233 protein-coding genes and 2 pseudogenes (1 of these 235 only partly in view) are annotated in these 220,848 nt (G+C 72.1%); 137 read left to right on the plus strand and 98 right to left on the minus strand.

The annotated features are described in order from the left end of the window. From ACYVLJ_RS19155 to ACYVLJ_RS19205, 11 genes are all read left to right on the plus strand, one after another. A partial coding sequence (locus ACYVLJ_RS19155; protein ID WP_460439624.1) for a hypothetical protein occupies positions 1-227 on the plus strand: 227 nt, incomplete at its 5' end. A 16-nt stretch (positions 228-243) separates the two neighbouring features. Then, on the plus strand, positions 244-1,068 hold the full coding sequence (locus ACYVLJ_RS19160; RefSeq protein WP_460439625.1) for a Rossmann-fold NAD(P)-binding domain-containing protein: 825 nt from the start codon (positions 244-246) through the stop codon (positions 1,066-1,068). 140 nt (positions 1,069-1,208) lie between these two features. After that, positions 1,209-2,525: an MFS transporter gene (locus ACYVLJ_RS19165; protein WP_460439626.1), complete on the plus strand. Its 1,317-nt coding sequence runs from the start codon at positions 1,209-1,211 to the stop codon at positions 2,523-2,525. After that, positions 2,522-3,142 (plus strand): cysteine hydrolase family protein, encoded by a 621-nt coding sequence (locus ACYVLJ_RS19170; RefSeq protein WP_460439627.1) that lies wholly within the window; start codon positions 2,522-2,524, stop codon positions 3,140-3,142. The genes ACYVLJ_RS19165 and ACYVLJ_RS19170 overlap by 4 nt, the downstream gene beginning before the upstream one ends. A gap of 38 nt (positions 3,143-3,180) precedes the next feature. Beyond that, positions 3,181-3,924 carry an alpha/beta fold hydrolase gene (locus ACYVLJ_RS19175; RefSeq protein ID WP_460439628.1) on the plus strand — a complete coding sequence of 248 codons (744 nt, stop codon included), beginning with the start codon at positions 3,181-3,183 and terminating at the stop codon, positions 3,922-3,924. Then, a complete protein-coding gene (locus ACYVLJ_RS19180) occupies positions 3,921-5,495 on the plus strand; it encodes an FAD-dependent monooxygenase (RefSeq protein ID WP_460439629.1) in 1,575 nt (524 codons plus the stop codon). Before ACYVLJ_RS19175 ends, ACYVLJ_RS19180 begins: the two co-directional genes overlap by 4 nt. A gap of 20 nt (positions 5,496-5,515) precedes the next feature. Next, positions 5,516-7,618 (plus strand): hydantoinase/oxoprolinase family protein, encoded by a 2,103-nt coding sequence (locus ACYVLJ_RS19185; RefSeq protein ID WP_460439630.1) that lies wholly within the window; start codon positions 5,516-5,518, stop codon positions 7,616-7,618. Between the two features lie 7 nt (positions 7,619-7,625). Further along, positions 7,626-9,914 (plus strand): hydantoinase B/oxoprolinase family protein, encoded by a 2,289-nt coding sequence (locus ACYVLJ_RS19190; protein WP_460439631.1) that lies wholly within the window; start codon positions 7,626-7,628, stop codon positions 9,912-9,914. A gap of 94 nt (positions 9,915-10,008) precedes the next feature. Continuing rightward, on the plus strand, positions 10,009-10,572 hold the full coding sequence (locus ACYVLJ_RS19195; RefSeq protein WP_451985683.1) for a hypothetical protein: 564 nt from the start codon (positions 10,009-10,011) through the stop codon (positions 10,570-10,572). A gap of 1 nt (position 10,573) precedes the next feature. Continuing rightward, positions 10,574-11,980: a dihydrolipoyl dehydrogenase family protein gene (locus ACYVLJ_RS19200; RefSeq protein WP_451985681.1), complete on the plus strand. Its 1,407-nt coding sequence runs from the start codon at positions 10,574-10,576 to the stop codon at positions 11,978-11,980. A 69-nt stretch (positions 11,981-12,049) separates the two neighbouring features. Further along, on the plus strand, positions 12,050-12,793 hold the full coding sequence (locus tag ACYVLJ_RS19205; RefSeq protein ID WP_460439632.1) for a Rossmann-fold NAD(P)-binding domain-containing protein: 744 nt from the start codon (positions 12,050-12,052) through the stop codon (positions 12,791-12,793). Between the two features lie 270 nt (positions 12,794-13,063). Here ACYVLJ_RS19205 and ACYVLJ_RS19210 read toward each other — a convergent pair whose 3' ends face one another. Continuing rightward, positions 13,064-13,969, minus strand: a complete 906-nt coding sequence (locus ACYVLJ_RS19210; protein ID WP_451985677.1) for a LysR family transcriptional regulator — start codon at positions 13,967-13,969, stop codon at positions 13,064-13,066. A gap of 132 nt (positions 13,970-14,101) precedes the next feature. On the opposite strand from ACYVLJ_RS19210, the gene ACYVLJ_RS19215 reads away from it, so the two are divergent. The 3 genes from ACYVLJ_RS19215 (at position 14,102) to ACYVLJ_RS19225 (ending at position 17,088) form a co-directional block, all read left to right on the plus strand. Then, positions 14,102-15,214, plus strand: a complete 1,113-nt coding sequence (locus ACYVLJ_RS19215; protein ID WP_460439633.1) for a 2-methylaconitate cis-trans isomerase PrpF family protein — start codon at positions 14,102-14,104, stop codon at positions 15,212-15,214. 13 nt (positions 15,215-15,227) lie between these two features. Next, the gene (dctA, locus tag ACYVLJ_RS19220; protein ID WP_460439634.1) at positions 15,228-16,601 is read left to right on the plus strand and encodes a cation:dicarboxylase symporter family transporter; all 1,374 of its coding nucleotides are present in this window, start codon (positions 15,228-15,230) and stop codon (positions 16,599-16,601) included. Between the two features lie 112 nt (positions 16,602-16,713). Continuing rightward, positions 16,714-17,088 carry an STAS domain-containing protein gene (locus tag ACYVLJ_RS19225; RefSeq protein ID WP_451985671.1) on the plus strand — a complete coding sequence of 125 codons (375 nt, stop codon included), beginning with the start codon at positions 16,714-16,716 and terminating at the stop codon, positions 17,086-17,088. 158 nt (positions 17,089-17,246) lie between these two features. On the opposite strand, the gene ACYVLJ_RS19230 is transcribed toward ACYVLJ_RS19225, so the two are convergent. The 4 genes from ACYVLJ_RS19230 to ACYVLJ_RS19245 form a co-directional block, all read right to left on the minus strand. Further along, on the minus strand, positions 17,247-17,825 hold the full coding sequence (locus ACYVLJ_RS19230; RefSeq protein WP_460439635.1) for an MOSC domain-containing protein: 579 nt from the start codon (positions 17,823-17,825) through the stop codon (positions 17,247-17,249). Positions 17,826-17,851: 26 nt separating this feature from the next. Next, positions 17,852-18,319, minus strand: coding sequence for a peptide-methionine (R)-S-oxide reductase (msrB, locus tag ACYVLJ_RS19235; RefSeq protein WP_460439636.1), 468 nt, complete (start codon positions 18,317-18,319; stop codon positions 17,852-17,854). 195 nt (positions 18,320-18,514) lie between these two features. Then, positions 18,515-18,976, minus strand: coding sequence for a DUF6228 family protein (locus ACYVLJ_RS19240; protein ID WP_460439637.1), 462 nt, complete (start codon positions 18,974-18,976; stop codon positions 18,515-18,517). Positions 18,977-19,064: 88 nt separating this feature from the next. Next, positions 19,065-19,910, minus strand: coding sequence for a dienelactone hydrolase family protein (locus ACYVLJ_RS19245; RefSeq protein ID WP_460439638.1), 846 nt, complete (start codon positions 19,908-19,910; stop codon positions 19,065-19,067). Between the two features lie 20 nt (positions 19,911-19,930). On the opposite strand from ACYVLJ_RS19245, the gene ACYVLJ_RS19250 reads away from it, so the two are divergent. Beyond that, positions 19,931-20,968: a GlxA family transcriptional regulator gene (locus ACYVLJ_RS19250; protein WP_460439639.1), complete on the plus strand. Its 1,038-nt coding sequence runs from the start codon at positions 19,931-19,933 to the stop codon at positions 20,966-20,968. Here ACYVLJ_RS19250 and ACYVLJ_RS19255 read toward each other — a convergent pair. The 10 genes from ACYVLJ_RS19255 to ACYVLJ_RS19300 all read right to left on the minus strand — a co-directional run bounded on the left by ACYVLJ_RS19255 (position 20,926) and on the right by ACYVLJ_RS19300 (position 29,518). Beyond that, entirely contained in the window at positions 20,926-21,432 is a 507-nt protein-coding gene (locus ACYVLJ_RS19255) for a hypothetical protein (RefSeq protein WP_460439640.1), read from the minus strand. The two genes, ACYVLJ_RS19250 and ACYVLJ_RS19255, sit on opposite strands and share 43 nt — an antisense overlap. 61 nt (positions 21,433-21,493) lie before the next feature. Further along, positions 21,494-21,985 carry a TFIIB-type zinc ribbon-containing protein gene (locus ACYVLJ_RS19260; protein ID WP_460439641.1) on the minus strand — a complete coding sequence of 164 codons (492 nt, stop codon included), beginning with the start codon at positions 21,983-21,985 and terminating at the stop codon, positions 21,494-21,496. Positions 21,986-22,239: 254 nt separating this feature from the next. Continuing rightward, positions 22,240-23,013, minus strand: coding sequence for a maleylpyruvate isomerase family mycothiol-dependent enzyme (locus ACYVLJ_RS19265; protein WP_460439642.1), 774 nt, complete (start codon positions 23,011-23,013; stop codon positions 22,240-22,242). A gap of 95 nt (positions 23,014-23,108) precedes the next feature. Then, positions 23,109-24,617: an FAD-dependent oxidoreductase gene (locus tag ACYVLJ_RS19270; RefSeq protein WP_460439643.1), complete on the minus strand. Its 1,509-nt coding sequence runs from the start codon at positions 24,615-24,617 to the stop codon at positions 23,109-23,111. Beyond that, positions 24,614-25,330 carry a class I SAM-dependent methyltransferase gene (locus ACYVLJ_RS19275; protein WP_460439644.1) on the minus strand — a complete coding sequence of 239 codons (717 nt, stop codon included), beginning with the start codon at positions 25,328-25,330 and terminating at the stop codon, positions 24,614-24,616. The genes ACYVLJ_RS19270 and ACYVLJ_RS19275 overlap by 4 nt, the downstream gene beginning before the upstream one ends. Beyond that, complete coding sequence (locus ACYVLJ_RS19280; RefSeq protein ID WP_451985647.1) at positions 25,327-25,644, minus strand: lycopene cyclase domain-containing protein; 318 nt, start codon at positions 25,642-25,644, stop codon at positions 25,327-25,329. Before ACYVLJ_RS19280 ends, ACYVLJ_RS19275 begins: the two co-directional genes overlap by 4 nt. Then, positions 25,644-25,985 carry a lycopene cyclase domain-containing protein gene (locus ACYVLJ_RS19285; RefSeq protein ID WP_460439645.1) on the minus strand — a complete coding sequence of 114 codons (342 nt, stop codon included), beginning with the start codon at positions 25,983-25,985 and terminating at the stop codon, positions 25,644-25,646. Before ACYVLJ_RS19285 ends, ACYVLJ_RS19280 begins: the two co-directional genes overlap by 1 nt. 1 nt (position 25,986) lies before the next feature. Further along, on the minus strand, positions 25,987-26,934 hold the full coding sequence (locus ACYVLJ_RS19290) for a phytoene/squalene synthase family protein (RefSeq protein WP_460439646.1): 948 nt from the start codon (positions 26,932-26,934) through the stop codon (positions 25,987-25,989). Then, complete coding sequence (crtI, locus tag ACYVLJ_RS19295; RefSeq protein ID WP_460439647.1) at positions 26,931-28,442, minus strand: phytoene desaturase family protein; 1,512 nt, start codon at positions 28,440-28,442, stop codon at positions 26,931-26,933. The genes ACYVLJ_RS19290 and crtI overlap by 4 nt, the downstream gene beginning before the upstream one ends. Then, entirely contained in the window at positions 28,439-29,518 is a 1,080-nt protein-coding gene (locus ACYVLJ_RS19300) for a polyprenyl synthetase family protein (protein WP_460439648.1), read from the minus strand. The genes crtI and ACYVLJ_RS19300 overlap by 4 nt, the downstream gene beginning before the upstream one ends. Positions 29,519-29,671: 153 nt before the next feature. Here ACYVLJ_RS19300 and ACYVLJ_RS19305 point away from each other — a divergent pair, with 153 nt between their 5' ends. Both ACYVLJ_RS19305 and ACYVLJ_RS19310 read left to right on the plus strand, forming a co-directional pair. After that, the gene (locus ACYVLJ_RS19305; protein WP_460439649.1) at positions 29,672-30,682 is read left to right on the plus strand and encodes a DUF5914 domain-containing protein; all 1,011 of its coding nucleotides are present in this window, start codon (positions 29,672-29,674) and stop codon (positions 30,680-30,682) included. A gap of 92 nt (positions 30,683-30,774) precedes the next feature. Next, positions 30,775-31,200 carry an ATP-binding protein gene (locus ACYVLJ_RS19310; RefSeq protein ID WP_460439650.1) on the plus strand — a complete coding sequence of 142 codons (426 nt, stop codon included), beginning with the start codon at positions 30,775-30,777 and terminating at the stop codon, positions 31,198-31,200. On the opposite strand, the gene ACYVLJ_RS19315 is transcribed toward ACYVLJ_RS19310, so the two are convergent. The 7 genes from ACYVLJ_RS19315 to ACYVLJ_RS19345 all read right to left on the minus strand — a co-directional run bounded on the left by ACYVLJ_RS19315 (position 31,175) and on the right by ACYVLJ_RS19345 (position 34,525). Next, the gene (locus ACYVLJ_RS19315) at positions 31,175-31,546 is read right to left on the minus strand and encodes an STAS domain-containing protein (protein WP_460439651.1); all 372 of its coding nucleotides are present in this window, start codon (positions 31,544-31,546) and stop codon (positions 31,175-31,177) included. The two genes, ACYVLJ_RS19310 and ACYVLJ_RS19315, sit on opposite strands and share 26 nt — an antisense overlap. A 220-nt stretch (positions 31,547-31,766) precedes the next feature. Beyond that, on the minus strand, positions 31,767-32,177 hold the full coding sequence (locus ACYVLJ_RS19320) for an STAS domain-containing protein (protein ID WP_451985631.1): 411 nt from the start codon (positions 32,175-32,177) through the stop codon (positions 31,767-31,769). A gap of 158 nt (positions 32,178-32,335) precedes the next feature. Further along, the gene (locus tag ACYVLJ_RS19325; RefSeq protein WP_460439652.1) at positions 32,336-32,596 is read right to left on the minus strand and encodes a hypothetical protein; all 261 of its coding nucleotides are present in this window, start codon (positions 32,594-32,596) and stop codon (positions 32,336-32,338) included. Between the two features lie 26 nt (positions 32,597-32,622). After that, positions 32,623-33,096, minus strand: a complete 474-nt coding sequence (locus ACYVLJ_RS19330) for a DivIVA domain-containing protein (protein WP_460439653.1) — start codon at positions 33,094-33,096, stop codon at positions 32,623-32,625. After that, positions 33,093-33,527 carry a DUF6292 family protein gene (locus tag ACYVLJ_RS19335; RefSeq protein ID WP_460439654.1) on the minus strand — a complete coding sequence of 145 codons (435 nt, stop codon included), beginning with the start codon at positions 33,525-33,527 and terminating at the stop codon, positions 33,093-33,095. The genes ACYVLJ_RS19330 and ACYVLJ_RS19335 overlap by 4 nt, the downstream gene beginning before the upstream one ends. A gap of 78 nt (positions 33,528-33,605) precedes the next feature. Next, positions 33,606-34,049, minus strand: a complete 444-nt coding sequence (locus tag ACYVLJ_RS19340) for an Hsp20/alpha crystallin family protein (protein WP_460439655.1) — start codon at positions 34,047-34,049, stop codon at positions 33,606-33,608. Positions 34,050-34,156: 107 nt separating this feature from the next. Next, positions 34,157-34,525, minus strand: coding sequence for an STAS domain-containing protein (locus ACYVLJ_RS19345; RefSeq protein ID WP_460440188.1), 369 nt, complete (start codon positions 34,523-34,525; stop codon positions 34,157-34,159). Between the two features lie 142 nt (positions 34,526-34,667). On the opposite strand from ACYVLJ_RS19345, the gene ACYVLJ_RS19350 reads away from it, so the two are divergent. The 3 genes from ACYVLJ_RS19350 (at position 34,668) to ACYVLJ_RS19360 (ending at position 37,386) form a co-directional block, all read left to right on the plus strand. Continuing rightward, a complete protein-coding gene (locus tag ACYVLJ_RS19350) occupies positions 34,668-35,666 on the plus strand; it encodes an AraC family transcriptional regulator (protein ID WP_460439656.1) in 999 nt (332 codons plus the stop codon). A 96-nt stretch (positions 35,667-35,762) separates the two neighbouring features. Beyond that, positions 35,763-36,242: a hemerythrin domain-containing protein gene (locus ACYVLJ_RS19355; RefSeq protein ID WP_451985619.1), complete on the plus strand. Its 480-nt coding sequence runs from the start codon at positions 35,763-35,765 to the stop codon at positions 36,240-36,242. A 178-nt stretch (positions 36,243-36,420) separates the two neighbouring features. Next, positions 36,421-37,386 (plus strand): LLM class oxidoreductase, encoded by a 966-nt coding sequence (locus ACYVLJ_RS19360; RefSeq protein WP_460439657.1) that lies wholly within the window; start codon positions 36,421-36,423, stop codon positions 37,384-37,386. Positions 37,387-37,424: 38 nt separating this feature from the next. Here ACYVLJ_RS19360 and dmpG read toward each other — a convergent pair whose 3' ends face one another. The 3 genes from dmpG to ACYVLJ_RS19375 are packed head-to-tail and all read right to left on the minus strand — an operon-like array spanning position 37,425 to position 40,143. Then, entirely contained in the window at positions 37,425-38,432 is a 1,008-nt protein-coding gene (gene dmpG, locus ACYVLJ_RS19365; protein WP_460439658.1) for a 4-hydroxy-2-oxovalerate aldolase, read from the minus strand. Beyond that, positions 38,429-39,355, minus strand: a complete 927-nt coding sequence (locus ACYVLJ_RS19370; protein WP_460439659.1) for an acetylating acetaldehyde dehydrogenase — start codon at positions 39,353-39,355, stop codon at positions 38,429-38,431. Before ACYVLJ_RS19370 ends, dmpG begins: the two co-directional genes overlap by 4 nt. After that, positions 39,352-40,143: a 2-keto-4-pentenoate hydratase gene (locus ACYVLJ_RS19375; RefSeq protein ID WP_460439660.1), complete on the minus strand. Its 792-nt coding sequence runs from the start codon at positions 40,141-40,143 to the stop codon at positions 39,352-39,354. The genes ACYVLJ_RS19370 and ACYVLJ_RS19375 overlap by 4 nt, the downstream gene beginning before the upstream one ends. A gap of 74 nt (positions 40,144-40,217) precedes the next feature. Between ACYVLJ_RS19375 and ACYVLJ_RS19380 the strand changes: the two genes are divergently transcribed. The 4 genes from ACYVLJ_RS19380 (at position 40,218) to ACYVLJ_RS19395 (ending at position 43,568) form a co-directional block, all read left to right on the plus strand. After that, complete coding sequence (locus ACYVLJ_RS19380) at positions 40,218-40,979, plus strand: IclR family transcriptional regulator (RefSeq protein WP_460439661.1); 762 nt, start codon at positions 40,218-40,220, stop codon at positions 40,977-40,979. 84 nt (positions 40,980-41,063) lie between these two features. Next, positions 41,064-42,182: an FAD-dependent oxidoreductase gene (locus tag ACYVLJ_RS19385; protein ID WP_460439662.1), complete on the plus strand. Its 1,119-nt coding sequence runs from the start codon at positions 41,064-41,066 to the stop codon at positions 42,180-42,182. A gap of 31 nt (positions 42,183-42,213) precedes the next feature. Continuing rightward, positions 42,214-42,654, plus strand: coding sequence for a MarR family winged helix-turn-helix transcriptional regulator (locus ACYVLJ_RS19390; RefSeq protein ID WP_460439663.1), 441 nt, complete (start codon positions 42,214-42,216; stop codon positions 42,652-42,654). 68 nt (positions 42,655-42,722) lie between these two features. Then, on the plus strand, positions 42,723-43,568 hold the full coding sequence (locus ACYVLJ_RS19395) for an SDR family NAD(P)-dependent oxidoreductase (RefSeq protein WP_460439664.1): 846 nt from the start codon (positions 42,723-42,725) through the stop codon (positions 43,566-43,568). Positions 43,569-43,576: 8 nt separating this feature from the next. Here ACYVLJ_RS19395 and ACYVLJ_RS19400 read toward each other — a convergent pair whose 3' ends face one another. Then, the gene (locus ACYVLJ_RS19400) at positions 43,577-44,422 is read right to left on the minus strand and encodes a LysR family transcriptional regulator (protein ID WP_460439665.1); all 846 of its coding nucleotides are present in this window, start codon (positions 44,420-44,422) and stop codon (positions 43,577-43,579) included. Positions 44,423-44,513: 91 nt separating this feature from the next. On the opposite strand from ACYVLJ_RS19400, the gene ACYVLJ_RS19405 reads away from it, so the two are divergent. From ACYVLJ_RS19405 to ACYVLJ_RS19415, 3 genes are all read left to right on the plus strand, one after another. Continuing rightward, positions 44,514-45,257: an SDR family oxidoreductase gene (locus ACYVLJ_RS19405; protein ID WP_460439666.1), complete on the plus strand. Its 744-nt coding sequence runs from the start codon at positions 44,514-44,516 to the stop codon at positions 45,255-45,257. A gap of 457 nt (positions 45,258-45,714) precedes the next feature. Then, positions 45,715-46,917, plus strand: coding sequence for an epoxide hydrolase family protein (locus tag ACYVLJ_RS19410; protein ID WP_460439667.1), 1,203 nt, complete (start codon positions 45,715-45,717; stop codon positions 46,915-46,917). Between the two features lie 12 nt (positions 46,918-46,929). Beyond that, positions 46,930-48,183, plus strand: coding sequence for an epoxide hydrolase family protein (locus ACYVLJ_RS19415; protein ID WP_460439668.1), 1,254 nt, complete (start codon positions 46,930-46,932; stop codon positions 48,181-48,183). Positions 48,184-48,246: 63 nt separating this feature from the next. Here ACYVLJ_RS19415 and ACYVLJ_RS19420 read toward each other — a convergent pair whose 3' ends face one another. Further along, positions 48,247-48,810: a PadR family transcriptional regulator gene (locus ACYVLJ_RS19420; RefSeq protein ID WP_460439669.1), complete on the minus strand. Its 564-nt coding sequence runs from the start codon at positions 48,808-48,810 to the stop codon at positions 48,247-48,249. Between the two features lie 91 nt (positions 48,811-48,901). Here ACYVLJ_RS19420 and ACYVLJ_RS19425 point away from each other — a divergent pair, with 91 nt between their 5' ends. From ACYVLJ_RS19425 to ACYVLJ_RS19455, 7 genes are all read left to right on the plus strand, one after another. Then, the gene (locus tag ACYVLJ_RS19425; RefSeq protein WP_460439670.1) at positions 48,902-50,455 is read left to right on the plus strand and encodes a class I adenylate-forming enzyme family protein; all 1,554 of its coding nucleotides are present in this window, start codon (positions 48,902-48,904) and stop codon (positions 50,453-50,455) included. Between the two features lie 5 nt (positions 50,456-50,460). Further along, the gene (locus tag ACYVLJ_RS19430; protein ID WP_460439671.1) at positions 50,461-52,893 is read left to right on the plus strand and encodes a xanthine dehydrogenase family protein molybdopterin-binding subunit; all 2,433 of its coding nucleotides are present in this window, start codon (positions 50,461-50,463) and stop codon (positions 52,891-52,893) included. A gap of 2 nt (positions 52,894-52,895) precedes the next feature. Continuing rightward, positions 52,896-53,675, plus strand: coding sequence for an enoyl-CoA hydratase/isomerase family protein (locus ACYVLJ_RS19435; protein WP_460439672.1), 780 nt, complete (start codon positions 52,896-52,898; stop codon positions 53,673-53,675). A 9-nt stretch (positions 53,676-53,684) separates the two neighbouring features. Then, entirely contained in the window at positions 53,685-54,581 is an 897-nt protein-coding gene (locus ACYVLJ_RS19440; protein WP_460439673.1) for an FAD binding domain-containing protein, read from the plus strand. Then, the gene (locus ACYVLJ_RS19445; RefSeq protein WP_460439674.1) at positions 54,578-55,798 is read left to right on the plus strand and encodes a xanthine dehydrogenase family Fe-S subunit; all 1,221 of its coding nucleotides are present in this window, start codon (positions 54,578-54,580) and stop codon (positions 55,796-55,798) included. The genes ACYVLJ_RS19440 and ACYVLJ_RS19445 overlap by 4 nt, the downstream gene beginning before the upstream one ends. A 135-nt stretch (positions 55,799-55,933) precedes the next feature. Next, on the plus strand, positions 55,934-57,175 hold the full coding sequence (locus tag ACYVLJ_RS19450; protein ID WP_460439675.1) for an MFS transporter: 1,242 nt from the start codon (positions 55,934-55,936) through the stop codon (positions 57,173-57,175). 201 nt (positions 57,176-57,376) lie between these two features. After that, positions 57,377-57,718, plus strand: a complete 342-nt coding sequence (locus ACYVLJ_RS19455; RefSeq protein ID WP_460439676.1) for an STAS domain-containing protein — start codon at positions 57,377-57,379, stop codon at positions 57,716-57,718. Between the two features lie 81 nt (positions 57,719-57,799). On the opposite strand, the gene ACYVLJ_RS19460 is transcribed toward ACYVLJ_RS19455, so the two are convergent. From ACYVLJ_RS19460 to ACYVLJ_RS19515, 12 genes are read right to left on the minus strand one after another with little or no spacing between them, the layout of a single operon-like run. After that, positions 57,800-58,729, minus strand: a complete 930-nt coding sequence (locus ACYVLJ_RS19460) for a PrsW family intramembrane metalloprotease (RefSeq protein WP_460439677.1) — start codon at positions 58,727-58,729, stop codon at positions 57,800-57,802. After that, positions 58,726-59,262 (minus strand): STAS domain-containing protein, encoded by a 537-nt coding sequence (locus tag ACYVLJ_RS19465; RefSeq protein ID WP_460439678.1) that lies wholly within the window; start codon positions 59,260-59,262, stop codon positions 58,726-58,728. Before ACYVLJ_RS19465 ends, ACYVLJ_RS19460 begins: the two co-directional genes overlap by 4 nt. Further along, a complete protein-coding gene (locus tag ACYVLJ_RS19470) occupies positions 59,259-60,947 on the minus strand; it encodes an FAD-dependent oxidoreductase (protein WP_460439679.1) in 1,689 nt (562 codons plus the stop codon). Before ACYVLJ_RS19470 ends, ACYVLJ_RS19465 begins: the two co-directional genes overlap by 4 nt. Continuing rightward, positions 60,944-61,207, minus strand: a complete 264-nt coding sequence (locus tag ACYVLJ_RS19475; RefSeq protein WP_451985571.1) for a ubiquitin carboxyl-terminal hydrolase 14 — start codon at positions 61,205-61,207, stop codon at positions 60,944-60,946. The genes ACYVLJ_RS19470 and ACYVLJ_RS19475 overlap by 4 nt, the downstream gene beginning before the upstream one ends. Continuing rightward, positions 61,204-61,650 carry a thioredoxin family protein gene (trxA, locus tag ACYVLJ_RS19480; RefSeq protein WP_460439680.1) on the minus strand — a complete coding sequence of 149 codons (447 nt, stop codon included), beginning with the start codon at positions 61,648-61,650 and terminating at the stop codon, positions 61,204-61,206. The genes ACYVLJ_RS19475 and trxA overlap by 4 nt, the downstream gene beginning before the upstream one ends. Continuing rightward, complete coding sequence (clpB, locus tag ACYVLJ_RS19485; RefSeq protein ID WP_460439681.1) at positions 61,647-64,274, minus strand: ATP-dependent Clp protease ATP-binding subunit; 2,628 nt, start codon at positions 64,272-64,274, stop codon at positions 61,647-61,649. The genes trxA and clpB overlap by 4 nt, the downstream gene beginning before the upstream one ends. Next, entirely contained in the window at positions 64,265-64,561 is a 297-nt protein-coding gene (locus ACYVLJ_RS19490) for a chaperone modulator CbpM (protein WP_460439682.1), read from the minus strand. Before ACYVLJ_RS19490 ends, clpB begins: the two co-directional genes overlap by 10 nt. Continuing rightward, positions 64,561-65,490, minus strand: coding sequence for a J domain-containing protein (locus tag ACYVLJ_RS19495; protein WP_460439683.1), 930 nt, complete (start codon positions 65,488-65,490; stop codon positions 64,561-64,563). The genes ACYVLJ_RS19490 and ACYVLJ_RS19495 overlap by 1 nt, the downstream gene beginning before the upstream one ends. Before the next feature lie 6 nt (positions 65,491-65,496). Further along, positions 65,497-66,012, minus strand: a complete 516-nt coding sequence (locus tag ACYVLJ_RS19500) for a nucleotide exchange factor GrpE (RefSeq protein WP_451985561.1) — start codon at positions 66,010-66,012, stop codon at positions 65,497-65,499. A 49-nt stretch (positions 66,013-66,061) separates the two neighbouring features. Further along, entirely contained in the window at positions 66,062-67,927 is a 1,866-nt protein-coding gene (gene dnaK / locus ACYVLJ_RS19505; protein ID WP_451985559.1) for a molecular chaperone DnaK, read from the minus strand. Beyond that, complete coding sequence (locus ACYVLJ_RS19510) at positions 67,927-68,436, minus strand: YflT domain-containing protein (protein ID WP_451985557.1); 510 nt, start codon at positions 68,434-68,436, stop codon at positions 67,927-67,929. The genes dnaK and ACYVLJ_RS19510 overlap by 1 nt, the downstream gene beginning before the upstream one ends. A 10-nt stretch (positions 68,437-68,446) precedes the next feature. Further along, positions 68,447-68,923 carry an Hsp20/alpha crystallin family protein gene (locus tag ACYVLJ_RS19515; RefSeq protein WP_451985555.1) on the minus strand — a complete coding sequence of 159 codons (477 nt, stop codon included), beginning with the start codon at positions 68,921-68,923 and terminating at the stop codon, positions 68,447-68,449. A gap of 268 nt (positions 68,924-69,191) precedes the next feature. Here ACYVLJ_RS19515 and ACYVLJ_RS19520 point away from each other — a divergent pair, with 268 nt between their 5' ends. From ACYVLJ_RS19520 to ACYVLJ_RS19530, 3 genes are read left to right on the plus strand one after another with little or no spacing between them, the layout of a single operon-like run. Continuing rightward, entirely contained in the window at positions 69,192-70,883 is a 1,692-nt protein-coding gene (locus ACYVLJ_RS19520; RefSeq protein WP_460439684.1) for a PucR family transcriptional regulator, read from the plus strand. Between the two features lie 12 nt (positions 70,884-70,895). Beyond that, positions 70,896-71,519 (plus strand): MEDS domain-containing protein, encoded by a 624-nt coding sequence (locus ACYVLJ_RS19525; protein ID WP_460439685.1) that lies wholly within the window; start codon positions 70,896-70,898, stop codon positions 71,517-71,519. Continuing rightward, entirely contained in the window at positions 71,516-72,115 is a 600-nt protein-coding gene (locus tag ACYVLJ_RS19530; RefSeq protein ID WP_460439686.1) for an MEDS domain-containing protein, read from the plus strand. Before ACYVLJ_RS19525 ends, ACYVLJ_RS19530 begins: the two co-directional genes overlap by 4 nt. A 57-nt stretch (positions 72,116-72,172) precedes the next feature. Here ACYVLJ_RS19530 and ACYVLJ_RS19535 read toward each other — a convergent pair whose 3' ends face one another. After that, the gene (locus ACYVLJ_RS19535; RefSeq protein WP_460439687.1) at positions 72,173-72,460 is read right to left on the minus strand and encodes a hypothetical protein; all 288 of its coding nucleotides are present in this window, start codon (positions 72,458-72,460) and stop codon (positions 72,173-72,175) included. A 108-nt stretch (positions 72,461-72,568) separates the two neighbouring features. Between ACYVLJ_RS19535 and ACYVLJ_RS19540 the strand changes: the two genes are divergently transcribed. Then, positions 72,569-73,690 carry a hypothetical protein gene (locus ACYVLJ_RS19540; RefSeq protein ID WP_460439688.1) on the plus strand — a complete coding sequence of 374 codons (1,122 nt, stop codon included), beginning with the start codon at positions 72,569-72,571 and terminating at the stop codon, positions 73,688-73,690. Positions 73,691-73,705: 15 nt separating this feature from the next. Here the strand turns inward: ACYVLJ_RS19540 and ACYVLJ_RS19545 are convergent, their stop codons facing one another. After that, positions 73,706-74,587, minus strand: coding sequence for an oxygenase MpaB family protein (locus ACYVLJ_RS19545; RefSeq protein WP_451985543.1), 882 nt, complete (start codon positions 74,585-74,587; stop codon positions 73,706-73,708). A gap of 183 nt (positions 74,588-74,770) precedes the next feature. On the opposite strand from ACYVLJ_RS19545, the gene ACYVLJ_RS19550 reads away from it, so the two are divergent. Further along, positions 74,771-76,141: a DUF2867 domain-containing protein gene (locus ACYVLJ_RS19550; RefSeq protein WP_460439689.1), complete on the plus strand. Its 1,371-nt coding sequence runs from the start codon at positions 74,771-74,773 to the stop codon at positions 76,139-76,141. A 9-nt stretch (positions 76,142-76,150) separates the two neighbouring features. Here the strand turns inward: ACYVLJ_RS19550 and ACYVLJ_RS19555 are convergent, their stop codons facing one another. Beyond that, a complete protein-coding gene (locus tag ACYVLJ_RS19555; protein ID WP_460439690.1) occupies positions 76,151-77,368 on the minus strand; it encodes an amidohydrolase family protein in 1,218 nt (405 codons plus the stop codon). Positions 77,369-77,459: 91 nt separating this feature from the next. On the opposite strand from ACYVLJ_RS19555, the gene ACYVLJ_RS19560 reads away from it, so the two are divergent. Then, entirely contained in the window at positions 77,460-77,894 is a 435-nt protein-coding gene (locus tag ACYVLJ_RS19560) for a MarR family winged helix-turn-helix transcriptional regulator (RefSeq protein WP_460439691.1), read from the plus strand. Positions 77,895-77,921: 27 nt separating this feature from the next. Here the strand turns inward: ACYVLJ_RS19560 and ACYVLJ_RS19565 are convergent, their stop codons facing one another. Continuing rightward, on the minus strand, positions 77,922-78,335 hold the full coding sequence (locus tag ACYVLJ_RS19565; protein WP_460439692.1) for a mycothiol-dependent nitroreductase Rv2466c family protein: 414 nt from the start codon (positions 78,333-78,335) through the stop codon (positions 77,922-77,924). A 175-nt stretch (positions 78,336-78,510) separates the two neighbouring features. On the opposite strand from ACYVLJ_RS19565, the gene ACYVLJ_RS19570 reads away from it, so the two are divergent. Further along, on the plus strand, positions 78,511-80,298 hold the full coding sequence (locus tag ACYVLJ_RS19570; protein ID WP_460439693.1) for a chloride channel protein: 1,788 nt from the start codon (positions 78,511-78,513) through the stop codon (positions 80,296-80,298). 93 nt (positions 80,299-80,391) lie between these two features. Here ACYVLJ_RS19570 and ACYVLJ_RS19575 read toward each other — a convergent pair whose 3' ends face one another. Beyond that, entirely contained in the window at positions 80,392-81,381 is a 990-nt protein-coding gene (locus ACYVLJ_RS19575) for a PaaX family transcriptional regulator (RefSeq protein WP_460439694.1), read from the minus strand. Between the two features lie 242 nt (positions 81,382-81,623). On the opposite strand from ACYVLJ_RS19575, the gene ACYVLJ_RS19580 reads away from it, so the two are divergent. The 11 genes from ACYVLJ_RS19580 (at position 81,624) to ACYVLJ_RS19630 (ending at position 91,701) form a co-directional block, all read left to right on the plus strand. Beyond that, the gene (locus tag ACYVLJ_RS19580) at positions 81,624-82,499 is read left to right on the plus strand and encodes a transporter substrate-binding domain-containing protein (protein ID WP_451985531.1); all 876 of its coding nucleotides are present in this window, start codon (positions 81,624-81,626) and stop codon (positions 82,497-82,499) included. After that, positions 82,496-83,371, plus strand: coding sequence for an amino acid ABC transporter permease (locus ACYVLJ_RS19585; protein WP_460439695.1), 876 nt, complete (start codon positions 82,496-82,498; stop codon positions 83,369-83,371). The genes ACYVLJ_RS19580 and ACYVLJ_RS19585 overlap by 4 nt, the downstream gene beginning before the upstream one ends. Then, entirely contained in the window at positions 83,368-84,153 is a 786-nt protein-coding gene (locus ACYVLJ_RS19590; protein WP_460439696.1) for an amino acid ABC transporter ATP-binding protein, read from the plus strand. Before ACYVLJ_RS19585 ends, ACYVLJ_RS19590 begins: the two co-directional genes overlap by 4 nt. After that, positions 84,150-85,289 (plus strand): CapA family protein, encoded by a 1,140-nt coding sequence (locus ACYVLJ_RS19595; RefSeq protein ID WP_451985525.1) that lies wholly within the window; start codon positions 84,150-84,152, stop codon positions 85,287-85,289. The genes ACYVLJ_RS19590 and ACYVLJ_RS19595 overlap by 4 nt, the downstream gene beginning before the upstream one ends. Further along, entirely contained in the window at positions 85,286-86,524 is a 1,239-nt protein-coding gene (locus ACYVLJ_RS19600) for a CaiB/BaiF CoA transferase family protein (protein WP_451985523.1), read from the plus strand. The genes ACYVLJ_RS19595 and ACYVLJ_RS19600 overlap by 4 nt, the downstream gene beginning before the upstream one ends. 5 nt (positions 86,525-86,529) lie before the next feature. Further along, positions 86,530-87,528 (plus strand): 2-hydroxyacyl-CoA dehydratase, encoded by a 999-nt coding sequence (locus tag ACYVLJ_RS19605; protein ID WP_460440189.1) that lies wholly within the window; start codon positions 86,530-86,532, stop codon positions 87,526-87,528. Further along, the gene (locus ACYVLJ_RS19610) at positions 87,525-88,748 is read left to right on the plus strand and encodes a 2-hydroxyacyl-CoA dehydratase (protein WP_460439697.1); all 1,224 of its coding nucleotides are present in this window, start codon (positions 87,525-87,527) and stop codon (positions 88,746-88,748) included. Before ACYVLJ_RS19605 ends, ACYVLJ_RS19610 begins: the two co-directional genes overlap by 4 nt. 10 nt (positions 88,749-88,758) lie before the next feature. Continuing rightward, a complete protein-coding gene (locus ACYVLJ_RS19615; protein WP_460439698.1) occupies positions 88,759-90,147 on the plus strand; it encodes a DUF6351 family protein in 1,389 nt (462 codons plus the stop codon). Continuing rightward, positions 90,128-90,298 (plus strand): hypothetical protein, encoded by a 171-nt coding sequence (locus ACYVLJ_RS19620; RefSeq protein WP_460439699.1) that lies wholly within the window; start codon positions 90,128-90,130, stop codon positions 90,296-90,298. The genes ACYVLJ_RS19615 and ACYVLJ_RS19620 overlap by 20 nt, the downstream gene beginning before the upstream one ends. A 9-nt stretch (positions 90,299-90,307) precedes the next feature. Next, the gene (locus ACYVLJ_RS19625; RefSeq protein WP_460439700.1) at positions 90,308-90,673 is read left to right on the plus strand and encodes a MerR family transcriptional regulator; all 366 of its coding nucleotides are present in this window, start codon (positions 90,308-90,310) and stop codon (positions 90,671-90,673) included. A 104-nt stretch (positions 90,674-90,777) separates the two neighbouring features. Next, positions 90,778-91,701, plus strand: a complete 924-nt coding sequence (locus ACYVLJ_RS19630) for an NADP-dependent oxidoreductase (RefSeq protein ID WP_460439701.1) — start codon at positions 90,778-90,780, stop codon at positions 91,699-91,701. Positions 91,702-91,796: 95 nt separating this feature from the next. Here ACYVLJ_RS19630 and ACYVLJ_RS19635 read toward each other — a convergent pair whose 3' ends face one another. After that, positions 91,797-92,954, minus strand: a complete 1,158-nt coding sequence (locus tag ACYVLJ_RS19635) for a mandelate racemase/muconate lactonizing enzyme family protein (RefSeq protein WP_460439702.1) — start codon at positions 92,952-92,954, stop codon at positions 91,797-91,799. 73 nt (positions 92,955-93,027) lie between these two features. Between ACYVLJ_RS19635 and ACYVLJ_RS19640 the strand changes: the two genes are divergently transcribed. From ACYVLJ_RS19640 to ACYVLJ_RS19660, 5 genes are all read left to right on the plus strand, one after another. After that, positions 93,028-93,774 (plus strand): FadR/GntR family transcriptional regulator, encoded by a 747-nt coding sequence (locus ACYVLJ_RS19640; protein ID WP_460439703.1) that lies wholly within the window; start codon positions 93,028-93,030, stop codon positions 93,772-93,774. A 49-nt stretch (positions 93,775-93,823) separates the two neighbouring features. Continuing rightward, the gene (locus tag ACYVLJ_RS19645) at positions 93,824-94,972 is read left to right on the plus strand and encodes a Gfo/Idh/MocA family protein (protein WP_460439704.1); all 1,149 of its coding nucleotides are present in this window, start codon (positions 93,824-93,826) and stop codon (positions 94,970-94,972) included. Positions 94,973-95,042: 70 nt separating this feature from the next. Further along, positions 95,043-96,467 carry a type 2 periplasmic-binding domain-containing protein gene (locus ACYVLJ_RS19650; RefSeq protein ID WP_460439705.1) on the plus strand — a complete coding sequence of 475 codons (1,425 nt, stop codon included), beginning with the start codon at positions 95,043-95,045 and terminating at the stop codon, positions 96,465-96,467. After that, positions 96,464-98,473, plus strand: a complete 2,010-nt coding sequence (locus ACYVLJ_RS19655; protein WP_460439706.1) for an ABC transporter permease — start codon at positions 96,464-96,466, stop codon at positions 98,471-98,473. Before ACYVLJ_RS19650 ends, ACYVLJ_RS19655 begins: the two co-directional genes overlap by 4 nt. Continuing rightward, positions 98,470-99,723, plus strand: coding sequence for a mandelate racemase/muconate lactonizing enzyme family protein (locus ACYVLJ_RS19660; RefSeq protein ID WP_460439707.1), 1,254 nt, complete (start codon positions 98,470-98,472; stop codon positions 99,721-99,723). The genes ACYVLJ_RS19655 and ACYVLJ_RS19660 overlap by 4 nt, the downstream gene beginning before the upstream one ends. On the opposite strand, the gene ACYVLJ_RS19665 is transcribed toward ACYVLJ_RS19660, so the two are convergent. Both ACYVLJ_RS19665 and ACYVLJ_RS19670 read right to left on the minus strand, forming a co-directional pair. Then, on the minus strand, positions 99,720-100,460 hold the full coding sequence (locus ACYVLJ_RS19665; protein WP_460439708.1) for a ribonuclease activity regulator RraA: 741 nt from the start codon (positions 100,458-100,460) through the stop codon (positions 99,720-99,722). The genes ACYVLJ_RS19660 and ACYVLJ_RS19665 overlap by 4 nt on opposite strands. Before the next feature lie 78 nt (positions 100,461-100,538). Beyond that, the gene (locus ACYVLJ_RS19670; RefSeq protein ID WP_460439709.1) at positions 100,539-100,877 is read right to left on the minus strand and encodes a nuclear transport factor 2 family protein; all 339 of its coding nucleotides are present in this window, start codon (positions 100,875-100,877) and stop codon (positions 100,539-100,541) included. Between the two features lie 159 nt (positions 100,878-101,036). Here ACYVLJ_RS19670 and ACYVLJ_RS19675 point away from each other — a divergent pair, with 159 nt between their 5' ends. Further along, on the plus strand, positions 101,037-102,239 hold the full coding sequence (locus ACYVLJ_RS19675) for a serine/threonine-protein kinase (RefSeq protein ID WP_460439710.1): 1,203 nt from the start codon (positions 101,037-101,039) through the stop codon (positions 102,237-102,239). A gap of 15 nt (positions 102,240-102,254) precedes the next feature. On the opposite strand, the gene ACYVLJ_RS19680 is transcribed toward ACYVLJ_RS19675, so the two are convergent. After that, positions 102,255-102,623 carry a DUF6223 family protein gene (locus ACYVLJ_RS19680; protein WP_460439711.1) on the minus strand — a complete coding sequence of 123 codons (369 nt, stop codon included), beginning with the start codon at positions 102,621-102,623 and terminating at the stop codon, positions 102,255-102,257. Positions 102,624-102,784: 161 nt separating this feature from the next. On the opposite strand from ACYVLJ_RS19680, the gene ACYVLJ_RS19685 reads away from it, so the two are divergent. Then, positions 102,785-103,894: a sensor histidine kinase gene (locus ACYVLJ_RS19685; protein ID WP_460439712.1), complete on the plus strand. Its 1,110-nt coding sequence runs from the start codon at positions 102,785-102,787 to the stop codon at positions 103,892-103,894. Further along, positions 103,891-104,547, plus strand: coding sequence for a transcriptional regulator (locus ACYVLJ_RS19690; RefSeq protein ID WP_460439713.1), 657 nt, complete (start codon positions 103,891-103,893; stop codon positions 104,545-104,547). The genes ACYVLJ_RS19685 and ACYVLJ_RS19690 overlap by 4 nt, the downstream gene beginning before the upstream one ends. A gap of 2 nt (positions 104,548-104,549) precedes the next feature. Here ACYVLJ_RS19690 and ACYVLJ_RS19695 read toward each other — a convergent pair whose 3' ends face one another. Then, positions 104,550-105,008 (minus strand): MarR family winged helix-turn-helix transcriptional regulator, encoded by a 459-nt coding sequence (locus tag ACYVLJ_RS19695; protein ID WP_460439714.1) that lies wholly within the window; start codon positions 105,006-105,008, stop codon positions 104,550-104,552. 57 nt (positions 105,009-105,065) lie between these two features. Here ACYVLJ_RS19695 and ACYVLJ_RS19700 point away from each other — a divergent pair, with 57 nt between their 5' ends. After that, positions 105,066-106,001: an amidohydrolase family protein gene (locus ACYVLJ_RS19700; protein WP_460439715.1), complete on the plus strand. Its 936-nt coding sequence runs from the start codon at positions 105,066-105,068 to the stop codon at positions 105,999-106,001. A 53-nt stretch (positions 106,002-106,054) separates the two neighbouring features. Here the strand turns inward: ACYVLJ_RS19700 and ACYVLJ_RS19705 are convergent, their stop codons facing one another. After that, positions 106,055-106,735: an alpha/beta fold hydrolase gene (locus ACYVLJ_RS19705; protein WP_460439716.1), complete on the minus strand. Its 681-nt coding sequence runs from the start codon at positions 106,733-106,735 to the stop codon at positions 106,055-106,057. A 116-nt stretch (positions 106,736-106,851) separates the two neighbouring features. Continuing rightward, positions 106,852-108,852, minus strand: a complete 2,001-nt coding sequence (locus tag ACYVLJ_RS19710; protein ID WP_460439717.1) for an APC family permease — start codon at positions 108,850-108,852, stop codon at positions 106,852-106,854. Between the two features lie 232 nt (positions 108,853-109,084). On the opposite strand from ACYVLJ_RS19710, the gene ACYVLJ_RS19715 reads away from it, so the two are divergent. Together ACYVLJ_RS19715 and ACYVLJ_RS19720 are read left to right on the plus strand one after the other, a co-directional pair. Next, positions 109,085-109,651 (plus strand): dihydrofolate reductase family protein, encoded by a 567-nt coding sequence (locus ACYVLJ_RS19715; RefSeq protein WP_460439718.1) that lies wholly within the window; start codon positions 109,085-109,087, stop codon positions 109,649-109,651. A 189-nt stretch (positions 109,652-109,840) separates the two neighbouring features. Next, entirely contained in the window at positions 109,841-111,985 is a 2,145-nt protein-coding gene (locus ACYVLJ_RS19720; RefSeq protein ID WP_460439719.1) for a DUF6351 family protein, read from the plus strand. Between the two features lie 145 nt (positions 111,986-112,130). Here ACYVLJ_RS19720 and ACYVLJ_RS19725 read toward each other — a convergent pair whose 3' ends face one another. Next, positions 112,131-113,096 (minus strand): Lrp/AsnC family transcriptional regulator, encoded by a 966-nt coding sequence (locus ACYVLJ_RS19725; protein WP_460439720.1) that lies wholly within the window; start codon positions 113,094-113,096, stop codon positions 112,131-112,133. A gap of 118 nt (positions 113,097-113,214) precedes the next feature. On the opposite strand from ACYVLJ_RS19725, the gene ACYVLJ_RS19730 reads away from it, so the two are divergent. Then, the gene (locus tag ACYVLJ_RS19730) at positions 113,215-114,684 is read left to right on the plus strand and encodes an FAD-dependent monooxygenase family protein (RefSeq protein ID WP_460439721.1); all 1,470 of its coding nucleotides are present in this window, start codon (positions 113,215-113,217) and stop codon (positions 114,682-114,684) included. Here ACYVLJ_RS19730 and ACYVLJ_RS19735 read toward each other — a convergent pair. Next, positions 114,677-115,372 (minus strand): polysaccharide deacetylase family protein, encoded by a 696-nt coding sequence (locus ACYVLJ_RS19735; protein ID WP_460439722.1) that lies wholly within the window; start codon positions 115,370-115,372, stop codon positions 114,677-114,679. The genes ACYVLJ_RS19730 and ACYVLJ_RS19735 overlap by 8 nt on opposite strands. Next, complete coding sequence (locus ACYVLJ_RS19740; protein WP_460439723.1) at positions 115,369-116,400, minus strand: glycosyltransferase family protein; 1,032 nt, start codon at positions 116,398-116,400, stop codon at positions 115,369-115,371. Before ACYVLJ_RS19740 ends, ACYVLJ_RS19735 begins: the two co-directional genes overlap by 4 nt. Positions 116,401-116,670: 270 nt before the next feature. Between ACYVLJ_RS19740 and ACYVLJ_RS19745 the strand changes: the two genes are divergently transcribed. Then, on the plus strand, positions 116,671-118,290 hold the full coding sequence (locus tag ACYVLJ_RS19745; protein WP_460439724.1) for an alkaline phosphatase family protein: 1,620 nt from the start codon (positions 116,671-116,673) through the stop codon (positions 118,288-118,290). A gap of 171 nt (positions 118,291-118,461) precedes the next feature. On the opposite strand, the gene ACYVLJ_RS19750 is transcribed toward ACYVLJ_RS19745, so the two are convergent. The 3 genes from ACYVLJ_RS19750 to ACYVLJ_RS19760 are packed head-to-tail and all read right to left on the minus strand — an operon-like array spanning position 118,462 to position 120,660. Then, positions 118,462-119,370, minus strand: coding sequence for a M56 family metallopeptidase (locus ACYVLJ_RS19750; RefSeq protein ID WP_451985465.1), 909 nt, complete (start codon positions 119,368-119,370; stop codon positions 118,462-118,464). After that, positions 119,370-119,732, minus strand: coding sequence for a BlaI/MecI/CopY family transcriptional regulator (locus tag ACYVLJ_RS19755; protein ID WP_451985463.1), 363 nt, complete (start codon positions 119,730-119,732; stop codon positions 119,370-119,372). Before ACYVLJ_RS19755 ends, ACYVLJ_RS19750 begins: the two co-directional genes overlap by 1 nt. A gap of 25 nt (positions 119,733-119,757) precedes the next feature. Continuing rightward, positions 119,758-120,660 (minus strand): undecaprenyl-diphosphate phosphatase, encoded by a 903-nt coding sequence (locus ACYVLJ_RS19760; protein ID WP_451985461.1) that lies wholly within the window; start codon positions 120,658-120,660, stop codon positions 119,758-119,760. A gap of 199 nt (positions 120,661-120,859) precedes the next feature. Between ACYVLJ_RS19760 and ACYVLJ_RS19765 the strand changes: the two genes are divergently transcribed. Continuing rightward, entirely contained in the window at positions 120,860-121,411 is a 552-nt protein-coding gene (locus tag ACYVLJ_RS19765) for a transglycosylase SLT domain-containing protein (RefSeq protein WP_460439725.1), read from the plus strand. 20 nt (positions 121,412-121,431) lie between these two features. Here the strand turns inward: ACYVLJ_RS19765 and ACYVLJ_RS19770 are convergent, their stop codons facing one another. Both ACYVLJ_RS19770 and ACYVLJ_RS19775 read right to left on the minus strand, forming a co-directional pair. Continuing rightward, the gene (locus ACYVLJ_RS19770; RefSeq protein WP_460439726.1) at positions 121,432-122,238 is read right to left on the minus strand and encodes an adenylate/guanylate cyclase domain-containing protein; all 807 of its coding nucleotides are present in this window, start codon (positions 122,236-122,238) and stop codon (positions 121,432-121,434) included. A gap of 53 nt (positions 122,239-122,291) precedes the next feature. Continuing rightward, complete coding sequence (locus tag ACYVLJ_RS19775) at positions 122,292-122,948, minus strand: TetR/AcrR family transcriptional regulator (RefSeq protein ID WP_460439727.1); 657 nt, start codon at positions 122,946-122,948, stop codon at positions 122,292-122,294. Between the two features lie 93 nt (positions 122,949-123,041). Between ACYVLJ_RS19775 and ACYVLJ_RS19780 the strand changes: the two genes are divergently transcribed. From ACYVLJ_RS19780 to ACYVLJ_RS19810, 7 genes are read left to right on the plus strand one after another with little or no spacing between them, the layout of a single operon-like run. Further along, positions 123,042-123,842: an enoyl-CoA hydratase-related protein gene (locus ACYVLJ_RS19780; RefSeq protein WP_451985449.1), complete on the plus strand. Its 801-nt coding sequence runs from the start codon at positions 123,042-123,044 to the stop codon at positions 123,840-123,842. A gap of 23 nt (positions 123,843-123,865) precedes the next feature. Further along, on the plus strand, positions 123,866-125,011 hold the full coding sequence (locus tag ACYVLJ_RS19785; RefSeq protein WP_460439728.1) for an acyl-CoA dehydrogenase family protein: 1,146 nt from the start codon (positions 123,866-123,868) through the stop codon (positions 125,009-125,011). Between the two features lie 11 nt (positions 125,012-125,022). After that, positions 125,023-125,769 (plus strand): SDR family NAD(P)-dependent oxidoreductase, encoded by a 747-nt coding sequence (locus tag ACYVLJ_RS19790; RefSeq protein ID WP_460439729.1) that lies wholly within the window; start codon positions 125,023-125,025, stop codon positions 125,767-125,769. Between the two features lie 9 nt (positions 125,770-125,778). Continuing rightward, positions 125,779-127,374, plus strand: a complete 1,596-nt coding sequence (locus ACYVLJ_RS19795; protein WP_460439730.1) for a cyclohexanecarboxylate-CoA ligase — start codon at positions 125,779-125,781, stop codon at positions 127,372-127,374. Then, entirely contained in the window at positions 127,371-128,138 is a 768-nt protein-coding gene (locus ACYVLJ_RS19800) for an enoyl-CoA hydratase/isomerase family protein (protein WP_460439731.1), read from the plus strand. The genes ACYVLJ_RS19795 and ACYVLJ_RS19800 overlap by 4 nt, the downstream gene beginning before the upstream one ends. 13 nt (positions 128,139-128,151) lie before the next feature. Beyond that, positions 128,152-129,303, plus strand: a complete 1,152-nt coding sequence (locus ACYVLJ_RS19805; protein ID WP_460439732.1) for an acyl-CoA dehydrogenase family protein — start codon at positions 128,152-128,154, stop codon at positions 129,301-129,303. Between the two features lie 12 nt (positions 129,304-129,315). Next, on the plus strand, positions 129,316-130,482 hold the full coding sequence (locus ACYVLJ_RS19810) for an acyl-CoA dehydrogenase family protein (protein ID WP_460439733.1): 1,167 nt from the start codon (positions 129,316-129,318) through the stop codon (positions 130,480-130,482). On the opposite strand, the gene ACYVLJ_RS19815 is transcribed toward ACYVLJ_RS19810, so the two are convergent. Beyond that, positions 130,483-132,144: an AMP-binding protein gene (locus ACYVLJ_RS19815; RefSeq protein WP_460439734.1), complete on the minus strand. Its 1,662-nt coding sequence runs from the start codon at positions 132,142-132,144 to the stop codon at positions 130,483-130,485. It abuts the gene before it with no gap. 70 nt (positions 132,145-132,214) lie between these two features. Next, positions 132,215-132,823: a TetR/AcrR family transcriptional regulator gene (locus ACYVLJ_RS19820; RefSeq protein ID WP_460439735.1), complete on the minus strand. Its 609-nt coding sequence runs from the start codon at positions 132,821-132,823 to the stop codon at positions 132,215-132,217. A 69-nt stretch (positions 132,824-132,892) separates the two neighbouring features. Here ACYVLJ_RS19820 and ACYVLJ_RS19825 point away from each other — a divergent pair, with 69 nt between their 5' ends. The 17 genes from ACYVLJ_RS19825 (at position 132,893) to ACYVLJ_RS19905 (ending at position 150,122) form a co-directional block, all read left to right on the plus strand. Beyond that, entirely contained in the window at positions 132,893-134,044 is a 1,152-nt protein-coding gene (locus ACYVLJ_RS19825) for an acyl-CoA dehydrogenase family protein (RefSeq protein WP_460439736.1), read from the plus strand. An 8-nt stretch (positions 134,045-134,052) separates the two neighbouring features. Continuing rightward, positions 134,053-135,615, plus strand: a complete 1,563-nt coding sequence (locus tag ACYVLJ_RS19830) for an AMP-binding protein (RefSeq protein ID WP_460439737.1) — start codon at positions 134,053-134,055, stop codon at positions 135,613-135,615. Continuing rightward, a complete protein-coding gene (locus tag ACYVLJ_RS19835) occupies positions 135,612-137,210 on the plus strand; it encodes an acyl-CoA carboxylase subunit beta (RefSeq protein ID WP_451985427.1) in 1,599 nt (532 codons plus the stop codon). The genes ACYVLJ_RS19830 and ACYVLJ_RS19835 overlap by 4 nt, the downstream gene beginning before the upstream one ends. 4 nt (positions 137,211-137,214) lie before the next feature. Further along, a complete protein-coding gene (locus ACYVLJ_RS19840) occupies positions 137,215-139,179 on the plus strand; it encodes an acetyl/propionyl/methylcrotonyl-CoA carboxylase subunit alpha (protein ID WP_460439738.1) in 1,965 nt (654 codons plus the stop codon). After that, entirely contained in the window at positions 139,176-139,925 is a 750-nt protein-coding gene (locus ACYVLJ_RS19845; RefSeq protein ID WP_460439739.1) for an enoyl-CoA hydratase/isomerase family protein, read from the plus strand. The genes ACYVLJ_RS19840 and ACYVLJ_RS19845 overlap by 4 nt, the downstream gene beginning before the upstream one ends. Position 139,926: 1 nt before the next feature. Beyond that, entirely contained in the window at positions 139,927-140,706 is a 780-nt protein-coding gene (locus tag ACYVLJ_RS19850) for a TIGR03084 family metal-binding protein (RefSeq protein ID WP_460439740.1), read from the plus strand. Beyond that, positions 140,703-142,493: an acyclic terpene utilization AtuA family protein gene (locus ACYVLJ_RS19855; RefSeq protein WP_460439741.1), complete on the plus strand. Its 1,791-nt coding sequence runs from the start codon at positions 140,703-140,705 to the stop codon at positions 142,491-142,493. The genes ACYVLJ_RS19850 and ACYVLJ_RS19855 overlap by 4 nt, the downstream gene beginning before the upstream one ends. Positions 142,494-142,513: 20 nt before the next feature. Beyond that, the gene (locus ACYVLJ_RS19860; RefSeq protein ID WP_460439742.1) at positions 142,514-143,137 is read left to right on the plus strand and encodes a hypothetical protein; all 624 of its coding nucleotides are present in this window, start codon (positions 142,514-142,516) and stop codon (positions 143,135-143,137) included. Next, on the plus strand, positions 143,134-144,276 hold the full coding sequence (locus ACYVLJ_RS19865; RefSeq protein ID WP_460439743.1) for a PrsW family intramembrane metalloprotease: 1,143 nt from the start codon (positions 143,134-143,136) through the stop codon (positions 144,274-144,276). The genes ACYVLJ_RS19860 and ACYVLJ_RS19865 overlap by 4 nt, the downstream gene beginning before the upstream one ends. Positions 144,277-144,311: 35 nt before the next feature. After that, positions 144,312-144,686 carry a DUF2255 family protein gene (locus ACYVLJ_RS19870; RefSeq protein WP_460439744.1) on the plus strand — a complete coding sequence of 125 codons (375 nt, stop codon included), beginning with the start codon at positions 144,312-144,314 and terminating at the stop codon, positions 144,684-144,686. A gap of 103 nt (positions 144,687-144,789) precedes the next feature. Continuing rightward, on the plus strand, positions 144,790-145,452 hold the full coding sequence (locus tag ACYVLJ_RS19875) for a papain-like cysteine protease family protein (protein ID WP_451985415.1): 663 nt from the start codon (positions 144,790-144,792) through the stop codon (positions 145,450-145,452). A gap of 6 nt (positions 145,453-145,458) precedes the next feature. Then, complete coding sequence (locus ACYVLJ_RS19880; RefSeq protein ID WP_460439745.1) at positions 145,459-146,142, plus strand: hypothetical protein; 684 nt, start codon at positions 145,459-145,461, stop codon at positions 146,140-146,142. A 62-nt stretch (positions 146,143-146,204) separates the two neighbouring features. Continuing rightward, positions 146,205-146,648 carry a MerR family transcriptional regulator gene (locus ACYVLJ_RS19885; protein WP_460439746.1) on the plus strand — a complete coding sequence of 148 codons (444 nt, stop codon included), beginning with the start codon at positions 146,205-146,207 and terminating at the stop codon, positions 146,646-146,648. Between the two features lie 19 nt (positions 146,649-146,667). After that, positions 146,668-147,684 carry a Rossmann-fold NAD(P)-binding domain-containing protein gene (locus tag ACYVLJ_RS19890; RefSeq protein ID WP_460439747.1) on the plus strand — a complete coding sequence of 339 codons (1,017 nt, stop codon included), beginning with the start codon at positions 146,668-146,670 and terminating at the stop codon, positions 147,682-147,684. A gap of 62 nt (positions 147,685-147,746) precedes the next feature. Further along, positions 147,747-147,875, plus strand: a complete 129-nt coding sequence (locus ACYVLJ_RS19895; protein ID WP_451985407.1) for a hypothetical protein — start codon at positions 147,747-147,749, stop codon at positions 147,873-147,875. 15 nt (positions 147,876-147,890) lie between these two features. Next, entirely contained in the window at positions 147,891-149,078 is a 1,188-nt protein-coding gene (locus ACYVLJ_RS19900; RefSeq protein WP_460439748.1) for a cupin domain-containing protein, read from the plus strand. A 120-nt stretch (positions 149,079-149,198) separates the two neighbouring features. Then, positions 149,199-150,122, plus strand: a complete 924-nt coding sequence (locus ACYVLJ_RS19905) for a sucrase ferredoxin (RefSeq protein WP_460439749.1) — start codon at positions 149,199-149,201, stop codon at positions 150,120-150,122. A 60-nt stretch (positions 150,123-150,182) separates the two neighbouring features. On the opposite strand, the gene ACYVLJ_RS19910 is transcribed toward ACYVLJ_RS19905, so the two are convergent. The 5 genes from ACYVLJ_RS19910 to ACYVLJ_RS19930 form a co-directional block, all read right to left on the minus strand. Next, complete coding sequence (locus ACYVLJ_RS19910) at positions 150,183-150,440, minus strand: hypothetical protein (RefSeq protein WP_460439750.1); 258 nt, start codon at positions 150,438-150,440, stop codon at positions 150,183-150,185. Further along, the gene (locus ACYVLJ_RS19915) at positions 150,437-150,619 is read right to left on the minus strand and encodes a hypothetical protein (RefSeq protein ID WP_460439751.1); all 183 of its coding nucleotides are present in this window, start codon (positions 150,617-150,619) and stop codon (positions 150,437-150,439) included. Before ACYVLJ_RS19915 ends, ACYVLJ_RS19910 begins: the two co-directional genes overlap by 4 nt. A gap of 83 nt (positions 150,620-150,702) precedes the next feature. Beyond that, the gene (locus tag ACYVLJ_RS19920; RefSeq protein ID WP_460439752.1) at positions 150,703-151,332 is read right to left on the minus strand and encodes a restriction endonuclease; all 630 of its coding nucleotides are present in this window, start codon (positions 151,330-151,332) and stop codon (positions 150,703-150,705) included. 130 nt (positions 151,333-151,462) lie between these two features. Then, positions 151,463-151,843: a MarR family transcriptional regulator gene (locus ACYVLJ_RS19925; protein WP_460439753.1), complete on the minus strand. Its 381-nt coding sequence runs from the start codon at positions 151,841-151,843 to the stop codon at positions 151,463-151,465. 4 nt (positions 151,844-151,847) lie between these two features. Further along, positions 151,848-152,294 carry a hypothetical protein gene (locus ACYVLJ_RS19930; protein WP_460439754.1) on the minus strand — a complete coding sequence of 149 codons (447 nt, stop codon included), beginning with the start codon at positions 152,292-152,294 and terminating at the stop codon, positions 151,848-151,850. A 142-nt stretch (positions 152,295-152,436) separates the two neighbouring features. Between ACYVLJ_RS19930 and ACYVLJ_RS19935 the strand changes: the two genes are divergently transcribed. Both ACYVLJ_RS19935 and ACYVLJ_RS19940 read left to right on the plus strand, forming a co-directional pair. After that, positions 152,437-153,621 (plus strand): hypothetical protein, encoded by a 1,185-nt coding sequence (locus ACYVLJ_RS19935; protein WP_460439755.1) that lies wholly within the window; start codon positions 152,437-152,439, stop codon positions 153,619-153,621. A gap of 9 nt (positions 153,622-153,630) precedes the next feature. After that, positions 153,631-154,179 carry an NUDIX hydrolase gene (locus ACYVLJ_RS19940; protein WP_460439756.1) on the plus strand — a complete coding sequence of 183 codons (549 nt, stop codon included), beginning with the start codon at positions 153,631-153,633 and terminating at the stop codon, positions 154,177-154,179. Here the strand turns inward: ACYVLJ_RS19940 and ACYVLJ_RS19945 are convergent. Both ACYVLJ_RS19945 and ACYVLJ_RS19950 read right to left on the minus strand, forming a co-directional pair. Next, positions 154,165-155,298 carry a helix-turn-helix domain-containing protein gene (locus ACYVLJ_RS19945; RefSeq protein ID WP_460439757.1) on the minus strand — a complete coding sequence of 378 codons (1,134 nt, stop codon included), beginning with the start codon at positions 155,296-155,298 and terminating at the stop codon, positions 154,165-154,167. The two genes, ACYVLJ_RS19940 and ACYVLJ_RS19945, sit on opposite strands and share 15 nt — an antisense overlap. A gap of 173 nt (positions 155,299-155,471) precedes the next feature. Next, positions 155,472-155,846: a helix-turn-helix domain-containing protein gene (locus ACYVLJ_RS19950; protein ID WP_460439758.1), complete on the minus strand. Its 375-nt coding sequence runs from the start codon at positions 155,844-155,846 to the stop codon at positions 155,472-155,474. A gap of 165 nt (positions 155,847-156,011) precedes the next feature. Between ACYVLJ_RS19950 and ACYVLJ_RS19955 the strand changes: the two genes are divergently transcribed. Genes ACYVLJ_RS19955 through ACYVLJ_RS19980 form a run of 6 tightly spaced genes read left to right on the plus strand, consistent with a single transcriptional unit; the run spans position 156,012 to position 159,525 of the window. Next, the gene (locus tag ACYVLJ_RS19955) at positions 156,012-156,206 is read left to right on the plus strand and encodes a helix-turn-helix domain-containing protein (RefSeq protein ID WP_460439759.1); all 195 of its coding nucleotides are present in this window, start codon (positions 156,012-156,014) and stop codon (positions 156,204-156,206) included. After that, positions 156,203-156,526, plus strand: a complete 324-nt coding sequence (locus ACYVLJ_RS19960) for a WhiB family transcriptional regulator (RefSeq protein ID WP_460439760.1) — start codon at positions 156,203-156,205, stop codon at positions 156,524-156,526. Before ACYVLJ_RS19955 ends, ACYVLJ_RS19960 begins: the two co-directional genes overlap by 4 nt. Continuing rightward, entirely contained in the window at positions 156,523-156,852 is a 330-nt protein-coding gene (locus tag ACYVLJ_RS19965; protein WP_460439761.1) for a hypothetical protein, read from the plus strand. The genes ACYVLJ_RS19960 and ACYVLJ_RS19965 overlap by 4 nt, the downstream gene beginning before the upstream one ends. Then, entirely contained in the window at positions 156,849-156,977 is a 129-nt protein-coding gene (locus ACYVLJ_RS19970; protein WP_460439762.1) for a hypothetical protein, read from the plus strand. The genes ACYVLJ_RS19965 and ACYVLJ_RS19970 overlap by 4 nt, the downstream gene beginning before the upstream one ends. 9 nt (positions 156,978-156,986) lie before the next feature. Further along, positions 156,987-157,541, plus strand: coding sequence for a hypothetical protein (locus ACYVLJ_RS19975; RefSeq protein WP_460439763.1), 555 nt, complete (start codon positions 156,987-156,989; stop codon positions 157,539-157,541). Next, positions 157,534-159,525, plus strand: coding sequence for a P-loop NTPase family protein (locus ACYVLJ_RS19980; protein WP_460439764.1), 1,992 nt, complete (start codon positions 157,534-157,536; stop codon positions 159,523-159,525). The genes ACYVLJ_RS19975 and ACYVLJ_RS19980 overlap by 8 nt, the downstream gene beginning before the upstream one ends. A gap of 22 nt (positions 159,526-159,547) precedes the next feature. Here ACYVLJ_RS19980 and ACYVLJ_RS19985 read toward each other — a convergent pair whose 3' ends face one another. The 20 genes from ACYVLJ_RS19985 to ACYVLJ_RS20080 all read right to left on the minus strand — a co-directional run bounded on the left by ACYVLJ_RS19985 (position 159,548) and on the right by ACYVLJ_RS20080 (position 175,102). Further along, positions 159,548-159,691: a hypothetical protein gene (locus ACYVLJ_RS19985; protein ID WP_460439765.1), complete on the minus strand. Its 144-nt coding sequence runs from the start codon at positions 159,689-159,691 to the stop codon at positions 159,548-159,550. A gap of 352 nt (positions 159,692-160,043) precedes the next feature. After that, positions 160,044-160,694: a potassium channel family protein gene (locus ACYVLJ_RS19990; protein ID WP_460439766.1), complete on the minus strand. Its 651-nt coding sequence runs from the start codon at positions 160,692-160,694 to the stop codon at positions 160,044-160,046. Further along, the gene (locus tag ACYVLJ_RS19995; RefSeq protein WP_460439767.1) at positions 160,691-161,350 is read right to left on the minus strand and encodes a potassium channel family protein; all 660 of its coding nucleotides are present in this window, start codon (positions 161,348-161,350) and stop codon (positions 160,691-160,693) included. The genes ACYVLJ_RS19990 and ACYVLJ_RS19995 overlap by 4 nt, the downstream gene beginning before the upstream one ends. Next, positions 161,347-164,109 (minus strand): cation-translocating P-type ATPase, encoded by a 2,763-nt coding sequence (locus tag ACYVLJ_RS20000; protein WP_460439768.1) that lies wholly within the window; start codon positions 164,107-164,109, stop codon positions 161,347-161,349. The genes ACYVLJ_RS19995 and ACYVLJ_RS20000 overlap by 4 nt, the downstream gene beginning before the upstream one ends. A gap of 576 nt (positions 164,110-164,685) precedes the next feature. Further along, positions 164,686-165,267 carry a DUF4232 domain-containing protein gene (locus ACYVLJ_RS20005; protein WP_460439769.1) on the minus strand — a complete coding sequence of 194 codons (582 nt, stop codon included), beginning with the start codon at positions 165,265-165,267 and terminating at the stop codon, positions 164,686-164,688. A gap of 37 nt (positions 165,268-165,304) precedes the next feature. Continuing rightward, entirely contained in the window at positions 165,305-165,529 is a 225-nt protein-coding gene (locus tag ACYVLJ_RS20010; protein WP_460439770.1) for a hypothetical protein, read from the minus strand. Positions 165,530-165,541: 12 nt separating this feature from the next. Beyond that, positions 165,542-165,766: a hypothetical protein gene (locus tag ACYVLJ_RS20015; protein WP_460439771.1), complete on the minus strand. Its 225-nt coding sequence runs from the start codon at positions 165,764-165,766 to the stop codon at positions 165,542-165,544. A 135-nt stretch (positions 165,767-165,901) separates the two neighbouring features. Further along, positions 165,902-166,204, minus strand: a complete 303-nt coding sequence (locus tag ACYVLJ_RS20020) for a hypothetical protein (protein ID WP_460439772.1) — start codon at positions 166,202-166,204, stop codon at positions 165,902-165,904. Continuing rightward, positions 166,204-167,094, minus strand: a complete 891-nt coding sequence (locus tag ACYVLJ_RS20025) for a nitroreductase family protein (RefSeq protein ID WP_460439773.1) — start codon at positions 167,092-167,094, stop codon at positions 166,204-166,206. Before ACYVLJ_RS20025 ends, ACYVLJ_RS20020 begins: the two co-directional genes overlap by 1 nt. Before the next feature lie 19 nt (positions 167,095-167,113). Then, on the minus strand, positions 167,114-167,440 hold the full coding sequence (locus ACYVLJ_RS20030) for a hypothetical protein (protein ID WP_460439774.1): 327 nt from the start codon (positions 167,438-167,440) through the stop codon (positions 167,114-167,116). 251 nt (positions 167,441-167,691) lie between these two features. After that, on the minus strand, positions 167,692-168,159 hold the full coding sequence (locus tag ACYVLJ_RS20035; protein ID WP_460439775.1) for a hypothetical protein: 468 nt from the start codon (positions 168,157-168,159) through the stop codon (positions 167,692-167,694). A 309-nt stretch (positions 168,160-168,468) separates the two neighbouring features. After that, positions 168,469-169,005, minus strand: a complete 537-nt coding sequence (locus ACYVLJ_RS20040; RefSeq protein ID WP_460439776.1) for a DUF2231 domain-containing protein — start codon at positions 169,003-169,005, stop codon at positions 168,469-168,471. 42 nt (positions 169,006-169,047) lie between these two features. Then, positions 169,048-169,782: an FAD:protein FMN transferase gene (locus ACYVLJ_RS20045; RefSeq protein WP_460439777.1), complete on the minus strand. Its 735-nt coding sequence runs from the start codon at positions 169,780-169,782 to the stop codon at positions 169,048-169,050. Further along, a complete protein-coding gene (locus tag ACYVLJ_RS20050) occupies positions 169,779-170,252 on the minus strand; it encodes an FMN-binding protein (protein ID WP_460439778.1) in 474 nt (157 codons plus the stop codon). The genes ACYVLJ_RS20045 and ACYVLJ_RS20050 overlap by 4 nt, the downstream gene beginning before the upstream one ends. 14 nt (positions 170,253-170,266) lie before the next feature. Beyond that, positions 170,267-171,649 carry a ferredoxin reductase family protein gene (locus ACYVLJ_RS20055; protein WP_460439779.1) on the minus strand — a complete coding sequence of 461 codons (1,383 nt, stop codon included), beginning with the start codon at positions 171,647-171,649 and terminating at the stop codon, positions 170,267-170,269. A gap of 49 nt (positions 171,650-171,698) precedes the next feature. Next, positions 171,699-173,078 (minus strand): HAMP domain-containing sensor histidine kinase, encoded by a 1,380-nt coding sequence (locus ACYVLJ_RS20060; RefSeq protein WP_460439780.1) that lies wholly within the window; start codon positions 173,076-173,078, stop codon positions 171,699-171,701. Next, positions 173,075-173,767, minus strand: a complete 693-nt coding sequence (locus ACYVLJ_RS20065; protein ID WP_460439781.1) for a response regulator transcription factor — start codon at positions 173,765-173,767, stop codon at positions 173,075-173,077. The genes ACYVLJ_RS20060 and ACYVLJ_RS20065 overlap by 4 nt, the downstream gene beginning before the upstream one ends. An 18-nt stretch (positions 173,768-173,785) precedes the next feature. Then, positions 173,786-174,049, minus strand: a complete 264-nt coding sequence (locus ACYVLJ_RS20070) for a hypothetical protein (RefSeq protein WP_460439782.1) — start codon at positions 174,047-174,049, stop codon at positions 173,786-173,788. A 41-nt stretch (positions 174,050-174,090) separates the two neighbouring features. Then, the gene (locus ACYVLJ_RS20075) at positions 174,091-174,525 is read right to left on the minus strand and encodes a pyridoxamine 5'-phosphate oxidase family protein (protein WP_460439783.1); all 435 of its coding nucleotides are present in this window, start codon (positions 174,523-174,525) and stop codon (positions 174,091-174,093) included. Positions 174,526-174,604: 79 nt separating this feature from the next. Next, positions 174,605-175,102 (minus strand): cyclin family protein, encoded by a 498-nt coding sequence (locus ACYVLJ_RS20080; RefSeq protein ID WP_460439784.1) that lies wholly within the window; start codon positions 175,100-175,102, stop codon positions 174,605-174,607. Between the two features lie 157 nt (positions 175,103-175,259). Here ACYVLJ_RS20080 and ACYVLJ_RS20085 point away from each other — a divergent pair, with 157 nt between their 5' ends. Genes ACYVLJ_RS20085 through ACYVLJ_RS20130 form a run of 10 tightly spaced genes read left to right on the plus strand, consistent with a single transcriptional unit; the run spans position 175,260 to position 185,139 of the window. Continuing rightward, positions 175,260-175,742 (plus strand): class I fructose-bisphosphate aldolase, encoded by a 483-nt coding sequence (locus ACYVLJ_RS20085; RefSeq protein ID WP_460439785.1) that lies wholly within the window; start codon positions 175,260-175,262, stop codon positions 175,740-175,742. After that, complete coding sequence (locus ACYVLJ_RS20090; RefSeq protein ID WP_460439786.1) at positions 175,733-176,152, plus strand: hypothetical protein; 420 nt, start codon at positions 175,733-175,735, stop codon at positions 176,150-176,152. The genes ACYVLJ_RS20085 and ACYVLJ_RS20090 overlap by 10 nt, the downstream gene beginning before the upstream one ends. Next, positions 176,149-176,745 carry a 2-oxoacid:acceptor oxidoreductase family protein gene (locus ACYVLJ_RS20095; protein ID WP_460439787.1) on the plus strand — a complete coding sequence of 199 codons (597 nt, stop codon included), beginning with the start codon at positions 176,149-176,151 and terminating at the stop codon, positions 176,743-176,745. Before ACYVLJ_RS20090 ends, ACYVLJ_RS20095 begins: the two co-directional genes overlap by 4 nt. Further along, positions 176,729-177,970: a transketolase C-terminal domain-containing protein gene (locus ACYVLJ_RS20100; RefSeq protein WP_460439788.1), complete on the plus strand. Its 1,242-nt coding sequence runs from the start codon at positions 176,729-176,731 to the stop codon at positions 177,968-177,970. Before ACYVLJ_RS20095 ends, ACYVLJ_RS20100 begins: the two co-directional genes overlap by 17 nt. Before the next feature lie 4 nt (positions 177,971-177,974). Continuing rightward, entirely contained in the window at positions 177,975-179,072 is a 1,098-nt protein-coding gene (locus ACYVLJ_RS20105; protein ID WP_460439789.1) for a thiamine pyrophosphate-dependent enzyme, read from the plus strand. 1 nt (position 179,073) lies between these two features. Further along, on the plus strand, positions 179,074-180,696 hold the full coding sequence (locus ACYVLJ_RS20110) for an NAD(P)-binding protein (RefSeq protein ID WP_460439790.1): 1,623 nt from the start codon (positions 179,074-179,076) through the stop codon (positions 180,694-180,696). Positions 180,697-180,706: 10 nt separating this feature from the next. Continuing rightward, a complete protein-coding gene (locus ACYVLJ_RS20115; RefSeq protein WP_460439791.1) occupies positions 180,707-180,973 on the plus strand; it encodes a DUF1876 domain-containing protein in 267 nt (88 codons plus the stop codon). Positions 180,974-180,984: 11 nt separating this feature from the next. Further along, positions 180,985-181,494 carry a flavodoxin family protein gene (locus ACYVLJ_RS20120; protein ID WP_460439792.1) on the plus strand — a complete coding sequence of 170 codons (510 nt, stop codon included), beginning with the start codon at positions 180,985-180,987 and terminating at the stop codon, positions 181,492-181,494. Positions 181,495-181,499: 5 nt separating this feature from the next. Next, positions 181,500-182,513 carry a carboxylate-amine ligase gene (locus ACYVLJ_RS20125; protein ID WP_460439793.1) on the plus strand — a complete coding sequence of 338 codons (1,014 nt, stop codon included), beginning with the start codon at positions 181,500-181,502 and terminating at the stop codon, positions 182,511-182,513. 31 nt (positions 182,514-182,544) lie between these two features. Next, a complete protein-coding gene (locus ACYVLJ_RS20130) occupies positions 182,545-185,139 on the plus strand; it encodes a cation-translocating P-type ATPase (protein WP_460439794.1) in 2,595 nt (864 codons plus the stop codon). Between the two features lie 205 nt (positions 185,140-185,344). Here the strand turns inward: ACYVLJ_RS20130 and ACYVLJ_RS20135 are convergent, their stop codons facing one another. Continuing rightward, complete coding sequence (locus ACYVLJ_RS20135; RefSeq protein ID WP_460439795.1) at positions 185,345-185,692, minus strand: hypothetical protein; 348 nt, start codon at positions 185,690-185,692, stop codon at positions 185,345-185,347. 152 nt (positions 185,693-185,844) lie between these two features. On the opposite strand from ACYVLJ_RS20135, the gene ACYVLJ_RS20140 reads away from it, so the two are divergent. After that, positions 185,845-186,726 (plus strand): adenine nucleotide alpha hydrolase family protein, encoded by an 882-nt coding sequence (locus tag ACYVLJ_RS20140; protein ID WP_460439796.1) that lies wholly within the window; start codon positions 185,845-185,847, stop codon positions 186,724-186,726. Positions 186,727-186,745: 19 nt separating this feature from the next. Beyond that, positions 186,746-187,375 carry a CBS domain-containing protein gene (locus ACYVLJ_RS20145; protein WP_460439797.1) on the plus strand — a complete coding sequence of 210 codons (630 nt, stop codon included), beginning with the start codon at positions 186,746-186,748 and terminating at the stop codon, positions 187,373-187,375. 334 nt (positions 187,376-187,709) lie between these two features. Here the strand turns inward: ACYVLJ_RS20145 and ACYVLJ_RS20150 are convergent, their stop codons facing one another. The 3 genes from ACYVLJ_RS20150 to ACYVLJ_RS20160 all read right to left on the minus strand — a co-directional run bounded on the left by ACYVLJ_RS20150 (position 187,710) and on the right by ACYVLJ_RS20160 (position 188,874). Next, a complete protein-coding gene (locus ACYVLJ_RS20150; protein WP_451987191.1) occupies positions 187,710-188,087 on the minus strand; it encodes a hypothetical protein in 378 nt (125 codons plus the stop codon). Positions 188,088-188,199: 112 nt separating this feature from the next. Further along, complete coding sequence (locus tag ACYVLJ_RS20155) at positions 188,200-188,502, minus strand: hypothetical protein (protein ID WP_460439798.1); 303 nt, start codon at positions 188,500-188,502, stop codon at positions 188,200-188,202. A 30-nt stretch (positions 188,503-188,532) separates the two neighbouring features. Further along, the gene (locus ACYVLJ_RS20160; protein ID WP_451987195.1) at positions 188,533-188,874 is read right to left on the minus strand and encodes a hypothetical protein; all 342 of its coding nucleotides are present in this window, start codon (positions 188,872-188,874) and stop codon (positions 188,533-188,535) included. Between the two features lie 302 nt (positions 188,875-189,176). Between ACYVLJ_RS20160 and ACYVLJ_RS20165 the strand changes: the two genes are divergently transcribed. The 3 genes from ACYVLJ_RS20165 to ACYVLJ_RS20175 all read left to right on the plus strand — a co-directional run bounded on the left by ACYVLJ_RS20165 (position 189,177) and on the right by ACYVLJ_RS20175 (position 191,897). Continuing rightward, positions 189,177-189,407: an aldehyde dehydrogenase family protein gene (locus ACYVLJ_RS20165; protein ID WP_460439799.1), complete on the plus strand. Its 231-nt coding sequence runs from the start codon at positions 189,177-189,179 to the stop codon at positions 189,405-189,407. After that, entirely contained in the window at positions 189,404-190,579 is a 1,176-nt protein-coding gene (locus ACYVLJ_RS20170; protein WP_460439800.1) for an FUSC family protein, read from the plus strand. Before ACYVLJ_RS20165 ends, ACYVLJ_RS20170 begins: the two co-directional genes overlap by 4 nt. 139 nt (positions 190,580-190,718) lie before the next feature. Then, complete coding sequence (locus ACYVLJ_RS20175; protein WP_460439801.1) at positions 190,719-191,897, plus strand: serine hydrolase domain-containing protein; 1,179 nt, start codon at positions 190,719-190,721, stop codon at positions 191,895-191,897. An 80-nt stretch (positions 191,898-191,977) separates the two neighbouring features. Here ACYVLJ_RS20175 and ACYVLJ_RS20180 read toward each other — a convergent pair whose 3' ends face one another. The 3 genes and pseudogenes from ACYVLJ_RS20180 to ACYVLJ_RS20190 all read right to left on the minus strand — a co-directional run bounded on the left by ACYVLJ_RS20180 (position 191,978) and on the right by ACYVLJ_RS20190 (position 193,731). Beyond that, entirely contained in the window at positions 191,978-192,238 is a 261-nt protein-coding gene (locus tag ACYVLJ_RS20180; protein ID WP_451987203.1) for a hypothetical protein, read from the minus strand. A gap of 34 nt (positions 192,239-192,272) precedes the next feature. Next, positions 192,273-192,656, minus strand: a pseudogene (locus ACYVLJ_RS20185) (AraC family transcriptional regulator); the annotation flags it as partial. Between the two features lie 109 nt (positions 192,657-192,765). Beyond that, positions 192,766-193,731, minus strand: a complete 966-nt coding sequence (locus ACYVLJ_RS20190; protein WP_460439802.1) for an NAD(P)-dependent alcohol dehydrogenase — start codon at positions 193,729-193,731, stop codon at positions 192,766-192,768. A 66-nt stretch (positions 193,732-193,797) separates the two neighbouring features. Here ACYVLJ_RS20190 and ACYVLJ_RS20195 point away from each other — a divergent pair, with 66 nt between their 5' ends. The 14 genes from ACYVLJ_RS20195 to ACYVLJ_RS20260 all read left to right on the plus strand — a co-directional run bounded on the left by ACYVLJ_RS20195 (position 193,798) and on the right by ACYVLJ_RS20260 (position 207,037). After that, a complete protein-coding gene (locus ACYVLJ_RS20195; RefSeq protein WP_460439803.1) occupies positions 193,798-194,481 on the plus strand; it encodes a TetR/AcrR family transcriptional regulator in 684 nt (227 codons plus the stop codon). A gap of 65 nt (positions 194,482-194,546) precedes the next feature. Further along, positions 194,547-195,155 (plus strand): TetR/AcrR family transcriptional regulator, encoded by a 609-nt coding sequence (locus tag ACYVLJ_RS20200; RefSeq protein WP_460439804.1) that lies wholly within the window; start codon positions 194,547-194,549, stop codon positions 195,153-195,155. Between the two features lie 91 nt (positions 195,156-195,246). Further along, complete coding sequence (locus ACYVLJ_RS20205) at positions 195,247-196,791, plus strand: class I adenylate-forming enzyme family protein (protein WP_460439805.1); 1,545 nt, start codon at positions 195,247-195,249, stop codon at positions 196,789-196,791. Positions 196,792-196,866: 75 nt separating this feature from the next. Continuing rightward, on the plus strand, positions 196,867-197,580 hold the full coding sequence (locus ACYVLJ_RS20210; RefSeq protein ID WP_460439806.1) for an SRPBCC family protein: 714 nt from the start codon (positions 196,867-196,869) through the stop codon (positions 197,578-197,580). Next, positions 197,577-198,977 (plus strand): aldehyde dehydrogenase family protein, encoded by a 1,401-nt coding sequence (locus ACYVLJ_RS20215; protein ID WP_460439807.1) that lies wholly within the window; start codon positions 197,577-197,579, stop codon positions 198,975-198,977. Before ACYVLJ_RS20210 ends, ACYVLJ_RS20215 begins: the two co-directional genes overlap by 4 nt. Further along, the gene (locus tag ACYVLJ_RS20220) at positions 198,974-200,086 is read left to right on the plus strand and encodes an MDR/zinc-dependent alcohol dehydrogenase-like family protein (RefSeq protein ID WP_460439808.1); all 1,113 of its coding nucleotides are present in this window, start codon (positions 198,974-198,976) and stop codon (positions 200,084-200,086) included. The genes ACYVLJ_RS20215 and ACYVLJ_RS20220 overlap by 4 nt, the downstream gene beginning before the upstream one ends. Further along, the gene (locus tag ACYVLJ_RS20225) at positions 200,083-200,877 is read left to right on the plus strand and encodes an MBL fold metallo-hydrolase (RefSeq protein ID WP_460439809.1); all 795 of its coding nucleotides are present in this window, start codon (positions 200,083-200,085) and stop codon (positions 200,875-200,877) included. Before ACYVLJ_RS20220 ends, ACYVLJ_RS20225 begins: the two co-directional genes overlap by 4 nt. 2 nt (positions 200,878-200,879) lie before the next feature. Then, positions 200,880-201,644 carry an SDR family NAD(P)-dependent oxidoreductase gene (locus ACYVLJ_RS20230; protein ID WP_460439810.1) on the plus strand — a complete coding sequence of 255 codons (765 nt, stop codon included), beginning with the start codon at positions 200,880-200,882 and terminating at the stop codon, positions 201,642-201,644. Next, positions 201,641-203,986 carry a xanthine dehydrogenase family protein molybdopterin-binding subunit gene (locus tag ACYVLJ_RS20235; protein WP_460439811.1) on the plus strand — a complete coding sequence of 782 codons (2,346 nt, stop codon included), beginning with the start codon at positions 201,641-201,643 and terminating at the stop codon, positions 203,984-203,986. Before ACYVLJ_RS20230 ends, ACYVLJ_RS20235 begins: the two co-directional genes overlap by 4 nt. Next, a complete protein-coding gene (locus ACYVLJ_RS20240) occupies positions 203,983-204,708 on the plus strand; it encodes an enoyl-CoA hydratase (protein ID WP_460439812.1) in 726 nt (241 codons plus the stop codon). Before ACYVLJ_RS20235 ends, ACYVLJ_RS20240 begins: the two co-directional genes overlap by 4 nt. Positions 204,709-204,718: 10 nt before the next feature. Continuing rightward, positions 204,719-205,537, plus strand: coding sequence for an FAD binding domain-containing protein (locus ACYVLJ_RS20245; protein WP_460439813.1), 819 nt, complete (start codon positions 204,719-204,721; stop codon positions 205,535-205,537). After that, on the plus strand, positions 205,534-206,016 hold the full coding sequence (locus ACYVLJ_RS20250) for a (2Fe-2S)-binding protein (protein WP_451987231.1): 483 nt from the start codon (positions 205,534-205,536) through the stop codon (positions 206,014-206,016). Before ACYVLJ_RS20245 ends, ACYVLJ_RS20250 begins: the two co-directional genes overlap by 4 nt. Beyond that, positions 206,013-206,453: an LLM class flavin-dependent oxidoreductase gene (locus tag ACYVLJ_RS20255; protein ID WP_460439814.1), complete on the plus strand. Its 441-nt coding sequence runs from the start codon at positions 206,013-206,015 to the stop codon at positions 206,451-206,453. Before ACYVLJ_RS20250 ends, ACYVLJ_RS20255 begins: the two co-directional genes overlap by 4 nt. Next, positions 206,450-207,037 carry a TetR/AcrR family transcriptional regulator gene (locus ACYVLJ_RS20260; protein WP_451987235.1) on the plus strand — a complete coding sequence of 196 codons (588 nt, stop codon included), beginning with the start codon at positions 206,450-206,452 and terminating at the stop codon, positions 207,035-207,037. Before ACYVLJ_RS20255 ends, ACYVLJ_RS20260 begins: the two co-directional genes overlap by 4 nt. Before the next feature lie 907 nt (positions 207,038-207,944). Here ACYVLJ_RS20260 and ACYVLJ_RS20265 read toward each other — a convergent pair. Next, the gene (locus ACYVLJ_RS20265) at positions 207,945-208,832 is read right to left on the minus strand and encodes a hypothetical protein (protein ID WP_460439815.1); all 888 of its coding nucleotides are present in this window, start codon (positions 208,830-208,832) and stop codon (positions 207,945-207,947) included. Between the two features lie 1,009 nt (positions 208,833-209,841). Between ACYVLJ_RS20265 and ACYVLJ_RS20270 the strand changes: the two are divergent. Then, positions 209,842-210,532: pseudogene (locus tag ACYVLJ_RS20270) on the plus strand (molybdopterin-dependent oxidoreductase); the annotation flags it as partial. Between the two features lie 115 nt (positions 210,533-210,647). Further along, complete coding sequence (locus tag ACYVLJ_RS20275) at positions 210,648-211,319, plus strand: fasciclin domain-containing protein (protein WP_460439816.1); 672 nt, start codon at positions 210,648-210,650, stop codon at positions 211,317-211,319. Between the two features lie 503 nt (positions 211,320-211,822). Here ACYVLJ_RS20275 and ACYVLJ_RS20280 read toward each other — a convergent pair. After that, positions 211,823-212,284: an SRPBCC family protein gene (locus ACYVLJ_RS20280; protein ID WP_460439817.1), complete on the minus strand. Its 462-nt coding sequence runs from the start codon at positions 212,282-212,284 to the stop codon at positions 211,823-211,825. A gap of 208 nt (positions 212,285-212,492) precedes the next feature. On the opposite strand from ACYVLJ_RS20280, the gene ACYVLJ_RS20285 reads away from it, so the two are divergent. The 7 genes from ACYVLJ_RS20285 (at position 212,493) to ACYVLJ_RS20315 (ending at position 218,763) form a co-directional block, all read left to right on the plus strand. Continuing rightward, positions 212,493-213,692, plus strand: coding sequence for a PucR family transcriptional regulator (locus tag ACYVLJ_RS20285; RefSeq protein WP_451987237.1), 1,200 nt, complete (start codon positions 212,493-212,495; stop codon positions 213,690-213,692). A 151-nt stretch (positions 213,693-213,843) separates the two neighbouring features. Continuing rightward, positions 213,844-216,174, plus strand: coding sequence for a molybdopterin cofactor-binding domain-containing protein (locus ACYVLJ_RS20290; protein ID WP_460439818.1), 2,331 nt, complete (start codon positions 213,844-213,846; stop codon positions 216,172-216,174). A 9-nt stretch (positions 216,175-216,183) separates the two neighbouring features. Beyond that, positions 216,184-216,660: a (2Fe-2S)-binding protein gene (locus ACYVLJ_RS20295; protein ID WP_451987241.1), complete on the plus strand. Its 477-nt coding sequence runs from the start codon at positions 216,184-216,186 to the stop codon at positions 216,658-216,660. Positions 216,661-216,864: 204 nt separating this feature from the next. Continuing rightward, complete coding sequence (locus tag ACYVLJ_RS20300) at positions 216,865-217,179, plus strand: hypothetical protein (protein WP_460439819.1); 315 nt, start codon at positions 216,865-216,867, stop codon at positions 217,177-217,179. A 59-nt stretch (positions 217,180-217,238) separates the two neighbouring features. Next, positions 217,239-217,814, plus strand: coding sequence for a GNAT family N-acetyltransferase (locus ACYVLJ_RS20305; RefSeq protein ID WP_460439820.1), 576 nt, complete (start codon positions 217,239-217,241; stop codon positions 217,812-217,814). A gap of 35 nt (positions 217,815-217,849) precedes the next feature. Next, the gene (locus tag ACYVLJ_RS20310; RefSeq protein WP_460439821.1) at positions 217,850-218,380 is read left to right on the plus strand and encodes a YrhB domain-containing protein; all 531 of its coding nucleotides are present in this window, start codon (positions 217,850-217,852) and stop codon (positions 218,378-218,380) included. A gap of 137 nt (positions 218,381-218,517) precedes the next feature. Then, positions 218,518-218,763, plus strand: a complete 246-nt coding sequence (locus tag ACYVLJ_RS20315; RefSeq protein ID WP_460439822.1) for a hypothetical protein — start codon at positions 218,518-218,520, stop codon at positions 218,761-218,763. Positions 218,764-218,921: 158 nt separating this feature from the next. Here ACYVLJ_RS20315 and ACYVLJ_RS20320 read toward each other — a convergent pair whose 3' ends face one another. Then, positions 218,922-219,563 carry a DUF6000 family protein gene (locus ACYVLJ_RS20320; protein WP_460439823.1) on the minus strand — a complete coding sequence of 214 codons (642 nt, stop codon included), beginning with the start codon at positions 219,561-219,563 and terminating at the stop codon, positions 218,922-218,924. 198 nt (positions 219,564-219,761) lie between these two features. On the opposite strand from ACYVLJ_RS20320, the gene ACYVLJ_RS20325 reads away from it, so the two are divergent. Next, positions 219,762-220,848, plus strand: the 5' portion of a protein-coding gene (locus tag ACYVLJ_RS20325; protein WP_460439824.1) for a hypothetical protein. 194 nt of this gene lie beyond the right edge of the window; 1,087 of the gene's 1,281 nt are visible here — the first part of the coding sequence; it begins with the start codon at positions 219,762-219,764; its stop codon lies off the right edge, out of view.

Raw genomic sequence — 220,848 nt, forward strand, 5'->3', positions numbered from 1 at the left:
ACGACCTGGTCGCCACCTCCAGCAACAACCCGCTGCGGAAGATCTCCGACTTCCTGCCCCAGGCCAAGGACGTCGGCCTGCACCTGGTCGTCGTGCGCCGCACCGGTGGCGCGTCCAAGGCGATGTACGACCCGATCATCGGCAAGCTCAAGGAGATCGCGGCACCGGGCATGGTCATGACAAGCAGCTCATCCAGGTGTCGTGGATCCAACCCGACTGAGCACTGAATTCAGGAGATGACCCATGACTTTTCTGGTGACCGGGACGTCCAGCGGGATCGGGCGGGCGATCGCCGTCCGGCTCGCCGAGCGCGGACACGACGTCGTCGCCGGGGTGCGGAAGATCGCCGACGCTCCGGCCCACCCCCGCATCCGGCCGGTGGCGCTCGATGTGACCGATGTGGACCGGCTGGCCGCGGTGGCGAAGGACATCGGCCCGTTGCGCGGCCTGGTCAACAACGCCGGAGTCACGGTTTCCGCTCCGGTGGAGCACATTCCGCTCGACCGGTTGCGGGCGCAGTTCGAGGTCAACGTGGTGGGAGTCGTGGCCGTGTGCCAGGCTTTCCTGCCGGCGGTCCGCGCCGGACGGGGGCGGATCGTGATGATCAGTTCCTCGAGCGGCCGGGTCGCGATCCCGCTCCTCGGCGCCTACAGCGCCTCGAAGTTCGCCGTCGAGGCGCTTTCGGACTCGTTGCGCCGGGAACTGCGGCCGTGGAACGTGCCCGTGGTGGTCGTCGAGCCCGGCAGTTTCCAGTCGCGGAACCGCGCGAGCACCGAGACCGCGGCGGAGGCCGACCGCGTGACGATGGGCGAGACCGCGGAGCGTCACTACGGTTCCGCAATGGACACGTTCCTGGAGTTCAGCAGGAAGGTGGAATCGCGTGCCGGAGCACCGGAACGGGTCGCCGCGGTCGTCGAACGCGCGCTCACGGCGAAGCGCCCGCGGCCGCGTTACCAGGTCGGGGCCGACGCGCACTCGCTGGTGGCGCTGAGCCGGGTGCTGCCGGCCCGGGCCATGGATGTGGTGCTCGCCAAGAGCTTCGGCTTGCCGCGCCGCCCGCCGAACTGATTTCCGGTGGGCCTCGCCAACCGGTCGGTCGAGTTGTAGAGTGAGCGCTACATACAGAGCTTCCCCGGGGGGACGTAACCGGCCGCCGCAACGAAGCGAGGTTTCCCTTGAACGTCCTTGAACAGGTGAAGAACTCACCGATGAGCCGCGCCCAGGTGCGAGCGGTCGCGCTGTGCCTCGTCATCAACCTGATCGACGGGTTCGACCTCCTGGTCACCTCCTACGTCGGCCCGGTGATCACCCGGCAGTGGAGCTTGTCCCCGTCGGCGGTGGGCGTGCTGCTCAGCGGCGGGCTGGCCGGCATGGCCGTCGGCGGGCTCTTCCTCGCCCCGCTGGCCGACCGCGTCGGGCGCCGCTCGCTCACCCTCGCCTGTCTCGCCCTGGCGTCGCTGGGCATGCTCGCCGCCGCGGCGGCACAGGACTTCGGCCAGTTGCTCGCCTGCCGGGTGGTGACGGGCGCGGCCGTGGGTGCGATGGCGGCCAGCCTGCCGGTGCTCACCTCCGAGTACGCGAACCACCGGCGCCGGGGACTGGTGGTCGCGCTGATCACCACCGGCTACGGCCTGGGTTCGGTGATCGCCGGAATCGCGTCGAGCGTGCTGCTGGGCGCGTTCGGCTGGCGCTCGGTCTTCGTGTTCGGCGCCCTCGTCACGGCGGTCCTCTTCGCCGTGGCCCTGCGGTTCCTGCCGGAGTCGATGGACTTCCTCGTCGCCCGCCGTCCGGCCCGGGCGCTGGACAAGCTCAACCGGATTCTCGTCTCGATGGGCCGCACCCCGGTCAGTGAGCTGCCCGCGGTGCCGTCGGCCGCGACGACGCGCAAGGTCGTCCTCGACTCGCTGTTCCGCGGAAGCAACGCGGTGCGGACCGTGCTGGTCTGGGTCGCTTTCGTCTCGGCGCAGCTGATGTTCTACTTCGCCAGTTCGTGGACGCCGAGCCTGCTGCTGAAGGCCGGGATGTCCAGCGGACAGGGCATCAGCGGAGGTGTCCTGCTGAGCCTCGGCGGCGTGACGGGCGCGGTCCTGCTGGGCCTGCTGGTCTCCAAGTTCGGCCCGCGCCGCCTGACCGCGGCCTACTTCGGCATCGGCGCCCTCACCCTCATCCTGTTCTCCTTCTCCCTCGGGACGCTGGCGATCGCCCTGGTCGTCGCGGTGCTCGTCGGGTTGTTCCTCAACGGGACGGTCACCGGGATCAACGTCATCGTGCCGGGCCTGTACCCGGCCGAAGCCCGCGCGACCGCGCTCGGCATGGCGGTCGCGGTGAGCAGGCTCGGTGCCGTCCTGGCCCCGCTGCTCGCCGGGTTCCTGCTGCAGGCGGGCTGGGCACCGGCCTCGATGTTCCGCTTCTTCGCGATCCCCGGCGTCATCGGCGCCGTCGCGACGCTCCTGCTCGCCCGGTTCGGGCGCGCCGCCCGGACCACCACGGACCGGCCGGTCGAAAGCGCGGTGGCGGACGCATGACCGAGTTCGCCCCGGACCGCACCGCCGTGCTGGTCATCGACATGCAGAACGACTTCGTCGAAGAAGGCGCGCCGCTGGAGTTCCCCGAGGGCAGGCGGGTCATCCCCGCCATCCAGCGGGCCCTGGACGCCGCGCGCGGCCGGGGCATGCCGGTCGTCTACGCCGCGCACGTCCACCGGCCCGGCGGCGTCGACCAGGGGATCCACCGCGAGCTGTATCCGCCGGTGGCCGCGGGGGATGCCCTCGTGGACGGCGAGCGCGGCGGGGAGATCCACCCCGACCTCGCGCCACGGCCGGGCGAACCGGTGGTCAAGAAGCACCGGTACAACTCCTTCTACGCCACCGACCTGGAGATCATCCTGCGCGGACTCGGTGTCGAGACGGTGGTCCTCACCGGGATGACGACGGAGTGCTGCGTGTTAGGCACGGCCCGCGGCGCCCTGGAACGCGGGTTCCGGTCGGTGGTGCTGTCCGACGCGTGCGCGTCCTGCGACTACCCGGACCTCGGGGCCGGTCCCATGTCCGCGGCCGAAATGCACCTGGCTGCCCTGCGGGTGATGGCGCTGACTTCGTCACGGCTGCTCGGCACCGACGAGTTCCTGTCGCGGCTGCCGTGACCGGCGACCCGACGTACGATCCACAAAGGAGGACGGACGTGCCTGCCCTGGTGTTGCTGCACGGCGGCGGGCCCGGCGTGGACGCCGCGAGCAACTGGGCGAGCGTGTGGGCCGGGTTCGACGGCGGGTTCCGCTGCCTGGCGCCCGACTTGCTCGGGTTCGGCACGCAGATCGCCGGGTCCGGCGGGCTCACCGGGCCTCGGGCGTGGGCACTCGCCCGCGCCCGGCAGGTCCTCGACCTCCTCGACCGCCACGGGCTGGACCGCGTGCACGTGGTCGGCAACTCCGCCGCGGGCGGGGCCGCGGCGCTGGCCCTGCTGTCCGTGGCACCCGATCGGGTCGAGCGCGCGGTCGTCATGGGCGGGGCGGGCACGGGCCCGATGCCCACGACGGTTCCCTTCTACGACAACCCGACCCGCAGGTCCATGCGGGCCACCCTCGGCCGGCTGGTCGCCGACGAGAGCGTCCACGAAGGACTCCTCGATGAACTGACCGAGCTTCGGCTCAAGCAAGCCCTGCGCCCGGGCGCGGAGGCGGCGTTCCGCTCGATGTTCGCCGACGTCGTGGGCGGCCCGCCGCCGGTCGACCTCACCAAGATCACCGCGCCCGTGCTCGCCCTGCACGGCGAGCGCGACCGGGTCCAGCCGGTCGCGGTCTCCGAGCGTCTGGCCGACGTGCTGCCCCACGGGCGCCTGCACGTCGTGGCCGGCGCCGGGCACTGGATCCACGTCGACCGGCCGGACGAGTTCACCAAGCTGGTAGGGGAGTTCCTGAGCGCATGACCGGAATCCTGATCGTCGGCGCCGGTCCCGCCGGCCTGACCCTCGCCATCGACCTCGCCCAGCGCGGCGTGCCCTGCCACGTCGTCGAGGCGACCGGCGAGCGGCCCGTCAACCCGCGGTGCAACACGACGTCCGCGCGCTCGATGGAGATCTTCCGGCGGCTCGGGCTGGCCGGCGAGATCCGCCGGGCCGGGCTGCCCGGGGACTACCCGACGTCGATCCAGTACCGGACGACGCTGGACGGCGAGGCGATCTACCGCATCGACCTGCCGTCCGCGCAAGACGTCCTGGCGGGCGTGGGCCAAGACGGCTGGCCCACCCCGGAACCGCAGCACCGGATCTCCCAGATGTACCTCGAACCCATTCTGGAGAACCACGCGCGCAAGCTCCCCGGCCTGACCCTCGAACGCGGCACCCGGCTGGTGGAACTGCGGCAGCATGACGACCACGTCGAGGCCGTCGTGGAGTCCGGCGGCCAGACGCGCACCCGGCGGTACGCCTACGTCGTCGGCTGCGACGGCGCCCACAGCACCGTCCGGCGCCGGCTGGGCATCCGGTACGAAGGCGTCGACGCGATCCAGCGGTTCGTGTCGACCTTCGTCCGCTCGCCCGAGCTGGGCCGGCTCGCCGCGAAGGACCGGGCCTGGACGTACTGGACCTACGGCCGCCGGATCGCGTCGCTGATCGCCATCGACGGCCAGGAACTGTGGCTCAACCACGTCGCCTTCCCACCCGATCACGACACCGAGGGCGAGGACCCGGAACAGCTGCTGCGGGAGTCGGTGGGCCGGCCGGTCGAGCACGAGGTGCTCGGCGTGGTCCGCTGGACCGGACGTCGGCTGGTCGCCCAGCGGTACCGCACCGGTCGCGTGTTCCTGGCCGGGGACGCCGCCCACATCTGGATCCCCGTCGGCGGGTTCGGGATGAACGCGGGCATCCAGGACGCGGCGACGCTGGGCTGGATGCTCGCCGCCGTCCACCACGGGTGGGCGCCCCCGGAACTGCTGGACGCCTACGAACTCGAGCGCAAGCCGGTCGGCGAGCAGTTCGCCGCCGCGGTGGGCGCGCAGGCCCGGACATCGTTCGCGGACGTCTCGCCGGACATCCACCTGGCCGGGCCCGAAGGCGAGCGGGCCCGCGCGGAGCTCGCCGCGCGGCTGGCCGAGACCGAGCCACGGCGGTACTCGCCCGACGGCTTCAGCTTCGGCTACCACTACGCGGGCTCGCCGCTGGTGCTCGGCGGCGAGGACCACGCCGAGATCACCATGGGCGGCTACCAGGATCGCGCGCGGCCCGGGTTCCGGCTGCCGCACGTCCGGCTCGACGACGGCCGGCCGGTGTTCGACGTCCTCGGCTCCGGCTTCACCCTGCTGCGCACGGACCCGGGCGCCGCCGTGACGCCGTGGACCCTCGCCGCCCGCGACCTCGCGATCCCGCTCACCGTCGTCGACGTGCCCGGCCGGTACCCCGCCGAGCTGCTGCTCGTGCGCCCGGACCAGCACGTCGCCTGGATGGGCGGCGCCGAGGCCAGTCCCGGCGAGGTCCTCCAGACAGCCACCGCCCGGCGGTAACGGACACCAGGAGATACGCAATGCCATACGCACTGGGCATCGACGTCGGCGGCACGTTCACCGACGCGGTCGCCTCCGACGGCGCCGGGCGGATCGTGTCGGCCAAGACGCCGACGACCCCGCCGAACCGCGAGGCCGGCGTCCTGCGCGCGATCGAGGACCTCGCCGCCGAGCTCGGCATCGGCGTCGGCGAGCTGCTGTCGCAGACCGACTACATCGCCCACGGCACGACGGCGTCGATCAACGCCCTGGTGCAGGGCCAGGTCGCCGACGTCGGGCTGATCGCCACGCAGGGCCACCGGGACGCGATCTACATCATGAACGCCGAAGGCCGCACCCTCGGCCGCTCGGCCCACGAAATCCAGGACACGCTGCGGCAGCGCAAGCCCGCGCCGCTGATCCCGAAGTACCGGGCCCTGGAGGTCACCGAGCGGATCGACCACGCCGGGAAGGTCCTGGTGCCCCTCGACGAAGCCGAGGTCCGCCGGGTCGCACAGTCCCTGGTGGACCAAGGGGTCGAGGCGATCGCGGTCTGTCTGCTGTGGTCGTTCAAGAACGGTGTCCACGAGCAGCGCGTCCGCGAGCTGGTGCACGAGATCGCGCCGGACATGTACGTCACGCTGTCCTCGGAGGTCAGTCCGCGCATCCGCGAGTTCGCGCGGACGTCCACGACGATCATGAACGCCCAGGTCGGCCCGCGGCTGCGGACTTACCTGCTGCCGCTGCAGAAGCAGCTGGAGGACGGCGGGCTCAAGGGGCCGCTGCTGGTCATGCAGAGCGAAGGCGGCACGATCACCGCCGACCGCGCGCCGGAGCACGCCATCACCACGGTGGGGTCCGTGCTGTCCGGCGGGGTGATCGGCGGGCTGCGCCTGGCCGAACAGCTGGGGCACCGCAACGTCATCACCACCGACGTCGGCGGCACGACGTTCCTCGCGGGACTGATCGTCGACGGCGAGCCGGTGATGGCGCCGGGCTCCATCGTCAACCAGTTCCCGATCAACGCGGCGACGATCCGCGTGCACACCATCGGGTCCGGCGGCGGCGCGCTCGCGTCGGTCGACGAGGGCGGCAACCTGCGGCTGGGTCCGCAGAGCGCCGAAGCGGTCCCCGGCCCGGCCTGCTACGGCAACGGCGGCACCCGGCCCACGAACACCGACGCCAACCTCGTGCTCGGCATCCTCAGCGAGCGCGGGCTGCTCGGCGGCCGCAAGCCGCTGCGGCTCGACCTGGCCCGGGAGGCGATCCGCGAGCACGTCGCCGAACCGCTCGGCCTCACCGTCGAGGAAGCCGCCATCGCGATTCACGAGGTGCAGAACGCCCAGGCGGGCGACCTGCTGCGCCGGTCGGTCGTGCAGGCCGGCTACGACCCGCGGGACTTCGTCGCCTATGCGTTCGGGGGAGCGGGGCCCGCGCACTGCGCCGGGTACTGCCAGGACCTCGGCGTGAGCGAGGTCGTCGTGCCGCTCGGGCCGGTCGCGTCCGCCTTCTCGGCCTACGGGCTCGCGGCCTCGGACGTCGCGTTGAGCACGGAGCTGTCCGACCCGTCCGCCTTCCCGGTCGGTCCCGCGGTGCTCGAGTCCCACTTCGCGCGGTTGGAAGCCGATCTGCAGCGCGCGCTGGACCGGCAGAAGGTGAAGTTCCAGGACGTCTCGCTGCACCGCGAGATCGACCTGCGGTACTCCATGCAGGTCACCGAACTCGCCACGGCCGTCCCGGACGCGCAGTTCACCGAGCGCACCGGCGACGAGATCCTCGAGCGCTTCGAGGAGCAGTACGAGCGCATCAACGGCAGCGGCGCCGGTTACCGCGAGGCCGGCGTGCAGGCGATCACCTACCGGATGCGGGCCAAGGCCGGTCTCGGCTTCCCGATCGCGTTGCCGGAAATCCCGGTCGCTTCCGACTCGGATCCGCGGGAGGCCCTGCTCGGCGAACGCTCGGTCTGCCTCGACTCACAGACCGGCTACGTGCTGACTCCCATTTACGACTACGCGCGGCTGCGCGCGGGCCACGAGCTCGTCGGCCCGGCCATTGTGGACGTCCCGACCACGGTGGTCGTGGTCCCCGCCGGGGTCACCGGCCGCGTCGACCGCCTCGGCAACCTCGTGCTGCGCTACCAGTGAGGAAACCATGACTTCGAAAATTCCCGGTGCGGACGAGTTCACCAGCCGCCCGATGCCGCGTGAAGAGCTGCTGCGGCAGATCTCGCCTTCCTTGCCGCTGCACCAGGTCGGCGACGCCGACGTCGACGCGCTGACCTACGAAGTCGTGCGGCACCGGCTCTGGGCGATCACCCAGGAGATGGGGGAGACGCTGCGGCGGATGTCGGGCTCGCACGTCGTCACCGAGTCCAACGACTTCAACTTCTCCATCTGCGACGAGCTCGGCGAGCAGGTCCAGGTCGGCACGTACAACATCGGCCTGATCGGCTCGATGGACCTGGCCATCACCTGGACGCTGCGCAACCGCAGCGACAACCCCGGCATCGCCGAGGGCGACATGTTCCTGTGCAACGACCCCTGGATCGGCGGCGGCCTGCACCAGAACGACGCCGCGATCCTGGCGCCGATCTTCCACGACGGCAAGCTCTTCGGCTGGACGACGGCGATCGCGCACCAGGTCGACCTCGGCGGACCGCGGCCGGGTTCGTTCAGCCCGTCCGCGCAGGACGTCTTCGGCGAGGCCGTCCCGACGCCGCCGATGAAGGTGGTCCGCGGCGGCGTGCTGCAGCGCGACATCGCCGACGCGTGGGTCCGCCGCTCGCGGCTGCCGCACCTGGTGGGCCTCGACCTGCGCGCCAAGATCGCCGCCAACAAGAACGCGGCCGAGCAGATCCTGCGGCTCATCACCAAGTACGGCGCCGACACGGTCAAGTCGGTGATGCGCCGGATGATGGACGACGCCGAACGCCGGTTGCGCGCGAAGCTCGAAACGCTGCCCGACGGGACCTGGTCCGCGGTCGGCTACCAGGAGCAGTCGCGGACGGGTGACCGCGGCCTGCACGCGATCAAGGTCGCGATGACGAAGGAAGCCGACAAGCTCGTCTTCGACTTCCGCGGCACCGCGGAACAGACCGGCATCATCAACTGCCCCTACCCGGGCCTGCGCGCGGGGATCGTGTTCACGATGCTTCCGTTGCTGGCGGGGGACATCCCGTGGGCGGCGGGCGGGCTGATGCGCTGCTTCGAGATCATCACCGACGAGGACACCATCACCAACGCGTCCTTCCCGGCCGCGGTGGGCAAGGGACCGTTCGGCCCGGCCTGGGGTTCGGGCAACCTGGTCGCCGAGGTGCTGGCTAAGATGCTGGACGCGGAACCGGATCACCGCACCGACGTGCAGTCGATCTGCAACGGCACCACGGACCTCTGCGTGGTGTCCGGAGTGGACGTTCGCGGCGGGGGCGGCAAGGGGTTCGTGTCACCCATCTTCGACGTGATGGCGGGCGGTTACGGCGCGCAGGTGTACCACGACGGCGTCGACACCGGCGGCCGGTTGATCATCCCCGCCGCGCGGGCGCCGGACGTCGAGATGACCGAGTACCTCTACCCGCTCGTCGCGCTGTGGCGGCGCGAGCAGACCGACTCCGGCGGGCCGGGGCGGCAGCGGGGCGGGATGAGCGGCTCGGTCTGCTACGTCCAGCACCCCGACCAGACGGGGACCCTGTCACTGGTCGTCTCCGGGACCGGCAAGGTCGCGAACCAGAACGTCGGCCTGGCCGGGGGTTATCCCGGCAACTCCCAGCTCGACCTCGTCGTGCGCGGGATCCGCGAACCCCAGCTCGCCCAGGCCGTCACCATCCCCGCCGACCTGGGCGAGCTGGGCGGGGAGATCGAGGTGCTGCCCTGCGAGGGGGAGTCGGACCTCGGGCCAGGGGACGCGCTCTACCTGCACTGGCAGGCCGGGGGCGGCTACGGCGACCCGCTGCTGCGCTCGCCCGAGAGCGTCCGCGACGACGTCGCGCAGGTCCGGGTGTCGGCCGAGGCCGCGCGGGACGTCTACGGCGTCGTGCTCCGCGCCGGCGAGGTGGACGTGACCGCGACCGGCGAGGTGCGCGAGAAACTGCGACGCCGCCGTTCGCCCGGTGCCGCCCTGGAGCCGATCGGCACCCCGGACCTGGGGGAGGTGCGCCGGCTCGACGACAACCTGGTGGTACTGGCCAGTGGAACGGTGGCCTGTGTCCACTGTGGAACCGAGATCGGGCCCCTGGAAGGGGGCGCGTACGTCGCTTCGCTGGCCCGCCGGGACGCGGCGCCGACCGAAGCGGGGCCGCACATCTGGCACGACCCGCTCGAGTACGTCGACGCGGAAGTCGTGTTCCGCCAGCTGTTCTGCCCGGGCTGCCTGACCGCCGTGCATTCGCGGGTGGTGCCGGTGGACCACCCGCTGCCGGCCGACGATTACCGCCGCTGGGCCTGACGTAAGACTTCGGATAGAACGTTCGGTCTTGACACTGAGCGAGCTGGCGGCCATGCTGAGGTGAGATAGAACGTTCGGTCTTGCGAAAGGGATCATGGTGACTACTGTCGACTCGCCCGCCGTAGGTGGGTTCGCTCCGGCGCTGCGCCGGTTGTACTTCGTGCGGTTCGCGTTCGCCATCGTGTGGGCGGTCTTGGTGTTCCTGACCACCAAGTCGGGTCTGGGGGCGGCCGGGGTCGCCTTGGTCGTCGTCTACCCGCTGTTCGACGTCGGGGCGGCCATCGTGGACGCCCGGTCGGCGAAGGGGAACGGTTCGGTCACCGGGCTGTACGTGAACATGGCGATCAGCCTGCTCGCCACCATCGGCATCGGCGTCGCCGCCGCGTCGGGCATCCCGGCGGTGCTGCGGGTGTGGGGTGCCTGGGCGATCGTGGCCGGGCTGGTCCAGCTGGTCGTCGGCCTTTCCCGCCGCAGGATGGGCGGCCAGTGGCCGATGATCCTCAGTGGCGGTATCTCGGTGCTGGCCGGGGCCAACTTCGTCATCAGCGCCTCCGCGGCGAACCCCGCGCTGTCCAGTGTGGCCGGTTACGCCGTGCTCGGCGGCATCTTCTTCCTCGTCTCGGCGATCCGGCTCGGCCGCGCCGCGAAGGGGAATTGACATGTCGACCTACGACGTCGTCGTCATCGGGGCCGGCCCGGTCGGGGAGAACGTGGCCGACCGGGTGGTGCAGGGCGGCCTGACCGCCGCGATCGTCGAGCGGGAACTGGTCGGCGGTGAGTGCTCCTACTGGGCGTGCATGCCGACCAAGGCCCTGCTGCGCAGTGGCGCGGCTCTGCGCGCCGCCCGGCAGGTGCCCGGTGCGCGGGAAGCCGTCACCGGCGACCTGGACGTGGCCGCGGTGCTGCGCCGTCGCGACTCCTTTGCTTCGAACTGGAACGACGAGGGCCAGGTGTCCTGGCTCGACTCGGTCGGTGTCCCACTGCTGCGCGGACACGGCCGGATCGCCGGCGAGCGGGTCGTCGAGGTGACCGCCGCCGACGGCACCACCACGACGGTGACCGCGCGGCACGCCGTCGTCGTCGCCACCGGCAGCGGCGCGCTGGTCCCGGACATCGAGGGGCTGCGCGACGCGAAGCCGTGGACGAGCCGCGAAACCGTTGCGGCGAAAGAGGTCCCGGCCCGCCTCGCCATCATCGGCGGCGGGGTGGTGGCCTCGGAGATGGCGACCGCGTTCAGCCAGCTGGGCTCGTCGGTGACGATGCTGGCCCGCGACGGCGTGCTGCACCTGAACGAGCCGTTCGTCGGTGAGCACGTGACGGCGTCGTTGCAGGACAAGGGAGTTTCGGTCCGCGTCGGCGCCGAAGCCGGGTCCGTCAAGCGCAATGACGACGGCACGGTCTCGATCACGCTCACCGACGGCGAGCAGATCGAAGCCGACGAACTGCTCGTCGCGATCGGTCGCACGCCGAACACCCAGGACCTCGGACTGGAGCACGTCGGCCTGAAGCCGGGGTCCTGGCTGACGGTCGACGACACGATGCGGGTCAACGACTGGCTGTACGCGGCCGGTGATGTGAACCGCCGCGTTCTGCTTACGCACCAGGGAAAGTACCAGGCCCGCGTGGTGGGCGACGTGATCGTGGCCCGCGCGAAGGGCGAGCCGGTCGACGACGCTCCGTGGGGCAGGCACGCGGCCACCGCCGACGAGCGCGCGGTGCCGCAGGTGGTCTTCACCGAGCCGGAAGTCGCGTCGGTGGGCCTGACCGCGGCCAAGGCCGAGGCCGCCGGGCTGCGCACCCGCGTCGTCGACTACGACCTGGCCGCCACCGCCGGGTCCTCCCTGCACGCCGAGGGCTACCGCGGCCACGCCCGGATGGTCGTCGACGAGGACCGCAAGGTGCTCGTCGGCTTCACCCTCGTCGGCCCGGACGTCGCGGAGATGATCCACGCGGCGACGATCGCGATCGCCGGCGAGGTGCCGATCGACCGGCTCTGGCACGCGGTCCCGGCTTTCCCCACCGTCAGCGAAGTGTGGCTGCGGCTGCTCGAAGCCTACGGCCGCTGACCCACCCGGCCGGTGCCCGGCCCCGCCGCGACCCGGCGGGGCACCGGCACACCTTCCGCCTGGAGAATCATGAAACTGCACGGAGCCACCGCCCTCGTCACGGGTGCCGGCGGTGGTGGGCACGGCCGCCACTTCGTCGAGCAGCTGATCGAACGGGGCGCCGCGAAGGTGTACGCCACCGCGCGCCGCCCGGAGCTCGTCGAGCTCCCGGGAGCGGAGGTGCTGCGGCTCGACATCTCGGATCCCGCGTCGGTCGCCGCCGCGGCGGCCCGCGCCGGCGACGTCGATCTGCTCGTGAACAACGCCGCGGTATCGCCGGGAGTGAATCTCGTCGACGGCGACCTGGACACGATCCGCGCCACGATGGACACCAACTTCTACGGCACCCTCGCCATGGCGCGGGCCTTCGCTCCCGTCCTCGCCGGCAACGGTGGTGGCGCCATCCTCAACGTCCTGTCGGTCATGGCCTGGACGAGCTACGACGGTGCGAACGCCTACGCCGCCAGCAAGGCCGCCCAGTGGGGGCTCACCAACGCGCTCCGCCTCGAGCTGGCCGGCCAGGGGACCCTGGTGAGCACGGTGATGATCGGCATGGCCGCGACTCCGACGATGAAGGCCTACGCGGAGACCACCCTCGGAGCCGGGACGCTGCCGGAGGGGCTCCTCAGCGACCCGGCGGACAACGTCGGGGCCGCGCTCGACGGAATCGAAGCCGGAGAGATCGAGATCCTCGCCGACGCGATGGCGATCGAGGCCAAGGCCGCCCTCGCCGGCGCGCCCCGCTCGTTCGACCCGTTCGCCGGGATGCCGTGAGAGCACGCTGCGAGGCCTACCCCCGACATGAGGATGGCCCGTCCACCGGAGCCTGGTGGACGGGCCATCGCCCGCACAGGGTCGACGCGCCCGGTTCGCCTCTCGGCAAGTGGCGCGACGCGGCTCCAGCCGAACGGAATTCCGCGAGGGCAAAGGGGTGAGCCCGGGGGACACGCGACGCATCGACCAGTGGGTGCAACCGGCCGGGACAAGCGGCTATTCCCGCCCTGGCAGGGGCGTTGGGGACTTGGATCCGTTCGGATCCTGCGCTCATGCACCGCGAGACGCGGCGCTGCGGTGCAGGAGGTCGGCGAACGCCTGGGCGGCGTGCGTCAGTGCGTGGTCGGTCAACCGGACGAGGAGGATCCGGCGCACGGCTGTGCGCGGCCGCAAGGGCAGGACCTTGACGCCGGGGCGGACGCCGTCCAGGGCCAGGGTCGGGGCGAGCGCGACCCCGATGCCGGCGGCGACCATGGCCTGGGCCTCCTGGTAGTCGTGGGCCTCGTAGGCGATCTGGGGTTCGAAGCCGACGGCGCGGCAGCTGCGGGTCAGCGCCTCGGCCACCGGGTGGTTCTCGGCGCGCGTGATCCAGGCGTCGCCGGCGAGCTGGGCGAGCGAGGCGCTTCGGCGGTGGGCGAGCGGGTGCCGGTCACTCACCAGGAGCGCGGGCGGGTCGTCGAGCAGCGGGATGACGGTGGCGTCGTCCCGGTCGACGCGGCACCAGTCGTAGTCCCACATCAGGGACAGCTCGATCTCGCGGTTCTCCAGCATCCGCCACAACCCGGCGAGGCGGCTGCCGCGCACGGTGAGCCGGACATCCGGGTGTGCTTCCTTGAAGGCGATCACCGCCGGCGGGAGCAGGGAGGCGCCGACAGTCGGGAACGTGCCGACCCGCAGCGTGCCCGCGCGCAACCCGGCGAAGTCGGCGAGCTCGTTCTCGGCCGCGGTGAGTTCGCGCTCGATGCGCTCCGCCCGCTCCACGAGCGCGCGGCCGGCGTCGGTGAGCGTGACGCCGCGGGCGTGACGTTCCAGCAGCGGCTGGCGGGCCTCGGCCTCCAGGCGGCTGACCTGCTGCGATACCGCTGACGGGGTGTAGTTGAGCGCACGGGCGGTCGCGGTCACCGAGCCGTGCCGGGACACCTCGGCCAGCAGGAGCACCCGTCGGACGTCCAGCATCGCCGCACCGCCACCGTTCACTTCAGGTTAATGCCCCTGCAGATTTCCGAGATTGTACTTCACGCTCCGGTCATCGATGGTGGAACGCACCGGCGGACAGGAGGTCCGCCCGAATCCCCAGAGGAGTCCGCCGTGCTGAGTCTGCGGGGTGAAATGATCCGCGGAGGAACCAGCAAGTGCTGGATTTTCGGCCACGACGACGTCGCCGCGGCCGAGGTGGATGTCGATGTCCTGCTGCGCGCGGCGTTCAACGCGGCCGACCCCCGGCAGATCGACGGTGTCGGCGGCGCTTCCTCGACCACGTCCAAGGCCGCGATCGTGCGGACCTCGGCCGAACCGGGTACCGACATCGAGTACGCCTTCGCGCAGGTGGGCATCGGCGACGAGCGGGTCGAATGGGCCGGCAACTGCGGCAACTGCGCCACCGCGGTGGCGCTCTACGCGGTCCACCACGGCCTCGTCACCCTCGGCACGCCGAGCACCACCGTCCGGATGGTCAACGCCAACACCGGCGCGCGGCTCACCGGCACCATCCCGACGCCCGGCGGCGTCGCGCCGGACGAAGGCGAGGCAACGGTGCCCGGAACCGCGGCACGCGGGGTGCCGGTGCTGCTGGGCTTCGAGGACCCGGCAGGCTCGACGACCGGTGCCGCGCTGCCCACCGGCCGCCCGATCGACACCCTGGCGGGACCGGATAGCGCCTTCGAAGTGTCGCTTGTGGACGCCGGGGCGCCGGCCGCGCTGTTCGAGGCCAAGGCTTTCGGCCTCGACGGCTCCGAGCCCTTGGCGCGCTTCGCGGACGCGGTGCCCGTGCTGACGCCGCTGCGCCGGGAGGCGGCGCTCGCCATGGGACTGGCCCGGCCGGGCGACCCGGTCAGCCACGCCGTGCCCAAGGTCGGTGTCGTCGCGCCTCCGGTCGCCTACCGCACGACCCACGGCATCGAGGTCGACGCGGATTCCTACGACCTGGCCGTGCGCATGGTCTCCATGCACGCGCCCCACCCGGCGATCGGCCTGACCTCCGCGGTCGCGCTGACCACCGCCGCCGCCACCCCCGGCACCCTCGCCCACCGCGCTGCCCGGCCGACCGCCGGCGGCACACTGCGCCTCGGCACACCCGCCGGCGTGCTCACCACCCGGATGGTGCCCGGGGACTCCCCGTCGTCGGCCACGGTGCTGCTGCGGCGGGCCGCCCGGCGCATCGCTCGCGCGGAACTCCACGTTCCGGTCCCCGCGCCGCTGTAGAAAGGAAACCGCCATGCGCCGCAACGCCGCCGCCATGGGCCCTGTCCCTCCCCCCTCCGGTAGCCGCGTCCGGCGGCTGCTGTCCCACCTCTACGTCCAGTGCCTGGTCGGGGTGCTGCTCGGCGCCGCCGTGGGCTGGTTGTGGCCCTCGTTCGGTGCCGGGCTCAAGCCGCTCGGGGACGCATTCATCGCACTGGTCAAGATGATGATCGCGCCGATCATCTTCTGCACGGTCGTGCACGGGATCGCCACGATGGGCAACGCCCGCGCCGTCGGCCGGGTCAGCGTGAAGGCGTTGATCTACTTCGAGGTCCTGACCACGATCGCCCTCGTGATCGGGCTGGTCGTGGTCAACTTCGTCCGGCCCGGCAGCGGCCTGCACGTCGACGTCTCCACGCTGTCCACCCAGCACCTGCCGGCGGTCACCGCCCAGACCCACGAGAGTTTCGCCGACTTCCTGCTCGGCACCATCCCGGCGACCCTGGTGAGTGCGTTGACCGGCAAGGAGATCCTGCCGGTGCTGCTGGTCTCCGTCCTGTTCGGGTTCGGCCTGCACGCCTCCGGTGAGGCCGGCGCGGGCGTGGCCCGCGGGGTCGAGAAGTTCTCCGGCGTGCTGTTCACGATCATCCGGTGGGTCATGCGGCTGGCCCCGATCGGCGCCTTCGGCTCGATGGCCTTCACCATCGGCAACTACGGGCTGGGCACGCTGCGCCACCTCGCGCTGCTGGTCGGGTCCTTCTGGGCGACGTCGCTGGTGTTCGTCCTGCTCGTCCTCGGCTCGGTCATGCGGCTCAACGGGCTCCGGCTGCTGCCGTTCCTGCGGTACATCAAGGAAGAGCTGCTCATCGTCCTGGGCACGTCGTCCACCGAGCCGGTCCTGCCGCGCATGATGGCCAAACTGGAGCACGCCGGCGCGGCGAAGCCGGTCGTCGGCATCACCCTGCCCGCGGGGTACTCCTTCAACCTCGACGGCACGGCGATCTACCTGACCATGGGTGGCGTCTTCCTCGCCCAGGCCCTCGGCATCCACCTCGGCTTCGTCCAGCAGCTGACCATGCTCGCGGTCATGCTCCTGACGTCGAAGGGTGCCGCGGGGGTCACCGGCTCCGGGTTCGTCGCACTGGCCGCCACGCTCAGCGCCATCCCGCACGTACCGGTCGCCGCGCTCGCCCTCATCTTCGGCATCGACCGGTTCATGTCCGAGGCCCGGGCGCTGACCAGCTTGGTCGGCAACGGCGTCGCGACGCTGGCCGTCGCGCGCTGGGACAACCAGCTCGATGTCGCGCGCGCACGGGCGGTCCTGCGTGGCGAGGTGCCGTTCGTGCCCGCTCCGGCCGTGGCGGCACCCCCGAGCCCGGTGCGCGAGCCGGTGCCCGTGGGTCGCTGACGTCGCCGGGGCTCACGGGTCCGCGCCGAGCGGCTCGTGAGCCCGGTCGCCGTCCATCGGACGCCCATCCGGCGGCGATCCCGCGTCCATGTTCGGAAAGTACGACTGAGACGTGGCAGGACCGGCGAAGTATCCGAACATCAGCGTCGAGGTGCACGAGCTCGACGGGGTCCGGGTGCTGACCGTCGCCGGAGACCTGAACACGAACACAGTTCGCGTGGTGCACGAACACCTCGACGAAGTCTTCGCCGCGGACACGTCGGCGATCATCGCGGACTTCAGCGGCGTGACGATCCTCGCCGCGACCGGCCTGCGTGCGCTCGAGGCGCTGCAGCGGCGGGCGGCCGCGTCGAGCACCGTCTTCAGCGTGGTCGTCGCCGATCCCTTCGCCGACCTGCTCAGGTTCCTCGAGCTGCCCGGCGGGCTTCGCGTGCACTCCACCCTGGCCGCCGCGCTCGCGCCGGACGAGCCGGCGTCGGCCTGCTGAGAAGGGGCTCACGTCGGGCAAACCCGATCCACCGCGTCTTCGTCGTGCACAGCGGCTTCATCGGGGTCGCCGAATGCCGCGAAAGCGAAGCGCAGCCGACGGCCGCCACCTGCAGATGTGGACGACCCGATCGAAGCCGTGGGCGACCTCCAGGACTGTCAAGGCCGAAGGGGCTTCGACGGCCGTCGCGGTCGCGGATTCGGTGCACCCGGGTGCACCACGGTGAGGGTCGCGGGGCCGACCCGCAGGACTCCGTCGTCCAGCGGGGCGCAGCGCACGCCGCCGCGCCCGCGCAGCCCGCGGAACGCGCCGGGCGCCAGCACCACGTCCATCCAGGCGCACGGGTGGGCCGGGCGGTAGGCCTGGAACCGGACTTCGCCCGCGCCGGAGTCGAGGCCGAAGACGGCGCCGGTTCCGGCCAGCTCGTCTACGGGAAACCCGCGCACGACGATGTTGCGTCGCGGCAGGTGCGGGTCCGGCACGGCGGCGAGGCCGAGGTCGCTCGCGAGCACGTCGAGCGACTCGGCGGCGAAGAGGGTGACGGCGGCCCGGCGGTGGGCGGCCTGGTTGAAGTACCGGTCACCGACGAGCCCGAGCCCGGCGCGCACGGTCACCTCGGCGCGCTCGACGGGTTTCGGGTCGGGCCGCGGGCCGTCCGCCGGACGGCCTTCGAAGGCGTGCTCGGAGGAGACCTGCAGCGCGACGATCTCCACCGGGGTCTCGTGCGGTTCCTGCATGGCTCTCCTCGAACGCGCCGGTGACCTCACTTGCCGTCGGTGTCGTTGGTGAACAGGGTGCGGTAGTCGCCGTAGCCCGCCTCGTCCAGGTCGTCGAGGTGGACGAACCGCAACGACGCGGAGTTGATGCAGTAGCGCATGCCCCCCTTGTCGAGCGGGCCATCGTCGAAGACGTGGCCGAGGTGGCTGTCCCCGTGCAGCGACCGGACCTCGGCCCGGATCATCCCGTGGCTGAAGTCTTCCCGCTCGACGACGTTCGCCTTGACGATCGGCTTGGTGAAGCTCGGCCACCCGGACCGGCTGTCGTACTTGTCGACCGAGGCGAACAGCGGCTCGCCCGACACGACGTCGACGTAGATGCCCGGCTCGTGGTTGTCCCAGTACGCGTTCGCGAAGGGACGTTCGGTGCCGTCCTGCTGGGTCACGCGGTACTGCTCCGGATCCAGCCGCGAGACGGCGTCCGGATTCTTGTGGTAGTTGGCCTGCTGGGGCACAGCTCTCCCTTCCCCGCCTTGCGGCGCGAAGCTGGGGCACCAGGTGAAACGCACCTGGACGTGCAGCGGTATAGACGTGCGGCGTACCCGCCCTATTCCGCTGGGCGGCCGTGTCATTCTTTCTTAAGGATTGGCTGAACACGCTCGCCTGCGTGGACTGTGCGGTCCGAGCGGGACTATGCCGGCGCCCTCGGGTCAAGTGAACTCGTTGTCACTCTCGTAGTAGTCGACGGGGAACCCTTCCGCAGTCAGGAAAACGTCGAGTTCGGCGACCAGATCATCCTTCGCCGCACCGGCCTCCAGCCGGGTCACGACCTTGACGTCCCAACCACCATGAGCAGAACGCCACGGCCGCAGCGTCCACGTCAGCGCAACATGTCCTCCGGACTCGAACTTCGCGCTGACCTCCAGGTCGCGATCGGCATTGACCCAGCGCCGCTCGCCTTGCGAGCCGCGGAAGTCGAGGCTGCCAAGAAAACGAACGAGACCTCGGCCCGCCACGAAGTTGGTGACCCCCTCCACCCGGGCGTCCAGGTTGGGTGCCTGCGCAGCCACGACGAAAAACATCCTGCGGTCCGCCGCCGCATGCCGTTCGGCGAAACGTACGGACACCGACGGGTTGCGCTCGCACCGGAGGACGACCTCGGCATCGTCCAAACAGGTCAGCTCTTGCCCCGGGAGCAACCAGCCGTGGGGACACCGTGTGATCACACCGCACACGGTAGTCGCAGTCGGCTCGTGAGCGTCAATGCGTTTCCTGCTCCTGCGGATCGTCGTGGCCGAGCCGCTCGGTCAGGAACGCCAGGATCTCGTCTCTGGCGCGCAGCGTGGGGTGGCCCTGCCGGTCGACGAGGTGGGCCGTGACGACGCTATGGGGGCAGCCGACGACGTCGCGGAAGAACGGGGGCGGCTCGGGGTTGGCCGTCTCGCCCGGGATGACGCGTCCGTCGAACGCGTCGCCCAGCAGTCTCTGATAGGCCGCGAACCGCCGGCCGGTGCACCACCGGTCGTTGTCGAAGCGGTAGGCCAGCACCTTCAACCCGTCACGCTCGATGCGCTCGCGCACCATCGCTGCGTCCTCGTCGCTGAGCTCCAGCCCGCCGGGGTCGTCCAACGGCAGCGAAGGATGGTTGACCACCGGCGCGATCACGGCCGGTTCAAGGGTCATGGTGAGCGCGAAGTTGCCGGTGAAGCACAGCCCGATTGCCCCCACACCTGGCCCGCCGCACTCGGTCAGCGCCGTCCTCGCCAACCCGCGGAGCCAGGCCGTGATCGGGCTCGTGCCGCCACCGGCGAACGCGCGGAATTCGGCGCTGACGCAGGCACGGCGGACGACCTTCTGCCCGTCGTCGGCGGTGGGGTAGGCGCCGTCGGCGCCGAACAGGGACGGAACGTAGACCGTGAATCCCGCGTCTCGGATCCAGCGCGCGAACCGGAGGAGGTCCGGGCTGATGCCGGGCATTTCCGGCATCAGCACGACCGCCGGGCCGGACCCGCCGACGTAGACGGTCTTGCCGATGCCGCCGACCTCGAAATGCCGCTTCGAGAAGTCGACGAGAGCGTCGTCCTTTTGCGGTTCGGTAATCGCCATAGCGGCATCGTGGAGCTGGGGTGGCCGGTTCGGCCAGTGGCGAGATCGCCAGATGTACGGGTAATCTCGCCACCATGGTGGCTCCGCTTCGGGTCGGTGTGCTCGCCTATCCGGGATGCTTCGCGTCGGAGGTCTTCGGGGTTCCCGACCTCCTCACCATGGCCTCACACATCGCCGCGCCCGAGGATCCGCCGTACGACGTGTCGATCCTGTCGCCGCGGCGGCGCGTGGTCGCCTCCGGCGCCGTGCCGATCACGGTCGGGCCGGTGCGGCGGGTCGACGTCCTCGTCGTACCGGGGTTCGAGCTGCACCCCGGACTCGACCTGGACGCGACCCTCGCGTCGCTCAAGCCGGAGATCGAAACCATCAGAGCCGGCTCGCGGTCGGGAGTCGCGCTGGTTTCGATCTGCGTCGGCGCGTTCCTGCTGGCGGAGGCCGGCCTGCTCGACGGGCGAGCGTCGACGACGTCGTGGCTGTTCGCCGACCGGCTGGCCGCCCGTTGCCCCGGTACCGACGTCAGACCGGAGAAACTGGTGGTCACCGACAGCGGCGTGACCACGACCGGCGCGTTCAGCGCGATGTACGACTTCGCCCTCGGCCTCATCCGCGAGCACTACGGCAGCCGCGTCGCCCGCGCCACCGCGCGCATGGCGCTCGTCGACGACGCCCGGCCCAGCCAGGCCCCGTACGTCGACGCGGACTTGTTGCCGGCCACCGGAAGCCGGTTCTCCCAAGGTGTCAAACGGTGGCTGGACCAGAACATGCGCGAGCGCTACGACCTCGGGCTGCTCGCCGCGACCTTTCACGTCAGCACCCGAAGCCTCCTGCGGCGGTTCCGCGCCGAAACGGGCCAGACCCCGCTCGGCTACCTGCAAGGGGAGCGGGTGCGCAGGGCGAAACACCTGCTCGAGACCACGGAGCGGACGGTCGCCGGCATCGCGGCCGAAGTTGGCTATCGCGATCCCGGGGCGTTCAGCACGATCTTCACCCGCCTGACCGGGCACCGGCCGCGCGACTACCGCGCGATGTTCAGGCCACCCGGCGAACCCACCTCCTGACGCACGGAACGGACGGGCTGGACTGTTCCGCGCCAGGCCCTCCGGAGGCCTTCCAGTTCGTGCCGGGGAAACGGGCGACCCCAGCTGGTCCGGTAGCCGTCTTCTCCCAGGTCGTGGGCGACGGTGTCGAAGGCCCTGAGCACGGTTCTGGCGAGCCTGGTCGTCGACTGTTCACTTTGCCAGAGCAGCCTTCCCTCGTGCTCGGGTGTCTTCCAGTCGGCTGCTTCGACGAGGCGGATCGAGACCGTGCTCACGCGACGATGGAACGACCAGCGGTACACGGTGGGTTCGGCCTCGAACTCGGCCTTGGTGCGGGTCTCGTGGAGAATGATCCCGGCGACGGCCCTCAGCAGCTGCTCGGGACCATCGGTGACGTAGGACGCGAACGCCTCGGCGCTGGTGTGCTCGTCCTCGACAGTGCAGAGGGCCCAGCCGTGGTGCTTGATCGTCCAGGTGAGTCGCACGTCCGGCATTGTGACCGGACGCGCAGCCCGTCGTCATCCGATTACTGCTGTGGGAGTGCAGTCACATCGCTCGCAGCCGCTCGATGACTCGCAGGATCTCGGTGCGGTGCTTGGCCGATTTGAGCCATGCCGGAAGCCGGGCCACCATGGTCATCCCGGGACGTTCGCCGCGTTCGCGGAGCCGGGCGCCGACGTAGCTTTCCAAGATGTCCAGGTGGCGTTCGTTGAACGCCCACAGGGTCTGGTTCCCGCAGCAATTCGCTCGCAGCCACAGCGGTTGACGGAAGTACGGATCAACCGGACCGCCCCAGCATGAGATCGCGTGCTTCGCCTCGCCAGGCCAGTTCCTGACGTGGCCACAGGAGCGGCACACCAGCCGTCGAGGCCACCTGCTCGAGTAGGGGCTGCGCGCTCGCCCATCAAGCCACGGCACCACCTCAGCGCGGCCCCCGCATGCCGGGCACACCACGTGGACGGCGGTCTCGGCCAAGGCATACAGCGTTACGCCGGGATCGGCAAATTGCCTTTGCCACATTGGTGCCTTGGCGTTCATAGCGCAATTGTGCCCACCGGCTCCGTCTCAACGCACGCCAATTTTCCGCGACTCAGCCACACATGGCGGGCTGAGCCAACCACCTTCAGGAAGCGCTGCGTGAGGACCCGCGGCGCCGCGGACGCCGAACCGACCTGCCGGATCTGCTACGGGACGCAGACGAGCCCATCCGCCCGTCGACATGGGTGCGTGCCGACGAGCGGCGTGATACCGCGGCCAATGGTGCTTGCAGATCTGACCGCTGCATCGCATGGTTACGCGTCCGGTTCCCAGGCCCCGAGTTGCTTCACCAGCTCCGTATCGCCGGTGATTTCCAAGCCGTCGAGAGGGAAGCGCTCGTAGAAGCAGAGGACCAGTTCGCTCGCTGACCCTCGCATCGCTGTGTCGCCCGGCTCGGCGCCGTCGGCGAGGTCGTCGCAGCGGACGCCGTCTGCGTTGAGGGTCAGGCGCCAGGCGCCGCCCTCGGTTGCGTGTACGTCGATGGTCGCCGGCGCGTATGGCCAGGGGACCGTCGTTGCCGAGACTGTCCTCAGGAACTCGTCGATGCCATCGACCGCGACGGCCGTCGGCAGTGGCAGCGCGGCGCCCTGGGTGAGCTGGGCGTCGTAGGTGTGGACGGCGATTTCCTGCAGCTGGTGCCGGGCCACGGCTGCGCTGGTCTGCGGCGACTGCGAGCGGTCCCACCAGGTCCAGCAGCCGCGGTCCGGGCCGGCCGCGCGCACTGCGTCGAGCATGAGTTCGGTCGACTCGGCGAGCCAGACGTCCAGTGCGCCGCGGTCGCGTGGTGCGGTCGGGGCGCCCTTGGGGTCCGTCTTCGCCGGGGGCTCGGCGCCCGGGCCCGCCGCGACGATGACGGCCTGGCGGCGGCGGCCGTCGCCGATGTGCTGCGCCAGTTCGCGCAGCGTCCAGTCCGGGCAGGTCGGGACCTGGACGTCGAGGTCGGCGGCGGTCGCGATCGCGGCGCGGAACGCGGCCGCGCGGTCGTCGATCAGCCGCAGCACCTCGGAGAACTCCACACTGTTGTGCACGTCGGTGGTGTATCACGGCGCTCCTGGTGCCGGGTAGCGAATTTCCCGGACGAACGGCGGCGCCCAAGGAGGCGTCGCTCGGAGCAACGGGGACGTCAACCGTTGCTGCGCGCGGCCAGCCGGTCCAGTAGCGCGATCCTTCCGTGGTTGGGGACCGAACGCAGGGCGTGGCCGGCCAGGCCCCAGCGGTGCAGCAAAGTGTTCGCGGCCGTCCAGCCCGTGGTTGCCGCGCGTTCCATCAGGGCTACCGGCAGGTCGATGCGGATCGTGTCGCCCGCCAGGACCAGGCCCGGCTGGGGGGTCGCGACCGTGGGCCGGTCGGCGAAGCCGCCCACCGGGAACAAGGGGCAGTCCTCGCGCACCAGGGTTTCCGAGCCGATCACTCCGGCGTCGGCCGTTTCGGGGTAGAGGCGGTGCAGGAGGCGATCGAGATCGCGGGTGACGGCCTCGGTGTCGTCGCCCGCGGCGTACGCGTGCAGCTCGACGACTGAGCCGTGGCGGCGGGAGGCCCAGCGGCCGGCCTCGCCCTCGTACCGGTCGAGGACGCTGATGTTGTCCAGCGGGCGCAGGCCTCCGGTGCCGAGGAAGGCCGGGCGGGTGGCGTCCACCGGCCGGTCGAGCCACAGCCGGCGGACGACGAACGGCGGGGCCGTGCGCAGCCGGGCGATCGCGGCTCGCCAGTCCTCGGTGCCCAGGCCCGGCGAGGCGGCCACGATCTGCCGCAGCCCGGGGACGTCGCACGCCAGGACGACGGCGTCGAAGAACTCGCCGTCGACCAGGAACCCGCCTGGGCGGAGCTCCACCGCGGTGACCGACACGCCGGTACGGAGGTCGGCGCCGCGGGAGGTGAGGTGGTCGGCCAGCGGATTCCAGAGCGCTTGGGGGAACGGTTCGGTGGGAACGTCGAAGAGCAGGCCCTCGGCGGAACCGAGGAAGTACAGGTGGAACATCGTCGCCAGCTCGGCGGCCGACAGTTCGCCCGGGTCGGCGAAGAAGCTGCGGGAGAACACGTCGAACGCCAGGTGCCGCGCCGCGGCGGGGAAGTTGATCGCGCTCAGGAACGTCGCCGCGTCGACGTCGTCGAGCTGGTCGTAGACGCGGGGGACACCGACACCGGCCAGGGGAAGCGCGCGCCGGCCGTCCAGGCGCAGCAGGTCGCGGGCCCGGAAGGTGGGGCTGCGCAAGGCGAACGCCAGCGCGTTCAACGGCGGGGTGCGCGGCAGGCCGGCGAAGGTGTCCGTGCGGCCGAGCGCGTCGATCAGCGGGTAGTCCGGCACCGCCGTGAGCCGGCGCAGGCCCGGGTCCGTGCGGGCGAGCAGCGCGCGGAGGTTGTAGTACTGGCGGAAGAACGCGTGGAAGCCGCGGCTCATCGTGACCTCGGTGCCGTCCGGGAGGCGCTCGGCCCAGCCGCCCACCCGCCCGCCGAGGTAGCGCTCGCGTTCGAACACCGTGACCCCGACACCGCGCTCGGCGAGGCCGGTCGCGGCGGTCAGCCCGGCGATCCCGCCGCCGACGACGGCGGCACGGGGACGGCGGTCGAGCGCACCGGCGTCCGGAAGGCCCGGCGGCGCGGGGTGGACCTCGGCGCGACGGTCGCGGCTCACGGGCGGGTGCCCAGGACGGTGTGGACGATCCCGCGCGACCAGCCCGGCATGGTGCCCGTGCGGACGTCGGTGAAGCCGGCGCGGGTGAGGCGCGTGCAGAGGTCGGCGAGCCCGTCGAAGGCGAGCACGCTGCGGTGCAGGTGCCGGTACAGCGTCGCGTCGCCGGTGGCGAGCCGGCCCAGCGGGATCACGACGGCGCCACACACCGCGGTCCACACCCAGCGGGCGCGCCGCGAGTCCCGCACCGAGTACTCGTGCAGCGCGATGCGCCCACCCGGGCGCAGCAGCCCGTGCAGCTTCGCCAGCTGCGCGTCCGGATCGGCGAGGTTGCGCACCAGGTAGGCGGCCAAGATCGCGTCGAAGGGCTCCTCGGCCGTCAGGTCCTCCACGGGCGTGTGGACGAACTCGACTTCCGCCGGCCACCGCTTCGCCCGCGCCCGGGCCAGCATCCCGGCGGACGCGTCGATCGCGGTGACGCGGGCGCCGGGCGCGACCCGCAGCAGCGCGGCGGTCGACGCGCCGGTGCCGCAGCCGGCGTCGAGGACCCGCTGCCCGGCACCCCCGTCGGGCAGCCCGAGCCGCCGGGCGGAGACCCGGAGGTGGCGGTGGTAGCCCGGGTTGGCGCCGACGAGCCGGTCGTAGGCCGCGGCACCGCCGTCGAACGCGGCCGGTACTTCGGCGCGCGGCAAACCGTTGCGCGGCAACGGGCTCATGCACTGTCCTTTCGCGACTTCCCGCGTTCCCACAGCAGCAGGACCGCGGTGACCAGGGCGTAACCGAAGAGGAAGTCCTCGACGGGGATGTCCCAGGGGAACCGCCACCCGGTGATGCCTTCGGGGGAGTACCGGACGATCGGCGCGGAGAGCTTGGTCAGCCAGCCGTCGACCGGGACCTGGAACGCGGTCACGATGGCCATCGTGACCCAGTACGCGGGCCGGCGCAGCAGCCCGGTCCGCAGGAGGAGCACCTCGGCGGCGACCACGACGAGCACGGCGGCGACGGCGGGAACCGTGTAACCCCAGGGCATCAGCGCGACACCCGCTGCCGGACCAGCCGCGCGGCGACCCGGCCGGTCAGCTGCACGGCTTCGTAGGTCAGCAGCCCGCACACCGGGACGACCACGAAGAACAGGACCTCTTCCAGCGGGATCCCGAGCGGCGCCCGCACCCCGGTGACGAACGCGGGCGCGAAGTCCCAGACGCCGGCGGCGATCGCGATGGCGTCCCAGACCAGGAACACCGCCGCGACCGGCAGCACCGCCCGCGCCACCCGCCGCGGGCGCCGCCAGACGCGGGCCCCGGCCAGCTCCAGGGGCAGCGTCACGACGACACAGGCGGCGAGGACGAGCAGGTACTCGAGCTTGCCCACGTCAGGCCACCGCCCCGGGGTGGCGGCGCCGCGCCCACTGCGCGCGGACGAGCGCGTCACCGGCCGCGAGCGCCCGGCGGTAGCGCGGCACGCGGGCGCGGCCGCGGAAGACGTCGAAGTCCGCGGCCTCGATGCGGTCGAGGATGCCGCCGTAGAGCCGGTACGCCGTCGCCACGCACGGCCGGGACGCCGGGTGCAGCATCGCGATGCCCGGCTCGGCCTCGGCGTAGATCCGGCGGGTCCGCGCGACCTGAGCGGCGAGCGCCCGCCGGACCCGGGGATCGGGTTTCCGGGTGCGGGCGCACCACCACAGCCGGTCGCGGTCGACGCCGTCCGCGGCGAGCTCGTCGGCCGGCAGGTAGACCCGGCCGCGGTCGAGGTCTTCGGCGACGTCGCGCAGGAAGTTGGTCAGCTGGAACGCCTTCCCGAGCGCGGCGGCGCGCGGGGCGGCGTCCGCGCGGGCGACCACGGTGCCCAGCACCGGCAGCACCTGCAGCCCGATCACCTCGGCCGACCCGTGCACGTACTCGTCGAGCGCGGCCCGGGTCGGGTAGGCGGTGACCGTGAGGTCCATCCGCATCGACGCGAAGAAGGCGCGGAAGTGCGGCTCGGAAATCTCGTAGCGGGTCACGGTGTCGAGCACCGCGGTCAGCAGCGGGTCGTCGCTGTGCCCGGCGGCCAGCTCAGCGAAGAACCGCCGTTCGACGTCGTGCAGGGTGGCGGCGATCTGCTCCGGCGTGGCACCGGGTGCCGGCTCGTCGACGAGGTCGTCGAGCCGGCGGGCGAACGCGTAGAGCGCGTGCACCGCCGGACGCTGCGCGGGCGACAGCATCCGGGTGGCGAGGAAGTAGGTCCGGCCGTGCCGGGCGTTGACCTCGCGGCAGCGCCGGTAGGCCTCGCGCAGGGCCGGGTCGGTGATGCCCGCGGCGTCGAGTTCGCGGCGCGTCACCGGGCTCCCTCCGCGGCGAGGCGGCCGCCGGTGACGGCGGGGCGGCGGGTCCCGGTGATCCGGTTCGCGGCGAGCCGGCCGGAGAGCAGGACCGTCGGGACGCCGACACCGGGCACCGTCCCGCCGCCGGCCAGCACGACGTTTTCCGTGCCGGGCGGCAGGTTCCGCGGCCGGAACGGTCCGGTTTGGCCGAACGAGTGCGCGTAGCTGAACGGCGTGCCGGCGACCAGTCCGCGCCGGGCCCAGTCCGCCGGGCTCAGGACGTAGGACCGCTCGGGGGTGAAGCCGGGCAGCAGGCGGGACCGGACGTGGTCGAGGATCTCGTCGGCGTACCGCCCGGCCTCGACGTCCCAGTCGCACGGTCCGCGGTCGAGGTTCGGCACCGGCGCCAGGATCGAAAACAGCTCCCTGCCCGGCGGGGCCAGCGTCGGGTCGGTGGCCGTGGGGCGGGTGATCAGCAGGGACGGGTCGCTCATCCGCTTTCCTTCGGTGATCAGCTCGCGGAACGTCGAGCGCCAGCCGTCGCCGAAGGAGATCGTGTGGTGCCCGAGCGACGGGTCGGCGCGGCCGCCGGCGTGCAGCACGAAGGCGGACGGCGCCGGGCGCAGCGGCACCGGCCGCCGGGGCGTGCGGCCCAGCAGCCGGTAGCTTTCGTGCGGTTCGGTGGTCAGGACGACGGCGTCGGCCTCGATCCGGTCGTCGCTGGTGTGCACCGCGGTGACCCGCGTTCCGCGGCGTTCGAGCGCGGCGACGGAAGCGCCGAAGCGGAACTCGACCCCGGCGCCGGTCGCGGCCTCCGCCATCGCCCGCGGGATGGCCGCCATGCCGCCTTCGGGGAAGTACACGCCGCCGACGGTGTCCATGTAGGAGATGACCGCGTACAGCGCGAGCGCCCGCATCGGTGATTCGCCCGCGTACAACGCCTGGAAGGTGAAGACGCGCTTGAGCCGCTCGTCGGTCAGGAAGGCGCCGATCCGGTTGTCCAGGCGCCGGAACCCGCCGAGCGCCACGAGCCGGGCGAGGCCGGGGGAGAGCAGCCCGAGGGGTGAGTCGAAGTTGGCGGCGACGAACCGGTCGAACTCGGTGCGGTACAAGCGGGTCAGCCAGGCGCGCAGCCGCCGGTAGCCCGCCGCCTCGGCCGGGCCCGCGAAGTCCCGGACGGCGTCGGCCATCCGGTCGCCGTCGGAGTGCACCGGCAGGCTCGAGCCGTCGGCGAACCGCGCCGTGTAGGCGGGGTCGAGCCGGGTCAAGCGCAGCCGGTCGGCCAGGTCCGCGCCCACCGCGGCGAAGGCGTCGCCGAGGATCTCCGGCATGGTCAGCACGGTCGGGCCGGTGTCGAGCCGGTAGCCGGCGCGGTCCACCCGCCCGGCTCGCCCGCCGGGGCCGGGGTCGCGTTCGAGGACGACGACCGAGCGGCCCCGCCCGGCCAGGTGCAGGGCGGCCGACAGGCCGGCCAGCCCGGCGCCGACGACCACCACCCGGTCGGTGCGGCCGGCGACCGTCCTCATCGGACCCGCTCGGTGCAGCGCAGGGCGAGGGTCGTCAGCGCGTCCGCCGGCCGCTGGGGGAGGCCGGCCAGGTCGAGCACCTCGAGCGCGTGCCGGACCCGGTCGTCGACGAACTTCTCCAGCTGGTCACGCGCGCCGGTCGCGGTGATCAGCCGCTGCCAGCGCCCGATCGCGGCGGCGTCGACGACGTCGAGGGCCAGCAGTTCGGTCAGCTCGGCGCGGTGTTCCCGGCCGGCCAGCTCGGCCGCGAGCACGACCACGGTGGACGCCTTCCGCTCGCGCAGGTCGTCGCCGACCGGTTTGCCGGTGACGGCCGGATCGCCGAACACCCCGAGCAGGTCGTCGCGGAACTGGAAGGCTTCGCCGACCAGGCCGCCGTAGGTGCCGAGCGCCGCGCGGACGCGCTCGCCGCAGCCGGCCAGCGCGGCGCCGAACTCGAGCGGGCGGCGCACGGTGTAGTTGCCCGACTTGCGGCGCACGACGTCGAGGACCTCACCCCACGCGGGCAGCGCGCGGGCGTCGTTGACCAGGTCGCCGAGCTGACCGACGGCCAGCTCGGAGCGCAGGTGGTCGTAGACCGGCCAGCCGCGGGCGAGCACGTCGGCGGGCAGGCCGCTGCTCCGCAGGAGCTGCTCGGACCAGACGAGGAACAGGTCGCCGGCGAGGACCGCGGCCGACTCGCCGAACCGCTCAGGGGAGCCGCCGAGCCCTTCTGCGGCGTGCCAGCGGGCGAACGTGACGTGCAGGGCCGGGCGGCCGCGCCGGCGTTCGGAGCCGTCCATGACGTCGTCCTGGGCCAGCGCGAAACAGTGCAGCAGCTCGAGCGCGGACGCGGCCCGCAGCGCCGCCTCGTCGTCCGGCTCGCCGCAGCACCAGCCCGTGTAGGCGAACAGCGGCCGCAGGAACTTCCCGCCCGCCACGAACTCCGGCAGCGCCGTGCCCGCCGGGGTGGCGGCGCGCCCGGTGAAGTGCTCCCGCACCCGCTCGCCGACGAAGTCCCGCACGTCGCCCGCGCACTTCCGGCGCAGTTCGGCCAACCATGCGGTGGTCACGTCGGCGTCGGCGATCACGGCCATCCAGGCTCCTTATGTCGACGCCAGTAATTCGATGCACGATCGATGCATCTGGTCCTCGCTGTACCCTGCCACGCCTGAGTTAAACGGTCACTCCCGCAAAAGGGTCGCCCCAGCCACCGTGCACATTCGTTGCGAAGCCGCCACGATGGTCCAGTGAACGTCAGTCAGCGCGCCGCCGCACTCTGGCCGCGGCGGTGGCCCGTCCAGCCGTTCCGCGAGCCCCGGTGGGCCCGCCAGGAACCGACCTATCAGGACTGCTCACCCGCGCTCATCGAGGCCGCGGGCAAACGCGCGTCGGCGCGCCCGTCCGGCAACTGGTTCGTCCTCGGGGCCAGCCGCTCGGTGCGGCCGGACCGGCCGTTCGGCGTGACGGTCGGCGGCCGGGAGCTCGTCGCGTGGCGCGACCGCGACGGCGGGGTCCACGTCGGCCCCGGCGCCTGCCCGCACCTCGGCGCGCCGCTCGCGGAAGCCCGGCTCGACCGGGGTGAGCTGGTCTGCCGGTGGCACGGCCTGCGCCTCGGCGGGGACCGCTGCGGGAGCTGGGCTCCGATCCCGGCGCACGACGACGGCGTGCTCGTCTGGGCCCGTCTCGACGCGGTCGGGCGCGAGCAGCCGACCGACCGGCCGGTGGTCCCGGCCCGGCCCGGCGGGGCTACGCGCATCGACGCCGTCGCGACGCTGACCGGCGTCTGCGAGCCGGAAGACGTAGTGGCGAACCGGCTCGATCCGTGGCACGGCGCCTGGTTCCACCCCTACTCCTTCGCGCGCTTGAAGGTCGTCTCGGCGCCCCAGGGCGTCGACGTGCCCGAGGACGACGACCGGTTCGTGGTCGAAGTGACGTTCCGGCTCGCCGGGCGGTGGGGCGTGCCCGTCGTGGCCGAATTCGGCTGTCCCGAGCCGCGCACGGTCGTCATGCGGATCGTCGAAGGCGAAGGCGCGGGCAGCGTCGTCGAGACGCACGCGACGCCGCTGGGCCCCGGCGTGGACGGGCGCCCCCGCACCGCGGTGATCGAGGCGACGATCGCGGCCTCGGAGCGGCCCGGCTTCGCCGTCGCCGCCAAGCTGGCCCCGGCGATCCGCCCGCTCATGCGCCACACGGCGGCGCGGTTGTGGCGTGACGACCTCGCCTACGCGGAACGCCGCTACAGCCTGCGCGTCTCCTGACGGGCCGGCTCGTGCATGTGCCGGGCCGGTGGTGGGTAATACCGCTGCAGACCGGTCGGGGGACCGGTCGTGCGAAACGATGGGGGGACCGGATGTCCGCTGACCAAGCCGAGACCGTCGGCGACAGAACGACCGTGCTGGCCTATGAGGTCGCCGACGACGTCACGGAGCTGGCCCGGGTCCGCGCGTGGGCCCGGCGCGCGGTGGACGACCTGACCGAGCCGGACCGCGTCGACGTGATCGCCGTGCTGGACGAGCTGACGTCGAACGCGCTGCGGCACGGGTCGCCGCCGCGTCAGGTCCGGCTGGTGCGCCGCCCCGGCCGGCTGCGGATCGAGGTGGACGACACCAGCCCGGACGCCGCGGCACCGCGCTCCCCGTCGAGCACCGGCGGCCGCGGGCTCACCCTGGTCGGGGCGTGCTCGGCCGCGTGGGGCCAGGAGCGGCGCAGCACCGGCAAGACCGTGTGGGCCGAGTTCGAGCCGCGCCGGCTCAGTGGATTTCGAGCACCTGGTTGAACCGCAGCGGGAACAACGTGATCGTCCGGAGCGCGGGACTCCCGGCGGGAACCGTCACGGCGCAGGCGATTCCGCGTTCCCTGGCCCGCTGGTAGCCGTGTTCGAGCGCGGCGAGGCCCGCCGCGCCGAGGAAGTTCACCTCACCGAGGTCGATCACGAGCCGGGTCAGCGTGCTGTTGGCGCGGGATTCCAGCAGCTCGGCCAACCGCGGCGCGCCGGCCGTGTCGATGTCGCCGCTCACTTCGACGACGGCGGTGCCGCCGGCCGGGCGGCGAACGGTCATCCGCAGCTCGGACGGCAGCGGAATCGCGGGACGGACCGTGGGGGGTTCGAGGTGGATCGTCATGGCGGCCTGCTTTCGTCGGCCACACCCTAGGTACAACGCTGAAGTGCGATCGCGGCGAAACAAGGGCCGCGCGACAACGGATGCCCCGAGCGAGGGGGAACAGGTTTCGGCCGTTGTCTCGACCGGTCCGCTTCCCACCGTAGAACATCGAGACCGCGCGTGCCACCCCCGGGCCGCGGATCCACTGTGGACTCCGGCTGCGCTCCTGGCGTCGTGACGGTCAGTGGTCGGCGTTCCAGCAGGCGTTCGCCTCGCTCAGGAACCACGTGCGGCTGCCCGCGGTCATCGCCGCCGAGCGGGTGCGGTAGCAGTCCAGCACGGCGGCGAAGCCGGTCGCGTCGAGCACGTGGCGCACGGTGTGGCGGTCCCCGGTCACGACCCGCAGCCGGGTCGTGCCGACCGCGTCGTGGGACAGCCGGATCGAGCGCGCGCCGGCGACGGAGAGGAACGACAGCTCGGACAGGTCGAGCACCAGGACTTCGGGCCGGGTGGCGGTCATGTGCACGAGCGCGCTGGTGAGCTTCGGCGTCGTCCCGATGTCGAGCTCGCCGGTCAGCTTGAGGGCCACGATGCCGGTGCCGGTTTCCAGGCGCACGATCCGCAGGCGTTCCGGCTCGAACGAGATGCTCACCCGCCGCCTCCCGACTCGGCTGTCAGTACACACCACGACCGCTGAAGGGACTGCCAATCTACCCCGTCGGCTCCGATGCCAAACCCGGGGCCGGGATTCGGGTCCCGTCCTCGTCACCACTGGCAGCCCGTCCCGGGCGCCGCACGCCCGCCGGCGCGTCACACCAGGTGGGCGGCGCCGGTGACGGCGGCGAGGACGGCATCGGCGTCGAGGTGCGGGTCCCACAGCTGCGTGCCGACGACGTGGGCCAGTTTCCGGCGCCGGTGTTGTTCGGTGTCGGTGAGCGCGACGTCGGTCGGACGGCTGTTCTTGACGGCGTGCACCGCCCGGGTCACCAGGATGGCTTCCTGCCGGGTGGCACCGATTTCGGCGGCCGTCGCGAAAATCCTCTCCGCCGCCTCGTGCGCGGACTCGCTCATGGCGTTCTCCGAGGTGGTCGCGGACGTCATGCCGCGGCGAGGCGTTCGCCGCGGACCGCGGGTTCCGGTTCGTCCGCGAGGATGTGCTCGGCGCGGGCGAGGTAGTCGTCGATCGCGCGCAAGCGGGCTGCGGTGCGCCGTTCGGCCGTCTTGGCGAGCCGCAGGACGGCGTCGGCGCGTTCGCGCGCGGCGGCGACGATGGTGTCCGCCTCGGCACGGGCCAGTTCGAGCATGCGCCGGACCCGGTCGCCGACGGCCGCCGGGTCGGCCGGGGCGCGGACGACGCGGTCGAGGTGAGCGCGCAGTTCATCCGCCTCGGCGCGAGTGCGCTCGAGGAGCCGGGCCAGCGTTTCGGCTTCGGCGAGCGCGGCGTCGCGATCGAGCGTCAGCAGCCGGATCTCGTCGTGCAGGTCGGCGAGGTGTTCGTCGACCTGCTCGCGGTCGTAGCCACGCACGGCGAGGGCGAAGCTGACCGGAAGTGGCAGGGCGGGGGAGTTCACGCCGTGCTCCTCTCGGCGAGGAGAATCCGCAGGTCGGTGAGCGTGCCGGCGGAGCGGAGGGCGGGCGGGTCGAGCCGGCCGAGGCGGTGGTCGTCCTCGCGCAGCGCCGTCAGGAACCGGGTGATGTCCGCGGGTGCCGGGGTGACCGTGGTGCCGCCGAGGTAGCGGAGCACGATGAGGTCTTCACCGGAGTGGGTCTCGATGGCGGCGGCCCAGCCGTGGACCTCGTCCCACAGCAGGGCGACGTCGCGACCCGGGTAGGCGGGCAGGTGTTCGTCGAGGGCGATGTAAGCGGATACCGGACTGTCGTGGTCGACGGTGCAGGACTCGAGCCCGACGCCGACGGCGGTGGTCACGTCGGCGAGGTAGGACTGCAACTCGGTGAAGGCCGGGTGGGGGTGGCCGGTCGGGATGTCCAGCGATGCGGTCACGGGTGGAGATGCCTTTCTGGGACAGCGTGCCGCGCAGGACCGGCTCGGGGTTACCGGTCCTGCGCGGACGCGAGGCCGTCAGGCCTGGATTTCCTTCCGGTCGGTGGTGGTCCCGCTGACTTCGATCCGCCGGGGCTTGGCCTTCTCGGCGATCGGGATGCGCAGGGTGAGGACGCCGGCTTCGTAGTTCGCGGCGATGCGGTCGGTGTCGAGGGTGTCGCCGAGGAACAGCTGGCGGGAAAACACGCCGAGGGGCCGTTCGGAGACCTGCATCTGCACGTCGTCGGAGCCGGGTGCGGGCCGCCGTTCGGCCTTGACGGTGAGGACGTTGCGTTCGACGTCGAGCTCGATGGCGTCGGGCGTGATGCCGGGCAGGTCGAAGCAGACGACGAACTCCTCGCCGGCGCGGTAGGCGTCCATCGGCATCGCGGCCGGCTTCGACCACGTGCCGGGCGCGGGGGTGCCGAAGACCTGCTGGGCGAAGCGGTCCAGCTCGCGGAACGGGTCGGTGCGCATCAACATCGGTTCCACCTCCGGATGTCGTTGATCTCTGGTGTCAACACGCACTTATGGTTCTAACACGTCATCCATGTGATGACAAGTGTGATGTCGTCGAAACGATGACGCATCTACCGGTCGGCGAGAGCCTCGCGGACCGTGCCGTGCAGGGTGACCAGGGACCGCACGCCCGCGAGGGTCAGGGGTGAGCCGACGATCCGTTCCGAGCCGACCAGGCGCAGCCCGACGTCGACGCGGCGGAGCTCGGTCGCGATCTGCACGACGACCTGGAGGGCCACCGACCCGAAGGTGGGCCGTTCGGTCAGGTCGAGGATCAGCAGGTCGAGAGCGTGGGCCCGCTGGCCGTCGATGACGGCCATCAGCTCGATCCCGGTCCGCGCGTGGAACCCGCCGCGGGGCCGCAGCAGGCGGGCTCCCGGCCGCACGTGGTCCAGGGGCTCGATCAGCACGGGCTGCCTCGTCGACGGGCCCCGGTCCATCAGTTGCACGTCTCTCTCCGTGGTAGCTGCGCCGACCCTCCATTCAACTGCCCGGTGCCGGTCCGGCACAGCCGATTCGCGCGTCACCCTGTCCGTCGCCCGCGTTGGCGGGACCGTGCGGAGAGCGATTACTGTTCGGTTCGTGACGGGCTTGCCGCAGACGGAGCTGTTGCCCGGGCATCCGGTCGCTCGCGCGACGGACGTCGACGAAGCGCACGATGCGGTGACCCGGACGTACCTGCCGCACCGGCTCGAGGTGCTGGACCGCCCGGTCGCCTTGGACATGCGGCTCAACGCGGTCCGGGTGGGTGCGGTGACCGCGGGCTACCTGCAGTACGGGACCGCGGTCCGGCTCGGCACGGTCGACGCCGGCGGCTACCACGTCAACATCCCGGTCCGCGGACGCTGCGAGCAGCGCTGCGGCTCGGCGGAACCGGTGTTCGCCGGGCCCGGACGGGCCGCCGTGTTCATGCCGGGCCACCCGGCCGACCTGCGGTGGGGAGCCGGGTGCGCCCAGCTGTGCCTCATGATCGACCGGTACGAGCTGGACCTGGAGCTGCAGCGGCAGCTCGGGCGGCCGCTGGGCGAGCCGGTGCGCTTCACCACCACGATGGACCTGGCCACCCCGGCGGCGCGGTCGTGGCTCGACGTGCTGGCGCTGCTGGAGCGTGAGGCGGGCCGGCCGGGCGGGATCACGCACTATCCCGCGGCGGCCCGGCACCTGCAGAGCCTGGTGATCGCCGGTCTGCTGCTGGCCCAGCCGAACAACTACAGCGACCACCTGCACGCGCCGTCGGCCCCGGCCCCGCCCCGGGCGCTGCGCCGGGCCGTCGAGCTGATCGAAGACGACCCGGGCCGGCCGTGGACTTCGAGCACCCTGGCCCGCGAAGTCTCGGTCAGCGTCCGGGCCCTGCAGGAAGGGTTCCAGCGCTGGTTCACCGTGCCGCCGATGGCCTACCTGCGGGACGTCCGGCTGACCCGGGTGCACGACGAACTCGCGGCGGCCGACCCCGCCGGCACGACGGTCGCGGCGGTCTCCGCTCGCTGGGGCTTCCTGCACGCCGGCCGGTTCTCGACGGCCTACCGCCGCAAGTTCGGCGCCCTGCCCTCGGAGACGCTGCACGGCCGTCGCGCGGTCTGAGCGGGGTTTTCCCTTTCACCGGGGGCTTCTCGCCGCGTCCCCGGGTTGAAGCGCGCGGCGCCGGGTACTCCCGCCGGGACGAAAAGGAGAACCCGGATGTCGACCGACGCGATCGTGCTGCTCAAAGAGGACCACCAAACCGTCGAAAAGCTGTTCAAGAGGTTCGAAAAGGCGGGCGACGAGGCGTTCAAGGAGAAACGGAAGCTCGTCGACGCGATGATCGAGGAGCTGACGACCCACACCTACATCGAAGAGGAGATCTTCTACCCGGTCGCCAAGGAAGCCGTTCCGGACACGCGTGATCACGTGCTGGAGAGCGTCGAAGAGCACCACGTGATGGTGTGGCTGATGGCGGAGCTGCGGGACCTGGACCCGGAGGACGAAACCTTCGACGCCAAGGTCACCGTCCTCACCGAAAACGTGCGCCACCACGTCGAAGAAGAAGAAGACGAGTGGTTCCCGCAGGTGCGCAAGGCGCTGGGCCGCAAGCGACTTCAGGAGGTGGGGCAGCGGATGCTCGACGCCCGTCCGAAGGCGCCCAAGGACCCGTTGAAGATCGCCAGCGCGCACGCTTGACGGGGCGACGGCGGCCGCGCAGGGTGGCTGGGCTCGCTCGTCCAGGACCAGGCGCTTCCGGGCTCGGTCAGGCGATCGGACAGCGCGCCCGGCCTCCTCGCCTCGCGCGCGCAGCGCCCGGCGGCGATCGAGGGCAAACCGCGGGTGTGCGCCCGGGCCGGCGGGGTACCCGGCGGTCATGACGTCGATCGGCTACTTCCTGTCCTGCGAGCAATACGGCCCGCGCGAACTCGTCGCCCAGGCCCGCGCGGCCGAGCGGGCGGGGTTCGAACGGCTGTGGATCTCCGACCACTTCCACCCGTGGAACGACGCACAGGGCCAGAGCCCGTTCGTCTGGTCGGTGATCGGTGCGCTGTCGGAGGCCGTCTCGCTGCCGGTCACGACGGCGGTGACGTGCCCGACCGTCCGGATTCACCCGGCCGTGCTCGCGCAGGCCGCGGCCACCGCCGCCGTGCAGCTGGACGGGAAGTTCGTGCTGGGCGTGGGCTCGGGGGAGGCCCTCAACGAGCACGTCCTCGGGGACGCCTGGCCCTCGGCCGGGCAGCGGCTCGAGATGCTGGAGGAAGCCGTGGAGGTCATCCGCCTGCTGCACGCGGCGGGCGCGCGCGGCGAGGCCGTGAGCCACCACGGGGTGCACTACGAGGTGCAGGACGCGCGGATCTACACGATGCCCGCGGAGCCGGTGCCGATCTACGTGTCCGGGTTCGGTCCGCAGGCCACCGAGCTGGCCGGGCGCATCGGCGACGGCTACTGCACGGTCGTGCCCGACGCCGGCCTCGTCCGCACGTTCCGCGAATCCGGCGGCGGTGGCAAGCCGGTGCAGGCGGGCATGAAGGTCAGCTGGGACGCCGACCCCGAGGCGGCGCTGGACCAGGCGCACCGCTTGTGGGCCAACGATGCGCTGCCGGGCCAGCTGGCGCAGATCCTGCCCCGCCCGGAGGACTTCGAAGCGGCCACCACGTTCGTCCCGCGCGCGGACGTCGCGGAGGCGATCGTCTGCGGCGACGACCCGAAGGCCCACGCGGAACGGGTGCGCCAGTACGTCGACGCCGGGGTGGACGAGATCTACGTGCAGCAGGTGGGCCGCGACCACGAGGGCTTCTTCAGGGGCTGGCAGGAGTACGTCCTGCCCGAGTTCCACTGAGGACAGACCGGTTCGAGCCGCGGATCACCCGAGCAGGATCAGCGCGCCGCGGCCAGGTCGAGCGCGATGTCGGTGATCATGTCCTCCTGGCCGCCGACCATGCCGCGTCGGCCGACCTCGACGAGGATCGCCCGGGTGTCCAGGCCGTACCGCACCGCCGCCGCCTCGGCGTGGCGGAGGAAGCTCGAGTACACCCCCGCGTAGCCCAGGCTCAGCGTCTCGCGGTCGACGCGGACTTCGCGGTCCTGCAAGGGCCGCACCAGGTCGTCCGCGGCGTCCATCAAGGGGAACAGCTCGCACCCGTGGTCCCAGCCCATCAGGTCGGCCACCGCGATGAACGCCTCCAGGGGACAGTTGCCGGCTCCGGCGCCCTGCCCGGCGAGGGAAGCGTCGACCCGGACCACGCCGTTCTCCACCGCGACGACGCTGTTGGCGACGCCGAGGGCGAGGTTGTGGTGGGCGTGGATGCCGATCTGCGTCCCCGGTTCGAGGACGTCCCGGTAGGCGCGGACGCGGGCGCGGACACCGTCCATGGTGAGGCGGCCGCCGGAGTCGGTCACGTAGACGCACTGGGCGCCGTAGGACTCCATGAGCTTGGCCTGCTTCGCGAGTTCGTCCGGCTCCGCCATGTGCGACATCATCAGGAACCCGGCGACGTCCATGCCCAGCTCGCGGGCGGCGCCGATGTGCTGGGCGGAGATGTCGGCTTCGGTGCAGTGCGTGGCGACGCGGACCGAGCGGATGCCGAGCCGGTGCGCCTCCCGCAGGTCGCGCAGGGTGCCGATGCCGGGGAGCACCAGCGTGGTGGGGACGGCGGTGCGCGTGACGTCGCAGACCGCTTCGATCCACTCCCAGTCGGTGTGGGCGCCGACGCCGTAGTTGATGCTGGAGCCGGACAGGCCGTCGCCGTGGGCGATCTCGATCGCCGCGACGCCCGCGGCGTCCAGCGCGCCGGCGATCGCCCGCGCCTGCTCGACGGTGTAGCGGTGCCGGATGGCGTGCATGCCGTCCCGCAGGGTCACGTCCTGGATGTACAGATCGGTCATCGGGCTGTCTCCTGGTGGGTGGCCATGCGTTCGGCGGTCCGCAGCGCGGCCGAGGTCATGATGTCGAGGTTCCCGGCGTAGGCGGGCAGGTAGTGCGCGGCGCCTTCGACCTCCAGGAACACCGACACCTTCACGGCGTCGCCGGCCGGGGCCAGCCGGTGCAGGGGGTCGTCGGTGGTGACGGTCTCGAACTGGACCTTCTGCTTGAGCCGGTAGCCGGGGACGTAGGCCTGCACCCGCCCGACCATGTCTTCGACGGACGCGGTGATCGCTTCGGTGTCCCCATCGGACACCAGGCAGTGCACGGTGTCGCGCATGATCAGCGGGGGTTCGGCGGGGTTGAGCACGATGATCGCCTTGCCGCGCGCGGCGCCGCCGACCCGCTCGATCGCGGAGGCGGTGGTCTCGGTGAACTCGTCGATGTTGGCCCGGGTGCCCGGCCCCGCCGAGCGCGAGGAGATGGACGCGATGATTTCGCCGTAGTGCACGGGGGTCACCGCGCCGACGGCGGCCACGACCGGGATGGTGGCCTGCCCGCCGCAGGTGACCATGTTGACGTTGGGGGCGTCGAGGTGCTCGCCGAGGTTGACCGGCGGGACGACGTACGGCCCGAGCGCGGCGGGCGTGAGGTCGATGACGGTGCGGCCGAGGGCGCGCAGGACTTCGTCGTGGTGCCGGTGCGCGCCCGCCGAGGTGGCGTCGAAGACGTACCGGACGTCGGCGAACTCGTCGAGCCGGACCAGGCCGTCGACGCCCTCGTGGGTGGTCGCGACCTTGAGCCGGCGGGCGCGGGCGAGGCCGTCGGAATCGGGGTCGATCCCGGCCATGGCCGCGATCTCGAGGTGCTCAGACAGGCGCAGCACCTTGATCAGCAGGTCCGTGCCGATGTTGCCGGAACCGATGATCGCGACTTTCGCGCTCATGCTGCCTCCCCTTCGAAGCCGATGGTGACCTCGCCGAGGCCGGAGATCCGGGCGGTGAAGACGTCGCCGGGGGAGGCGGGCACCATCGGGCCCAGCGCGCCGGTGAGGACGATGTCGCCTGCCCGCAGGGGTTCGCCGCGGCGGGCGAGCGTGGTGGCGAGCCAGGCCGCGGCGTTGAGCGGGTCGCCGAGGCAGGCGCGGCCGGTGCCTTCCGAGACGAGTTCGGGGCCGCGGTGCAGCCGCATTTCGACGTCGGCCGGTTCGAGGCCGTCGAGCGTCTCGCGGGTGCCGCCGAGGACGAACAGGCCGGAGGAGGCGTTGTCGGCGACCGTGTCGACGATGGAGATGTCCCAGCCGGCGATCCGGCTGTCGACGATCTCCAGCGCGGGGGTGAGGAACGCGGTGGCCGCGCGGACGTCGGCGATCGAGCAGTCCGGGCCGGGCAGGTCCGCTCCGAGGACGAGCGCGATTTCCGCTTCCACCTTGGGTTGCAGCAGGCGGCCGGCGGGGACGGTGCCCTCGGGGGAGAGGGCCATGTCGGAGAACAACGCGCCGAAGTCGGGCTGGTCGACGCCCAGCTGCCGTTGCACGGCCGGCGACGTCAGGCCGATCTTGCGTCCGACCAGGCGGTGCCCGGCCGCGAGCCGGCTTTCGGTGTGCAGGCGCTGCACGGCGTAGGCCGCGTCGAGGTCGCCGTCGGCGAAGAGATCGCGGATCGGCGGGCACGGCGTGGCCGTGGCGGCCGCGGTCGCGAGCACTTCGGCGGCCTTGGGGACGGCCTCGTTCATCGGGACCTCCGGAGCAGGGGGTGGTGACCCGCCAGGTATAGGCCGCAGCCCGACCGTGTGCCAAAGTTTGTTCCGTGACACGGAACGGCGAGAACGGCAACATGCTCGACAAGGCGGCTGCGGTCCTGTCCGTCTACCGCCCGAACGGCGGATCGTTTCGCCTGACGGAACTCGCCACCAGGGCAGGGCTGACCAAGACCACGGCGTTCCGCCTGGTCGGCGACCTGGTCCGCCTCGGGTTCCTGGAGCGGGCCGGGGAGCAGTACCGGCTGGGCGGCACCCTGTTCGAGCTGGGTTCGCTGGTGCCCCGCCGGCAGGACCTCCGCGAGGCCGCGCTGCCGTTCCTGCAGGACCTTTTCGAGAGCACCCGCCAGACCGTCCACTTCGGAATTCGCGACGACCGCGAAGTCGTGTACGTCGAACGCATCCACGGCCACGACGCCGTCCCGCTGCCCTCCCGGATCGGCGGCAGGCTCCCGCTCACGTGCACGGCGATCGGCAAGGCGCTGCTCGCGTTCTCCGAGCCCGAGCTGGCGGATGCGATCCTCGCGGACCCGCTGCCGCGGCTGACGTCCGCCTCGATCACCGACCCGCTCCGGCTGCGCACGGCACTGGAGCAGACGCAGGTGTCCGGCCTGGCGTACGAGGAGCAGGAAGCCGCGCTCGGGGTGAGCTGCATCGCCGCGCCGGTGTTCAGCGGAGCGGTCGCGGTCGCGGCGCTCTCGGTGGCCGTCCCCCGTGAGCAGTTCCGCCCGGCGCACCTGGCCCCGGCCGTCCGGACGGCCGCGCTGGGACTGTCCCGGACGCTGCGCCAGGCCACCGAGCCCGGCCGATAGCGCTTGACACGATCTAAGTTCGATATATAGAACTTAGATCGTTGAGACGAACTTAGTTCGTTCCGTTCGTTCGGAGGTGTGCGAATGAGGGTGTCCGTTGCCGGAGCCGGGCTGGGTGGGCTGGCTCTTGCGCAGGGTTTGCGCGGGGCCGGGATCGAAGCCGAGGTGTTCGAGCGCGATCCGGAGATCGCCGCGAGGTTCCAGGGCTATCGGCTCGTGCTGAACCCGGCCGGGTTCCAGGCGGTGCGCGACTGCCTGCCCGCACGGTGGCACCCACTGCTGGGCGAGATCGTCATGGAGGCGTCCGCGGAGCAGCTGATCCTGGACCCCCAGCTCACCGAGATCGGCAGGCTCGGCGCCGGCCGGACCGGGATCGTGGTCGACCGGCAGGTGCTGCGGCACCTGCTGCTGACCGGTCTCACCGTGCACACCGGCGCCGCGCTGACCGGCTACGACGTGCTGGCCGACGGCCGGGTCCGAGCCCGGTTCGCCCGCCGCGACCCGGCCGTCGCCGACCTGCTCGTCGGCGCGGACGGCGTGGCCTCCGCGGTGCGCGGGGTGCTGGCACCGGAGATCACGCCGGCCGACACCGGCGTCCGGTTCGTCATCGGCCGCACGCCGCTGACCGACGAGTTCGCCGTCCTGGCCAAGGCCTACGGCTCGAAGATCACCGGCGACGGCGTCAGCCTGCTGCTCGGCGCGATGCGCTTCCGCACCCCGCCGAAGCAGGCCGCCGAGCGGCTCGCCCCCGAAGTCACGCTGCCCGACATCGGCGACTACGTCCGCTGGGCCATGATCCTGCCGCCGGACGGCTCGCCGGCGGGCCTGACCGCGCAGGACGCCGTGCTGTCCAGGGTGCGCGGGTGGCACCCGGTGCTGCGCACCCTGATCGAGCGGGCCGACCCGGACCACAGCACGCTGCTGTCCATCCGGGTGGTCGAGCCCGGCGAGCGCTGGGCGTCCGGCCCGGTCACGCTGCTCGGCGACGCGATCCACGCCACCTCGCCGACGGGTGGCAACGGCGCGAACACCGCGCTGCGCGACGCCGACCTGCTGCGCCGCTGCCTCATCGAGGCCGGCGAAGGCCGCCGGGATCTGCTCGACGCGGTCGACGACTACGAGCGGCAGATGGTCGAGTACGGCGCCGAGGCCGTGCGCAGCAGTCTTGAGAAGCTGCCCGCCTTCGTCCCGGGGGCGCGTTGACGCCGCTTGATGTATATGCAACAGTGGCCTCGTGAAGCTCTCCGCTGTCGATGAGATCGTGGACGACTGCCTGGCGGTCCGCATCCGCCTGATCGGCCGGGCTCTCACGAGCCTGTACGACGGCGCCCTCGCGGATCACGGCGTGACCATCGCCCAGCTCAACCTGCTCGCGGCCGTCGGCAAAGCGGGTCCGTGCCCGCCCGCCGTGCTCGGGCACGTGCTGCAGCTGGAGCGGTCCACGGTCAGCCGCAACCTGAACCTCCTGCTCGGCCACGGCTGGATCGAGGCCGTCTCCGCCGACGCGAAGGGGCTCCGGGAGGTCGCGCTCACCGACGCCGGCCGGGACAAGATCGAGTCCGTGATGCCCGCTTGGCGGCGGTCTCAGGAGCAGGCGGCCCGGCTGCTCGGAGCGGTCGGAACCGGTGCCGTCCAGGGGATCGCACGCGAAATGGGCTACCCGCCAGGCAAGTGAGCCCCGCGAGTTCGAAGCGAGCGTTCGTTGCCGACCATATGTTGTATATACAACAAGAAGGAGAAGTCATGAGCAAGGTGGTGCTGGTGACCGGCGCGTCCCGCGGAATCGGCCGGGCGGTCGCCCTGGCGTTCGCCGGAGAGGGCGCGCGGCTCGTGCTCGCGGCTCGCTCGGCCGATCGGCTGGGCGAAGTGGAGAAGGAGGTGCTGGCGCTCGGGGCCGACGCGCTGTCGGTGCAGACCGACGTGTCCGAGCCGGGGCAGGTCGCGGCGCTGGTCGACGCGGCGGTGCGCCGGTTCGGCCGCATCGACGTGCTGGTCAACAACGCCGGCGTCGGCAAGGTCGGCGAAGCCGCCGCCGGCACGTTCGCCGAAGACCTGCGGTCGACCCAGCGCGCGAGCCTGTTCGGGATGATCAGCGTGACGCAGCAGGTGCTCCCGGTCCTCCGGCGGCAGGGGGCGGGAACGATCGTGAACATGTCCTCGGTCATGGGGCGCAAGGCTTTCGCCCGGTTCGGCGCCTACGCGATCGTCATGCACGCGGTGTCCGCGTTCTCCGACGCCCTGCGCCAGGAGGTGGCCGCCGACGGCATCCGGGTCTCGGTGATCCACCCCGCGCTGACCGCCACCGACCTGTTGCGGGACACCGACGTCGCCGAGATGCCGCCGCCGTTCCGCCACATGACGCCCCTGTCGCCGGACGACGTCGCGAAGTCCGTGGTGGCCGCGGTCCGGCACGGGAGGCGCCGGGTGGTCCTTCCGCGGACGGCGAACATGCTGCTGCTGGGCGAGGCCCTGTCACCGCGCCTGGGTGACCTGGTCGCCACCGCGCTCACGAAACGGCGCATCGCCGCGCTGCTCCGGATGAACCGCGGCAAGACCTACCACGAAACGATTTCCGTCCCCTCGGCGTGAAGCCGGGTTCAGCCGGCGGGCACCAGCAGCCGCGCGGCTTCGCGGAACGACGCCACCAGCGGGTTCGGGTCCCGAGTCCGAGACGCCACCACGACCCGGCACGGCTCGAAGCCCTCGACCGGAATCGCCGTCACGTCCTCGCGCAGCCGGAGACGGTGGTCACCGGCGGGCAGGACCGCCACGGCGCTGCCCGACGCCACGAGTTCCAGCTTGTCCTCGAAGCTGTCGTCCGGCGCGGGGGGCGGCGAGCCGTCCTTCGGGGTGCTCCACAGCGTCGGCGTCACCGCGCACGCCACCAGCTCCTCGTCGCCCAGGTCGTCCACCGAGACGACTTCCTTGCCCGCCAAGCGGTGCGTGGCCGGGACCAGCAGCACGCGCGACTCCTCGTACAGCGGGGTCACCGTGGCCGCGAACGGCAGCGGGTCGCGAGCGACCAGGGCGTCGACCCGGCCGTCGGGCAGGGCGCGGGTGTCGTGCCAGCGCAGCAGCCTGGTCCGGATGCGGGCGTCGGGGTGGCGGTGGCGCAGCGCCTGCACGGCCGGGGTGATGACCAGGCCCTCGACGTAGCCGAGGGTGATCTCCCGCGGCGGGTCGGCGGCGCGGGCGACCGTCACGGCGTCTTCGGCCGCTTCGAGGACGGCGTGGGCACGCGGCAGGAACGCCGCGCCGGCCGCCGTGAGGACGGTGCCCTGCGGCGTGCGCGCGAACAGCCGCACGCCGAGCTGGTGCTCCAGCCGCTGGATCTGGCGGCTCAGCGACGGCTGGGCGAGGTGCAGGGCCGCGGCGGCGCGGCCGATGTTGCCGTGCTCCGCCACGACCGTGAAGTACCGGACCAGCCGCAGGTCGAGATCCACCCTTCGAGCGTACGCCGCCATGCACCGGCGGTATGGCGGCATGCGGAACGGGCCTTGGACGCCGCGGCGGGCCCGGCAGTTGACTCGGGGTATGAACGCTTACGAAGGAAAGAACGTCGTGATCACCGGCGGCAGCAGCGGGCTCGGCCTGGCGACCGCGGAACTGCTGGCGACCCGCGGCGCACGGGTGCTGATCACCGGACGGGACAAGGAAAAGCTCGAGTCCGCGCGCCGTCGGCTGGGGGCGCGTGCGACGGCCGTGCGCAGCGACTCCGCGGCCATGGCCGACGTCGAGGAGCTGGCGCGGGTGGTCCGCGCCGAGTTCGGCGCGGTGGACGCGCTGTTCGTCAACGCGGGCGTGACCGCGTTCGCGCCGTTCGAGTCGATGCCGGAAGCGCGGTACGACGAACTGTTCGCCGTGAACACCAAGGGGCCGTACTTCACCGTGCAGAAACTGGCGCCGCTGCTGCGCGAGGGCGCCGGTGTCGTGCTCACGACGTCGGTGGCCAACGTCAAGGGCCTCGACCTGATCAGCGCCTACGCCGCGACCAAGGCCGCGCTGCGGTCGATGACCCGGTCCCTGGCGCGGGAACTGCTGCCCCGCCGGGTCCGCGTCAACGCCGTCAGCCCGGGCCCGATCGCCACCGGCATCCTCGACGCGACGATGCCGCCGGACGCCGCCGAACAGACCAAGGCCGCGATGATCGCGCAGAACCCGATGGGGCGCTTCGGCGAGCCGGCCGAGGTCGCGGCCACGGTGGCCTACCTCGCGTTCGAGGCGACGTTCACCACCGGCGCCGAGATCCCCGTGGACGGCGGTGCCGCCCAGCTGTGACCGGCTCACCGCCGCAGTGAGTCGGAGCTGGGACAGGAGCACCGCGTGGGAGGCGCCCCGGGCCCGGGGGTACAGGTCCTGCCGCACGCGGAACTCCACCTGGATGTCGTCGGCGGATTCGCCCTGGTCGGGCGCGAAGGCGGCGACGTAGACCAGCGCCTTGACGTTCTTGCCGTCGCGGACGACAACGGCGTCGATCTCGGTGGTCTTCATCCCGGAGGCAGATCCCGCCCGAGCCCGCGGTTACGTCGGCGTGGGTGTCGCCGCGGTCGTGGACCCGGTGTCCTCCTCCGAGAGGGTTCTGCCACGCCTTCACCGTCGGTCCGCCGGACACCCGTGCGCCCCGGGGGAGTCCCTGGTGCCGGGTCGGCCAGGGGTTCTCACGGGCGCGATCCGCGCGTGGACCCGGCCACGCTGACGGGCGTACCGGATTCCCCCGTGAAAGGCAGGGTGCGCCATGACCGCGCTCGAGCAGCAGGCCGACCGTGCGATCCGACCGTTCTCCGTCCACTTCCGCCGCGAGGCGCTCGACCAGCTGCGCCGTCGCCTGGAGGCGACGCGCTGGCCGACCCCCGAACTGGTCGGCGACCGCTCGCAGGGGGTGCAGCTGGCCACCATGCGAGCGCTGCACCGCTACTGGACCGACGAATACGACTTCCGGCGCGTCGAGTCGCGGCTCAACGCGCTGCCGCAGTTCACGACCGAGATCGACGGCGTGAAGATCCACTTCGTGCACGTCGAGTCCCGGCACCCGGACGCGCTGCCGCTGATCATGACCCACGGCTGGCCGGGGTCGGTCGTCGAGGTGCTCGACTCCGTCGGCCCGCTGACCGATCCGACCGCGCACGGCGGCACCGCGGCGGACGCGTTCCACCTCGTGCTGCCGTCCCTGCCCGGGTACGGCTTCTCGGCGGAGCCGGCCGAGGTCGGCTGGGACCTCGTGCGCACCGCCCGGGCGTGGGCCGAGCTCATGCGCCGGCTCGGCTACGACCGCTACGTGGCCCAGGGCGGCGACGTCGGGGCCGGTGTCACCGACGCGATCGGACGGCTGGGCCCGCAAGGGCTGGCCGGCATCCACACCAACCTGCTCGTGCCCGCGCTCAACGACCCTTCGGCCTTGCCGGACAACACCGAGGAGGAACGCGCGGCGCTCGCCGCGATCAAGGAGTTCCAGACCACCGGCAACGGCTACTTCGTGGAAATGGCCACCCGGCCGCAGACCATCGGGTACGCGCTGCTGGACTCACCGTCCGCGCTCGCCGCCTGGATGGTCGACCACGACACCGACGCCTACTACAAGATCGCCGGCGCGTTCGTCGACGGCAAGCCGTCCGGCAACCTCACCCGCGACCACCTGCTCGACAACATCACGGCCTACTGGCTGACCGGCACGGGCGCGTCCACCGCCCGCAGCTATTGGGAGGCCTACGGGGCCGACGCGCCCGCCGCGGGCCGCCCGCCCCTGCCGGCGCCGCGGGTTCCGGTCGGCTTCAGCACGTTCCCCGGCGAGATCTGGCGGACTCCGCGCAGCTGGGCCGAAGTCGCGTACCCCACGCTCGACTACTTCGGGGTCGCCGCGCGGGGCGGGCACTTCGCCGCCTGGGAAGAGCCGGAGCTGTTCGCGGCCGAGCTGCGAGCCGCGTTCCGGGCACTGCGTTAGGTGGGCGGATCCATGTTCAGACCCACCAGACGGCAGGTGCTGCGTGGCGGAATCGCCGTGGCGATGGCGAGTGCGCTCGGCGAAGCCCCGGCGGCCGCGGCGCAGACCGGGATCCGTCCGTTCCGGGTCGCGGTCCCGACCCGGCAGCTGGCCGATCTTCGCGACCGGGTCGCCGCGACGCGCTGGCCGTCACGCGAGCTCGTCGCCGACCGCACGCAGGGCGTGCAACTGGCGGCCGCGCGGGCACTCGCCCGCTTCTGGACCACCCGCTACGACTGGCGCCGCTTCGAAGCGAAGATCAACGCGCTCCCGCAGTTCACGACCGAGATCGACGGCGTCGACGTCCACTTCGTCCACGTGCGCTCACGGCACCCCGGAGCGCTGCCGCTCGTCATGACCCACGGCTGGCCGGGCTCGGTCGTGGAGCTGCTCGAGACCGTCGGCCCGCTGACGAATCCGACCGCGTACGGCGGCACCGCCGCCGATGCGTTCCACGTCGTGCTGCCGTCGATCCCCGGCTACGGCTTCTCCGCCCAGCCGGCCGGGCTCGGCTGGGACACGGGCCGGACCGCGCGGGCCTGGGCCGAGCTGATGCGCCGGCTCGGCTACACCCGTTACGTCGCCCAGGGCGGCGACGTCGGCGCCGCCGTCACCGACGGTTTGGGTCGGCTGGCCCCCGCCGGGCTCCTCGGCATCCACCTGAACCTGCTGGTCACGGCCTTGCGCAACTCCGCAGGCCTGCCGAAGAACACCGAGGAGGAGAAGGCCGCGGCCGCCGCGCTCAAGGTCTTCGGCACCACCGGCAACGGCTACCTCGTCGAGCAGTCCACCCGGCCGGAAACGATCGGCTACGCACTGCTGGATTCCCCGGTCGCCCTGGCGGCGTGGATGCTCGACCACGACACCGACAGCTATCTCAAGATCGCCCGCGTCTTCCTGGGTGACGCGCCGTCGGGCAACCTCACCCGGGAGCACGTCCTCGACAACATCACGCTGTATTGGCTCACCGGCACGGGTGTCTCGGCCGCCCGCGGGTACTGGGAAGGCGCTCACGCCGACAGAGGCCAGCCGCCGCCGGTGTCCGTGCCGGTCGCCTTCAGCGCGTTCCCGGGCGAGATCTTCCGGGCGCCGCGCAGCTGGGCGCAGACCTCGTACCCGACGCTGTCCTACTACCACCAGCCGGACCGGGGCGGGCACTTCGCCGCGTGGGAGGAGCCCGGCCTGTTCACCGCCGAGCTCCGCGCCGCCTTCCGCGCGCTGCGCTGAGCGGAACCAACCGTGCTGGGCCGGGCCAGGGACATCCCGGACCCGGCCTGGCACGGATCGGGATCAGGAAGACTTTCCGATCTCGAAGTCGCCGCGGTCGGCGCGCTCGCGGATGCCGCGCCAGAATTCGAGGGCCGCGTACTCCATGCCCAGCCCGAGTTCCAGGGTGATCATCCGGCCGGCGACCTCTTCGATGTGGCCGAAGCGGCGCTGCATCTCCTCGTACTCGGCGATCCGGCGCTCGTGCTGCTCGACCTGTCCCTTCGCGAGCTGGGCCACGTCGTCGGGTCCGGCCAGCTCGCTGAAGAAGAGCTTGATTTCCGCCACGTCGCGCAGCTCGAAGTGCTCGTTGACCGGCTCGGCCATCCAGCCGCGCAGGACCTTCCGGCCGGCTTCGGTGATCGAGAACGTCTTGCGCCTGCGCCCCGAGTCCTCTTCGTCGAGCTCCAGCAGGCCGGCTTCCTGGAGCCGCTTGGGTTCCGAGTACAGCTGCGCGTGCGGGAAGTTCCAGAAGTAGCCCACGGACCGGCCGATCGCGCGCTTGAGGTCGTAGGACGTGGAAGGGCCGCGCAGCGCGATCATGCCGAGCACCACGTACGACGTCGTCGACAACCGAACCGTTGACATGCTCCGGATCGTATCGTAGGTTCGCAACCATCCGAAACAGATGGTCGGTCTCGTACCATCGAGTGCGCACTGTCGCGTTGGAGGAACGGTCATGGATCTGGGCACGGTTCTGCGCTGGACGGCGGAGCGTTATCCCCGGCGCCGCGCGGTGGGTGGCGCGAACCCCATGACCTACGCCGAATGGGACGCGCACACCGACCGCCTGGCCTGGGCCTTCGCCGCGCTCGGCGTCCGGCCCCGCGACCGGGTGGTCCTCTCGCTGGCCGGCGGGCAACCCCTGGCCAGCCTGCACCTGGCCGCGCAGAAGCTCGGCGCCGTCTCGGTGCCGCTGTCGTACCGGTTCGCGCCGCCCGAACTCGCCTACTGCATCGCCGACGCCCTGCCCGCCCTGGTGGTCACGGACGCTTCGACCGCGGCTCTCGCCGACGAAGCGATGGCCGACCTGCCCCCGGTGCCCCGGATCGCCTCCGGGCCGACGGACGAGGACACCATCGAACGCCTGGCGCTGCGACAGACGGGCGGCGCCCCGGACGTCCGGGTGTCCGACCAGGACATCAGCGTGATGCTCTACACCTCCGGCACCACCGGGAAACCGAAGGGCGTGCCGCGCACGCACTCCGCCGAGCACCACGCGGCGCTCGCGCACCTGATCCAAAGTGGACAGTCCCGGTTCGACGCCACCCTGGGCGTGATGCCGCTGTTCCACACCATGGGGCTGCGCACCCTGCTGGCCACCCTGGTCGGCGCGGGAACCTGGGTGCCGCAGGTGAAGTTCGACGCGGACGAAGCCCTGGACCTGATCACCGCGGAGGGGATCGGCTCGCTGTACCTGGTGCCGACGATCTACTGGTCGCTGGTGCGCACCGGCCGGCTCGCCGAGGCGCGGACCGTGCGCCGGCTGGCCTACGCCGGCTCGTCGATGACCCCGGCGCTGGCCGAGCAGCTCGCCGGTGCGCTGGAACCGGAGTCCTTCGTCAACCACTTCGGCAGCACCGAGATCTACACCTTCACCATCGGCCCGGACGTGCTCGCGAAGCCGGGATCGGCGGGCCGCGCCGGGATCTTCTCGCGGGTGCGGCTGGTGGACCCGGACCCCGCCGCGCCGCCGGACGCCGAAGTGGCACCGGGGGAGCAGGGCCAGATCGCCATCTCGATGGCCAGCCCCGAGGCGTTCGCCGGGTACTGGCACCGGGCGGACGCCAACACGAAGTCCATCCGTGACGGCTGGTACTTCCCCGGCGACCTGGCCAGCGCCGACGAGGACGGGGACCTCTGGGTCGCCGGCCGGGTCGACGACATGATCAACTCCGGCGGCGAAAACATCTACCCCGACGAGATCGAGGACGCGCTGATCCGCTGCGCGGCCGTGCGCGAGGTGGTCGTGGTCGGCATGGCCGACGACCGGTGGGGCCAGGCCGCCACCGCGTTCTTCGTCCCGGGTGACGGCATGACGCCCGAGCACGCGACGGAGGTGCTCGAGGTCTTCGTCCGCGAACAGTCCGGGCTGCCGTCGTTGAAGCGCCCCAAGCGGATCGTGGCCGTCGACACCATCCCCAAGTCCGGCGTGGGCAAGATCCTGCGCCGCGAACTGAGCTCCGGGAACTACCGCGCGCTGTTCGACAGCGCCGCAGAAGCAGGCAGGTGAACCGCATGACCGCAGTCTCCGCAAAGCCGGCCAGGAGGACGGCGCGGATCGAGGACCCCGCGCTGCTCACCGGCCGCGGCCGGTTCCTGGACGACATGGACCCGTTGCCGGGCACGCTGACCGCCGCGGTGGTGCGCAGCCCGCACCCGCACGCCCGGATCCGCGGCGTCGACCTCGAGCGGGCCCGCCGGCACCCCGGGGTCGCCGCGGTGATCGGCCCCGAGGAGGTCAAGGCGGCCCTGCGCCCGTTCCCGCTGGCGCTCAAGGCACCCATGCCGTACTACCCGACGGCCACGGACAAGGTGCGCTTCGTCGGCGAGCCGGTGGCGGTCGTCGTCGCCAACGACCGGTACCTGGCCGAGGACGCGGCGGAACTCGTCGAGGTCGACTACGAGCCGCTGCCGCCGGTGGTCGACGTGGAGAAGGCGCTGCTGCCGGACGCGCCGCGGCTGCACGAGGACGCCGACGGCAACGTCGCGACCGACCGGACCTTCACCTTCGGCGACGTGGACGACGTGTTCGCCAAGGCGGATCACGTGGTCAAGGGCAAGTACGACTTCCCGCGCTACTCCTCGACGCCGATGGAGTGCTACTCGGTCGTCGCCGAGTGGCAGGACGAAGGCGACGGCCCGGCCATCCAGGCGTGGGCCAACTTCCACGGCCCGTTCTCCATGGTCGCGGTGCTGGCCGGGGCCTTCGGCCTCCCCGCGTCGCGGATCCGGCTGATGATCCCGGCCGACAACGGCGGCAGCTTCGGCATCAAGGCGGGCATCTACCCCTACGTCGCGCTGATGGCGCTGGCGAGCAAGCACGCGGGCCGTCCGGTGCGCTGGACCGAGGACCGCATCGAGCACCTGCTGGCCAGCTCCGCCGGTTCCGACCGGGCCATGTGGTTCGAGGCCGCCGTCTCGAACGACGGCACGGTGCAGGCGCTGCGCGCCGACTTGGTGGACAACGTGGGCGCGTACCTGCGTCCGCCGGAACCCAGCACGCTCTACCGCTGCTTCGGCAATATCACCGGCGCCTACAAGATCGACGCCGTCGAGATCCGCTCGCGCGCCGTGGTGACGAACAAGACGCCCACCGGGCTCAACCGCGGCTTCGGCGGCCAGCAGCTGTACTTCGGCCTGGAACGGCTGATGGACAAGGTCGCCGAGACGTGCGGCCTCGATCCGATCGAGCTGCGCAAGCGGAACTTCGTGCGGCACGAGGACTTCCCGTACGCCACCCCGACCGGCGGCATCTACGACTCCGGCGACTACCACCGCGCCCTCGACATGGTCGTGAAGAACGCGGACTACCAGGCCCTGCGCGAAAAGCAGCGGGAAGCGCGGGCGCGGGGCGAGTACCTCGGCCTCGGCGTGGCGACCATCGTGGACCCGTCCGCGACCAACATCGGTTACGTCGGCCTGGCCACCCCGGCCGAGCAGCGGGCGTCCGGGCGCGGCAAGTCCGGCTCCACCGAGCACGTCCGGATCAGCGTGGACCCCAGCGGGCAGGTGTCGGTGCTGCTGGGCACCGTGCCGCAGGGCCAGGGCCACGCCACCGTCGCGCAGGAGGTGGTCGCCGACCAGCTCGGCCTGCCGCTGGAGCAGGTGCGCCCGATCGTCGAAATGGACACCGCCACCACCCCGTGGACGATCAGTTCGGGCAGCTACTCCTCGCGTTTCGCGCCGCTGCTGACCAGCGCGCTCGTCGAGGCCGCGGAGAAGCTCGCCGAGACCGTCAAGATCGCCGGCGCCACGCTGCTCGGCGTCGCGGCCGAGGAGGTGGAACTGGCCGAGGGCCACGTCCGGCTGCGCGGCGAACCGGGCCGGGCGGTCCCGTTCAAGCACGCGGCCGGGCTGGTGCACTGGGATCCCGGCGCGCTGCCGGAAGGCACTTCCGCGCGGCTGTACGAGGAGGCCGCGTTCACCCCGCCGCAGTCGAAGGCGGCCAGCCGCTCGGACCAGATCAACTCGAGCCTGTGCTACGGCTTCGTCGCCGAGCTGGCCGTCGTCCGGATCGACCCGGAGACCCGCGAAGTGAAGCTCGAGCAGGTGGTCACCGTGCACGACGCCGGCACGATCCTCAACCCGACGCTGCTCGAAGGCCAGGTGCACGGCGCCCTCGCGCACGCGCTGGGCGGCGCGCTGTTCGAGGAGATGCGCTACACCGACGCCGGGCAGCCCACCGCCACCTTCATGGACTACCTGTGCCCGACCACCGCCGAAACCACGTTCGAGCTGAACAGCGACCACCTGGAAACGCCGTCGCCGCTGACCCGGCTCGGCGCGAAGGGCTGCGGCGAAGGCAGCTGCATGAGCCTGCCGGTCGCGATCGCCAACGCGGTCGCGGACGCACTCGCCCCGGCCGGTGTGGACATCACCAGCCTGCCCCTGCACGGAAACGTGCTCCACGAGCTGCTGACCGGCAGCACCACGGAAAGGAACCACTGACGATGGCACTCACCGGAGGCGAGATCCGGCTCGACCGCGGCCACGACGGCCGGGTCGCCTACCTGACCCTCGACCACGGCAAGTACAACATCATCACCTGGGAGACCCGCCAGGTGATGGCCGACCGGTTCGCCGAGATCGACGCCGACGACGAGATCAAGGTCGTCGTCATCCAGGGCGAAGGCGAGCACTTCTCCTCGGGCGGCGACATCGCCGGGTTCATGGAGGTCGACCCGGTCGACTTCACCGACCTCGGCCAGAACGTCACCGCCCCGGCGCGCAGCCCCAAGCCGGTGATCACCGCGGTCGACGGCTACTGCTTCGGCGTCGGGCTCGAACTCGCGCTGTCCACCGACATCCGGGTGGCCACCAAGCGCGCCGAGTTCGCGCTGCCCGAGATGCGGCTGGGCATGATCCCGGGCTCCGGCGGCACGCAGCGCCTCGCCCGGCTGATCGGCCTGTCCCGCGCGAAGTACCACGTGATGACCGCGTCGCGGATCAACGCGCAGCAGGCCGGCGACTGGGGGCTGGTGGCGAACGTGGTCGAGGACCGCGCCGCCCTGGACGCCGAGGTGGAGCGGATCGTGGGCGTGCTGCTCGGGTTCTCCCCGCTGGCCGCCCGCACCGCCAAGGAGGTGCTCGACAAGGGCGTGGACGCGCCGCTGTACTCCGGGATCGAGCTGGAGCGCAAGGCGTACGCGATGCTGCGCTCCAGCAACGACTTCGCCGAGGGCGTCGCCGCGTTCACCGGCAAGCGCGCGCCGAAGTTCCAGGGCCGGTGAGCTGACACCATGAAAGCCGCACCATTCGCCTACGTCCGGCCGTCGAGTCTGCAAGACGCGATCGCCGAACTCGCGAGCACGGGCGGCGGCGGCAAGGTCATCGCGGGTGGGCAGTCGCTGGTCCCGGTGCTGGCCATGCGGCTCGCCCGCCCGGAAACCCTGGTGGACATCACTTCCGTGCCGGAACTCGACCACGTCGGCGTCGCGGGCGGGCACCTCGAGATCGGCGCCACGGTGCGCCAGCGGCGGATCGAGCGCGACCCGGTGAGCGCCGCGATTCCCTTGCTGGGCATGGCGTTGCCGTGGGTCGGGCACCGGGAGCTGCGCAGCCGGGGCACCGTGTGCGGCAGCCTCGCGCACGCCGACCCGGCCGCCGAGCTGCCGGCCGTGGCGTGCTGCCTGAACGCCGAGCTGACCGTGACCGGACCCGGCGGCGCCCGGCGGGTCCCGGCGCGGGAGTTCTTCTCCGGCGCGATGACGACCGCGCTCGGGGCCGACGACATCCTGACCGCGGTGCGGTTCCCGGTTGCGGCGGCGGGCGAAGGGTTCGGGTTCGCGGAGTTCTCCCGCCGGCACGGCGACTTCGCGCTCGCCGGGGACGTCGCCCGGGTCCACGTGCGCGGCGGGGAAACCGACGCGGAGCTGACCGGGTTCGGCGTGTCCGACCGGCCGGTCACCCGCTCGGTCAGTGGTGAGCTGGCCGCCGCGCTGAACGAGAGCGGCGGCGACGTGAGCCGCGCCCTGTCCGGCCCACTCGCCGCGGTGGCCGAGGAGCTGGTCGACACCGAAGGCGACGCCCACGCGTCCCGCGACTACCGCCGCCGGCTGTTCCGCACGCTGGCGGCCCGGGAACTGGGCAAGGCATACGAGCGCGCTCGCAAGAGCGCCGGTGAGGTGGACTCGTGACCGAAGTGGTGGCACAGAACGGGAAACCCCGCGCCGTGAAGGCAGCGGCGGACGACCTCGTCGAGGTCAGGATGACGGTGAACGGCACGCCGGCCGTGCTCAGCCTGCCCGCGCGGGTCACGCTCGCCGACGCGCTGCGGGACCACCTCGGGCTCACCGGCACGCACGTGGGCTGCGAGCACGGCGTGTGCGGGATGTGCACCGTGCTCGTCGACGGGCAGGCGGCCCGGGCCTGCCTGCTCTTCGCGGTCCAGCTCGACGGGGCGGACGTCGTCACCGTCGAGGGCCTCGGCCGGCCGGACGACCTGCACCCGCTGCAGGAGGCGTTCGGCCGCAACCACGCGCTGCAGTGCGGGTTCTGCACGCCGGGCTTCCTGATGAGCTCCTACGACCTGCTCAGCAACCAGCCCGGCGTGACCGAGGAGGAGCTGCCCGAGCAGTTGTCCGGGGTCATCTGCCGGTGCACCGGGTACCGCAACATCCTCACCGCCGTCAACGAAACCCGGGAAGCGCACCCCGACGGCATCCCCGCCCCGGGCAACTGCGCGCACCGCGCGCTCGTCGGCCGGGCCACCGGCCAGGCGGGGGGCAGCACCGACGGCCGCGAGGTCACCGAGGTCACCGAAGACACCCGCCGGATCGACATCGTGCTGCCGGACGGGGACCCGACGATCGCCGTCGACATCGAGACCGAGATCGGCGTGCCGGCCGACGCGGTGTGGCGCGTGTTCGACGACATCTCGCTGCTGGCCCGCTGCCTGCCCGGCGCGGAGCTCACCGAAGACCTGGGCGACGACCACTACGCCGGCCGCGCGCGCGTGTCGGTGGGCCCGATCAAGCTCGCCTTCAAGGGGGTCGCGCACGTCGTCGAGCACGACCGCGCCGGCCAGCGCCTGCGTGTGCTCGCGCAGGGCCAGGACACCGGTGGCGCGCAGACCCAGGCCGACATCGTGCTGCGCACCGAAGCCACGGCCACCGGCACCGCGATGCGGGCCGAGGCCAAGGTGTACCTCACCGGCCGCATCGCGCAGTTCGGCCGGGCGCTGGCCGGGGACGTGAGCCGGCGCATGTTCGAGCAGTTCGCGGACGCCCTGCGCGAAGCCGCGACGTCCGGGCAGGCACCCACCGGCCCGGTCAAGGCGCCGAGCGCGCTGAAACTCCTGTTCGCCCCGCTGTTCGCCCGGATCCGGGCCGCGCTGCGCCGCAAGTCCCGCTGATCCCTGTCCCTGTCCCGTGAGGGGAAAACCTTGACACCCGATATCGCACCACGGTCAAAGTCGCCTCGTGCCGCGGTATTCGCTTCCGTCGCCGGCTGGTCCTTCGACCTGTTCGACCTCTTCCTGCTGCTTTACGTGGCCGGACCGATCAGCAAGACCATCTTCCCGAGCACCAGCCCGACCCTGGGCATCGCCGCGGTGTTCGGCTCGTTCGCGGTCACCGTCGTGATGCGCCCGGCGGGTGCCGCGATCTTCGGCGAGCTCGCCGACCGCAAGGGGCGCAAGTCGACCATGGTGCTCGTGATGGGCGGCGTCGGCGTCACCACGGCCGCGATGGGGCTGGTCCCGTCCCACGCCTCGGTGGGCGTGCTCGCGCCGGTCCTGTTCCTGGCGCTGCGGGTCGCGCAAGGTCTGTTCGTCGGCGGCGTCACCGCGACGACGCACACGCTCGGCACCGAGAGCATCGGCCCGCGCCGTCGTGGCCTGATGAGCGGGTTGATCGGGGCCGGGGGAGCGGGCCTCGGCGCGGCCCTGGCCAGCCTGGCCTACATCGTGGTTTCGGCGATCTTCACCGGTCCCGCGTTCGACCAGTGGGGCTGGCGGGTGTTGTTCTTCTGCGGGCTGCTCAGCGCCCTGCTGAGCCTGTTCGTGCTGCGCAAGGTCGAGGAGTCCCCGGAGTTCGAGGGCACGCGGCGGGCGCCGGTGCCGTTCCGGGAGCTGGTCCGCGGCCGCGGCAAGAAGATCCTCGCGCTGAACATCGCGGTGGCCGCCGGCGGTGGCGCGCAGTACTACCTGACGTCCGGGTACCTGCCCACCCTGCTCAGCGAGGTGGTCCGGATCCCGGCCGGGCAGCGCGGCGCGATCCTGCTGGTCAGCAGCGTCGTGGTGGTCGGCGCGGCGATCGGCGCGGGCGAGCTGAGCGAACGGCTCGGCCGCCGCCGGACCATGCTGGGGTTCGGCCTGGCCAACCTCGTCGCGCTGCCGGTGCTCACCTGGGGCATCGCCGCCGCCGGAAGCGGGCGCGGCGGGGTCGTGGCGGTGCTGTGCGTGCTCATGGTGATGCTGTCCAACGCCGCGTATTCGCCGCTGATGATCTTCCTCAACGAGCGGTACCCGACGGCTTTGCGGGCCCGGGGCACCGCGGTGAGCTGGAACCTCGGCTTCATGCTCGGCGGGCTGATGCCGACCCTGGTGAGCCTGCTCAGCCCGCAGCTGCCGGACGTCCCTTCGCGGCTCGCGCTCTTCCTGGCGGCCGCGGCCCTGGTGTTCGTCGTCGCGGTCCTGGCGAGCCCGGAAACCCGGGGCGCGCTCGATCGCGAGCGCGCCGACGTCACCCGCGTCCCCGGTGCACGGGGCCGATCGACTCCGGGGGACTGACCGGCGCCCGGATGTTCACACCGTCAGGACCAGGAGCGATCCCGCCCGACTCGGCAGAATGCGAATTCACGCTGGGCCGAAAGGCCGTCACGTCGAGCAGGAGGGAACCGCGCCATGGCCGAGCCGCGAGGTCACGCCGACCCGTCCGTCCGGACGCACCGGGATGCCCGTCTCCCCGTACGGATCCCCCGGGACCTGTGGGTGTGTACCTACCGGGTCCGCCGGGACGTCACCGTGCTGCAGGTGGGGGGTGAGGTGGACGTCGTCGGCCTCGCCGACCTGCGGACCGCGTTCGGGAGCCTGCTGGGCGTGGGTAACCGCCTCGTGGTCCTGGACTTCGGGCGGATCGGTTTCTTCAGCGCGGGCGGCGTCGGCGTCCTGGAGCACACGCGGCTCACGCTCGAGGACGCCGGAATCCCGATGCGTCTCGCGCGCCCGTCGCGGGCGGTGCTGCGCCCGCTGACCGCGCTCGGCCTGCTGGGCCGGTTCGACATCCACGCCGGCATCGGCCGGGCCATCACGGCGCCGGCCGGCGTGGCTTAGGCGTGCGGCCCGGGGAGGTGGCGATCCAGGCCGATCACCGGCCGGCCGCGATCCCCGGGCTGCACACCTCGCTGCGGAAAGTCAGTACCACCCGGTCGCCCGCGTCCGGGCGGCCGGAATCCGGTACGCCCACTGGGGGGCCCTGCGCTCCCGCCGTGACCGCCGGACCAGGACCAGCAGCCACAGCACGCCGATCAGCGCGATCAGGCCCTGGCCCGTCCAGGTCGTCACCGTGTACACGGTCGTCACGTCCGCGGGCGGTACGACGAGGCCGCGCGGGTCGAACTGCGCCACCTGCCCGGTCAGGAGCAGCGTGATCACCAGCGCGATGGCCGACATCGAGTCCCACAGGGCGTGCAGCAGCGCGACGCCGAGGAACGCCAGCGCCAGGCGCAGGCTCAGCACGAAGTGCTCGCGCGTGCTCCACGCGAACAGCAGCCCGCCCAGGATGGCGGTCCACAACCCGTGCCCGACCGGCGCGAGGAGCCCGCGCAGCAGTTCGGTCGTGACCAGGTCGGTCAGCGGAAGGCCCTGGGCGGTGAACAACGACGTGAGCGCGTACCCCGCGGATTCGAAGGCGGCGAAGCCGAACCCGACCGTCGCGCCGAGGATCATCCCGTCCCGCATGGACTTCACGGCCAGCCCGCGCGTCAGCAGGGCGAGCGCGACCAGCTTGACCGCCTCCTCGATGAGCCCGACCCCCACGTACAGCCACGTCGACGGGTACAGCAGGTAGCTCTCCAGCACCGACGCGCCGAGGACGCCGAGGACGCCGCCGACGAGGAAGGTCCGGAACACCAGCTCGGCGGTGATCTCCCCGGAGTCGCGGCGCTCGAACGCCCACGCCACGAACGTCACCGGCACCAGGAAGCTGCCGAGCAGCACGAGCGTCGGCAGCAGGTTGGGGTTGCCGGTCGCGTAGGTCACGATGACCGACAGCACCCACAGCAGCAGGCCGATCGTGAAGATCTGCAACCAGGCCCGACGGCGGGGACGGCTGGCCGTGGTCATCGGCGCCTCCCGAACCGCTCGCCGCGCCCGGTGGCCGCGGTGTCGACGAACGCGCGGAAGCGCGCGGGGGAGCCGGGTTCGGCGACGCCGTCGAAGCCCTCCGGACAGCGCAGCGCCGCCGACCGCCGCTGTCCGCCGTCGGAATCGACGCGGTACAGGGCGAAGACCTCGGCGAGCGGCTCGTCGTCCAGTTCGTACAGCACCGGTGGCGTCAGGCCGGTCAGCTCCAGCTCACCGCCGGCCGCCGTCAGCCGGTCGCCGCAGCGGCGCAGCAGGCCGAGCAGGTCGTCGCCGGGCCGCTCGACCTGGGAGAGGTCGACGACGAAGTGGCGGGCGCCCGCGTGGACCAGCCCGGCCAGGTACCCCGCGAGGGTGCGTAACCCCGCTGTGCCGACCTGCCCGGCGACCGTGACGACGGCGTAGCGGCCGGGGTGCAGGGTGGAGCTGAGGGTGAGTTCGTGCGGGGCCGCGTGGCCGATCAGCCGGTCCAGTTCCGCGAGCGCGAGGGGTGGTCGGGAAAGCCTGGTGGTCATGGGAGTCCTCCGGGTTGTGCGAGTTCTTGCGCGAGGTGTTCGTGCACCAGCCGGATGGCCATGGCGCCCTCGCCCACCGCCGAGGCCACCCGCTTCACCGAGCCGTGCCGGACGTCGCCGACGGCGAACACACCGGGACTGCTCGTTTCCAGCGGAAACGGCGGCCGCGAGATCCCGGCGTCGGCGAACGCGCCGACGTCGGCGCCGGTGAACACGAAGCCGTCCTCGTCCAGCGCGACGTGGCCGGACAGCCACCGCGTGTGGGGGGTGGCCCCGATGAAGACGAACAGCGCGCGGGCGTCGAGCCGGTGCCGCTCGCCGGTTCGGTTGTCCTCGACCTCGACCCCCGACATCGTCTTGCCGTCCTCGACGACCTCGCGGACTTCGGTGTGCAGGTGGACCTGGATCCGCGGGTGGCGGCTGACCTGGTCGACGAGGTAGCGCGACATGTTCGCGCCGAGATCGCCGCCGCGCACCAGCAGGTGCACCACGGGCGAGGTCTCCGCCAGGAACACCGCGGCCTGGCCCGCGGAGTTGCCGCCGCCGACCACCACGACCGGGTCGGCCCGGCATTGCCGGGCCTCCTGCGGGGTCGCGGCGTAGTAGAGGCACGTGCCTTCGAAGTGCTCGAGTCGCGGGAGCGGCAGGCGCCGGTACCGGGCGCCGCTGGCGATGATCACCGTCCGCGTGACGATTTCGGTGCCGTCGTCGAAGCCCACCACGTACAGCCCGTCCCGCAGGTCGAGCGTGCTGGCCTCGGCCGGGACGGCGACCCGGACGCCGAACTTGTCCGCCTGGATCACCGACCGCTCGGCCAGTTCCGCCCCCGAGATCCCGGACGGGAAGCCGAGGTAGTTCTCGATCCGCGACGTCGTGCCCGCCTGCCCGCCCGCGGCGACCGCGTCGAACGCCGACGTCGCCAGGCCTTCGGAGGCCGCGTAGACGACGGCCGCGAGCCCGCCGGGCCCGGCGCCGACCACGAGCACGTCACGCACGCCCGACTGGGGTTCCTCGTGCCGCAGCCCCACCGCGCACGCCAGTTCGGCGTTGCCCGGGTTGCGCAGCACGCCGGCGCCGGGCAGCACCACCACCGGCGTTTCCTCGACGGTGACGCCGAGCCGGCGCAGCAGCGCCTCGGCCTCGCGGTCCTGGTCGAGGTCGTCCAGCCGGTACGGCAGGCGGTTGCGGGCGACGAACTCCAGCAGCCGCCGGGTGTCCGGCGAGAAGCACGAGCCGACGATCCGCAGCCCGTCGCCGGAGCCGATGATGAGCGCACGGCGGGCGAAGTAGGCGTGCAGGATCAGATCGCCGAAGACCGGGTTGCCGTGGACCAGCCACTTCAGCTCGCCGACCGGGATGACGAGCACTTCGCCGGGTTCCGCGGCGACGGCGGTGAAGAACGACGGCTGCCCTTCGAGCAGGCCCAGCTCGCCGAGGAACCGCCCCGGCCCGTGCACCCGCAGCGTTCTGGTTTCGTCCCCGTCGCGCTGCTGGATGGCGACCTTGCCGCTGAGCACGACGTACCAGTCGGTCGGCTGTTCCCCTTGTGCGTAGAGCACGTCCCCCGGCCGCACCGGCCGGCGTTCGCCCGCGGCCGAGAGCGTCTCGAGCTGCTCGCGGCTCAGCCGGGGGAACGCGCCGTACGGATCCGGGGTCTCGGCGAGGTCCTCCGCCGGGAGTGTCATACGAACGCCTCGTGCACGTAGCACCAGCGCCAGTTCTCCCCGGGCTCGAACGAGCGCACGATGGGATGGCCGATGGCGTGGGCGTGCCGGCTCGCGTGCTTCATCGGCGACGAGTCGCAGCAGCCGACGTGCCCGCAGGTCAGGCACAGCCGCAGGTGCAGCCACGGCGTCCCGGCGGCGAGGCACTCCTCGCAGCCTTGGGGCGTCCGGGGCACCACGTCTCGGACGAGGGCCAGGTGCGGGTCGACGAACGTGGTCATGTGGTCGCCTCCTCCGGCGAGTTCAGGGCTTGGTCGAGCCAGTCGCGCAGGATGGTGTCCGGGGCCGCCCCGGCCTGCCGCCGGACGACCTCGCCGCCGCGGAGCACCAGCAGGGTCGGCACGGCCATGACGTCGAACCGGCGCGCCACTCCCGGCGCCCGGTCGACGTCGACCTTGACGAGTTTCACCTTCCCGGCCCGCGCGCGGGCGAGCCGGTCCAGCGCCGGGCTCACCGACCGGCAGGGGCCGCACCAGGTCGCCCAGAGGTCGACGAGCACCGGGATGTCCGCCTGCTCGGCGACCTGCGCGAAGTTGTCGTCGCCCGCGTCGACCATCCACGGCAGCGGCCGGTGGCAGTTGCCGCACCTGGGCGATCCCTGTGCGGCGACGGGAATCCGGTTGGTCTTCCCGCAGTGTTCGCAGGTGACGGTCACGGTCCTCATGCCGCCTCCTCGTGCCCGTCCCGGAACTCGACGACCAGGTCGCCGCCGGCGGCGTCCACGACGATCTTCAGCCCCTCGGTCAGCTCACCGCGCAGCAGCGCGCGCCCGATCCGCGTCTCGACCTCGTGGGAGATGTAGCGGCGCAACGGCCGGGCGCCGTACACGGGGTCGAACCCGCGCTCGGCGATGAACCGCCGCGCGTTTTCGGTCAGCTCGACCGTGCTGCCCTGCTCGGCCAGCCGGCGGCGCAGCTGGTCGAACTGCAGCTCCACGATCCGCTCGATCTCCGGCAGCCCCAGCGGGGTGAACAACACGGTGTCGTCGAGGCGGTTGAGGAACTCGGGCCGGAAGTGGTGGCGCAGCTCCGCCAGCACCGCCTCCCGGGCTTCCGCCTTGATCTCGCCGGACGAGGTGACCCCGTCGAGCAGGTGCTGCGAGCCGATGTTGGACGTCATGATGATCACGGTGTTGCGGAAGTCGACCAGCCTGCCCTGCGCGTCGGTGATCCGGCCGTCGTCGAGCACCTGCAGCAGCGTGTTGAAGACGTCCGCGTGGGCCTTCTCGATCTCGTCGAACAGCACCACCGAGTACGGCTTGCGCCGCACCGCTTCGGTGAGCTGCCCGCCCTCGTCGTAGCCGACGTAACCGGGTGGCGCGCCGAGCAGCCGGGAGACCGTGTGCCGCTCCTGGTACTCGCTCATGTCGAGCCGGACCATGTTGTCCTCGCTGTCGAACAGCGCCGCGGCGAGGGTCTTCGCCAGCTCCGTCTTCCCGACCCCGGTCGGGCCGAGGAAGAGGAAGGAGCCGATCGGCTTGCGCGGGTCGCGGATCCCCGACCGGGCGCGGATGATCGCGTCGGCGACCAGCCGGACGGCCTCGTCCTGCCCGACGACCCGCTCGTGCAGGATCTCGTCGAGCCGCAGCAGCTTCTCGCGCTCGCCCTCCTGCAGCCGGGAGACCGGGATGCCGGTCCACTGCGAGACGATCTCGGCGATCTCGTCCTCGGTGACGACCTCGCGCAGCAGCCGCTTCTCGCCCTGCTTGCTCGCCAGCCGTTCCTCCTCGCCTTCGAGCTGGCGCTCCAGCTCGCGGATCTCGCCGTAGCGCAGTTCGGCGGCGCGGTTGAGGTCGTAGTTCCGTTCCGCCTCTTCGGCTTCGTGGCGCACTCGCTCCAGTTCGGACCGCAGCTCCTGCACGCGCCGGATCGCCTGGCGTTCGGCGTCCCACTGCGCCTTCTTGGCGTCGGTTTCGGCCCGCAGGTCCGCCAGTTCCCGGCGCAGCTCCTCCAGCCGTGCCTTGCTCGCGTTGTCGTTTTCCTTGGCCAGCGCGGCTTCTTCGATCTCCAGCCGGGTCAGCCGCCGGGTCAGCTCGTCGAGCTCGGCGGGCATCGAGTCGATTTCCGTGCGCAGCCGCGCGCACGCCTCGTCGACGAGGTCGATCGCCTTGTCCGGCAGGAACCGGTCGCTGATGTAGCGGTGCGACAGCACGGCCGCGGCGACGAGCGCACCGTCCTGGATCTTGACGCCGTGGAACACTTCGAGCCGCTCGCGCAGCCCGCGCAGGATGGAGATGGTGTCCTCGACGGCGGGTTCGTCCACCACGACGGGCTGGAACCGCCGTTCCAGCGCGGCGTCCTTCTCGATGTGCTTGCGGTATTCGTCCAGCGTGGTCGCGCCGATCATGTGCAGTTCGCCGCGGGCCAGCATCGGCTTGAGCATGTTGCCCGCGTCCATCGCCCCTTCGGTGGCGCCCGCGCCGACGATCGTGTGCAGCTCGTCGATGAACAGGATGATCCGGCCTTCGGCGGCTTTGACCTCGCCGAGCACGGCCTTGAGCCGTTCCTCGAACTCACCGCGGTACTTCGCCCCGGCCACCAGCGCGCTCATGTCGAGGGAGAAGATCGTCCGGTCCCGCAGGCCTTCCGGCACGTCGCCGCGCACGATCCGCTGCGCGAGCCCTTCCACGATCGCGGTCTTGCCGACTCCGGGATCGCCGATGAGCACGGGGTTGTTCTTCGTCTTGCGCGAGAGGATCTGGACGACGCGGCGGATCTCGGTGTCGCGCCCGATCACCGGGTCCAGCTTGCCGGCACGCCCGTCGGCGACCAGGTCACGGCCGTACTTCTCCAGCGCTTCGTAGGCACCTTCGGGCGTCGCCGACGTGACGCGCTGGTTGCCGCGGACCTTCGTCAGCGCGGTCAGGAACGCGTCGCGCGTCACGCCGTGGTCGCGCAGGATCCGCCCGGCCGCCGACTTCGTCCCTTCCTCGGCCAGGGCCAGGACCAGGTGCTCGACGGAGACGTACTCGTCCTTGAGCCGCCGGGCTTCCCGCTCCGCGGCGTCGAGCAGCCCGGCCAGCCGCCGGGTGACGTAGACCTGCCCCGGCGTGGCGCCGGGCCCGGTCACCTTCGGCCGGCGGCCGAGCTCCGCCTCGACCGCGGCGCGGAGCGCGTCGACGTCCGCGCCGGTCTGCGCCAGCAATCGCGGCACGAGGCCCTCGGGCTGGTCGATCAGCGCGAGCAGCAGGTGCTCGCCGTCGGTTTCGGTGTGGCCGAGGCGCCCGGCGACGCTCTGGGCCTCCTGCAGTGCTTCCTGGGACTTCTGCGTCAGCTTGCTCATGTCCATCGCCGGTGGCTCCTGACTCGGGCTTCGAGGACGTCGATGCGGTCGAGCAGGTCGAGCACCAGCCCGAGCGCGGCGTAGTTGAGGGACAAAGTGGCGCGCAACCGCTGGATCCGGGCCAGTCTGGCCACAGTGGACAGCGGGAAACACGGACGTCCGTTGGCGTCCGGAGTGGACTCCACCAGGCCGAGCGCCGCGAACCGGCGGAGCAGCTCGGGGTGCAGCCCGCTGCGCGCGGCCACGGTCTCGAGGTCGAGCCGGGCCGGGCGGACGAGCACGTACCGCGCCATCAGGTCCTCCTGGGATCGAAGTCGGACACCGCGGCGAGCTCTTCGTACAGCTCGCGTTCGCGCTTGCTCGGGCGTTTCGGCACCATGATCCGGACCTCGGCGTAGAGATCGCCCGGCTTGCCCTTCGGGTTCGGCATGCCCTCGCCGCGCAGCCGCAGCCGCCGCCCGCTGGACGACCCGGCCGTCACGCGCACCTTCACCTCGCCGCCGGGGGTGGTGACCGGGACCGTGGCGCCCAGCGCGGCCTCCGACGGCGTCACCGGGAGCTCGACGTGGATGTCGCGCCCTTCCAGGCGGTACCGGCGATCCGGCCGGATGCGGACGACGAGGTAGAGGTCCCCGGGGGCGGCGTTGCCGGAGCCCTGCCCGCCCTGCCCGGCCAGCCGGATGCGCTGCCCGTCGAGCACCCCCGGCGGGATCTTCACGTCGTATTCGCGATCGCCGCCGATGTTCAGGTGCCGCTGCCCGCCGCGGTAGGCGTCCTCGACGGTCAGCTCGAGCTCGGCCTCCTGGTCCGCGCCCGGGACCGGGCCGCCGCGCCCGCGGCCGCGGAAGAGGCCGCCGAGGAGGTCTTCGATGTCGACGCCTTCGAAGCCCTCGAACCCTTCGAACCCCTCGAAGCCGCTGCCGGAGGTGGCGTAGCGGACCCGGCCGCCGCGCGGTCCGGCACCGGCGCCGGCGCCGGCGCGCTGCTCCCAGTCGTCGGGCACGTGCCGGAAGTCCGCGCCGAACCGGTCGTACTTGCGCCGCTGCTCCGGGTCGGACAGCACCTGGTAGGCCTCGCTGACCTCCTTGAACCGTTCTTCGGCCTTCGGGTCCTTGTTGACGTCCGGGTGGTTCTCGCGGGCGAGTTTCCGGTACGCCCGCTGGATTTCCTCGGTGCCGGCGTCCCGGCCGACCCCGAGCGTGGCGTAGAAGTCCCGTGCCACGCCTGCTCACCCCCGTGGTTTGGCCACGGCGACCGCGGTCGGCCGCAGCTGCCCGCCGCCGGTCCCATAGCCCGGCCGGACCACCCGGGTCACCGTGTTCGGTTCGGTGCCCGGTTCGTCGACGACCGCGACCACCTCGTGCCGGGCCGGATCGAACGGGACACCGCTTTCGTCGTCACGCTCGTACCCGAGGCCGTTCAGCAGCTGCACGGCCTGATCACGGATCGCCAGCACCCCCTGCACGACGGCGGTGGGATCGGCTTCGGCGTGCGCGAGCGCCAGTTCCAGGTTGTCGAGGACGGGGAGGAAGGCCGCCGCGACCCGGGCCCGTTCGGCCGCGCGCTCGGCCCGCAGCTCGGTCGCGTGCCGCTTGCGGAGGTTGTCGGCGTCGGCCATCGCGCGGCGCCAGCGGTCGTCGCAGTCGGCCAGCTTCGCCTCGAGCTCCTGGATCCGTTCGGGCCCCACCGCCGGGACGGGCGTGTCCTGGGGCGCGGACTCCGCGCCCGTCCCGGCGGCGTCCACGGAGGATGTCCCCGACTCCGTGGATTTCCCTGTGGTGGCCATGGTTTCCTCACGCCCGATCGAAGTCGGCGTCGATCACGTCGTCGTCCTCGGCCGGCTCTCGCTGCGGCGGCGGGCCGCCGTCTCCGCCCGGCCGTGCCGCGCTGAGCCCGGCCAGCACCTGCTGCAGTTCCGAGGTCAGCTCGCGCACCCGGTCCAGCGGTGCGTTCGACTCGACGGCTTCGCGCGCGTCGGTGATCAGCATCTCCGCGCGCGCCTTCTCGTGCGCCGGCGTCTGGTCCGTGATCGCCTTCTCGGCCTGGTAGGCGACGCTGTCCAGCAGGTTGCGCGCCTCGACCTCCTCGCGCAGGCGCTCGTCGTCGGCGCGGTTGCGCTCGGCCTCGCTGACCATCCGCTCGATCTCGGACTTGTCGAGGTTCGAGCTCTCGGTGATCGTGATGCCCTGCTCGGCGCCGGTGTCCTTGTCGCGCGCGGTGACGTTGACGATGCCGTTCGCGTCGACGTCGAAGGTCACCTCGATCTGCGGCTCGCCGCGCGGTGCCGGCCGGATGTCCTTGAGCTGGAACCGCCCGAGCACCCGGTTGTCGGCCGCGAGCTCGCGCTCGCCCTGCAGCACCACGACGTCGACCGCGGGCTGGTTGTCCTCCGCGGTGGAGAACACCTCCGTGCGCCGCGCCGGGATCGTCGTGTTCCGCTCGATGATCTTCGTCATCACGCCGCCGCGGGTCTCGACACCCAGGGACAGCGGGGTGACGTCGAGCAGCAGGACGTCCTTGACCTCGCCCTTGAGCACCCCGGCCTGGACGGCTGCGCCGAGCGCGACGACCTCGTCCGGGTTGACGCTCATGTTCGGGTCCTTGCCGTTCGTGAGCCTGCGGACCAGGCTCTGCACGGCGGGGATCCGGGTCGAGCCGCCGACGAGGATGACCTCGTCGATGTCGTTCGCGCCGACCTTGGCGTCGGACATCGCCTGCCGGACCGGGCCGAGGCAGCGCTCGACCAGGTCGGCGGTGATCTGCTCGAACTCCGAGCGCCGGACGGTCGCGGTCAGGTGCTTCGGCCCGCTCGCGTCGGCGGTGATGAACGGCAGGTTGACACTCGTCTGGGCGACCGAGGACAGCTCGACCTTGGCCTTCTCCGCCGCCTCGAACAGCCGCTGCAGTGCCTGCGCGTCCTGCCGCAGGTCGATGCCGTTGTCCGCAGCGAACTTGTCGGCGAGGAAGTCCACGAGCCGGCGGTCGAAGTCGTCGCCGCCGAGGTGGCTGTCGCCCGCGGTGGCCCGCACCTCGACGACGCCGTCGCCGACGTCGAGCAGGCTCACGTCGAACGTGCCCCCGCCGAGGTCGAAGACCAGCACGGTCTCGTGCTGCTGGGAGTCCAGTCCGTAGGCCAGCGCGGCCGCGGTCGGCTCGTTGATGATCCGCAGGACGGTCAGCCCGGCGATCTTCCCGGCGTCCTTGGTCGCCTGACGCTGTGCGTCGTTGAAGTACGCGGGCACGGTGATCACCGCTTCGGTCACCCGCTCGCCGAGGCTCTTGCCCGCGTCGTCGGCCAGCTTGCGCAGCACCTGCGCGCTGATCTCCTCCGGCGAGTAGAGCTTGCCGTGGATGTCGAACCGGACGACGCCGCCCTCTCCCTCGACGACGTCGAACCCGACCGCCTTGGCTTCGTCGGACACCTCGTCGAACTTGCGGCCGATGAACCGCTTCGCCGAGTAGATGGTGCCCTTCGGGTTGAGGATCGCCTGGCGGCGGGCGAGCTGCCCGACCAGTCGTTCGCCGCTTTCGGTGAACCCGACGACCGACGGGGTCGTCCGGGCCCCCTCCGAATTGGGGATGACCCGCGGCTCACCCGCTTCCCAGACGGCGATCACCGAGTTGGTGGTGCCGAGGTCGATGCCGACCGCCTTGGCCATCACGCACCCCCCGGCTCCGGGCGCAGCTGCGCCAGCAGCGCCCTGGCCTCGTCCGCGACTTCGGTGTCGGCGACGACCTCGTAGCGGGTCGGCGCCATCGCGCGGACCGACGCGAAGTCCCGGCGGCCACGCTGCAGCGCGTGCGCGGCCAGGCCGAAGACCGCCCCGACGATCGCGCCGAAGACGAGCCCGTAGAGGGCGAGCGTCAGCGTGGCGAGGACCGGGGTGAACCAGTTGAACAAGCCGAACAGCCAGCCGATCAGGAGCCCGGTCAGCGCTCCGGAGCCGGCGCCGCGCAGGGCGGCGCCGCCGAAGCCGAGCCGGCCGATGACCTGCTCGACCAGCTGCACGTCGCGTCCGATGATGGCGGTCCGCTGGACCGGGAAACCCCGGTCGGAGAGGAAGTCGACGGCACGCTCCGCGTCGCGGTAGTCGTCGTACGACGCGATGGCGACGCGTTCGGGAGCGTGGCGTGGGGCGGGCGCGGTGGCGCCCGGCTGTGCGGTCATGGCTCGTCTCCTAGGCGTTCGCGTGTTCTTCGGCCCGGGCGTGGGCGGGCTGGCCCGTGCGGTCGTCGGTGAGCTGCTGCCGCTCGTCGCGGCTCCCGATCTCGACGCGGCGCGGTTTGCTCGACTCCGCCACCGGGATCCGCAGCGTCAGGACGCCGCGCTCGAAGTCGGCCGACAGCCGGGTGGTGTCCAGGTTGTCCCCGAGGAACAGCTGGCGGCTGAACTCGCCCTGCGGCCGCTCGTCGATGATCAGCTCGGCGCTCTCGTCGCGGGACGGCCGCCGGGTCGCCCGCACCGTGACGACATTGCGTTCGACGGACACGTCGACGTCGTCCGGATCGATTCCGGGCAGGTCGAGCGCGACGAAGAATTCGTCACCGCGGCGGAACGCTTCCATCGGCATCGCGCGGGGTGCCGTGCGCCCGCTCAGCGCCTGTTCGCTCAGGCGTTCCCAATCGCGGAAAGGATCGAAACGCATCAAAGTCATGGTCTAGTCCAATCCGGGGCGGATCGTCCTGCCGGGAGTGTCCGATCCGAACCGATTGCGCGTTGGATTGTCCGGCGGGCAGGCCTTCCTGCGTGCCACCCCGGCGTGCGGCGGCGGGGTGCCTGTCCGACGCCTTCCACCGTGGCAAAGGCGCCCGCCGCCCGCGTGCGCCCGGCAGGCCGAATTTCCGGGAGCCTTATCGGCCCGGCAGAACAGTTGCCGACGGCGTAGGGTGCGAAAGACCAGGTCGGCGTCGGGGAGGCCGGAAATGACGCCCGAGGGCGATGCGGTCCCCCGGGACCCGGAAGCGAAAACGGACAGCTGGTGGCGCGTCCAGCTGTCGAATCTCTACGGCCTCTTCGCGATTTCGATGATGATGTTCGACGGCCGCGAAGCGGCGGACATCATGCGGCTCGCCGCGACCTCGGTGCCGTCGCTGAGCGGTTGCACGACCGATGCGGCCTACCTCGTCGACGAGGACGGCGCGGTCACCGCACAGAACGGTGCGGAGGACGCCCATCCCGGCCTGGGCGCGGAAGTCGAGCGGCTCGACGGGCAGAGCGGGCGGGTCGAGCTGGCCGACGGCCACTGGCACTGGTGCCACGCGCTGCACGGGCTGGGCGGCCTGACGGGCTACCTCGTGGTCCGGGCCGAGCAGGCCCCCTCGCGGGACGAAGTCTTCCTGCTCAACTCCCTTTGCCAGCAGACCGCCGCGGCGCTGGCCAGCGCCGCGCTGCTCAAGCGGGAGCGGCGGCAGTCGGTGGCGTTGCGGGAGCTCAACCACCAGCTGGCGACGTCGGTGGAGCGGCTCAAGCAGCAGACGCAGGTGCACGACGTGCTGTCCACCATCTCGGCTTCCGGGGCCGGCGAGCCGGGCATCGCCCACGCGCTGCACCAGCTGACGGCGCTGCCGGTCGCGGTCGAGGACCGGTTCGGCAACCTGCGCGCGTGGGGCGGCCCGGGCCGGCCGGACCCGTACCCGAAGGTCGACGCGCAGCGGCGCGCGGAACTGCTCCGGCACGCCGCGACCGTGCCCGAACCGGTCCGCGTGAAGGACCGGCTGATCTCCCTGGTGCGGCCCCGGCACGAGGTGCTCGGCGTGCTCGCGCTGATCGACCCCGGGCGGACCGCCGGCCCGGACGAGGTGTTCGCGCTCGAGTACGGCTCGACCGTGCTGGCGCTGGAACTTTCGCACCAGCGCAGCCTGGCCGAGGTCGAGCTGCGCCTGCGCCGCGACCTCGTGGACGACCTCATCGCCGGCACCGACGACGGGAGCGCGTACGCCCGCGCCGAGGCGATCGGCCACGATCTGCGCCGCCCGCACCAGGTGGTCGTCCTGCGGTGGTCCGGTGACGTCGCCGACGACGTGGTCGCGGAGGCCACGGGACGCGCCGTGACGACGCTCGGGCTGCCCTCGCTCGTGTCGCGCCATTCGGGCGCGGTCGTGTTGCTGGTCGCCGGGCGGCTGGACGGCGCGGCGTTGTACGCCTCGCTGTCGGAAAGCCTCGGTAACGAGGGCGCGATCGGCATCGGCAACCGCTGCGACAGCCCGGCGAGGCTGCCCAAGTCCTACACGGAAGCGGTACGGGCACTCGACATCCGGCGCACCTCGCGGGCCTCGAGCGGGGTCACCACGTTCGACCAGCTGGGGATCTACCGCATCCTCGACACCGGGCAGAACCACGGCGAAGTCGTCGAGTTCGTCCGCGAGTGGCTCGGGAAGCTGCTCGACTACGACACCCAGCGCAACGCCGAGCTGGTCGCGACGCTCGCGCAGTACCTCGAGTGCGGCGGCAGCTACGGCGACACCGCCGCCGCGCTGATGATCCACCGGAGCACGCTGCGCTACCGGCTCGGCCGGATCCGGGAGATCACGGAGCTCGACCTCAACGACGTGGACAGCAGGCTGAACCTGCACCTCGCCACCCGGGTGTGGCAGGTGCTGCGCGGATCGCAGTGACCGGAGGTGACGATGGACCGGACGGAGCGGACCGATCGCGAGGTGACCCTCGGCGGGGTCGCACTGGCGCCCGGTGACCACCTGTGCGTCTTCCACCGGGGGAGGGCCGACCGGGATCGCCTGCTGGTTCCGTTCCTCGCCGAGGGCCTGCTGGCGGGGGACGCCGTGCTCTACCTCGCCGCCGAGGGCGAGCGGGAGGACTTCCGCGACCGGCTGCCCGGCGCGGGCGACCTCGTGCTGACCGAGCCGGAAACCGGCCATCTGCGGAACGGTGAGTTCGCCCCCGACGCGCTCTTCGCGATGCTGGACGGCTGGTCGCGGCGCAAGCTCTGCACCGGTGACCGGCCGTTCGGGCGCATCGTGGGCGACATGGGCTGGGCCGCGCCCCGGCTGAGCTCCGCGCTGATCGGCGCGCTCCTCGCCGAAGAGGCCGCGGTGACCGGGTGGGGGGAAAGCTTCCCGCAGGTCGTCCTGTGCTTCTACGACCTGGACCTGTTCGGCGGCGACCTGATCGTCCCGTTGATCAAGGCGCACCCGAAGTTCTGGATGGGCGGGATGCTCGTCGAAAACCCCTACTACCACCCAGCGAAGGAAACCGACCACCACCCCGACCTCGAACGGAGGATCCCGTCATGACCGGTTCCCGGAAGTTCGGCACCCCCGGCGTCGTCATCGAGCCCGGGCAGCACATCTGCGCGCTGTACGTGGGCGACGAAGATCGCGACCGCGTGCTCCTGCCCTTCCTGGGCGAAGGCTTGCGTGCCGGCGAAAAGTGCCTGTTCGGCGTGCACGAAGACGAGGCCGCCGGGTTCGTCGACCGGCTCGGCGAGGACGTCGACGACATCGACGCCCGCGTCGACTCGGCGCAACTGGACATCCGCGCCGCGAGCGACACGCTGCTGTCGCCGGAGGAGTTCACCGTGGACCGGATCATCGCGTTCTGGGACGAGGCCGTGTCCGCCGCGATGGCCGCGGGCTACCCGTTCGTCCGGCTCGGCGCGGAGGCGCGCTGGTGGCACCCGCAGCTGCCCGGGCTGACCGAGCTGTTCCGGTACGAGGCCGCGTTAAACGACTTCACCAGCCGCTACCCCCAGGCGATCCTGTGCATGTACGACATCTCGCGGTACCGCGAGAACATCGTGCTCGACCTGCTCAAGACGCATCCGCAGGTGCTGATGTGCGGTGTGCTGATGGAGAACCCGTACTACCTGTCCCCGGCGAACCTGGTGTAGCACGAGAGGGAAGTGGCCCGCGGCTGTGTCACCCGATCGCGCTACCCCGGGACGAACTCAGTCGTGCGCCCGCGCGAGGTGCTGGCCGCGGAGGATGGCGTAGAGGTGATCCGGGTCGTGGGGGAAGGGAAACCCCGTGGCACAGGCCCGTTCGGCGTCCTGCCGAATGCCGCGCAGCGCACCGGGGGACAGGTCCGGTACGCCCGGGCCTTCGGTGCGCAGCCACTCGAGCAGGTCGTCCCACCCGGCCCAGTCACCGGCCGCGAGGACCGCCCCCACCGCGGCGCGGTCGAACTCTTCGGCGCGCAGAGCGTCCTCGGTCGTCGCATCGTCCTTTGCGGTCATGGATGGTCGATACCCGGTCTTCCGGACGGCAAACGCCCGGCGTTTGCCGACGGCCGCGCCGGGAACCCGGGAGCTTCGTCCCTCGAAGACCCGAGGAAAGGCTCGAGCATGACCACCCAGCGTGCGCCGGAGGCCCTCGTGGTGGGGCTGCTGACCGATGACGGGTTGCCCAGGCAGGTCGCCGGGAGAATCGCCGACGGCCTGCCCGATCGCCTGGCCCGCGACATCGGCGACGAGACGACCTGGCACGTCGAGCACGACACGCAGGCCCTTCCGCTCACGGCGGAGGGGGACATTCCCATGCTTTCCCTGGCGCGGGAGCGCCGGGCCGAACACGGCTGGGACCTGCTGGTGCTGATCACGGACCTCCCGCGGCGAGCCGGGACGGTCCCGATCGCGTCGGACTACAACGTCGACCACGGCGTGGCGATGGTGTCCTTGCCCGCGCTGGGCGCCCTGCGCCTGCGCAAGCGGGCGCGCCGGCTGATCGTCCACCTGGTCCGGCACCTGGTGGCGCGTCGCGCGGCGAAGGAGGCCGATCCACCGCGGGGGATCTTCGACCGGCTGCGGGACCTGGTGGCGCCGACGCGGCACATCCACGGCCGCGGCACCGCCGACGAGCACCTGGCTCTGGTGGGTGTGCGGGGCCGGGTGCGGTTGCTGGCCGGGATGATCCGGGACAACCGGCCGTGGCGGCTGGTGCCCAACCTCGCCGGAGCGACCGCGGCCGCGGCGGCCACCGCCGCCTACGGCATCATCACGACCTCGTTCTGGAAGCTCGCCGAAGCCCTGCCCACGCTGCGGCTGGCGGGGATCACGGTGCTGGCGATCGTGGTCATGGCGGGCTGGCTGATGGTGCACAACCACCTGTGGGACTCGCCGTCCGGGCACCTCGACCGGCGGAAAGCGGTGTTGTACAACGCTTCGACCGCGCTGACGTTGTCGATCGGCGTGGCGTGCATGTACGCCGTCCTCTTCGGGCTGGCGCTGGTGGCGTCGATCGTCCTGGTCGAAGGCACGTACTTCGGGCAGACTCTCGGCCACCCGGCCGGGCCGGCTTCGTACCTGAAGCTGGTGTGGCTGGCGACTTCCGTGGGCATCGTCGCCGGGGCGGTGGGGTCGAGCGTCGAAGACGAGGACCGCGTCCGCCGGGCGACCTACAGCCGGCGTGAGCGGGAGCGGCAGGAGCGCAACCGCGAGCGCGCCGGCGAAGCCGAGCGCGACGACTGAGCGGCCACCGGGCGGTTACGCGGCCTCGTCGCGCAGGGGCGCCGTCATCGCCCAGCGCACCCCTTTGACCAGCGTGCGTCCGGCCAGGCGGACCGCTGTCGCCTCCGCCAACGGGGCGTAGGGCACACGCAGCTGCGGCCGCGTCCACGCCGGCAGCATTCCGACCGCCGAAGCGGCCAGCACGGCGTAGGGCACCCGTGCGGGCCACGGGATCGGCGGGGTCAGCAGCAGGAACCGGGCCGCCTGCCGCGCGTCGGCGGTGCCTCGCAGCTCCGGGCGGTACGCGGCGAGCGCGTCGTCGAGTTCGGCCCGCGTCACCGGTGGTTCGGGCACACCGAGCCGGCGGGCGATGACCGCGGTTTCGGCGACGTAGCGGTCCCCTCCGCCGTCGTCGAGGGGGTGGGCACCGTAGCGCTGGTGGGCGCGCAGGAAGCTGTCGACCTCGGCGATGTGCACCCAGGTCAGCAGGTGCGGATCGGAGGCCCGGTACGGCCGCCCGTCCGGGGCGGTCCCGGCCACCCGGGCGTGCACGCTCCGGACCGTCGAGACGGCTTCCTCGGCGTCCTCGGCCGTGCCGAACGTCGTGACGGCGAGGAAGGTGCTGGTGCGCTGCAGCCGCCCCCACGGGTCGCCGCGGTACCCGGAGTGCGCGGCCACCGCGGCCATCGCCAGCGGGTGCAGGGACTGCAGGAGCAGGGCGCGCAGCCCGCCGACGAACATCGCGGTGTCCCCGTGCACCTGCCGGATCGGGCTGTCCGGCTCGAACCAGCGCGGCCCGGGGCGGTCGTGGATGCGCGCGCGGTTGCGGGGGCCGTCCGGGCCGGCGATCCGCGCGAAGAGGGCGTCCCGCACCTGCGCGCGCACCGCCGAGAGACCCGATGGTGCGATCGTCGCCATACGCGCTCCAGATGCGATGCAGACCCGGGCGGGCGCCCGCCCGGTCGGATGCCCAGTCTACCTGCGCATCTACCCGTCAAGAAGTCTCCTTCACGAGCGGCCTGCCGACCGCCCAGTCGGCACCGGACGCGGGAGCGCCTTACGTTTGCATCGACCCTGCGTCGATGCGGAAGGTGGTCCCGGATGGCGGGCGAACGGCGGTGCGCGGTGCTGGGTGCCACCGGGTTCGTCGGCACCGCCCTCGTGGCCGACCTCGTCGCCGCCGGTCACCCGGTGCGGGTGCTGGCCCGCTCGGACCACCGCTTCCCCGGGCCCGTCGAGGTGACGCGCGGGGACGCGGCCGACCCGGCCGCGCTGGCGGACGTGCTGGCCGAGGCGGACGTGGTCTACCACCTGGTGCACTCCCTGCGAGAACGCGACTTCGCCGGCCGCGACCGCGTGATCGCCGAACGCGTCGCCGAGTCGGCCGCCGCGTCCGGCGTCCGGCAGCTCGTCCACCTCGGGGGCCCGCGCCCGGCCGCCGCGACGTCGCCGCACCTGGCCTCGCGGTCCGAGGTCGCCGACGTGCTCCTCGCCGGCGCGGTCCCGGCCCTCGTGGTGCAGGCGTCGATGATCGTCGGCAGCGGGTCGGCCGGCCTCGAACTGCTGGCGCGCACGGCCCGGCTCCCGATCCGCCCGCGGCCGCGGTGGACCGCGCGCCGCAGCCGGCCGGTAGCGCTCGCCGACGTCCGGCACTACCTGCGCGCCGCCGCCGGCAGTGCGCCCGTGCGTGGCCGGTTCGACCTCAGCGGGCCCGAACTGATCAGCTACGACGACCTGGTCCGCCGGTGCGCGCGCATCCTGCGCCGGCCCGGGGCGCTGACGGTGCCGGCGCCGCTGTGGTCGCACCCGGTCGCCGCGGTGGTGGCCGGGTGGGGCTCGCCGGTCCCCGCGTCCGTGGCCGCGCCGCTGTTCGCCTCGCTCGACCACGACCTGCTGCCCCTCGACACCCCCGTCGACGCGGTCCTGCCGCCACCGCCGGGGGGACCGACCAGCCTCGACAACGCCCTGCGCGCCGCGCTCGGCGCACCGGCGCCGCCCGCTCCCCGAGGTCGAGCCCACGTGGGCGAGCACATCCGCCACACCCGGGCCGCGCCCGGCCGGGTCTGGGACGTGATCACCCACCTGGGCGGCGCCGGCGGACGGTTCCCGCCCGCGCTCGCGTGGGCCCTGCGCGGCGCGCTGGACCACGTGCTCGGCGGGGCCGGGCTCTACCGCGGCCGCGCGCGGCGGCCCGAGCCGGGGGACGTGCTGGACTTCTGGACGGTCCGCCGCCGCGACGACACCCGCCGCGAACTGGTCCTGGCGGCCGAGATGCGGCTGCCCGGCGACGCCGAGCTGACCCTGCGCGCCGAGCCCGCCGGCGCCGGAACGCGCCTGTGCCAACGGGTCCGCTTCACGCCGGCGGGCCTCGCCGGAGAGCTTTACTGGTACCTCCAGAAACCCGGCCACGACCTCGTGTTCGCGTTGCTCGCCCGGTCGATCCTCGACCAGGCCGAGGACGCCACCCGCTGATCGGCGCCGTCAGGCGTGCGCGAGCCGGGTGCCGCGCCGCCAGATCGCCCGGGTGTTCAGGGTGTCGCCGATGTCCGTCGTCGGGTCGCCGTCGACGAGCAGGAGATCCGCGCGAAGTCCCTCGGCGATGCGGCCGCGGTCGCCGAGGCCGAAGCGGCGGGCCGTCGTCGCGGTGGCGGCGCGCAGGGCTTGGGCGGGCGTGAGGCCGGCGGCCACGAGGTACTGCAGTTCCTGGTGGAGGCTGGCGCCGTGGGCGAGGCCGCCGAAGAAGGTTTCCGGCATGGCGGCGTCGGTGCCGGCCAGGATGTCCACGCCCGCGGCGGCCAGCGCCCGCACGGTCGCCAGGACGTCGTCGAGGCTGCCCTGCGGGTAGCGGTCGTAGCTGGACCGCAGGGTTTTGTCCCACCGGTCGTCGAGGCGGCGGGCCACCCGGGGGTCGTCGGCGAGGGCGCTGCCGGTGATGCCCGTCATGGACGCGTCGAGGCAGACGCACGGCACGACGAACATGTCCGCCTCGGCGATCAGGTCGATGATTTCCGTGGTGTGCGGCCGGTCCATGAAGACGTGGACGACGCCGTCGATGCCGGCTTCGGCGGCCATCCGGGTGGCGTCGAGGGTCAGCGTGTGCGCGACGGTGAGGGCGCCGTGCTCCTTGGCCGCAGCGACGCCCGCGTCGAGCGTGGCCTGGTCGAGCATCGGCAGCCCGGGATGCCCTTCGACGCTGCCGTCGTCGATCATGAACTTGACGTAGTCGGAGCCCCGCGCCAGGAGCTGCGGGACGAACGCGGCGGCCTGCTCCGGGGTGGTGGAGAACGGCATCAGCGGCATCACCGGTGGCAGCTCGCCGGCCGGCCGGAACCCTTCGGGCATCAGCTCGCTCGGGTGTCCGCCCGGCGGTGTGATGGCGAAGCCGGAGGACCGGACGTCGGCCACCGTGTCGTCCGCGGCGATGTGCGCCCGGTTCTCGCGGGTGTTCATGCCCTGCATCTCCAGCTCGGTGGTGACGCCGAACCGCAGCGCCAGCGCCAGGGAGCCGGGCGCGGAGTGGACGTGCGCGTCGATCAGGCCGGGCAGCAGGGTCGCGCCGCGGCCGTCGACGACTTCGGCGCCCTCGGGCACGTCGCCGCCGACCTGGCGGATCTTCCGGCCGTCGAGGACGACGGTGCGCACGCCCAGGGGCTTCTCCCCGTCGAAGACCCGGGCGCCGGTGATGGCGGTGGTGGCCATGGCGGCCTCGCTTTCTCGTTCGCGGTTACATACCTAATGCTATGGAGTTCTCCACTGGTATGCAAATGTCGGGAGTACTACGCTCCCCGGGGTGAGCAGTTCCGCCGGAGAGCCCCTGCTGGACCAGATCGGCCCGGCGCTGTCACGGCTGCGCCGGCGCACGCCGGCGTCGAACCGCGACTTGTCCCGCAACCTGGTGCTCAACGTGATCGCCGACGCGCCGGGCGAGATGACGGTCGGGGGGCTCGCCGCGGAGATGGGCGTGGTGCAGCCGGTGGCCAGCCGGACGGTCGCGGCCTGCATCGCCGACGGCCTGCTGCGGCGGGCGGCCTCCCAGGCCGACGGCCGCCGGACGGTCCTCGAGCTCACCGAGCGCGGCGAGGCCGAGCGAACCCGGTTCGCCGCGGAGCAGCGCGCGGCGTTCGAGGAGATCACCGCCGCTTGGTCGCCGGAGGAACGTGTGCAGTTCGCACGGCTGCTCGTCCGCTACACCACTGACGCGGGCGCCTGGTCTCGCCGGTCCTGACCGCTCTCGCTGAAGAAGGACCGAGGCCTATTTCCCGAACCGGCTGCTCCCGGCGTGCCAGTCATCGGTCGCGCCCGGCTCTGCGCCGTGACGCCGAAGGACGGCAACTGCGGGCGCTCGCGCAGGCTGCGCTTCGGCTCCGCGAAGCCGGGGAACCGGGCCGACGACGTGGTCCCAGAGCTGTGCGGCCTGCGCCTTGTCCGGCAGCCTGCTGATCACCGGCCCGAAGAACGCGACCTCGTCCGGCGGTTCGAAGTGGATGATCGGCGTGCCGACGTCCTTGCCGGTCAAGGAAAGCGCCTCGTCGGACTCGGCCTGGATCTCGGCGTCGCGGGCGCCGAAAGCCGCGTACAGCGGGCCGATCGCCTCGCGGCCGTGCTGCTCCCGAGCCGCCGACGCGACCCGCAGCAGCCGCAGGCCCGCGGTGTGCTGGGCGGGCACTCCGGCGGGAAGTGCGTGTCGTGGTCGACGTGCGCGTTGATCAGCCGCAGGGAACTGAACCGCCAGTCGATCGTGTAGTCGCGCTGGGCCCGGACCTGCCGGATCCACTTGCTCATGTCCCGATCCTGGGCCGGTTGCCGAGCGGTTCGTGCGACAAGTGTTGCATAATGCAATCATGAGCCTGGCTAAAGATGACTTGTCCGGCCGTCGGATCGCGGTGCCCGTGCGGCAGCCGGTCGGACGGTGGCTGCGGGAGAGCCGGTCCGGCCTGGTCGGTCTCGCCGTGGTGATCGGTGCGGGTGCCGGGCTCGGCGCGATCGTGTTCCGGTGGCTGATCACCACGTTCACCCACCTCTTTTCCGGCCAAGCGGACTACGCCGCGGCCGGGCGGGTCGCGCACCCGTGGTTCCCCGCGCTCGGGCCGTGGTTCCTGCTGCTGGCCCCGGTGGTAGCCGGCCTGGTCTACGGGCCGCTGGTGCACAGGTTCGCGCCCGAGGCGCGGGGGCACGGGGTGCCGGAGGTGATGTACGCGGTCGCCGAGCGGGGCGGGCGGATCCCGGTGCAGGTCAGCGCCGTGAAGGCCCTGGCGTCGGCGCTGACCATCGGCTCCGGCGGTTCGGTCGGGCGGGAGGGCCCGATCGTGCAGATCGGCTCCGCGCTCGGCTCGACGCTGGGCCGGGCGGTGCGGCTGCCCGAGTCGCGGCTGCGCGTGCTCGTGGCCTGTGGTGCCGCCGGCGGGATCGCGGCGACGTTCAACGCCCCGCTGGCGGGGCCGTTCTTCGCGATGGAGCTGATCCTGCGCGACTTCGCGGCCGAGTCGTTCGGTGCGGTGGTGCTGGCCAGCGTCACGGCCAGCGTGGTCGGGCGCGCCGCCTTCGGCGACGTCGCGTTCCTGACGCTGCCGCCGTTCACCCTGCGGAACCCGGTCGAGTACCTGCTGTTCGTCGTGCTCGGCGTCGCGGTCGGGGCCTGCGGGGTGCTGTTCACCCGGGTGCTTTACGTGATCGAGGACGTCTGCGACCGGCTCTGGCGCGGCCCGGAGTGGCTGCGCCCGGCCGTCGGCGGGGTCTTCCTGGGCGGGCTGCTGCTGCTCCTGCCGCAGATGTACGGCGTCGGCTATCCCGTCCTGCAGAACGCCGTCGAAGGCAAGTACGTCCTCGGGTTCCTGCTGCTCCTGCTCGCCGGGAAGATCGTCGCGACCAGCCTGACCATCGGGATCGGCGGGTCCGGCGGGGTCTTCGCGCCCTCGCTGTTCATCGGGGCCATGGCCGGGGCGGCGTTCGGGATCGTGGTCCACGCGTGGCTCCCGTCGGTGACCGCGTCGCCCGGGGTCTACGGCCTGATCGGCATGGGCGCGGCCTTCGCCGGAGCGGCCCGCGCGCCGATCACCGCGGTCATCGTGCTGTTCGAGCTGACCGGCCAGTACACGATCATCCTGCCGATGCTGACCGCGATCGTGATCGCCACCGCCACCAGCCGGGCGCTCTCGCGCGACACGATCTACACGCTGAAGCTGCGCCGCCGCGGGGTCGACCTGGACCAGGGGCCGGAAGCCCGGCAGCTGGCCCGGCGCACGGTCGCGGAGGCCGGCGAGCCGCTGCCCGAGCCCCTGGCGGCCTCGACGACGCTCGCCCGGGCCGCGCACGAGCTGGCCGTGTCCGGGCACGGCATCCTGCCGGTGGTCGACGACGACGGCTGCTACCAGGGCTGCGTCACGGCTCGCGCGGTCGCCGAAGCACTCGCCGGCGACCACGAAGGCGACGTCGGCGAACTGGCCGAGCTGCCGCCGTTGGTGACCGCGGAAACCACGCTCGCCGACGCGCTGGACGCACTGGCCAACGCGCCGGGCACCGGCCTGCCGGTGCTGGCCGGCGAACACCGGCTGACCGGGTGGATCACCCACCAGTCGGTGCTGTTCGCGCTCGCCTCCGCCGGCGGGCGCGCACCCCGATCGGCGTCGTGACGCCGCTTTGCCGGACGTCGACCGGGTTCAGGACAGCGGGAGCGCCGCACGAATCCAGGCAGGTTTCCGTGCGCCCGGCCCGGAAAGTGCCGCTCACCGGCGGCGCGCGTCGTCCAGGCGGCGTGCGTCGGCGGCCTGCTCGAACGGCGTGTCGCCGGCCGGGTGGCGGTCGCCCAGGCCGGCGAACAGCGCGGCCACCTTCACCGAGTCGTGGTGGGTGGCCAGCTCGGCCAGCTCGGGGTCGGTGGCGGCCAGCACCTGCCGGAACCGCAGTTCGGCCAGCGGGCCGAGCCGGTCGTAGATCTGCAGGAAGATCTTCTGGGCCTGGTCGCGCGCCCAGTCGGCCGGCAGCAGCTCGGCGGGCAGGTCGGGGTCGGTCTCCGGGAACCGGCGCCAGTCCACGCGCAGCTCGGTGCGGGTGCGCAACGCCTGCGCCGGGCTGATCAGCCCCGCGGCCAAGCCGGAGAGCACCTGTTCGTAGCGCTCGACGAACTGCTCGTACTCCGCGGCGAGCGGTCCGAGGTCGAACGCCGTGACCGCCGGGGCCGAGCCGGGGACCTCGGTGGCGCGGAAGACCGTCGCGCTGCGGAGGTCCAGCTCGCGCAGTGCGGTGAGGGCGGGGCCGGCGAGGTCGTGCGGGCTGACCCACACCCCGTCGTAGAGCGCGGCGAACCGCAGGACCCGCAGCCGTGACCGCAGGGCCGTGCGCAGCCCGCGGTCCTGTTCCGGCACGGAAAAGGTGACCACGGTCCACTGCCCGTCCCAGTCGGGCGCGGTCGCGCCGAAGGTGAGCATCCGGTGCGTGCGCTCGATGATCACCTCGGACGTGCGCGCGGGGATGCCGTAGGCCGTCGTCCGCCCGCTGCGCGACACGGTGAGCAGGCCGCGGGCGGCCAGCCGCCGGATCGCGGCCCGTGCGCTCGCCGGGCTGATGTCGAACTCGCCGAGCAGCTCCACCAGGGCGGCCGACGGGATGTGCTCGTCGCGCCAGTACCAGAAGTCGCCGAGCAGGGACGTCAGCAGCAGCTGGGGCTCGGCTCCCTGCTGGGAGCGCGGCAGGGGCCCCGAGGGTGTCGCCGTCATCGCGCGCCTGTCTCTTCCGGGGTCGGTCCCGGCGGCCGGTCCGCCGCGGGTGTCCATCGTGGCAGTGCGGTCCGGCCGGCCGGAGCGAGGGGTTGAATCACGCGACACATCATGCGACGATCGGCGCCCAGATAGCAACCAATTGATCCTCCGGGTTCCCGCGCCGCCCCTCGGACGGCCTTCCTCAGGAAGAAAACGACATGGGTTCCTCTCTTCGTCAATGGCGTCGAAGCTCGCTCGCCGTGGCCGCCGCCGGGCTGGTCCTGGCCGGGTGCACGGTCGACGACGGGCCGGCCGCCGCCCCCACCGCCGCCGCCCTGACCACCGACGCGGCGCTGCACGACCAGCTGCCGCAGGCGGTCAAGGACGCGGGCGTCCTCCGGTTCGCCGGCGACTCCCACCCGCCGTACCGGACCGTCGGCCCGGACGGCAAGACCGTCACCGGCATCGACCACGACTTCCAGCAGGCGCTCGGCCAGCTCCTGGGCGTGCGCACGGAAACCACCATCGTCAGCGGGCTGCCGGCCGCGTTGCAGGGCATGCTCAGCGGCCGCTACGAAGCCTTCAACGGGCCGGTCAAGGCCACCGCCGAACGCGAGAAGCAGTTCGACACCGTCACGTGGATGACCACCCGGACCTCCTACGTGATCCCCGAAGGCTCCGCCGCCGGCGTCAAGCAGGCCGCCGACCTGTGCGGCAAGCGCGTCGCGGTCGTCACCGCGAGCGTCGTGGAGGACCAGCTCGGCAAGCTGTCCAAGTTCTGCGAAGGCGCGAAGAAGCCGGCCGTGCAGGTGGTCGGGCTCGACGACACGAACGCGACCCTGCTGGCCGCGAAGTCCGGCCGGGCCGACGCCGCCGGGATGACCCAGGCGGCCGCGATCGACGTGACCACCCAGCAGAAGGGCCAGTACGAGTACGTGACGCAGACCGAGGAACAGGGCGCCACGAAGGACAACCTCGCGCTGTACACCCCCAAGGCCGGCAAGCTCGGCCCGGTGCTGCAGAAGGCCTTCGAGGAGCTGTTCCGCAACGGCACGTACACGCGGATCATGCACCAGTGGGGCCTCGACGACGTCACGGTCCCGCAGCCGGTCTTCGACGCGGCGTCGGCGAAATGACCACGATGTCCACAGTGGAGGAAACGACGTCAGCGCCCGACGACGTCGCCTCGGCCCGCGGCCGGTTCCGCCCGCTGCGCTGGCTGTTCGTGTTCGTGCTGGCCGTGGTGCTCGCCCAGCTGGGCGTCTTCCTGGCCGGCAACTCCCGGTTCCAGTGGGACGTCGTCGCGAAGTACCTCTTCGAGAAGAGCGTCATGGCCGGGCTGGGCACCACGGTGCTGCTGGCGGTCGCGGCGATGGTCCTGGGGTCGCTCGTCGGCGGGGTCGTCGCGGCGATGCAGCTGAGCGGGTTCGGGCCCGCCCGCTGGGTGGCGACGCTGTGGGTCGGGCTGTTCCGCGGCATCCCGCCGCTGGTGCAGCTGATCTTCTGGTTCAACCTCGCCTACCTGCTGCCCAGGCTGTCGCTCGGCATCCCGTTCGGCCCGGTGTTCGGCACCTGGGACGCCAACAGCGTCATCACGCCGCTGACCGCCGCGGTGATCGGCCTGTCGCTCGTGGAATCGGCCTACCTGGCGGAGATCTTCCGCGCCGGGGTGTCCTCCGTGGACCCCGGCCAGCGTGACGCGGCGCGCGCGATGGGCTACCCGCCGGGGCAGACCCTGCTGCGGATCGTGCTGCCGCAGGCGATGCGCGTGATCATCCCGCCCGCGGGCAGCCAGTTCATCAACGTGCTCAAGGGAACCGCGCTCGTGTCGGTCATCGCGATGTCGGACCTGCTGCACTCGGTGCAGGTGATCTACAACCGCACCTACGAGATCGTGCCGATGCTGCTGGTCGCCTGCTTCTGGTACCTGGTCGTCGTCACCGTCCTGACCGCCGGGCAGCGCCGGCTGGAACGCCGGTTCTCCCGCGGTCACCGGGACGTCCGATGACCGCGCCGGTGCTGCGGATCAGCGACGTCCGCAAGGAGTTCGGGCCGGTGCACGCGCTCGACGGCGTCAGCCTCGACGTGCACGAGGGCGAGGTGGTCGTCGTCATCGGGCCGTCCGGGTCCGGGAAGTCGACGCTCGTCCGCTGTGCCCACCAGCTGGAGCCGATCGACGGCGGCGCGATGTACCTCGACGGCGAACTGCTCGGCCACCGGCGGTCCCCGGCCGGGTTGCGGCCGCTGACCGAACGGCGGGTCGCCGCCCAGCGCCGCCGGATGAGCATGGTCTTCCAGCAGTTCAACCTGTTCCCGCAGTTCACCGTGCTGCGCAATGTCACGGACGCGGCGGTCCGCGTCCACGGCCGCGACCAGTCCACTGTGGAGCGGGAGGCGCGGGAACTGCTGGAGCGCATCGGCTTGGCGGGCCGCGAAGACCACTATCCGCGGCAGCTCTCGGGCGGGCAGCAGCAGCGCGTCGCCATCGCCCGGGCGGTCCTGGTCCGGCCGCGGATCATGCTGTTCGACGAACCGACCAGCGCCCTCGACCCCGAGCTGGTCGACGAAGTCCTCGCGGTGCTGCGGAACCTCGCGGCGGCGGGGACCACGATGGTCGTCGTCACGCACGAGATGACCTTCGCGCGTGAAGTGGCCGACCGGTGCGTGTTCATGGAAGCGGGCCGGATCGTCGAAGAAGGGCCGCCGGGCGAGCTGTTCGCGCGGCCGCGGACCGATCGGCTGCGTGCCTTCCTGTCCCGTCATCTGTCCGAAAAGGAGGGTGTCTCGTGATCACTGTCGGTGCCGTCGGCGACCTCATCCTGGACGAGCCCGATCCCGAGTTCTTCCTCGCCCCGGCCGCGCCGGTGCTGAAGGCGATGGACCTGGCGATCGGCCACGTCGAGGTGCCGCATTCGACCACGGCCGTCCAGCACAGCACCGACGTGCCCGCACCGCCCGCGGACCCGGCGGCGCTGAAAGCCGTGGCCGAGGCGGGGTTCGCCGTCGTCACGCTGGCGGGCAACCACGCCCTCGACGCCGGGGACGGGGGACTGGCCGACACCATCGCCTACGCCCGCGCGGCGGGGATGGAGACGGCCGGCACCGGGCCGGACCTCGCGCACGCCCGGCGCCCGGCGATCGTCGAACGCGGCGGCCTGCGCATCGGCGTGCTGTCCTACAACTGCGTCGGCCCGCGTGAATCCTGGGCCGGCTCGCGCAAGCCCGGCTGCGCCTACGTGCACGTCCTGACCCACTACGAGCTGGACCACGCCAGCCCGGGCGGGCCGCCGAAGATCTACACCTTCGCCGACCCGGACAGCCTGGACGCGATGGCCGACGACGTCCGCCGCCTGCGGGCCGAGGCCGACGTCGTGCTCGTGGCCCTGCACAAGGGCGTCGGGCACACCCCGGTGACCGTCGCGATGTACGAGAGCCCGGTCGCCCGCGCCGCGGTCGACGCCGGTGCCGACGCCGTGTTCTCCCACCACCCGCACATCATGCGCGGCATCGAGGTCCACCGCGGACGGCCGATCTTCCACGGGCTCGGCAACTTCGTCACCGTCACCCACGCCCTCACCCCGGGTGCCGGGGTCGGCGCGGAAGAGCTGCAGGCGTGGGCGGACCGGCGCACGAAGCTCTACGGCTTCGCGCCGGACCCGGACATGCCGTTCTTCCCGTTCCACCCCGAAAGCCGCAACACCGCCATCGCCTTCTGCCGCTTCGACGAGACCGGGCTGCGCGAAGCCGGGTTCGTGCCGTGCCGGATCGACGACCAGGGCCGTCCGGTCCCGGTCGGCGGCACCCCGGAGGGCGAAGCCGTGACGAACTACATCGACGACATCACCCGCGGCGCCCGGCTCAACGGCCGGTTCACCACCCGCGGCGGCGAAGTGCTCGTCGACCTCACCGAGGGGGTTCCTTCATGACCGACCAGCCCCTGGCCGGCCGCACCGTCATCGACCTGACCACCGCGCTCGCCGGGCCGTACGCGACCCTGCTGCTCGCCGGGCTCGGCGCGACCGTGATCAAGGTCGAAAACCCCGCCACCGGCGGGGATTCGTCCCGCAACAACGCGCCCTACGTCGGCCGCGACGGGCTCAACCTCGCCCGGCGGCACGACGACGACCTGTCGGTGTCGATGCTGCTGCGCGGCCGCAACAAGCTCAGCGTCACCCTCGACCTGAAGAACCCGCGGTCGCGGGCGGTGTTCACCGACCTGGTCCGCGACGCCGACGTCCTGGTCGAGAACTACAGCCCGGGCGTCACCGACCGGCTCGGCATCTCCTACGACCACGTCCGCGAGATCAACCCGCGGCTCGTCTACACCTCGATCAGCGGGTTCGGCGCCCAGGGCGGCCCGGGGTCGGGCAAGGCGATGGACTCGATCATCCAGGCGCTCAGCGGCGTGATGATGACCGCCGGGGAGCCCGACGAGGGCCCGGTGCGGTTCGGCCTGCCGATCGGCGACCTCCTCGCCCCGCTGTTCGCCGTGGTCGGCACGGTGTCCGCGCTGCTGCAGGCCGAGCACACCGGCGAGGGGCAGCGGGTCGACGTGTCGATGCTCGGCGCACTGACCTCGCTGGTCGCGTGCGAGCCGTTCGACGCCTTCGACGCGGTCGGCCTGCCGCAGCGCACGGGGTCGATGGTGCCGCGGCTGGCGCCGTTCGGGATCCTGCCGGCCCTGGACGGTTACGTCGCCCTGTGCGCGCCGACCGACGCCTTCGCCCACGGCGTGCTGCGGGCGATCGGCCGTCCGGAACTGGCCGGGGACGACCGCTACCGGACCCGCGACCAGCGCGTCCGCGCGGCCGACGAACTGCACGGGATCATCCGCGAGTGGTGCCGGGTGCGGCCACTGGCCGAGGTCCTCGCCGCCTTCACCGCCGAGGGCGTGCCCGCGGCGGAGGTCCGGGAGCCGCGCGAGGCCGTGCGGGACCCGCTGGTCCTGGCCCGGGAGGAGGTCGTGCCGCTGCGCCACCCGCGCCACGGCGACGTCGCCGACCTGGCCGGGACCGGCGTGCCGATCCGGTTCTCCGCCGCCCGCGTCTCCCTCGACCGGCCCGCGCCGGGGCTGGGGGAGCACAACGAGCACGTCTACCGCGAGCTGCTCGGCTACACCGAACAGCAACTGGCGGACCTGGTCGCGGAGGCGGTCATTTGACCGCCGTGGGGTACGTCGGTGCCGACGTCCCGGTCGAGCTGATCACCGCGGCAGGCCTGCTTCCGCTGCGCCTGACCGGGAAACCGGGCCAGGACCACACGCTCGGCGACCGCTACCTCGGCCGCGGCGTCGACCCGGTCGCCCGGTCGATCCTGACGCGCATCCTCACCGAGGACTACGGCCCGCTCGAAGCCATCGTCGTCTCCCGCGACTGCGAAGCCTCGTTGCGCCTGTTCTACGCCCTGCGCGAGCTGCACCGGATCGAGCCCGCGCTGGGGCTGCCGCCGGTGCGGCTCGTGGACGTCCTGCACCTGCCGCACCACACGACCACCCGGTACGTCCACGCGAAGATCGCCCAGCTGCGCGAATGGCTGGGCCGCTGGCGACCGATCGGCGACGACGATCTCGCCGCGGCCATCACCGCGCACGACACCCTGCGCCGGTCGCTCGGGCGACTCGCCGCCCTGCGCCGGGCGAACCGGCTGAGCGGCACGAGGTTCCTCGAAACCGTCGCCGCGACCACCGCCATGCCGGTCACCGACGCCGTCGCGCTCGTCGATCGGGTGCTCGCGGAGCCACGGGAGGTGGACGGGGTGCGGCTGTTCCTCACCGGCAGTTCCCACGACCACCCGGCGGTGTACGAAACGGTGGAGCGCAACGGTTTCCTCGTCGTGGGGGAGGACCACGACTGGGGTGAGCTGCTCTTCGCCCGCACCTGCGCGGCGCCGACGGAACTCGGGCTGGCCGAGCGGTACCAGTACAGCGGTCCCGCCGCCCCGCGCGCGTCGATCCGGCAGCGTGCCGCGCACACCGCCGCGGCGGTCCGCGCCTGCGAGGCGGAAGTCCTGTTTTCCTATGTTCGGTTACAGGACGACGCGCCGCCGTGGGACTTCCCGGAGCAACGGGCCGCGGCCGGGATCCGGGCGGTCCTGGCCGAACGTCAGCCGTACGGCGAGCTGACGGCGGAAGCGCTGGCCGCGCTGGCACCGGCGAGGGCGGCATGACCGCCCGGCTGGCGTCGGCGACCACCGCGACCGCCTACCAGCGCGAGTGGTTCGCCCGGCTGCGCGACACCGACGGCCCGCTGGCGCTGGTCAACGCGGACGCGCCCCAGGAGATCTTCCGGGCGATGGACATCCCGTACGTCGTCAACCAGTGGTGGGCCTCGATCGTCGCGGCGAAACGGCAGACCCAGCGCTACCTCGGCCTGCTGCGCGAGCGCGGCTACCCCGACTACATCGAGCAGTACAGCGCCACTTCGCTGGCCTCGGCGTTCGAAGACGACCCCCAGCAGGCGCCGTGGGGTGGCCTGCCGACGCCGTCGATCGTGCTCGGCGAAACCACCGGCGACGCGTCCCGCAAGATTTTCGACGTCTGGGACGCGCAGCCCGGCGTCACCTACTACCCGCTGGAAAGTGCGGCGGAGAACGAGGTCCCGGAGCGGTGGTGGGAGCTGATGCCGCACCGCTGGGAAGAAGCCGTCGGCAGCGACCGCCTGGACCTGCTGACCGGCGAGCTGACCGGGCTCGTCCGGTTCCTCGAGCAGACCACCGGCCGGGTGTTCTCCGAAACCCGGTTCCGCGAGGTCCTGGACCTGGTCAACGAGCAGCAGGAGTGGAACCGCCGCACCCGCGACCTGATCGCGGCCGCCCGGCCGTGCCCGATCGCCGTCACCGACGGCATCCCCAGCGTCATGGTGCCCCAGTGGCATCGCGGCACGGAGTGGGCACGCGACGCCGCGCGGGCGTTCCACGACGAGGTGCGCGACCGGATCGACGCCGGCGTCGCGGTGTGCCCGGACGAGCGGCTGCGGCTCATGTGGGTCGGCCGCGGGCTGTGGTTCGACCTCGGCTTCTACCGGCGGTTCCAGGAGTCGCACGGCGCGGTCTTCGTGTGGTCGATGTACCTCGCCATCGCCGCCGACGGCTACCTGCGTTACGGCGACGACCCCCTGCGCGCGCTGGCCGCGCGCTTCGCCGCGTTCGGCGACCAGCTCTACACCCCGCCGTGGTCGGCGGAGTGGTACGTCAAGGAAGCGCGGCACCACGGCGTCGACGGGGTGGTGCACCTCGTCTCCGACGACCCGCGCGGCAGCTACTTCACCACCCGCGCCCTGCGCGCGGCGGGCATCCCGGTGCTGGAGCTGCCCGCCGACAACGTCGACGCCCGCACGGGAGCCGACCTGACCGCGCGGATGACCGCGTGGCTCGACGACCTGACCTGACCGGAGCCGCATGAGTACCAGGATCACGGTGGTGGCCGCGGCCGTCGCCCTCGCCGCTTCCCTCCCGGCCACCGCCCACGCGGCGGAACCCTGCGCGGGCACGGCGACGTGCGTCGGCGGGCAGCTGGCCGACGGCACGCCGTACAGCTTCGCGAAACCCGCCCGGTGGAACGGAACCGTGCTGGTGGACCTCGACTTTGCCGCGGGCGGGCTGACGAGCGCGCTCACCGCGAGCCTCGTCGAGCGAGGCTACGCGGTGGGCGGCACCACCCGCACGGTCACCGGCTGGAACATCACCCGGGCCATCGACAACCAGGCGGAAGCCCTGGGGCGCTTCGAATCCGCGTTCGGCCACCCGCGGTACGCGATCGCCGAAGGACGTTCGATGGGCGGCATGGTCGCCGCCGGCGTCGCCCAGGTGCACCCCGGCCGGTTCGACGCGGCCATCCCGATGTGCGGCGGCCTCGGCGGCGCGGTGGGGCAGTGGAACCAGAAGCTGGACACGGTCTTCACGCTCAAGACGCTGCTGTTCCCCGGCCTTCCGGCGACCGGCATCCCCGCCGACGTCCCCGGCACCCAGCAGCGGTGGATTTCCGCGGTGACGTCGGCGCAGGCGACCCCGGCCGGCCAGGCGCGCATCGCGCTCGCGGCGGCGATCGGCCAGCTGCCGGGCTGGGGCCTGGCCGCCGACGGCTCGCCGACCCCGGTCCCGGACGGCCACGACGTCGACGGCGTCGAGCGGGGGATGTTCCTGGCCCTCGCGGGCGGCCCGCTGCCGTACCTCGGGCAGGCGGTCAGCAGCCGCCGGGCGATCGAGCAGCTGGCGGGCGGGAACCCGTCGTGGAACACGGGTGTCGACTACGCGCGCCAGCTCACGACGGCGGAACCGAGCCAGCAGAACGCCGTCCGGCGGCTGTACCAGCGCGCGGGCCTCGATCTGCGCGCCGACCTCGGCCGGCTCGCCGCCGAACCCCGGGTGTCCGCCGATCCTGCCGCCGTCCGCTACCTGGAGCGGGGCATCGTGTTCACCGGCGACCTGCGGATCCCGGTGCTGACGGTCAACGGCACCGGCGACCAGATCTCGACGGTGGCGCAGCAGCAGTCCTACGGCGCCTTGGTCCGCCGGGCGGGCAACGCGTCGCTGCTCCGCCAGACCTACGTCCGGACCGCGGGGCACTGCACCTACACGACCGGCGAGCAGCAGGCGGCCATCGACCGCATGCTGACCCGCCTGCGGACGGGTCAGTGGCCGGACACCGCACCGGCCACGATGAACCGCTCGGCGACGGCCGCGGACGGCGTGCCGGGCCGGTACCTGCCCTACACACCGCCGCGGTTCAACCGGCCGTTCCCGGCCACTGCCGGTACCGGGCACGGCAGTGCAGCCAGTCCGCGGTGAGCGCCGACCGGATGGCGCGCTCGACGATGTCCTCGAGCGCCGCCGGGACTTCCCGGTCGGCGGCGAGCGCGGGCTTCCGGTGCACCCTGCTCTCTACGACGGAACCCTGGACCCGCCGGCGGGCAAGGCGGTCTTCGTCGCCCGGGCGTAACTTCGAAGCATGAGGATCGGCGAGCTGTCCCGGCGCACGGGCGCGAGTGCGCGCTCCCTGCGCTACTACGAGGCGCAGGGCCTGCTGACCAGCGTCCGCTCCGAGGCCGGGCAGCGGCACTATTCCGACGCCGAGGTCGAGCGCGTGGCGCTGATCCGGCAGCTGTTCGACGCGGGCCTGTCGAGCCGGGTGATCGCGACGGTGCTGCCGTGCGTGGAGACCCCCGACGACCCGGGCGTCGTCGAGTTCGCGTTCGCGACGATGAAGCGCGAGCGCGACCGGATCGACGCCGAGATCGCCCGCCTGCGCGAGACCCGCGACGCGCTCGACGTCCTGCTCGACGCCAACAGCCGGCACCAGGCGAAGCTGGCGTGAGGCTGTGACCCACGCCTCAGCCGGTTGCCCCTGACACCGGTGTGAGCGGTGACGATGGCCGCAGTGCCCGGACCCGCCGGGCCGGTCGTCGGAAGGCAGCGGAAATGGGACAGGCGTGGGGCTTCGGCAGGTACGGCGGGCCCGAGGTGCAGGAGCTGATCGAGCGTCCCGATCCCGTCCCCGGGCGCGGTGAAGTGCTGATCCGGGTCGCCGTCGCCGGGGTGAACCCGCTCGACCACCTCCTGCGCGCGGGCCTGGTCCCCGGACTCGACGGCGGGCGCCCGTTCCCCCTCGTGCTGGGGATGGAGGCCGCGGGAACCGTGCTCGCGCTGGGGGAGGGGGTCGACGGGTTCGCGGTGGGCGACGCGGTCTTCGGCTTCGCGCTCACCGGCGGCGGCACCTACGCCGAGACGACGGTGCTGTCCGCGCCGAACACCGCCCGCATCCCGGCGGGCCTGTCCGCGACCGTGGCGGCGACGCTGCCGGTGGCCGGGACGACCGCCGTGGACGCGCTCGACCAGCTCGGCCTCCCACCCGGCGCGACGATCCTGGTCAACGGCGTCGGCGGCGGCGTCGGCCTCGCGGTCGCGCAGCTGGCCGCGGCGCGCGGGCTGCGCGTGATCGGCACCGGCAGCGCGGCCAAGCGCGAGCAGGCCGAGGCGACCGGGGCGCAGTTCGTCGACTACACCGCGCAGGACGTCGTCGCCGCGGCCGGCGAGCTGGTGCCGAGCGGCTTCGACGGGATCGTGGACGTGGTCGGCGGCGCGTCGCTGCGCGCGGTCGCGCCGCTGGCCCGGGACCCGCACACCGTCATCGCGGTGGGCGACCAGTCCGTGTCTGAGCTCGGCGGCCGGTTCGTCGAGCGCCGCCTCGACCGCGAGAACCTCGAGCGCACGGCCCGCCTGGCGCTCGACGGCGTCCTGGCGCCGGTGATCAGCGCGATCCACCCGCTGTCGGACGCCCCGGCCGCGCTCGCCGCCGTCGAGAACGGGCACGCCTCGGGGAAGGTCGTCGTCAAGGTGACGTGACCGGCGTTTGTGGACAGTGCGCCGAATCGGTGCCGCCGACCGGGCTCGGCGCCGGAATCCGGCGCACCGGCCCGGCAGCTGATCGAGTCCGTCCGCTACGCGAAGACGCCGTAACCCGGGACGGCGTGGGCCCGGACGCCGTCCATGTCCGGCTCCACGCCGATGCCGGGCGCGTCGGGAACCGTGATGTACCCGTCCTTCACGATCGAGCCGCTCCCGTCGGGGGCGTGGACGTAGCTGTCCCACACCGGGCGTTCCTCGAGCGCGTGCCATTCCTGCACGAGGAAGTTGGGGATCGCCGCGCACTGGTGCGACGTGGCCATCGTGCCCAGCGGCGTCGACACCAGGTGCGGGGCGAACGGGATGTAGTGCAGCTCGGCGAGGTTGGCGATCTTCTTCGCCTCGGCGAGGCCGCCGCACTTCGGCACGTCCGGCTCGATGACGTCCACCGCGCCGCGTTCGAGCAGCTCGCGGAACCCCCAGCGCAGGTACAGGTTTTCTCCCGCGCAGATCGGGGTCCGGGTCTGCTCGCGCACCCGCACCAGCGCGTCGACGTTCTCCGCCGGCAGCGGCTCCTCGAGCCACATCAGGTGGAACGGTTCGAGCGCCCCCGCGATCCGGCACGCGCTCGGGACGTCGTAGCGGGCGTGCAGGTCGATGGCCAGGTCGACGTCCGGGCCGATCGCGTCCCGGACGGCGGCCACCCGCTCGACCATCGAGCGCAGCTCGGCGGCGTTGACCGTGTGGTTGAAGGCGTCGAACTTGGCCGGGTGGCGCAGGTTGTCGATGTCGAACTTGAGGGCCGTGAAACCTTCGGCGACCATCCGCTGGGCCCGGTCGACGCACCCGGCGGCCGAGCCCGCCGGGTCGTCGCCGTCGCCGCAGTCGGCGTAGAGCCGGATGCGGTCGCGGAACTTCCCGCCCAGCAGGCGGTACACGGGCTGGCCCGCGGCCTTGCCCGCGAGGTCCCACAGCGCGAGCTCGATGCCGGACAGGGCGATCACGAACACCCCGCTCTGGGCACCCGCGAAGACCTTGCTGCGGCGCAGTTTCTCCCAGCACCGCTCGACGTTGCGCGGGTCCTCGCCGATCAGCAACGGCGTCAGGGACTCGATCATGCCGACGACGGCACCCGCGCCGGCGTCGGGATTGGCCTCGCCGAACCCGCTGAGGCCCTCGTCGGTGTCGATCCGCACCAGCGTGGCCTGACCGTGGTAGGCCACCACCGCCGTCGTGACGTTCACGATCCGCATTGCTCTCCTGCCACCGGGTAACGGGTGGGAATGGGACTGTCGCGAGGTCCAACTTGTCCGATAAGCTGATGACATGCAAAGGAGACAAGAGTCTCTGGACGCTGTCAAGGTCCGGACCCTTCCGGTGCAGGTGGCGGCCCACCTGACCCGGCGCATCGTCGGCGGCGAGTTCGACGACGGGCGGGCCCCTTCGGAACTCGACATCACCCAGGAGTTCGGGGTGTCCCGCGTGGTGGCGCGGGAAACCCTCAAGATCCTTGCGTCGCTGGACATCGTCGACGTCGCGCAGGGCCGCCGCGTCGTCGTGCGCCCCCGCGCGGAGTGGGACTACCTGAGCCCGCTGCTGATCGAGTGGCTGCCCGCGGAGATCGTCGACGAGCTGCTGCAGGAGCTGTACCAGATGCGCGCGCTGCTCGAGCCCGAACTGGCCGCGATGGCCGCTACCGGGATCAGCGGCGAGACGCTGGCCCGGCTCGGCGACGAGATCGACCGCATGGCGGCGCTCGAGGGCGACCCCGAGGCCTACCTCGAGGTCGACCACGAGTTCCACATGGAGATCTGCCGGGCGGCCGACAACCGCATCCTCGACCGGATCATGTACTCCGCCCGCTGGCTCGGCACGGCCAGCCGGCGCGTCACCAACGAGGCGCCGGCGGGGCTGCACCGCGCCACCGCCGAGCACACGGAGATCTACGAGGCGCTCGTGGCGCGCGACCCCGAAGCGGCCCGCGCGGCGATGCGCGAACACCTGAGCAACAACCATTCCACACTGCTCTCGGAAAAGGCACACCGAAGCAAGCGGGCCGCCAAGCGGCGTTGAACACCCTGCACGACCGAAATCCGGAACCGATGACGAGGACGGACGAGGCATGGCAGCACCGGGGATCCCGCCGATCCGGCTGGGGCTGATCGGCACCGGGCTCGCGGTGGAAAAGCTGCACTGGCCGGCCTTGCGCACGCTCGCCGAGCGGTACGCCGTCACCGCGTTCACCGACTCCGCCGCCGGGCAGCGCGCGCGGTTCGCCGGCTACAGCGGGGTCGATCCGGCCCTGGCCACCGAAGACCGGGCCGCGTTGCTGGCCCGCGACGACGTCGACGCCGTGCTGGTTTCGGTGCCGATCCCGCACCTGTACGAGGTGGCGCGCGACGCGCTCACGGCGGGCAAGGACGTGTTCTGCGAGAAGCCGGCCGGGGCCGACGCGGAGCAGGCCGCGGCCTTCCTCGCCCTGGCGGCCGCGCACCCGGACCGCACCTTCATGGTCGGCGAGAACTACTTCTACCGCGACGACCTGCGTTACGCCCGTGCGTTGCTCGACAGCGGCGCGATCGGCCGGCCGCACCTGATGGCGTGGCGGCACGCCGCGTGGTCGGTGCCCCGGGCGGGCGCGTTCACCGGCACGCCGTGGCGGCACCGGCCGCAGTACCGCGGCGGCGTGCACCTCGACTTCGGCGTGCACCACATCGCCCAGATCCGGTTGCTCTGCGGCGACATCGCGCGGGTGCACGGTGCCGTGCAGACGGCCAACAGCACGATCGACGCACCGTCGGACCTGACGCTCAACCTCGTCTTCACCGGAGGCGCCATCGGCAGCTACACCGCGTCCTTCCCGGAGATCCCGGTGCCGCCCGAACCCAACGACATGCGGCTCTACGGCACCGAGGGCGTGCTCGTGCTCGGCGGCTCCGAGCCGGAACGCCGCGTGACGCGCAGCAGTGCCGACGCCACCACCGAAACGATGGTCTTCCGCGGCAGCGACAACGGCTACCGCGCGGAACTCGCCGACTTCGCCGATGCCGTGCAGTTCGGCGTGCGACCGGTCGGCAGCGTGGCCCAGAGCGTGGCCAACGCGATGGTCGTCCAGCGGGCGCTCGACTCCGCGGAACGGGCGGCAGTGCTGGCGCTCGACCCCGTGCCCGGCGCGGGCCCGGTGCCGCTGTGGCGGCCCCGCGGCTCGGCCGGGCTGTTCGACGGGCTGCCCGGCCAGCGCACCAGCAGTTCGGCGTCCTTCGCCGCGTGACCCCGCAGCGTGGCGCTCGCCTCGCTGTCCCGCCGGTCGCACCGTTGCCCCGTCGGTATGAGGAGTTGTCATGGAAGAGAAAACGGGCCTGTCGAGGCGTACGTTCCTCGGGGTGAGCGCGCTGGGCGCACTCGGTCTCGCCGGGTGCGGTGGCAAAGCCGCCGAAGCGCCGAAGGTCGACGTGCAGGTGCCGCAGGCGCTGCTCGACCAGGCGGCCAAGCTCCGCGGCGGGTCGGTGGGGATGCTTTCGCAGAAGCTGTATTCGGAGGCGGCCAACAAGGCACTGGACAAATCCCTGCAGGCGTTCGCGCAGGCCACCGGCACCACGATCCGCAACGACCTGGTCTCCGGCGACGCCGGCGACATGGTCGCGAAGATGGACGCCGACGTGAAGGCGGGCACCAACCGCGACCTGGCGTTCATGAGCGACCGGCGGTTCGTCGGCCAGCTCCACAACCTGGGCGCCCTCACCGACGTGACCGACGTCGTCGCCGAGATGAAAGCGCTTTACGGGGAGCCCGCGACGGAGGCCGACAACTACTGCGTGTTCGGCGGCCGCTGGTTCGCGATCCCGTACCACTTCATCGCGACCGGGATGTACCTGCGCAAGGACTGGTACACGGAGAAGGGGCTCCCGCTCAAGCCGTACTATTCGTGGGAAGAACTGCGCGACAACGCGTTGGCGGTTTCGGACCCTGGCAAGCGGCGCTTCGGCTGGGGGCTCACGGTGAACCGCTCCGGCGACGCCAACGGCTTCATCCAGAACGTCATCAACACCTACGGCGGGGCGCTCGCGGACAACACCGGCACGAAGGTGACGTTCAACTCGCCGGAGACTGTCGCGGCCGTCACGTTCATCGGCGACATCTACACGAACCCGAAGTACCAGCCGATGCTGCCGCCCGGGGTCGGCAGCTGGACCGACTCGAGCAACAACGAGAACTGGCTGGCCCAGATCCTGGGGCTGACGCTCAACCAGTTCAGCGTCTACGCCGACTCGAAGACCAAGAAGAACCCGGTCTACGCCAACACCCACGTGTTCAACGGCGCCACCGGACCGGCGCTCGACCGGCCCCTCGCGTTCGGCGAGTCCAACTCGTTCGTCGTGTTCAAGGGGGCGAAGAACCCCGACCTCGCCAAGCTGGTCGCGAAGTTCATGGCCGGCGGGAGCGCGCTGCTCGGCGTCGCGAAGGAAGCGCCGTGCCTGGTCAACCCGTCGTGGGACAAGGTGTGGGACTCCGACCCCTACTACACCGGCGGTGACCCGGCCTTCCCCGCGCTGCGGGAGCAGACCCGCGCGCCGCTGCCGGTGAAGACCAAGACCGGCTACGCGTTCCCGCAGGCGCCGAGCCCCGGCGAGCAGGCCGCCGTCGCCGCGTACGTGCTCACCGACATGATGCAGTCGGTCATCCAGGGCACCCGGCCGGCCGACGCCGTCGCCGCGACCCACGGCCGGATCGTGCAGATCTTCGAGCAGCAGGGCTACCGGCAATGACGATCCTGCGCCCGCGCCCGGCGCCCGTCCGCCCGGCGCCGGGCTCGTCGTCCTCGCTCACGCGGGCGCAGCGGGTGCTCGGCCGCGACTGGCGTCTCGCCGCGGTGTTCGTCGGACCGACGCTGGTGCTTGTCGCCGGCCTGATCCTGGTCCCGATCGCCGGCTCGGTGGTCACCAGCGCCACGGAACGCCACGGCGCGGAGACGGTCTTCGTCGGGCTGGACAACTACACGGCCCTCATCGGCGACGGCCTGTTCCACAAGGGCGTGCTCAATTCGTTCGTCTTCACCGCTTACGCCGAGATCTTCAAGGTGGCCCTGGGGCTCATCGCGGCCTTGATGCTGCACCACATGCGCCGCGGCCGGGCGCTGCTCGCCGGGGTGATCCTGCTGCCGTGGGTGATCCCCACGGTGGTCACGGCCTTCACCTGGCGGTCGCTGCTCGACCCGATCTTCGGCAGCGTCAACGTCCTGCTCACCGACTCCGGGATCGGCCCCGCTCTCGCCGGGATCGGGCTCGTCGACAAGTGGCCCGCGGAGTGGCTGTCCGATCCCGCGCTCGCGATGCCGTCGGTGATCCTGGTGAACGTCTGGAAGGGCATCCCGTTCTTCACGGTGACGTTCCTCGCCGGGCTCAAGGCCATCGACGGCAACCTCCACGAGGCGGCGATGGTCGACGGCGCCTCGCCGTGGCAGCGCTTCGTGCACATCACGCTGCCGGGGTTGCGGCCCGTGATGATCGTGACGGTGCTGCTGTCGTCGATCTGGACGTTCAACAACTTCGACCTGATCTGGCTGATGACCCAGGGCGGGCCGGGTGACGCGACGGCGCCGTACGTGATGGTGGCCTACTCGAAGGCGATCCAGCAGCTGCAGCTGGGCGCGGGCGCCGCGGTCACGCTGGTGATGCTGCCGGTCATCGCCGTCCTCGTGGTGATCCTCGTGCGGCTGATGCGCCGCAGCGACCTGCCGGGCGCGGCCGACCTGGGGCGCAGACGGCTGTCTCGCGCCCAGCGCCGGGCGCTGCCGTGGGCGACAGTCGCCGCCTCCGTGCTCGTCCTGGCGTGGGCGTCGCCGCACATCGTCTGGAAGGCCGCGCTCGTGCTGGGCGTGTTCGTGGTGCTCGCGGCCGCCGTCGGCCGGGTCGTCTCGGTGCTCGCCATCCGGGGCAACCGGCTCGCCGCGCGCCTGGTGGGCGGTACCGGCAGCGGGATCGCGCTCCTGGGGCTGCTGGGTTTCGTGCTCGCCCCGCTCTACTGGATGACGGTCACGGCCTTCAAGTCCGACGACCAGATCGTCGCGCGCACCGACGACCTCTGGCCGACGCCGTGGACCACCGAGCAGTTCACCAACCTGTTCAGCGGGCGGCCGTTCGGCACCTGGTACGTCAACACGATCCTGGTGTCGGTGGCGTCCACGGTGATCGCCCTGGTCTGCGCGGCGCTGGCGGGTTATGCGCTGGCGCGGTTGAAGTTCCGGGGTTCGGAGAGCTTCACGGTGACGATCCTGCTCACCTACGTGATGCCGGGCGCGCTGCTGTTCATCCCGCTGTACCAGCTGATGAGCGGGATCGGGCTGAACGACTCGTTGTGGTCGCTCGTGCTCGCCTACCCGACGTTCACCCTGCCGTTCGCGACGTGGCTGCTGGTCGGCTACTTCAAGTCGATCCCGGCGGACCTCGAGGAGGCGGCGCTGGTGGACGGCTGCACGCGGTTCGGGGCGTTCCGCCGGATCGTGCTGCCGCTGGCGAAGCCGGGTCTGCTCGCGGTCGCGCTGTTCACCCTCACCAACGCGTGGAACGAGTTCCTGTTCGCCTTCGTGTTCATCACCAACGACGACTACAAGACGCTGCCCGTCGGCATGCAGTCGATGATCTTCGGCGACGTCGTCCCGCAGGGGCAGCTGGCCGCGGCGTCGCTGCTGGTCAGCATCCCGGTCGTGCTCATGTACGGCTTCGGGCAGCGGTTCCTGACCGAGGGCCTCACCGCGGGGGCGGTGAAGGGATGATCACCGAGGAGCACGTCGCGACGGCGTCCCGGCCGACCGGTCTGCGGATCACCGACCTGCGGGTGGCGAACCTGACCGGGGTGCCGTTTCGCTCGTCGATCATCCGGATCGACACGAACCAGGGCTTGTCCGGCTACGGCGAAGTGCGAGACCAGGCCAGCGCCACCTACGCGCTCCTGCTCAAGAGCCGGATCGTCGGCGAGAATCCTTGCAACGTCGACAAGATCTTCCGCAAGATCAGGCAGTTCGGGTTCCACGGCCGTCAAGGGGGCGGGGTCTCCGGCGTCGAGATGGCGCTGATGGACCTCGCGGGCAAGGCGTACGGAGTACCCGCGTACGCGCTGATCGGCGGCCGGTTCCGGGACGAGGTCCGCTGCTACGCGGACACGCCGTCGCTGCCGGACCCGCACGCGATGGGCGCCCGGCTGCTGGAGCGCAGGCGGCGCGGGTTCACGATGCTGAAGATGGACGTCGGCGTCGACCTGCTCTGGGACGTCCCGGGAGCGCTGATCGCGCCGCCGGGGGCCCGTTCGGACCGGACCACGATGCACCCGTTCACCGGCATCCAGGTCACCACCGCGGGCGTCGACGCCCTGGTGTCCTATGTGGACATCGTGCGGTCGGTGGTCGGGTACGACGTCGCGCTCGCCGCCGACCACTTCGGGCACATCGCGCTCGACTCGGGCATCCGGATCGGCCGCGCGCTGGAGCCGTTCACCCTGGCGTGGATCGAAGACCTGATCCCGTGGCAGCTGACCGATCAGTGGCGGCAGCTGACCGAGGCGGTCGCCGTCCCGACGTGCACGGGGGAGGACATCTACCTGCTGGAAGGCTTCCGCCCGCTGCTGGACGCCGGCGCCATCCGCGTCGCCCACCCCGACCCGGCGACGGCGGGCGGGATCGCGGAGACCAAGCGGATCGGCGACTACGCGCAGGAACGCGGGATCGCGATGGCGCTGCACCTGGCGGCGTCGCCGATCGCGACGATGGCCTGCGTGCACCTGGCCGCGGCCACGGAGAACTTCCTCGCCCTCGAACACCACGCGGCCGACGTCGGGTTCTGGAGCGACCTCGTCACGGCCCCGCTGATCGTGAACGGCCACATCACCGTGCCGGACACACCGGGACTGGGCTTCGGCGACCTCAACGAGGAACTGCTGCGCCGCCACCTCGACCCGCGCGAACCGGTGTTCTTCGCCGAGACCACGCACTGGGACGCCGAGTCGAGCCACGACCGGCTGTGGAGCTAGGCGCGGCCCTGCTCGGCGCGCCACCGCTCGTACTCGGGACGGGCCTCGTCCGACAGCGGGTAGTACCGCCGCAGGTCGCCGCCTTCGGACAGCCGGATGCGGGAGAACTCCTCCCATTCCGCGTGTTCCCGGGCGTGGGCCACCAGCGCGGGCGCGAGCTTGACCGGCACCACGACCGCCCCGTCGTCGTCGGCGACGACGATGTCGCCCGGCTCGACGAGGGTGCCGCCGCACGCCACCGGTACGTTGACGGCGGCCGGCACGATGCCGGTCTGCGCGTGGAAGTTCGGTGTCGCGCCCCGGATCCACAGTCCGAGGCCCAGCTGCTTGGCCTCGCCGACATCGCGCAGGCACCCGTCGATCACCACCCCGGCGCCGCCGCGGCCCTTGAAGTAGGTCAGCATCATTTCGCCGAACACGCCGCTGCTCATGTCGCCGCGCGCGTCGACGACGATCATGTCGCCCGGCTGCGCGTGGTACATGACGTGCCGGTGCAGCTGCTTCTCAGGTTCCTCGTATTCCTCGACGGGGTAACGGTCTTCCCGCTTCGGCAGGAACTGCAGCGTCAGCGCCGGCCCGGCCACGCGCACGCCCGGCGTCACCGACACCGGGCCGGCGATGAACGCGCTGCGGATGCCCAGGCGGCTGAGCTCGCCGCTGGCCGTCGCACTGCCGATTTTCGCGAGTGCCGCACTGAGTTCCGCGGGCGGGCGAACGATGTCGTGCGTCTCGACCACGTCGATGGCCCCCTCGGGTCCGCGCTGACCGTGCCCCTTCGAGCCTAGCCGCGCGAAGCCCGGATCACGAGCCGTCTTTCACGGTTCGATCACCAGCTCGGCGATGCGGCCACCGTCCAGGGTGAACCGGAAGCGCAAGTCGACGACGCCGCCGGGGAAGTCGCCCTCGAGGTGGTTGACCGCCACGTAGTGGTGGTCGTCGATGCGCTGGGCCGCGACGAGCGTCGCGGTGTAGGTGTACTCGCTCGCGGTCTTGGCGAGCCAGTCGCGGATCTCGGGCTTTCCGCGGTAGGTCCGGCCTTCGTCGGTGACGACGGCTTCTTCGGTGTAGCAAGCCAGCGCCGGTTCCAGGTCACGGGCCTGGTGGGCGGTGAGGTAGGTGGTGATCAGGGCGGGCAGCTCGATGGTTTCGCTCATGGTGACCACGGTGGGGTCTCTCCCGGGGAGAGGGTCAAGCCCCCGCCGCGGCGGACGGAGATCGGCCGGCCGGTGTTCCGGCTCACGCCGTGACTCGGGTTTACGCGGACCTCGGTGGCGGGTACCGGAAGGCAGCCGAGCGGGATGGGGTGCCTGACGATGTCGAACGAACTGCCGGACGTGCTCGCCGGGCGGTACGAGGTCGGATCACTGATCGGTCAGGGCGCCACGGCCAGGGTCTACCGGGCCGTCGACCGGGAGCTGGGGCGCGAGGTCGCGGTCAAGGTCTACGACCGCCACGCGGTGGCCGTGGAGCAGCTGCGCCGGGCGCGGGAGAAGACCTTGCTGGCCAGCGTCCACCACCCGCGGGTCGTCGCGTTGTTCGACAGCGGTACCGAGGGGGACCTGCTGTACCTGGTGATGCAGCTGGTCGACGGGGAGAACATCGCCGAGCGCCTGCTCGCCGGGCCGTTCACCGCGGACGAGGTCACCGAGCTGGCGATCCGGCTGGCGGACGCACTGGCCCACGTGCACGCCCGCGGGATCGTGCACCGCGACCTGAAGCCCGCGAACGTCCTGATCGGCCCCGAAGGCCCGCTGATCACCGACTTCGGCATCGCGCACGCGCTGGACTCCACGCGCATCACCGGCACCGGCCTGGTCACCGGCACGGCCGCCTACCTCGCGCCGGAACAGATCCTGGGGGAGCCCGCCGGGCCGCCGGCCGACATCTACGCCCTCGGCCTGATCCTCCTGGAGTGCCTGACCGCGCAGTGCGAGTTCCCCGGCACGCTGGCGGAGTCGGCGATGGCCCGGCTGCACCGCGCCCCGCGCGTGCCCGACGGGACCCCCGAGCCACTCGCCGGCACGCTGCGCCGGATGACCGCCCGTGACCCCGCCGACCGCCCGGGTGCCGAGCAGCTGCCGCAGTTGCTGAGCGCGCACGCCGGCACCGTTCCACTCGTCGCTTCCGCGCGGCGACCGAGTGCTACGGCTCCTGCGCGGCGACCGAGTGCTGCGGCTCCTGCGCGGCGACCGCGGGCGACGGCCGCCGTGGCCGGTGGTCTGCTGGCCGTGACCGCGGCGGCCGTGCTCACGGTGGCACTCACCCGGCCGGCCGAGCCCGCGACCACCCCGGCCCCGCTGCCCGCGGCCGCACCGCCCACCAGTTCCGTCGCGGTCCCGGCCCAGGTCTCGTTGTCCCCGGCGTCGGCCGTGGTGGTGGCCTCCTCGCAAGCCGCGAAGCCGGTGGCAGCGGGCGTGGTCGCCGCCGCGCCCCCGAAGGCCGGTCCGGCGAAACGGGACGGCGGTCCGCACGGGGACGCCAAGAAGGGCCCGGGAAAGAAGCCCGGCAAACCGTGACGTAGGCCGTCGGATTCACCGGCTCCGGGGGACGGTTCGACGGGCGCGAACCACCGCGAGCCCGCCGAGCACCAGGGCGACCAGCCCAAGCACGACAGCCGCCCCGCCACCGACCACGCCGTTGCCCGTGCCGGGACCGCCGTCGGCGACGGCGAGGTTCACCGTTCCGCCCACCACGGCGATCAGGCCCGCCGCCAGGGCCACGACGGCTCCTCTCGCATTGCCGGCGCCGCGGTCGGCGCGGACCCGAGCCCGGCCGCCGGCGAGCGCGCCGAGCAGGCCCAGCAGCGCGGCCGCCGTGGCCCAGAAGCGCGCGGCGGTCAGGGTGTAGGCGCCCACCTCGGCTGCCTGGACCAGGGCGGAGAGCAGGGGACGAGCGGACATGAGGTGCTCCTTCACGCGGAAGACCGGACGTCGTCGAGCTTGTCCTCCGGGACCTCGCGCGTCGTCGTGCGCATGCGGGCAGTTCCTACCGCGGGCGCGGTAGTCCGGGAATGCTCCTCGTGCCGGACTCGCGCGCGGCGATGTCCGGTTAGGGTGCCGGGATGAGCCGCGGACGGGTCGTGGACGGGGTGATCGCCGCCGGGGTGGCGGCGGCGCTGCTGATCGCCGGGCGGTCCGCGCACCACCCGGCCACGGCGCTCGACCCGCTGGGGTACGCGCTGCTGGCGGCCGGCGGCTTGGCGCTGGCCGCGCGCCGCCGCGCTCCGGTCGCGGTGCTGGCGGTGACGGCGGCGTGCGCGCTGGGGTACCAGGCCGCCGGCTTCGAAGTCCCCGTCGTCGCCTACCTGTTCGCCGTGTACGCCGCGGTCCGGGCCGGGCACCGCGTCGCCGCGGTCGTGGCTTCGGTGCTCATGCTGGGAGCGGTTCCGCTCGCGCTCCTGGCCTCGGGCCTGCACGACACCGCCGAGGCGTTCACGCAGTCCCGCGACGTCCTCCAGCTGGCCTGGCTGATCGCCGCCGGGGCGGCGGGGGAAGCGTTGCGGCAGGCCGAACGCCGGGCGGACGAGGCCGAGCGCACCCGCGAGGAGACCGCACGCCGGCGCGCCGACGAGGAGCGGCTGCACATCGCGCGGGAGCTGCACGATTCCCTCACCCACCAGATCTCGGTCATCAAAGTGCAGGCCGAGGTCGCCGTCCACCTGGCCCGCAAACGGGACGAGGACGTGCCGGAGGCCCTGCTGGCGATCCGCGACGCCGGTCGCGAGGCGGCCCGGGAGCTGCGCGCGACGCTCGAAGCCCTGCGTGACGACGACAAGAACCCGCCGCGCGGAGTCGACGACGTCCCGGACCTCGTGCGCCGGGCCCGGGCCGCCGGCCTCGACGCGCAGCTGACCATCGAGGGCGACCGCGACGACGTGCCGGCCGCGGTGGACCGGACGGCCTACCGGATCGTCCAGGAGTCCCTGACCAACGTCACCCGGCACGCCGCCGCGGCCACCGCGTCGGTCCGGATCGTCTACCGCCCGGGCACACTGGCCATCCGGGTCGACGACGACGGCCAGGCCACGGTGGACACCGCGCCGGAACCGGGCGTCGGCCTGCTCGGGATGCGCGAGCGCGTGTCGGCCCTGGGTGGCCGGCTCCGGGCGGCGCCGCGCCGCGAAGGCGGGTTCAGCGTCCAGGCCGAGCTGCCCGTGGAGCACCCGGCGTGATCCGGGTCCTGCTGGCCGACGACCAGCCGCTCATCCGCAGCGGGTTCCGCGCGCTCCTGGACATCGAGGACGACATCGAAGTGGTCGCCGAGGCCGCGGACGGGCGCGAAGCGGTGGCCCTGGCGGTGGAGCACCTGCCCGACATCGCGATCCTCGACGTCCGCATGCCGGGCGTCGACGGCATCGAGGCGACCCGGCGCATCGCCGCGGACCCGGCGCTCGCGGGCGTGCACGTCGTCATCCTGACCAACTACGGGCTGGACGAGTACGTCTTCGACGCGTTGCGGGCCGGTGCCGCCGGGTTCCTCGTCAAGGACATCCGGCCGGAGGACTTCCTGCACGCCGTGCGGGTGGCGGCGCGGGGTGACGCCCTGCTGGCGCCGTCGATCACCAGGAAGCTGATCGACCGCTACGTCACCCGGCCGCCCGCTCCCGGAGCCGGGCTCGCGGACCTGACCAACCGCGAGCGCGAGGCCGTGGCCCTGGTCGCGCAGGGCCTGTCCAACGACCAGGTCGCCGCCCGGATGGTGATCAGCCCGCTGACCGCCAAGACCCACGTCAACCGGGCGATGGCCAAGCTCCGCGCGCGGGACCGCGCCCAGCTCGTCGTGTTCGCGTACGAATCCGGGCTGGCCGCGCCCCGCGGCTCCTGAGCTCAGCCGAGGGTGATCACCGGCACCAGCTTGTGGAGCAGGGTGACGAGCTGGCGGCGTTCCGCGGGGGAGAACGCGCCGAACGCCTCCGCTTGACGTTCGCGGCGACGGGCCGTCAGCCGGGTCAGGCGTTCGCTGCCTTCCGGGGTCAACGTGACCAGGACCTTGCGCTCGTCTTCGGGCGATCGGCGGCGCACCACGACTCCGGCGGCTTCCAGCTGCTGGAGCATCCGGGTGGCCGTGGGGATGGACACGTCGGCCGCCGCCGCGAGCCGGCCGACCGGCAGTTCCGGCTCGGTCGCGAGGGGCTCGAGGAGCGTGAGCTGGGGGAGCGACAGCCCGCCGTCGCGGTCGGCGCCCGCCGAGCGGGCTTTGCGCATGGCGAAGAACACCGCGTCGGCCGCCTGGACGAGTTCGTCGACCTCCGCGGCCGTCGGGGGCTGGTTGCCGGTCGTCGTCATGCGGGTTAGTCTAGCAAAGTAATAGTTAGCAACCTAGTTATTAGGAGGCTAGGTATCATGAGTGACCGCATCGACGTCCACCAGCACCTCCTGCCCGCCCGCTACCGGGAAATCCTGGAAAGCAGTGACTTGACCGCGGGCGGGTGGCCGACGCCCGCGTGGAGCCCCGGCGACGCGACCGCGATGATGGACGACGCGGGCATCGCCACCGGGGTGCTGTCCCTCAGCGCGCCGGGCGTCCACTTCGGCGACGACGCCGCGGCCCGCGACCTGGCTCGCGAGGTCAACGACTTCCAGGCCGAGCTCGTCAAGGACACCCCCGGCCGGTTCGGGCACTTCGCCGTGCTCCCGCTGCCGGACTTCGACGGCGCGGTCGCCGAGGCGGTGCGCGCGCTGGACGAGCTGCACGCCGACGGTGTCGTCCTGCTCTCCAACGCCCGTGGCCGGTACCTGGGCGACCCGGCGTACGAGCCACTGTGGACGGAGCTGGCCGCGCGCCGCGCCGTGGTGTTCGTGCACCCGGCCGAGCCGCCGATCGAGCGGCTGGCCGGCCTGCCGAGCCCGCTGCTGGACTTCCCGTTCGACACCACGCGCACCGCGCTCGACCTGGTGGCGCACGGGGTGTTCGACCGGCACCCGGAGTTGCGGATCATCCTTTCGCACGCCGGGGGTTTCCTGCCGTTCGCCGCGCACCGCTTCGCCGGTGCGGCGATGTTCAACCCCGGCACCACCCCGGACGGCATCCTGGCCGGGCTGAAGAAGTTCTACTTCGACACGGCGTTGTCCGCCGCGGCGACGTCCCTGCCGTCGTTGTTCGCCTTCGCCGAGCCCGGGCACGTCCTCTACGGCAGCGACTTCCCGTTCGCGCCCAAGGACTGGCGAGGGGAGTTCGACCGGTACCTCACCGCCTACGACGGCCCCGGCGCGGACCGGTTCCCCGACGTCGACCGCGCCGCCGCGGAGGCGCTGTTCCCCCGGCTCGCCACCCGCTGACGCCGAGCGCTCGGCGACCTGACCGCCCGGGGCCGGATCGCCGAGCCCGGCCGTCAGAGCGACTCGGCGGCGCTGCGGATGACGTCGAGGACGAAATCGGGGTGGGACAGCATCGGGACGTGGCTGCTGTCGATGTCGAACGTCTTCGCGCCCATGCGGTGCGAGGCCGCGCGTTGCAGTTCCGGGTTCACCGTCCGGTCGTTGTTCGCGACGATGTACCAGCTGGGCTTCGACCGCCAGGCGGTGCCGTCGGCCTTCTGGTCGAACAGGTCGGGCACCGGGACCATCTGCGTCGCCCAGACCAGCTTCTGCTCGGCCTCCGGCAGGTCGCCGGCGAAGCAGCCGATGCCGTCGGGACGCAGCCAGATGCGCCCGTCGGTGACTTCGATGTGCTCGAAGACGTCGGTGCGGGCGAACTTGTTCTGCTGGTCCTGCGAGGTTTCCGTCTCGTCGGGGGCGAGCGCGGCGATGTAGACCAGCCCGGCGACGCGGTCGTCGGTGCCGGCGGCGGTGATCAGGGTACCGCCGTAGGAGTGGCCGACGAGCAGGACCGGGGAGCCGACCCGGCCCAGCGTCCGGACCACCGCGTCGACGTCGCCTCGGAGGCTGTCGAGTCCGTGCTGCGAGGACGCGACTTCGTACCCTTCTTCCTGCAGCGGGGTGATCAGCTTGCTGAAGCACGAGCCGTCGGCCCAGAGGCCGTGGGCGAACACGATGCCCGGTTTGGCCGGCATGGCTTCCTCCTTCGTGCGCAGGGGAACGACGAACCGACGTTAGCCCCGCCCGGAGGCCCCGGATAGCGGCCGAACATCCGATCCTGGCGACTCCGCTTCCGCCGGTTCGAGGGCGCTCAGCCGGACCGCCGCTGGGTGGTGACGCCGCGGCGGAGGTCGCCGGGCAGCGGGCGGACGCGCTGCAGGTCGCGGCGGGTGGTGGAGTGCAGCTGCCAGGGCACGCTCGTCACCATCACGCCGGGCTCGAACAGCAGCCTGCCCTTGAGCCGCAGCGAGCTCTGGTTGTGGAGGATGTTCTCCCACCAGCGGCCGACGACGTACTCCGGGATGTAGATGCAGACGACGTCCCTCGGGCTGGCGCGCCGCAGGTTCTTGACGTACTGCACGACCGGCCGGGTGATCTCGCGGTACGGGGACTCGATGACCTTGAGCGGCAGCTTCATCCCGCGGTGTTCCCATTGGCGCTGGAGTTCGCGGGTGTCGGCGTCGTCGACGTTGACCGTGATGGCGGTCAGGGTGTCGGGCCGGGTCGCGCGGGCGAAGGCGATCGCCCGCTGGCTCGGTTTGTGCAGTGTGGACACGAGCACGATCGCGTGGACGCGGCTGGGCAGCAGTTCGCTCTCGTCGTCGGGCAGCAGCTCTTCGCGGACGTGCGTGTAGTGGCGGTGGATCGCGCGCATGACCACGTACAGCACCGGGATGGCGATGACGACCAGGTAGGCGCCGTGGGTGAACTTCGTGACCAGCACGACGACCAGCACGATCGCGGTCAGCGTCGCGCCGAGGGCGTTGATCAGCCGGGACCGCTTGATGGCCGCGCGGCCGGTGGTGGCGCCGGCCAGTTCGCGGTTCCAGTGCCGGACCATGCCGGCCTGGCACAGCGTGAACGACGTGAACACGCCGAGGATGTAGAGCTGGATGAGCCGTGTGGTGGAGCCGTCGAAGGCGAAGATCAGGACCGCGGCGACGAGCGACAGCGCGATGATGCCGTTGGAGAACGCCAGCCGGTCGCCGCGGGTGTGCAGCTGCCGCGGCAGGTAGCGGTCCTGGGCCAGGATCGAGGCCAGCAGCGGGAAGCCGTTGAACGCGGTGTTCGCCGCGAGGATCAGGATCAGCGCGGTGGCGGCCTGCAGGACGAAGAACAGCACGGCGTGGTCGCCGCCGAACACCGCCGCGCCGATCTGGCTGATCACCGTGCGCTGCGGATCGGTGGCGCAGTCGCCGCGGAACCCGCCCAGATCGCAGGTGTTCTCGGCGATGTGCACCTTGGTGATGAGCGCGAGCGCGGTGATGCCGCCGAACATGACGACGGCGATGACGCCCATGGCGGTCATGGTGCGGGCGGCGTTGAGCGCCTTGGGCTTGCGGAAGGCCGGGACGCCGTTGGAGATCGCTTCGACGCCGGTGAGCGCGGTGCAGCCGGAGGAGAACGAGCGCAGCAACAGGAACACCAGGGCGAGGCCGGTCAGGCCGGTCTGCTCGGGGTGGACGTCGTAGCCGGCGCTTTCGGAGAGCGGCGGGTGCCCGGCCACGACGCGGGTGAACCCGACGACGATCATCAGCACGACGGTCGCGATGAACAGGTAGGTCGGCGCGGCGAAGGCCCGGCCGGACTCGCGGATGCCCCGCAGGTTCATCGCCATGAGCACGACGATGAACCCGACGTCGAGCAGGATCCGCTCGTCGTTGAGCTGGGGGAGCGCGGAGATGATGTTGTCCACCCCGGAGGCGACCGACACGGCCACCGTCATGATGTAGTCGACCATCAGCGCGCCGGCGACGACCAGGCCCGCGTGGCTGCCGAGGTTGCGCGACGCGACTTCGTACGAGCCGCCGCCGCTGGGGTAGGCGCGCACGACCTGGCGGTAGGAGATCACCACGACGGCGAGGAGCACGGCGACCGCGAGCCCGATCCAGGGCGCGAGGGTGAAGTAGGCGAGCCCGCCGATCGAGAGGATCAGCAGGATCTCCTGGGTCGCGTAGGCGACGGAGGACAGCGGGTCGCTCGCGAAGATGGGCAGGGCGAGCCACTTGGGCAGCAGGGTCTCGCCGAGGGTGTCGCTGCGGAACGGCCGGCCGACGACCAGCCGCTTCAGCCATGAGGTGGTTGCCGGCACGTACGGCAGCCTCCCTCGCACGGCGGCCGACCGGCGTAGGGAAAACGTCAAGATCCGGACGGGGGCGTAGAGAACGCGTAAACGTCTCCGCGGCGCTCGTCAGGGTCGCGTCAACGATCCTGGTCCCGGGCCGGCGAGGTGCGCTAGGTCCGCACCGGGCCGGCCGCCCAGTACGGTGGTCCGCGTGGTGCGGTCCGGCTCTCCGGACCGACCGGCAGAAAGGCGCGGTGCTGTGCGGAAGCTGGTCTACGGCATGAACCTGTCCCTGGACGGCTACGTCGCCGCGGCGGGGGACGATCTCGGCTGGAGCGAGCCGAGTGATGAGCTGTTCGCGTGGTGGCTCGAGCGGGAGCAGGCGATCGGCCTGTTCCTGTACGGGCGCAAGCTGTGGGAGACGATGAGCTCCTACTGGCCGACCGGTGACCGGCAGCCGGGTGCCACGCCGGCGCAGGTCGCGTTCGCGCGGAACTGGCGGGACACGCCGAAGGTCGTGTTCTCCTCGACCGTCGACGAGGTCGGCTGGAACACCCGGGTGGTCACCGGCGACGCGGTCGAGGAGATCACCCGGCTCAAGGCCGGGACCGGCGGGCCGATGCGGGTCGGTGGCCCGGCGCTCGGCGGCGCGGCCATGCGGGCCGGGCTGGTCGACGAGTACGAGATCGTGACGCATCCGGTCCTGCTCGGCGGCGGCGTGCCGTTCTTCGCCGCGGTCGACGCCTGGGTGAACCTGGACCTGGTGGAGACGCGGACGTTCCCCGGCGGGGTGGTGCTGACCCGGTACCGCGTGCGCGGGTCTTGACACCTCAGCCGGATTCGCGGACACGCCGCTGTCCGGGCCGGGATTCGCATCCCGTGGTGGCCGAGCCCGGCCCCGCCGAGGGCACCCCAGCCGGAACCGGACGTTCTTGTTCCGGTCCGGCCGCAGGTGCTATACCGGCAGCTGCCCGGTGTCGCGACGACGCGACGCCACGAGCGAGCGGAGTGTCCGGTGGCAAACCGTGCTTTCGTCGTCGCGGTCCTGACCACACCCGTCCTGCTGCTGGGGACCGCGACCGCGATGGCCGACCCGCCACCGGGGCGGCAGCTGACGATCGAGACCGTGTCGAACCCGCGGCCGTCGCTCGTCAGCGGGGGACAGGTCCTGGTCCGGGTCGTTCCGCCGGAGCGGACGCGCGGTGGGCGGGTCGACGTCAGCGCCAACGGCCGCGACGTCACGCAGGCCTTCCGCGCGCAGCCGGACGGGAGCCTGCTCGGCCTGGTGACCGGGTTGCGTGACGGTGCCAACGACCTGCGCGCCCGGGCGAGCGGACGCGGTCCGGACCAGCGGGCGGACCTGCGGGTCACCAACCACCCGCTCACCGGGCCCGTCTTCTCCGGTGCGCGGCAGCTCCCGTTCTACTGCGAGACCCAGGCGTTCGGCCTGCCCCCGGCGTCGCAGCCGTTCTGCAGTGCCCCGACCCAGGTGAGCTACCAGTACCGGACCACCGCCGGGGCGTTCGCGCCGCTGGCGGACCCGGCGGCCCGGCCCGCGGACCTCGCGACGGCCACGGTCAACGGGCACTCGGTGCCCTACGTGGTCCGCGTCGAGCGCGGCACGATCGACCGCGCCGTCTACGAGATGGCGGCGCTCTACGACGGCACGCCGTCGCCCGTCGCACCGGACGCCGCCTGGAACGGGAAGCTCGTCTACACCTTCGGCGGCGGCTGCAACGCGGGCTACCACCAGGGCACCTCGACCGGCGGGGTCGTCAACGACCTGTTCCTGTCCCGGGGCTACGGGGTCGCGTCGTCGAGCCTGAACGTGCTCGACAACAACTGCAGCCCGATCATCTCCGCCGAAGCGGCGATGATGGTCAAGGAGCACTTCGTCGAGACCTACGGCCCGGTCGCCCACACCATCGGCTGGGGCGGCTCGGGCGGGGCGATCCAGCAGTACGACATCGCCGAGAACTACCCCGGCATCGTCGACGGCATCATCCCCGGCGTGTCGTTCCCGGACCCGCTGAGCGTGGGCGGCCCGGTGTCGGACTGCCGCCTGCTCGAGCAGTACTTCGCCGGGCCGGGCGCGTCGTTCACCGCGGCGCAGAAGCGGGCCGTCGCGGGCTTCGCGAGCTACGACAGCTGCACCTCCTGGAACCTGACCTTCGCCAGCCGCGCCACCGCGACCGGCAGCTGCAACGCGGCGATCCCGGTGTCGACGAGGTGGGATCCGGTGACCAACCCGCGCGGGGTGAAGTGCAACTCCAACGAGCAGCTGGTCAACCAGCTCGGCCGGGACCCGCGGACCGGGTTCGTGCGCAGTTCGCTGGACACGACCGGGGTGCAGTACGGCCTGGCCGCGTTGCAGGCCGGCGCGATCACGGCGGCGCAGTTCGCCGACCTCAACGCCGCGATCGGCGGCCTCGACTACACCGGAAAGCCCGTGGCGCAGCGGATCGCGGCCGACCCGAAGGCCCTCGACGCGGTGTACGCCGACGACATCGTGAACTCGGCGTCGCAAGGCCTGCGGGACACCCCGATCATCGACCAGCGGACCGACCTCGACTTCGCCGGCCCGGGCAACGACATCCACACCACCGAGTGGTCTTACGTGATGCGGCAACGGCTTCTGCGGGCCAACGGCACCGCGGGCAACCAGGTCATCATCGAAAACCAAGCCACCGCGGCCGAAGCGGCGAGCGCGAGCGTGTACGAGCTCGACGCGATGGACCGCTGGCTGACCGCGATCGACGCCGACGGTTCGCACCGGAGTCTCCGGCAGAAGGTGCTGGCGAACCGGCCGGCCGACCTCGGCGACGGGTGCTACCTCTCCGCCGCGTCGCGGATCACCGAGCAGCTGACGTACCCGGCGAGCGGCCAGTGCGGCGCGCAGTACCCGGTGGCGGCCGACACCCGGATGGTGGCGGGCGAGGGCCTGGCCCTCGACGTGCTGAAGTGCCGGCTGAAGCCGCTGAACTTCCGCGACTACCCGGTGACGTTCACCACGGCGGACCAGAACCGGCTGCGGGCGGCGTTCCCCGGCGGCGTCTGCGACTACAGCCGCCCGGGCGTCGGGCAGCACGCGCCGATCGGCACCTGGCTCAGCTACGGCGACGAACGCACCGGCACCACGCCGCCGACGAAGCCGTGGTGAGCCGACAGGGAGCCACCGAAACCGCTGGCTCGGGTGTGGACTGTCGCGAAAGGACTGTCCACTGAGGCCATTCCCATGTGGTCGCTGGACCGAATGCGCGATCGGAACCACCGCACTCCTCGGTGCGGCATCGGAACCGCAGGCCCTACCGCTGGTTGGCGACCTGCTTTACCGTCCGGATCACCGGCGCCGTTTCGATGTGCGTGATGGCCGGGAGCGCCGCCACCCGGGTGGTCAGGTACCGGTAGAGCGCGCGCTGGTCCGGGCACACGACGCTGGCGAACAGGTTGCTCGGCCCGGTCGTGGCCGCGGCGAAGGCGATCTCGGGGTGCCCGGCCAATTCCTCCCCCGCCTGTTCGAGCTGCGCCGGGGCGACCGAGAGCCACAGCAGGGTCCGCGGTCCGGTGCCGAAGAGCCGCCGGTCGACGTCGAGGTCCAGGTACAGCACGCCGTGGTCGCGCAGGTCCGTCATCCGGCGCCGGACCGTCGTCGGCGACCAGCCGGTGAGCGTGGCCAGCCGGGCGATCGCGGTCCGGCCGTCGGTGGCGAGCGCGGCGAGCAGCTTCCGGTCGCCGTCGTCCAGACGCACCGGGCCCGGCCGCTGGGGTGCCGGGGGCGGGCGGAGCCGTTCGACGGCGTCTTCGTCCAGCCGGCCGAGCTTGGCGACGAGGCCGTCCGGCCCACCGTAGAAGGTGTGCAGGACCGAATGCGCGGTGACGCCTTCGACCCGCGGCGTCCGGGGGAGCTTCGCCAGCAGCAGCGCTTCGCTGTCGGCCGCGGTTTCCGTGCGCACCGTGCAGGTGATCTCGGTGCCGCCGGAGGTAAGGCTCACCCAGGACGTGTCGGACCGCTGTGCCAGCGCTTCGGCGACCGGGACCGACGCCGTCGGCGCGCACCGCACGCGCAGGAACCACAGCACGGCGCCCAGCGCGATCGGGTCGACGCCGCCGACCACCCGCACGGCGCCCGTCGCCCGCAACCGGGCGTAGCGGCGGGCGATGGTGCGATCCGACACGCCGAGGATCTCGGCGATGGTGCTGAACGCGGCGCGGCCGTCGACCTGCAGCGCGTGCACGAGCCGGCGGTCCAGCTCGTCGTAGTCGGATTCCACCGCGCCGACCCTACTCAGTGCCGGATTCGGCCTCTGTCGGTGCCGTTTCTGGCGTAGCGGTCGTGGCCGGCGCAGCGTGGCTCTCGTCCTGATCGACACGAAACCCGGGGGAGAGCTCATGGACACCGGAGTGCTCATCGTCGGCGCGGGCCCGACCGGCCTGACACTGGCCAACGAACTGCGGCTGGCGGGGGTGCCGGCCGTGCTCGTCGACAAGCTGCCGCGGCGGAGCGAACTTTCGCGAGCGGGCGGCGTGCAGTCGCGCACCTTGACGGCACTGGACCAGCGCGGGCTGCTGGAACCGTTGCTGGCGAACGGAAACCACCCGATCAGCGCGGGCCACTTCGCCGGGATCGAGTTCGGGCTCGAGAACACGGGCCAGCGGCTGCCGTGGCGGTCCGTGCCGCAAGTCGTGCTCGAAGAGTTCTTCGAACGGCACCTCGCCGCGCACGGCGTCCACGTCCGGCGCGACCACGAGCTGACCGGCTTGGCCCAGGACGGCGCCGGGGTCACCGCGACCTTCGCCCACGGCGTGGTGGTCCGCGCCCGCTACGCCGTCGCCGCCGACGGCGCCCACAGCACGGTGCGTGCCCTGCTGGGCGCGGCGTTCCCGGGGCGCGCGGGCACCTCGACGGTCGTTGCCTCCGACGTCCGGCTGAGCGGTGCGGGCGAGGCGATGTCGCACACCTGGAGCGACGACGGCCACTGGGCGGCGCTGTACCCGCTGGGCACGGACGGGCAAGGCCGGCCGATGCGCCGGCTCGTCCTGGGCGGACCGGGCCGGTCGCGGCCACGGGACGTCCCGGTCACCGAGGACGAGATCCGCGAGGGCCTGCAAGTGGTCTTTGGCGACGGCGTGGCGCTGCTCGAACTCCGCTACGCCCGGCGCATCACGAACGCGGCGCGCCAGGCCGAGCGCTACCGGCACGGCCGGGTCTTCCTCGCCGGCGACGCCGCGCACGTCCACCTCCCGCTCGGCGCGCAGGGGATGAACACCGGCATGCAGGACGCGCTGAACCTCGGCTGGAAGCTCGGCGCCGCGGTCCACGGCTGGGCGCCGGAGGGTTTGCTGGACACCTACCACGAGGAGCGGCACCCGGTCGGCGCCGCGGTGCTGCGCAACGTCCAGGCGCAGAGCCTGCTGATGGACTGGGCGGGCACGCGCGACCCGGACGTCGCCGCCACCCGGGAGCTGTTCGCGGCCCTGGCGGAGCTGCCGCAAGTGCAGCGCCACCTCGGTGACCTGCTGTCCGGGATGGCGATCCGCTACCCGATGCCCGGCGCCGCGGCGCACCCGTTGCCCGGCCGTCCCGCCCCGGACCCGAAGGTGGGGGAGGCCCGGCTGCACGAGCTGCTGCGGTCCGGCCGCGGCGTGCTGCTCGACCCGGACGACGCGCTGGCCGGGATCGCCGGTCCCTGGTCGTCCCGGGTGGACCGCGTGACCGGGGAAACGGAGGCCGAGCCGATGCTCGTCCGCCCGGACGGCTACGTGTGCTGGGCCGGTGCTCCCGAGGCTCTGCGGCCGGCGTTGGCCCGCTGGTTCGGCGAACCGGACGCCACGCCGGGAAGTTCACCCACGCTCACGTGACGTCCTGAAGGGACGCGAAGGTGAGGCCGCGGTGGCGGCAGTCGGTGATGAGGGCGGGAAGCGCCCCCAGGGTGGCGCGCCAGGCACCGTTGCCCGTCGTGATGTCGCTGTCGTGCAACAGGATCGTGCCGCCGGTGCCGAGACGTGCGGTGACCCGCCGCCGGATCGAGTCCGGGGTGCAGCCCTCCGTCCAGTCGAACCCCCAGGTGCTCCAGAGGATCGGCGTCAGGCCGAGCCGGCGGGCCGAGATCAGGGAGGCGGTGCTGAAGACGCCGTAGGGCGGCCGGAACCAGCGTGGCGGCGTGCCGGTGGTGCGGTGCAGCAGGTCGCGGGTGCGCCGCAGGTCGTGGTGCGTGGCGCGCGGTGTCCGGCGGAGCAGGCAGCGGTGGTCCCAGCCGTGGACGCCGATCTCGTGCCCGGCGGCGGCGATGTCCCGGACGATGTGCGGCGCACGGCGGGCTTCCTCGCCGAGCAGGAAGAACGTCGCCCGGACGTCGTGCGCCGCCAGCGTCCGCAGGACTCGAGGGGTCGCTTCGGGGCTGGGGCCGTCGTCGAAGGTCAGGGCGACGCGGCCGGGAGTGGTCGCGCCGGCCAGCCGGGGCAGCAGGGCGCGGCGGGGCCCGGGGAGGAACGCGATCGCGGGAGCCGCGTGCGCGGCCAGCGCCGCCAGGGCGAGTGCGGACTTCACCGGGTCTCCAAGAGCTTCTCGAGCAGGGGCACGGTGTCGGCCGTCGGCATGAGCGAAGGGCTGGGACGTGCGGCGACGAGCGCCGCGGCGAGGTCCTCGCGGGTGCGGAGCCAGGGGACGAAGCCCAGGCGGTCGAGCACGGCGGCGTTGGCGCGGCCGTGGCCGGGCAGGCAGCGGTAGGTGACCACCGGCAGGCCGGTGGCCAGCGCTTCGGACGTCGTCAGCCCGCCGGCGTTCTGGACGACCGCGTCGACGGCGTGCAGCAGCCGGGGCATGTCCTCGACCCAGCCGAACACGTGCCGGTGCCCGGCGGCGCGGAGCTGGTCGCGCAACGCGGTGTTGCGGCCGCAGACGACGACCGGCACCGCGACACCGGACGCCGCGACGTCGGCGGTCGTCTCGCGGACCTGGCCGACGCCCCAGGAGCCCGCGACGACCAGCGCCAGCCGGCCCCGCTCGGGCAGGCCCAGGGCCTGCCGTGCCGAGCGGCCCTCGCCGGTGGCCGGCGGCCTGAACCGCGACCGGACGAGCGGCGCCGCCACGGCGGCCTCCGGCGCGCCCAGGGCGCGGGCCTGGTCGGCGGCTTGGTGGTTCTGCGCGATGTGCAGGTCGGCGGCCGGGTGCACGCACAGCCGGTGCACGGCGGGGTCGGTCAGGTAGACCGCGAGCGGCGGGCCCCCGGGACGCAGGGCGGCGAGGGCGTGGGTGGCGAGGGGGTAGGTCGAGACCGCGAGGTCGGCGCCGGCGAGGGCCGCGCCGAGCCGGGGGCAGGCCAGGGTGGCGCCCCGCCGGGACAGCCCGGCACCCCATTTCGTGCCGAGCGCGGCCAGTGTCCAGTCCCAGCTGCGCGGCACCACCTCCAGCTGGCGGTGGTAGAAGGCGCACAGGCGCCGACCGAGGGAGCCGGGGAGCAGGTCCAGGAAGTCGAGCACTTCGACGTCGTGCCCGGTCAGCCGGTCGGCCAGCGCGTGGGCGGCTCCGTCGTGCCCGGCCCCCACCCGCGCCGAGACGATCACGATGCGGCTCATGCCCCTCCTCTACTACAGGTCGGTAGTAGTTCTACAGGTTCGTAGATTAGAGTGGGGTGAGAGGTTTGCGGCCACGGCGGATCCACGACCGGCGCTTTGTCCGAATAGGACGAAAAGATGTCCGGTTTTTCGTTGCGCGCCAAAGAAATCGTCCTCGACATCACGGAAGTACGTGTTCACGGACTGTTCGCGTCGCGGTCTTCTCGCGGTCGGCTCGATGGCGTGGGATTCCGGGGATGCCCCGCCCGGGGCCTGTCGAGGAGGAAGCCCTTGTCCCCGAACCGGATTCGCGCCGCGGCCGTGCTCGCAGCGCTGGTACTGCTCCCGGCCGCGGCGCCCGCCGCGTCGGCCGAAGACGGCGTCCGCCACGTCCTGCTGATCTCCGTGGACGGCCTGCACCAGACCGACCTCGCCGCCTACGCCGCCGCGCACCCGCGCTCCGCCATGGCCGCCCTGCTCGCTCGCGGGACCGCCTACGGCGACGCCCGCACGCCGGTGCCGTCCGACTCGTTCCCCGGCCTGATCGGCCAGCTCACCGGCGGTGACCCGGCCGCCACCGGCATCTACTACGACGCCACCTACAACCACGGCCTGCTGCCCGCGGGCACGACGTCCTGCGCCGGGGCGAAGCCCGGCACGCCGGTCGACCTCACCGAGGACCTCGACCACGACCCGAGCCGGCTCGACGCCGGGCAGGGCCTGACCGGGCTCCCCGGCTCGATCGCGGGCATGACCGGCAGCCCGCAGACGCTGCTGAACCCGGCGCTGCTGCCGGTCGACCCGCGCACGTGCCGTCCGGTGCTCCCGCACGAGTACCTGAAGGTCAACACCGTCTTCGAGGTCGCGCGGCGCGCCGGGCTGCGGACCGCGTGGTCGGACAAGCACCCGGCCTACGAGATCCTCGACGGGCCCTCGGGCACCGGCGTGCAGGACCTGTTCACCCCGGAGATCAACAGCACCGGTCCGGGTGGCACGGGGGACTGGACGAGCGACAACGCCGCGACCCAGCAGTACGACGGCTACAAGGCGCAGGCCGTGCTGAACGAGATCGACGGCTACGACCACAGCCGGGCCCGGCGGGTCGGCACCCCGGCGGTGTTCGGGCTGAACTTCCAGTCCGTGTCCACGGCGCAGAAGCTCGCGACGTCCGGCGGCCGGCCCGGCGGGTACCTGCCGGGCGGCGCCGCGCCGGGGCCGGTCCTGACCTCGGCGCTGGACTTCGTCGACGGCCGGATCGGCGCGTTCGTCGCCGAACTGCGCCGGCAGCACCTGGACCGCAGCACGACCGTCATCCTGTCGGCCAAGCACGGCCAGTCGCCCACCGACCCGGGCGCGCTGACCCGGATCGACGACGGCAAGCTGCTCGACGGTCTCAACGCCGCCTGGAAAGCCCGTCACCCCGGCGCCGCCGACCTCGTCGCCCAGTCGGCCGACGACGACGCCATGCTGCTGTGGCTCACCGACCGCTCGCCGGCCGCCGCGGACTTCGCGAAGCGGTACCTGCTGGCCCAGAACGGCACCGGCACCGACCGCGCCGGCGCGGCCAAGCCGTTCACCGATTCCGGCCTGCAGCAGGTGTACGCGGGTGCCGACGCGGCCCGCTACTTCGGCGTCCGGCCGGGCGACGACCGGGTGCCGGACCTGTTCGGCGTCGCGCAGTACGGCGTGGTCTACACGGGCGGCACGAAGAAGATCGCCGAGCACGGCGGGGCCGCCCGGGACGACCGTGCGGTCCCGCTCGTGGTGAGCGGCGGCGAAGGCCGGACCATCGCGGCACCGGTCGCGACGACCCAGATCGCGCCGACGATCCTCCGGCTGCTCGGCCTGGACCCGAGGGCGCTGCAGGCGGTCCAGGAGGAGGGGACGCGGGTGCTGCCCGGCCTCGGCTGAGGCTGGCGGTCGGTGCCGCTGGGGCTGGGCTGAGGCTGGCGGTCGGCCTGTGCGGGCTCGATGGGCGCTGCGGGCGGGGTCGGTGCTGCCGGGCTGGGCTGACGTGAGCGGCTGGCCTGCGCGAGTTCGGTGGGTGCGGCGGGCGATCGTGCCGCGCGGCCTCGGCTGAGGCTAGCGGCCGACCTGTGCGAGCTCGATGCCGTCGTGCAGGTCGGCCGCGCTGTCGAGGGTGGTCTGGGCCGAGAGGCCCGCCAGCCCGATCAGCAGCGCGCTCAGCAGCACCACCGGCACCCGGCCGCGGCCCCGCGGCGTCAACAGCGCCGACACCCGGCGGGGGACCGGGCCGCCGGTCGCCGCCAGTGCGAAGCCGTGGTGCGGGCGCCCGGCCAGTGCCGCCTTCGCCACCGCGTGCGCGACCACCGTGCGGTCGCCGACCCGCTGGGCGGCGGCTTCGTCGGCCCAGCGTTCGAGTGCGAACCCCGCGGCCGCGCACAGCGGGCGCAGCACCGGGTTCAGCGTCGAGGACACCGTCAGCACCGCGAGGAACACGTGGTGGCGCGCGGCGAGGTGCGCGCGTTCATGGGCGAGCAACGCGGCCCGCTCCCGGGGGCCGAGCGCAGCCAGCATGCCGCTCGAGACCGCGATGCGGCCGCCGCGGCCGGGCACGGCGAAGGCCACGGCTTCCTCGCCCGGCAGCAGGACGATCCCGTCCTGGCCGTGTTCGTCCAGTTCACGCGCGAGACGCCGGGCCCAGCGCACGTACCGGACGACCGTGCGAGCCAGCAGGATCGTCAGCGCGGCCAGCGCCACGCCGCCCGCGATCGACACCGGGACGTCGATTCCGCTCTCGGACCGCAACGTCTGCGGGGACCAGTGCCCGAAGTCGGCGACGGCCGGGATCAGCGACAGCCCGGAAAACGCCAGCAGGGCCAGGGCCGCGGTGCTGCCCGCGGCGAGGACGAGGCACGCTCCGGTGAGCAGCCAGCTCGCCGCCCGCGGCGGCAGCCGTGGCGCGACCAGCCGGGCCGCGGGCCACGCCAGGACCGGCAGCAGGAGCGGGATCAGCGGGTCCGTGGGCACTACGAGCCGCTCAGGAGGTCTCGCAGGACGGCTTCGTCCGATTCGGACAGTTGCGTCACGAAGCGCGCCAGCACGCTGCCTCGGTCCGGCTCGCCGTCGAGGACCTTCGTCATCTTCCGGGCGGCGAGGCCGGCTTCGTCGTCGACGGCGTGGTAGCGGAACGACCGGCCGTGCTTCTCCCGGGTCGCCATGCCCTTGTCGTGCAGCCGGGTGAGGATCGTCACGACCGTGGTGTACGCGAGCTCGTCTTCGAGACGGCCCTGGACGTCGGCGGGGGAAAGGGGCTCGCCGGAGCTCCACAGCACGCCGAGGACCTCGGCTTCGAGTGCTCCCGGGGCACGCCGGGCCGGTTCCTTCCGCATGTCCCGAATCTACACGGCTGTCGTATCAGCGGAGGGTGAGCACGGCCAGCGCACCCGCGCCCGCGAGCACGCAGTAGAGCGCGAACGGGGTCAGCGTCCGGGTGTGGAAGTAGCGGGTGAGGAAGCGCACGGCGAGGTAGGCGCTGACGAACGAGGCGAGGCTGCCGGCCAGGACCTGGCCGTGGATGCCGGCGCCGAGCGGCCCGAACAGGTCGGGGATCTTGAGCACCCCGGCGGCCAGGATCACCGGCGTCGCGAGCAGGAACGAGAACCGGGCTGCGTCCTCGTGCGAGAGCCCCCGCAGCAGCCCCGCGACCATCGTCACCCCGGAGCGGCTGATGCCGGGCAGCAGGGCGAGCACCTGCGCGCTGCCGATCAGCACGCCGCGGCCGAAGGACATGCGCGAAAGCCGTTCGTCGGCGGCCGTGCCGGTCTCGGTGGCGGCGCCGGGTGCGTCGGCCGGAACCGTCGCGTTCGCCCGGCGCCGCAGGAGTTCGCCGCCGTAGAGGACGACGCCGTTGGCGATGAGGAACGCGGCCGCGGGGATCGGCTTCCCCAATGTGGTGCGGAACAGGTGCTCCAGCAGCAGCCCGCTCACCCCGACGGGGATGGTCGCGAGGACGATCAGCCAGGCGAGCCGCTCCCCGGACGTCTCGATCCGGCGGTGCCGGATCGAGCTGAAGAAACCGCCGACGACCCGGACCCAGTCCCGCCGGAAGAACAGCAGCAGCGCGGCGGCGGTCGCCACGTGCAGGCCCACGATGAACGCCAGGTACGGCGACTCGGGCGCCGACACGTCCAGGTCCCGCGCCCACTGCCCGCCGACGACGGCGGGGATCAGCACGGAGTGCCCGAGGCTGGACACCGGGAACAGTTCGGTGACGCCCTGGAAGGCGCCGACGACGATGGCTTCGAAGTAGTCCAGCACGGCGCCTTCCAGGGGGTCTCTGCGGTGACGTCGAAATACTACCCGACTGTAGAAGTTGGCTGGGTCCGGCAGGCCGCGTGCGCGCGCCGGTATCTTGGGGCGGACGTCCCGGGGAGGTGGCGCTGTGCGGGTGGGCCGCGGTTTCGTGCTGGGTTGTGCCGTTGTGGCGAGTGTTTCCGCGTGTGCCGCGCCTTCCGGTGTGACGGCGCCGTCGTCGCCGGTGTCTTCGTCCGCGCCCGTTTCCAGCCCGTCGACCGGGGTGAACCCCGATCCGGCCAAGTACGCGCCGCAGGTCGAGGCGTGGTCGCGGGAGGCGGGCGTCGACGCGCAGCTCGTGCTGGCCGTCCTCTACAACGAGGACTACAAGCCGCACGATCCGCAGCTCGAGCGGTCGTGGCAGCAGCTCAAGCCGGACGCCGCGTTCGGCGTGGCGAACATGCACCGCGCCACGTTCGAGCAGACCCGCCGCGGGCGGCCGTTCGCCGGCCGGGACTGGCAGGAGCTGCCGGATGACCCGGACCTGGCCATCCAGGCCGAGGCCTGGTACCTGCACGACCTGGCCGCCCAGCTGCCCGCGAAGCACGCCGGCGGGTACACGACCGACGAACTGCTGGCCCTGGGCTACAACGCGGGTCCGGGCAACATGAAGGCGTTCGCGCGCGGGACCGCGCCGGGCACGCAGGCGCGGGCCTACCTGGAGAACCTGCGAGCCAACTGGGCCAAGGCCGGCGCCGCGCTCAGGAAGAACTGAGCCCGACGGCGGCGCAGGGCTCAGGACTCGTCGTACCGGGGCACGACGGCGAACACCTCGAGGTCGCTGGGTGCGCCCTTCGCGCGGAAGCGGCGCCGGCGGCGGAGGGTGAAGCGCTCGGTGTCGAGGTTCGCCAGGACGTCGCCCGTGACGAGGACTTCGCCGCCGGCTGCCGCGTCGGCTATCCGGGCCGCGATGTTGACGTCGACGCCGAAGTAGTCGCGGCCTACCTTGCGTGGCCGGCCCGTGTGCAGGCCCGCTCGCAGCTGGGGGCGGTAGCCGCCGAGGTCGATCGCGCTGACCGCGCCGCACGTCTCGTACGCGGCCTCGACCGCGGCTCCCGCGTCGCCGAAGACGGCCATCAAGCCGTCGCCCAGGCCTTTGACCACCCGGCCGCGGTGGCGCGCGATCGTCGCTTCGCTCGCGGTGGACACGGCGCGCAGCAGCTCGAGCGCCCGCGCGTCGCCGACGTCGAGGGCCCAGCTCGAGAAGCCGACCAGATCGGTGAAGACGATCGTCAGCTCGCCGGTGTCGCCGTCGCGGCCCTGGGCGACGGCCTGCCAGACCTGGACCGCCGCGAGCCCGAGCTCACGCACCGCGCTCGGCTGTTCGGCCTTCGCTTCGGCCAGCAGCCGCGCCACCCGGTCCGTCGGGTGGCCCGCGGTCGTCGACAGCGCGTCCCCGAGGTCGTGGTCGCCGGGGATCAGGCGCCGGACGGCGCGGGCGGACCGGACCAGGCCGGGACGCTGGTCGGCGGCGCGCAGCAGGTCGACGAAGCGGGACACCCTCCGCCGGTGGTCGGGCCGGTCGCCGTGGCTGTCGGTCACCAGCCGCATGCTACTGGGCGCTCCGGGGAGCTGCCCCCGGAACGCAACGCGGGTCACGTTCCCGGCAGACTGTCCACAGTGGAGGAACCGGGCGGGAGGTGCCCGACGAGCATCATGAGGGTGTCGGCGATCCGCTCGACCGCCCGGTCCCGCTCCGCCGGCGCAAGGTCCTCGCACCAGGTCGGCGCCTGGGACATCGACGCGTGCAGGCACTGCAGGGCGACGTCGACGTCGGTCACGACGAACTCACCCTCGGCCAGTCCGGCCTCGACCTCCCGCCGGAACAGGGCGTCGTGGCGGCGGCGGAGCTCCTTGATCCGCACCCGCTGCGCGTCCGGCCACTCGCGGGGGACCAGGAACAGCCGCAGCGCCGCCGGGTAGTCGCGGACCGCGATCGTCACGTGCTCGTGGATCAGCGCGCGCAGCCGCCGGGCCGGTGACCCGGTTTCCTTGGCCAGCAACGCTTCCAGTCGTTCGGTCCACTCGCCGCCGAGGGTTTCGATCGCGGCCGTGCCGAGCTCTTCCTTGCCCTTGAAGTAGTGGTAGAGCGAGCCCTTGGTGACGTCCAGCCGCTCGGCGACGTCCTCCAGGCTGACCGCGTCGTAGCCGCGCTCGCCGAACAGGGCGGCGGCGGCCGTCGCGATCTCCTGGATCCGGCGCCCGCGTTTGCGCTGGACGCGCTCGGACGCCTGCTTCGTCGTGGTCTCCACCGAACACAGAGTAGCGAATCTACCGCAGAGTCAAAATTTGACTTCTGATTCAAATTTTGTCACCGTGGTCGAGAACCGCGAAGGAGGCAGACCGTGGGACAGACCTACGAGGACATCCGCTACGAGATCGACGGCCCGGCGGCGGTGATCACGATCGACCGCCCGGAGCGCTACAACGCCTTCCGCGGGCGGACCGTCGAGGAGCTGATCAAGGCCTTCCGGCTGGCCTGGGCCGACGTGAACGTGCAGGCGGTGATCCTCACCGGGGCGGGCCAGAAGGCGTTCTGCACCGGCGGCGACGTCAAGCAGCGTGCCGAGACCGGCGACTACGGGCCGACCGAGAGCGGCATGTTCGAGATCGGCAACCTGCACAAGCTCATCCGCGACATCCCCAAGCCGGTGATCGCCGCCGTCAACGGCGTCGCGATCGGCGGCGGGCACGTCCTGCACGTGCTCTGCGACGTCTCGCTGGCCAGCGAGACCGCCCGGTTCGGGCAGGCCGGGCCCAAGGTCGGCTCGTTCGACGCCGGGTTCGGCTCGGCCTACCTCGCCCGCGTGGTGGGGGAGAAGAAGGCGCGCGAGATCTGGTTCTGGTGCCGGCAGTACAGCGCGGCCGAAGCCGAGCGGATGGGCCTGGTCAACAAGGTCGTCCCGCCGGAGCAGCTCCTCGACGAGGCGAAGCAGTGGGCGCGCGATGTCGCCGAGAAGAGCCCGACGGCGCTGCGGTTCCTCAAGCAGTCGTTCAACGCCGACACCGACCACCAGGCCGGGCTGAGCAACCTCGCGATGTCCGCTTTGGACCTCTTCACGGCCTCGCCCGAGGGCCTCGAAGGTGCGGCCGCGTTCGCCGAAAAGCGCAAGCCGGACTTCGTCAAGCACGTCAACTGGCACTGAGACTCCACCAGCGAGGGGCTTACATGGACTTCCGCTTCGACGAGGACGAAGAGGCCTATCGCCAGGAACTGCGGCGGTTCGCCACGAAGATCCTCGCGCCGCACTACCAAGCCGACGACAAGGCGGCCCGGCTGCGGCCCGAGCTGCCCGGCGAGATGGCCGAAATGGGTCTCACCGGCCTGCGCATCCCCGAGCAGTACGGCGGCCAGGCCGCCAGCGCCGTCGTCGCGGGCATGGCCGCCGAAGAGGTCGGCCGGGCCGACTTCAACGCGTCCTACCTGATCATCCTGTCCGCCCTGATCGGCGACATCCTGGTGCGCAACGCCACCGGGGAGCAGCGCCGGGCCTGGTTGCCGCTGATCGCGTCCGGTGCGGTGCTGCCCGCGCTGTGCGTCACCGAGCCCGAACACGGGACGGACGCCGCGTCGCTGCGGCTGCGCGCCGAACCCGACGGCGACGGCTGGCGGCTCACCGGCGAGAAGACGTCGATCACCCTCGGGATGGCCGCGCACACCGGCCTGGTCCTGGCCCGCACCGGCGGCGACGGCGCCCGCGGCGTGAGCGCGTTCTACGTCGACCTCGACGACCGGTACGTCACCCGCACGGTGTTCGACGACCTCGGCGGCCGCTCGATCGGCCGAGCGTCGCTGCACTTCGACGGGCTCCCGGTCGGCCGGGACCGCCTGGTCGGCGAAGAAGGCGCCGGGTTCGTCTCGGTGATGGAGGGCTTCGACTACTCCCGCGCGATCATCGGCCTCTGCTGCCTCGGCGCCGCCCAGTCCTCTTTGGACGAAGCCGTGCAGTGGTCGCGCGACCGTGAGGCGTTCGGCAAGCCGATCGGGACGTTCCAAGGGGTTTCGTTCCCGCTCGCCGAGTACGCGACGTACCTGCGCGGCGCCCGCCACGTCTGCTACGAGGCGCTGTGGAAGAAAGACCGCGGCCTCGAGCACGGCGCCGAGGCCGCGATGGCCAAGTTCTGGGCGCCGAAGCTCGCCACCGAGGTCATCCACCAGTGCCTGCTGACCTTCGGGCACCTCGCCTACTCCACCGAAAGCCCGATCGGGCAACGGCTGCGTGACGTCATCGGCCTGGAGATCGGCGACGGCACCGCCCAGGTCTCGAAGCTCGTCATCGCCCGCTCGCTGCTCGGCCGCGCGTACGCGCCGTGAAAGGGGAAACCATGGGAAAGCTGGACGGTAAGATCGCCATCGTCACCGGCGCGGGGCAGGGCATCGGCCGCGGCATCGCGGAGAAGCTCGCCGAAGAGGGCGCGACCGTCGTCGTCACCGACGTCAACGAGGTGAGCGCCAAGGAGACGGCCGACGCGCTCGGCGGGGCCTCGACCGGCCTGCGTGCCGACGTCACCGACCGCGATTCGGTGACCGGCATGGTCGAGCAGGTCCGCACCCGCTTCGGCCGGATCGACGTGCTCGTCAACAACGCCGGCTGGGACGTCGCGAGCCCGTTCGTCGACTCCGACCCCGCCGACTGGGACCGCGTCATCGCGATCAACCTCTACGGCGTCCTCAACACCACGAAGGCCGTGCTGCCGGTCATGACCGAGCAGGGCGCGGGCTCGGTCGTCAACGTCGCCTCCGACGCCGGGCGCGTCGGATCGTCCGGAGAGGCCGTGTACTCGGCGGCCAAGGGCGGCGTGATCGCGTTCACCAAGTCGATCGCCCGGGAGATGGCGCGCCACCAGGTGAACGCGAACGCCGTGTGCCCCGGCCCGGCCGACACCGCGCTGTTCGCCTCACTCGGCGGCGACAACCCGAAGCTGCGGGAGGCGCTGACCAAGGCCATCCCGTTCCGGCGGCTGGCCCAGCCGCGCGACCTCGCCAACGTGGTCGCCTTCCTCGCCTCCGACGAGGCGGCCTACGTCACCGGCCAGACCGTCAGCGTCAGCGGCGGCCTCACGATGAGCTGAGGAGCAGCCATGGCCTTCCGCACGATCCTCACCGCCGAGCAGATCGGCTCCTCCACCGCGCAGGGGTACTGGACGGACCGGCTGATCACCGACTTCCTCGACGACGCCGCGGCGAAGACGCCGGACAAGACCGCGTTCGTCGACGCCACCCGCAGCATCACCTACGCCGAGCTGAAACGCCAGGTCGACCGCTGCGCGCTGGGCCTGCTGGAGCTCGGCGTCGGGCCGGACGACGTCGTGTCGTTCCAGCTGCCGAACCGCATCGAATGGATCGTCCTGCACTACGCCGCGACGCGGATCGGCGCGGTCTCCAACCCGCTGATCCCGATCTACCGGGCCCGCGAGCTGCGGTTCATGGTCGGGCTCGCGCGGTCCAAAGTGGTCGTCGTGCCGCGTGAGTTCCGCGGCTTCGACCACGCCGGGCTGATCAAGGAGCTGCGACCGGAATGGCCGTTCGTCGAGCACGTCCTCGTCGTCGGCGAGGACTCCTGGACGGACTTCGTCGAGACGCCCTGGGAGGAGCGCCGCGATCCGGCGTCGCTGGCCGAGCTGCGTCCGGACGCCAACGACGTCACCCTGCTCATCTTCACCTCCGGCACGACCGGCGAGCCGAAGGGCGTGATGCACACGCACAACACGGCGGTCGCGGCCAACGCGCCGCTGCCGGAGCGGCTCGGGATCACCGCGGACAGCGTCATCCACATGGCTTCGACCCTGGCCCACCTCACCGGGTTCCTCTACGGCGCCCGGCTGCCGGTCCAGGTCGGCGCCACCGCGATCCTGCAAGAGGTCTGGGACCCGGCGCGGTTCGTGGAGCTGGTCGCCGAGCACGGCATCACCTACACCTCCGCCGCGACGCCGTTCCTGCACGACACGCTCAACGCGCCGAACCTGGCCGAGCACGACGTCTCGTCCCTGGCCCGGTTCTGCTGCATGGGCGCGCCGATCCCGCGGGCCATCGTGCGCGAAGCCCGCCGGAAACTGCCGGGCACGGTCGTCCTCGGCGGCTGGGGCCAGACCGAGAACGGCCTGGTCACCCTCGGCATCCCGGGCGACCCGGACGACAAGCTCATCGACACCGACGGCTACCCGTGGCCGGGGATGCACATCCGCGTCGTCGACGGCGACGGCCGGGAACGGCCACCGGGGGAGGAGGGCCGGCTGCAGGTGCGCGGGCCGTTCCTGTTCGCCGGGTACGCCGAGCGGCCCGAGCTGACGCGCGAGTCGTTCCACGACGGCTGGTTCGACACCGGCGACCTCGCGCACATCGACACCGAGGGCTACCTCAGCATTTCGGGGCGCACCAAGGACGTCATCATCCGCGGCGGCGAGAACATCCCGGTCGCCTACGTCGAGAACGTCCTGTACGAGCACCCGGACGTCGAGGCGGTCGCCGTCGTCGGCCTGCCCGACCCGCGGCTGCAGGAACGCGCGTGCGCCTGCGTCGTCGCCAAGCGGGAGATCACCTTCGAGGAGATGCGGGAGTTCCTGGCGGAGAAGGGGGTTGCGAAGCAGTACTGGCCGGAACGCCTGGAGATCCTGACCGAGCTGCCGCGCACGGCGAGCGGCAAGATCCAGAAGTTCGTCCTCCGGGAGCGGCTGTGACCGTACTCGTGGAACTCGACGACGGCGTCGCCGTCGTGACGTTGAACCGGCCCGAGGTGCTGAACGCGCTCAACGCCCAGCTGCTGGACGACCTCGAGGACGCGCTCTCGGCGTTGCGCGCGGACCCCGGCGTGGGCGCGGTCGTGCTCACCGGCGCCGGGGACCGCGCGTTCGCCGCGGGCGCCGACATCGGGCAGCTGGAGAAGTACACAGTGGACACCGCGCTGGAGTCGCGGATGCAGCGGCTCTACGACGGGATCGAGGACTTCGAGAAGCCGACGATCGCCGCGGTGAACGGATTCGCGCTCGGCGGTGGCTGCGAGCTCGCGATGGCCTGTGACATCCGGATCGCGTCCCGCACCGCGAAGTTCGGCCTCCCGGAGACCGCGCTCGGCGTGCTCCCGGGCGCCGGTGGCACGCAACGGCTGGCCCGGCTGGCCGGCATCGGGCGCGCCGTCGACCTCGTGCTGACCGGCCGCAGCGTCGACGCGCTCGAAGCGTTCGAGATGGGCCTGGTGACCGGCGTCGTGCTGCCCGAGGAGCTGATGGCTTTCGCTCGCGAGACGGCGGCGCGCATCTTGGCCCGCGGGCCGCTGGCCGTCCGGCTGGCCAAGCTCGTCATCCGCAGCGGCATGGACGCCGACCGCCGCACCGGCCTGGTCGTCGAACGGCTGGCCCAGGCGGTGCTCTACACGACCGACGACAAACACGAAGGGGCCGCGGCCTTCCTGGCCAAGCGGCCGGCCCGGTTCACCGGGACCTGAGCGGAGGCGGACGATGGACCTGACCCTCACCGAAGCGCAACGCGACTTCCAGCAGGTCGCCCGGGCGTTCCTCGACAAGGAGGTCGTGCCGTACCGGGCGGAGTGGGACCGGGCCGAGTCGGTCGACCTCGCCGTCGTGCCGAAGCTCGGCGAACTGGGCTTCTTCGGCCTGACCATCCCCGAGGAGTACGGCGGCCTCGGCGGCGACTACGTCACCTACTGCCTCGGCATGGAGGAGCTGGGCCGGGCCGACTCGTCGGTGCGCGGCATCGTGTCGGTGTCGATGGGCCTGGTCGGCAAGGTGATCCTCTCGCACGGCACCGAAGCCCAGAAACAGCGGTGGCTGCCCGGGATCGCGGCCGGGACCACCCTGGGCTGCTTCGGGCTGACCGAGCCGGACACCGGATCCGACGCCGGGAACCTGCGGACGAAGGCCGGGCGCCGCGGCGACGAGTACGTCCTCAACGGACAGAAGATGTTCATCACCAACGGCACCTGGGCCGACTTCTGCCTGGTCTTCGCCCGCACCGGCGGCGACGGGCCGAAGGGCGTGTCGGCGTTCCTCGTCCCGACGTCGACGCCCGGGTTCGAAGCCCGCGAGATCAAGGGCAAGCTCGGCCTGCGCGGCCAGGCCACGGCGGAACTCTTCCTGACCGACGTCGTCGTCCCGGCCTCAGCCAGGCTTGGCGCCGAGGGGGAGGGCTTCACGATCGCGATGCACTCGCTGGACAAGGGCCGCGTGTCGGTCGCCGCCGGGTGCGTCGGGATCGCTCAGGGCTGCCTGGAGTCCATGGTGGACTACGCCCGCGAACGGCGGCAGTTCGGCCGCCCGCTCGCGTCGTTCCAGCTGGTGCAGGACCTGATCGCGGAGACGTCGGTGGAGGTCGACGCCGCCCGCCTGCTCGCCTGGCGCGCGGCCGACCTGATCGAACGCGGCGAACCGTTCGGCGTCGCCGCGTCGAAGGCGAAGTACTACGCGAGCGAGGCGGCGGTGCGCGCGGCCAACCGCGCGGTCCAGGTGTTCGGCGGCTACGGCTACATCGACGAGTACCCGGCCCAGAAGTACCTGCGCGACGCCCGCGTGATGACCCTGTACGAGGGCACCAGCCAGATCCAGAAGCTGCTCGTCGGCCGCGCCGAAACCGGCGTCAGCGCCTTCCTGTAGAGAGGAAAACCCGTGGCCACCACCCCGTTGGGCCTGTTCGGCACCGAGACCCTGATCGACGCGGACGACCGCGCGATCCGTGACACCGTCGCGCAGTTCACCGCCGACCGCGTCCGCCCGCACCTCGCCGAGTGGTACGAATCCGCGTCGATCCCCGCCCGCGAACTGGCCCGGGAGCTGGGCAAGCTCGGCGTCCTGGGAATGCACCTCGACGGCTACGGCTGCGCCGGCACCAGCGCGACCGCGTACGGCCTGGCCTGCCTCGAACTCGAAGCCGCTGACTCGGGCCTGCGCAGCCTGGTGTCCGTGCAGGGCTCCTTGGCCATGTTCGCGATCTGGAAGCACGGCAGCGAAGACCAGAAGCAGGAATGGCTCCCGCGGATGGCGGCGGGCGAGACGATCGGCTGCTTCGGCCTTACCGAACCGGACTTCGGCTCCGACCCGGCCGGCATGCGCACCCGCGCCCGCCGCGACGGCGGCGACTGGGTCCTCGACGGCACCAAGATGTGGATCACCAACGGTTCCGTCGCCGACGTCGCCGTCGTCTGGGCTCGCACCGAAGACGGGATCCGCGGCTTCGTCGTCCCCGCGGACACCCCCGGCTTCTCGGCCCCCGAAATCAAGAACAAGCTGTCGCTGCGGGCATCGGTGACCAGTGAACTCGTGCTGGAGGGCGTCCGGCTGCCCGCGTCCGCCGAGCTTCCCGGCGCGCACGGCCTTTCGGGGCCGTTGTCGTGCCTGAACGAGGCCCGCTACGGCATCGTGTTCGGCGCTCTCGGTGCGGCCCGCGACTGCCTGGAGACGGCGATCGACTACACCCGCCACCGCACGATCGGCGGCAAGCCCCTGGCCGCCTACCAGGCGACGCAGCTGAAACTCGCGGACATGACCCTGGAGCTGGGCAAGGGCATACTGCTCGCCCTGCACCTCGGCCGTCTCAAGGACGCCGGAACGCTGACGCCGGACCAGGTCAGCCTGGGCAAGCTCAACAACGTCCGGGAAGCCCTCGCCATCGCGCGTGAATGCCGGACGCTGCTGGGCGCCAACGGCATCACGCTCGAATACCCGGTGCTGCGGCACTCCGGGAACCTCGAGTCCGTGCTGACCTACGAAGGGACGTCGGAAGTGCACCAGCTGATCATCGGGCGGGCGCTGACCGGCGAGTCCGCGTTCCGCTGATCACCCTTGGCCGTACAGCTTCGCGTGTTCGGCGCGCAGCTTGTACTTGAGGATCTTGCCGCCGACCGTCTCCGGGAGCGCGTCGGCGAACACGATCGCCTTCGGGGTCTCGTAGCCCGCGAGGTGCTCGCGGCAGAACGCGATCAGGTCGTCCGGGTCCGGCTCGGCGTCCGGCCGGGGCACGACGACCGCCGTGACCGCTTCGCCCCAGTGTTCGTGCGCGAGGCCGATCACCGCCGCTCGCAGGACCGCCGGGTGCTGGTGGAGCACCGCTTCGACGCGCATGCTCGACACGTTCTCGCCGCCCGTTTTCACGATGTCCTTGTAGCGGTCGACCATCACGCGCAGGCCGTCCTCGTCGACGACCGCCGAGTCGCCTGAGTGGAACCAGCCGTCTCGGAACGCTTCGCGCGTCGCCGCCTCGTCGCGGTAGTAGCCCGCCGCCATCACCGGGGAGCGGTAGACCGCCTCGCCGGGGCGGCCGCGGACCGGCTCGCCGAGCTCGTCGACGACGTCGGAGGCGAGCAGGCCGCTCGGCACGCCGACGTAGTTCATCGCCGGGGCCGTGCGGGCGTGCACCTCCGGCCACGCGCTCGGCCAGAACCGGTGGCACGCGATGGCTTCCGTCTGGCCGAAGATCCCGACGGCGACGAACCCGGGCGCCGTCCGGGCTTCGAGCCGGCGAAGAAGCTCGGGGGAGAGCGCACCCCAGCCGTAGACGAGCGTGGTCAAGGACGTCAGGTCCAGCTCGGGGTGGGCGTCGACCTCGTCGGCCAGCGCGGCCGTGAACTGCGGCGAGCCCGCCCACACCGCGGTCGCGCCGGACCGGGCGAGTGCCCCGGCGACCGGGCCCGGTGCCGGGCGGCGGCCGAGGACGAGCGTGCCGCCCGCGAAGAACGTCGAGTACGTGAACAGCGCGTCACCGACGTGGTAGATCATCGGCAGGAACGTGCAGACCCGCAGGTCGGCCTCGTGGCGCAGGCCGCGGGTGAGCGACAGGGCGAAGTTCAGCCCGGCCAGGTGCGCGTAGCTGTGCGAGAGCATCACGCCCTTCGGCAGCGCGGTGGTGCCCGAGGTGAACAGCAGCTGGAAGATGTCGTCGCCGTGGATTGCGACGTCGGGTTCGGTGGCCGGGTACCGGTCGAGCAGCTCGCCGAACGCCGGGCTGCCGGCCACCGGACCGCCGCCGATCGTGATCGTGGCGCCGACCCGCACGGCCACGACGCCGTCGAGCCGCGGCCACAGCTCGGCGTCGACGATCGCCAGCCGCGGCGCCGTCAGCTCGACGAGGTGGGCCACAACGTCGGGCGCGAGGCCGGGGTTCAGCGGCACGGCCACCATGCCCGCCTTGGCGATCCCGATCTTCGCCAGGAACGCTTCGACGCTGTTCTCGCAGAACAGCAGCACGCGGTCGCCCGGCACGAGCCCTTCGGCGAGCAACGCCTGCGCCAGCCGGTTCGCGGCTTCGTCGGCCTGCCGGTAGGTGACGGCGGCGAACCGCGGTTCACCGTGGGCGTCCTCGGCCGCGGCGATGGCGACCTGGTCGGGACGGCTCCACGTGAGGCGTTCGAAGACGTCGCCGACCGACGTCCGCTCCCAGCGCCGCACGGCCCGCCGGCCGCGCAGGGTGTCCACGTCGATGTCGGGTTCGGTCGCGGTCATGCCGAGGCTCCTTCGCCGTCGCTGCCGCCGTCAGCATGCCGTGACCGCGGTCACCTAGGCAAGAAGAAAGTTATTGGCCATTCACTGACGGGGTCACGCCCAGACAGGCATGCGCCATCTGCTCCAGCAGTTCGGCGAGCCGTTCCGGGGCCAGGCCGCTGCGGAAGAACAATGTGGACTGCACGGCGCCGATCGCGGCGTGCACGGCCAGCCGCAGCTCGCCGTCGGCCAGGTCGGGGCGCAGCGGGGCGAGCACGTGGACCCAGTCCTCTAGGTAGTGCCGCTGCAGCCGGCGCAGCCGCCGCCGGTCGTCCTCGGGCAGGTTGTGGATCTCCCGGTGGTAGACCGCCAGCACCGTGCGGTCCTCGATCGCGACGCGGACGTGGTCGCCGATCAGGCCGGACAGCGCGGCGTGGTCGTCCGGGGCGGCGGCGAGGATGCCCGCCGCGCCCTCCTGCAGGCGGGTCATCACGCGGTCGAGCAGCGCGACCAGGATCGCGTCCTTGTTCTCGAAGTGCCGGTAGACGCCCGAGCCAACGATGCCAGCTTCCGCGCCGATGTCGGCCATGCCGATCGAGTGGAACCCGCGCCGCGCGGTGAGGTCGGCGGCGGCGGTCAGGATCCGCTCGCGCCGGCCGGGGTCGCGGCGGCGGCGGCCGGTCGTGGGGGGCGTCGTCATCTTGTCATCATCGCAGCCGGACGCTACGGTGCGCTATTAGTGAATCAAAAATCACTAAGGAGCGTCGGCGTGGACGTGCTCGAAAGCGACGAGGCCCGGGATCTGCGGGCCGCGGTGGGTGCGGTCGCCGCGCCGTTCGGCGGCCGGTACTACGTCGAGCACGCCCGGGACGGCCGCGAGTGCACCGAGCTCTGGCACGCCCTCGGCGACGCCGGCTTCATCGGCGTGAACATCCCCGAGGAGTACGGCGGGGGTGGCGCCGGCCTGGCGGAGCTGACGATCGTCTGCGAGGAAATCGCCGCGAACGGCGCGCCGCTGCTGCTGTTGCTCGTCACGGAGGCGATCTCGGCCGAGGTGATCAGCGAGTTCGGCAGCCCGGAGCAGCGCGAGGAATGGCTGCCCGGCCTGGCGAGCGGCCGTGCCAAGGTCGTCTTCGCGATCACCGAACCGGAAGCCGGGTCCAACACCCACAAGCTCGCCACGACCGCCCGGCGCGACGGCGACGACTGGGTGGTCGACGGCGAGAAGTACTACATCTCCGGCGTCGACACCGCCGACGCGCTGCTGCTGGTGGCCCGCACCGGCCGCGGCGACGACGGCTCGGCGCGGCTCTCGCTGTTCCTCGTCCCGACCGGCGCCCCCGGCCTCACGGTGACCCCGCTGCCGGTGGACGTCATGCTGCCGGAAAAGCAGTTCACGCTGCACTTCGACGGCGTCCGGCTGCCGGCCGCCGCGCTCGTGGGCGACGAAGGCGACGGTTTCCGGCAGGTCTTCCACGGCCTCAACCCGGAACGCATCACCGGCGCGGCGCTGTGCGTCGGCATCGCCCGCTACGCCCTGGACGTCGCCGCCCGCTACGCGCGTGACCGGCGGGTGTGGGACCGGCCGATCGGCGCCCACCAGGGTGTCGCGCACGCGCTGGCCAAGGCGAAGATCGAGACCGAGCTGGCCGCGCTGATGACCCACCGCGCGGCCGCGCTGCACGACCGGGGGCTCCCGGCGGGCGAGGCGTCGAACATGGCGAAGTACGCCGCCGCGGAGGCGGCGCTGGCCGCGCTCGACGCGGCGATCCAGACCCACGGCGGCAACGGCGTGTCCGCCGAGTTCGGCCTCCTGCCGTACTGGGGGCTGGCCCGGCTGCTGCGGATCGCCCCGGTGAACCGCGAAATGATCCTCAACTTCGTGGCCCAGCACAGCCTCGGGCTGCCCCGGTCCTACTAGGAGGACTGATGACGGATCCCTACAACCTCGTCCACCGGGTCAACGTCGGGGACGCGCTGACCCGCGTCGCGTTCGCCCGGCCCGAGCAGCTCGCGATCGTCGACGGCGAGCGCCGCTGGACCTACGGCGAGTTCGACGCCTGGGTGAACCGCCTCGCCCACGGCCTGCTCGACCGCGGCTACGCCACCGGCGACGTCCTCGCCCTCGCCTCGGCCAACAGCGCGGAATTCCTTGCCGTGTACTACGCCTGCGCGAAGGTCGGCGTGGTCTGCGTGCCCGTCAACCTCGGCTGGCGCGCCGACGAAGTCGCCTACGTCCTCGACCACTCGCGGGCCCGCGGGATCGTGGTGGAGAGCCAGCTCGTCGACGTGACCGCCCCGGCCGTTCCGGCGGGCGTCGAGGTGATCGTCGCACCCGGCACCGGTGACGTGCCCCCGGACCGGACTTCGCTCGACGACGTCCTGAGCGCCGACAGCACGACGCCGGAAGTCGTCGTCGCCGACCGCGCGCCACTGTCCTATCTGTACACTTCGGGGACGACTTCGGCGCCGAAGGGCGTCGTCGGCACGCACCTGGCGATCCACCTCGAGTCGATGTCGGCCGCGCTGGACTCGGGCTGGCACGCCGGCGACCGGTTCATCGCGATGATGCCGATGTTCCACACCGCGCAGCTGAACGCCTTCTGCACGCCCGCGATCGTCGTCGGCGCGACGATCTTCGTGCACCGCGGCTTCGATCCGGCCCGCTTCCTCGACACGATCGAACGCGAGCGCATCACGCAGGTCTTCGGGCTCCCGATGATGTACCGCGCGGCGCTCGACCACGCGTCCTTCGCCGAGCGCGACCTTTCGTCGCTGCGCCGCGCGGTCTACGCGATGGCCCCGATGCCCGAGGCGCAGATCAAGGCGTGCCTCGACGGTTTCGGCTGCGACTTCGCGTTGTTGTTCGGGCAGACGGAGATGAGCCCGATCACGACGTTGTTCCGGCCCGAGCACCAGCTTTCGCACGTCGGTGCGGTCGGAACGCCGCTCACCGGCGTCCAGGTCGGGATCATGGACCCCGACGGGAAGCTGCTGCCGCGCGGTGACCAGGGCGAGATCGTCTACCGGGCGCCGTCGGCGATGCAGGAGTACCTGCACAACCCCGAAGCGACCGCCGAAGCCTTCCGGCACGGGTGGTTCCACTCCGGCGACGTCGGCCGGTTCGGCCCGGACGGCGTGCTGTGGTTCGCCGACCGCTCCAAGGACGTCATCAAGACCGGTGGCGAGAACGTCGCGTCGATCGAGGTCGAGCGGGCCGTCTACGACACCGAACCGGACGTCGCCGAGGTCGTGGTCGTCGGGCTGCCGCACGAGCGGTGGAGCGAAGCCATCACGGCGGTCGTGGTGCCCAAGCCCGGCACCGCCATCGACGCCGAGGACCTGCGCACGCGGCTCAAGGACCGGCTCGACGGCTACAAGGTGCCCAAGGCCGTCATCGTCGTCGACGAGCTGCCGCGCACGTCCACCGGGAAGATCCGGAAGAACGTCGTCCGCGAGCGGCACGCGGGCCACTACGGGGGAACCGCATGACGGTGCTGAAGTCACAGCTGGACGTCTCCGCCGAGGCGTACGCGGCCAACCGCAGGACGCAGCTGGAGCTGCTGGCGAGACTGGAAGAACAGCTGGATCTCGCCGTCGCGGGCGGCGGGGAACGGTACGTCCGGCGCCACCGGGACCGCGGGAAGCTGCCGGTGCGGGAACGGATCGAGCTGCTGCTGGACCCGGACAGCCCGTTCCTGGAGCTGTCCGCGCTCGCCGCGTGGGGCACCGACTTCACCGTCGGCGCCTCGGTCGTCACCGGCATCGGCGTGGTGTCCGATGTGGAGTGCGTGGTCATCGGCCACGACCCGACGGTGCGCGGCGGGGCGATGAACCCGTACTCGCTGCGGAAGACGTTGCGGGCGCTGGAGATCGCCCGCGTCAACCGGCTGCCGGTGGTCAACCTCGTCGAGTCGGGCGGGGCGGACCTGCCGACCCAGGCGGACCTGTTCGTGCCCGCCGGGCGGATCTTCCACGAGCTGACCGAGTTGTCGTCACTCGGCATCCCGACGCTGGCCATCGTGTTCGGCAACTCGACCGCGGGCGGCGCGTACGTGCCCGGCATGTGCGACTACGCGGTGCTGGTCGACCGCCAGGCCAAGGTGTTCCTCGGCGGGCCGCCGCTGGTCAAGATGGCCACCGGCGAGGAGGCCGACGACGAGTCGCTCGGCGGCGCCGAGATGCACTCCCGGGTGTCCGGGCTCTCCGACTACTTCGCGGTCGACGAGCGGGACGCGATCCGGCTCGGCCGCCGCGTGCTGGCGCGGATCAACTGGCGCAAGCTCGGCCCCGCGCCCAGCCGGACGCCGGAACCGCCGAAGTACGACCCCGAGGAGATCCTCGGGATCGTGCCGCCCGACCCGAAGGTCCCGTTCGACCCGCGCGAAATCCTCGCCCGGACCGTCGACGGCTCGGACTTCGACGAGTACAAGCCGCTCTACGGCACGTCGCTCGTCACCGGCTGGGCGAGCATCCACGGCTATCCCGTCGGGGTGCTGGCCAACCACCGCGGCGTGCTCTTCAGCGAAGAAGCCAAGAAGGCCAGCGAGTTCATCCTGCTCGCCAACCAGACCGACGTCCCGCTGGTCTTCCTGCAGAACACGACCGGCTACATGGTCGGCACGCAGTACGAGCAGGGCGGCATCATCAAGGACGGCGCCAAGATGATCAACGCCGTCACCAACAGCACGGTCCCGCACCTGACGGTCAACCTGGCGTCCTCGTTCGGCGCCGGCAACTACGGCATGTCCGGGCGCGCCTACGACCCGCGGCTGATGTTCGCCTGGCCGGGCGCGAAGCTCGCGGTGATGGGGGCGACCCAGCTCGCCGGCGTGCTGTCGATCGTCGGCCGCGCTTCGGCCGCGTCGCAGGGGAAGCCGTTCGACGAAGACGCCGACCGGGCCCGCACGGCGGCGATCGAAGCCCAGATCGACACGGAGTCCCACGCCTTCGCCGTCACCGCCCGGCTCTACGACGACGGCATCGTCGACCCGCGCGACACCCGGGACGTGCTCGGGATGTCGTTGTCCGCCGTCCACTCGAACCGCGTCGAAGGCCGCCGCGGCTTCGGCGTCTTCCGGATGTGAGCCGATGATCGCGAAACTGCTCGTCGCCAACCGCGGGGAGATCGCCGCCCGGGTCATGCGCACCGCGCACGACCTCGGCGTCTCGACGGTCGCGGTGTATTCGGACGCCGACGCCGGAGCGCCGTTCACCCGGCTCGCCGACGAGGCCGTCCGGCTGCCGGGAGCCGCGCCCGCCGACACCTACCTGCGTGGTGACCTCGTTGTCGCGGCCGCGCTGGCGACCGGCGCGGACGCCGTCCACCCCGGGTACGGTTTCCTGTCGGAGAACGCCGGGTTCGCCCGTGCGTGCGCCGACGCCGGGCTGACGTTCGTCGGGCCGTCGCCCGAGGCCATCGCCTCGATGGGCTCGAAGATCGAGGCCAAGGCGCTGATGGCGGCGGCGGGCGTCCCGGTGCTGCCCGGCGCCACGGTCACCGACGACACCGACCTGGCCGCGGTGGCCGCCGGGATCGGCTTTCCGGTCCTGGTCAAGGCCGCGTTCGGCGGCGGGGGCCGCGGCATGCGCGTGGTCCACGACGCGGCCGGCCTGCGCGACGCGGTCGAAGGCGCCCGTCGCGAGGCGGCGTCCGCGTTCGGCGACGGGACGGTGTTCCTGGAACGGTTCGTCGTCGACCCCCGGCACGTCGAGGTGCAGATCCTCGGCGACACCCACGGCGAAGTGGTCCACCTCTTCGAGCGCGAATGCTCGATCCAGCGGCGGTACCAGAAGATCGTCGAGGAGTGCCCGTCCCCGGCCGTGGACGACGAGCTGCGGGCCGAACTCGGCGCCGCCGCGGTCGCCGCCGGGAAAGCCATCGGGTACACCGGCGCCGGCACCGTCGAGTTCGTGCTCGACCGCGACGGCCGGTTCTTCTTCCTGGAGGTCAACACGCGGCTGCAGGTCGAGCACCCGGTCACCGAGCTCGTCACCGGCCTGGACCTGGTCGAGCAGCAGCTGCGCGTCGCCGAGGGCGAGCCGCTGCCGCCCGAGGTCACCGGGGCCCGGATCGACGGCCACGCCATCGAAGTCCGGCTCTACGCCGAGGACGTCCCGGCCGGGTTCCTGCCCGCCACCGGGACCCTGCACCGGTTCCGCGTCCCGGCGCTGCGGGGCGTCCGCGTCGACTCCGGGGTCGTCGACGGCTCGGTCGTCGGGCCGCACTACGACCCGATGCTGGCCAAGGTGATCGCGCACGGGCGCACCCGCCGCGAAGCCGCGCGGACGCTCGCCCGCGCGTTGCGCCACGCCGAACTCCACGGCGTCACGACCAACCGGGACCTGCTCGCCGGGATCCTCGGCGAGGCCGAGTTCCTGGCCGGCCGCACCGATACCGGCTACCTCGACCGGCACGACCCCGCCGAACTGGGCGCCCCGGCGGGCGGGGGAGCGCGCCACGCCGCCGCGGCGGCGCTGGCCCGGCAGGCCGGCAACCGGCAGCGGGCGCGAGTCGTGCCCGTGATGCCCTCCGGCTGGCGCAACGTCGGCGGGCTGCCCCAGCGAGCCGGGTACACGTGCGGCGGCGAGACTCTGGACGTCGCGTACACGCTCCGCCGGTCCGGGCTGCGGCTCACGGTCAACGGCACGCCGCTCGGCGGACGCGTGCGGCTGGTGTCCGCGTCGCCCGACGTCGTCGAGCTGGAGATCGACGGCATCGCCCGCATCTACACCGTCCACACGCGCGACGGTGTGTCCTATGTGGATGGTCCGGACGGCTCGGTGACCCTGGCCGAAATCCCGCGGTTCGCCGACCCGGACGCCGCGAAGGCCGCGGGATCGCTGCTCGCGGCCATGCCCGGCGCGGTCGTCCGCGTGCTGGCCGAAGCCGGGAGCGCGGTCACCGCCGGGCAACCGCTCGTCGTGCTGGAGGCGATGAAGATGGAGCACACGGTCACCGCCCCGATCGACGGCGTGCTCGCCGAGCTGCGCGTCGCCCAGGGCGACCAGGTCGACACCGGCCAGGTCCTCGCGGTCGTCGAGGAGCCCGCATGAGCCCCGTCCGCTACGACGTCCGCGATGGCGTCGCCTGGCTGACCATCGACCGGCCCGAAGCCCGCAACGCCCTGTCCGAAGAGGTCAGAGCCGGCCTGTGGGACGGCACGCGCCGGTTCGTCGCCGACGACTCCGCCGCTGTCCTCGTGCTGACCGGCACCGGCGACAAGGCCTTCTGCGCGGGCGGCGACCTCAAGGAGATGGCCGAAACCGCGCTGGAGATCCCGCCGCCGGACTTCCTGCCGCAGTTCGGCCGGAACATCGACGTGCCGAAGCCGACGATCGCCGCCGTCAACGGCGTCGCGTACGCGGGCGGGTTCCTGCTGGCCCAGCAGTGCGACCTGGTGGTGGCCGCCGAGCACGCCCGGTTCGCCGTGACCGAGGTGAAGGTCGGCCGCGGCGCGCCGTGGGCGGCCCCGCTGTCGTGGCTCGTCCCGCCACGCGTCGCCCTGGAAATCCTGCTCACCGGCGACCCGCTCGACGCCCGGCGCGCCCGGGAGGTGGGACTGGTCAACGACGTCGTCCCGCTCGCGCGGCTGCGGGACCGGGCACAGCAGCTCGCCGAGCGGATCGCCGCCAACGCGCCGCTGTCCGTCCGGGCGGCCAAGCGCACGGCCTACCTGTCCTGTCCCGGCGTCTTTGACCGCGCCGAAGAGATCTGGGCGCCCGTGTACCGCTCCCGCGACGCCCAGGAGGGCCCGGCGGCGTTCCGGGAGAAGCGCCCGCCGGTCTGGGAAGGACGCTGAGATGCCCGTCTCGCTCGACAGCCTGCTCGACGACCTGCTCGCGGAGACCGCCGACGTGGCGGCGATGATCGCGCCGCTCGACGACGCCGGGATCGCCCGGCCCACCCCCGCGGCCGGCTGGGACATCCGCGACCAGGTCACCCACCTGGCGTTCTTCGACGAGGCCGCCACCCACGCGCTCACCGATCCCGGGACCTTCCGCCGCGAGGCGGCGGCGCTCATGTCCGACGGGATGGACTTCCCCGACCGCGTCGCGGCGGCGAACGCGCGCCTGACCGCCGCGGAAACCCGGGCGTGGTTCGCCCGGGCGCGGGCGGGGCTCGTGACGGCGTTCCGCGGCCGCGACCCGCGGGCCCGGCTGCCGTGGTACGGGCCGGACATGAGCGTGGCGTCGTCGGTGACCGCGCGGATCATGGAGACCTGGGCGCACGGCCAGGACATCGCCGACACCGTGGGCGTCGTCCGGCCGCCGACCGACCGGCTGCGGCACATCGCCCACCTCGGCGTGGCCACGACGGCGTTCAGCTTCGGGCTGCACGGCCGTCCCGCGCCTGCCACGCCGATCCGGGTCGAGCTGACCGCGCCCTCGGGCGCGCGGTGGACGTGGGGTTCCGAAGACGCCGAAGAGCGCGTCGAAGGCCCGGCCCTGGACTTCTGCCTGACCGTCACCCAACGCCGTCACGTCGACGAGACCGGCCTGGTCGTCCGGGGGCCCGTCGCCCGGGAGTGGCTCGGCATCGCGCAGGCCTTCGCCGGGGCGCCGGGGCGGGGACCCCAATGAGCCGCCCGGTCCGGATCGCGAACTGCTCCGGCTTCTACGGCGACCGGCTCGCGGCCGCCCGCGAAATGGTCGAGGGCGGCCCGATCGACGTCCTCACCGGCGACTACCTCGCCGAGCTGACCATGCTGATCCTGTGGAAGGCCCGGCGGAAGGACCCCGCGCTCGGTTACGCGAAGACGTTCCTGACCCAGGTCGAGCACGTGCTCGGCACCTGCCTGGACCGCGGCATCCGGATCGTCGCCAACGCCGGCGGCCTGAACCCGCCCGGTCTGGCGGCCGAGATCACCGCGCTGGCCCGGCGGCTGGGCCTCCACCCGCGAATCGCCTGCGTCGACGGCGACGACATCGTCGAGCGCCTGCCCGAGCTGCAGGCCGCGGGGCATTCCCTGACCCACCTCGACACCGGCCGCGCGCTCGCCGACGCCGGGGTGAAACCGTTGACCGCCAACGCTTATCTCGGCGGCTGGGGCATCGCCGCGGCCCTGGCGGAAGACGCCGACGTCGTCGTGACCGGCCGGGTGACCGACGCGTCGCTGGTCGTCGGCCCGGCGGCGTGGTGGCACGGCTGGACGCCCACGGACTTCGACGCGCTGGCCGGCGCGATGGCGGCGGGGCACGTGATCGAGTGCGGGCCGCAGGCCACCGGCGGCAACTACGCGTTCTTCGAGGAGGTCACCGATCGCCGGTACCCGGGCTTCCCGATCGCCGAGGTCGAGGCGGACGGCGCGTGCGTCATCACGAAGCACGCGGACACCGGCGGCCTGGTCTCGCCCGGCACGGTCACCGCGCAGCTGCTGTACGAGATCGCCGAACCGGCGTACGCGGGCCCGGACGCGATCGCGCACTTCGACACCCTGCGCCTCGACCAGGACGGCCCCGACCGCGTGCGGATCAGCGGCACCCGGGGGAGTGCGCCGGGCGACCGGCTCAAGGTGGCCCTCAACCACGACGGCGGCTACCGCAACACGATGACGCTGGTGCTCACCGGCACCCGCATCGAGGAGAAGGCGGCGTGGGCCGAGCAGCAGCTGTTCGAGCTGCTGGGCGAGGAGTACGCCGAGGTCGTCGTCGAGCTGCTGCGGTTCGACCACCCCGACGCGCCGGTGAACGCCGAAGCGACCGCGCACCTGCGGATCACGGTGAAGGACCCGGACCGGGCCAAGGTCGGCCGCCGCTTCTCGAACACGACCATGGAGCTGGCCCTGGGCGGCTACCCGGGCTTCCACACGACGACGCCCCCGTCGGCGGAGAGCGCGTTCGGCGTCTACTGGCCGACCCTGGTCCCGGCGGCCGAGGTCGAGCACCGCGTCACCCTGCCGGACGGGACCCGCCGGGTGATCCCGCACCCGCCCGCCGGGCCGCCGCCTGCTTGTCCCGCGCCCACCCGGGCACCGGACGCCGGCTCCGGACCGACCCGGCGGGCGCCGCTGGGCGAAGTGGCAGGAGCCCGCTCGGGGGACAAGGGCGGCAACGCGAACATCGGGTTCTGGACCGGCACGGACGCGGAATACGCGTGGCTGCGCGGCTACCTGGACGAGGCCCGGCTGCGGGAGCTGCTGCCGGAAGCGGCAACGCTCGAGATCCGCCGGTTCGAGCTGCCCAACCTGCGTGCGCTCAACTTCGTGGTGGTCGGCCTGCTGGGCGAAGGCGTGGCTTCGGCGACCCGGCCCGACCCGCAGGCCAAGGGGCTCGGCGAGTTCCTCCGCAGCCGGGTGGTCGACGTCCCGGAGCGCTTGCTGACGCCCGGGTGGCTGAACGCGGGCGCAGAAAGTGCGGAGAGCGGCTGAGCGCCCTTACAGTCCTCAAGATGCCGGACGAGCTGGAGCCACCGCGGGGATGGGTGCCGGTCGAGCACCGCTTCCTCGGCCTGGACCGCCGGACGTTCGCCCCGGCCCTGATCGTGCTCGGCATCGCGCTGCTGCTGAGCTACGGACTGCCCGCGCTCGACGCGGCGATCCCGTGGCGCACCGAGATCCGCGCCGGGGACGTGCTGGACCTCGGCGACGGCGCGACGGCCGTCCCGCCGGTGGGCTGGCAGCTCGAAAGCGGCACGCTCGTCGGCGCCGCCGCGGTGAACCCGACGTCCCTGCAGATCCTGCTGGCCACCGGCGGCGCGACGATCGCGCTGCGCGGCGCGCCCTACACCGGGTCGGCCGAAGCCTTCCTCGACCAGGTCGAACGCTCGGAGGGCGGCACCCCGGGGATCGAGGCGGCACGCGGCACGGTGAAGACCGACGCCGGGCTGGTCGGGGTCGGGCAGGCCGGGACCGGGCCGGGCGGGGACGCGCTCGACGTCGCGTTCAAGGTCCCGCAGGCCGACACCGCGCCCGCGTTGCTGGTCCGGGTGCGCACCGCGCCGGACCAGTTCGAGCGCTACCGCGACGACGTCACGGCCCTGCTGCGCAGCATCGCCCCCGGAGCGGGCCGGTGACCGGCAAGGCGGCCCAGCTGGCCGCGATCGAGGAGTCGGGCTGGGGCCTGCCGTTCCGGTTCTTCCAGCCGCACAACCTCGCCTTCTGGGTCTACCTCCTCGGGATCGGCGGGGGCGCGCTGTCGATCGTGCGGTACTTCGGCACCAGCGGCTTCTACGCCCCGGCGCTGGCCGGCGGCGTGCTGCTGTTCGGGAGCTACCTCGTGCCGTGGTTGCTGGTGCTGCGCCACCAGAACCGCTACACCGCCCAGCCGGGCGGGCTGCTGGCGGCGGGTTTCGCCTGGGGCGGCATCGCGGCCGCGTTCTGGATCGCGCTCCCGGCGAACACCGCCCTGCTGGAGATCTGGACGAAGGTCGGCGGCACCGCCTTCGCCGACGACTGGGCCGCCGGGCTCACCGCTCCGGTCAACGAAGAGTGGAGCAAGGCGCTCGGGCTCGTACTGCTGATCGGGCTCGCGCCCCGGCTGGTCCGCAGCGCCTACGACGGCTTCATCATCGGCGCGTTCATCGGCCTCGGCTTCCAGGTGTTCGAGGACGTCCTCTACGTCTACAACGGCGCGGCCCAGACGTTCGGCGCCGACCAGCTCGGCACGTCGCTGCAGGTGTTCCTCGTGCGCGGCGCGTCCGGGATCGTCTCGCACGCGCTGTTCAGCGCAATCTTCTGCACCGGGCTGATGTGGGTGCTGGGCCGCACGCGCGGCGAGCGCCAGGTCGTGCCCGGCGTGCTGACCATGGCGATGGCGATGGTCTTCCACTTCGCCTGGGACGACATGGCCGGCCTCGGCGGCGACGGCGCGTGGACCGCCGTGCTGCCGTTCGCGATCGCGGCGGTCGAGCTGGTCGCGTTGTTCGCCGTGCTCCGGCGTGCCGCCCGCCGCGAGCGGGTCTGGATGCGCGCCTTGCTCGGCCCGGAGGTCGACGCGGGCGTGGTCGCCCCGGCGCTGCTCGACGCGGTCAGCGGCCTGCGCAGGGACCGCAAGACCTACCGCAAGCACGTGCACAGCCGGCGGAGGGCCCGCCACCGCATCGAGGCGGCGGGCGACCTCGCCCGGGAAATCGCCCGCGCGGGTGGCCGGGAAACCGCCAGGGTCGCGCACGCCCGCGCCGAGGTCGCCCGGCTTGACCTCGACCATGGTTGAGGTTTTACGGTCCTCGGGACACCCGAGGAGGAGCAGTGACCCCGTGGTCCCCGACCGAGCTCGACCGGTTCGAAACGGCCTTGGAGCTGGAGATCGCCGCCCGGCGAGGTGACGGCTCGCTGCGGCAGGCGGTGCCGGTCTGGGTCGTGCGCGTCGGTCCGCACGTGTACGTCCGGACCTGGTTCCGGCGCGACAGCGGCTGGTTCGGCCAGGTGCTGCGCAGCCGCCGGGCCCGGGTCCGCGTCGAAGGGCTGGATGCCGAGGTCGCGGTCGAGGACGTCGGCGCAGCGTCGCGGGAGGCCGTCGACGCCGCCTATCGCGGCAAATACGGGCACTTCGGTGCCGCGACCGTCGAAAAGATGGTGAACGCGTCGGCGTCCGCGTCGACCCTGCGGCTGATCCGGCCATAGCATCTGCCATAACACCGGCCTTCGCCGCCGTTCGTAGGTTGTTGGAGATTTCCCTTCCGGCGCAGAGTGTGGATTCCCATTCCCCGTCGTGAAGGAGAAATCCATGGTGATCGCACTCGACAGAAAACGGTTGGGACTGCTGCTGGCGTGCGGCGCCGCGGCCACGCTCGCCCTCGCCCCGCAGGCCGCCGCGGCGACCCCGGCGCCGGTGCCGAACGGCCTGGTCCTGACCCACCCGCTGGCCGACAACAGCCACTTCAAGCTCGGCGCGGCGGCCCAGGCCGCGACCGCCGCGGTCAGCCTCGACTACAGCCAGCAGGTCCAGCAGAACGACGAATGGTGCTGGGCCGCCGACGGCGCGAGCATCGAACAGTTCCACGGCGCGTCGACGTCGCAGGAAGAGTTCTGCGCGGCCGGAAAGGGCACCAGCCCCGGCTACTGCCCGAACGAGGCGGCGCAGATCGACGAAATCGTCAACGGCTTCCACGGCACCGGTTTCTCCGGCCAGAGCGCCGGCGGCGCGGTGTCGTTCGCGACGATCCGCCAGCAGATCGACGCCGGCAACCCGGCGCTGACGGGCATCTACTGGACCGCCGGCGGCGGGCACGCCGAGGTGATCTACGGCTACGACGCGGCCAACCAGTCGATGAACGTCGGCGACCCGTGGCCGACGTACCAGCGCTACCGCACCCAGTCCTACAACGACTACCTGCGGAACAGCGAGTTCACGTGGGGCGACACCGTCGTCGGCATCGCCGGGCGGTGACGTGGGATGACCAGGTTCGTGGTGTCCGTCCTGGCCGCGCTGCTGCTCGGCCCGGCGTGGGTCCCCCCGACGGCGAGCCAGCTCTCGGCGGCGGTCGCGGCCGCCCACACGCCCGAGGCGGTCGGCTACGCCCGGACGAACCTGCGCCGGCCTGGTCAGCCCGAGCCCGCCGGGATTTCCGTGGCCGACACGGGAATCCCGGCGTACACCCTCGACCCGGCATTCGTCCGCGGCGAGACGCCGGCACCGGCGGCGGTCCTGGCGTACGTCGCGGTGGTGACCCGCACGGCCGACGGCCGCACGACGACCCTCCAGGCGACCCCGGCCGTCCCGGGCCACCCGGAGTCGGGCTGGCACGTCGGCAGCGCCCTCTCCGGTGACGACGAAGCCCGCCTGGCGGCCGGCCTGCACCCGGGCACGGTCCTGCTGAACGAGCCCCAGATCAACGGCTGGTACGAGCTGGGCCCCGACGGCGTCCGGCTGCTGCGGGCGAGCCTGCCGCAGAACCCGGTGGGTGCCCTGGTGCCGCTCAGCGAGTACCAGCGCCAGGTTCACGACCGGTACGCGGACAAGCAACCCCAGCTCGCCGGTCCGCCACCGGCACCGTCGGCACCTCGGCCGTGGTGGCTGCTCGGTGTGGTGCCGGTGCTCGCGGGTGTGGTGGTCTTCGTCAGGCGCCGGCGTCCGTGATCACCCCTTCGGGAGGGTCGTCCTCTTGACTTCAAGTGCTTGAAGTTCTGCATGCTGTCGTCATGGCGGCAGGAGTTGCGGGCGAGCAGGTGTGGCTGACGATCCTCGAGGCGTCGCGGCGCAGCGGGCTGAGTGAGCCGACCCTGCGCTACTACGAGCAGATCGGGCTCGTCGGCCCGGTGCCGCGTGATCCGAGCAGCGGGCACCGGCGGTACGACGCCGCGGCGATGGACGTCCTCGATGCGCTCGGCTGCCTGCGCTCGGCCGGGCTGCGGGTCGAGGACCTGCGGCGCTACCTGGACCTGCTGGCCCGCGGGGACGCGGCCGGGCAGCGTGCGCTGTTCGACCGGCACGCCGACCGGCTCGAGGCCGAAATCGAGCGGCTGCGGCTGCGGCTGGAGTACCTGCGGCTGAAGGCCCGGCTCTGGGCCGCCCGGGACCGCGGCGACGCCGACGCGGCGCAGCGGCTCGTCCCGCGGCTCCTGGCCGTCGTCGACCGATTCTGACGATCCACAAAGGACTGAAATGACTTCGCTCGTCCTGGTCACCGGGGGCACCGGCTACCTGGGTGGCCACACCGTCGCGCGGCTGCTGGCCGACGGCCACCGCGTCCGCACCACCGTGCGCGATCCCGCCCGCGCGGCCGACGTCCGTGCCGCCGCCGGTCCCGGCGACCTCGAAGTGGTGGTCGCGGACCTCGGCGCCGACGACGGCTGGGCCGCCGCGACCGAAGGCGTGGACTACGTGCTCCACGTCGCCTCCCCGTTCCCGCCCACTTCGCCCGAGACCGACGACGAGGTGATCCGCCCGGCCCGCGACGGCGCCGTCCGCGTGCTGGCCGCGGCACGCGAAGCCGGGGTCCGGCGGGTCGTGCTGACGTCGTCGTTCGCCGCGGTCGGCTACAGCGCCACGCCGCGCGAGGAGTACACCGAAGCCGACTGGACCGACGTCGACGACCCCAACACCGCCTACGTCCGGTCGAAGGTCATCGCCGAACGCGCCGCGTGGGACCAGGTGCGCTCGGCGGGCGGCCCCGAGCTGGCGGTGCTCAACCCGGCCGGCATCTTCGGCCCGGTCCTGGGCGGGCGGCTGTCCTCGTCGGTCGGGCTGGTGCGGGCGATGCTCGACGGCGCGATGCCCGCGGTGCCGCCGGTGTACTTCGGGGTGGCCGACGTCCGGGACGTCGCCGACCTGCACGTCCGGGCGATGACCCACCCCCGGGCCGCGGGGGAGCGGTTTCTCGCCGCGGCCGGCGAGTCGATCAGCTTCCTCGGCCTGGCCCGGATCCTGGCCGAGCGGGTCGGCGGGAGCGGGCTGCCCACCCGGGAGCTGACCGCGGAGGAGGTGCGGGCCGCCGCCGAGACCGACCCCGCCTTGCGGGACGCGGCGGCCCGCCTGGGCCGGGTGCCGGTGATCCGCGCCGACAAGGCGCGGACCGTGCTCGGCTGGCGGCCGCGCCCGGTCGAAGACACCATCGCCGACACCGCCCGCAGCCTCTTGGCCGCCGGTCACCTGGCCGGCCAGAACTACTCCAATGCCTGATGACCTTCGTCGCGGTCTCACGTAGCGTGGGTGGCCCAGTAGCCGACACAAGTGAGGTCCGGATGGGTCAAGAACACACCGAAGCCGGCACTACGGCCAGCGGCCTGCTGCTCAGCGTCGAAGCGCTGCCGGCCCCCGTCGACCGGGGCAAGGCGAACGGCGCGGTCGCGGACAACGACGGCAACGACTAGTCGTCGCCCCGCTCCGTGACGGAGATTCCCGGACTGGCCGACCTCGTGGCACCCCTCGAGGTCGGCCAGTTCTTCGCCGACGTTCTGGGGAAGTCGCCGCGGCGCTTCCCGGGTGAGGCGGGGCGGTTCGCGGCCCTGCTCCCGTGGCCGGAGCTGGACCGGGTCATCCGGCAGCACCGGCTGGAGTTCCCGAGGCTGCGCCTGGCGCTCGACGGCGACGTCGTCCCCGCGCACACCTACACCGAGATGGTGTCGACGCGCCGCAACGGCCTGGTGCCGCGCGTGCTGCCGGCGCCCTTCGCCGAGCACCTGCGCTCCGGCGCGACGCTCGTGGTCGACTCGGTCAACGAGATGATCGACGGCGTCGGCGAGCTGGCGACCCGGCTCGAACACGACCTGCGCGAACGGATCCAGGTCAACCTGTACGCCGGCTGGGGCACCACCCACGGCTTCGACGTGCACTGGGACGACCACGACGCGTTCATCATCCAGCTCTCCGGGCGCAAGCGCTGGCGCCTGCACGGCGTCACGCGGCGCGCGCCGCTGCAGCGCGACCTCGAGCTGCCCGAACGCCCCGAAGGCGAGCCCCGCGAAGACTTTCTGCTCGAGGACGGCGACGTCCTCTACCTGCCGCGCGGCCACTGGCACGACGTGTCGGCGGTCGGCGAGGAGTCCCTGCACCTGACCATCGGGTTCAACGCCGCCACCGGGGTCGACCTCGTCGCGTGGCTCGCCGACCAGGTGCGCGCCGACGAGCTGTTCCGCGAGGACCTGCCGCGGTTCGGCCCGCCCGAGGAGCGCGCCGAACGGGCCGAGGCCCTGCGTCGCCGGCTCGCCGAGCTGGTCGAGGGCGACCTCGTCGACCGGTTCCTGGCCGACCGCGACGCCCAGGCCCCGGCCCAGACCCGGATCGGCCTGCCCTGGGCGGCGACGGCCGGGCTGCTGCCCCCGGACGACGACTTCGACGTCCGCCTGCTCGCCCCGCGGGCGGCGCTGGTCGACGGCGAAGGCACGGTCGCCCTGGTGGCGGCCGGGCACCGCCTGGTCTTCGCGGCGGCCGCGCGGCCGATCCTCGCCGCCCTGCTCACGGGCGGTCCGCAGCCGTTCAAGGTGCTGGCCGACGCCGCGGCGGGCGTCGACCGGGCGACCGTGCGGGCGCTGCTGGGCGAGCTGGTCACTCAGGGGCTGGTGGCTCGGGCCTGAAATGCCCGGTCCGTGGGCGTTCATCGCTCCTTCGGATGAGGGGTGGCGGTAAGCCGGTCACATCGGCGGGGTTAACGCGCGCGGATTCGGGTACGCTTAGGCATGCCTAAGTCGAGCCCCATGGCTGAGGCGGCGCTCTGCGCACCCGGACCGAACGCGGCGCCGGGGTGCGCCGCCCTCACCCGCGAGCTCGGTGGCGAGCCCGCCGGGACCGCCGCCCGCATGACGTCCTGGCTGCTCGTCGAGCAGCCCGGGTCCTGGGCGCCGGACGCCCTCGAAACCGTGCTGGCCGAAGCGTTCCCCGCGGGCATCGAGGCCGTCCGCGACGCCGGCCTGCGGCCGCTGCTGATCCGCCGGCCCGGGCGGCACGTGCGCGTCCCCGGCGCTCCCCGCACGGTCTACCTCGCCAGCGGACGGCCGGGGCACCACTGGCTCGAACGCCTCGACGTCGCCGACCTCGGCGAGCTGGCCGCCCTCGACCTGGAGGCCGTCGCCGCCGGACGCCGCGGCCACGGCGAGCCCGTCGACGGCCCGCTCTTCCTCGTCTGCACCCACGGCAGCAAGGACATGTGCTGCGCGGTCTTCGGCCGCCCGCTGGTCACCGCGCTGGCCCAGAACCACCCGGGCCAGGTGTGGGAGGTCAGCCACGTCGGCGGCGACCGCTGGGCGGGCAACCTGCTGACCGTCCCGGACGGCTACCTCCACGGCAGCCTGGCGGTGACCGAAGCCGAGCTGGTCGCCAAGGAAGCCCTCAGCGGCAACGTCCGGTTGGAACACCTGCGCGGCCGCACGTCGGCGGAGAGCCCGTGGTCCCAGTACGCCGAGATCGAGGTCCGCACCCGCACCGGCCTGCGCGGCCTGGACGCGGTGCTGGCGGTCTCGGAGGACAGCCAGGGCGACGTCCGCACGGTGCAGGTCAAGGCAGGCCACCGCCGGTTCGAGGTGGCGGTCCGCCGAGCCCCCGCCACGGCGACCGGGCACAGCCGCTGCTCGGCCCGTCTCGTGCTTTCCGGCTTCGTGGTGGAGTCCGTCCGCGAGTTCTGACTTCGGGCGCCCGTAGACGGCATCGAAAGAAAGCGACCACCAGGGAAAGGTGGCTGTCGCTCAGGGGCCGATCCGGTCCTGCTGGGACGGGATGCCTTGTTCGCGTCGGCAGATGTCGTCGCAACGAGGGCATTGGCGGGGGATCTGCCGGCGTCGGCGTTGACCGACGGGTTGGAAGGCCGCGGTAGCGGAGATGCCGCAGATCATGGTGATGGTGTCGCCTGGCTGCGGTATTTCGGCCAGGCGGGCGCGGTGCCATTCGCCGTTGATGACGGGGTGGATGGCAAGGGGATCGAGGTAGATCACGGCCGTGGTCATGAATCCAGCACCCGGTTCGACGTCGGTGCCGTCCGCAGGAGAGGCCCGACGGTGGTGCGGTAGCGGGCGAGAAAGCGGATGTCGATCGGCTCGTGGTCGTCGGCGGAGTGTTCACGGTCGGCTGCGTGCCCAGCGTGGTTGTCGGCCATGTACACATACCGGCGGCGGCCGTCGTTCATGGACTGTCGTCGTAACCGGCGGGGGAGCAGGGCGGGCGCGGGTGATGCATGGGGCATGGGGTTCCTCATAGGAAGGTGCGCAATCAAGCCGCTGTGCGACTTGGTGCTGAGGCGGGGTGCCAGGGCGGCGGTCCGGTCCGGCTGGCCCAGGCGGCGAGGGCGGTTGCGTCGAACAGGCGGATGCCGGCGAGGCGGGCGTAATCGCGGGCTGCGGTCGTGAAGGTGGAGGTGGTCACGACGGCGGCGATGTCGGCGTGGTGGACGGTGAAGCAGGTGCCGCCGAAGCGCTGCAGGTCCGGGCCGCTGACCTTGGTGGTGAGGGCGTATCGCTTGGCTTGGAGGACGATCCTGGCCCCGGTGGGAGAGCGGGCGATGACGTCGGCGCCGAGGTCGCCGCTGCCGCCGGTCACAGCGACGTCGACACAGCCGTCACGGGCACACAGGAGAGCGAGGGCGCGCTCGAATTCGGCGGGGTCCATCACGCTGTGGCGGCCGGCCTGTTCGGCTTGTGCCAGCTGCCGCCGCCACGCACGCTGCCTCAGCCGCAACCGCGCCAGCAGCGCGACGAGGACGGAGAGAACCAACAACAACCCGCCTGCGGTCGAGACGAACGGATGGGCGGTGACGAGCCGGACGACTCCCCGCACCAGCAGGAGCGCGACGAGCAAGACGAGCAGCGCGCGGCGTCGTCGGGTCTTTGCTTTCCTGCCCATCGCGATCACCTCTCCTGTGATCGGTTGCTGTCACAGGCCTCGCTGGAGGCCGTCACGCCGTCACACGGCCTGTGCCGGGCAAAGCCGGCCTTGACCTGCGGAAAGTTGGCTTGTGACGGGTGTGACGCCGTCACGAACGGGACTCTGGCAACGCCGGATGAGGCCTCGGGGCGGTGGGAAGCGAGTCGCGTTTCCAGCCGTCACGTCGTCCGGCGACCAGGTCGGCGGCGGTGCCCGCGACCGTTTGCAGAGCGACGACGTGGGCGGTGAGCCGGTCCAGGCCGAGCCGGGTGAGCTGAAGCTTGTCCGGACGCGCCTGCAGGTGCCCGGAGGCGCGCAGAAGCTGGATGTGGAGGTCGAGATCCGGGCCCGGCACGCCCAGGAGGTCCCGGATTTCCGTCTGTTCGTACCAGCGAGCGTCTGCCAGAAGACACGCGACGAACAGCCGGACCGGCTGCAACAGCACCGGGTCGAGACCGCTCTCTGGTACTCCGGGGATCCCTTCGGTCATCCCTTCACCGCCGCGCGTGGTGGCCGGCGAGGACGGGTGCGCTCGGGTCGCTGCCCGCCCTCGCCGGAGTCCGGGAGCCCCGGACTGTGGACTGACGCGGTTCGCGCTCTGAGCCCAGGTCGTGCACGCCGAACTGCGAGAAGCGCCGGAGGAAGCGACGCCAGCGCGGTGGCTTGCGGTGTTGCGACGGGCGCATGCGCCGTTCGACGGCGGGTAAGGAAGATCGGGCCGACAGGTACCTGCGGCAGCGTTCGCACGGGCGCCCGGGCGCGACGAGCATCGAACCGGGAATCACGACATGTCCGCACAGCCCCTCGTAGCGGCCCTTCGCATCGAGCCACCCGCGTGCGAACTCCTCGTCGGTCACCGCGTGGTCATGGCTGTCGAGTCCGCTCCGGTGCCAGCTCACGTAAGGCCCGCCGTCCCTCCTTTGCTGCGCCACGTTGTTCATGAACCCTCCGGTGTCTATCGGCTGACCAGCAGCGACGTGCGATATGATCTGAAATCAGCTTGTCAGGTGCGCTCATATAGGCGACAGGTCACGCGGACGACATAACGAGGACATTCGCGAAGCAGGACGAAGGAGTGCGGATATGAAAGCCGGCGCCGACGACCTGCCCCGTAGCGTCCTGGAGCTGAAGCTTCGGGAGCGGAATCAGACGCTCGCCGAGTTCGTCGAGGATGCCGAACGTTTCGCTCGGTCATTCGGTGAGCCGGGGACGCTCAGCGTGCGGCACCTGCAGCGCCTGATCTCGGGACGAAGGCCGGACGGAGCACCGGTCGGCCGCCCGCGGCCGGCGACCGCCCGCCTGCTCGAACGGATGCTCGGGCTGACGATCGACGAGCTCTTGTCGTCACCTGACGCCCTCCGTGGACCGGCCGACGCCGCGGAAGAAGAGCTTCGGCAGCGGCTCAAGGTCGCGCGTCGCGTGAACGCTGACGTGCTGGCGCTGCTCCACGACCAGCTGACCGCCGTGCGTCGCCTTGACCGCCAGCTGGGCGCCTCGACGGCGCACGAGGAAGTGACGACCAAGATCAGGCAGGTCGCCCGGATGCGGTCGCACAGCCTGGCTCCCGGCGTCCGGAACCTGCTCGGGGTGCTGCTGGCTGAATTCGGCACGCTCGCCGGCTGGCAGCGCCTCGACATGGGATTCGTCGGCGGTTCCTGGCAGTTCTACGAGTCCGCCAAGGACGCGGCTCGCGAGTCCGGCGACGTCGCGTTCGAAGTGCACACAGCGGCTGAACAGGCGTTCGTGCTGATCGACGTCGGCGAGACGGCGTCGGCGGTCGAGCTGCTGTGCGCCACTGAGCGCCGGGCTCAGCCGGTCACCGGCCGCCTTCTCCGGTCATGGCTCGCTGCCGCGCACGGTGAGGCCCTTGCCGCAGATGGCCAGCGCGTGGCGAGCCTGCGCGCTTTCGACCGCGCTGCGGCACTGCTGCCGACCGATGTGTCCACCGCGGACGGCCCCTACGTCGTGCTCGACCCCGTTCACCTCGAGCGCTGGCGCGGGCACGCACTCGCCCGGATCGGCGAGCCGGACGCCGTCGAGGTGCTTTCCGGAGCGCTGGGCCGTCTCGACCCGACGTTCACCCGCGCGGAAACGGCGTTGAGGGTGGACTTGGCGACGGCATTCCTCGCGACAGGAGAACGGGAGGAAGGACGGGTGCACGCCGAGCGAGCTCGCACACTGGCCGTCGAAATCGGTTCCGTCCGGCAGGAGCGTCGGATTGCTCAGCTCATCGGACTGGCGGTGCGGGGAGATTCCACCGACCCGTAGGCTCGCGCCGTGGCTGACGAGCATGGGTCGTGGAAGACGTTCGGTGAGCGGCTGGTCTACGACAACCGGTGGGTCAAGGTCGGGCTGACCGACGTCGAGGCGCCGAACGGCGAACGCTGGGACTACCACGTGGTGCACCTGGCCAGGATCGCCATAGCGCTGATCGTGAACGATCAGGATGAGGCGCTGATGTTGTGGCGCTACCGGTTCGCCACCGAGCAGTGGGGCTACGAGCTGCTGGGCGGCATGGTCGACGACGGCGACGACTCCGCCGGGACCGCCGCTCGTGAGGCTGCCGAGGAATCCGGCTGGCAGCCAGTGGGCGAGCCCGAGCATCTGGTGAGCTTCGAGCCGCTTCCCGGCCAGGTCACCGCCCCGGTCGACGTCTACCTGTGGCGTCAGGCTGAGCACGTCGGCGACCCGACCGACACCGAAGAGGTCGGCCGGGTGGAGTGGGTGCCGCTGTCTCGGGTCAACGAGCTTGCGCAGCGTCAGGAACTGCTCGGCTCCGGCACGCTGGTGTCGCTGCTCTACTACCTCAACTCACGCCGGGCGTGAGCCAGGCAGTACGAGCCGTTCGAGGCGACGGCGCAATCGCACGGAACCAACCTGGGAGATGATCCGCCGGGCCTGCAGCGCGTAGGTCCTGGCGGCTTCCCGGTCGCCCGCCGCGCTGTACGCAAGCGCTAGATCCACGTACACCGCGGCGCCGGCCCTGACGAACGACGTCGACCCAATGCCGTCGACCACGCGCTCGAGGTGCTCGATCGCTTCCGGCGCACCGAGGTGGACGAGAGCATTTCCGCGCCAGCGGTCGAGGTGGCTGCCGCCGAGGAACACGAACGGCAGCTCCGGATGGACCACCTCGTTCGGCAAGAACGTGTCGGCTTCATCGAACGAGCGAAGGGCTTCGTCTCGGTGGCCGGCGATCGCGTGGCCTTCGCCTTCGGCGGCTGCCAGCCAGGCTCGCAGCAGCTCAGGCGCATGTTCGCCGATCGAACGCGCTTCCGCGAACAAGGCGAGCGCATCGTCGACGTTGCCCACGTCGATGAGGACGAATGCCTGTTCGGCGGTGGCGTGGGCGAGCAGGGCGGCCGAGCCGGATTCCAACGCAGCGTATTTCGCGCGTTCGTAGTGCGTCCACGCCTGGTCAAGCGCGCCGATGTCGAGCGAGTTCCAGCCGGCCAGTGTCGAGGCTTCGACCAGCACGCTGGCCAGTGGTGCCCGGTCTCGACGCAAGATCGTGTGTCTGAGCAGGCCCTCTACCTCGGTGATCTGTCCGCGGAGCCGTTCGAGCCGGGCCGCCGAGCCGAAGCGGCGGTCAGCGTGGCGGACGCTGATGACTTCCTCGCGGAACAGCTCGATCGTCTGCTCGTCGACGCGGCGAGCGATGATCAGCCGCTCGGCGAGTTCGTCACCGGATGGGCCGCCGAAGTCGCCGGACGGGAACCCGAGGTCGTCATCGGTGCGGCCGTAGATCTCGCGCAGGACCGCGCGCATCGGCGGCTCGGGCATCACGTGCCCGTTCTCCCACCGAGAAATGTCCGTCTTCCGGCTCGCCACCGAACGCTCCGGCAACCCATGCGCCGCTGCGCGCGCGTTGATTCCTCGTGCGAGCTTTTCCTGACTCCAGCCGAGCGCATTGCGCGCCGCCTGCAAAGCGGTTGTCGACGTCATGACGTCGCCGCCGAATATGGACTTTGACCTGCGTGGATAACAAGGGATAACACGGGGCTTGTCATCCGCTGCCAGCTGCCGGCCCGCGCGGAAATGCCGTTTCTTGGTGGCATGACACACGACACGAAACCGCGGCGGCTGCCGAGCTGGCCACCCGCCACAAAGGACTCGCGCTAGCCGCGGGACTTCCCATCGCGGCGAAGCAGCTCGGTGAGATCGGCCAGCTGGTCGGTGATCGACGTCAGACGCTGCTCGATGACGGCGAGGCGCGCCGACACGGCATCCTCCATGTCTTCGCGGGGCTGTCCCAGCGCTGGCGGGATGCGGCCGTGCAACACGGCGACCAGGTGCTGCGGGTGCAGGCCGAGCGCCACGGCCAGTGCTTCGAGTGTCCGGTCACTGCGCTTGCGCTCGACCGTGTGGTTCTGGATCTCGCGGACGATCGCCTGGGAGACCTGCGAGCGCTCGGCCAGCTCGCGTTGTTTCCACCCGAGCTCGTGCACGCGCTCGTTGATGGTCTTCGCGACCGCCGCCCAGTCTTCCGACACCCATTCCTCCGTGGTCCGCCTCAGCGCCGACATTAGCGCTTGACGGATTCGACGGCGCCGAGATCCACGCCGCGTCGCGCATTCGGACCATTCTCATGCCTCCATGCGACTAAATCAGCTCATATTTCACGCTCAAATCAGCGTGTTGACATTAGGGACTTCAAAATGCAGAAGAAACTTCCTGACGCCGGTGGTCCGGCGTTCTACTCACCGGCCGACGCCGCGTGGCTTCTCGGTGTCGACCTCAACTCGATCCATCGCGCTATCCGGGTCGGCGAGGTGCGCGCTGTGCGGCGCCGCTCCAGGCTCGTCATCCCGGCCGCCGAGCTGCGACGGGCGCTCGGCGGTGGTGCGCGATGAGCGCGTACGACTACGCGGCGATCGCTGCCCGGCTCGACCGGTTCACCGCCGTGCCCGGCGACCTGCTGGCGGAAGTGGTGGCCAGGGACGGCCTGTGTTTCCGGACATTCGCTCAGGCCGACCTGCCGAAGCTCGTCGGAGCCGATCGCCCGGACAGCGAACTGGCGGCTCGGCTGTGCCGCAGTTGCCCGGTTCAGGACGAGTGCCTCGAGCTGGAGCTTCGAACCGCCGGCACGGAAACGGTCGGCGTATGGGGCGGGCTGGCCGAAGACGACCGGCGAGCGTTGCACTCGCTCTGGCTGCGGCGGGGTGCGCGATGAACGGCCTCTCCGTGACTCCGACGCATCTCCTCGCCGGTCTCGGCGCGCTGATGGTGCTGCTGTGGGTGTGGCGGGCCGGGGCCCGGCGGGCGAAGGCCGCCGCCGAAGCCGCACGCAGCGGCGCCCGGCTGGTTTCGCTGGCCGGGCGGGTGCTGTTCACCGCGGCATTGATCGTGGCCGTGCAGTGGGTGGTGATCGTCCACGCCGGTGACCGGTGGCTGCTGCTGGCCGTGCTCGGGTTGCCCGCGTTGTTCGCGGCGCACGCCCTGACTCGGGCGCTAACGGTGACCACGATGGACACCTCGCGGCGGGGTGGTCGGCGATGAACCGGGCGCAGCGGCTCGCCCGGGACGCGGCGGAGGCGGCGGAGGTGCGGGCGTTCCAGACGGATCCGGATGTGGTGGCGTTGCGGATCGAGCGGGTGCGACGGCAGGTCGACTGGATGTGCTAGGCCGGGATCGTGCTCGGGCTGGCGTTCACGATGACCAACGTCCAGGGCTTCGCTGCGGCCGGGGCGCAGGCGGGGGCACTGCCGTGGCTGGCGGCGTGGGTGTTGGATCCGACGGTGTCGCTGGTGCTGCTGGCGATTCTGCGGGCCGAGCAGGTCACCGCCCGCTACCAGGTCCGGACGGGTGCATGGGTGCGGCGGGCGAAATGGTTCACGCTGGCGGCCACGTATGCCATGAACACCTGGACTTCGTTCGTGGCCGGGGCGCCGGCGCAGATCGTGCTGCATTCGGTGCCGCCCCTGGTGGTGTTCGTGGCGGTCGAGGCGATCACCGATCTGCGGGACAAGCTGACCGAGGCCGTGCTGGTGGCCGCGGGCCGCCGGCCTGCCGAGGCGGAGCCGGGTGGGCGGCGGGTGCTGTTCGCGGACTACCTCGCGATCGCGAAGGAGAACTGGACGCCGGAGGTGGAGGTCACGCCGGCCTGGGTGCGGACTGCGACAGGTTATTCGCGGGGGTTGTCGCCGCGGCTCGCGCGGGCCTTGCGAGAGGAGGTCGCCGATGCCTGACTCGCTGCCGGTCAAGGCCGATCCCGTGCTGGACGGTGAGTTGATCGACGACACCCTGCCCCAGCCTCGGCGCCGCCTCGGGCAGCCGGGACCGCCGCCGCGGCGGCGGTCCCGGCAGGCGGCGAAGGACGTGCTGGCCGGGCTGGTTCGCTCGCCGCTGCGGTTCCTCGGCTCGGTCTGGCGCGGCGTTCTGGCCGCGTTCAGGCTGTGGCGACGATGGGTGAGCGTGCGGGATTACCGCGAGGCCGCGGAACAGGCGGAGAAGCTGGCGGACAAGTTCGCCGAGATCCGGACGCTGACGCTGTTCCGCTGGAAGGTGACCGGCACGGTCCTGGCTGTCACCTCGATCGCGCTGTCGGTGATCGACCTGCTCTACGGTCCCATCGTCCTCTGGACCGCGGGCTTTGCCGCGGCGGTTGTGCTGGCGGTGTTCGGGCGCCGAAAGGAGGGCAGTCCTGGGCGGAAGGCGGTGCTGTCGGGTTCGCGGGCCGCGAGCTGGACGATGGACCCGGCGGTGATGGTGGAGGCGTTCCGCGGCGCGAAGCTGATCGGCAAGGACGAGACGCTGCGCGTGGTGGAACGCGCGAGGCGGGTGAGCGGCGGCTGGGCGTTGACGGTGGATCTGCCGGCTACGCGCAAGGCGGCCGACGTGATCAAGAACCGGGACGCGCTGGCCTCCGCGCTGGCGGTCGATGAGATCCAGCTGATCGTGGACCGGGTCCGCGGCGAAGGCGGGCACGCGGGGCGGGTGTCGCTGTGGGTCGCGGACCGGGATCCGTATTCCACGCCCGCGGTCGCCACACCGTTGTTGGCTGTGCCGCGTTGGGATGCGTGGCAGGCAGTGCCATTCGGACGGGACGCGCGAGGCCGGCGGGTGGATCTGCCGTTGGTGGGGACATCGCTGCTGGTGGCGGCGATCCCGCGCCAGGGCAAGACGTTCGCGGCGAGGTTGGCTGCGGCAGGTTTGATCCTCGACCCGCACGTGCGGTTGTATGTGGCGGATTTCAAGGCGGGCAAGGACTGGGCGGCGGCCGGTCAGGTCGCGCACCGTTTCGTGGCCGGCGACGAACCCGAGCACGTGCTTGCCTTGCTGGAGTGGTTGCGGGAGCTGATCGGCGAGGTGCAGGGCCGGTATCGGCGGATGCGGGATCTGGACGACGTGGTGTGCCCGGAGTCGAAGGTGACACCGGCGATCTCGCGTGATCCGTCATTGGGGATGCCGATCACGGCGGTGATCATCGACGAGGTGCAGGTGCCGTTGGAGGACCGCGCGCTGGTGCGGGACGGTGATCGGCGGGTGCCGGTGGGGGAGTGCGTCGGGGAGGCGCTGACCTGGCTGGCGAAGAAGGGCCCGGCGGCGGGGATCGTGCTGGTGCTGGCGACGCAACGGCCGGACTCGCAGACGATTCCGTCGGGGCTGCGGGCGGTGCTGGGGTCGCGGTTCGCGTTGCGGGTGATGGACTGGCGCGACAGCAACATCGTGCTGGGTGAGCAGATGAACACGCGCGGGTTCGACAGCAGCCGGTTGCTGGCCTCGCACAAGGGCGTCGGCATCCTGCGCCCGGACGGCGACGCCGAGGAGATCGCGTTGACTGTGCGAACCGATTACATGCCCAACGAGGACTGGCAGACGATCTGTCGGCGAGGCCGCGAACTACGCGAAGGGACCGGGACGCTGAGTGGTCACGCTGCAGGTGAGGCGACCGTGGACCGAGTGATCACCTCGGTGCCGAGCCCAGTGTTGCCGGATCCGTTGCCCGCGATCGTCCAATTCCTGGGTGAGGGCCTGGGCGGCCGCGAGTTCGTCCCGACCTCGGAGTTGGTCGAGGCGTTGAGCATCGACGCGCGGGCGTTCGCCGAGCAGATGTCGGAACTGGGCTGTCGCCCCACGCGGTACCGCCTGGCAGGTCCCGACGGCCGGCCCCGGCAGGTGCGCGGGTACCTGACCGCGGAACTCGAACAGGCGATCCGACGCCACAGATGACCAGGCCGTTCGAAGCCGAGCGCTACCGGGCCGGGGCGCCCGTCCCGGCCTGCGCCTGCGCCGCCAACGCGGGCTTGGGGGCCGCCTTGCCGCCCGAGGACAGTACGGTCGTGTCGAAGGCCATGTCGACCACCACGGCGGCGAAGCCGCGGGACACGAAGGTCATGACCTTGGGATCGTTGTTGGCGAGGTTGTCGCACCAGCGCAAGGGGTTGTCGACGCAGCCGCCGTCGTTGCCGGGGACGGTTCCTTCGAAGTTGCCCGTGAACCCGCCGAACAGGTCGACGTCGGATGTTCTTCTTCCCGATGGAGGTGAAGTAGCCGATGCCCTGGTCCCTGGCGACCTTCGACGGTTCGTAAACCTGCGGTGGGAACTGTGTCGAGACGGTGTGGGAGAACAGGTCGACGCCGGCCGGGCGAGGACGCCGACGACGTAGTTGGGGTCGCGGTCACGTCGGCGTCGAGGTCATGGCCGATCTTGGGCCGTTCGGCCGGACTTGTCCGGAGCGGGGTGGCCGTTACTGGAACGCATCGTGGATGTCCTGTTCGCGGGCACCGCTGCTGACCACGAGCAGCGTGTCTCCGGGGTGGCAGCGGTAATCCGGCCCCGGCACCGACGGCTGTCCCTTGTGGACCACCGTCGCGACGACCGTGGCCGGGGGCAAGGTCAGGTCGGACAGCGTTCGCCCGGCCGCCGCCGACGACTCGCCGATGCGGGTTTCGATCAGTTCGACGCCGGCCGCGGCCAGGCGCATCAGGACGATCGTGTCGCTGACCCCGGCTGCTTCCTCGATCAGGGACACCAGCGGAGCGGCGGCGGGGAGGGCGACGTCGACGCCCCAGCGGTCGGTGAAGAGCCAGGCGTTGTCCGGGTCGTTGGTGCGGGCCAGCACCCGGCGGACGGCGAACTGCCGTTTGGCCAGCAGCGCGATGACGAGGTTGTCCTCGTCCTCGCCGGTGGCGGCGACCAGGAGATCGGCGCGCAGCGCCCCGGCGGCCTCGAGCACGGCGGGTTCGCACCCGTCGCCGTGGACCAGCCGGTGCTCGCCGTCGAGCCGGTCCAGGTGGGTCCGGTCCCGGTCGATCACGGTGATCCGGTGGCCGGCGGCGGCGAGCAGGTGGGCGGCCTGCTCGCCGAGGCGGCCGGCGCCGACGACGAGGATGTTCACGTTCCGAGCTCCTTGTCGAGGAAGGAGGACAGCCGGGGCAACGAAGAGGCGGCCACGGCGAAGCCGACGGTGTCGCCGGCTTCGGCGGTGCTCGCGGCGGTGGGCAGGAACGAAGCGCCGCCGCGGGTGACCGCGACGACCCGGATCTCTCCGTCGACCTCGAGCTCCGCGAAGGGGCGCCCGGTGAACCACGCCGGGAGGGGTTCGCGGACGAGCAGGGTTTCGCCGTTGCCGAAGACGGTTTCGGGGTCGAGGTTGCGGTGGGAGAGCAGCTGGTGGATCCGGTGCGTGGTCCAGCGGACGCTGGCGACGGTGGGGATGCCGAGGTCGCGGTAGATGTCGGCGCGGCGCGGGTCGTAGATGCGGGCGACGACCTGGGGGACCCGGTAGTCCTCCTTGGCGATCCGGGCGCCGACGATGTTGGTGTTGTCGCCGGCCGTGACGGCGACGAAGGCGTCGGCGTCGTCGATCCCGGCCTGCCGCAGGACATCCCGGTGGTAGCCGTTGCCGACCACGAAGTCACCCGGGTACCCGGCGGGCAGCAGCTCGCGCGTCGCGGGGTCGCGGTCGAGGACGCACACGGCGTGGCCGTCGGCCGCCAGCTGCTGGGCGAGGGTCGAGCCGACCCGCCCGCAGCCCATGATGATCACCTTCACGTGCGGGCCTCCTTGCGGCGCAGCAGGGCTTTGCGGATTTCGTCGGCGACGAGCACCAGCGAGCCGAGGGCGATGAGCAGACCCCAGTCGACCAGGGACAGGGGCGCGGTGTGGAACAGGTCCTGCAGCGGCGGGAGGTAGCTGATCGCGCACATGAGCGCCAGCGCGACCCCTTGGGCCGCCAGGTAGCGCGGGTTGGACCGGATGCCGATGCGGAGAACACTGAGCCGGTCGCTGCGCACGGCGAACCCGTTGAAGAACTGGCACAGCACGATCCCGGCCTGGGACATCGTGAGCGCCTCGCGGTAGACGGGATTTTCGTGGCCGAACGCGGCGAACGGGATGCCGGCGGTGTGGATGCGCCAGAAGAACGCGCCGGTCACCACGGCGGCCTGGACACAGCCGAGGAACAGGAACCGCCGGACGAGCGCGGCGGAGAACAGCGGCTCCTTCGGGCTGCGGGGTGGTCGCTGCATCATGCCGGGTTCGGGCGGTTCGGTGCCGAGGGCCAACGCCGGAAGCACGTCGGATCCGAGGTCGATGGCCAGCACCTGCACCGCGCTCAGCGGTACCAGCGGGAAGCCGACCGCGGTCGCGACGAGGATCGGAACCAGTTCGCCGAGGTTGTGGCTGAACAGGTAGATCAGGAACTTGCGGATGTTCTGGTACACCGAACGGCCGAGCTCGACGGCGGCGGCGATGGAGGCGAAGGAGTCGTCCAGCAGCACCATCACGGCGGCCTCGCGGGCCACGTCGGTGCCGGACTCGCCCATGGCGACACCGATGTCGGCCCGCTTCAGGGCAGGGGCGTCGTTGGCGCCGTCGCCGGTCACCGCGACGATCTCGCCGCGGTCCTTGAAGGCGGCGACCACGCGCATCTTGTGTTCGGGCTTGACCCGGGCGAACAGCACGTCGGGGTGGTCGCCGAGCAGGGTGCGCAGAGCCGCGTCGCCGACCCCGTCCAGTTCGGTGCCGGTGACCGTGCGCGGAACCGTCCCCGCGGCCAGGATGCCGACCCGGCGGGCGATCGCCTCGGCGGTGAGCGCGTAGTCCCCGGTCACCATGACCACGCGGATCCCGGCCTCGCGGCAGGCGGTGACGGCGGCCACGACTTCCGGGCGCGGCGGGTCGAGCATGCCGGTCAGGCCCAGCAGGGTGAGGCCGTTCTCCGCTTCGTCGTGTCCGGCCGCGGCACCGCGCACCTCCCGGACGGCGACCGCGAGCACCCGCAGCGCCGAGCCGGCCATCTCGTCGTTGGCGGCCAGCACGTCCCGGCGGCCGGCGTCGTCCAGCGGCCGGACGCCGTGCTCGCCGCGGATGTGCGTGCACCGCGCGAGCAGCTCCTGCGGGGCGCCTTTCACGTAGGCCCACGTGCGCCCGTCGCGCGTGTGGAGGGTCGTCATCAGCTTGCGCACGGAGTCGAACGGCAGCTCCCCGTCCCTCGGCGTGGCCCGGCGCTCGGCGTCGACGTCCAATCCGGCTTTCGCGGCCGCCACGAGCAACGCCCCTTCGGTGGTGTCACCGAGTACTCGCCAGCCTTGGCGTCCGCTCGGCGGCACCAGCCGGGCGTCGCAGCAGAGGGCGGCCACGCGCAGCAGTTCCCGGACCGGCCCGGGATCTTCCACCTCGCCGTCGGGTGCGTAGCCGGCTCCCGTGACCCGGTGGACGCGGCCCGCCGCCCACACCTGCTGCACGGTCATCTCGGCCGTGGTCAGCGTGCCGGTCTTGTCGGTGCAGACGACGGTGGTCGAGCCGAGCGTTTCGACCGCCACCAGCTTCTTGATGAGCGCGTGCCGCCCGGCCATCCGCCGCACGCCGACCGCGAGCGCCACCGACAGCGTCGCGGGGAGTCCCTCGGGCACGAGCGCGACCATCACCCCGAGCGCGAACACGAAGGTGGCCACGAGCTCACCACCGGCGGCGAGCCGCGCCGCGAAGAGCAGCACCCCGAGCGCGAACGCCGCCGTGGCCACCCGGCGCGCCATGCTCGCGACCTGCCGCCGAAGGGGGCTGACGTCGGCCGTGGTCTGACTGGTCAGCCGGAAGATCCGGCCGAACTCGGTGGCCTGGCCGGTCGCGGTCACCACGGCCTTGCCGGCGCCGGTCGCGACAGTCGTGCCCATCCAGACCAGATTGCGGGCTTCGAGCCGGGGCACGGCGGCCGGCACGGGATCGGCGGTGCGCCACACCGGGGCGCTCTCCCCGGTCAGCGCCATGTTGTTGACCGTCAGCTCGTGCGCCTCGATCACGCGGCAGTCCGCGGACACCGCGTCCCCGGCGTCGAGCACGACCAGGTCACCGGGCACCAGCTCGGTGGCGGGGACTTCGCGGCGCCGGCCGTCGCGGATCACCCGGGCCCGGTGGGGGACCATCGCCTGCAGTGCCTCCGCGGTCCGTTCGGCCATGTACTCCTGCCCGAACCCGATCACCGCGTTGAGCACCACGACGGCCAGGATCGCGACGGCGAGTTCGAGGTTGCCCGCGTCCGGGGGATTCCCGAGGGCGTAGGCGACGAACGTGATGGCCGAGGCGACGATCAGGACCACCGCGAACAGATCGGTGAACTGCCCCAGGAACCGCCGCACCGGCGACGACCGCCGGGCGTGGACCAGTTCGTTGCGCCCGCGTTCGGCGAGCCGGCGGGCGGCCTCGGGGCCGGACAGGCCGCGCGCCGACGAGCCCAGCGCGCTCACCGCGACGGCGGGCGGCGCGGCCTGTGGTGCGCTGGTCCCGGTATCGGCCACCTCGAGCAAGCCCACCACCCCTTCGACCGCCGGACACGGAACACGCGGTGTCCCACGGTAAGGACGGGGAACCCGGCCGCTCAGAGGCGAAGGTCATCGGCGAAACGACCGGAGGGCCCTTTGCCCCGGCGCCGTGCCGGTGGTCGCTGGTTCCGCAGCTGCTCGAGGAAGTGCGCCTGCCGGACGTCGTGCTCGTGCACACCGCGGCGCCCGTCGGCGGAGTGGTGTCGCTGGGTACGGATCGCCGACGGGCGGCGCTGGAGCTGGGCATCGGCGGGATCCCGGACGCGATGCCGGCCGCAGGGCGCTCGTGGTGTGGTCGGAGATGTTCTCCGACGGCGTCCTGGCGCTCGACCGGGCCGGGGCACTCGGACACGACCGGCCGGACTGCCGGGCGAGCGCCCCGGGAACGGCGGTGACGGGGTGTGGGGAGGGCGCCCGGATCACCACCGCCGTCCCGGAGGAGGGTGCCCGCGCCGGGAGTGTCAGGCGGCTGCGGGCGGGCCCTCACCTTCATGCTCCTCGCCGGCTCCGGTCCGCGCAGGGAGTGAAGTCCCCGCCCCGCAAGCACAAAGTCACCTCGGCGACGTCTCAGCCGGTCCCGCCCTGCACCGCCTGGACCGCGAGCGTTCGCCGGCCTTCCATGTGCTGCGTGCAGGCCCGCGCGCCGGGCTGGGGCAGCAGCACCGGCACGGTGTTGCCGGGTGCGTACACGCGCAGGCCGGTCACCGGTTGCGGACCGCACAGAGCGGGGTCGTAGTTGTCGACGTTCACCTGGTCGACCCAGGCCGACGCTGACTGCCCCGGCTGCAGCACCAGCCGGGGAACCGGGCCGGGGTCGGGGACCGCGGCGTCGCCGACCTGGTGGTGGTCGGCCCCGGCGAAGTACGACACACCCGGGTATCCCGTGATGCCACAGGGAGTTCCGGTGTTGGTGAAGCGGATCGGGACGTAGAAGTGGCCCGCCGCGCCTTCACCGTGCCCGAGGCTGATGTGCAGCGCGGCCGTGATGCACCAAGGGGTTCCCGTGGTGGACGGCGGCGCCGGGACCGACGCCGGCTCGATCGAGGGCGAAGGGGGCGCCGCGGTGTCGGAGGCACTGCCGCACGCGGCGACGGTCGTCAAGAGGATTCCGGCGGCCGCGATCACGCGGCTCGCCTCGGATACGGACATGTCCACCCCTGTTCGTGTCGGGAGCCGGCCCCGGAGGTCAGCGCGCGCCGGCCCGCTGCGCGGCCAGCGGTGCGAGCAGTTCACGCACCTCGGCGGGCGACAGCGCGGCCGCCGGGCGGTGGTGGTGCGCCCGCGGTGCGGGTTCGGCGTGGTCCAGCCCGAGCATCGCCAGCAGGACCGCTTCGTCGGCGCTGCCGTGGGCGTGCCGCTTCACCGTCCGGATGGCGCGGCTTCGTTCGTCGGACATCGGCTCGTCGGGCATCACGGGATCCGTTCAGTCCTCGGGCGGGGCGACGTCGAGCCGGTACCCCGGGACCAGCCGCGGGTGTCCCGGGGTGAACTCGACCCACACCGAGCCGGGGCGCAGGTCGGGGGCGTGGCCGACCACGACCCCGGTCCGGCCGGTGAACCGGCCGCCGTGCGCGCGCACGCACAGCCCGTCGGGGAATCCGCCCGCCCGGGCGTGCCCGTGGTTCCGATCGTGCCGGGTGAGAGTCATCTCGGCCTCCCGTCCGCCGACTGGCGCCGTGCGTTCGCCCGGCACTTCGATGGTCCCGCCCGCCGGGGCCGGCGGTGAGAGGCGGAAGCCAGGACCGTGTGCGCCCTTCTCCCCGTGCCGCCGGGCCCTTGGACCTCAGGTGTCCTCGCGGGTCTTCAGTTCCAGGTAGTGCGCGATGCCGAACCGGCGCCAGACCCGGGCGTGGGCCGGGGAGACCCGCGTGAAGGCTTCGGCTGCATCGATGATCCGGGGATCGGTGACGACGTAGGTGACTCCCTTCGTCCGGAGGCGTCGTGGAGGTGCGGCCGGTGTGTTCGATCGCCGGGGCGTACCAGTGCCGCTGGCCAAGCGCACCGTCACGGGGTTCAGCACGAGCCGGACGCGGTCCCTGGTCGTCCGGTGGGCGTGCGCGGCACGTGAGCGATCCTTTGTGGACATCAGTTCTCCTCCTCACGGGAAAGCCGGTGGTGGTACTTCGGTGGCGCCTGGAGGGGTTCCAGGACGTGCCCCAGCGGGCGCCGCGGTGTCGCGGGCGGCGGGTGGGCGCCGGGCGGCGCCCACCCGACCCGCAGCACGATCTGCGGGTGGCCGCCCGTGGTCCGGGCGAGCGTGGCCCGGTGGAATCCCGGGCCTTTCAAGGGATCGGTGAGCGGGCAGGTCGACAGGCCGAGCGCGGTCGCCGACAACAGGACCGCGCTGGCCGCTTCGCCCGCGCGAAGCCGGTCCTGCCGGTCGTCCGTGGTCGTGGTCAGTACCAGCAGCGCGCCTCCGGTGCCGGGACCGGGGGGCCGGGTGAGCAGGGTGCCCGGCCGGCTCCGGCCGGCGTGCTCGGCGATGGCTTCGAGCACCAGGCGGCGGGCCGCGCCGGTCAGGACCCGCAGCGTGGCGCCTTCACGGGCCGCTGCTCGCGTCAGGGTGTCGAGGTGGTGACGGGCGATCGGCACCGCACTGAGCCCGCGCCGGTCCGTGCGCCGGTGGGGGATGGCGGCCGCCTGCGCGATCGCTTCCGCCGCCGGCCGGGCCGGGTGCGCGGTCACGACGGCCAGGTGGTCGGGATCGTGCGTGTCCGGCAACCGGTGTGCTTCGGCGCGCCAGCCCAGCGCGGCGAAGCCCACACGGAGGTGGTGCAGGGCCGCACCGCAGCCGAGCAGCAGGTCTCGCTCGCCCGGGTCGGGCTCCGGCGGCCGCCGGTCCCGGTCGGCGAACAGGTGCAGGGTGCTGTAGCCGATTCGCCAGCACCACGGCTGGGCGTTGTGGGCGGACGGCGCGCGCAGCGCGAGGGCCACCGCGGTCTCGATCGTGGCGGTGTCCGGGTTGCTCCGGTCCATCGGCAGGTCCTCCGGCCGCTCAGCGGACGAGCACGGTCTTTTCGTGCAAGGAGATGCTCCGCGGCAGCGCGGAGCGCGAGATCCGCCGGCCGCCGCATGCGCACCACGCCGGCACCAGGTCGTCACCGTCGCCGGCGATGGTGCCGACGTACTCGTCCCCTTGCCGGGCGTCGGCCGGGGACACGAAGACGGAGCCGCGCGCGGTGGCGTAGACCTCGGCCACGGGGTGGCCCGCCGAGCAACGGACGCGAAGCAGCAGTTCGCCTTCGCGGTGGCGGCCCGGCGCGGCGACGTCCTGTTCCGCCCGGTGGCGCCGCTCGGCCGGGGACAGCTCGATCTTGCTCACGGGAACACCTCCGGTCCTTCGTTCCGGCACGACCTGCGGAGACCATCGGGCCGCCGGCGCCGCCGCGCCGGACCGGTCGGCGTAGCGCACGAGCACCCCGTCCTTCCGGCTCGATGCTTTCCCACGCGCCCGGGCGGGCCGAAGAGGCGGTGGACGCCGGATGTGAGGACTTTGGTCCTCGAAGAGCCGTGCCCGGAGCACGACCGTCCACAGTGGAGGAGCTGCGGGCTCGGGGTCGCGGCAGCGCCGCTTCAGCGCTGTTCTTCCCCCTGCTTCGCCGCGCATTCGCCGGTCGCGCGGTCGCGCTGCCTGGGCAGCAGGAACTGCCCGCCCGGGAGGAAGCTGCGCGGTTGCGTGCGGCGGGTGTTCCAGTCGAGGGCCGCATCGACCTGGCGCGCCGAAAGCCGGGCACGTGCACCGACCCGGGCCAGCGGCGCGTCGCGCATCTCCGGGCGTGCGCTGGCTTCCCACAGCAGCCCGAACCACCATTCCTCGTCCACCCAAGCGAGCCGGGCCCGGTCGATCAGGGCCGACAGGTGGTCGTCGCTGCAGGCGATCACCACCCGTTGCCCGTGCCGGCCGAGATCGCCGGAGTCGACCATCGAGGAATCGGGCACCAGCGCCATCCGCGCCGCGCCGGCGGGCACCGGCTGCCCGCAGTGGGCGCAGGCCGACTGCCGCGGCGCCCGGCTCGGGCGCCGCTCGGGGGAACGCGACATCGTCTTCTCCGGTTTCTCGCCAAGGACCGGTATTCGTGTCGGAGATGTCTGAGCTGCCGGGACCGGGGCGGTTCGCCACCTGCCGGCCAGGCCGGGCGCCCTCGCCACGGGGACGCCTCGCCGAACCCGTCAACTCTAGGCGTTCGACAGCGTCGTGGCCAGTGCGAACGGACTGAATGCCCTGGTCGGCGCGCTGTGCTCGCCGATGTCCCGGCCGCGGATTTCGAAGCCGTGCGGTGCCGCGAAACCGGCGATCGGTGTTCGTGTCCCGCTCGGTGCGGAATCCTCGGCCGAGACTCCGGACGGGGGTCAGCCGCCGTCGCCGCCCGGCGCGGGGGTGGACCTGAACTGGCCCTGCCAGCTGGCCTGGGCGCCGGAGTCGCCGATGCGGTAGACGTCGTAGAACGCCGCACCCGCGGCCGCGATCGAGAGCACCGAAAGCACCACGGTGACCGCCGTCGAAGCCGGGCCGAGGTAGGTCCGCCGGCCCGTCGCCTCGGTCGTGTCGGCTGCCTGCGCCCGGAGGGTTTCGCGGCGCCGCCACCACACCAAGAGCGCGAGCAAGGCCACCGGGATCGCGACCCACAGCGCGGTGTCGCCGAGTTCGGTGTGCGTCCGCAGCTGCGGCGTCCGGGCGACGCGGCGTTCCAGCCACTCGCCGGCGTCGGTGGTGATCGGGACCAGCACTACGACGAGGACGGACAGGATCGCGTTCGGGCCGGCGAGCTTGGCGCGCGCGGCGGGCCACAGGGCGCTGAGCACCAGCAGCAGCGCGGCCAGAGGAAGCAGGACGACGATCGCGTGGACGAGCAGGACGTGCGCGGGCAGGCCGTTGACGGTGGTCATGGTGTCCTTCGTGGAGGGGGCGGGGCCGGGGCGGGGCCGTCGTCACGGGGCGCGGGCGAGCGCGGCGACCTCGTAGCCGGGCGCGCGGGCGGAGACCCAGCGTTCGACGTCCCCGCCGCGCGCGAACGCGGCCGTGGCGAACACGTCGGCCCACAGCAGGGTGGGGCCCGTGACCGTGACGGCGAGCAGCCCGGCGGGATGGGTGCCGGTGTGCGGGTCGACGATGTGCGCGCCGCGAGCCGCCGTGCCGGACGTGGCGACGCCGCCGGCGCGCAGGTCGAGGATGGCCAGCAACTCCGTCGCGTCGGCCGGGTCCGCCACGCCGACGCGCCAGGGCGGGCCGGCCGAGGGAGTGACCCGGGCGACGATGTCGCCACCCACGTTGAGGTAGTGGGCGAAGCCGCGCAGGCGGCCGAGGTGCGCGGCGGCCTGCTCCGTCGCCCAGCCCTTGACGAGGCCGGACGGGTCGAAGCCGCCGGGCAGCCAGGCATCGAAGTAGCCGTCGGTCCGCTCCCGGGCCTCTTCGCAGAGCTCGACGACTTCGGCGAGCCACGGGTGCCACTGGTCGCGCGGGAGTTCACCGCGGCGCAGCGCGCTCACCTGGCTGTCCGCGCGATACGTGCTGAACAGCTCGTCGGCGGCCCGGAGATGCCCGAACGCGCCGGCCACGGCGGGAGCCACCGCGGGATCGCAGTGGAGGCGCGGGCCGCGCAGGTGCAGGCTGGCCTGGGTGCCCATGACGGCCCGCGTCCAGGAGCGGCGGTGCGTGGTGCTCACCGGTGGGCCTGGTCGAGCGCCGACTGCAGCGACTGCTGGTAGCCCTCGGAGGTGTAGGTGGCGCCGCTGACGGCGTCGATCTGCGCGCTCTGGGCCTGCAGCACCTCCTGGTTCAGCGCCGGCACGGCGTCGGAGTTGATCCGGACGTCGCGGCTGCTTTCCTGCGGGTACTGGACGGCCTGCGCGTCGGTGATCCGGCCGCCCGCGACGGTGATCTGCACCTGGACCGGCCCGTAGCGGGTGTCCGCGGCGTCGCCGGTGAACGTCCCGCCCCCGCTCGTGGTGGCACCGGGCGTGGTGGCACCGGGCGAAGCCGGGGCCGGGGCCGGGGGAGTCGCGGTGTGGGTCGGCTGCGGCCGGCCGAGCGGGCGGCCGGCGGCGACCGGGGCCTGGTCGGTGCTGGTGCGGTAGCTGAACAGCAGCACGACGACCGAGACCGTCGCGGCGACGGCGATGGCGATCCTGCGCATCGGGAAGTCCTTTCCTACCAGGCGAACCGCTCGGCGTGGACGCGGTCGGCGGGGACGCCGGCGCGGCGCGCGGCGTCGAGCACGGCGCCGGTCCAGGCGTCGGGGCCGCAGACGTAGACGTCGTGGTCGGCGATGTCGGGCACGAGGTGGCGCAGCACGACGTCGTCGGGCACCGGGGCGTAGCCGGCGGGCAGCCACGACGCGCGGTCGCGGGAGCGCCGGCCGAGCAGGTAGTGGATCCGCACCCCGCGCCGGGCGGCCAGGTCCTCGAGCTCGCGCCGGAACAGCAGGTCCGCCGGGCGGCCGGCGCGCTGGAACAGCACCGCTTCCCCGGGCCGGTACGGGAGTTCGTCGAGCAGCGCGCGCAGGGGCGTGACCCCGATCCCGGAGGCGAACAGCGCGACCTTCCGTCCTTTTCGGACGGTTCCGGTCAGCCGGCCGTACGGGCCTTCGAACAGCGCCCGCGTGCCCGGCCGCAGCGTGGCGAGCCGGCGGCTGCCGGGTCCGAGGTCCTTCGCCGTGATCCGCAGCCGGTGCCCGTCCGGGGCGGCCGAGAGGGAAAACGGCTTGCCGCGCGTCCAGCCCGGCCCGGACACGAACCGCCAGACGAAGAACTGGCCCGCCGTCACGGGCAGCCGGCCGAGGTCCCGGCCCCGCAGGTACACCGAGACGACTCCGCGGCCCTCGCGCACGACCTGCTCGACGACCAGCCGGTGCCGCAGGTTGAGCCACACCGGCAGCCCGGCGCGGAACACGAGCACCGCACCCGCCGCCGTGGCGTACGCGGTCCACCAGAAGGCCGTGGCCACCGGCGAAGCGGTGAAGTCCGCACCGGTCCACAGCTGGTGCGGCAACGCGAGCCCGGCGCCGAGGTAGGCGTAGAGGTGCAGCAGGTGCCACGACTCGTAGCGCAGCCGCCGCCTCGCCGCGCGCACCGACGTCGCCGCGACCAGGCCCAGCGCGGCGGTCCCGGCGGCCGCCAGGAGCATGCCCGGGTAGGTCGTCACCAGCAGCCAGAGCTCGCCGAGGACGCCGGAGCGGTCGGTCGCCGCGTAGCCGAGGGTGATGAGCACGATGTGGGCGGCGAGCAGGGTGATCGAGGTGAACCCCACCAGCCGGTGCCGGCGGGCCAGGTCGTCCTGCCCGTAGCTGCGCTCCACCCAGGGGATCCGCGCCATGAGCAGCAGCTGCAGCAGCAGGAGGTCGGCCGACAGCAACCCGGTCAGCCGTCCCGTCGAGGTGAAGAAGTCGGTGCCGAGGTCCTGCAGGCCGCGCCCGGACACCCAGAGGGCGACCACGAACAGCACGCTCAGCCAGGCCGTCAGGCCCGCGGCGTCCCGCCACCAGGCGCGGACCGCGGGGGGAGCCACGCGGCGGGTGGCGAAAGCGGTGGACATCGACGGGCTCCTCGGAGTGATCTTCTCGATCCACCCTCCCGGAGCCCGGTTAGCCGTCGACGTGACCAGGGTGAGAAACCGGTAAGAGCTGATCGGCGCCGACGGTGAACCCGACCACAGCGCCACCGCCCGGGCGCGGCTCGGCGAACACCGCCCCACCGTGCGCCAGGGCGATGTCGCGCACGATGGCCAGCCCCAGTCCCGAACCGGGCAGCCCGCGCGCGCCGTCCGCGCGGTGGAAGCGGTCGAACACCCGGACCGCGTCCTCGTCGCCGATGCCGGGGCCGCGGTCCAGCACCTGGACCCGGCCGTCGCGGACGTCGACCTCGATCGGGCCGTCCGGGGCGAACTTCACGGCGTTTTCCAGCAGGTTCGCCACCGCGCGGTCCAGTGCTTTCGCCTGGCCGGTCACCACCGACGCGTCGGAGGTGACCGTGATGGTGCGCCCGGACCGGCGCCGGACGCGGTCGGCGGCACGCTCGACGAGCTCGCCCAGCCCGACCGGCGTCGGCTCGTCGGCCTCGTAGCGGCGGGTGGCCAGTTCGACGAGCTCGTCGACCAGGTGGGTCAGCTCGCGGGTCTCGCCGTCCACGTCGTCGAGCAGGCGGCCTCGGGCCTCGGGCCCGAGCTCGGCGAACCGGCGCAGCACGCTGGCGTTCGTGCGCAGGCTCGTCAGTGGGGTCCGCAGCTCGTGGGCGGCGTCCTGGACCAGGCGTTCCTGGTCGGCGCGGGCGTCGGCGAGGCGGCCGAGCATCCGGTCGAACGACGTCACCAGCCGGCCGACCTCGTCGCGGCCGCCGGTGGGCACGGCGACGTCGTCGAGGCGGCCTTCGCTGACCTGCTCGGTGACGTCGGTGAGCCGGACCAGCCGCCGGGTGATCTGCCGGGCCAGCAGCCAGCCGGCCAGGGCCGCGACGACCAGGACGAGCGCGCTGACGCCGGTGATGCGGGTGGCGAGGCCGCTCAGCACGTTCCGGGACTCGTCGACGTCGATGCCGAGCTGGACGGCGCCGCGCCCGGGGCCCAGGGCCACCGTGATCGCGCGGTAGTCGTCCCGGCCGGAGGTGTAGTTCCAGTAGCGGTGGGGGCCGAGGGTGCCGCCGGCGGCGAGGGCCCGGTCCTCGTCGTCGACGGGCAGGCGGACCGGGCGGCCGCCGATCGGGCGGACCGTCCCGTCCGCGGCGAGGGACTGCGCCACCATCGGCTGGGCTTCGTCGTGGTCGTCGTCGTCCGGGCCGCGGGTCACCGGGCTCGGGGCGAGCACCTGCGTCGCCCCGGCCGCGACCTCCGCCGACGTCGTGAGCAGCGACCGGTCGAGCTCGGCGTTGATCCGCTCCGACGCGGCCTGGTAGCTCAGCACGCCGACGAGGATCGCCGCCGCCGCGCCGACCCCGGCGAACGCGATCGCGAGCTTGCTGCGCAGGTTCATGCCGGCCGCACCGAATAGCCCACGCCGCGCACGGTGTGGATCAGCTCGGTGGCCCCGGCCTGCTCGAGCTTGCGCCGCAGGTAGCCGATGTAGACGGCCAGGTTCTTCGAGTCCGCGCCGAACTCGTAGCCCCAGATGCGCTGGTAGATCGTGGCGCGGTCGAGGACGATCCCGGCATTGCGGACGAGCAGCTCCAACAGGTCGAACTCGGTCTTCGACAGGGTGATTTCGGTGCCCTGCCACCACACGCGCCGTGCCGCCGGGTCGACGGCGAGTTCGCCGAGGCGCAGCGGGCGCCGCGCTTCCGGCTCGGCCGACGTGCGGCGCAGCAGGGCCCGCAGCCGCGCGAGGAGCTCGTCGAGCTCGAACGGCTTGGGCAGGTAGTCGTCGGCGCCGGCGTCCAGCCCGGCCACCCGATCGGGCGTCTCGACCCGGGCGGTCAGCATCAGGATCGGGGTGGGGTCGCCTTCGGCGCGCAGCACGCGGCACACGCCGAGGCCGTCGACGCCGGGCATCATGACGTCGAGGATCAGCACGTCGAAGTCTTCGCGCCGGGCGGTGGCCAGTGCGCTGACCCCGTCGGTGACCTCGGTGACGACGTAGCCCTCGAGGTCGAGGGCCCGCACGAGCGATTCGCGGATGGCGCGGTCGTCGTCGGCGAGCAGGACGTGGTGCGGCATGGCCGCCATCATGCCCGCGCGGCGGGACTACCGCCTGCGCCGGGCGTAGGTCGGGCTGTGGAAGACGCTCGCGGCGATGACGATGCCGAGCACGAAACCGAAGTCGTACCAGTGGCCGTCGTTGTGCACCTCGTAGACGCCGACGTGCTCGTTGAACAACGAGACCAGGAAGGTGATCGGGCAGATGAACCCGTGCCACAGCCCGAGCCAGAAGCCCGGCTCGGCGGTCGTGGCGGCGAAGGTGTTCCCGCCCGGGGCGCAGGCCGTCAGCAGCAGGGCCGAGGCCGTCACGACACCTGCGAGGGAGCCGCGGTGGCGAAGGGACTGTCTCGTCATGGCGATCCCGTTCCGGCGGCGTCAGGTGCCGGGCCGGGGGTGAGCCGCCGCCCCTCGATCCGGTCGACGCTGATCCTCAGGAGCCGGTCCCGCGGCGGCGGAGCCCAGGACCGCAGCCCGGCGCCGAGCTGCGCGACCACCGTTTCGACGTCCGTGGTCAGGGTGGCGACCCCGGTCACGATCACGCTCCAGCCGCTGTGCCCGGCCGCGTCGTAGGCGTCGGCTTCGAAGGTGACCGGCTGCCCGTCGAGCCGGTCGGCCCAGGAGCCGCGGCCCGCCCGCAGCCAGATCACGTCGCCGGCGACGGTGAAGTTGACCGGCCGGATCGCCGGCCGCCCCTCGCGGACGAAACCGAGCCTGCCGAGCGGCACGGAAGCCAGCAGGGCCCGGCAGCTGCCGGGGCCCAACGCGTGCAGTTCCGCTGTGCCCACTGATCGTTCCCCGGTCTCGGACTCCGTGCTGACAAGGAAACTCTCGGCTCGTGCCACGCGAAGGGCTTAGAGGAGGACGTCACCCGCCGGCGGGACGGAAGTCACCGGGCCATCCGGCGGGCCGCGCCCCTGGTCCGCGCCGCCGATCCGACGGCGCGGTCGTCCCGGGTTTCTGCGACGAACCCCGGACGCGGCGTGAGCCGTTCTCGCGTGCGATCCACGGAATCCTCCGCCCGTGCTGCGCGCGGTACTTGAACTTCGCCAGCCGCGTCGCCACGAAGAGCGCCGCGACGGCGATCGCGCCGAGGGTCGCCAGGAGGCGGTTGACATCGATCGCCGGTTCCCAGCGGAGTTTGCCGTCCTTGATGACGTAGGCCCCGACCGGTTTCGCCGACAGCCCGAACCCGCCGCCTTCGCCGGAGCGGCCGTTTTCGTCGCGGCCGTCCCCGCCACCGCCGCCCGTGCCGACGGACGACGCGACGATCACCGTCACCCCGTCGACCTCGTACGGCTCGCCGTAGACCAGCTTGGTCTCCAGCCCGTCCTTCGCCTTCGCGAGCAGTTCGTCGACCTTCATTCGGCGAAGTGTCACCGGCGGCGGGCGCGCGGGGGAGAGCCGATGGTCCCACCCGCCGGTGACCGAGGGCCCCGGTGCCGGTGGCGTTCGCCAGCGGTGGTGGCCCGGGCGCCGCGATTTGCTGGGCGCACCACGCATCAGCGACTCGGAGGCCGTCATGACGCACCGTCCCCCGCTGGCCGAGCTCGGGCTGAACACCGGCAAGAAGGCGCGGCTGCACCGCATCCTGCACCAGCACGGCCTGCGCAACGGCACCGCGTTCTTCCTGCCCTACGACCAGGGCCTGGAGCACGGGCCCCGCGACTTCTTCGCCAACCCGGCCGCAGGCGACCCCAAGTACGTTCTCAAGCTCGCGCTCGAGGGCGGCTTCAACGGGGTCGTGCTCCAGATCGGGCTGGCCGAGAAGTTCTACTGGGACTACGCCGGCGAGGTGCCGCTGGTGCTGAAGCTCAACGGCAAGACCGAGATCCCCTCCGACGCCGAAGCGTTGTCGCCGCTGCACGGCAGCGTCGAGGACGCGGTGCGCCTGGGCGCGGACGCCGTCGGCTACACGCTCTACGTCGGACTCCGGCGCAGGAACAGGACTTCGCGCAGCTGCGCCGGGTCCGGGACGACGCGCACCGCCTCGGCATGCCGCTGATCGTCTGGGCCTACCCCCGCGGTTCGGCCATCGAAGCGAAGGGCGGGCGCGACTCGTTCTACGCCGTCGACTACGCCGCGCGCACGGCGTCCGAGCTCGGCGCCGACGTGGTCAAGGTCAACTTCCCGCACCCGGCGAAGATCGACAACGTCCCCGGGGTCTACGCCCAGGAAATGACCACCCAGCGCGCGATCGACGCGGTCGTGCGGTCGGCCGGGCGCACCCTGCTGCTGGTCTCGGGCGGCGGCAGGGCCGGTGACGACGCGATGCTGGAGAAGGCCCGCGAGTCGATGGAGGCCGGGGCGACCGGGCTGATCTTCGGGCGCAACGTCTGGCAGCGCGACCACGACGAGTCCCTGCGGTTCGTCGCCGCCCTGCAGGACATCCTCGCGAAGTACGCGAGCGCATGAGCACCTTCGAGGTCCGCATCCACGGCCGCGGCGGTCAGGGCGTGGTGACCGCGGCCGAACTGCTGTCGGTGGCCGCCTTCACCGAAGGCCGGCACGCGCAGGCGTTCCCCAGCTTCGGCTCGGAACGCACGGGGGCGCCCGTGGTGGCGTTCTGCCGGATCTCCGACGGCCCGATCCGCACGCGGGAACCGATCGTCGCGCCGGACGCGCTGATCGTCCAGGACGCCACGCTGCTGCACCAGGTGAACGTCTTCGAGGGCTTCGGTCCCGAGGGCTGCCTGCTCATCAATTCCGCGCACGGGTTCGGCGAGCTGGGCCTCGGCGAGTTCGTGAGCGGGTTCCGGCCGGAGCGGCTGCTCGTCGTCCCGGCGACCGAACTCGCCCGCGAGCACCTCGGCCGCCCGGTGCCAAACGCCGCGCTGCTCGGCGGGTTCGCCGCGCTGACCGGCGTCGTCGGGCTCAAGAGCGTGCTGTCGGCGATTTCGGGCCGGTTCCACGGCCCGGCCGCCGAAGGCAACCTCGCCGCGGCGACCGTCGCCTACGAGTTCGTCCGCGCCGAACGGGAGGAGCTGGCCGGTGCTCAGGCAGATTGAAGGGTCCCGCGCGGTCGCCGAAGCGGTCGCGCGCTGCCGTCCGGAGGTCGTCTGCGCGTACCCGATCTCGCCGCAGACCCACATCGTCGAAGGCCTGGCGGAGCTGGTGAAGTCCGGCTCGCTCACGCCGTGCGAGTTCGTCAACGTCGAGTCGGAGTTCGCCGCGATGTCGGTGGCCATCGGCGCCTCGGCCGCCGGAGCGCGGGCCTACACCGCGACCGCCAGCCAGGGCCTGCTCTACATGACCGAGGCGGTCTTCAACGCCTCCGGCCTGGGCCTGCCGATCGTGATGACGGTGGCCAACCGGGCGATCGGTGCGCCGATCAACATCTGGAACGACCAGAGCGACAGCATGGCCCTGCGCGACGCCGGCTGGATCCAGCTCTACGCCGAGACCAACCAGGAAGCCGCCGACCTGCACGTCCAGGCGTTCCGGATCGCCGAAGAGCTGTCCACGCCGGTGATGGTGTGCATGGACGGCTTCGTGCTGACCCACGCCTGGGAACCGGTCGACCTGCCCGGGCAGCCCGAGGTCGACGCGTTCCTGCCGCCCTACGAACCGCGGCAGGTGCTCGACCCCGCCGCGCCGTCGTCGATCGGGGCGATGGTCGGGCCCGAAGCCTTCACCGAGGTGCGCTACCTCGCGCACGCGCGGCTCATGGCGGCGCTCGACGTCGTCCCCGACGTCGCGGACCGCTTCGCCGAGGCGTTCGGCCGCAACTCCGGCGGGCTGACCCGCTCGTACCGCACCGAAGACGCCGACACGATCGTCGTCGCGCTCGGCTCGGTGCTGGGCACGCTCAAGGACACCGTCGACGACTTGCGCGAGGATGGCCTGCGCGTCGGGGTGCTGGGCTTGACGTGCTTCCGGCCGTTCCCCGCCGCCGCCGTGCGCGCGGCGCTCGGTCACGCGCGGCGCGTCGTCGTGCTGGAGCGGGCTTTCGAGCCGGGGGTCGGCGGCATCGCCACGCAGAACGTCGTGATGGCGGCGCCGGCGGCCGAAGTCCACGCGGTGATCGCGGGCCTCGGCGGCCGCGCGATCACGAAGAAGTCCCTCGCCGCGATGCTGCGGGCCGCGGACCGGTTGCCGCCGCTGAGCTTCTTGGATCTCGACCGCTCGCTGATCGACCGGGAGCTGGCTCGGCTCGCGGCGGCGCGCCGGTCGGGGCCGACGGCCGAGAACATCCTCCGCGACCTCGGTGCGGTCGCCTCGCGAATCGGGTGACGCTGTGTCGAAACTTACCGATCCCACCGGCAGTCACGGCGGAAACCCGCACCTCGCGCAGACCGGCCGCGGACCGTTTCCGCCTGCTTTCGGACGGACCGGTAACGCGGCAGCGACGCCGATCAAGTTCTACCAGACGGGCAGCTTCGCGGTCGGCGGCCGGCTGCTCGGCGAAGACCAGCGCAGCGTCCAGTCCGACCGGGAACGGATCAACTCGATCGACTGCGGGCACCGCGCCTGCCAGGGCTGCGGCGAGGCACTGGGCGCGCGGTACGCGCTCGACGCGGCGATGCGCGCGACCGGGGGCCGGATGGTGGCGGTCAACGCGACCGGCTGCCTGGAGGTCTTCTCGACGCCGTACCCCGAGACGTCGTGGCGGATCCCGTGGCTGCACTCGTTGTTCGGCAACGCGCCCGCGGTCGCGACCGGGGTCGCGGCGGCGATGAAGGCCAAGGGCCGCACCGACGTGCGCGTGGTCGGCCAGGGCGGCGACGGCGGCACCGTCGACATCGGCTTCGCCTGCCTGTCCGGGATGTTCGAGCGGAACGACGACGTGCTCTACGTCTGCTACGACAACGAGGCGTACATGAACACCGGCGTCCAGCGGTCCGGGGCGACGCCGATGGCCGCGCGCACGGCGACCACACCCGCGTTCGGGCCGGAGCCCGGCGCGGTGGCCGGGCAGGGCAAGAACGTGCCGATGATCGCGCTGGCGCACGAGATCCCCTACGTGGCCACGGCGACCGTCGCCGACCTGCGCGACCTCGAAGCGAAAGTGACGCGGGCCATGGAGTTCCGCGGCGCGCGCTACCTGCACGTGCTGGTGCCGTGCCCGCTCGGCTGGGGGAGCGCTTCGCACGACACGATCCGGATCGCCCGCCTGGCCGAGGAAACGGGGATCTTCCCGGTGTTCGAAGCGGAAGCCGGCGAGATCGTCGCGACGTCGAAGATCCGCCACCGGGTGCCGGTCGAGGACTACCTGCGCCTGCAGACGCGGTACGCGCACCTGTTCGGCGACCCGCCGCGCACCGAGGTGATCGAGCGGATTCAGGCGCTCGCGGATCGCACCATCCGCCGGTTCGACCTGCTCGGGGAGGCCTGAGATGACGCACGAGAAGCCGTTCGCGATCACCCTCGACGTCGGCTCGAGCCGGGCGAACAAGACCGGCGCGTGGCGCACCGAACGGCCGGTCTACGTCGACCTGCTGCCGCCGTGCAACCAGGCCTGCCCGGCCGGGCAGGACATCCAGAAGTGGCTCTACCACGCGGAATCCGGGGACTACGAGACGGCGTGGCGGGGCATCATGGCCGACAGCCCGCTGCCCGCGATCCTCGGCCGGATCTGCTACCGGCCGTGCGAGAGCGCGTGCAACCGCGGCCAGCTGGACGAAGCCGTCGGGATCAACTCGGTCGAGCGGTTCCTCGGCGACGAAGCGATCAAGCAAGGCTGGACGGTCCCGGTCGCGCCGCCGTCGGGCAAGCGGGTCCTCGTCGTCGGCGCCGGGCCGGCCGGGCTGTCGGCCGCCTACCACCTGGCCCGGCTCGGGCACGCCGTCACGGTGCGGGACGCGGAGGCCGCGCCCGGCGGGATGATGCGCTACGGCATCCCGCGCTACCGGCTGCCGCGGGACGTGATCGACGCCGAGATCGGCCGGATCCGGGACATGGGTGTCGTCTTCGAACAGAACAGCCGCGTGACCGACGTCGTGGCCGCGAAGGCCGGCTTCGACGCGGTGTTCCTCGCCGTCGGCGCCCAGGTCGGCAAGCGGGCCTACATCCCGGCCGGCGACACCGCCCGGGTGCTCGACGCGGTGTCCCTGTTGCACGGCATGGAAAGCGGGGAGAAGCCGCTGCTCGGCCGCCGGGTCGCCGTCTACGGCGGCGGCAACACGGCGATGGACGCCGCGCGCACGGCGATGCGGCTGGGTGCCACCGACCCCGTGGTGGTCTACCGGCGGACCCGGGCGCAGATGCCCGCGCACGAGTCCGAAGTCGCCGAGGCGGTCGAAGAGGGCGTCTCGATGCGATGGCTGTCGACGATCAGCGAGATCGACGGCGAGGGCATCACCGTGCAGAAGATGCGGCTCGACGATTCCGGGTTCCCCCAGCCGACCGGCGAGTTCGAACGGCTCGCGGCGGACAGCGTCGTGCTCGCGCTCGGCCAGGACACCGATCTGTCCCTTGTGGACACCCTGCCGGACGTCGACCACGACGACGGTGTCGTGCGCGTCGGGCCCGGCATGATGACCGGGCATCCCGGGATCTTCGCCGGCGGCGACATGGTGCCCTCGGGCCGGACCGCGACGGTCGCGGTAGGACACGGCGCGAAGGCGGCCCGCGAGATCGACGCCTGGCTGCGCGGCGCCGTCGCCCCGGCACCGCCCGCGCGGCGCGAGGCGACCTTCGACGACCTCAACACCTGGTACTACAGCGACGCCGACCGGACCGTCCGCCCGCACCTCGACCTGTCCCGGCGGGTGTCCACGTTCGACGAGATCAAGGGCGGGCTGGACGCGTCGACGGCCCTGTTCGAAGCGCGCCGCTGCCTGTCCTGCGGCAACTGCTTCGAATGCGACAACTGCTACGGCGTCTGCCCGGACAACGCGGTGCTCAAGCTCGATGCGGGGGAGGGGTACGCGATCGACCTCGACTACTGCAAGGGCTGCGGGATCTGCGTCGCCGAATGCCCGTGCGGCGCCATCGAAATGGTGCCCGAGGAAACCTGAGGAGGAAGCCATGCGGGAAAAGCGGTGGCACGTCGAAGTGCACATCGACGAGAACGACGGCCAGACCCGGGCGACCGCCCGGCTGCACACGGCCGACGACACGCAGCTGACCGGAACCGGGACCGCCCGGCTCAACCCCGTCGACCACGACGTGCCCGAGATCGGCGACGAGCTCGCCGCGTCGCGCGCGCTGAGCGATCTGGCCCACCACCTGCTGGACTCCGCGGCCGGCGACATCGAAGCGCTCACCCGCAAGCCGGTCCGGCTGAACCACTGAGAGGAGCGGACATGCGGATCCTCGTCGTCTTCGAATCGATGTTCGGCGCCACCGAGGAGCTGGCCGAGGCCATCGGCAAGGGGCTGGCCCTGTCCGCGCCCGTCGAGGTGGTCAACGTCGACAAAGCGCCTCGGGACCTGACGGGCGTCGACCTGCTCGTCGTCGGCGGCCCGACGCACGTGCACAGCATGAGCCGCGCGTCGACGCGCAAGGCGGCCGCGGACCAGTCCGCCGGGCCGACCCGCTCGAGAACCGGCGTGCGCGAGTGGCTGGACTCCCTCGAAGCCGTGCCGGCCAAGCTGCCGGCGGCGACCTTCGACACCCGGATCGAGAAGGCGCGCGTGCTCACCGGGGCCGCTTCGCTCGGGGAGGCCAAACGGCTGCGGCGGCGCGGGTGCCTGCTCGTGCTGCCCGCCGAGAGCTTCTTCGTCGGGACGGAGCCCGGAGAGACCGGGCTGAAGCCCGGTGAGGCGGAGCGGGCCGAGGCGTGGGGTGCGGCGCTGGGCCGCGTCGTCTCCTGACGGCCGTGGCGGATCCCCCGACGATCGGCGTGGAGGAGGAGTTCGTGCTGCTGGACCCGCGGACCGGGCTGGCCGTGCCGGCGGCGCCGCGGGTCCTCGACGTGCTCGGCGGCGAACCCGGTGTGGTGCCGGAGTTCCTGCGCTTCCAGGTCGAAACCCTGACGGGGGTCTGCCGGTCGCTCGACGAGGTCCGGACGGACCTGACCCGGCTGCGGCGCCGGGTGAGCGAAGCCGCCGGCCACGCCGGGTGTCTCGCCGTGGCCACCGGCGTGGCGCCCTTCGGCGGAAGCACGCAGGTCACCGCCGACGCGCGGTACGAGCGGCTCGCGGCCCGGTTCCCGGCGCTGGTCGACGGCGCGGGGACCTGCGCCTGCCACGTCCACGTCGGCATCCCGTCGCGGGCGGCGGGGGTCCGGGCGCTGGCCGGGCTGCGGTCGTGGCTCGGCGTGCTCCTGGCGCTGACCGCGAACTCGCCGTACGCAGACGGCCGCGATTCCGGCTGGGCGAGTGCCCGGTACCCGCTCTGGTCCCGCTGGCCGACGGCCCGGCCGCCGGCCGCGTGGCGCGACATCGGCGAGTACGACGCGGCGGTCGCGGAGGCGATCCTGATCGGAGCCGCCCCCGACGCTCGCGGCGTGTACTTCTACGCGCGGCTTTCGCCGCGGCACCCGACGGTGGAGGTGCGGATCGCCGACACGTGCCTCGACGTCGCCGACGCCGTCCTCCTCGCGGGCCTGGTGCGGGCGATCGTCGTCACGGCACTGGAGGGCGAGTTGCCGCCCCAGCCGTCCGACGCGGCGCTCGCGGGTGACCTCCGCACCGCCGCCCGGTGCGGACCGGAAGCTCCCGGGGCCGAACGCCTGCTGGCGTACGTCCGGCCGGCCTTGCAGGCCGCCGGAGAGCTCGACGAGGTGCGACGGGGCTGGTGCGCACTCCGCGGTCCCGGGGCGGCGGCGCGGCCCGGCAGCGGACGTTGTGGACGGCGCCGGCGGAGTTCGCCGCCCGGCTGTCCGTGGTGACCCGGGGTACCGACGACGGGGAGGCAGTGCGGTGAACGCCGCAACGGTGACGGACGCAGCGGCGTTCCACGCGCTGCCGGTGGCCGCCGTGGCCCAGCGGCTCGGCGTCGACCCGCAGCGCGGGCTCAGCAGCGAAGAGGCCGAGCTGCGGTTGACCCGCTTCGGCGCCAACACCGTCAGCGTGCCGGCCGGACCCGGGCCGATCCGGCGGTTCCTGGCCCAGTTGCACAACCCGCTCATCTACGTCCTGCTGCTCGCGGGCGTGGTGACCTGGGTGTTCGGCGGGCACGTCGACGCCGGCGTGATCGGCGGGGTGGTACTGCTGAACGCCGTCGTCGGGTTCGTGCAGGAGTCGCGCGCGCAACGGGCGCTGGAAGCGTTGTCCACCCTGGTGCCGGTGGAAGCGACGGTCGTCCGCGACGGCGTTCCCCGGCGCGTGCCGGCGGCCCGGCTGGTGCCGGGTGACGTCGTCGAGCTGGCCGCGGGCGACCGCGTGCCCGCCGACCTCCGGCTCGCCGGGACCACCTTGACCGAGATCGACGAATCCGCGCTGACCGGCGAGTCGGTTCCGGCGAGGAAGTCCACCGGTCCGGTGCCGGCGGCCACTCCGGTCGCCGACCGCGCGGGCTCGGCCTACTCCGGCACGCTGGTGACCCGCGGCGAGGCCCGCGGCCTGGTCACCGCGACCGGAAGCGCCACGCAGCTGGGCGACATCCAGCGCCTGGTGGCCACCGCCGAAGCCGTCACGACGCCGTTGACGCGCAAGCTGGCCCGGTTTTCCCGCCAGCTGAGCGTGGTCATCGTCGGGGTCTCGGCAGCGGCCTTCGTGCTCGGTGTCGTGCGCGGCACGCCCGCGCCCGAGATGTTCACCGCGGTGGTCGCCCTCGCCGTCGGCGCGATCCCGGAGGGCCTGCCCGCGGCGGTGGCGATCGTCCTGGCGATCGGCGTCGTGCGGATGTCGCGGCGCGGCGCGATCGTGCGGCACCTGCCCGCGGTCGAAACCCTCGGCGGCACGACGGTGATCTGCACCGACAAGACCGGCACGCTCACCCGCAACCGGATGACCGTGACGACGCTCGCGGCGGCGGGCGAGCTGGTTCCCCTGGCCGAAGCGGGAACCGTGCTGCGCGAGTGTCTCGTCGCGGGCGTGCTGTGCAACGACGCGCAGCCGGCCGAAGGCGATCCGACGGAGATCGCGTTGCTCGTCTCGGCACGGGACGCGGGGCTCGACCCGGCCGCGATCCGGGCCGCCGCGCCGCGGACCGGGACCGTGCCGTTCGAGTCCGAAACCCGGATGATGACGACGGTCCACGGCTCGGTCGGCTACCTCAAGGGCGCGGTCGAAGAAGTCGCCGCCCGGTGCGAGACCGAGGTGCTGCCCGGCGGGAACGTCCGCCCGCTCGACCGGGCTGCGCTCGACAGCGTGCACCGAAGGCTGACCGGGCGCGGGCTGCGGGTGCTCGCGTTCGCCCGGTTCACCCCGGGCGAGGCTCCGGTTCTGCTGGGGCTGCAGGCCATGCACGACCCGCCGCGGCCCGAGGCGGTCACGGCGGTCGGGGCCTGCCGGAGCGCGGGTGTCGACGTCAAGATGATCACCGGGGACCACGCCGGCACCGCGCGCGCGGTCGCCGAATCCGTCGGGCTGGCCGCCACGCGCGTCCTCACCGGAACCGAGCTGGCGAAGCTGCCGGCGGCGGAGTTCGACGAAACCGTGGCGGGGACGCAGGTGTTCGCGCGCGTGTCGCCGGGGCAGAAGCTCGAGCTGGTGCGGGCGCTGCAGCGACGGGGACACGTGGTCGCGATGACCGGTGACGGGGTGAACGACGCGCCCGCGTTGCGCCGCGCCGACATCGGCGTGGCGATGGGCTCGGGCGGCACCGACGCGGCTCGTCAGGCCGCGGACATGGTGCTGACCGACGACGACTTCGCGTCGATCGAAGCCGCGGTCCGGGTGGGCCGCGGGGTGTTCGACAACCTGCGCAAGTTCCTCGCCTGGACGCTGCCGGCCAACATCGGCGAGGGCATGGTCGTGCTGGTGGCGATCGTGCTCGGCGCGACGCTGCCGATCGTGCCGGTGCAGATCCTGTGGATCAACATGACCACGGCGGTGTTCCTGGGGCTCACGCTGGCGTTCGAGCCGACGGAGCACGGCGTCATGCGGCGCCCGCCACGGCCACCGAAACGGCCGCTGTTCACCGCGGCGCTGCTGCGCCGGGTCGTGCTCGTCTCGCTCCTGCAGGTCGTCGCCGCGTTCGCGGCCTTCCGCCTGAACCTCGCCGCGGGGGTCGTGGTCGAGGAGGCGCGGACGATCGCGATCAACGTGTTCGTCGGCGTCCAGGCGGCGTACCTGCTCAGCTGCCGCTCCCTCGACCGGCCCGTGCTGCGGGCCTGGCCCGGCCACAGCCGGATGTTCGCGCTGGGCCTCGGGGTGACGGCCGCGCTCCAGCTGGTGCTGACCTACGTGCCGGTCATGAACGCGTGGTTCCACACCGCTGCAGTGGACGCGGTGTCGTGGCTGTGGGTGCTGGGCGCGGCGGTGGTGGCGTTCGCGGTGGTGGAGGCGGACAAGCTGCTCTGGTCGCGGGTCAGCGCAGCCCGGGCAGCCGGGCCAGGGCGGCGCCGGTGAGTGCCGAAGTGGCCACCGCCGTCGCCGTCACCCAGCGACCGCGTTCCAGCCCGGAAGAGCGTCCCCGAGCGCCTCGCCCGACCCGTCGATCCCGGCGACGATCGGGTGTGACGTCGTGGTCATCGGCAGCTCCTCCGGGTGCCGTGGCCCGACGGTAGGCCGCGGCCCGGCGGTGCCGCAGCCGACCCGGAGACCAGCGGGCCGGTCACGGCCGCCGGGCCGGGCTCAGGACGTGCCGGACCGTCGTCACGAGCCACAGCACCACGATCGACCCCACCAGCGCCGCGAGGGTCGTGCCGTCGCCGGTGACGAGCGTGAAGACCGTGAAGAGCACCGCGGCCGTGCCGAGCGGAGCGCCCAGCCACCACGAGTTCCGCCGCCAGGTCTGCGCGCCCGGCACGCAGGAGGCGAGGCCCAGCACGGCCGCGGTGGCGGCCATCGCGCGCGGGTCGTGCACCCACAGCACCGAGCCGTCGGTGAGGTAACCGGTATACAAGGCGACGGTGAGCAGGACCGGGACGGTCGCCGCCGCGTCTCGCCATTCCCGTTGCATCGCAGGCACCTCCTCTGTCTCCACGATGCCGCTCCGTGCCCCGGCCGGGAGCGGCCAAAGGTCCCCGGGTGCGGGGACGAACGACCGCAGCGACCGGGATCGAGTCCGTCCTACCGTCGGTTCGACGCACTGGAACCCCGGAGGGAAACGTCATGAGCGCAACCGGAAACGCGCCGGTCGTGGTGGCCGTCGACGGCTCGGAAAGCGCCGCCGCGGCCGCGCTGTGGGCGGCCGGGGAAGCGGCCCGCCGGCACGCGCCGCTGCTCGTCTTCACCGCCTACGGCTACGAAGACGACGCGTTCGGGGGCAAGGTCTACCCGCCCTCGGACTGGCTCGCGGTCAAGGAAGCCAACGCCGATCAGCTGCTGCGGCAGACGCGGAAGACCCTCGAAGCCGCCGTTCCCGGCCTGGCCGTCGCCACGGAGGCGAGCGACCGCGGTCCGATCCCGGCGCTGCGCGCGGTTTCCGAGCGCGCCAGGCTGCTCGTCACCGGCGAGCCCGTCGGCTCGATCGCGGGCCTGTTCAGCGGCTCGCCCGACGTCGATCTCGCGGCCAAGGCGCACTGCCCGGTGGTCGTCGTGCGCGGGCGCGAGACCGTCGACGGCCCGGTGGTCGTCGGCGCCGACGGCAGCCCGCTCAGCGAGGCCGCGATCGCGTGGGCCTTCGAAGAAGCCTCGATCCGCCACGCCCCGCTCGTCGCCGTGTACACGTGGCACGACGGCGACACCGCCGGCCTGTTCAGTGACGGCAACGTCGCTTTCCAGGGCGAATCCCTGCGCGACTCCGGCAGGCGGCTGCTCGCGCAGCGGCTCGCCGGGTGGCAGGAGAAGTACCCGGACGTCGTCGTCGAGCGCCGGGTCGAGCACGACAGACCACGCGACCGCCTGCTCGGCGCGAGCCACGAGGCCCAGTTGCTCGTCGTGGGCAGCCGTGGCCGCGGCGGGTTCAGCGGCCTTGTGCTCGGCTCGACGAGCCAGGCGCTGCTGCACCACGCGGCCTGCCCGGTGATGGTCGTCCGCGCCGAAAACGCCTGAACCACAAGGGAGTTCCGCCATGACCACGGTATCCGCGGTGATGACCGCCGACCCGATCACCGTCTCCCCGCAGACGCCGTTCAAGGACATCGCCGCCCTGCTGACCGGCAACGGGATCAGCGCGGTCGGCGTCGTCGACAAGACCGGCGCGCTCGTCGGCGTCGTCTCGGAGGCCGACCTGCTGCCCCACCTGTGGGACGACCGGAAGCCCCGCCGCCGCGACCGCCGGCTGGCCCGCAAGGCGACCGCGTGCACGGCAGGCGACCTGATGACGAGCCCCGCCGTGACGATCGACGCCGACGACACGCTCGCCACCGCCGCCACGCGGTTCGCGCGCGCCCGCGTCCGCCGGTTGTTCGTGCTGCGCAACGGAAGGCCGGTGGGCGTGCTGTCCCGCCGCGACCTGATCAGCGTCTTCACCCGCGGCGACGCCGACCTCGAGCGCGAAGTCCGCGACCGGGTCCTGCGAGACCAGCTCAATCTCGGCCCGGACCGGGTCCGCGCGGAGGTGCGCGCCGGAGTGGTGACGGTGGTCGGGCGCGTGGAGCGCCGCAGCGACATCGCCCCGGTGACCCGCCTGATCGCCGAACTGTCCGGAGTGGTCGAGGTGCGCAACCGCCTGGACTACGTCTGGAACGACGTGGCCTGACCGCCCGGTACTTCTACCGGCCGGGTGCGTGGCGGGCGGCGCCCGCCACGCACGTCGGCTGTCCGGACACCAGCCCACCAGGTCACCCGACCGACGACGGTTCGGTCCCGTGCCGGTCGACGGCGTCGAGTGCGTCCGCCGGGAAGGTCAGGGCGCCTGCCGGTCCGGCCCTCAGCACCCAGAAGCCGCGGACCAGCCGGACGCGATCGAACGTGTCCTGTGCATCTGGCGTCTCCCAGGCCGTGAGAGGACGCCCGTCCTGGGTGGCGACCAGCGGACGTCGCGCCGGTGCCGTGCGACGAGGTTTACGACGCCAGCCTCCCTCGAGGTGGCCCTAGACGTGCCAGCCAACCTTGATGACGGATACGCCTCGTGAGAAGGTCACCTGTACGTGAACAGTACTGGCGAGGTCGCTGGTGGTCCCACAGTTGACCGTACCGCTGTTGGCGCCGTTCGCAGGGTAGTGATACCAGAGTCCGTTCAACTGTTTGTCGAAGGAAGCCGCCGGGCCGCCACTCCAGTCGCACCAGACTGTCGTGCGGCCGCCAGGTGCTCCTGACGAGTTGGTTCCGCACTGGGTGATCAGTTGACCGGCCGGGGCTACGCACGTGTTCGGGTTTGTTGCCTGAGGCGAAGCGGTCGCCACGCCGGTCCCGGCCAACGCAGCGGTCGCAGCCAGCACACTCCCGGCAAGCGCCAGTTTTTTGGACATTTTGGGCCCCCTCCTTTGTGTTCGGGTACACGATGTCAATTCGCCGGATACCTGGTTCGGAACGTCGATCAGGACCTCGTGTTCACCTTGGCCCGGGAACGTGGTGACCAGGTCACGGGAAACAGAGGTTGTTCAGGTCGGCTGCGGGAAACCAGCCTGGGACGTTGATCCGGTGGGCATCGGTGCCGATGTCGGTCGCGTGGTCGTAGCCTTGCCAGTAGTCGTCGAAGTTGGTGAACTGGTCGCCCGCCGAAGCCCACCAGATGATGTGGCTGTTGGGATCCGGGTAGGCGGTGATCGCGGTGCCGTTCTTCAATGTGCAGGTCATCGCCGGGCTCGCCTGGGCGGCCCCGGTGGTCGCGGTGAACGCGGTCGCGCTGATCAATGCGATCGTCAGGGCCTTCTTGGGAAACATCGCCGCTCCGTATCGTGCTTGAAAAAATGCTCAGTAGATGTTCAGTGTTTCGATGTAGGTGCTGCGGTCCGGCAGGGTGCCGTGCTCGTTCTTGCCGAAGAACCGGGTGAACGGCCCGCCGTCGAAGTCGGACCAGACGAAGTAGCCGGCGTTGTTCCCGCTGCTCCAGGCGGTTACGAGAGAGAGGCCCGGTTCGGTAACGCCGGCATAGGCGTAGCACGTTTGGTTGAAGTCCCGGTCCTGGAACCTGAAGAAGTCCGGAGCGTTGCACGGCACTTGGTGGATCGTGTCCGCGTTCGCGGCCGGGGCGAAAACGGCTGATACAGCCGCGATGACGGCGGTTGTGACGATGGTCCGGCGAACTTTCGACATGATGCGATCTTCGTGCGTTCATCCTTGACGAGCAAGGGATTCGATCACCGTCGAAAGCCGGCCGATGAATCTCTTTCGCATGCGCCGTGAGGTCGCCCGGCTCGTGGTGATCGCCACGGTGTAGTCGAGCGGGGTGTCGATCGCGGGCGCGTGGGTAACCGCGCAGGGACGTGAAGGAGGTGCGGATGACCGCGGGGACGAGCGAGATCCGAACCCGGCCGACGCCAGTCCGGTGGGCAGCGTGCCGACCGCGGGTGAAGACGAAATCGACGCCGCGTTGGCACTGGCGAACGAGACCGGCGGTGGCTCGGGCACGCGCGCTGGCCGGCGCGGCGACGCTGGACCAGTACGCGGGACCCGGCCCGGTCCATCGCGGCCGGAGCCTGCTCGGCGACCCGGGCGCGACGGACGTGATCGTGCTCGAACCGCGCGGGGTGGTCGTCGCGCTGACGCCGTGGAACGACCCGGGCGCGGTCGCCGGTGGGCTGCTCGGTGACGTGCTGCCTGGTGGCGTCTTGGCGTTGCCCGGATGAGCGAGCGGCAGGAGCGGACCCGCCGGGCCTTGCGGCTGAAGGCGGGTGACGACGTCAAGCAGGGCCTCGCCGCGGCGTTCGGGGCCGCGGACGGCGATCAGCACGACCGGACTCCGGTGGGCTGGTTCGCCCGGGCGATCCGGGTCCCCGGCCGCGAACGGCGGGTGCTCGTCCAGAGCGCGAAGGCCACTTTGGCGGCGACCGGCGCGTGGCTGCTGGCGACGCTGGTGCTGGGGCTGCCCCAGCCGTTCCTCGCTCCGTACGCGGCCATCTTCTTGGTGGAGGCGACCGTGTACCGGTCGCTGCGCGGGTGGCTCCAGCAGGTCGGCTCGGTGGCCACCGGGGTGGTGATCGCCGCGGTGGCCGGGCAGCTGATCCCGTGGCAGGCGGTGGCGCTGGCCGTGGTCGTGTTCACCGGCCTGCTCGCCGGCGACTGGCGGCACTTCGGCAGTTCGGGGATCTGGGTCGGCGTCACCGGCATGCTGCTGGTTTCCTACGGCACGGCCCGCGACCCGGTGCTGATGGGGGACCGTCTCCTGGAGACGGCGCTGGGCGCGGCGATCGGGGTCGCGGTGAACACGCTGATCCTGCCGCCGCTGTACGGCGAACGCCTGGCCGCGGCGGCCGACCGGCTGGCGACCGCGCTCGCGGATCTGCTCGAGTCGCTGTCGGACGTGGTCCGCGTCGACGAGCCGGGTGAGCTCGACAACCTGGTGTCGCAGTGGCAGGACACCCGGAGCCAGGTGCTGGCCGCGGAGGACGCGGTCGGCCTCACCCGGGAGGGACGGCTGCTCAACCTGCGCCGGGCCCGCCCCAAGGCGGGCACCGACCACGAACGTCCACTTCGGACGCTCATCGCGCTGTGGCCCGCGGTGGCCCAGCTGGTCACCGCGGTGCGCACCACCGCGCGCGGGGCCGGCGACCACCCGTTCGAGTACCCCTGGCCGGCCCAGCGCGACTCCCTGGCCGACCTGGTGCACCTGCTGGCCGGGGCGGTGCAGGCGGTGGCGGTGGTCGGGGAGCCCGTCGACCTCGACGACTGCCAGGAGCTGCTGGAGAACCTGGAGAAGCGGCTGGTGACGGCCGACGAGGACGGCGTCCCGGCCCGGCTGGGCCTCGGCTCGATGATCCTGCCCGCGCGGCTGCTGGTGGACAAGCTCGAACAACGCTGAAGGCCGCTGGCGCCGATGGCGCGGGCGGCGTGGGAACCCGCTACTGCGCAGGGAAAAGACGAATCCGCGGAGCGCATCCCCTTACGGCGTCGGCCGGACTGCGCTACGTTCTGGCGCACCGCACAACTCGGGGGAGACCATGCGTCGATCGATCGTAGCCGCTGCTTGTGCCGTACTTCTGTTCGCCGGAACCGGTACCGCCGCCGCGGGAACCGATCCACGTCAGGCCGCACTGGACGCGGCCGTGCAGGCGGGGAACGTGGGGATCATCGCGATCGCGGCGGATCCGGCGGGCCGCTGGCGGGGGCGGGCCGGCGCCGGTGACATCGTCACCGGGGCGAAGCCGGACATCGACGGGCGGTTCCGCATCGGCAGCGTGTCCAAGACGTTCACGGCGACCCTCGTGCTGAAGCTCGCCGAGAAGGGGCGGCTGGGGCTGGACGAGCCGATCTCGGAGTACCTGCCCGGCCTGCTGCCCTACCCGGAGCCGATCACTGTCCGCCAGCTGCTGCAGCACACCAGCGGCCTGCCCCGGGACCTGGCCCCGCAGTACACCTGGACGACCCTGCCGGAGCTGGACACCGAACGCTTCGTGCACTTCGGTGAGGTCGAGGCGATCCACGACAGCACCGTGCAGCCACTGCTGTTCCCGCCGGGCACGGGCTGGTCGTACTCCAACACCGGCTACAACGTGCTGGCTCTGCTGGTCGAGAAGCTCACCGGCCGTCGGTTCGAGCAGGTGCTCGCCGACTGGATCACCGGTCCGCTGCACCTGGCCGACACCTTCCTGCCGAGGGACTTCCCGCTGGTGCCGGACGCGGCCATGCACGGCTACGAGCAGCTCTACCCGGCGCCGCACGGGCTCACCGACGTCACCGCCTACAACCTCAGCCGCTACTTCGGGGCCGGGGACATCATTTCGAGCGCGACCGACCTGAACCGTTTCTTCCACGCACTGCTCGGCGGCGAGCTGCTGCCCGCCGGCCTGCTGGCGCAGATGAAGACCACGGTCCCGTGGCCGGGCACGGACGGGCGGATCGGCTACGGGCTGGGGCTGATGCGTATCTCCCTGGTAGGCCCCTGCGGTCCCGGCGCTCCCGATGTCTGGGGGCACGCCGGGGACGTGCCCGGGTACAACACGTGGAGCATGAGCGACGAGGCCGGCACCCGCCGGATCACGGTCGGGTCCAGCCCGGACGTGACGGCGTCGCAGGACGCGGCCTCGGGGCGGCTCCTGGCGATGGTGACGGAGTTCTGCACGCCGAACCTCCCCGGCGCCCGGGCGAGCGCCGCCGCTATCCGGACGGCGATCCACTGACGGCGCAAAGCCCTGGGCGACGCCGAGCTGACCCAGGGCGCGTCGGAAACGCCACGAAGACTGACCACGGACGCCGTCCGTCAGTTCTGCCGCAGGGTGTACGACTTCAATGCCGGTTCGCCGTGCGCTGACTTCGGGGCGAGCGTCAGCTGCTGGGCGATGACGGCGGCCAAAGCCGCGTAGTTCGTGGCGAACGCCAGCGGGTCGACACCCGGCATGAAGAGCTTGCCGCAGACGGTGCGGTCGATCCGTCCGGGCGCCGCCGGCCCGGGGTGGTCGAGCGCGTCGAGTGCGAGAGCGTAGGCGACGGGGTCGTAGCCGCAGCAGGCGGACAACGGCATCGAGCAGTTCGGCGGAGGCGGTGCTGACGGCCGGACCGGCCGGCGCGCCGGGGGCGAGGTCCGGCGGGTCCCCGGCATCCGCGGCCAGCAGCACTTCGGCGACGGCGGCCGGCGGCAGGTCCAGGCCGAAGCCGAGCGCGGGTTCCCGCGGGTCGGCCCGGACGAACTGCGCGGTCACCGGCAACTCAACCGAGGCGACGACGTAGTGGCCGGCGTGGTACTCGTACAGGCGGTCGCCCAGCGCGAACCGTTTGGTGCCCTGGGCGACGAGTGCCAGCACCTGGCCGTAGGTGGTCGGCACCGGCGGGCTGGGTCGATCGGCGCGGAAGATGCGCACGGCATCGATGTCCGTGCTCAGGTCGGGCCGGGCATGCCGGGCCAGCAAGGCACGCAACTCGTCGAGCGACATGGCGATCATTGAAGCACCGCACAGTCCGGCGGCGCTGACCCCGAAGAGGCCGATCAGCGGCACGCCGGTGAGCGCCGGTTCCGGTGCATGAGCTGTCGGCGCACCGTCTTCGACACTGTCAGTCGACTCGGACGACGTGCTTGCCCCGGACGCCGCCGGCCTCGAGGGCGCGGTGTGCGGCCGCCGTCTCGGCCAGTGTGAAGACCTGGTCGACCGCCGGGCGGAGGTCCCCTTCGGCCACCTGCCGGGCGAGGTCGTCGAACTCCGCCCGCTTCGGGTTGCCGCTGAACGCGCGTACCCGGCTGCGGCCGTGGATCGTGCTCACCGCCAGGTAGCCCAGCGAACTGACCGCCCGGGTCAGGTCGAAGGCGATGGTGACCATGCGGCCGCCGGGAGCCAGCAGGCGGCGGAAGCTCGGCAGGTCGGTGCCCACGGTGTCCAGGACGACGTCGAAGCGGCCCAGTTCGGTGAGCCGGGCGGTCCGGTGGTCCACGGCCGTGGCGGCGCCGAGACCGCGGACGAAGTCGAGGTTGGCGTCGCGCGCCAACGCCGTGACGTCGGCGCCGTACGCGTGTCCGAGTTGGACTGCCGTGTTGCCGACGCCGCCCGCCGCGCCGCGGACGAGGAGCCGTTCGCCGGGGCGCAGCCCGGCCTTGTCGCGCAGCGCGGTCACCGCCGTGGTGGCGACCGGCAGGGCCGCGGCGTGCACCAGGTCCAGCTCGTCGGGCACCGGGCCGAGCCGCTCGACCGGCACCGTGACGTACTCGGCGGCGCTGCCGAAGCCGGCGGTGCGGCCCAGCACGCCCCAGACGCGGTCGCCGACCGTGAACGCCGTCGTCCCGGCGCCGAGCGCAGCCACTTCACCGGTGAAGTCCAGCCCGACGCGCTGAGGGAACTTGCGGCCGGTGAGCAGGCGGAGCTTGCCGGAGCGGGCCGCGAGTTCGCCGCCGTTGACGCTGAACGCGCGCACTCGCACCAGCACCTCACCAGGCTCCGGAGCGGGCCGCGGCACCCGGGCGACGTAGAGGACATCCGGGTCGCCGTAGCGGTCGAAGAGCACTGCTTTCATCGTGCGGTCGGTCATGACGGCGAGCGTAGGGTCGGAAACGGACGAGATCATCCGGATCGGTCGAGGTGAGAGACATTGCCCGTGGCACCTTCTCGGATCCCCGTGCGGGACGACCTGCGAGCGGATGCGCGGCGCAACCGGAAGCGCATCCTGGTCGCCGCCCGCGCGGTCTTCGCCGAGAGCGGGATCGACGCGCCGATGGCGACGGTGGCCCGGCGCGCCGGCGTCGGGGTCGCGACGCTGTACCGGCGGTTCCCGAACCGCGACGCACTGGTGCGGGCGGCGTTCGCGCAGCAGATCGACACCTGCACGCGGGCTTTCGCCGACGCGCTCACCGAACGCGATCCGTGGCTCGGGTTCCGGCGGCTGATCGAGACGGTCTGCGAACTGCAGCGGGAGGAGCGCGGGTTCCCGGCCGCGTTCATCGCGGCCTTCCCCGACGACGCCGTGGCCCACGCACGGCTGCGGAGCCAGGCGGACCGGGAGCTCGCCACGCTGGTGCGCCGGGCGCAGGCGGCGGGCGCGCTGCGGGCCGACTTCCACCCCTCCGACCTCGCGGTCGTCTTCGCGGCGCACGGCGGGCTGGTGACCGCGTTGCCCGCCGACGCCGCGGCGTCCCGGCGGTTGGTCGCGTACCTGCTCGAAGCGTTCCGCGCGGACGCGGCGAACGGGCCGCTGCCCCCACCGTCCTCAACGGACTTCGTGCACGCGGGTCACGCTGTCGTTTCCTCGTCGTACGGATCCGATCCGGCGGGGGATGGGTGATCCGGCTGGTCCCGTCCGCGGGACGCCGTCGCCGAACGGGGTGGGTGAGTGCCTATCATCGGGAGGTGGCGAGTTCCAAGACGTCGGCGCGTGGCGAAACCAAGACGACCGTGAGCCCGGGCGCGGTCCGGGACGCGGCGCTGACCCTGTTCGCCGAACGGGGCTACCACGGCACGGCGCTGAGCCAGATCGCCGACGCGCTGGGCATCCGCACGCCGAGCCTGTACAACCACATGAAGGCCAAGCAGGACCTGCTGCGCGACATCATCCTGGAAACCAGCCAGCAGGTGTGGGCGGAGCACGAACAGGCGGTGCACGGGGTCGGTGACGTCGTCGAACGCCTGCGCCGGACAGCGCGCGTCTACGCGCTGCGGCACGCCACCCACCGGCGCGAGGCGCTGATCGTCAACCGGGACGTCGACAGCCTGGACGAGCCCGTGCGCTCGGAAGTGCTCGAACTGCGGCGACGTCATGCCCACGCCATCCGGGACCTGGTCGAAGAGGGCGTCTCCGCGGGCCGGTTCACGGAGGAGGAGCCCACCTTGGCCGCCTTCGGCATCCTCGAGATGTGCGTGAGCATCGCCCGCTGGTTCCGCGAGGACGGGCCGCAGTCCGCCGAAGCGGTCGCCGAGACCTACAGCCGCTACGCGCTCCGCATCGCCGGCCTGAACTGACCGGGCGTCACGGCTGACCCTTGTGCGCGCTTGAAGTGGGCGCTACCCTCACAAAACTAACGAGCATTAGTTAGTAACGTCAGGAGTGCTCATGCTCAAAGTCGAGCTGATCCGTCCCGTACCGCAGCTGCTCGCCGAGCAGGCCGAGCGGTTCGGGGACAAGATCGCTTTCCGGGACGACCACCGCTCGGTGGGCTACCGGGAGCTCGCCGAACGCACCCGCCGGGTGGCCGGTCACCTCGTCGCCGGCGGCGCCGCCCGGGGTGATCGCGTGCTGATCTACCTGGACAACAGCGCCGACATCGCCGAGGCCTACCTCATGACGACCCGGGCTTCGCTGGTCGGGGTCTGCGTGAACGCCGACGCCGCCCCCGCCGAGATCGAGTACATGTTCCTCGACTCCGGCGCGTCGGTGATCATCACCGACCGGGCCCACGCGGCGCACGCGCGCGAGCTGGCCCGCACCGGGGGAGCGACGGTGCTGGTGGTCCGCCCCGGCCGGGTCGACGACGCGCTGTCCTATGAGGAACTGGCCACCTCCGAGCCCGCCGGGCCGCCGCGGGACGACCTCGGCCTGGACGAGGTCGCCTGGATGCTCTACACGTCCGGCACCACCGGCCGGCCGAAGGGCGTGCTGCTGACCCAGCGCTCGTGCCTGTGGGTTGTGGCGGCCTGCTGGGCGCCGATCGCGGGTCTGTCCGAACAGGACGAAGTGCTGTGCCCGTTGCCGCTGTTCCATTCCTACGCGCTGGTCCTGTGCGTGCTCGGCGTGTTCGCGACGGGCGCGACCGAGCGCATCATGACCAAGTTCTCGCCGGGCCGGGTGTTCGACCTCCTGGCGCGGGAAGAGTTCACGATCCTGCCCGGGGTGCCGACCATGTTCCAGTACCTCGTGCACGCCGCGCGGGAGCGCCCCGTCGACCCCGGCGGCCTGCGGCTGTGCCTTTCGGCCGGGGCGATCCTGCCGGCGGCCCTCAACGCCGAGTTCGAAGCGGTGTTCGGGGTCAAGCTGCTGGAGGGCTACGGCATCACCGAAACCTCGACGATGGTCACCATGAACACCGTCGACGGCGGGCGCGTGCTCGGTTCGTGCGGGCTGCCGATGCCCGGGGTCGGGGTGCGCCTGGTGGATCCGGTGACCGGCGAGGACGTCGGCGTGGACGAAGAGGGCGAGCTGTGGGTGAGCGGGCCGAACGTCATGCGCGGCTACCACAACCGCGCCGACGCGACCGCCGAAGTGCTGCACCACGGCTGGTACCGCACGGGCGACCTCGGGCGGCGTGATCCCAACGGGTTCGTGACCATCAGCGGCCGGACCAAGGAACTGATCATCCGCGGCGGGGAGAACATCTACCCCGCGGAGGTCGAGGCTGTGCTGCTGAAGTCCGAGCAGATCCGCGATGTGGCCGTGGTGGCGCGCGAACACCCCGACTTGGGCGAGGTGCCGGTGGCGTTCGTCGTCGCGGAAGAGCCGGGGAAGCTGGACGTCGGCGCCCTGCTGGACGGCTGTGCCCGCGAGCTCTCCAAGTTCAAGATCCCGGCCGAGGTCGTCGAAATCGAGGCGATTCCCCGCACCGGTTCCGGGAAGATCCAGCGGTTCCTGCTGCAGAAGCGGCTGACGGCGCCCGCCGGGTGAGACGCGGGTGCCGTTGACCCCGGCAGCACGCTGCCCGTAGCATACAAACTAACGTTAATTAGTAAGGTGGTGTCTGTGGAGCTCTCCAACACCTTCACCGTGAACCTGCCCGTCGACGACGCGTGGAAGGTGCTGACCGATTTACCGCGGGTCGCGCCCTGCCTGCCGGGAGCCTCGCTCCAGGGCGTCGAGGACGACGTGTACCGCGGCTCGGTGAAGATCAAGGTCGGCCCGGTCTCGGCGCAGTACCGCGGCACCGCCCGGTTCGCGGAGAAGGACGACAAGGCGTACCGCGCGGTGGTCCGCGCCGAAGGCAAGGACGCGGGCGGGCAGGGCAACGCCGCGGCGACCGTGACGATGAGCCTGGCCGAGCAGGGCTCCGGCACCAAGGTCCACGTCCGCACCCAGCTCGACCTGTCCGGCCGCGTGGCCCAGTTCGGCCGCGGCGTCATCTCCGACGTCACCAACAAGCTGATCGGGCAGTTCGTGCAGCGGCTGGAGGCCGAGTTCGCCCCCGGCGCCGCGGCCACCGGCGGCCCGCCGGTCGCCCGGGCCGCGACCTCGGGTGATGACGTCGAAGCTCTCGACGTCTTCTCCGGCATGGGCGGCCTCATCGCCAAGCGCGCCCTGCCCGTGGTCGGCGGCCTGGTGGCCCTGCTGGCCGGGATCCTGCTGGTCCGCAACCGCGGTGGCCGCCCGGGACCGGCGCCGGCCGGCCCGCCCGTCGTGATCAACCTGTCCTTCCCGGCCCTGGCCGGCCGGGCCAACCCCGAGGAGACCGTCCGATGACCGACGAGCTGATCCGCGAACCCGCCCTCTACATCGGCGGCGACTGGGTCGCCGGGCACGGCGAGGACAGCGAGGTCGACAACCCGGCCACCGAAGCGGTCACCGGCGTGGTGACCCAGGGGACGGAGTCCGACGTCGACCAGGCGGTCGAGGCCGCACGCGCCGCGTTCCCGAAGTGGGCCGCGACTTCCGTGCGGGACCGTGCCGCCGCGGTGCGCCGCCTGCACGACGTCATCGCCGAGCGGGCCGACGTCTTCGCCGGCCTCATCACCCGCGAGCAGGGCTCGCCGCCGCCGGTGGCGCGGAAGCTGCACGTGGACGTGCCGCTCGCGGTCATCGCCCGCACCGCCGACGCGCTGGAGGAGTTCCCCTTCCGCCAGAACCGCGACAACTCGGTGATCCTGCGCGAACCGGTGGGGGTGGTCGCCGCGATCACGCCGTGGAACCTCCCGCTGCACCAGGTGGTCGTCAAGGTCGTGCCGGCGATCGCGGCCGGCTGCACGGTCGTGCTCAAGCCCGCCGCCCTGACCCCGCTCGCGGCTTTCGAGCTGGCGCGCGCCTTCCAGGCCGCCGGCTTCCCGCCCGGCGTGCTCAACCTCGTCACCGGCGGCGGCCGGGTGGTCGGGGACCTGCTGTCCCGCCATCCCGGCGTCGACCACGTGTCCTTCACCGGTTCCACCCCCGTGGGCCGGCAGGTCGCCGCGGCCGCGGCCGAGACCGTCAAGGGCGTCACCCTCGAACTCGGCGGGAAGTCCGCGAGCGTCGTGCTGTCGGACGTGTCCGACGAACTGCTGGCGAAGGCGGTCAAGGTGACCGTCGCGAACTGCTTCCTCAACGGCGGGCAGACCTGCACCGCGCTGTCCCGGCTCATCGTCCCGGCCGCCCGGCTGGCGCAGGTGGAGGAGCTGGCCGCCGCGGCGGCGGCGAAGTACGTCCCCGGACAGCGGCTCGGCCCGCTGATCTCCGCAGGACAGCGCAAGGAAGTCCGGAGCTTCCTCGAGCCGCAGGGTGCCAAGCTCGTCACCGAAAACCTCCCGCTGCCCGACCAGGGGTACTTCGTCACCCCGGCGGTGTTCAGCGAGGTCGACCCGGCGTCAAGGCTCGCGCAGGAGGAGATCTTCGGCCCGGTGCTGTCGATCCTGTCGGCCGAGTCCGACGACCACGCGATCGAGCTGGCCAACGACTCGATCTACGGGCTCGGCGGCGCACTGTGGCTCGGGGACACCGACCGCGCGCTCGACTGGGCGGCCCGCATCCGCACCGGCCAGATCGACGTCAACGCGGCGCCGTTCAACCCGCGCGCGCCCTTCGGCGGCTACAAGCAGTCCGGCATCGGCCGGGAAATCGGCGACTTCGGCATCGAAGACGTCCTCGAGATCAAGGCGGTGCAGCTGTGACGGACGGATACCAGGTCGAGGTCGACGCGCTGGTCCTGCGCTCGCCGGAGAAGCCGATGGAGGTCGAACGCATCCGGCTGCGCGACGTCGGGGAGGGCGACATCCGGGTCCGCATCGACGCGACCGGCGTGTGCCACTCCGATCTGTCGCTGGCCCGCGGCGTGCTCGCCCAGCAGTTGCCCGCGGTGCTGGGCCACGAGGCCTGCGGGACCGTGGTCGAAACCGGCTCGGCCGTCACGGATCTGCGCGAGGGCGACCGCGTCATCCTGCTGTGGATCACCCCGTGCGGCCACTGCGTCAGCTGTGCCCGCGACGAGCCGCACCTGTGCGTCAACGGCTCGGCCCGCGGCGCCGAGCCCTACGCGCTGGACTCCGCGGGAGAACCGGTCTACCCGGGACTGACCGTCGGCTCCTTCGCCGAGCAGACCGTCGTCCCGGCCGCGGCCGCGGTCAAGGTTCCCGACGACATCAGCACCGCGGACGCGGCGCTGCTGGGCTGCGCGATCACCACCGGCGTCGGCGCGGTCACCAAGACCGCCGCGGTCACGCCCGGCGCGTCGGTGCTGGTCGTCGGCCTCGGCGGCGTCGGCCTGGCCGCGGTCCAGGGCGCCCGGCTCGCCGGCGCGACGAACATCATCGCCGTCGACCGCAACCCCGACAAGGCAAGCTTGGCCGCCCAGCTCGGCGCACACCACTTCGTGCCGGCCGACGACGACACGAAGAAGGCCGTCCGCGCGCTCACCGGCAAGCAGGGCGTCGACTTCGCCTTCGACTGCGTCGGCTCCTCGCGCACGATCCGCGACGCCTGGGGCATGACCCGGCGCGGCGGCACCGCGTGCGTCGTCGGCATCGGCGGCAAGGACGACCAGGTCGGCTTCAGCGCCCTCGAGCTGTTCCACTTCGCGCGCACCCTCGTCGGGTGCGTCGCCGGCTCGCTGAACGCCGAGCAGGACCTGCCGCGCTACTTCGACCACATCCGGGACGGGCGGCTCGACCTGGCGGCCATGGTCACCGGCCACGGCAAACTGTCCGATGTGGAGGCTGCGCTCACGGAGATGGCCGCGGGCAGGGGAATCCGCACCCTCGTCGTGCCGGAGGGCGCCCGATGAAGGTCGGCGCCCTGACCGTCGAACCCGTCTACGACGGCTACGGCCAGGAACCCGCCCGCGAAGTGCTCACCCACCCCGGGGTTTCCGACGCCTGGTCGTGCCACGAGCACCTGCTCGACGAGGCGGGCCGGCTGCGCCTGGAGCTCGGCGGGTTCCTCGTCCGGACCGGCGGCCGCGTCATCCTGGTCGACGCCGGCGTCGGGACGATCGACAACGACAAGTACCACGGCGGGCAGTTCCTGGAGAGCCTGCGCGGCCTCGGCGTCGACCCCTGGGACGTCACCGACGTCGTGTTCACCCACCTGCACTTCGACCACGTCGGGTGGGCCACGAAGAAGGGCCAGGTCGTCTTCCCGGAGGCGACCTACCGCGTCCACCGGGCCGACTGGGCCCACTTCGTGGAGAGCCCGGACGCCGACCCGGGCGCGGTGCGCAAGCTTTCCCCGCTCACCGAGCGGCTGGAGACGTTCGAGCACGACACCACCCTCGCGCCGGGGTTCGACGTCCGCCACCTGCCCGGGCACACCCCGGGAACCGCGGTCTACGTCGTGTCGAGCGAGGGCGAGCGGGCGCTGCTGCTCGGCGACGTCGCGCACGCCCCGGTCGAGTTGACGGATCCGGCGTGGGAAGCGGTGTTCGACCTCGACCCGGTGGCCGCGCGCAAGGTCCGCGCGGACCTCGTCCAAGCCGTCACCGACCGGCCCGACCTCCTCGCCGCCGCGCACTTCCCTCCCGGCCGGCTGATCACCGTGGACGGCGAGCGCCGCTTCACCCCACTCGAAAAGGAATGACCATGGATCTCAAGCTCCGCGGCAAGAACGTCCTCGTCACCGGCGCCGGGCAGGGCCTGGGACGCGCGATCGGAGTCGCCTTCGCCGCGGAAGGCGCCAACGTCGCCTTCCACTACAACTCCTCGGCCGACGGCGCGGAAGAGGGCGCCAAGGAAGCGGCCGCCCTGGGCGTCAAGGCGATCGCCGTGGGCGCCAACTTGCAGGACGGCGAGTCCGTGACGCGGGCCGTGGCCGAGGTCGCCGAGCAGCTGGGCCCGATCGACGTGCTGGTCAACAACGCGGCCGCGACCCAGAGCAAGCCGTTCCTCGAGACCACCGAAGAGGACTGGGCGCCGCAGATCGGGGTCACGGTGGCGGGCACGCTGCGCGTCACCCAGGCCGTGGCCCGGCAGATGGCCGAAAACGGCGGGGGCTCGATCGTCAGCCTGATGGGCGACTCCGGCCGGGTCGGCGAATCACGCTTGCTGGTCACCGCGACCACCCGCTCGACCACCGTCGGCCTCACCAAGTCCCTGGCCAAGGAGCTGGCGCGGCACCAGATCCGGGCGAACGCCGTCTCGATCGCGCTGGTGCGGACCCAGAGCCTCGACGCCCACACGGGCAACGCCGACGAGGCCAAGATGAAGAAGATCCTCTCCGCGTATCCCTTGCGCCGCTTGGGCACGCCGGAAGACATCACCCCGACCGTCCTGCTGCTGGCTTCGCCGCTTTCGTCCTGGACCACGGGACAGATCGTGTCGGTCAACGGCGGGTACACGATGCCATGACGACACCCGAGCAGACCCACCCCGCCGACACCACCGCCGAGCCCGCGGTCGGCCGGACCGTTCGCCGCAAGGAGGACGACCGCCTGCTGACCGGACGCGGCCGGTACGTCTCCGACCTGCAGCTGCCGCGGATGCGGCACATCGCGTTCCTGCGCAGCCCCTACGGCCACGCCCGGATCAAGGAGGTCGACACCTCCGCCGCCGAGGGCGCGGCTTGGGCGGTGTTCAGCGGCGACCACCCCGCCTTCGCCGCGATCGGCCTGCGCGCCCAGTCGGCGCTGCCGTCCTATGTGGAGACCGAACAGCCGATCCTGGCCCGGGAAAAGGTCCGGTTCGCCGGCGAGCCGGTCGCCGTCGTGGTGGGCGACGACCGGTACCAGGCCGAGGACGCACTCGAACTGATCGACGTCGACTACGAACCGTTGCCGGCCACGGTCACCGCCTGGGCGGAGCCGACCGAGCCGCTGCACGCCGACGCGCCGGACAACGTCCTGCTGGAACGCACCTTCGACACCGGTGCGGTGCCGGAAGCCTTGGCGGGGGCGGACATCGTCGTCGAACGCGAGCTGATAACCAACCGGCACGCGGGCAACCCGATGGAATGCCGGGCCGGGGCGGCGGTCTGGGACGGCGAACGCCTGACGTTCTGGTCCGGGACCCAGGTGCCGCACATCGCGCGGAACATGCTCGCCGAGCTCCTCGGCGTCCCCGAGGGCACCATCCGCGTCATCGCGCCCGACGTCGGCGGCGGCTTCGGTGTGAAGGCCGTCCTCTACCCGGAGGACGTCGCCGTGTGCCTGGTCGCCCGGCAGATGCCCGGTGTTCCGGTGAAGTGGGTCGAAGACCGCGCCGAGCACCTGCTCGCCGCGACCCACGCCCGTGACCACCGGTACCTGGTGCGGGCCGGGTTCTCCGCCGACGGCGCCTTGGTCGCCCTCGACGCCGACGTGACCTGCAATGTGGGCGCGTACTCGGTCTACCCCTGGACGGCGGGGATCGAGCCGCTGATGGCCGGCGGGCTCCTGTCCGGGCCGTACCGGTTGCAGCACTACCGCTGCACTGTCCGCGGGGTCGCGACCAACACGGCGCCGTCGGGGCCCTACCGCGGGGTCGCCCGGCCCGCGAGCGTCTTCGCGATGGAATCGCTCCTCGACGACGCCGCGGTCCGGCTGGGACTGTCGAGTTTGGACATCCGGCGGCGCAACCTCGTCACGCCCGAGGAGATCCCGTACCGGATGCCGTCCCGGCTGGTCGACGACTCCGGCTGGTACGGCGAGTGCCTGGAAAAGGCGATCACGACGATCGGGCACGAGGACTTCCTCACCGAACAGCGGCGCCGGCGTGAGGCGGGGGAGAACCCGATCGGCCTCGGGATGGCTTGCTACAACGAGCTCACCGGCCTCGGCCGGGCCGCGTCCGCGGGACCCCGGATGCCGTTCCGCACGGGGCACGACGCGTGCACGGTGCGGGTCGACCCCGACGGCCGGGTGACCGTCCTGTCCGGGGTGACTTCACAGGGCCAGGGCCTGGAGACGACCGTCGCGCAGATCGTCGCGGACGCCGTGGGCGTGCCGTTCGACGACGTCGAGGTGCGCATCGGGGACACCAACGAATCCCTGTGGGGCTTCGGGGCGTTCTCGTCCCGGCAGGCCGTCATCGGCGGTGGCGCCGCCCACCGCGCGGGCCACACGGTCCGCGAGAAGATCCTCAGGCTGGCGAGCGAGCTGTACGAGGTCGGCCCGGATGATCTGGAAGTCGTCGCGGGCGAAATCCGGGTCACGGGTGACCCGAAGCCGCTCGGAACGCTGGCCGAAGTGGCCCGGGTCGCCTACCTGGAGTCCAACCGGCTGCCGAAGGGCATCGAGCCCGGGCTGGAGGCCACGGAGTTCTACGACCCGGTCCGCGGTGCGTTCGCGGCCGGCGCGCAGGCGGCGGTCGTCGAGGTCGACCGGGCGACGGGCGCGCTGCAGATCCTGAAGTGGGTCTGCGTCGAGGACGCCGGGACGGTGATCAACCCGCAGATCGTCGAGGGACAGATCGCCGGTTCCATCGCCCAGGGCCTCGGGGGCGCGCTGTACGAGCACCTGATCTACGACGAGGCCGGGAACCTCTCCACCGGCACGTTGATGGACTACCTCATGCCCACCAGCGCCGAGATCCCGGACCTCGTCATCGACCACGTGTCCCATCCCGCCGACAACCCGCTGGGCGTCCGTGGGGTAGGGGAGGGCGGCACCCTCGGCCCGAACGCCGTGCTGGCCGGGGCCATCGCCGACGCCCTCGGCGTCCGGATCACGCACCTGCCGTTGACCCCCGCCACGGTCTGGGAGGCCCTGCGATGATCACCATCGAGGAACAGGACGGGGTCGGCCTGATCGTTCTCGACCGCCACGAAAAGCGCAACGCGCTCGACGTCGAACATCTCGACGCGCTGCGTGCCGCGGTCGAGAAGCTCGCCGGTACGGCCCGGGCGATCGTCGTGACGGGCACCGGCACCAGTTTCTGCGCCGGCGCCGACCTCCACGGCGTCTACGGCGACGGCTTCCGCAAAGCGCTCTACGCCGCGCTGAGCGCGATCACCGCCGCGCCGGTGCCGGTGATCGCGGCCGTCAACGGCCCCGCCATCGGCGCCGGCACGCAGCTCGCGATCGCCTGCGATCTGCGCGTTGCCGACAGCACCGCGGTCTTCGCGGTCCCGACCGCGCGCAACGGCCTCGCCGTGGACCCCTGGACCGTCCGGCGGCTCGCGCTGCTCTCGGGTGGGGGACCGGCCCGGGCGATGCTGCTGGGCGCCGACCGGCTCGACGCCGAGCGGGCGCACGGATACGGCCTGGCGGACCGGCTCGGGACGCTCGCCGACGCGATGGCGTGGGCCCGCGAAATCGCGGAGTTCGCGCCCTTGTCGCTGCAGTACTCCAAGACCGCGCTGGAGTCGCTGTTCGAGCCGCAGCCGTCGGAGCCGCGGCTGGACGAACTCTTCGATTCCTGCTGGAGCAGTGAGGACTTCGCCGAAAGCCGGCGTGCCCACGCCGAGAAGCGCGCCCCGCGGTTCCGAGGGCGCTGAAAGGTCCGTCATGAAACCCGCACCGTTCGACTACCACCGGGCCACCAGCGTCCGGGACGCCGTGCAGGCCTTGGCCGACGCGGCCGGCGACGGCAAGATCATCGCCGGCGGGCAGAGCCTCGCGCCCGTGCTGGCGCTGCGCATGGCCCGGCCTCAGGTGCTCGTGGACATCAACCGGATTCCCGGGCTGTCCACGATCGTGCCCCTCGACGGTGCCATCCGGATCGGCGCACTGGTCCGCCACGCCCGCCTGGTCGAGCAGACCGGGCACCCGATGCTGGCCGAGGCCGCCCGGTGGATCGGGCACACGGCGATCCGCTCGCGGGGCACCAGCGGCGGCAGCATCGCCCACGCCGACCCCGCCGCCGAGCTGCCGGTGGTCGCCGCGGCGCTGGAAGCCACCATCCACATCGCCGGCCCGCGCGGCACCCGCACGAGCTCCGCGGCGGAGTTCTGCACCGGCGCCCTCGAAACCACCCTCGCCGAGGACGAGATGGTCACGGCCGTCGACATGCCGCTGCCCCAGCGGTGGGGGTTCGCGGAGTTCTCCCGCCGGCACGGCGACTTCGGACTCGTCACGGTCGCCGCCGCCGAGGTCGGCGGGCACTGGCGGATCGCGGTCGGCGGGGTCGGCAGCGTCCCGCTGCGCGTCGAAGAGGCCGAACAGCTGCTCGACGCGGGCGCGCCCGTGGAGCAGGTGGCCGCGGCGGCCGCGGCCGCCACGTCACCGAGCTCCGACATCCACGCCTCGGCCGATTACCGGCGTGCGATGACCGCAGAGTTCGTCCGCCGTGCCCTCGTCCAGGAGAAGGAGCGTGTCGCAGCATGAAGGTCGAATTCACCGTCAACGGCGATCGCCACGACGTCGACGTCGAACCGCGGCGCACCCTGGCCGACGCTCTTCGCGAGGACCTCGGGCTCACCGGCACCCACGTCGGCTGTGAGCACGGAGTCTGCGGCGCGTGCACGGTCCTGGTCGACGGCGAGCCGGTGCGCGCGTGCCTCATGTTCGCCGTCCAGGCGGAAGGCTCGTCGGTCACCACGATCGAGGGCATGGCCGGGCCGGACGGCACCCTGCACCCGCTGCAGGAAGCCTTCTCGGCCCACCACGGGCTTCAGTGCGGCTTCTGCACCCCGGGCATGTTGATGTCCGCGCTCGACCTGCTCAACCGCGAGGAGCGGCCGTGCCGGGCGCGGATCCGCGAAGAGCTGTCGGGCAACATCTGCCGCTGCACCGGCTACGCGGGCATCGTCGACGCCGTCGAAGCCGCGGCGAACGAGCTGGCCACCGGTCCGGAGCCGGCGTGACCCGCGTCGTGCTGCGGCTGCGCGACCGGCCCGCCGCCGAGCTGCGGCGGACCTGCGAACTACTCGACGAAGCGGGCTGCGACACGATCTACCTCGAAGAGGACTTCACGTCCTGCGCCGCCGTGGCCGTCCTGACCAGGCGGGTCCGTATCTGCTGCCTGACCACCTCCCGCGACGCGGCGCTCGTGGCGGACGCCGCCGAAACCCTCGACTACCTCAGCGATGGCCGGTTCGTCCTCGGCGTGGGCCCGTTTTCGCCCGACGACGGCCCTTACAGTGGCCTGGTCGCGGCCGAAAGGGTGATCGAAGAGGTGCGTGCCCGGGTGCCGGGGCTTCGGGTGCTCGTGGCCGACGCCGACGACGTCGTGACACCGTTGACGAACCGGCTTCGGACCGTGGACGAGGCGTCTGCCTGGCTCGCCGCGGTGAAGCCGTGACCGACCTGCGCCCGGTCGTGAGCGAGAGCGTGGTGCTCGACGTCGCCTTGACCCTCTTCGCCGAGCGCGGGTTCCACGGCACCGCGCTGAGCCAGATCGCCGGTCGCCTCGGCATCCGCACCCCGAGCCTGTACAACCACATGCGGTCCAAACAGGACCTGCTGCGCGCGATCGTGGACGAAACCACGGCGACCGTGCTCGAGGAGTTCCACCACGCGACCGCCGACGGCGGCTGGGAGACGCGGCTGCGCGAGGCCACCCGGGTCTACGCGTACCGGCACGCGACCCACCGCCGTGAGGCCCTGGTGGTCAATCGCGACACGGATTCGCTCGACGAGCCGCACCGCGGTCGCCTGCAGAGCCGGCGCCGCGAGCACGAGCACGCTTTCCGCGCGATCATCGCCTCAGGGGCCGCGGCGGGAGTCTTCCGGGTCGATTCGCCGGCGCTGGCCTCGTTCGCGATCCGGGAGATGTGCGTGAGCATCGCCCGATGGTTCCGCGACGACGGGGAGCTGTCCGCGGCCGACATCGCGGAACAGTACGGCGGTTACGCTCTGAGCATCGCGGGCGCGGAGATGTCCTGACGAGCCGGTCCGAAAGCGGCCAGCTCACCCCGCAACCGAGCCATCCTGACACGTAGTGCAAACGGGATCAATGCAACGCAATCCAGCGCTTTGATGGCGCCGTCGATCCACAACACCCAGCCGTGGCTGTTCCGCTGCACGGCCTCGGAGGTCGAGGTGCACGGCGACTTCCGGCGGGCCCTTCCGGTCACGGACAGCTGAAATCGCGAGTTGGCCTTGTCCTGCGGCGCCGCGCTGTTCAACCTTCGAGCGGCCATTTACGCTTAAGGGTTCCTGCCCGTCAGCACTGTGCGGCCTCGCGTCGAGCACCCGTCGTTGTTCGCGGTCGGTCCCCACCACGGCGCCTCGGCCGACAATAGCTCGCCTGGCCGGCGCGATCCCCCGGCGCCGGAGCCTCCGTGGCGCGCCGACCGCGTGTGCCATCCCGGGTTCGCTGATCGCCGCGTTGCGCCACGCGGCGGCTGTCGGACCCGCAGTTCCGGGCCGAGCGGAGACTGTGGGACGGCGGTGGCCGGAGACGGGACGGGTCCCGGGAGGCGGCGAGTTCCGGCGTCCGGCTGCCCTGAACCGCGCCGGCCGGGCCGTGCCGCCTCTGATGCTCGTCGCGTCGTTCGACGATGGACTGGTTCCGTGGTTGCACGCCGGGCAGGCCATGCAGCGGGTGCTGCTCACCGCGACGCTCGCCGGGCTGGACGCCGGATTCTGGTCTGCGGCGGTGGAGGTGCCAAGCGTGCGGCGCGAGCTACGCGAGCTCGCGGGTGGCGCGGTGTGGCCGCAAGCGCTTCTTGCGATCGGCCGAGGGCGCGCCGCAAAGCCGTCCCCTCGCCGTGACCTCGACGAGGTGCTGATCGAGTGGAGTGGGGGCGCCGTGCGGTGCTTTCGCACCGGACGGCGCCCCAGGTGCCCGTCAGGCGGAGGTGGCGCAGCCGCCGATGTCGTTGCTCCAGGTCGGCTGCACGGCGAACCGGCCGGCTGAGGTGGACAGTGCGGTCAGGCCCTGCCAGGCGCACAGGTCGCCGTTTTCCTCGCCGCTGGAGTCGAGCCAGCCGTTGCCGGCCTGCGGGTCGGTTTCGGCTTCGGCGTATTCGTGGCCGCCGACGATGCTGAACCCGTCGAGGGAGTTCTGCACGGAGTTGGCGCCGCACCCGGAGCCGGCGTCGAGGACGTAGGGCATGTTGGTGTAGGCGACGTTGCCGTTCCAGTCGTGCCAGGCACAGAAGCCGGCGTTCGGGAAGTTGTCCGGGCTGGTGCCGGACGGGCTCACCACGAACACGTCCGCGTTCACGCCGGACACCCCGAAGTGGCCGGCGCCCCGGTTGGCCTCGGCCGAGATCTGCGACGCGGTCGAACTGGCCGGAGCGGCTGAACCGTTGTCGACCCAGGTGCCGCCGAGGACCGGGTTGCCGCTGGAGGCGTTGCCGCTGTTGTCGGTGTACTGGTCCATCACGTTCGACCACCGCTCGGAGCCGTTGCCGAGGCCGGCGAAGAAGTTGGTCAGGTAGGACTGGACGCCGTTGGCGTCGCTGTTCCACTGGGAGCCCCAGAAGACCAGGTAGACCTTGGTGTTGTGCTCGACCGGGCCGCCGCCCCAGGCCAGCTGGGACAGCGGCGTCCGGCGAGCCGCCGCGTCCGCGCGGTGCATGACGATCTTGTGCGAGGCGGCCGGCTGGTGCGCTGCGCTCTGGTCGGGGGTTGCGGCGTGGGCGGTGCCGGTCATCGCGGCGGCGAGCCCCAATGCGGTCGCGCAGACCGTCGCGCCCATCCGGCCCCAGCGGTTCTCGGAAACCAATGGCATGACATTCCTCCAGATGTTCGATTCTTGCCGGGCGGTAAAAAAACTCAGGAAACTTCTTCGAAGTGATCGACTGCCGACCGATTTCGACGGAAAATCGGCAGTTCTCCACTTGATGAGCCGCGGCTCTTTTTGATGAGTCTTCGCTGTGGGCCGAGGGGATGGCGTCGGCCCGGACAGGCATGGCGATCCTTCGAACCGTGGGGACGTCGCGGATTACGGTGCGATGCCGATCGCCGGGTCGTGGAAGCGTGAATGGGCAACGAACGTTTGTCGTCGGAGTGTGGCCGGCGCCAGGTGGACGTTCGCAAGAATCCCCGATGGCCGTCCGGGAAACTACCTACCTCCGTATGTAGTTGTGAGTGAATTGCCGTCTGTTAACCAAAACTGTTTCTTGCTCTTGAACTTCGCCAATCGCCGCTGTCGGACATCCGGTCTGCTAGGGCACGAATCGAAGCCCGTGGACGGTGTCCCGGGGAAGGTGGTGATGGGCAGTGAGCCGGTGGTAGCCGACGGCCCGTCGCGTTGGCCGCGTCGACCAACCAGCTGCCGACCAAACTGGTCGGGGCCGCCACGGTAGGAGACCCGCGGCAACCGGACCGGCTCGAACGCCCATCGGCCGGCAGTCGTGAATCTCGACCCGCGTCGCTCGCGAGGCTGCCCGAACCAGCGATCCCGAGCAGACAGCGTTTCCAGGTCTCACCTGCTCGGCCCGTCGACAACGGCGTTGTCCTGTTCCGACCGGCGAGACTCCTCGGGTGCGACCTGGATGACTTTCAGCGAGCTCCGGCGCTCGGCGGGTTGGCGAGGAAACCCAGTACAGCCCACATGACTTCGGCGGTCTGCTCGTCGTGCGGGTTGTGGCTGGCGTGTTCGACGAGCTGCAGCCGGGCGCGGGGGATCTTCGTGGCTAGTTCGTACTGGGCCCCGGGAGGAACAGCACGTCATCGCGTCCGGCCAGGACCAGGGTCGGGACGTCGAGCTCGTGGGGCCGGTCCAGCACCGACCAGCCGTCGAGCGTGAAGTCCGCTTCGGTTACCAGGACATCCGCAACCGGCCGCTGGTCGAGCGCACGGTGACGACGACGTGTGTGTCCAATGAGGTCGGTGGCGATTATGTGTCGACGTCGAACTTCGTCGGGGTCGACTTGGCCGACCTGCTCGCCGAGGCGGGGGTGAAACCCGGTGCCGAGCAGTTGTTCTGCACCAGCGTCGACGGGTGGACCTCGGGTACCCCGGTCGCGGCGGCGCAGGACCGCGCCCGTGGGGCGATGCTGGCGATCGGGATGAACGGCGAGCCGTTGCCGCTGGAGCACGGGTTTCCGGCCCGGCTGGTCACGCCCGGGTTGTACGGGTACGTGTCGGCGACGAAGTGGGTCGTGGACATCGAAGTGACGACGTGGGCGGCGCGGCAGGCCTACTGGCTCAAGCGCAGCTGGGCCCGCGAGGCGCCGATCAAGACCGAGTCGCGGGGGTCGCGTGGGCCCAGCACACCGGGATCGAGCAGGTGGAGGTCCGCGTCGACCAAGGGCCGTGGCAGGAGACCACGCTGTCACACGAGGTCAACCTCAACACCTGGCGGATGTGGGTCGACCAGGTGTTCTGCCGCGCCACCGACAAGTCGGCTACACGCAGACCGACCAGCGCGCGGGCACCGTCACCGATAGCGCGACCGGCTGGCACAACGTCACCTTCACCGCCGCCTGGAAGTTTTTCCCGATTCACCAATCCGGTTCCCGCCGGGCCCCGAACCACTGGCAACAAGAGGTTCTCGCCGAATCGGCAGCCTCAGCCGCGTAACCAATTGGAGTGAATTCTCGTGCGTAACCTTCGTATTGCCGGTATTGGTCTGACCGCGGCCGCCGCGCTCACCCTGACCGCCTGCGGCAGCAGCTCCACCGGGTCGTCGAGCAGCTCCAGCGCCGCGGCCCCCTCTTCGTCGATGGCCGCGCCGCCGTCGAGCATGGCTTCCGGTTCAGCGGACGGCGTGACCACCAACGCCGACGTCTTCGGGCCGGCCTGTTCGCAGCTGCCGCAGGGGTCCGCGCCGGGCTCGCTCGACTCGATGGGCCCGCAGCCGGTCGCCTCGGCCGCCTCGACGAACCCGTTGCTCACCAAGCTGGTTGCGGCCGTCAAGGCCACCAACCTGGTCGACACCCTCAACAGCCAGCAGGCCATCACGGTGTTCGCGCCGGCCGACCCGGCGTTCGAAGCCCTCGGTGACGCGAAGTTCAAGGAACTGGCGGGCAAGCCGGCCGAGCTGGCGCCGATCCTGCAGTACCACGTCGTCGGAAAGCGTTACGACGCCAAGGGTCTCGCCACCGCGGGCTCGCTGGAGTCGCTGAACACCGCCGGTGGCCCGCTGAAGATCGAGGGCTCGGGCGAGAACATGACGGTCAACGGTGCGAAGATCCTGTGCGGCAACATTCCCACGAAGAACGCCACGGTCTTCGTGATCGACAAGGTGCTGACCCCGGGCACCAACAAGTAACCCCGGCTCGGCCGCCGACGGGCGGCCATCCCCGGACGGCCACCGCGGACTCCGCAAACTTCCTGGAGTCCGGGTGGCCGTTCGTCGCTGTCCGATCCGGACAGCGCGCAGTCTGGCGGCGGGTAGCAGGAGATCCGCCGCCGGGGACGCCGAAGCGGCGGCGTCCGCCGGTCGTCGCCACCGCCGGATCACTCCAGGGCCGTGGCGGCGACCGGCCCCTCGGCGCGCGGAGACCCGGAAGACGATCCAGGGTGACCCTGGTTTCGGTCTGGCCCTGGCCGCGAGCAGCCCAGCCTCCCGGAGGGCCTCGGCAACCGGAGTCGGTGGCCGGTCGGGGGACCGGCCACCGGAGGACGCCGGAAGGGCGGCGTCCTGGCCCGGCCGGGGACGGCATGCCGTCTCCGGCGGAGTGGTGGGTGCGGGCGGGGACCCCGCACCCACCACCGGGTCAGTGGGGCAGGGGAAGTCGTTGCCGGAGGCTCGGCGAGACGAGCCGAGCCGGCTCACTCGACGGTGCGGGCGAGGATGCCGAGGGTCGCCCGCAGCGCGGCTTCGGGGATGATCGGGAAGTCGATCTTGTCCCGGTAGCGGGGCTCGATTTCGCTCCAGTCGTAGTAGGACGTCACGCGGGTCCCGGAGCCGTCCGGCTCGAGCCGGTAGCCGTAGAGGTGGCGGATGGGCGGCTGGATGGTGCCGGAGATCGTCCACTCCAGCAGGGTGTCCTGCTCGTACTTCGTGATGACGACGGTGACGTCGTACTTGCCCATCGGCAGGTCGTTGAGGGCTTCGCGGTCCATGTGGACGGTGAACTCGTCACCCACCCGGTCGACCGGCTCGCCGTCGGCGGACTGCAGCATGCCGGAGCTGTCGATGGCCACGTGCCCACGCGGGTCGCACAGCAGAGCGAAGACCTTCGCGGGCGGGGCCGCGATCCGGCGGCTCACCTCGAACCGTTGCATCGTCATGGTGCGAGCCTGCCACTGATCGGCCAGGCCGAGCAGGCGCCATACCGGAGGCTCGATCTCGAGGTATGACGACTAAGAGCACTTCAGCCCGTTCGGCCGGGGGAGCCACGGGCTAAGGTTTCGACTGCCGTCGGCGCCTTCTGTTCCCATCCATGCGGCGACCGGCGCCGAATCCCGCCGGTGGAGCTACGACGAGGTGGTGGTGCTGATGCTCGGGACGCGGAAAGACGACAGTGAAACGGCGTCGTCGCTGGCGGCCAGCTTGCTGGGTGAGCTCGACGAACTGACCGACGCCCTGGTGGTCGCGATCGGGGACCAGAACCCGGGCTACCGGGTGATCGACGTGGTGCCCCGCGACGACTTGTGGCAGTCGTGCCACGACAACCTGCGACGCGTGCTTCAGCTCGTCGGACAGGGCGCAGCGGAGGACGACTTCTACGACGCCGCCCGGACGACGGGCCGGCGCCGGGCCGAGCAGCAGTTGCCCCTCGACGACGTCCTGCGCTCGTTCCGGATCGGCGGACGGCTGGTCTGGCAGGCGCTGACCGAGCAGGCCCGGGCCACCGGGCGCCTGCCCGACGACGCGATGCTCGACCTCGCGACCCGCGTCTGGGAGGTCGTGGACGCGACGTCGGCCCAGGTCGCGTTCGCCTACCACACGGCTGAGCGCAGTTTCGTGCGCGCCGACGAGCAGCGGCGCGCGTCGTTGTGGGAGGGCCTGTTGCAGGGGCGGGCGGCCGACGCCGGGTTCGCCTACGAGGCCGGCCGCACGCTGCGGCTGCCGGTTTCGGGCCCGTACGTGGTCGTCGCCGCGGCGGGGCCCGGGGACGCCGAGCCGCTGGGTGCCGCGCTCGAAAAGCTCGGCTCCACTTCGGCGTGGCAGTCGCGGGCCGACGTGCTCGTCGGCCTGGTGTCGCTGCCCCGCCGCGCCGTGCCGGACGTCGTCGCGGCCGTCGGCGCGGTGCTGGCCGTGCCGGCGGGGGTGTCGCTGGTCGTCGACGGCTTGGCCGCGGTGCACACGGCCTACCGCCAGGCCGTCCTCGCGATGCGGACCGTCCCGCCGGGCCGGGTGGACGTGGTGTGCCTGGCCGAACGGCTGCCCGAGGCTCTGCTGCTCAGCTCGCCCGAACTGACGGACTCGCTGCTGCAGGACTGGCTGCGGGGCCTGCTGGACCTGGGGGGCGACGAACGCGGTCCGTTGCTGGAGACGCTGTCGACGTGGGTGCGCACCGGTGGTTCGGCGACCCGGTCGGCGCTGGCTCTGCACTGCCACCGCAACACGGTGCTCAACCGGATCCACCGGATCGAAGGGTTGATCGAACACCGGCTGACCGGCGGCGATCTGCCCCTGGAGCTGGCGTTGGTCGCTCGCGCGCTGCCGTTCCTGCCGCCACCGCGAGTGCCGTGACGACCACCCATTGTGCAAAGTGCCCAACGGCACTAGGCCAAATGTAGGCAGTCAGGTCCTTCATCCGGCGGTGTGATCCGTGCAAAAATCCGGCGGCGGTGCTCAGGGCCGCACTTCTCCGACACCGTAGTTCGAGAGGACTCAGCTGCTGATGGCCCACCACGTCCCCGCCGGGCAGCCACCCGAGCCCGAGTCCCGCGCGTTCGCCCGTCGTCGCTTCCTCGGCTTCGTGCTCGCCGCGCCCACCTTGGCCGTCGCCGCGCAGGTCGGCCTCGCGGAGTTCGCGCCGGGGGAGGCCGACGCCGCGATCCCGACGCTGCCGCAGCCGGAGGACATCTTCGACCTCGGCGACCTGCAGAACCTCGCCGCGCTGCCGACCTCGGGCCTGATCACCGTGCAGGTCGGCGCCGACGGCCGGGCCGCTTTCGCGGTACCGCGCGCGGAGGTCGGTCAGGGCATGACCACCGCCGTGGCGATGATGATCGCCGAAGAGCTCGACCTGCCGCTGGACAAGATCGACGTCACCTTGGCCGACGCCCGGCCCGAGCTGCTGATGAACCAGCTCACCGGCGGCTCCAACTCGATGCGCAGCATCTACACCCCGGTCCGGACGGCGTCGGCGATCGCCCGGCAGCGGCTGCTGGCCGCGGCCGCCGCCCAGTGGGGGGTACCGGCGTCGCAGCTGACGACGTCGGGTGGGTTCGTGCGCGGCTCCGGCGGACGTACGGCGAGCTACGGTTCCCTCGCGAAGGCCGCCGCGTCCGCGACGACGATCAGCGTGGTCGCGACGCTGAAGCCGCGCTCGGAGTTCACGGTGCTGGGGACGCCGCAGAACCGGCTGGACGCCCACGCGGCGGTCACCGGGACCAAGCAGTTCACCCTTGACATCGCCGTGCCGAACGCGCTGCCGACGATGGTCGCCCGGCCGCCCACGATCAACGGGACCCCGCGGACGATCCTCAACGCGGCCGAGGTCAAGGCGATGCCCGGGATCACCGATGTCGCCGCCATTTCCCACGGCGTCGCGGTGCGTGGCCGTACTTTCGGCCAGTGCATCGACGCGATCCGCGCGCTGAAGGTGACCTGGGGCCCGGGCACAGTGGACGGTGAGTCCGATGCGACCGTGCTCGAGAAGCTCAAGGCCGCGCAGCTGCCGATGACCGTGCCCGGCCTGCTCGACCAGTACATCGACGCCGAGTTCACCTTCGCCGCCGCGAGCAACAGCCCGCTGGAGACCGGCGCCGCGATCGCCGACGTCCGGCCGGACCGGGCGGAGATCTGGTCGTGCCTGAAGGTGCCGATCGTGGCGCAGGAGGACATCGCCAAGCAGCTGGGGCTGCCGCAGGACGCGGTGAAGGTGCACGTCACCCAGGGCGGCGGGTCGTTCGGCCGGCACCTGTTCCACGACGCGGCGGCCGAAGCGGCCGAGGCGTCGCAGAAGATGGGCAAGCCGGTCAAACTGATGTGGTCGCGCACCGACGACTTCCGCCAGGGCCGCATCCACCCGATGTGCGTGTCCCGGGTGCGGGCGACCTACCTGCTGGGCAACGTGGTCAGCTTCGAGCAGCGGCACACGAGCGTCGAGACCGAGTTCAGCCACGGCCTCGGCGAGATGTTGACCGCCTTCGCGTCGAGGCTGCCGGTCGGCGGGAACCTGAGCTTCGCCGAGTCGATCTTCCTGCTGAGCCAGTCCTCGCCGTACAACTTCGGGGTCACGACCCAGCTGCTCAACGAGATCCCGCTGAAGTTCAACACCGGCAGCATGCGCAACATCTACTCGCCGAACGTGGTGACCGCCGAAGAGCTGGTCGTCGACCAGCTGGCGAAGAAGTTCGGCAAGGACCCCGTCGCCTTCCGCCGCGAGTTCCTGCGGGACGACCGGTTGCGTGCCGTTCTCGACAAGGCTGTGCAGGCCGGGAACTGGGGCCGCGCGATGCCCGCCGGTACCGCGCAGGGCATCGCGCTGCACTCGGAGTACCGCGGCGCGGTCGCGGTGCTGGTGGAGATCGACTGCCGGCCGGAGACGGTCAACCGGAAGATCCGGGACGCGGTCACCGGCCCGCGCGTGACCAAGGCGCTCGTGGTCGTCGACCCCGGGTTCGCGATCAACCCGCGCGGCCTCGAGGCGCAGATGATCGGCGGGCTCAACGACGGCATCGCGATGTGCCTGACCTCCAGCATCCACGTCAAGGACGGGATCCCGCTGGAAGGCAGCTGGGACAACTACTTCTACACGCGGGAGTGGAACACCCCGCCGGAGACCGACGTGATCGTCATGCCGAACACGTCGGACAGCCCGAGCGGTGCGGGCGAGCTCGCGGTGGCGCCGTCGTTCGCCGCGGTCGCGTGCGCCTACGCCCGCGCGGTCGGCAAGATGCCGACCTCGTTCCCGATCAACCACGGCACGCTGAGCTTCGAGCCGTTGCCGGTGCAGCCGTCCACGCCGCCGTCGCCGACCGACGGCCTCGACTACGCCTACTAGGAGCACGTTGTGCCGCAACACACCCTGAAGGTCAACGGCCAGGTGGTCACGGTCGACGCCGAGGACGACGTCCGGCTGCTGTGGGTCCTGCGCGACCTGCTCGGGATCACCGGCCCGAAGTACGGCTGCGGGCTGGACGTCTGCAAGGCCTGCACCTGCCACATCAACGGCAAGGCGTTCAACCCGTGTTCGGTGCGCGTCGCCGACATCAAGGACTCCGACGAGATCACCACGATCGAGGGGCTGCCCGCCACCGTCGGCAAGGACCTGCACCCGATGCAGGAAGCCTGGCTCCAGCTCGACGTCGCCCAGTGCGGCTACTGCCAGCCGGGGCAGATCATGGCCGCCGTGGCGAAGGTCCGGCAAGCGCGGGCCGCGGGCCGGGAGATCTCCGACGCCGACCTCGACGAGATCCGCAACATCTGCCGCTGTGGCACCTACGCGCGGATCCGCGAGGCGATCAAGGCCGGCGCCGAGCACATGTGACCGTGGGCTGTCCCTGATGGACAGTCGCCGGGTTGGGATTCGGGCGATCCGCAGGGCCTGGCACACCTGATCACGCACCGGCCCGGGAGTCCGGTTCCCCGCGGCATCCGTCGGCCACACGGGCGCCGCTTTCGCCCTCGACGACCGCTACAGTAGGGATACCCACCGAGCGGTGGTTCGGGGTGAGCGAGGAACGGGGCCGTGATGCACGAATGGTTCGCGGTGCGGTGTGTCTTCCAGTGGAACGAACCCGACCGCCGCCCGTACGAGGAACGGCTCACGGTGTGGCGGGCGGCGGACATGGAGGGCGCGCTCACCGCCGCCGAGGCGGAAGCCCGCGAGTACGCGGAGGCGATGGGGGCCACCTATCTCGGACTGGCCCAGGGGTACGAGACCGGGCTGGTGGAGCTCGCCTCGGGGAGCGAGGTGTTTTCGCTGCTCCGTGACAGCCCGTTGTCTCCGGAGGAATACCTGGACCGCCACTTCGACACAGGCTCCGAGCACCAGGAGACCACCTGACCTGAGGCTGCCGGGTGTGCCGCCGGTCCACTGTGCACGCTGAACGCACGCTCGTCGGCATGAGCGTGCGTACGGCTTTCCCGGCGAGGATCGCCTGGCACGAGGGCACCGATACGGTGTACGCGGCCTGCAGCGCGAGAAGAAGGGTGGCCATGGCAGAGGTCCGGCTCGATCCGATGACCAGCGAGGAATACGCGGCATACCACCGAGACGCGGTGCCGGCCTATGCCGAGGCTCATGTTTCGGCGAAGAGCTGGCCGGCCGATGGGGCGCGACAGCGCGCCGTCGACGAGTACGCCGAGCTCTTGCCCGAGGGCGTGGCCACACCCGGCCATCACCTCTACATCGCGCGGCATGGCGACCAGGAGATCGGCATGATCTGGTTCGCCGAACGTCCCCACGGCGCCGACCGGGTCGCCTACCTCTACGACATCAAGGTCGAGACAGACCTGCGTGGCCAGGGGCATGGTGAAGCGCTCATGCGGGCGATGGAGGAAGAGGTCCGCTCCGTCGGTCTGAAAACCGTGCTGCTCCAGGTGTTCGGCAACAACTCGGTCGCCCGATCGCTTTACCGGAAGCTCGGCTACATCGAGACCAACGTCGTCATGGCCAAGGTTCTCGACCAGCAACAATAGGCACGCCGCTACGATGATCCCGCTAGCCTGTTGCCATGGTGTCGAAGGCGTGGGCCGTTCAGGTCGTGGAGCGACATCTGGCCGAGTGGCCGACGCAGGGTCACCCGGGAATGGTGGTCATGGATGTCAGTCCACACCGGCTTGGCTGGCTGATCTTCAGCCAAAGCGAGCGCTATGTGCGCACCCGCGAGTTCATGGACATGGTGGTGGGCCACGGGCCTTTCCTGGTCGATGGGGTGGACGGCAGCCTGCACACGGTGCATGCGACCGCTGATCGAGAAGGCGGTGAGTGGATCGAGGACTACCTCGAGCAGGTTCGCGGCCTCGAACGCGATGACCCCCTGCGGTCTCGGATCACTGAGCTGCTCTGTTCCGGTCGGCGCCTTGACGCACTCCGGCTTGTGCGCGCGTCCGCACCCAATCTCGGAGCGCAGGGCGCCAAGGCGTACGTCGAGGCTGCCGCAGCCGGTGTGCCGGTTCCCGAGCACCTACGCGCACTCTTACCGCAACCGCCGGTCAGGCGCCGGGTGTGGCGGCGCCTGTCGGGCCCGAACCCGGAGCCATGACCGCCGGATCCTGCCTTGTGTGCGGGTCCAACCGGCGTGGGTGGGTGCTCGGCAGACCGGCCACGCATCAGTGAGGCGACCGCTGCATGGCTGTGCGGTCAGCGGCGTGTGCGGACGCCGGCGAGGATACTGGCAGAGTGTCGAGCAGCGAACGAAGGAAGCGGGCGGCCACGCGCCGCGCCGCGGTCGAAGGTGTAGCAGCCTACCTTGCCGATGAGGATGCGGATGTCTACAACATCACCGATGCCGCCTCCCGAGAGGACGCGGTGCTGGCTGCTCTCAATCTGACTGCGCTGGCGGCAGCGGCTGTCACGGCCCTGGCCGAGGCGACGGGCCGTACGCCGTTGGAGGCTTTGCGCTCGATCGACCGAGAAGGACGTTGACGAGTTCCCGGCAGAGCATCAGCCAGGCGCCGGGGTACTCGTCGGACGTCACCCGGTGCAGCCCTCGATAATCTGGGTCGCCTCGGGGCCATCCGCTCGTCGGCATGAGCGGATGTTGGACTGCCAGTCCAGTCGTGTCCGTCTGGCGGTAGTCGAGGTCAGCGGCGGTCGTTACGTCCGTCGAATGATCTGGTGAGCGCGCTTTCCTTTGCGAGTGCGCACATTTGGTGGATGGACCGCTGTGCGTCCTGCAGGGAGGGCACCCAGGCCCCGGCGGGTAGCGCGGCGCAGAATTGCCACCAGTGACCGTGGGGTTCGATGAAGCGTGTGGTGTGGCCGGCGCCGAGTGCCTCGTCGAGGCACAAGAGTGCACCCAGGGCCTCGGGCTGGTCGTAGTTGAGGTCGGGCCGGAGCAGATATCGGTCGAGATAGGCGATGAGGTGGGCTGCGTCGGCTTGGGTGCCAAGGCAGGTCAGGGCCATGCAGTACGCCCTGCCGGCCTTGGGGCCTTCGCTGGCGAGGAGAAGGGAGCCGAGCTTGTCGCGAAACTGGCTCCGGTCGGTCACGGCGATGAACCACGCGGCGGTCTTGCGTTCGCGCCATCCGCCGTCATCCAGGAGCACCTCGAGTTCTGTGTCGGTGATTTGCCTGGCCGCCTCGGCCAGGTCCCGGAGGAACACGGCGCGGTCGGTGACCTCGGGCCGTAAAAGTCCTCCGCCGAGTCGAAGGTAACGCCGTCCCGGCGTGACGTAGCGCGGGATCAGTTCCGCCAGCGCGGGGGCGTTATCGGGGCGGTGCATGGATGTATCGTGCCGGAGCTGTCGAGGTTCTGCCAGCGGTTTCCGGGTGCCGGCGCTTCCGGCTGAGGGCGGTAGGGGTAGTTCGTCGAGGAGACACGACGAGCCGGCATCAGGGCGCCGGTCGGAGTGCACGACCGGCGGCATGAGAATGCGTTATTCGCTGGCCGCGAGAGGTGCACCGACTCACACTGTCGGACGATGACCGACGACACGGACACTGGGAACGACAGCTGGTACTACGCGTCCGCCAAGACGTTGCAGGGCGCTCTGCAACGTGGCTGTGGTGCGGCAGGCGCCTGGGTGGCGACTCACCGGGTCGCACCAGAACTCGTACTGGACTGCGTGCGCCGGGACTACCGGTGGGACCGGCAGGTCGACGAGCGGACGGTGTATCTCGCCCGGCTGGTCCTCGACGCCGAGTTGTCCGTCGACCCCATCGTCGAACAACTCTGGCGCACCGGGCGAAGCTCCGGGTACAACGGAAACCGGTTCGGTCAGAGCGTCGACCTACTGGCTACCCTTGCCCGGACACCCGTCGCCGCGGCAGTAGACGCTTTGCGCCAGTACGTCGGTGAGGGTGAACGTTGGGTCGAGGTCCTGCAGGCCGTCGCCGGCACCTGGCCTGGCGAATGGTGGGAGGACCTCGCTCCGATCGTTGCCGGCCGTGCGGGGAACGCCTCGCCGGAGGATGTCTTCCTCGGTCAAGATCCGTGGTCGAGGTGGGCCGGCCGCGACCGCCGGATCGACGATCTGCTCCAGCGTGCCCAACCGTCGGTTGCCTGGCGGTGCCCGAGTCTGCCCTATCGTGGCGCTCCGGTCGCCGAGTTGCTCAGCCTGCTCGCTGACCCGGATACTCCCCCTGAAACGCTCTCGGCCGTGCTGCACGATTTCGCGCGGCACCGCGATCCGGAACGGCGGTTGCTCGACGTCGCCGACCAGTTGGCCGCCCGCCCGGACGTCCGGACAATCGGATTGGTCCACGCGCTCACGAAACTGGGCCCGCAGACCGTGAGGCTTGCTCGCCAATGGGCCCGGAATCCGTCCCATCCACTGTGGTGGAGGGCGGTGGTGGAGCTTACCGAACACGGGGACGCTGCCGACGTTCCCGCACTGCTGGACGCCCTCGGCCGGTTGGACAGCGACAAAGACGAATGGTGTGGCTATGACGCCCTCGCTCGCGGATTCGCGCGCTTGGGCGTCACCGAGGCCGCGCCGAGGCTTCGTTCGCTGTGGTACCAAAGTCCACACTCCTACGAACGGGCCGCCTATGTGAATGCGTTACTGG

It is taken from the genome of Amycolatopsis stemonae, from assembly GCF_054781455.1.

Bases quoted from the DNA above. Each gene is read 5' to 3' on its own strand.
- ACYVLJ_RS19160 (WP_460439625.1), top strand. From the start codon at position 244: ATGACTTTTCTGGTGACCGGGACGTCCAGCGGGATCGGGCGGGCGATC.
- ACYVLJ_RS19165 (WP_460439626.1), top strand. From the start codon at position 1,209: ATGAGCCGCGCCCAGGTGCGAGCGGTCGCGCTGTGCCTCGTCATCAAC.
- ACYVLJ_RS19170 (WP_460439627.1), top strand. From the start codon at position 2,522: ATGACCGAGTTCGCCCCGGACCGCACCGCCGTGCTGGTCATCGACATG.
- ACYVLJ_RS19180 (WP_460439629.1), top strand. From the start codon at position 3,921: ATGACCGGAATCCTGATCGTCGGCGCCGGTCCCGCCGGCCTGACCCTC.
- ACYVLJ_RS19185 (WP_460439630.1), top strand. From the start codon at position 5,516: ATGCCATACGCACTGGGCATCGACGTCGGCGGCACGTTCACCGACGCG.
- ACYVLJ_RS19190 (WP_460439631.1), top strand. From the start codon at position 7,626: ATGACTTCGAAAATTCCCGGTGCGGACGAGTTCACCAGCCGCCCGATG.
- ACYVLJ_RS19195 (WP_451985683.1), top strand. From the start codon at position 10,009: ATGGTGACTACTGTCGACTCGCCCGCCGTAGGTGGGTTCGCTCCGGCG.
- ACYVLJ_RS19200 (WP_451985681.1), top strand. From the start codon at position 10,574: ATGTCGACCTACGACGTCGTCGTCATCGGGGCCGGCCCGGTCGGGGAG.
- ACYVLJ_RS19205 (WP_460439632.1), top strand. From the start codon at position 12,050: ATGAAACTGCACGGAGCCACCGCCCTCGTCACGGGTGCCGGCGGTGGT.
- ACYVLJ_RS19210 (WP_451985677.1), bottom strand. From the start codon at position 13,969: ATGCTGGACGTCCGACGGGTGCTCCTGCTGGCCGAGGTGTCCCGGCAC.
- dctA (WP_460439634.1), top strand. From the start codon at position 15,228: ATGCGCCGCAACGCCGCCGCCATGGGCCCTGTCCCTCCCCCCTCCGGT.
- ACYVLJ_RS19230 (WP_460439635.1), bottom strand. From the start codon at position 17,825: ATGCAGGAACCGCACGAGACCCCGGTGGAGATCGTCGCGCTGCAGGTC.
- ACYVLJ_RS19245 (WP_460439638.1), bottom strand. From the start codon at position 19,910: ATGGCGATTACCGAACCGCAAAAGGACGACGCTCTCGTCGACTTCTCG.
- ACYVLJ_RS19260 (WP_460439641.1), bottom strand. From the start codon at position 21,985: ATGAACGCCAAGGCACCAATGTGGCAAAGGCAATTTGCCGATCCCGGC.
- ACYVLJ_RS19275 (WP_460439644.1), bottom strand. From the start codon at position 25,330: ATGAGCCCGTTGCCGCGCAACGGTTTGCCGCGCGCCGAAGTACCGGCC.
- ACYVLJ_RS19280 (WP_451985647.1), bottom strand. From the start codon at position 25,644: ATGCCCTGGGGTTACACGGTTCCCGCCGTCGCCGCCGTGCTCGTCGTG.
- crtI (WP_460439647.1), bottom strand. From the start codon at position 28,442: ATGAGGACGGTCGCCGGCCGCACCGACCGGGTGGTGGTCGTCGGCGCC.
- ACYVLJ_RS19300 (WP_460439648.1), bottom strand. From the start codon at position 29,518: ATGGCCGTGATCGCCGACGCCGACGTGACCACCGCATGGTTGGCCGAA.
- ACYVLJ_RS19310 (WP_460439650.1), top strand. From the start codon at position 30,775: ATGTCCGCTGACCAAGCCGAGACCGTCGGCGACAGAACGACCGTGCTG.
- ACYVLJ_RS19315 (WP_460439651.1), bottom strand. From the start codon at position 31,546: ATGACGATCCACCTCGAACCCCCCACGGTCCGTCCCGCGATTCCGCTG.
- ACYVLJ_RS19325 (WP_460439652.1), bottom strand. From the start codon at position 32,596: ATGAGCGAGTCCGCGCACGAGGCGGCGGAGAGGATTTTCGCGACGGCC.
- ACYVLJ_RS19340 (WP_460439655.1), bottom strand. From the start codon at position 34,049: ATGTTGATGCGCACCGACCCGTTCCGCGAGCTGGACCGCTTCGCCCAG.
- ACYVLJ_RS19345 (WP_460440188.1), bottom strand. From the start codon at position 34,525: ATGGACCGGGGCCCGTCGACGAGGCAGCCCGTGCTGATCGAGCCCCTG.
- ACYVLJ_RS19355 (WP_451985619.1), top strand. From the start codon at position 35,763: ATGTCGACCGACGCGATCGTGCTGCTCAAAGAGGACCACCAAACCGTC.
- ACYVLJ_RS19360 (WP_460439657.1), top strand. From the start codon at position 36,421: ATGACGTCGATCGGCTACTTCCTGTCCTGCGAGCAATACGGCCCGCGC.
- dmpG (WP_460439658.1), bottom strand. From the start codon at position 38,432: ATGACCGATCTGTACATCCAGGACGTGACCCTGCGGGACGGCATGCAC.
- ACYVLJ_RS19370 (WP_460439659.1), bottom strand. From the start codon at position 39,355: ATGAGCGCGAAAGTCGCGATCATCGGTTCCGGCAACATCGGCACGGAC.
- ACYVLJ_RS19375 (WP_460439660.1), bottom strand. From the start codon at position 40,143: ATGAACGAGGCCGTCCCCAAGGCCGCCGAAGTGCTCGCGACCGCGGCC.
- ACYVLJ_RS19385 (WP_460439662.1), top strand. From the start codon at position 41,064: ATGAGGGTGTCCGTTGCCGGAGCCGGGCTGGGTGGGCTGGCTCTTGCG.
- ACYVLJ_RS19395 (WP_460439664.1), top strand. From the start codon at position 42,723: ATGAGCAAGGTGGTGCTGGTGACCGGCGCGTCCCGCGGAATCGGCCGG.
- ACYVLJ_RS19405 (WP_460439666.1), top strand. From the start codon at position 44,514: ATGAACGCTTACGAAGGAAAGAACGTCGTGATCACCGGCGGCAGCAGC.
- ACYVLJ_RS19410 (WP_460439667.1), top strand. From the start codon at position 45,715: ATGACCGCGCTCGAGCAGCAGGCCGACCGTGCGATCCGACCGTTCTCC.
- ACYVLJ_RS19415 (WP_460439668.1), top strand. From the start codon at position 46,930: ATGTTCAGACCCACCAGACGGCAGGTGCTGCGTGGCGGAATCGCCGTG.
- ACYVLJ_RS19420 (WP_460439669.1), bottom strand. From the start codon at position 48,810: ATGTCAACGGTTCGGTTGTCGACGACGTCGTACGTGGTGCTCGGCATG.
- ACYVLJ_RS19425 (WP_460439670.1), top strand. From the start codon at position 48,902: ATGGATCTGGGCACGGTTCTGCGCTGGACGGCGGAGCGTTATCCCCGG.
- ACYVLJ_RS19430 (WP_460439671.1), top strand. From the start codon at position 50,461: ATGACCGCAGTCTCCGCAAAGCCGGCCAGGAGGACGGCGCGGATCGAG.
- ACYVLJ_RS19435 (WP_460439672.1), top strand. From the start codon at position 52,896: ATGGCACTCACCGGAGGCGAGATCCGGCTCGACCGCGGCCACGACGGC.
- ACYVLJ_RS19440 (WP_460439673.1), top strand. From the start codon at position 53,685: ATGAAAGCCGCACCATTCGCCTACGTCCGGCCGTCGAGTCTGCAAGAC.
- ACYVLJ_RS19460 (WP_460439677.1), bottom strand. From the start codon at position 58,729: ATGACCACGGCCAGCCGTCCCCGCCGTCGGGCCTGGTTGCAGATCTTC.
- ACYVLJ_RS19465 (WP_460439678.1), bottom strand. From the start codon at position 59,262: ATGACCACCAGGCTTTCCCGACCACCCCTCGCGCTCGCGGAACTGGAC.
- ACYVLJ_RS19470 (WP_460439679.1), bottom strand. From the start codon at position 60,947: ATGACACTCCCGGCGGAGGACCTCGCCGAGACCCCGGATCCGTACGGC.
- ACYVLJ_RS19475 (WP_451985571.1), bottom strand. From the start codon at position 61,207: ATGACCACGTTCGTCGACCCGCACCTGGCCCTCGTCCGAGACGTGGTG.
- trxA (WP_460439680.1), bottom strand. From the start codon at position 61,650: ATGAGGACCGTGACCGTCACCTGCGAACACTGCGGGAAGACCAACCGG.
- clpB (WP_460439681.1), bottom strand. From the start codon at position 64,274: ATGGACATGAGCAAGCTGACGCAGAAGTCCCAGGAAGCACTGCAGGAG.
- ACYVLJ_RS19490 (WP_460439682.1), bottom strand. From the start codon at position 64,561: ATGGCGCGGTACGTGCTCGTCCGCCCGGCCCGGCTCGACCTCGAGACC.
- dnaK (WP_451985559.1), bottom strand. From the start codon at position 67,927: ATGGCCAAGGCGGTCGGCATCGACCTCGGCACCACCAACTCGGTGATC.
- ACYVLJ_RS19510 (WP_451985557.1), bottom strand. From the start codon at position 68,436: ATGACCGCACAGCCGGGCGCCACCGCGCCCGCCCCACGCCACGCTCCC.
- ACYVLJ_RS19515 (WP_451985555.1), bottom strand. From the start codon at position 68,923: ATGACTTTGATGCGTTTCGATCCTTTCCGCGATTGGGAACGCCTGAGC.
- ACYVLJ_RS19520 (WP_460439684.1), top strand. From the start codon at position 69,192: ATGACGCCCGAGGGCGATGCGGTCCCCCGGGACCCGGAAGCGAAAACG.
- ACYVLJ_RS19525 (WP_460439685.1), top strand. From the start codon at position 70,896: ATGGACCGGACGGAGCGGACCGATCGCGAGGTGACCCTCGGCGGGGTC.
- ACYVLJ_RS19530 (WP_460439686.1), top strand. From the start codon at position 71,516: ATGACCGGTTCCCGGAAGTTCGGCACCCCCGGCGTCGTCATCGAGCCC.
- ACYVLJ_RS19535 (WP_460439687.1), bottom strand. From the start codon at position 72,460: ATGACCGCAAAGGACGATGCGACGACCGAGGACGCTCTGCGCGCCGAA.
- ACYVLJ_RS19540 (WP_460439688.1), top strand. From the start codon at position 72,569: ATGACCACCCAGCGTGCGCCGGAGGCCCTCGTGGTGGGGCTGCTGACC.
- ACYVLJ_RS19545 (WP_451985543.1), bottom strand. From the start codon at position 74,587: ATGGCGACGATCGCACCATCGGGTCTCTCGGCGGTGCGCGCGCAGGTG.
- ACYVLJ_RS19550 (WP_460439689.1), top strand. From the start codon at position 74,771: ATGGCGGGCGAACGGCGGTGCGCGGTGCTGGGTGCCACCGGGTTCGTC.
- ACYVLJ_RS19555 (WP_460439690.1), bottom strand. From the start codon at position 77,368: ATGGCCACCACCGCCATCACCGGCGCCCGGGTCTTCGACGGGGAGAAG.
- ACYVLJ_RS19570 (WP_460439693.1), top strand. From the start codon at position 78,511: ATGAGCCTGGCTAAAGATGACTTGTCCGGCCGTCGGATCGCGGTGCCC.
- ACYVLJ_RS19575 (WP_460439694.1), bottom strand. From the start codon at position 81,381: ATGACGGCGACACCCTCGGGGCCCCTGCCGCGCTCCCAGCAGGGAGCC.
- ACYVLJ_RS19585 (WP_460439695.1), top strand. From the start codon at position 82,496: ATGACCACGATGTCCACAGTGGAGGAAACGACGTCAGCGCCCGACGAC.
- ACYVLJ_RS19590 (WP_460439696.1), top strand. From the start codon at position 83,368: ATGACCGCGCCGGTGCTGCGGATCAGCGACGTCCGCAAGGAGTTCGGG.
- ACYVLJ_RS19600 (WP_451985523.1), top strand. From the start codon at position 85,286: ATGACCGACCAGCCCCTGGCCGGCCGCACCGTCATCGACCTGACCACC.
- ACYVLJ_RS19610 (WP_460439697.1), top strand. From the start codon at position 87,525: ATGACCGCCCGGCTGGCGTCGGCGACCACCGCGACCGCCTACCAGCGC.
- ACYVLJ_RS19615 (WP_460439698.1), top strand. From the start codon at position 88,759: ATGAGTACCAGGATCACGGTGGTGGCCGCGGCCGTCGCCCTCGCCGCT.
- ACYVLJ_RS19625 (WP_460439700.1), top strand. From the start codon at position 90,308: ATGAGGATCGGCGAGCTGTCCCGGCGCACGGGCGCGAGTGCGCGCTCC.
- ACYVLJ_RS19630 (WP_460439701.1), top strand. From the start codon at position 90,778: ATGGGACAGGCGTGGGGCTTCGGCAGGTACGGCGGGCCCGAGGTGCAG.
- ACYVLJ_RS19635 (WP_460439702.1), bottom strand. From the start codon at position 92,954: ATGCGGATCGTGAACGTCACGACGGCGGTGGTGGCCTACCACGGTCAG.
- ACYVLJ_RS19640 (WP_460439703.1), top strand. From the start codon at position 93,028: ATGCAAAGGAGACAAGAGTCTCTGGACGCTGTCAAGGTCCGGACCCTT.
- ACYVLJ_RS19645 (WP_460439704.1), top strand. From the start codon at position 93,824: ATGGCAGCACCGGGGATCCCGCCGATCCGGCTGGGGCTGATCGGCACC.
- ACYVLJ_RS19650 (WP_460439705.1), top strand. From the start codon at position 95,043: ATGGAAGAGAAAACGGGCCTGTCGAGGCGTACGTTCCTCGGGGTGAGC.
- ACYVLJ_RS19655 (WP_460439706.1), top strand. From the start codon at position 96,464: ATGACGATCCTGCGCCCGCGCCCGGCGCCCGTCCGCCCGGCGCCGGGC.
- ACYVLJ_RS19660 (WP_460439707.1), top strand. From the start codon at position 98,470: ATGATCACCGAGGAGCACGTCGCGACGGCGTCCCGGCCGACCGGTCTG.
- ACYVLJ_RS19670 (WP_460439709.1), bottom strand. From the start codon at position 100,877: ATGAGCGAAACCATCGAGCTGCCCGCCCTGATCACCACCTACCTCACC.
- ACYVLJ_RS19675 (WP_460439710.1), top strand. From the start codon at position 101,037: ATGTCGAACGAACTGCCGGACGTGCTCGCCGGGCGGTACGAGGTCGGA.
- ACYVLJ_RS19680 (WP_460439711.1), bottom strand. From the start codon at position 102,623: ATGTCCGCTCGTCCCCTGCTCTCCGCCCTGGTCCAGGCAGCCGAGGTG.
- ACYVLJ_RS19685 (WP_460439712.1), top strand. From the start codon at position 102,785: ATGAGCCGCGGACGGGTCGTGGACGGGGTGATCGCCGCCGGGGTGGCG.
- ACYVLJ_RS19695 (WP_460439714.1), bottom strand. From the start codon at position 105,008: ATGACGACGACCGGCAACCAGCCCCCGACGGCCGCGGAGGTCGACGAA.
- ACYVLJ_RS19700 (WP_460439715.1), top strand. From the start codon at position 105,066: ATGAGTGACCGCATCGACGTCCACCAGCACCTCCTGCCCGCCCGCTAC.
- ACYVLJ_RS19705 (WP_460439716.1), bottom strand. From the start codon at position 106,735: ATGCCGGCCAAACCGGGCATCGTGTTCGCCCACGGCCTCTGGGCCGAC.
- ACYVLJ_RS19730 (WP_460439721.1), top strand. From the start codon at position 113,215: ATGGACACCGGAGTGCTCATCGTCGGCGCGGGCCCGACCGGCCTGACA.
- ACYVLJ_RS19740 (WP_460439723.1), bottom strand. From the start codon at position 116,400: ATGAGCCGCATCGTGATCGTCTCGGCGCGGGTGGGGGCCGGGCACGAC.
- ACYVLJ_RS19755 (WP_451985463.1), bottom strand. From the start codon at position 119,732: ATGCGGAAGGAACCGGCCCGGCGTGCCCCGGGAGCACTCGAAGCCGAG.
- ACYVLJ_RS19785 (WP_460439728.1), top strand. From the start codon at position 123,866: ATGGACTTCCGCTTCGACGAGGACGAAGAGGCCTATCGCCAGGAACTG.
- ACYVLJ_RS19790 (WP_460439729.1), top strand. From the start codon at position 125,023: ATGGGAAAGCTGGACGGTAAGATCGCCATCGTCACCGGCGCGGGGCAG.
- ACYVLJ_RS19795 (WP_460439730.1), top strand. From the start codon at position 125,779: ATGGCCTTCCGCACGATCCTCACCGCCGAGCAGATCGGCTCCTCCACC.
- ACYVLJ_RS19805 (WP_460439732.1), top strand. From the start codon at position 128,152: ATGGACCTGACCCTCACCGAAGCGCAACGCGACTTCCAGCAGGTCGCC.
- ACYVLJ_RS19815 (WP_460439734.1), bottom strand. From the start codon at position 132,144: ATGACCGCGACCGAACCCGACATCGACGTGGACACCCTGCGCGGCCGG.
- ACYVLJ_RS19820 (WP_460439735.1), bottom strand. From the start codon at position 132,823: ATGACGACGCCCCCCACGACCGGCCGCCGCCGCCGCGACCCCGGCCGG.
- ACYVLJ_RS19830 (WP_460439737.1), top strand. From the start codon at position 134,053: ATGACGGATCCCTACAACCTCGTCCACCGGGTCAACGTCGGGGACGCG.
- ACYVLJ_RS19835 (WP_451985427.1), top strand. From the start codon at position 135,612: ATGACGGTGCTGAAGTCACAGCTGGACGTCTCCGCCGAGGCGTACGCG.
- ACYVLJ_RS19840 (WP_460439738.1), top strand. From the start codon at position 137,215: ATGATCGCGAAACTGCTCGTCGCCAACCGCGGGGAGATCGCCGCCCGG.
- ACYVLJ_RS19845 (WP_460439739.1), top strand. From the start codon at position 139,176: ATGAGCCCCGTCCGCTACGACGTCCGCGATGGCGTCGCCTGGCTGACC.
- ACYVLJ_RS19850 (WP_460439740.1), top strand. From the start codon at position 139,927: ATGCCCGTCTCGCTCGACAGCCTGCTCGACGACCTGCTCGCGGAGACC.
- ACYVLJ_RS19855 (WP_460439741.1), top strand. From the start codon at position 140,703: ATGAGCCGCCCGGTCCGGATCGCGAACTGCTCCGGCTTCTACGGCGAC.
- ACYVLJ_RS19860 (WP_460439742.1), top strand. From the start codon at position 142,514: ATGCCGGACGAGCTGGAGCCACCGCGGGGATGGGTGCCGGTCGAGCAC.
- ACYVLJ_RS19875 (WP_451985415.1), top strand. From the start codon at position 144,790: ATGGTGATCGCACTCGACAGAAAACGGTTGGGACTGCTGCTGGCGTGC.
- ACYVLJ_RS19880 (WP_460439745.1), top strand. From the start codon at position 145,459: ATGACCAGGTTCGTGGTGTCCGTCCTGGCCGCGCTGCTGCTCGGCCCG.
- ACYVLJ_RS19885 (WP_460439746.1), top strand. From the start codon at position 146,205: ATGGCGGCAGGAGTTGCGGGCGAGCAGGTGTGGCTGACGATCCTCGAG.
- ACYVLJ_RS19890 (WP_460439747.1), top strand. From the start codon at position 146,668: ATGACTTCGCTCGTCCTGGTCACCGGGGGCACCGGCTACCTGGGTGGC.
- ACYVLJ_RS19895 (WP_451985407.1), top strand. From the start codon at position 147,747: ATGGGTCAAGAACACACCGAAGCCGGCACTACGGCCAGCGGCCTGCTG.
- ACYVLJ_RS19905 (WP_460439749.1), top strand. From the start codon at position 149,199: ATGGCTGAGGCGGCGCTCTGCGCACCCGGACCGAACGCGGCGCCGGGG.
- ACYVLJ_RS19910 (WP_460439750.1), bottom strand. From the start codon at position 150,440: ATGACCACGGCCGTGATCTACCTCGATCCCCTTGCCATCCACCCCGTC.
- ACYVLJ_RS19915 (WP_460439751.1), bottom strand. From the start codon at position 150,619: ATGAACGACGGCCGCCGCCGGTATGTGTACATGGCCGACAACCACGCT.
- ACYVLJ_RS19920 (WP_460439752.1), bottom strand. From the start codon at position 151,332: ATGGGCAGGAAAGCAAAGACCCGACGACGCCGCGCGCTGCTCGTCTTG.
- ACYVLJ_RS19925 (WP_460439753.1), bottom strand. From the start codon at position 151,843: ATGACCGAAGGGATCCCCGGAGTACCAGAGAGCGGTCTCGACCCGGTG.
- ACYVLJ_RS19930 (WP_460439754.1), bottom strand. From the start codon at position 152,294: ATGAACAACGTGGCGCAGCAAAGGAGGGACGGCGGGCCTTACGTGAGC.
- ACYVLJ_RS19935 (WP_460439755.1), top strand. From the start codon at position 152,437: ATGAAAGCCGGCGCCGACGACCTGCCCCGTAGCGTCCTGGAGCTGAAG.
- ACYVLJ_RS19945 (WP_460439757.1), bottom strand. From the start codon at position 155,298: ATGACGTCGACAACCGCTTTGCAGGCGGCGCGCAATGCGCTCGGCTGG.
- ACYVLJ_RS19955 (WP_460439759.1), top strand. From the start codon at position 156,012: ATGCAGAAGAAACTTCCTGACGCCGGTGGTCCGGCGTTCTACTCACCG.
- ACYVLJ_RS19960 (WP_460439760.1), top strand. From the start codon at position 156,203: ATGAGCGCGTACGACTACGCGGCGATCGCTGCCCGGCTCGACCGGTTC.
- ACYVLJ_RS19965 (WP_460439761.1), top strand. From the start codon at position 156,523: ATGAACGGCCTCTCCGTGACTCCGACGCATCTCCTCGCCGGTCTCGGC.
- ACYVLJ_RS19970 (WP_460439762.1), top strand. From the start codon at position 156,849: ATGAACCGGGCGCAGCGGCTCGCCCGGGACGCGGCGGAGGCGGCGGAG.
- ACYVLJ_RS19980 (WP_460439764.1), top strand. From the start codon at position 157,534: ATGCCTGACTCGCTGCCGGTCAAGGCCGATCCCGTGCTGGACGGTGAG.
- ACYVLJ_RS19985 (WP_460439765.1), bottom strand. From the start codon at position 159,691: ATGACCTTCGTGTCCCGCGGCTTCGCCGCCGTGGTGGTCGACATGGCC.
- ACYVLJ_RS20005 (WP_460439769.1), bottom strand. From the start codon at position 165,267: ATGTCCGTATCCGAGGCGAGCCGCGTGATCGCGGCCGCCGGAATCCTC.
- ACYVLJ_RS20010 (WP_460439770.1), bottom strand. From the start codon at position 165,529: ATGCCCGACGAGCCGATGTCCGACGAACGAAGCCGCGCCATCCGGACG.
- ACYVLJ_RS20015 (WP_460439771.1), bottom strand. From the start codon at position 165,766: ATGACTCTCACCCGGCACGATCGGAACCACGGGCACGCCCGGGCGGGC.
- ACYVLJ_RS20020 (WP_460439772.1), bottom strand. From the start codon at position 166,204: ATGTCCACAAAGGATCGCTCACGTGCCGCGCACGCCCACCGGACGACC.
- ACYVLJ_RS20025 (WP_460439773.1), bottom strand. From the start codon at position 167,094: ATGGACCGGAGCAACCCGGACACCGCCACGATCGAGACCGCGGTGGCC.
- ACYVLJ_RS20035 (WP_460439775.1), bottom strand. From the start codon at position 168,159: ATGTCGCGTTCCCCCGAGCGGCGCCCGAGCCGGGCGCCGCGGCAGTCG.
- ACYVLJ_RS20040 (WP_460439776.1), bottom strand. From the start codon at position 169,005: ATGACCACCGTCAACGGCCTGCCCGCGCACGTCCTGCTCGTCCACGCG.
- ACYVLJ_RS20050 (WP_460439778.1), bottom strand. From the start codon at position 170,252: ATGCGCAGGATCGCCATCGCCGTCGCCGCGACGGTCTCGGTCGTCGTG.
- ACYVLJ_RS20055 (WP_460439779.1), bottom strand. From the start codon at position 171,649: ATGTCCACCGCTTTCGCCACCCGCCGCGTGGCTCCCCCCGCGGTCCGC.
- ACYVLJ_RS20060 (WP_460439780.1), bottom strand. From the start codon at position 173,078: ATGAACCTGCGCAGCAAGCTCGCGATCGCGTTCGCCGGGGTCGGCGCG.
- ACYVLJ_RS20065 (WP_460439781.1), bottom strand. From the start codon at position 173,767: ATGGCGGCCATGCCGCACCACGTCCTGCTCGCCGACGACGACCGCGCC.
- ACYVLJ_RS20080 (WP_460439784.1), bottom strand. From the start codon at position 175,102: ATGAAGGTCGACGAACTGCTCGCGAAGGCGAAGGACGGGCTGGAGACC.
- ACYVLJ_RS20085 (WP_460439785.1), top strand. From the start codon at position 175,260: ATGACGCACCGTCCCCCGCTGGCCGAGCTCGGGCTGAACACCGGCAAG.
- ACYVLJ_RS20090 (WP_460439786.1), top strand. From the start codon at position 175,733: ATGCCGCTGATCGTCTGGGCCTACCCCCGCGGTTCGGCCATCGAAGCG.
- ACYVLJ_RS20095 (WP_460439787.1), top strand. From the start codon at position 176,149: ATGAGCACCTTCGAGGTCCGCATCCACGGCCGCGGCGGTCAGGGCGTG.
- ACYVLJ_RS20110 (WP_460439790.1), top strand. From the start codon at position 179,074: ATGACGCACGAGAAGCCGTTCGCGATCACCCTCGACGTCGGCTCGAGC.
- ACYVLJ_RS20115 (WP_460439791.1), top strand. From the start codon at position 180,707: ATGCGGGAAAAGCGGTGGCACGTCGAAGTGCACATCGACGAGAACGAC.
- ACYVLJ_RS20120 (WP_460439792.1), top strand. From the start codon at position 180,985: ATGCGGATCCTCGTCGTCTTCGAATCGATGTTCGGCGCCACCGAGGAG.
- ACYVLJ_RS20135 (WP_460439795.1), bottom strand. From the start codon at position 185,692: ATGCAACGGGAATGGCGAGACGCGGCGGCGACCGTCCCGGTCCTGCTC.
- ACYVLJ_RS20140 (WP_460439796.1), top strand. From the start codon at position 185,845: ATGAGCGCAACCGGAAACGCGCCGGTCGTGGTGGCCGTCGACGGCTCG.
- ACYVLJ_RS20145 (WP_460439797.1), top strand. From the start codon at position 186,746: ATGACCACGGTATCCGCGGTGATGACCGCCGACCCGATCACCGTCTCC.
- ACYVLJ_RS20150 (WP_451987191.1), bottom strand. From the start codon at position 188,087: ATGTCCAAAAAACTGGCGCTTGCCGGGAGTGTGCTGGCTGCGACCGCT.
- ACYVLJ_RS20155 (WP_460439798.1), bottom strand. From the start codon at position 188,502: ATGTTTCCCAAGAAGGCCCTGACGATCGCATTGATCAGCGCGACCGCG.
- ACYVLJ_RS20160 (WP_451987195.1), bottom strand. From the start codon at position 188,874: ATGTCGAAAGTTCGCCGGACCATCGTCACAACCGCCGTCATCGCGGCT.
- ACYVLJ_RS20170 (WP_460439800.1), top strand. From the start codon at position 189,404: ATGAGCGAGCGGCAGGAGCGGACCCGCCGGGCCTTGCGGCTGAAGGCG.
- ACYVLJ_RS20175 (WP_460439801.1), top strand. From the start codon at position 190,719: ATGCGTCGATCGATCGTAGCCGCTGCTTGTGCCGTACTTCTGTTCGCC.
- ACYVLJ_RS20180 (WP_451987203.1), bottom strand. From the start codon at position 192,238: ATGCCGTTGTCCGCCTGCTGCGGCTACGACCCCGTCGCCTACGCTCTC.
- ACYVLJ_RS20190 (WP_460439802.1), bottom strand. From the start codon at position 193,731: ATGACCGACCGCACGATGAAAGCAGTGCTCTTCGACCGCTACGGCGAC.
- ACYVLJ_RS20205 (WP_460439805.1), top strand. From the start codon at position 195,247: ATGCTCAAAGTCGAGCTGATCCGTCCCGTACCGCAGCTGCTCGCCGAG.
- ACYVLJ_RS20215 (WP_460439807.1), top strand. From the start codon at position 197,577: ATGACCGACGAGCTGATCCGCGAACCCGCCCTCTACATCGGCGGCGAC.
- ACYVLJ_RS20225 (WP_460439809.1), top strand. From the start codon at position 200,083: ATGAAGGTCGGCGCCCTGACCGTCGAACCCGTCTACGACGGCTACGGC.
- ACYVLJ_RS20230 (WP_460439810.1), top strand. From the start codon at position 200,880: ATGGATCTCAAGCTCCGCGGCAAGAACGTCCTCGTCACCGGCGCCGGG.
- ACYVLJ_RS20235 (WP_460439811.1), top strand. From the start codon at position 201,641: ATGACGACACCCGAGCAGACCCACCCCGCCGACACCACCGCCGAGCCC.
- ACYVLJ_RS20240 (WP_460439812.1), top strand. From the start codon at position 203,983: ATGATCACCATCGAGGAACAGGACGGGGTCGGCCTGATCGTTCTCGAC.
- ACYVLJ_RS20245 (WP_460439813.1), top strand. From the start codon at position 204,719: ATGAAACCCGCACCGTTCGACTACCACCGGGCCACCAGCGTCCGGGAC.
- ACYVLJ_RS20250 (WP_451987231.1), top strand. From the start codon at position 205,534: ATGAAGGTCGAATTCACCGTCAACGGCGATCGCCACGACGTCGACGTC.
- ACYVLJ_RS20265 (WP_460439815.1), bottom strand. From the start codon at position 208,832: ATGCCATTGGTTTCCGAGAACCGCTGGGGCCGGATGGGCGCGACGGTC.
- ACYVLJ_RS20280 (WP_460439817.1), bottom strand. From the start codon at position 212,284: ATGACGATGCAACGGTTCGAGGTGAGCCGCCGGATCGCGGCCCCGCCC.
- ACYVLJ_RS20285 (WP_451987237.1), top strand. From the start codon at position 212,493: ATGCTCGGGACGCGGAAAGACGACAGTGAAACGGCGTCGTCGCTGGCG.
- ACYVLJ_RS20290 (WP_460439818.1), top strand. From the start codon at position 213,844: ATGGCCCACCACGTCCCCGCCGGGCAGCCACCCGAGCCCGAGTCCCGC.
- ACYVLJ_RS20300 (WP_460439819.1), top strand. From the start codon at position 216,865: ATGCACGAATGGTTCGCGGTGCGGTGTGTCTTCCAGTGGAACGAACCC.
- ACYVLJ_RS20305 (WP_460439820.1), top strand. From the start codon at position 217,239: ATGAGCGTGCGTACGGCTTTCCCGGCGAGGATCGCCTGGCACGAGGGC.
- ACYVLJ_RS20310 (WP_460439821.1), top strand. From the start codon at position 217,850: ATGGTGTCGAAGGCGTGGGCCGTTCAGGTCGTGGAGCGACATCTGGCC.
- ACYVLJ_RS20320 (WP_460439823.1), bottom strand. From the start codon at position 219,563: ATGCACCGCCCCGATAACGCCCCCGCGCTGGCGGAACTGATCCCGCGC.